This window comes from Pseudomonas sp. LBUM1649 (assembly GCF_059716155.1).
This window is the reverse complement of sequence record NZ_CP166807.1, coordinates 2,503,963-2,732,998: the sequence shown is the minus strand read 5'-3', so window position 1 is coordinate 2,732,998 and position 229,036 is coordinate 2,503,963. Positions and strand designations below refer to the sequence as shown.

The 229,036-nt window shown below is 60.2% G+C and carries 205 protein-coding genes and 12 pseudogenes (2 of these 217 running past the window's edge); 97 read left to right on the top strand and 120 right to left on the bottom strand.

Annotation, left to right across the window (positions count from 1 at the left end):
* Nucleotides 1–55 carry the 3' end of a dihydroxy-acid dehydratase gene (gene ilvD / locus ACA058_RS12795; RefSeq protein WP_497639403.1) on the top strand. 1,628 nt of this gene lie to the left of the window's left edge, so only the last 55 of its 1,683 coding nucleotides appear in the window; the start codon falls outside the window, past its left edge; it ends in the stop codon at nt 53–55.
* 167 nt (nt 56–222) lie between these two features.
* Here ilvD and ACA058_RS12790 read toward each other — a convergent pair whose 3' ends face one another.
* Entirely contained in the window at nt 223–948 is a 726-nt protein-coding gene (locus tag ACA058_RS12790; protein WP_497639922.1) for a methyl-accepting chemotaxis protein, read from the bottom strand.
* Between the two features lie 132 nt (nt 949–1,080).
* Nucleotides 1,081–1,836: pseudogene (locus ACA058_RS12785) on the bottom strand (MCP four helix bundle domain-containing protein); the annotation flags it as partial.
* A 121-nt stretch (nt 1,837–1,957) separates the two neighbouring features.
* Between ACA058_RS12785 and ACA058_RS12780 the strand changes: the two are divergent.
* A pseudogene (locus ACA058_RS12780) lies at nt 1,958–2,089 on the top strand (integrase core domain-containing protein); the annotation flags it as partial.
* Nucleotides 2,090–2,127: 38 nt separating this feature from the next.
* Here the strand turns inward: ACA058_RS12780 and ACA058_RS12775 are convergent.
* Genes ACA058_RS12775 through nirB form a run of 3 tightly spaced genes read right to left on the bottom strand, consistent with a single transcriptional unit; the run spans nt 2,128 to nt 5,535 of the window.
* Entirely contained in the window at nt 2,128–2,568 is a 441-nt protein-coding gene (locus ACA058_RS12775; protein WP_497639402.1) for a CBS domain-containing protein, read from the bottom strand.
* 31 nt (nt 2,569–2,599) lie between these two features.
* The gene (gene nirD, locus ACA058_RS12770; RefSeq protein WP_497639401.1) at nt 2,600–2,974 is read right to left on the bottom strand and encodes a nitrite reductase small subunit NirD; all 375 of its coding nucleotides are present in this window, start codon (nt 2,972–2,974) and stop codon (nt 2,600–2,602) included.
* Entirely contained in the window at nt 2,974–5,535 is a 2,562-nt protein-coding gene (gene nirB / locus ACA058_RS12765; RefSeq protein WP_497639400.1) for a nitrite reductase large subunit NirB, read from the bottom strand. The genes nirD and nirB overlap by 1 nt, the downstream gene beginning before the upstream one ends.
* Nucleotides 5,536–6,320: 785 nt before the next feature.
* On the opposite strand from nirB, the gene ACA058_RS12760 reads away from it, so the two are divergent.
* Nucleotides 6,321–6,677, top strand: coding sequence for a DUF6124 family protein (locus tag ACA058_RS12760; RefSeq protein WP_497639399.1), 357 nt, complete (start codon nt 6,321–6,323; stop codon nt 6,675–6,677).
* 618 nt (nt 6,678–7,295) lie between these two features.
* Here ACA058_RS12760 and ACA058_RS12755 read toward each other — a convergent pair.
* Nucleotides 7,296–7,439: pseudogene (locus tag ACA058_RS12755) on the bottom strand (IS110 family transposase); the annotation flags it as partial.
* 76 nt (nt 7,440–7,515) lie between these two features.
* A complete protein-coding gene (locus tag ACA058_RS12750; protein WP_497639398.1) occupies nt 7,516–7,716 on the bottom strand; it encodes a YbdD/YjiX family protein in 201 nt (66 codons plus the stop codon).
* Between the two features lie 241 nt (nt 7,717–7,957).
* Between ACA058_RS12750 and ACA058_RS12745 the strand changes: the two genes are divergently transcribed.
* From ACA058_RS12745 to katG, 4 genes are all read left to right on the top strand, one after another.
* Nucleotides 7,958–8,563: an SCO family protein gene (locus tag ACA058_RS12745; protein WP_497639397.1), complete on the top strand. Its 606-nt coding sequence runs from the start codon at nt 7,958–7,960 to the stop codon at nt 8,561–8,563.
* Nucleotides 8,563–9,051, top strand: a complete 489-nt coding sequence (locus tag ACA058_RS12740) for a copper chaperone PCu(A)C (RefSeq protein WP_497639396.1) — start codon at nt 8,563–8,565, stop codon at nt 9,049–9,051. The genes ACA058_RS12745 and ACA058_RS12740 overlap by 1 nt, the downstream gene beginning before the upstream one ends.
* A 53-nt stretch (nt 9,052–9,104) precedes the next feature.
* A complete protein-coding gene (msrA, locus tag ACA058_RS12735; protein WP_497639395.1) occupies nt 9,105–9,611 on the top strand; it encodes a peptide-methionine (S)-S-oxide reductase MsrA in 507 nt (168 codons plus the stop codon).
* Between the two features lie 381 nt (nt 9,612–9,992).
* On the top strand, nt 9,993–12,245 hold the full coding sequence (katG, locus tag ACA058_RS12730) for a catalase/peroxidase HPI (RefSeq protein WP_497639394.1): 2,253 nt from the start codon (nt 9,993–9,995) through the stop codon (nt 12,243–12,245).
* A gap of 58 nt (nt 12,246–12,303) precedes the next feature.
* Here katG and ACA058_RS12725 read toward each other — a convergent pair whose 3' ends face one another.
* Entirely contained in the window at nt 12,304–14,304 is a 2,001-nt protein-coding gene (locus tag ACA058_RS12725) for a peptidase U32 family protein (RefSeq protein WP_497639393.1), read from the bottom strand.
* A 143-nt stretch (nt 14,305–14,447) separates the two neighbouring features.
* On the opposite strand from ACA058_RS12725, the gene ACA058_RS12720 reads away from it, so the two are divergent.
* A complete protein-coding gene (locus tag ACA058_RS12720) occupies nt 14,448–14,633 on the top strand; it encodes a hypothetical protein (protein ID WP_497639392.1) in 186 nt (61 codons plus the stop codon).
* Here ACA058_RS12720 and ACA058_RS12715 read toward each other — a convergent pair.
* The 5 genes from ACA058_RS12715 to ACA058_RS12695 all read right to left on the bottom strand — a co-directional run bounded on the left by ACA058_RS12715 (nt 14,608) and on the right by ACA058_RS12695 (nt 21,470).
* A complete protein-coding gene (locus ACA058_RS12715) occupies nt 14,608–14,988 on the bottom strand; it encodes a RidA family protein (RefSeq protein ID WP_497639391.1) in 381 nt (126 codons plus the stop codon). The two genes, ACA058_RS12720 and ACA058_RS12715, sit on opposite strands and share 26 nt — an antisense overlap.
* A gap of 97 nt (nt 14,989–15,085) precedes the next feature.
* On the bottom strand, nt 15,086–17,896 hold the full coding sequence (locus ACA058_RS12710) for an amino acid adenylation domain-containing protein (protein WP_497639390.1): 2,811 nt from the start codon (nt 17,894–17,896) through the stop codon (nt 15,086–15,088).
* A gap of 92 nt (nt 17,897–17,988) precedes the next feature.
* The gene (locus tag ACA058_RS12705; protein ID WP_497639389.1) at nt 17,989–18,861 is read right to left on the bottom strand and encodes a mechanosensitive ion channel family protein; all 873 of its coding nucleotides are present in this window, start codon (nt 18,859–18,861) and stop codon (nt 17,989–17,991) included.
* Nucleotides 18,862–19,027: 166 nt separating this feature from the next.
* Nucleotides 19,028–20,116, bottom strand: a complete 1,089-nt coding sequence (locus ACA058_RS12700; RefSeq protein ID WP_497639388.1) for a polyamine ABC transporter substrate-binding protein — start codon at nt 20,114–20,116, stop codon at nt 19,028–19,030.
* Between the two features lie 52 nt (nt 20,117–20,168).
* Nucleotides 20,169–21,470 (bottom strand): NAD(P)/FAD-dependent oxidoreductase, encoded by a 1,302-nt coding sequence (locus ACA058_RS12695; RefSeq protein WP_497639387.1) that lies wholly within the window; start codon nt 21,468–21,470, stop codon nt 20,169–20,171.
* A gap of 158 nt (nt 21,471–21,628) precedes the next feature.
* Between ACA058_RS12695 and ACA058_RS12690 the strand changes: the two genes are divergently transcribed.
* Nucleotides 21,629–22,513, top strand: coding sequence for a LysR substrate-binding domain-containing protein (locus tag ACA058_RS12690; protein ID WP_497639386.1), 885 nt, complete (start codon nt 21,629–21,631; stop codon nt 22,511–22,513).
* 29 nt (nt 22,514–22,542) lie between these two features.
* On the opposite strand, the gene ACA058_RS12685 is transcribed toward ACA058_RS12690, so the two are convergent.
* The 6 genes and pseudogenes from ACA058_RS12685 to ACA058_RS12660 all read right to left on the bottom strand — a co-directional run bounded on the left by ACA058_RS12685 (nt 22,543) and on the right by ACA058_RS12660 (nt 27,648).
* Nucleotides 22,543–23,583, bottom strand: coding sequence for a GT-B fold glycosyltransferase domain-containing protein (locus tag ACA058_RS12685; RefSeq protein WP_497639385.1), 1,041 nt, complete (start codon nt 23,581–23,583; stop codon nt 22,543–22,545).
* A gap of 28 nt (nt 23,584–23,611) precedes the next feature.
* A pseudogene (locus ACA058_RS12680) lies at nt 23,612–23,790 on the bottom strand (IS5/IS1182 family transposase); the annotation flags it as partial.
* A gap of 317 nt (nt 23,791–24,107) precedes the next feature.
* Nucleotides 24,108–24,488, bottom strand: a complete 381-nt coding sequence (locus ACA058_RS12675; protein WP_497639384.1) for a hypothetical protein — start codon at nt 24,486–24,488, stop codon at nt 24,108–24,110.
* Between the two features lie 180 nt (nt 24,489–24,668).
* The gene (locus ACA058_RS12670; RefSeq protein ID WP_497639383.1) at nt 24,669–26,177 is read right to left on the bottom strand and encodes a tripartite tricarboxylate transporter permease; all 1,509 of its coding nucleotides are present in this window, start codon (nt 26,175–26,177) and stop codon (nt 24,669–24,671) included.
* Between the two features lie 18 nt (nt 26,178–26,195).
* The gene (locus ACA058_RS12665) at nt 26,196–26,681 is read right to left on the bottom strand and encodes a tripartite tricarboxylate transporter TctB family protein (protein ID WP_497639382.1); all 486 of its coding nucleotides are present in this window, start codon (nt 26,679–26,681) and stop codon (nt 26,196–26,198) included.
* 1 nt (nt 26,682) lies between these two features.
* Complete coding sequence (locus tag ACA058_RS12660; RefSeq protein ID WP_497639381.1) at nt 26,683–27,648, bottom strand: tripartite tricarboxylate transporter substrate binding protein; 966 nt, start codon at nt 27,646–27,648, stop codon at nt 26,683–26,685.
* A 203-nt stretch (nt 27,649–27,851) separates the two neighbouring features.
* On the opposite strand from ACA058_RS12660, the gene ACA058_RS12655 reads away from it, so the two are divergent.
* The 3 genes from ACA058_RS12655 to ACA058_RS12645 all read left to right on the top strand — a co-directional run bounded on the left by ACA058_RS12655 (nt 27,852) and on the right by ACA058_RS12645 (nt 31,211).
* The gene (locus tag ACA058_RS12655) at nt 27,852–28,202 is read left to right on the top strand and encodes a DUF6152 family protein (RefSeq protein ID WP_497639380.1); all 351 of its coding nucleotides are present in this window, start codon (nt 27,852–27,854) and stop codon (nt 28,200–28,202) included.
* Nucleotides 28,202–28,690 (top strand): DUF6644 family protein, encoded by a 489-nt coding sequence (locus ACA058_RS12650; RefSeq protein ID WP_497639379.1) that lies wholly within the window; start codon nt 28,202–28,204, stop codon nt 28,688–28,690. The genes ACA058_RS12655 and ACA058_RS12650 overlap by 1 nt, the downstream gene beginning before the upstream one ends.
* A gap of 136 nt (nt 28,691–28,826) precedes the next feature.
* On the top strand, nt 28,827–31,211 hold the full coding sequence (locus ACA058_RS12645; protein WP_497639378.1) for a DUF3772 domain-containing protein: 2,385 nt from the start codon (nt 28,827–28,829) through the stop codon (nt 31,209–31,211).
* A 237-nt stretch (nt 31,212–31,448) separates the two neighbouring features.
* Here the strand turns inward: ACA058_RS12645 and ACA058_RS12640 are convergent, their stop codons facing one another.
* Together ACA058_RS12640 and ACA058_RS12635 are read right to left on the bottom strand one after the other, a co-directional pair.
* Nucleotides 31,449–32,939, bottom strand: a complete 1,491-nt coding sequence (locus ACA058_RS12640) for an aldehyde dehydrogenase family protein (protein WP_497639377.1) — start codon at nt 32,937–32,939, stop codon at nt 31,449–31,451.
* A gap of 52 nt (nt 32,940–32,991) precedes the next feature.
* On the bottom strand, nt 32,992–33,381 hold the full coding sequence (locus ACA058_RS12635; protein WP_497639376.1) for a c-type cytochrome: 390 nt from the start codon (nt 33,379–33,381) through the stop codon (nt 32,992–32,994).
* Between the two features lie 258 nt (nt 33,382–33,639).
* On the opposite strand from ACA058_RS12635, the gene ACA058_RS12630 reads away from it, so the two are divergent.
* The 3 genes and pseudogenes from ACA058_RS12630 (at nt 33,640) to ACA058_RS12620 (ending at nt 36,682) form a co-directional block, all read left to right on the top strand.
* On the top strand, nt 33,640–34,356 hold the full coding sequence (locus ACA058_RS12630) for a glycosyltransferase family 25 protein (protein WP_497639375.1): 717 nt from the start codon (nt 33,640–33,642) through the stop codon (nt 34,354–34,356).
* Between the two features lie 254 nt (nt 34,357–34,610).
* A pseudogene (locus ACA058_RS12625) lies at nt 34,611–34,973 on the top strand (cytochrome C); the annotation flags it as partial.
* A 284-nt stretch (nt 34,974–35,257) separates the two neighbouring features.
* Nucleotides 35,258–36,682, top strand: a complete 1,425-nt coding sequence (locus tag ACA058_RS12620) for an undecaprenyl-phosphate glucose phosphotransferase (RefSeq protein WP_497639374.1) — start codon at nt 35,258–35,260, stop codon at nt 36,680–36,682.
* 88 nt (nt 36,683–36,770) lie between these two features.
* On the opposite strand, the gene ACA058_RS12615 is transcribed toward ACA058_RS12620, so the two are convergent.
* The 12 genes from ACA058_RS12615 to ACA058_RS12560 all read right to left on the bottom strand — a co-directional run bounded on the left by ACA058_RS12615 (nt 36,771) and on the right by ACA058_RS12560 (nt 49,778).
* Complete coding sequence (locus tag ACA058_RS12615; protein ID WP_497639373.1) at nt 36,771–37,883, bottom strand: glycosyltransferase 61 family protein; 1,113 nt, start codon at nt 37,881–37,883, stop codon at nt 36,771–36,773.
* Nucleotides 37,884–37,955: 72 nt separating this feature from the next.
* Nucleotides 37,956–39,098, bottom strand: a complete 1,143-nt coding sequence (locus ACA058_RS12610; RefSeq protein ID WP_497639372.1) for a hypothetical protein — start codon at nt 39,096–39,098, stop codon at nt 37,956–37,958.
* A 239-nt stretch (nt 39,099–39,337) separates the two neighbouring features.
* Nucleotides 39,338–40,081 carry a WecB/TagA/CpsF family glycosyltransferase gene (locus ACA058_RS12605; protein ID WP_497639371.1) on the bottom strand — a complete coding sequence of 248 codons (744 nt, stop codon included), beginning with the start codon at nt 40,079–40,081 and terminating at the stop codon, nt 39,338–39,340.
* Entirely contained in the window at nt 40,081–41,268 is a 1,188-nt protein-coding gene (locus tag ACA058_RS12600; protein ID WP_497639370.1) for a glycosyltransferase family 2 protein, read from the bottom strand. The genes ACA058_RS12605 and ACA058_RS12600 overlap by 1 nt, the downstream gene beginning before the upstream one ends.
* The gene (locus ACA058_RS12595; protein WP_497639369.1) at nt 41,265–42,467 is read right to left on the bottom strand and encodes a glycosyltransferase; all 1,203 of its coding nucleotides are present in this window, start codon (nt 42,465–42,467) and stop codon (nt 41,265–41,267) included. Before ACA058_RS12595 ends, ACA058_RS12600 begins: the two co-directional genes overlap by 4 nt.
* 71 nt (nt 42,468–42,538) lie before the next feature.
* Nucleotides 42,539–43,462: a DUF535 family protein gene (locus ACA058_RS12590; RefSeq protein ID WP_497639368.1), complete on the bottom strand. Its 924-nt coding sequence runs from the start codon at nt 43,460–43,462 to the stop codon at nt 42,539–42,541.
* A 7-nt stretch (nt 43,463–43,469) separates the two neighbouring features.
* On the bottom strand, nt 43,470–44,447 hold the full coding sequence (locus ACA058_RS12585; RefSeq protein ID WP_497639921.1) for a glycosyltransferase family 2 protein: 978 nt from the start codon (nt 44,445–44,447) through the stop codon (nt 43,470–43,472).
* A 5-nt stretch (nt 44,448–44,452) separates the two neighbouring features.
* Nucleotides 44,453–44,977 (bottom strand): serine O-acetyltransferase, encoded by a 525-nt coding sequence (locus tag ACA058_RS12580; protein WP_497639367.1) that lies wholly within the window; start codon nt 44,975–44,977, stop codon nt 44,453–44,455.
* Nucleotides 44,978–44,985: 8 nt separating this feature from the next.
* Entirely contained in the window at nt 44,986–45,942 is a 957-nt protein-coding gene (locus tag ACA058_RS12575) for a glycosyltransferase family 2 protein (RefSeq protein WP_497639366.1), read from the bottom strand.
* The gene (locus tag ACA058_RS12570; protein ID WP_497639365.1) at nt 45,935–46,552 is read right to left on the bottom strand and encodes an acyltransferase; all 618 of its coding nucleotides are present in this window, start codon (nt 46,550–46,552) and stop codon (nt 45,935–45,937) included. The genes ACA058_RS12575 and ACA058_RS12570 overlap by 8 nt, the downstream gene beginning before the upstream one ends.
* Nucleotides 46,553–46,662: 110 nt before the next feature.
* On the bottom strand, nt 46,663–48,129 hold the full coding sequence (locus ACA058_RS12565) for a GMC oxidoreductase (protein WP_497639920.1): 1,467 nt from the start codon (nt 48,127–48,129) through the stop codon (nt 46,663–46,665).
* Nucleotides 48,130–48,395: 266 nt separating this feature from the next.
* Entirely contained in the window at nt 48,396–49,778 is a 1,383-nt protein-coding gene (locus ACA058_RS12560; RefSeq protein ID WP_497639364.1) for an oligosaccharide flippase family protein, read from the bottom strand.
* 102 nt (nt 49,779–49,880) lie between these two features.
* Here ACA058_RS12560 and ACA058_RS12555 point away from each other — a divergent pair, with 102 nt between their 5' ends.
* The 3 genes from ACA058_RS12555 to galE all read left to right on the top strand — a co-directional run bounded on the left by ACA058_RS12555 (nt 49,881) and on the right by galE (nt 55,100).
* Nucleotides 49,881–51,407, top strand: a complete 1,527-nt coding sequence (locus ACA058_RS12555) for an O-antigen ligase family protein (RefSeq protein WP_497639363.1) — start codon at nt 49,881–49,883, stop codon at nt 51,405–51,407.
* A gap of 5 nt (nt 51,408–51,412) precedes the next feature.
* On the top strand, nt 51,413–54,019 hold the full coding sequence (locus tag ACA058_RS12550; RefSeq protein WP_497639362.1) for a glycoside hydrolase 5 family protein: 2,607 nt from the start codon (nt 51,413–51,415) through the stop codon (nt 54,017–54,019).
* Between the two features lie 103 nt (nt 54,020–54,122).
* Nucleotides 54,123–55,100 carry a UDP-glucose 4-epimerase GalE gene (gene galE / locus ACA058_RS12545; RefSeq protein ID WP_497639361.1) on the top strand — a complete coding sequence of 326 codons (978 nt, stop codon included), beginning with the start codon at nt 54,123–54,125 and terminating at the stop codon, nt 55,098–55,100.
* A 422-nt stretch (nt 55,101–55,522) separates the two neighbouring features.
* On the opposite strand, the gene ACA058_RS12540 is transcribed toward galE, so the two are convergent.
* The 6 genes from ACA058_RS12540 to ACA058_RS12515 all read right to left on the bottom strand — a co-directional run bounded on the left by ACA058_RS12540 (nt 55,523) and on the right by ACA058_RS12515 (nt 62,130).
* On the bottom strand, nt 55,523–56,791 hold the full coding sequence (locus ACA058_RS12540; protein ID WP_497635127.1) for an IS110 family RNA-guided transposase: 1,269 nt from the start codon (nt 56,789–56,791) through the stop codon (nt 55,523–55,525).
* Nucleotides 56,792–57,458: 667 nt separating this feature from the next.
* Nucleotides 57,459–58,247, bottom strand: a complete 789-nt coding sequence (locus ACA058_RS12535) for a CpsD/CapB family tyrosine-protein kinase (RefSeq protein WP_497639360.1) — start codon at nt 58,245–58,247, stop codon at nt 57,459–57,461.
* 11 nt (nt 58,248–58,258) lie between these two features.
* Nucleotides 58,259–59,821, bottom strand: a complete 1,563-nt coding sequence (locus ACA058_RS12530; RefSeq protein ID WP_497639359.1) for a GumC family protein — start codon at nt 59,819–59,821, stop codon at nt 58,259–58,261.
* Between the two features lie 20 nt (nt 59,822–59,841).
* Nucleotides 59,842–60,927, bottom strand: coding sequence for a hypothetical protein (locus ACA058_RS12525; protein ID WP_497639358.1), 1,086 nt, complete (start codon nt 60,925–60,927; stop codon nt 59,842–59,844).
* A gap of 56 nt (nt 60,928–60,983) precedes the next feature.
* Nucleotides 60,984–61,541 (bottom strand): polysaccharide biosynthesis/export family protein, encoded by a 558-nt coding sequence (locus ACA058_RS12520; RefSeq protein ID WP_497639357.1) that lies wholly within the window; start codon nt 61,539–61,541, stop codon nt 60,984–60,986.
* 109 nt (nt 61,542–61,650) lie between these two features.
* Nucleotides 61,651–62,130: a hypothetical protein gene (locus ACA058_RS12515; protein WP_497639356.1), complete on the bottom strand. Its 480-nt coding sequence runs from the start codon at nt 62,128–62,130 to the stop codon at nt 61,651–61,653.
* A 528-nt stretch (nt 62,131–62,658) separates the two neighbouring features.
* Between ACA058_RS12515 and ACA058_RS12510 the strand changes: the two genes are divergently transcribed.
* Nucleotides 62,659–62,799 (top strand): hypothetical protein, encoded by a 141-nt coding sequence (locus ACA058_RS12510; RefSeq protein ID WP_497639355.1) that lies wholly within the window; start codon nt 62,659–62,661, stop codon nt 62,797–62,799.
* A gap of 92 nt (nt 62,800–62,891) precedes the next feature.
* Here ACA058_RS12510 and ACA058_RS12505 read toward each other — a convergent pair whose 3' ends face one another.
* From ACA058_RS12505 to ACA058_RS12495, 3 genes are all read right to left on the bottom strand, one after another.
* Complete coding sequence (locus tag ACA058_RS12505) at nt 62,892–63,539, bottom strand: hypothetical protein (RefSeq protein WP_497639354.1); 648 nt, start codon at nt 63,537–63,539, stop codon at nt 62,892–62,894.
* A 600-nt stretch (nt 63,540–64,139) separates the two neighbouring features.
* Complete coding sequence (locus ACA058_RS12500; protein WP_492641116.1) at nt 64,140–64,556, bottom strand: Ohr family peroxiredoxin; 417 nt, start codon at nt 64,554–64,556, stop codon at nt 64,140–64,142.
* Nucleotides 64,557–64,804: 248 nt separating this feature from the next.
* Entirely contained in the window at nt 64,805–65,131 is a 327-nt protein-coding gene (locus ACA058_RS12495) for a hypothetical protein (RefSeq protein ID WP_497639919.1), read from the bottom strand.
* Between the two features lie 182 nt (nt 65,132–65,313).
* Here ACA058_RS12495 and potE point away from each other — a divergent pair, with 182 nt between their 5' ends.
* The 10 genes from potE to ACA058_RS12445 all read left to right on the top strand — a co-directional run bounded on the left by potE (nt 65,314) and on the right by ACA058_RS12445 (nt 78,056).
* Entirely contained in the window at nt 65,314–66,723 is a 1,410-nt protein-coding gene (gene potE / locus ACA058_RS12490; RefSeq protein WP_497639353.1) for a putrescine-ornithine antiporter, read from the top strand.
* A complete protein-coding gene (locus ACA058_RS12485) occupies nt 66,720–69,005 on the top strand; it encodes an Orn/Lys/Arg family decarboxylase (protein ID WP_497639352.1) in 2,286 nt (761 codons plus the stop codon). Before potE ends, ACA058_RS12485 begins: the two co-directional genes overlap by 4 nt.
* Nucleotides 69,006–69,189: 184 nt before the next feature.
* Nucleotides 69,190–69,591, top strand: coding sequence for a hypothetical protein (locus ACA058_RS12480; protein ID WP_497639351.1), 402 nt, complete (start codon nt 69,190–69,192; stop codon nt 69,589–69,591).
* Nucleotides 69,592–69,815: 224 nt separating this feature from the next.
* Nucleotides 69,816–70,094 carry a DUF3303 domain-containing protein gene (locus ACA058_RS12475; RefSeq protein WP_497639350.1) on the top strand — a complete coding sequence of 93 codons (279 nt, stop codon included), beginning with the start codon at nt 69,816–69,818 and terminating at the stop codon, nt 70,092–70,094.
* 128 nt (nt 70,095–70,222) lie between these two features.
* Nucleotides 70,223–70,756, top strand: coding sequence for an RNA polymerase sigma factor (locus ACA058_RS12470; protein ID WP_497639349.1), 534 nt, complete (start codon nt 70,223–70,225; stop codon nt 70,754–70,756).
* Nucleotides 70,753–71,589, top strand: a complete 837-nt coding sequence (locus ACA058_RS12465; RefSeq protein WP_497639348.1) for a FecR family protein — start codon at nt 70,753–70,755, stop codon at nt 71,587–71,589. The genes ACA058_RS12470 and ACA058_RS12465 overlap by 4 nt, the downstream gene beginning before the upstream one ends.
* A 261-nt stretch (nt 71,590–71,850) precedes the next feature.
* Entirely contained in the window at nt 71,851–74,190 is a 2,340-nt protein-coding gene (locus ACA058_RS12460; RefSeq protein ID WP_497639347.1) for a TonB-dependent siderophore receptor, read from the top strand.
* A 185-nt stretch (nt 74,191–74,375) separates the two neighbouring features.
* Complete coding sequence (locus ACA058_RS12455) at nt 74,376–75,989, top strand: arylsulfatase (protein WP_497639346.1); 1,614 nt, start codon at nt 74,376–74,378, stop codon at nt 75,987–75,989.
* Nucleotides 75,990–76,066: 77 nt separating this feature from the next.
* Nucleotides 76,067–77,335, top strand: coding sequence for an OmpP1/FadL family transporter (locus tag ACA058_RS12450; protein ID WP_497639345.1), 1,269 nt, complete (start codon nt 76,067–76,069; stop codon nt 77,333–77,335).
* A gap of 46 nt (nt 77,336–77,381) precedes the next feature.
* On the top strand, nt 77,382–78,056 hold the full coding sequence (locus ACA058_RS12445; protein WP_497639344.1) for a DUF3313 domain-containing protein: 675 nt from the start codon (nt 77,382–77,384) through the stop codon (nt 78,054–78,056).
* A 140-nt stretch (nt 78,057–78,196) separates the two neighbouring features.
* On the opposite strand, the gene ligD is transcribed toward ACA058_RS12445, so the two are convergent.
* Entirely contained in the window at nt 78,197–80,806 is a 2,610-nt protein-coding gene (gene ligD / locus ACA058_RS12440; RefSeq protein ID WP_497639343.1) for a DNA ligase D, read from the bottom strand.
* A 184-nt stretch (nt 80,807–80,990) separates the two neighbouring features.
* Between ligD and ACA058_RS12435 the strand changes: the two genes are divergently transcribed.
* Nucleotides 80,991–81,434, top strand: coding sequence for a cupin domain-containing protein (locus ACA058_RS12435; RefSeq protein WP_497639342.1), 444 nt, complete (start codon nt 80,991–80,993; stop codon nt 81,432–81,434).
* A 28-nt stretch (nt 81,435–81,462) separates the two neighbouring features.
* Here ACA058_RS12435 and ACA058_RS12430 read toward each other — a convergent pair whose 3' ends face one another.
* Nucleotides 81,463–82,221 (bottom strand): tellurite resistance TerB family protein, encoded by a 759-nt coding sequence (locus tag ACA058_RS12430; RefSeq protein ID WP_497639341.1) that lies wholly within the window; start codon nt 82,219–82,221, stop codon nt 81,463–81,465.
* Between the two features lie 249 nt (nt 82,222–82,470).
* On the opposite strand from ACA058_RS12430, the gene pcsA reads away from it, so the two are divergent.
* The 3 genes from pcsA (at nt 82,471) to ACA058_RS12415 (ending at nt 84,715) form a co-directional block, all read left to right on the top strand.
* Entirely contained in the window at nt 82,471–83,193 is a 723-nt protein-coding gene (gene pcsA / locus ACA058_RS12425) for a phosphatidylcholine synthase (protein ID WP_497639340.1), read from the top strand.
* Nucleotides 83,194–83,197: 4 nt separating this feature from the next.
* Nucleotides 83,198–83,584, top strand: a complete 387-nt coding sequence (locus ACA058_RS12420; protein ID WP_497639339.1) for a DUF488 domain-containing protein — start codon at nt 83,198–83,200, stop codon at nt 83,582–83,584.
* A gap of 204 nt (nt 83,585–83,788) precedes the next feature.
* Nucleotides 83,789–84,715 (top strand): universal stress protein, encoded by a 927-nt coding sequence (locus ACA058_RS12415; RefSeq protein WP_497639338.1) that lies wholly within the window; start codon nt 83,789–83,791, stop codon nt 84,713–84,715.
* A gap of 19 nt (nt 84,716–84,734) precedes the next feature.
* On the opposite strand, the gene ACA058_RS12410 is transcribed toward ACA058_RS12415, so the two are convergent.
* Together ACA058_RS12410 and ACA058_RS12405 are read right to left on the bottom strand one after the other, a co-directional pair.
* Complete coding sequence (locus tag ACA058_RS12410) at nt 84,735–85,547, bottom strand: class I SAM-dependent methyltransferase (RefSeq protein ID WP_497639337.1); 813 nt, start codon at nt 85,545–85,547, stop codon at nt 84,735–84,737.
* Nucleotides 85,548–85,586: 39 nt separating this feature from the next.
* Nucleotides 85,587–85,856 carry a DUF4242 domain-containing protein gene (locus ACA058_RS12405; RefSeq protein ID WP_497639336.1) on the bottom strand — a complete coding sequence of 90 codons (270 nt, stop codon included), beginning with the start codon at nt 85,854–85,856 and terminating at the stop codon, nt 85,587–85,589.
* A 179-nt stretch (nt 85,857–86,035) separates the two neighbouring features.
* Here ACA058_RS12405 and ACA058_RS12400 point away from each other — a divergent pair, with 179 nt between their 5' ends.
* On the top strand, nt 86,036–87,022 hold the full coding sequence (locus ACA058_RS12400; RefSeq protein WP_497639335.1) for an AraC family transcriptional regulator: 987 nt from the start codon (nt 86,036–86,038) through the stop codon (nt 87,020–87,022).
* 45 nt (nt 87,023–87,067) lie between these two features.
* Here ACA058_RS12400 and ACA058_RS12395 read toward each other — a convergent pair whose 3' ends face one another.
* From ACA058_RS12395 to ACA058_RS12385, 3 genes are all read right to left on the bottom strand, one after another.
* On the bottom strand, nt 87,068–88,282 hold the full coding sequence (locus tag ACA058_RS12395; RefSeq protein ID WP_497639334.1) for a cytochrome c biogenesis protein DipZ: 1,215 nt from the start codon (nt 88,280–88,282) through the stop codon (nt 87,068–87,070).
* A 207-nt stretch (nt 88,283–88,489) separates the two neighbouring features.
* Entirely contained in the window at nt 88,490–88,744 is a 255-nt protein-coding gene (locus ACA058_RS12390) for a hypothetical protein (protein ID WP_497639333.1), read from the bottom strand.
* Between the two features lie 48 nt (nt 88,745–88,792).
* On the bottom strand, nt 88,793–89,056 hold the full coding sequence (locus ACA058_RS12385; protein ID WP_497639332.1) for a DUF2790 domain-containing protein: 264 nt from the start codon (nt 89,054–89,056) through the stop codon (nt 88,793–88,795).
* A 295-nt stretch (nt 89,057–89,351) separates the two neighbouring features.
* Here ACA058_RS12385 and ACA058_RS12380 point away from each other — a divergent pair, with 295 nt between their 5' ends.
* Nucleotides 89,352–90,092, top strand: coding sequence for a response regulator (locus ACA058_RS12380; protein WP_008063067.1), 741 nt, complete (start codon nt 89,352–89,354; stop codon nt 90,090–90,092).
* Complete coding sequence (locus ACA058_RS12375; RefSeq protein WP_497639331.1) at nt 90,089–91,399, top strand: ATP-binding protein; 1,311 nt, start codon at nt 90,089–90,091, stop codon at nt 91,397–91,399. The genes ACA058_RS12380 and ACA058_RS12375 overlap by 4 nt, the downstream gene beginning before the upstream one ends.
* A gap of 150 nt (nt 91,400–91,549) precedes the next feature.
* Here ACA058_RS12375 and ACA058_RS12370 read toward each other — a convergent pair whose 3' ends face one another.
* Nucleotides 91,550–92,302, bottom strand: a complete 753-nt coding sequence (locus tag ACA058_RS12370) for an HvfC family RiPP maturation protein (RefSeq protein ID WP_497639330.1) — start codon at nt 92,300–92,302, stop codon at nt 91,550–91,552.
* Complete coding sequence (locus ACA058_RS12365; RefSeq protein ID WP_497639329.1) at nt 92,295–93,134, bottom strand: HvfB family MNIO-type RiPP peptide maturase; 840 nt, start codon at nt 93,132–93,134, stop codon at nt 92,295–92,297. Before ACA058_RS12365 ends, ACA058_RS12370 begins: the two co-directional genes overlap by 8 nt.
* Before the next feature lie 342 nt (nt 93,135–93,476).
* Here ACA058_RS12365 and ACA058_RS12360 point away from each other — a divergent pair, with 342 nt between their 5' ends.
* Together ACA058_RS12360 and ACA058_RS12355 are read left to right on the top strand one after the other, a co-directional pair.
* A complete protein-coding gene (locus ACA058_RS12360) occupies nt 93,477–94,523 on the top strand; it encodes a class I SAM-dependent methyltransferase (protein WP_497639328.1) in 1,047 nt (348 codons plus the stop codon).
* A 141-nt stretch (nt 94,524–94,664) separates the two neighbouring features.
* Entirely contained in the window at nt 94,665–95,507 is an 843-nt protein-coding gene (locus tag ACA058_RS12355) for an NAD-dependent protein deacetylase (RefSeq protein WP_497639327.1), read from the top strand.
* A 116-nt stretch (nt 95,508–95,623) separates the two neighbouring features.
* On the opposite strand, the gene ACA058_RS12350 is transcribed toward ACA058_RS12355, so the two are convergent.
* Nucleotides 95,624–96,526, bottom strand: a complete 903-nt coding sequence (locus ACA058_RS12350) for a LysR family transcriptional regulator (protein ID WP_497639326.1) — start codon at nt 96,524–96,526, stop codon at nt 95,624–95,626.
* Nucleotides 96,527–96,667: 141 nt separating this feature from the next.
* On the opposite strand from ACA058_RS12350, the gene ACA058_RS12345 reads away from it, so the two are divergent.
* The 3 genes from ACA058_RS12345 to ACA058_RS12335 are packed head-to-tail and all read left to right on the top strand — an operon-like array spanning nt 96,668 to nt 99,261.
* Nucleotides 96,668–97,366 (top strand): CoA transferase subunit A, encoded by a 699-nt coding sequence (locus ACA058_RS12345; protein WP_497639325.1) that lies wholly within the window; start codon nt 96,668–96,670, stop codon nt 97,364–97,366.
* 36 nt (nt 97,367–97,402) lie between these two features.
* Entirely contained in the window at nt 97,403–98,068 is a 666-nt protein-coding gene (locus ACA058_RS12340; protein ID WP_057399619.1) for a CoA transferase subunit B, read from the top strand.
* Nucleotides 98,069–98,079: 11 nt separating this feature from the next.
* A complete protein-coding gene (locus ACA058_RS12335) occupies nt 98,080–99,261 on the top strand; it encodes an acetyl-CoA C-acetyltransferase (RefSeq protein ID WP_497639324.1) in 1,182 nt (393 codons plus the stop codon).
* A gap of 89 nt (nt 99,262–99,350) precedes the next feature.
* Here the strand turns inward: ACA058_RS12335 and ACA058_RS12330 are convergent.
* Nucleotides 99,351–99,662 (bottom strand): annotated as a pseudogene (locus tag ACA058_RS12330) (divalent metal cation transporter); the annotation flags it as partial.
* A 299-nt stretch (nt 99,663–99,961) separates the two neighbouring features.
* Between ACA058_RS12330 and ACA058_RS12325 the strand changes: the two are divergent.
* From ACA058_RS12325 to ACA058_RS12305, 5 genes are all read left to right on the top strand, one after another.
* Complete coding sequence (locus ACA058_RS12325; protein WP_497639323.1) at nt 99,962–100,750, top strand: hypothetical protein; 789 nt, start codon at nt 99,962–99,964, stop codon at nt 100,748–100,750.
* A gap of 84 nt (nt 100,751–100,834) precedes the next feature.
* Nucleotides 100,835–101,509, top strand: coding sequence for a glutathione S-transferase family protein (locus ACA058_RS12320; RefSeq protein WP_497639322.1), 675 nt, complete (start codon nt 100,835–100,837; stop codon nt 101,507–101,509).
* Nucleotides 101,510–101,813: 304 nt separating this feature from the next.
* A complete protein-coding gene (relB, locus tag ACA058_RS12315; RefSeq protein ID WP_497639321.1) occupies nt 101,814–102,005 on the top strand; it encodes a type II toxin-antitoxin system RelB family antitoxin in 192 nt (63 codons plus the stop codon).
* Complete coding sequence (locus ACA058_RS12310; RefSeq protein WP_497639320.1) at nt 101,995–102,264, top strand: type II toxin-antitoxin system RelE/ParE family toxin; 270 nt, start codon at nt 101,995–101,997, stop codon at nt 102,262–102,264. The genes relB and ACA058_RS12310 overlap by 11 nt, the downstream gene beginning before the upstream one ends.
* A gap of 102 nt (nt 102,265–102,366) precedes the next feature.
* Nucleotides 102,367–102,939, top strand: coding sequence for a DcrB/PsbP domain-containing protein (locus ACA058_RS12305; protein ID WP_497639319.1), 573 nt, complete (start codon nt 102,367–102,369; stop codon nt 102,937–102,939).
* Nucleotides 102,940–102,942: 3 nt separating this feature from the next.
* Here the strand turns inward: ACA058_RS12305 and ACA058_RS12300 are convergent.
* A pseudogene (locus ACA058_RS12300) lies at nt 102,943–103,660 on the bottom strand (alpha/beta hydrolase).
* Nucleotides 103,661–103,884: 224 nt separating this feature from the next.
* On the opposite strand from ACA058_RS12300, the gene ACA058_RS12295 reads away from it, so the two are divergent.
* The 3 genes and pseudogenes from ACA058_RS12295 (at nt 103,885) to ACA058_RS12285 (ending at nt 107,116) form a co-directional block, all read left to right on the top strand.
* Nucleotides 103,885–105,348, top strand: coding sequence for a PAAR domain-containing protein (locus ACA058_RS12295; protein WP_497639318.1), 1,464 nt, complete (start codon nt 103,885–103,887; stop codon nt 105,346–105,348).
* Nucleotides 105,345–105,827, top strand: a pseudogene (locus ACA058_RS12290) (hypothetical protein); the annotation flags it as partial. The gene ACA058_RS12295 and the pseudogene ACA058_RS12290, both read left to right, overlap by 4 nt.
* 69 nt (nt 105,828–105,896) lie before the next feature.
* Nucleotides 105,897–107,116, top strand: a protein-coding gene (locus ACA058_RS12285) for an IS3 family transposase (protein WP_497639317.1) whose coding sequence is annotated in 2 segments (ribosomal slippage) — nt 105,897–106,242 and nt 106,242–107,116 — 1,221 coding nt in all. Because the reading frame shifts where the segments join, the coding sequence is not laid out codon by codon here.
* 189 nt (nt 107,117–107,305) lie between these two features.
* Here ACA058_RS12285 and ACA058_RS12280 read toward each other — a convergent pair.
* The 3 genes from ACA058_RS12280 to ACA058_RS12270 form a co-directional block, all read right to left on the bottom strand.
* Nucleotides 107,306–108,418: a succinylglutamate desuccinylase/aspartoacylase family protein gene (locus ACA058_RS12280; protein ID WP_497639316.1), complete on the bottom strand. Its 1,113-nt coding sequence runs from the start codon at nt 108,416–108,418 to the stop codon at nt 107,306–107,308.
* A gap of 110 nt (nt 108,419–108,528) precedes the next feature.
* Complete coding sequence (locus ACA058_RS12275) at nt 108,529–109,308, bottom strand: ABC transporter substrate-binding protein (protein WP_497639315.1); 780 nt, start codon at nt 109,306–109,308, stop codon at nt 108,529–108,531.
* Between the two features lie 280 nt (nt 109,309–109,588).
* Nucleotides 109,589–110,791, bottom strand: coding sequence for an NAD(P)/FAD-dependent oxidoreductase (locus tag ACA058_RS12270; RefSeq protein WP_497639314.1), 1,203 nt, complete (start codon nt 110,789–110,791; stop codon nt 109,589–109,591).
* A 299-nt stretch (nt 110,792–111,090) separates the two neighbouring features.
* On the opposite strand from ACA058_RS12270, the gene ACA058_RS12265 reads away from it, so the two are divergent.
* Nucleotides 111,091–111,660: an RrF2 family transcriptional regulator gene (locus ACA058_RS12265; RefSeq protein WP_497639313.1), complete on the top strand. Its 570-nt coding sequence runs from the start codon at nt 111,091–111,093 to the stop codon at nt 111,658–111,660.
* A gap of 3 nt (nt 111,661–111,663) precedes the next feature.
* On the opposite strand, the gene ACA058_RS12260 is transcribed toward ACA058_RS12265, so the two are convergent.
* Both ACA058_RS12260 and ACA058_RS12255 read right to left on the bottom strand, forming a co-directional pair.
* On the bottom strand, nt 111,664–112,002 hold the full coding sequence (locus ACA058_RS12260) for a hypothetical protein (RefSeq protein ID WP_497639312.1): 339 nt from the start codon (nt 112,000–112,002) through the stop codon (nt 111,664–111,666).
* 73 nt (nt 112,003–112,075) lie between these two features.
* On the bottom strand, nt 112,076–112,294 hold the full coding sequence (locus ACA058_RS12255; RefSeq protein WP_497639311.1) for a hypothetical protein: 219 nt from the start codon (nt 112,292–112,294) through the stop codon (nt 112,076–112,078).
* 169 nt (nt 112,295–112,463) lie between these two features.
* Here ACA058_RS12255 and ACA058_RS12250 point away from each other — a divergent pair, with 169 nt between their 5' ends.
* Both ACA058_RS12250 and osmE read left to right on the top strand, forming a co-directional pair.
* Nucleotides 112,464–112,703 carry a hypothetical protein gene (locus tag ACA058_RS12250; RefSeq protein WP_497639310.1) on the top strand — a complete coding sequence of 80 codons (240 nt, stop codon included), beginning with the start codon at nt 112,464–112,466 and terminating at the stop codon, nt 112,701–112,703.
* A gap of 13 nt (nt 112,704–112,716) precedes the next feature.
* On the top strand, nt 112,717–113,070 hold the full coding sequence (gene osmE / locus ACA058_RS12245; RefSeq protein ID WP_497639309.1) for an osmotically-inducible lipoprotein OsmE: 354 nt from the start codon (nt 112,717–112,719) through the stop codon (nt 113,068–113,070).
* Here the strand turns inward: osmE and ACA058_RS12240 are convergent.
* From ACA058_RS12240 to ACA058_RS12220, 5 genes are all read right to left on the bottom strand, one after another.
* Nucleotides 113,064–114,089 carry an ABC transporter substrate-binding protein gene (locus ACA058_RS12240; RefSeq protein ID WP_497639308.1) on the bottom strand — a complete coding sequence of 342 codons (1,026 nt, stop codon included), beginning with the start codon at nt 114,087–114,089 and terminating at the stop codon, nt 113,064–113,066. The two genes, osmE and ACA058_RS12240, sit on opposite strands and share 7 nt — an antisense overlap.
* Nucleotides 114,086–114,628, bottom strand: coding sequence for a sigma-70 family RNA polymerase sigma factor (locus tag ACA058_RS12235; protein WP_497639307.1), 543 nt, complete (start codon nt 114,626–114,628; stop codon nt 114,086–114,088). Before ACA058_RS12235 ends, ACA058_RS12240 begins: the two co-directional genes overlap by 4 nt.
* Before the next feature lie 117 nt (nt 114,629–114,745).
* Nucleotides 114,746–115,537 carry a phosphate/phosphite/phosphonate ABC transporter substrate-binding protein gene (locus ACA058_RS12230; RefSeq protein WP_497639306.1) on the bottom strand — a complete coding sequence of 264 codons (792 nt, stop codon included), beginning with the start codon at nt 115,535–115,537 and terminating at the stop codon, nt 114,746–114,748.
* A 50-nt stretch (nt 115,538–115,587) separates the two neighbouring features.
* Nucleotides 115,588–116,529 carry a fatty acid desaturase gene (locus tag ACA058_RS12225; RefSeq protein ID WP_497639305.1) on the bottom strand — a complete coding sequence of 314 codons (942 nt, stop codon included), beginning with the start codon at nt 116,527–116,529 and terminating at the stop codon, nt 115,588–115,590.
* Between the two features lie 641 nt (nt 116,530–117,170).
* Complete coding sequence (locus ACA058_RS12220) at nt 117,171–118,439, bottom strand: IS110 family RNA-guided transposase (RefSeq protein ID WP_497635127.1); 1,269 nt, start codon at nt 118,437–118,439, stop codon at nt 117,171–117,173.
* Between the two features lie 717 nt (nt 118,440–119,156).
* Between ACA058_RS12220 and ACA058_RS12215 the strand changes: the two genes are divergently transcribed.
* Complete coding sequence (locus ACA058_RS12215) at nt 119,157–120,152, top strand: IS110 family RNA-guided transposase (RefSeq protein ID WP_497639304.1); 996 nt, start codon at nt 119,157–119,159, stop codon at nt 120,150–120,152.
* A gap of 163 nt (nt 120,153–120,315) precedes the next feature.
* On the opposite strand, the gene ACA058_RS12210 is transcribed toward ACA058_RS12215, so the two are convergent.
* Complete coding sequence (locus tag ACA058_RS12210) at nt 120,316–120,513, bottom strand: hypothetical protein (RefSeq protein ID WP_020800178.1); 198 nt, start codon at nt 120,511–120,513, stop codon at nt 120,316–120,318.
* A 196-nt stretch (nt 120,514–120,709) separates the two neighbouring features.
* Between ACA058_RS12210 and ACA058_RS12205 the strand changes: the two genes are divergently transcribed.
* Nucleotides 120,710–121,072: an NUDIX hydrolase gene (locus ACA058_RS12205; RefSeq protein ID WP_497639303.1), complete on the top strand. Its 363-nt coding sequence runs from the start codon at nt 120,710–120,712 to the stop codon at nt 121,070–121,072.
* Between the two features lie 10 nt (nt 121,073–121,082).
* On the opposite strand, the gene ACA058_RS12200 is transcribed toward ACA058_RS12205, so the two are convergent.
* The 8 genes from ACA058_RS12200 to ACA058_RS12165 all read right to left on the bottom strand — a co-directional run bounded on the left by ACA058_RS12200 (nt 121,083) and on the right by ACA058_RS12165 (nt 128,627).
* Entirely contained in the window at nt 121,083–121,856 is a 774-nt protein-coding gene (locus ACA058_RS12200; RefSeq protein ID WP_497639302.1) for a 1,6-dihydroxycyclohexa-2,4-diene-1-carboxylate dehydrogenase, read from the bottom strand.
* Between the two features lie 12 nt (nt 121,857–121,868).
* Nucleotides 121,869–122,882, bottom strand: coding sequence for a benzoate 1,2-dioxygenase electron transfer component BenC (gene benC / locus ACA058_RS12195; RefSeq protein ID WP_497639301.1), 1,014 nt, complete (start codon nt 122,880–122,882; stop codon nt 121,869–121,871).
* A gap of 10 nt (nt 122,883–122,892) precedes the next feature.
* Nucleotides 122,893–123,381, bottom strand: coding sequence for a benzoate 1,2-dioxygenase small subunit (gene benB, locus ACA058_RS12190; protein WP_497639300.1), 489 nt, complete (start codon nt 123,379–123,381; stop codon nt 122,893–122,895).
* Nucleotides 123,378–124,742, bottom strand: coding sequence for a benzoate 1,2-dioxygenase large subunit (gene benA / locus ACA058_RS12185; protein ID WP_497639299.1), 1,365 nt, complete (start codon nt 124,740–124,742; stop codon nt 123,378–123,380). Before benA ends, benB begins: the two co-directional genes overlap by 4 nt.
* A 283-nt stretch (nt 124,743–125,025) precedes the next feature.
* On the bottom strand, nt 125,026–125,985 hold the full coding sequence (locus tag ACA058_RS12180; protein ID WP_497639298.1) for an AraC family transcriptional regulator: 960 nt from the start codon (nt 125,983–125,985) through the stop codon (nt 125,026–125,028).
* Nucleotides 125,986–126,202: 217 nt separating this feature from the next.
* On the bottom strand, nt 126,203–127,132 hold the full coding sequence (gene catA, locus ACA058_RS12175) for a catechol 1,2-dioxygenase (protein WP_497639297.1): 930 nt from the start codon (nt 127,130–127,132) through the stop codon (nt 126,203–126,205).
* Between the two features lie 54 nt (nt 127,133–127,186).
* The gene (catC, locus tag ACA058_RS12170; RefSeq protein ID WP_497639296.1) at nt 127,187–127,477 is read right to left on the bottom strand and encodes a muconolactone Delta-isomerase; all 291 of its coding nucleotides are present in this window, start codon (nt 127,475–127,477) and stop codon (nt 127,187–127,189) included.
* Between the two features lie 10 nt (nt 127,478–127,487).
* Nucleotides 127,488–128,627, bottom strand: coding sequence for a muconate cycloisomerase family protein (locus tag ACA058_RS12165; protein ID WP_497639295.1), 1,140 nt, complete (start codon nt 128,625–128,627; stop codon nt 127,488–127,490).
* A 126-nt stretch (nt 128,628–128,753) separates the two neighbouring features.
* Between ACA058_RS12165 and ACA058_RS12160 the strand changes: the two genes are divergently transcribed.
* Complete coding sequence (locus ACA058_RS12160; RefSeq protein WP_497639294.1) at nt 128,754–129,650, top strand: LysR family transcriptional regulator; 897 nt, start codon at nt 128,754–128,756, stop codon at nt 129,648–129,650.
* 59 nt (nt 129,651–129,709) lie between these two features.
* On the opposite strand, the gene ACA058_RS12155 is transcribed toward ACA058_RS12160, so the two are convergent.
* A complete protein-coding gene (locus ACA058_RS12155) occupies nt 129,710–130,609 on the bottom strand; it encodes a polysaccharide deacetylase family protein (RefSeq protein WP_497639293.1) in 900 nt (299 codons plus the stop codon).
* Nucleotides 130,610–130,727: 118 nt separating this feature from the next.
* Between ACA058_RS12155 and ACA058_RS12150 the strand changes: the two genes are divergently transcribed.
* A complete protein-coding gene (locus ACA058_RS12150) occupies nt 130,728–131,411 on the top strand; it encodes an SOS response-associated peptidase family protein (protein ID WP_497639292.1) in 684 nt (227 codons plus the stop codon).
* Between the two features lie 225 nt (nt 131,412–131,636).
* Here ACA058_RS12150 and ACA058_RS12145 read toward each other — a convergent pair whose 3' ends face one another.
* From ACA058_RS12145 to ACA058_RS12135, 3 genes are all read right to left on the bottom strand, one after another.
* Nucleotides 131,637–131,783, bottom strand: coding sequence for a hypothetical protein (locus ACA058_RS12145; RefSeq protein ID WP_497639291.1), 147 nt, complete (start codon nt 131,781–131,783; stop codon nt 131,637–131,639).
* Between the two features lie 68 nt (nt 131,784–131,851).
* Nucleotides 131,852–132,166, bottom strand: a complete 315-nt coding sequence (locus tag ACA058_RS12140; RefSeq protein ID WP_497639290.1) for an AzlD domain-containing protein — start codon at nt 132,164–132,166, stop codon at nt 131,852–131,854.
* Nucleotides 132,163–132,861 (bottom strand): AzlC family ABC transporter permease, encoded by a 699-nt coding sequence (locus ACA058_RS12135; protein ID WP_497639289.1) that lies wholly within the window; start codon nt 132,859–132,861, stop codon nt 132,163–132,165. The genes ACA058_RS12140 and ACA058_RS12135 overlap by 4 nt, the downstream gene beginning before the upstream one ends.
* 296 nt (nt 132,862–133,157) lie before the next feature.
* Between ACA058_RS12135 and ACA058_RS12130 the strand changes: the two genes are divergently transcribed.
* Nucleotides 133,158–133,532 carry a DUF2784 domain-containing protein gene (locus tag ACA058_RS12130; RefSeq protein WP_497639918.1) on the top strand — a complete coding sequence of 125 codons (375 nt, stop codon included), beginning with the start codon at nt 133,158–133,160 and terminating at the stop codon, nt 133,530–133,532.
* Between the two features lie 24 nt (nt 133,533–133,556).
* On the top strand, nt 133,557–134,474 hold the full coding sequence (locus tag ACA058_RS12125; protein WP_497639288.1) for a LysR family transcriptional regulator: 918 nt from the start codon (nt 133,557–133,559) through the stop codon (nt 134,472–134,474).
* A gap of 3 nt (nt 134,475–134,477) precedes the next feature.
* Here ACA058_RS12125 and ACA058_RS12120 read toward each other — a convergent pair whose 3' ends face one another.
* Nucleotides 134,478–136,031 (bottom strand): sensor domain-containing diguanylate cyclase, encoded by a 1,554-nt coding sequence (locus ACA058_RS12120; protein WP_497639287.1) that lies wholly within the window; start codon nt 136,029–136,031, stop codon nt 134,478–134,480.
* A 53-nt stretch (nt 136,032–136,084) separates the two neighbouring features.
* A complete protein-coding gene (locus ACA058_RS12115) occupies nt 136,085–136,612 on the bottom strand; it encodes a DUF3087 family protein (RefSeq protein ID WP_497639286.1) in 528 nt (175 codons plus the stop codon).
* Between the two features lie 236 nt (nt 136,613–136,848).
* On the opposite strand from ACA058_RS12115, the gene ppnN reads away from it, so the two are divergent.
* Nucleotides 136,849–138,222: a nucleotide 5'-monophosphate nucleosidase PpnN gene (ppnN, locus tag ACA058_RS12110; RefSeq protein ID WP_497639285.1), complete on the top strand. Its 1,374-nt coding sequence runs from the start codon at nt 136,849–136,851 to the stop codon at nt 138,220–138,222.
* Nucleotides 138,223–138,529: 307 nt separating this feature from the next.
* Nucleotides 138,530–138,748 (top strand): DUF4287 domain-containing protein, encoded by a 219-nt coding sequence (locus ACA058_RS12105; protein WP_497639284.1) that lies wholly within the window; start codon nt 138,530–138,532, stop codon nt 138,746–138,748.
* A 56-nt stretch (nt 138,749–138,804) separates the two neighbouring features.
* On the opposite strand, the gene ACA058_RS12100 is transcribed toward ACA058_RS12105, so the two are convergent.
* Entirely contained in the window at nt 138,805–139,020 is a 216-nt protein-coding gene (locus tag ACA058_RS12100; RefSeq protein WP_497639283.1) for a hypothetical protein, read from the bottom strand.
* A 171-nt stretch (nt 139,021–139,191) separates the two neighbouring features.
* On the opposite strand from ACA058_RS12100, the gene lldD reads away from it, so the two are divergent.
* From lldD to ACA058_RS12075, 5 genes are all read left to right on the top strand, one after another.
* Complete coding sequence (gene lldD, locus ACA058_RS12095) at nt 139,192–140,337, top strand: FMN-dependent L-lactate dehydrogenase LldD (RefSeq protein WP_497639282.1); 1,146 nt, start codon at nt 139,192–139,194, stop codon at nt 140,335–140,337.
* Between the two features lie 37 nt (nt 140,338–140,374).
* Nucleotides 140,375–141,142: a metallophosphoesterase gene (locus ACA058_RS12090; RefSeq protein WP_497639281.1), complete on the top strand. Its 768-nt coding sequence runs from the start codon at nt 140,375–140,377 to the stop codon at nt 141,140–141,142.
* 132 nt (nt 141,143–141,274) lie between these two features.
* Nucleotides 141,275–141,793: an HIT family protein gene (locus tag ACA058_RS12085; RefSeq protein ID WP_497639280.1), complete on the top strand. Its 519-nt coding sequence runs from the start codon at nt 141,275–141,277 to the stop codon at nt 141,791–141,793.
* 84 nt (nt 141,794–141,877) lie between these two features.
* A complete protein-coding gene (locus ACA058_RS12080) occupies nt 141,878–143,584 on the top strand; it encodes an amidase (protein ID WP_497639279.1) in 1,707 nt (568 codons plus the stop codon).
* Nucleotides 143,585–143,996: 412 nt separating this feature from the next.
* Nucleotides 143,997–148,109, top strand: a complete 4,113-nt coding sequence (locus tag ACA058_RS12075) for a bifunctional nitrate reductase/sulfite reductase flavoprotein subunit alpha (RefSeq protein ID WP_497639278.1) — start codon at nt 143,997–143,999, stop codon at nt 148,107–148,109.
* Nucleotides 148,110–148,354: 245 nt separating this feature from the next.
* Here ACA058_RS12075 and ACA058_RS12070 read toward each other — a convergent pair whose 3' ends face one another.
* The 7 genes from ACA058_RS12070 to ACA058_RS12040 form a co-directional block, all read right to left on the bottom strand.
* On the bottom strand, nt 148,355–149,998 hold the full coding sequence (locus ACA058_RS12070) for a fatty acid--CoA ligase (RefSeq protein ID WP_497639277.1): 1,644 nt from the start codon (nt 149,996–149,998) through the stop codon (nt 148,355–148,357).
* Nucleotides 149,999–150,022: 24 nt separating this feature from the next.
* The gene (locus ACA058_RS12065) at nt 150,023–151,801 is read right to left on the bottom strand and encodes an acyl-CoA dehydrogenase C-terminal domain-containing protein (protein ID WP_497639276.1); all 1,779 of its coding nucleotides are present in this window, start codon (nt 151,799–151,801) and stop codon (nt 150,023–150,025) included.
* Nucleotides 151,802–151,807: 6 nt separating this feature from the next.
* Nucleotides 151,808–154,327, bottom strand: a complete 2,520-nt coding sequence (locus tag ACA058_RS12060) for an efflux RND transporter permease subunit (protein WP_497639275.1) — start codon at nt 154,325–154,327, stop codon at nt 151,808–151,810.
* 16 nt (nt 154,328–154,343) lie between these two features.
* A complete protein-coding gene (locus tag ACA058_RS12055) occupies nt 154,344–155,432 on the bottom strand; it encodes a WD40/YVTN/BNR-like repeat-containing protein (protein ID WP_497639274.1) in 1,089 nt (362 codons plus the stop codon).
* 209 nt (nt 155,433–155,641) lie between these two features.
* Nucleotides 155,642–157,000 carry a DUF1329 domain-containing protein gene (locus tag ACA058_RS12050; protein ID WP_497639273.1) on the bottom strand — a complete coding sequence of 453 codons (1,359 nt, stop codon included), beginning with the start codon at nt 156,998–157,000 and terminating at the stop codon, nt 155,642–155,644.
* Nucleotides 157,001–157,041: 41 nt separating this feature from the next.
* A complete protein-coding gene (locus ACA058_RS12045) occupies nt 157,042–159,045 on the bottom strand; it encodes a DUF1302 domain-containing protein (RefSeq protein ID WP_497639272.1) in 2,004 nt (667 codons plus the stop codon).
* 127 nt (nt 159,046–159,172) lie between these two features.
* Nucleotides 159,173–159,739, bottom strand: coding sequence for an RBBP9/YdeN family alpha/beta hydrolase (locus tag ACA058_RS12040; protein WP_497639271.1), 567 nt, complete (start codon nt 159,737–159,739; stop codon nt 159,173–159,175).
* A 354-nt stretch (nt 159,740–160,093) separates the two neighbouring features.
* On the opposite strand from ACA058_RS12040, the pseudogene ACA058_RS12035 reads away from it, so the two are divergent.
* Nucleotides 160,094–161,137 (top strand): annotated as a pseudogene (locus ACA058_RS12035) (AraC family transcriptional regulator).
* 807 nt (nt 161,138–161,944) lie between these two features.
* Here the strand turns inward: ACA058_RS12035 and ACA058_RS12030 are convergent.
* The 7 genes from ACA058_RS12030 to ACA058_RS12000 all read right to left on the bottom strand — a co-directional run bounded on the left by ACA058_RS12030 (nt 161,945) and on the right by ACA058_RS12000 (nt 168,335).
* Nucleotides 161,945–162,955, bottom strand: coding sequence for a YeiH family protein (locus tag ACA058_RS12030; RefSeq protein WP_497639270.1), 1,011 nt, complete (start codon nt 162,953–162,955; stop codon nt 161,945–161,947).
* Entirely contained in the window at nt 162,952–163,278 is a 327-nt protein-coding gene (locus ACA058_RS12025; protein WP_497639269.1) for a Rieske (2Fe-2S) protein, read from the bottom strand. Before ACA058_RS12025 ends, ACA058_RS12030 begins: the two co-directional genes overlap by 4 nt.
* Nucleotides 163,275–163,937 (bottom strand): DsbA family oxidoreductase, encoded by a 663-nt coding sequence (locus tag ACA058_RS12020; RefSeq protein WP_497639268.1) that lies wholly within the window; start codon nt 163,935–163,937, stop codon nt 163,275–163,277. Before ACA058_RS12020 ends, ACA058_RS12025 begins: the two co-directional genes overlap by 4 nt.
* Nucleotides 163,934–165,250 (bottom strand): MFS transporter, encoded by a 1,317-nt coding sequence (locus tag ACA058_RS12015; protein ID WP_497639267.1) that lies wholly within the window; start codon nt 165,248–165,250, stop codon nt 163,934–163,936. Before ACA058_RS12015 ends, ACA058_RS12020 begins: the two co-directional genes overlap by 4 nt.
* Nucleotides 165,251–165,341: 91 nt before the next feature.
* Nucleotides 165,342–166,394, bottom strand: a complete 1,053-nt coding sequence (locus tag ACA058_RS12010) for a beta-keto acid cleavage family enzyme (protein ID WP_497639266.1) — start codon at nt 166,392–166,394, stop codon at nt 165,342–165,344.
* A gap of 98 nt (nt 166,395–166,492) precedes the next feature.
* The gene (locus tag ACA058_RS12005) at nt 166,493–167,341 is read right to left on the bottom strand and encodes a TauD/TfdA dioxygenase family protein (RefSeq protein ID WP_497639265.1); all 849 of its coding nucleotides are present in this window, start codon (nt 167,339–167,341) and stop codon (nt 166,493–166,495) included.
* Between the two features lie 13 nt (nt 167,342–167,354).
* Nucleotides 167,355–168,335, bottom strand: a complete 981-nt coding sequence (locus ACA058_RS12000; RefSeq protein WP_497639264.1) for a quinone oxidoreductase family protein — start codon at nt 168,333–168,335, stop codon at nt 167,355–167,357.
* 303 nt (nt 168,336–168,638) lie between these two features.
* Between ACA058_RS12000 and ACA058_RS11995 the strand changes: the two genes are divergently transcribed.
* The 10 genes and pseudogenes from ACA058_RS11995 to ACA058_RS11950 all read left to right on the top strand — a co-directional run bounded on the left by ACA058_RS11995 (nt 168,639) and on the right by ACA058_RS11950 (nt 177,146).
* On the top strand, nt 168,639–169,706 hold the full coding sequence (locus ACA058_RS11995) for an alpha/beta fold hydrolase (protein WP_497639263.1): 1,068 nt from the start codon (nt 168,639–168,641) through the stop codon (nt 169,704–169,706).
* Nucleotides 169,707–169,798: 92 nt separating this feature from the next.
* Nucleotides 169,799–169,951 (top strand): annotated as a pseudogene (locus tag ACA058_RS11990) (IS110 family transposase); the annotation flags it as partial.
* Between the two features lie 325 nt (nt 169,952–170,276).
* Nucleotides 170,277–170,867 (top strand): amino acid synthesis family protein, encoded by a 591-nt coding sequence (locus tag ACA058_RS11985; RefSeq protein ID WP_497639262.1) that lies wholly within the window; start codon nt 170,277–170,279, stop codon nt 170,865–170,867.
* A 42-nt stretch (nt 170,868–170,909) separates the two neighbouring features.
* Nucleotides 170,910–171,743 (top strand): alpha/beta fold hydrolase, encoded by an 834-nt coding sequence (locus ACA058_RS11980; protein ID WP_497639261.1) that lies wholly within the window; start codon nt 170,910–170,912, stop codon nt 171,741–171,743.
* Nucleotides 171,740–173,221, top strand: a complete 1,482-nt coding sequence (locus tag ACA058_RS11975; RefSeq protein WP_497639260.1) for an aldehyde dehydrogenase — start codon at nt 171,740–171,742, stop codon at nt 173,219–173,221. Before ACA058_RS11980 ends, ACA058_RS11975 begins: the two co-directional genes overlap by 4 nt.
* 12 nt (nt 173,222–173,233) lie before the next feature.
* Nucleotides 173,234–173,719 carry a flavin reductase family protein gene (locus tag ACA058_RS11970; protein WP_020800933.1) on the top strand — a complete coding sequence of 162 codons (486 nt, stop codon included), beginning with the start codon at nt 173,234–173,236 and terminating at the stop codon, nt 173,717–173,719.
* 148 nt (nt 173,720–173,867) lie between these two features.
* Nucleotides 173,868–175,319 carry an NAD-dependent succinate-semialdehyde dehydrogenase gene (locus ACA058_RS11965; protein ID WP_497639259.1) on the top strand — a complete coding sequence of 484 codons (1,452 nt, stop codon included), beginning with the start codon at nt 173,868–173,870 and terminating at the stop codon, nt 175,317–175,319.
* A 31-nt stretch (nt 175,320–175,350) separates the two neighbouring features.
* On the top strand, nt 175,351–175,740 hold the full coding sequence (locus tag ACA058_RS11960; protein ID WP_008059553.1) for a carboxymuconolactone decarboxylase family protein: 390 nt from the start codon (nt 175,351–175,353) through the stop codon (nt 175,738–175,740).
* A gap of 87 nt (nt 175,741–175,827) precedes the next feature.
* Nucleotides 175,828–176,580 carry a GntR family transcriptional regulator gene (locus ACA058_RS11955; protein WP_497639258.1) on the top strand — a complete coding sequence of 251 codons (753 nt, stop codon included), beginning with the start codon at nt 175,828–175,830 and terminating at the stop codon, nt 176,578–176,580.
* A gap of 2 nt (nt 176,581–176,582) precedes the next feature.
* Nucleotides 176,583–177,146, top strand: coding sequence for an NUDIX domain-containing protein (locus ACA058_RS11950; RefSeq protein WP_492641138.1), 564 nt, complete (start codon nt 176,583–176,585; stop codon nt 177,144–177,146).
* A gap of 148 nt (nt 177,147–177,294) precedes the next feature.
* On the opposite strand, the gene ACA058_RS11945 is transcribed toward ACA058_RS11950, so the two are convergent.
* Nucleotides 177,295–177,591, bottom strand: a complete 297-nt coding sequence (locus ACA058_RS11945; protein ID WP_497639257.1) for a DUF1330 domain-containing protein — start codon at nt 177,589–177,591, stop codon at nt 177,295–177,297.
* Nucleotides 177,592–177,662: 71 nt separating this feature from the next.
* Here ACA058_RS11945 and ribBA point away from each other — a divergent pair, with 71 nt between their 5' ends.
* From ribBA to ACA058_RS11915, 6 genes are all read left to right on the top strand, one after another.
* Nucleotides 177,663–178,772, top strand: coding sequence for a bifunctional 3,4-dihydroxy-2-butanone-4-phosphate synthase/GTP cyclohydrolase II (gene ribBA / locus ACA058_RS11940; protein ID WP_497639256.1), 1,110 nt, complete (start codon nt 177,663–177,665; stop codon nt 178,770–178,772).
* 358 nt (nt 178,773–179,130) lie between these two features.
* Complete coding sequence (locus ACA058_RS11935) at nt 179,131–180,156, top strand: ABC transporter substrate-binding protein (RefSeq protein ID WP_497639255.1); 1,026 nt, start codon at nt 179,131–179,133, stop codon at nt 180,154–180,156.
* Nucleotides 180,153–181,085: an ABC transporter permease gene (locus tag ACA058_RS11930; RefSeq protein WP_497639254.1), complete on the top strand. Its 933-nt coding sequence runs from the start codon at nt 180,153–180,155 to the stop codon at nt 181,083–181,085. Before ACA058_RS11935 ends, ACA058_RS11930 begins: the two co-directional genes overlap by 4 nt.
* A 6-nt stretch (nt 181,086–181,091) precedes the next feature.
* The gene (locus ACA058_RS11925; RefSeq protein ID WP_497639253.1) at nt 181,092–181,901 is read left to right on the top strand and encodes an ABC transporter permease; all 810 of its coding nucleotides are present in this window, start codon (nt 181,092–181,094) and stop codon (nt 181,899–181,901) included.
* Between the two features lie 15 nt (nt 181,902–181,916).
* A complete protein-coding gene (locus ACA058_RS11920; protein ID WP_497639252.1) occupies nt 181,917–183,071 on the top strand; it encodes an ABC transporter ATP-binding protein in 1,155 nt (384 codons plus the stop codon).
* A 1,011-nt stretch (nt 183,072–184,082) separates the two neighbouring features.
* Nucleotides 184,083–185,108 (top strand): IS110 family RNA-guided transposase, encoded by a 1,026-nt coding sequence (locus ACA058_RS11915; RefSeq protein ID WP_497634895.1) that lies wholly within the window; start codon nt 184,083–184,085, stop codon nt 185,106–185,108.
* Nucleotides 185,109–185,479: 371 nt separating this feature from the next.
* Here the strand turns inward: ACA058_RS11915 and ACA058_RS11910 are convergent, their stop codons facing one another.
* Nucleotides 185,480–186,886: a purine-cytosine permease family protein gene (locus tag ACA058_RS11910; RefSeq protein ID WP_497639251.1), complete on the bottom strand. Its 1,407-nt coding sequence runs from the start codon at nt 186,884–186,886 to the stop codon at nt 185,480–185,482.
* Nucleotides 186,887–187,209: 323 nt separating this feature from the next.
* Here ACA058_RS11910 and ACA058_RS11905 point away from each other — a divergent pair, with 323 nt between their 5' ends.
* The 4 genes from ACA058_RS11905 (at nt 187,210) to ACA058_RS11890 (ending at nt 190,455) form a co-directional block, all read left to right on the top strand.
* Complete coding sequence (locus ACA058_RS11905) at nt 187,210–187,695, top strand: flavin reductase family protein (protein ID WP_497639250.1); 486 nt, start codon at nt 187,210–187,212, stop codon at nt 187,693–187,695.
* A gap of 299 nt (nt 187,696–187,994) precedes the next feature.
* Entirely contained in the window at nt 187,995–188,990 is a 996-nt protein-coding gene (locus ACA058_RS11900) for an IS110 family RNA-guided transposase (RefSeq protein WP_497634894.1), read from the top strand.
* 163 nt (nt 188,991–189,153) lie between these two features.
* Complete coding sequence (locus ACA058_RS11895) at nt 189,154–190,197, top strand: LLM class flavin-dependent oxidoreductase (protein ID WP_497639249.1); 1,044 nt, start codon at nt 189,154–189,156, stop codon at nt 190,195–190,197.
* Between the two features lie 27 nt (nt 190,198–190,224).
* A complete protein-coding gene (locus ACA058_RS11890; RefSeq protein ID WP_497640040.1) occupies nt 190,225–190,455 on the top strand; it encodes a hypothetical protein in 231 nt (76 codons plus the stop codon).
* 123 nt (nt 190,456–190,578) lie between these two features.
* Here the strand turns inward: ACA058_RS11890 and ACA058_RS11885 are convergent, their stop codons facing one another.
* The 5 genes from ACA058_RS11885 to glnT form a co-directional block, all read right to left on the bottom strand.
* Complete coding sequence (locus ACA058_RS11885; protein WP_497639248.1) at nt 190,579–191,904, bottom strand: ammonium transporter; 1,326 nt, start codon at nt 191,902–191,904, stop codon at nt 190,579–190,581.
* Nucleotides 191,905–192,093: 189 nt separating this feature from the next.
* Nucleotides 192,094–193,431: an FMN-binding glutamate synthase family protein gene (locus ACA058_RS11880; RefSeq protein ID WP_497639247.1), complete on the bottom strand. Its 1,338-nt coding sequence runs from the start codon at nt 193,429–193,431 to the stop codon at nt 192,094–192,096.
* Between the two features lie 20 nt (nt 193,432–193,451).
* A complete protein-coding gene (locus ACA058_RS11875; protein ID WP_497639246.1) occupies nt 193,452–194,135 on the bottom strand; it encodes a protein glxC in 684 nt (227 codons plus the stop codon).
* Between the two features lie 11 nt (nt 194,136–194,146).
* Entirely contained in the window at nt 194,147–195,052 is a 906-nt protein-coding gene (locus tag ACA058_RS11870) for a class II glutamine amidotransferase (RefSeq protein WP_497639245.1), read from the bottom strand.
* A gap of 141 nt (nt 195,053–195,193) precedes the next feature.
* Nucleotides 195,194–196,528, bottom strand: coding sequence for a type III glutamate--ammonia ligase (gene glnT, locus ACA058_RS11865; RefSeq protein WP_497639244.1), 1,335 nt, complete (start codon nt 196,526–196,528; stop codon nt 195,194–195,196).
* A gap of 266 nt (nt 196,529–196,794) precedes the next feature.
* On the opposite strand from glnT, the gene ACA058_RS11860 reads away from it, so the two are divergent.
* Nucleotides 196,795–197,400, top strand: a complete 606-nt coding sequence (locus ACA058_RS11860) for a helix-turn-helix domain-containing protein (RefSeq protein WP_497639243.1) — start codon at nt 196,795–196,797, stop codon at nt 197,398–197,400.
* Nucleotides 197,401–197,567: 167 nt separating this feature from the next.
* Here the strand turns inward: ACA058_RS11860 and ACA058_RS11855 are convergent, their stop codons facing one another.
* Nucleotides 197,568–198,605: an RHS repeat-associated core domain-containing protein gene (locus ACA058_RS11855; RefSeq protein ID WP_497639242.1), complete on the bottom strand. Its 1,038-nt coding sequence runs from the start codon at nt 198,603–198,605 to the stop codon at nt 197,568–197,570.
* Nucleotides 198,606–198,732: 127 nt separating this feature from the next.
* Here ACA058_RS11855 and ACA058_RS11850 point away from each other — a divergent pair.
* Nucleotides 198,733–198,996: pseudogene (locus ACA058_RS11850) on the top strand (IS4 family transposase); the annotation flags it as partial.
* Nucleotides 198,997–199,015: 19 nt separating this feature from the next.
* On the opposite strand, the pseudogene ACA058_RS11845 reads toward ACA058_RS11850, so the two are convergent.
* Together ACA058_RS11845 and ACA058_RS11840 are read right to left on the bottom strand one after the other, a co-directional pair.
* Nucleotides 199,016–199,399, bottom strand: a pseudogene (locus ACA058_RS11845) (type III glutamate--ammonia ligase); the annotation flags it as partial.
* A 77-nt stretch (nt 199,400–199,476) separates the two neighbouring features.
* Nucleotides 199,477–199,896: a rhodanese-like domain-containing protein gene (locus tag ACA058_RS11840; RefSeq protein WP_497639241.1), complete on the bottom strand. Its 420-nt coding sequence runs from the start codon at nt 199,894–199,896 to the stop codon at nt 199,477–199,479.
* A 101-nt stretch (nt 199,897–199,997) separates the two neighbouring features.
* Between ACA058_RS11840 and ftrA the strand changes: the two genes are divergently transcribed.
* A complete protein-coding gene (gene ftrA, locus ACA058_RS11835; RefSeq protein WP_497639240.1) occupies nt 199,998–200,972 on the top strand; it encodes a transcriptional regulator FtrA in 975 nt (324 codons plus the stop codon).
* Between the two features lie 8 nt (nt 200,973–200,980).
* On the opposite strand, the gene cobF is transcribed toward ftrA, so the two are convergent.
* The gene (gene cobF, locus ACA058_RS11830) at nt 200,981–201,736 is read right to left on the bottom strand and encodes a precorrin-6A synthase (deacetylating) (RefSeq protein ID WP_497639239.1); all 756 of its coding nucleotides are present in this window, start codon (nt 201,734–201,736) and stop codon (nt 200,981–200,983) included.
* Nucleotides 201,736–202,308, bottom strand: coding sequence for a histidine phosphatase family protein (locus tag ACA058_RS11825; RefSeq protein WP_497639238.1), 573 nt, complete (start codon nt 202,306–202,308; stop codon nt 201,736–201,738). Before ACA058_RS11825 ends, cobF begins: the two co-directional genes overlap by 1 nt.
* A 344-nt stretch (nt 202,309–202,652) precedes the next feature.
* Between ACA058_RS11825 and ACA058_RS11820 the strand changes: the two genes are divergently transcribed.
* The 3 genes from ACA058_RS11820 (at nt 202,653) to ACA058_RS11810 (ending at nt 205,783) form a co-directional block, all read left to right on the top strand.
* Nucleotides 202,653–203,669, top strand: coding sequence for an arginine N-succinyltransferase (locus tag ACA058_RS11820; protein ID WP_497639237.1), 1,017 nt, complete (start codon nt 202,653–202,655; stop codon nt 203,667–203,669).
* A 61-nt stretch (nt 203,670–203,730) separates the two neighbouring features.
* Nucleotides 203,731–204,765: an arginine N-succinyltransferase gene (gene astA, locus ACA058_RS11815; RefSeq protein WP_497639236.1), complete on the top strand. Its 1,035-nt coding sequence runs from the start codon at nt 203,731–203,733 to the stop codon at nt 204,763–204,765.
* A gap of 148 nt (nt 204,766–204,913) precedes the next feature.
* Nucleotides 204,914–205,783, top strand: a complete 870-nt coding sequence (locus tag ACA058_RS11810) for an isocitrate lyase/PEP mutase family protein (RefSeq protein WP_497639235.1) — start codon at nt 204,914–204,916, stop codon at nt 205,781–205,783.
* Nucleotides 205,784–205,896: 113 nt separating this feature from the next.
* Here the strand turns inward: ACA058_RS11810 and ACA058_RS11805 are convergent, their stop codons facing one another.
* From ACA058_RS11805 to ACA058_RS11795, 3 genes are all read right to left on the bottom strand, one after another.
* Nucleotides 205,897–206,199, bottom strand: coding sequence for a hypothetical protein (locus tag ACA058_RS11805; protein WP_497639234.1), 303 nt, complete (start codon nt 206,197–206,199; stop codon nt 205,897–205,899).
* Between the two features lie 509 nt (nt 206,200–206,708).
* Complete coding sequence (gene ltrA / locus ACA058_RS11800; RefSeq protein ID WP_497638853.1) at nt 206,709–208,076, bottom strand: group II intron reverse transcriptase/maturase; 1,368 nt, start codon at nt 208,074–208,076, stop codon at nt 206,709–206,711.
* A 647-nt stretch (nt 208,077–208,723) separates the two neighbouring features.
* A complete protein-coding gene (locus ACA058_RS11795; RefSeq protein ID WP_497639233.1) occupies nt 208,724–209,797 on the bottom strand; it encodes a diguanylate cyclase in 1,074 nt (357 codons plus the stop codon).
* Nucleotides 209,798–209,966: 169 nt separating this feature from the next.
* On the opposite strand from ACA058_RS11795, the gene ACA058_RS11790 reads away from it, so the two are divergent.
* From ACA058_RS11790 to hglS, 3 genes are all read left to right on the top strand, one after another.
* Nucleotides 209,967–211,418 (top strand): flavin-containing monooxygenase, encoded by a 1,452-nt coding sequence (locus ACA058_RS11790; RefSeq protein ID WP_497639232.1) that lies wholly within the window; start codon nt 209,967–209,969, stop codon nt 211,416–211,418.
* Between the two features lie 21 nt (nt 211,419–211,439).
* Complete coding sequence (locus ACA058_RS11785) at nt 211,440–212,396, top strand: alpha/beta fold hydrolase (RefSeq protein ID WP_497639231.1); 957 nt, start codon at nt 211,440–211,442, stop codon at nt 212,394–212,396.
* A gap of 111 nt (nt 212,397–212,507) precedes the next feature.
* Entirely contained in the window at nt 212,508–213,887 is a 1,380-nt protein-coding gene (gene hglS / locus ACA058_RS11780; RefSeq protein ID WP_497639230.1) for a 2-oxoadipate dioxygenase/decarboxylase HglS, read from the top strand.
* 352 nt (nt 213,888–214,239) lie between these two features.
* On the opposite strand, the gene ACA058_RS11775 is transcribed toward hglS, so the two are convergent.
* The 7 genes from ACA058_RS11775 to ACA058_RS11745 form a co-directional block, all read right to left on the bottom strand.
* Entirely contained in the window at nt 214,240–214,917 is a 678-nt protein-coding gene (locus tag ACA058_RS11775; RefSeq protein WP_497639229.1) for a type 1 glutamine amidotransferase domain-containing protein, read from the bottom strand.
* A 389-nt stretch (nt 214,918–215,306) separates the two neighbouring features.
* Nucleotides 215,307–215,888: a hypothetical protein gene (locus ACA058_RS11770; protein ID WP_497639228.1), complete on the bottom strand. Its 582-nt coding sequence runs from the start codon at nt 215,886–215,888 to the stop codon at nt 215,307–215,309.
* 133 nt (nt 215,889–216,021) lie between these two features.
* On the bottom strand, nt 216,022–216,264 hold the full coding sequence (locus ACA058_RS11765; protein ID WP_497639227.1) for a hypothetical protein: 243 nt from the start codon (nt 216,262–216,264) through the stop codon (nt 216,022–216,024).
* Nucleotides 216,265–216,353: 89 nt separating this feature from the next.
* Nucleotides 216,354–217,427: a lipocalin-like domain-containing protein gene (locus tag ACA058_RS11760; protein WP_497639226.1), complete on the bottom strand. Its 1,074-nt coding sequence runs from the start codon at nt 217,425–217,427 to the stop codon at nt 216,354–216,356.
* Complete coding sequence (locus tag ACA058_RS11755) at nt 217,417–219,888, bottom strand: ABC transporter permease (RefSeq protein ID WP_497639225.1); 2,472 nt, start codon at nt 219,886–219,888, stop codon at nt 217,417–217,419. Before ACA058_RS11755 ends, ACA058_RS11760 begins: the two co-directional genes overlap by 11 nt.
* 1 nt (nt 219,889) lies before the next feature.
* Complete coding sequence (locus ACA058_RS11750; protein WP_497639224.1) at nt 219,890–220,558, bottom strand: ABC transporter ATP-binding protein; 669 nt, start codon at nt 220,556–220,558, stop codon at nt 219,890–219,892.
* Nucleotides 220,559–220,683: 125 nt separating this feature from the next.
* Complete coding sequence (locus ACA058_RS11745; protein WP_497639223.1) at nt 220,684–221,490, bottom strand: class I SAM-dependent methyltransferase; 807 nt, start codon at nt 221,488–221,490, stop codon at nt 220,684–220,686.
* 179 nt (nt 221,491–221,669) lie between these two features.
* Between ACA058_RS11745 and ACA058_RS11740 the strand changes: the two genes are divergently transcribed.
* Nucleotides 221,670–222,050, top strand: coding sequence for a hypothetical protein (locus tag ACA058_RS11740; protein WP_497639222.1), 381 nt, complete (start codon nt 221,670–221,672; stop codon nt 222,048–222,050).
* Nucleotides 222,051–222,253: 203 nt separating this feature from the next.
* On the opposite strand, the gene ACA058_RS11735 is transcribed toward ACA058_RS11740, so the two are convergent.
* The 4 genes from ACA058_RS11735 to ACA058_RS11720 all read right to left on the bottom strand — a co-directional run bounded on the left by ACA058_RS11735 (nt 222,254) and on the right by ACA058_RS11720 (nt 227,949).
* Complete coding sequence (locus tag ACA058_RS11735) at nt 222,254–223,684, bottom strand: sigma-54-dependent transcriptional regulator (protein ID WP_497639221.1); 1,431 nt, start codon at nt 223,682–223,684, stop codon at nt 222,254–222,256.
* Nucleotides 223,653–225,146 carry a sensor histidine kinase gene (locus ACA058_RS11730; RefSeq protein ID WP_497639220.1) on the bottom strand — a complete coding sequence of 498 codons (1,494 nt, stop codon included), beginning with the start codon at nt 225,144–225,146 and terminating at the stop codon, nt 223,653–223,655. The genes ACA058_RS11735 and ACA058_RS11730 overlap by 32 nt, the downstream gene beginning before the upstream one ends.
* Nucleotides 225,147–225,247: 101 nt before the next feature.
* Nucleotides 225,248–226,315 carry an SCO family protein gene (locus ACA058_RS11725; RefSeq protein ID WP_497639219.1) on the bottom strand — a complete coding sequence of 356 codons (1,068 nt, stop codon included), beginning with the start codon at nt 226,313–226,315 and terminating at the stop codon, nt 225,248–225,250.
* A 185-nt stretch (nt 226,316–226,500) separates the two neighbouring features.
* The gene (locus ACA058_RS11720) at nt 226,501–227,949 is read right to left on the bottom strand and encodes a sensor histidine kinase (RefSeq protein ID WP_497639218.1); all 1,449 of its coding nucleotides are present in this window, start codon (nt 227,947–227,949) and stop codon (nt 226,501–226,503) included.
* Between the two features lie 290 nt (nt 227,950–228,239).
* On the opposite strand from ACA058_RS11720, the gene ACA058_RS11715 reads away from it, so the two are divergent.
* Nucleotides 228,240–229,036: the 5' portion of a hypothetical protein gene (locus tag ACA058_RS11715; protein ID WP_497639217.1), read on the top strand. Its footprint extends 550 nt past the window's final position; only the first 797 of its 1,347 coding nucleotides appear in the window; its start codon is at nt 228,240–228,242; its stop codon lies beyond the right edge, outside the window.

Genomic DNA, 229,036 nt, shown 5'->3' with positions numbered 1-229,036 from the left:
TGCGAAGACTGTGTCCAGTGCTTCGGAGGGGGCGGTGACCGACAAGTACCTTTAAGACTCTGATTTCGTGTTGTCTGATCTACTGCTTTCGCGAGCAGGCTCGCTCCCACAATGGTCTTTTGCCGGACACAACATTTGTGTACACAGACCATTGACTGTGGGAGCGAGCCTGCTCGCGAAGGGGCCCTTATAGACAACGCAAGGCTTGCTGGCAGAGGTGCCTCACAACCGAAAGCGATCCACCGACTGCGACAACTGGCCTGCCAGAGTCGACAACTCATCCGTAGTAAAGGCCGTCTGCCCAATCACCTTGCTGTTGCCTTCAGACATCCCGGCAATCATCTCCACCTGATGCGCAATTTCATTGCTGGCCAGGCTCTGCTCGCCGATGGTGCGGCTGATGTCGTTGACCAGTTGCGTGGTGTTGAGCGTGGCCTCGAGGATTTCGCGGATGGCGCGCTCGACGTCGGCGGTCACGGCCATGCCTTTGTCGACCTGGGCGACGCCCTCCTCCATGCTGATCACCGCTTCGCGGGTGCTTTGCTGGATGCGCGACACCATGGCGGCGATTTCCTGGGTGGAGGCACTGGTGCGGCCCGCCAGGCTGCGCACTTCATCGGCCACCACGGCAAAACCACGCCCCTGCTCCCCGGCGCGGGCGGCCTCGATGGCGGCGTTGAGCGCCAGCAGGTTGGTCTGATCGGCGATGCCCTTGATCACCTGGATGATGCTGAAAATCCCTTCGGATTCCTTGTCCAGCGTGCGAATCACCTGCGCCGACTGCTGCGCCGAACGGGCGATGCCGTCCATGTCGCTGACCACCTGATGGATCACCCGCCCGCCATCCTTGGCCAGCGCCTCGGCCTGGTTGGCCATGTCCAGCGCCCGCTCGGCATGCCGGGTGATTTCCTCGATGCTCGCGGTCATTTCGCTGGCGGCGGCGGCCATGGTGCTGGCGGCAGTGCTTTGCTGCTGGCTGCTGCCGGCCACCTGGTGACAACCATTGCTCAGTCGTGTGCTCATGCCGCTGACGCCATGGGCGTTGCTGCGCACCACTTCGATCATGCCGCGCAAATCACGTTGCATGGTCGCCAGGCTGCGAACCAGGGAGCTGGCTTCGTCCTTGCAGTCGGGTTCGACAATCGTCTCGCTGAGGTTGCCGTGGGCGATGCGCTCGGCGATGCGGCTGGCCGTCTGCAGGGGTCTCATGATGCTCAGGATCACCCAGCGTCCCTGGACCAGCAGCAACAACAGGCTGGCGATGAGCACGGCGCCGAGGGCCAGGTTGGCGTTACTGATCGCTTGCCGGGTGCCATCACTGGTCTGCTGGGTGTTGCTTTCAATCAGCTCGCTGAGGGCGGCCATCTGGTCTTCCAATTGGCCGAACACAGTGTTGAAGGTGCCGAGTTCTTTTTGCGCGGCGTCCGGATTTTCCAGGGCCAGGCCGACAATGCGTTCGGCCGCACCGATGTAGGTGTCGAGACTGGGCTTGATCTTGTTCAGAGCGGTTTTGAGGGTGTCGTTGACCGGCAGCTTGAGGTTATCACCGAGCACTTCACGAAAATGCGCGGCGTGTTCTTCGATGGAACTGCGCACCTCGGCCTTGCTGCTGGTGCTTTTGCCCAGCCCCACCAGCATCGCGGACAACACGTCAGCGCGCAGCGCGTCGTGCATCATGTCGGCTTCCATATGATTGCGCAGCGCGGTCATGCCGACGTCGTTGTCCTGCACCGCATCTGCCATTCGGGCAGTGCCCAGGTAACCAACCAGGCTCATGATCAGCGCGGTGAGCAACCCCGTCCCTATCAGCAACAATAAACGCAGTTTTATGGACACTCTGTGGTTCCTCTCTTCGCGGGTTTGTCGATTGGCAAAAAACCATTGCTGAAGAGGTTATCGACTGGCCAACGGAGTTATTGAAAGCCTGTACCCGTTTTTTTTTACGACCTGTGGTAGGTATCGCCCCAAAGATTTTGCGCAGGCCATCCGGATGGTGGACGAGTCGGTGCAGATCTATAACAACGAGCGGCCTCATCTGTCGCTGAAATACAAAACGCCCGATGCGGTGCATCGGGCGTTTTTAGGCTGAAGTAGGTGTAAACCTGTTTCAGGACCAGACAGCTTTTCTCAGTGCCCGCGAATGTAATGTTCAAACTGCCGAATCAAGTCGGCCTGATCGACAATGGCTTGCTTGACCAGATCGCCAATCGACAGCAAACCGATCAGCTCGCCGTTTTCCACCACCGGCAGATGCCGCAAATGGCTGTCAGTCATGACCGCCATGCAATGCTCGATGCTCTGTTGGCTATCGGCCGTGACCACCGGGGAACTCATGATCGCCCTGACCGGCGTGCCGACTGACGAACGTCCCAGCAGAACCACCTTGCGCGCATAGTCGCGTTCGCTGATCACCCCGACGACCTGGCCCTTTTCGATCACCGGCAACGCACCCACGTTCTTTTCGGCCATTTTCTTCACGGCCTCCAGCACCATGGCGTCCGGTGCGATGCTGTGCACCTGCTGGTTTTCCACGATCTTGAGCTTGAGCAACTGTGCGGCTGTCTTCATATCCGTCTCCTGATGTGAATGGCGTACAACCTCAGGCCAACCCGAGTTCCACCACCCCTTCGTTCAGCCGCACCGGCCAGACCCGCAAACGCTGTTGCGGGTACTCCAGGCAACTGCCGTCCTCAAGGCGAAAATGCTGCTTGTAGATGGGTGAGGCAACGACCAGGTCGCCCTTGATGCTGCCGACCAGTCCGCGGCCGATGACATTGGCCCCGGATTGCGGGTCGTGGTTGTCAATGGCATAGAGGTTTTTGCCCTCCATGCCCGGAAGGTAGAACAGCGCCACCTGGGCACCGTCCAGCCACACCACCACACCGGAGTCACTCACCAGATCCTGCTGGCTGCACACCGATTGCCAGACTGCAGACGCAGCGGTTTCAACGCGTTGGGTATTGGACGGGTTCATCAGACACTCTCCTCGGTAACAGGGATCAGGTTGAGTTCGGCCGCCATGATCGGCCGGCGCTGGCCGCGTTCCTGGACAAAGTGAATGTCCGGATCCGGGCGTTTATCGTTGACGAAGGTACGGAAGCGCTTGAGTTTTTCCGGATCCTTGAGGGCGTTGGCCCACTCGCATTCGTAGCGATTGACCACCAGTTGCATCTGCGACTCGAGTTCAAAGCCCAGGCCCAGGCTGTCGTGGATGATCACGTCCTTGAGGTAGTCCAGGCCGCCTTCCAGGCTTTCGCGCCAGACCGAGGTGCGCTGCAATTTATCGGCCGTGCGGATGTAGAACATCAGGAAGCGGTCGATGTAGCGGATCAGGGTCGCGTCATCGAGGTCGGTTGCGAACAGCTCGGCATGGCGCGGGCGCATGCCGCCGTTGCCCGCGATGTAGAGGTTCCAGCCCTTCTCGGTAGCGATCACGCCGACGTCCTTGCTTTGCGCCTCGGCGCATTCACGGGTGCAACCGGACACCGCGAACTTGAGCTTGTGCGGCGAGCGCAGGCCCTTGTAGCGGTCTTCGAGGGTCAGGGCCATTTGCACGCTGTCCTGCACGCCATAGCGGCACCAGGTGCTGCCGACGCAGGACTTCACCGTGCGGGTCGACTTGCCGTAGGCGTGGCCGGTCTCAAAGCCCGCTTCAATCAGTTCGCTCCAGATGTCCGGCAACTGATGTAACTGGGCGCCGAACAGGTCGATGCGCTGGCCCCCGGTGATTTTGGTGTAGAGGTCGTATTTCTTCGCCACCACGCCGATAGCGATCAGCTTGTCGGCGGTGATTTCGCCACCGGGAATGCGCGGCACGACTGAATAGGTGCCGTTTTTCTGCATGTTGGCCATGAAGGTGTCGTTGGTGTCCTGCAACGGCACCAGCGACGGATCCATGATCGGCTGGTTCCAGCACGACGCCAGGATCGAGCCCACCGCCGGCTTGCACACGTCGCAACCGGTGTGGCCACGGCCATGCTTGGCCAGCAGTTCTTCGAAAGTGATCACCCCTTCTACTCGCACCAGTGCATACAGTTCCTGGCGGGTGTAGGCGAAGTGTTCGCACAGGCTCTTGTCGACGCTGACGCCACGGGCAATCAGCTCATGCTCGAAGACTTGCTTGAGCAGACCGGCACAACCGCCGCAGCCGGTGCAGGCCTTGGTCTGCGACTTCAGCAGGCCGAGGTCGGTGCAACCGCCGTCGATGGCCGAGCAGATGGCGCCCTTGGTCACGTTGTGGCACGAGCAGACCGTCGCCGTTTCCGGCAAGGCGCCAGGGCCGAGGGTCGGCGCGCCTTCGGACGACGGCAGGATCAACGCGGCTGGTTCCGACGGCAAGGCGATCGCGTTCTGCATGTATTGCAGCAGCGTGTCGTAATAGCTGTTGTCGCCTATCAGCACCGCGCCCAATACCTGTTTGCCGCTGGCATCCACCACCAGGCGCCGGTAGCTGGCCGTCGTTTCGTCGATGAACTGATAGCTGCGCGCACCCGGCGTATTGGCGTGGGCATCGCCGATGGAACCGACGTCGACACCCAGCAGTTTCAGCTTGGTCGACATGTCGGCGCCCTGGAAGGGTTCGGCGGCGTCGTCACACAGGCGTGCCGCGACACTGCGCGCCATCTGGTAGCCCGGCGCGACCAGGCCGAACAGGCTGCCATTCCACGATGCGCACTCACCGATGGCGTAGATGTGCGGATCACAGCTCAGGCAGGTGTCGTCGATCACCACACCACCGCGCGGACCGATGTCCAGTTCACACTGACGGGCCAGCGCATCCTGGGCACGGATACCGGCGGAGAACACAATCAGGTCGGTCTCAAGGAATTCGTCGTTGGCAAAGTTCATCCGGTAGCGGTACTGCTCGCCAGCGCTGATCGATTGCGTGGCGCGGGACAGGTGCACGCCGACGCCGAGGCGTTCGATCTGCGCCTTGAGCGCCAGCCCACCCAGATCATCCAGTTGCACCGGCATCAGGCGTGGGGCGAATTCCACCACGTGCGCTTCGAGCCCCAGGCTTTTCAGGGCGTTGGCGGCTTCCAGGCCGAGCAAGCCACCGCCGACCACCACACCGCGCCGGGCATTGGCCGCCGCGGCACGAATGGCATCGAGGTCTTCCAGGGTGCGATAGACCAGGCGCGAATCGCCTTCGGCGCCTTCGATCGGCGGCACAAACGGATAGGAGCCGGTGGCCAGGACCAGCTTGTCATAGGCAACACACCCTTGTGCGGTGATCACCTGGCGACGGGCACGGTCGATTTCCAGCACCGGCACACCCAGGTGCAACGTGACGCCGGGCGTCTCGTACAGCGCCGCGTTGCTGAGTGCCAGCGACTCGGCGTCGCGACCGGAGAAGTATTCGGACAGATGCACGCGGTCGTAGGCACGCATCGGCTCTTCGCTGAAGACGTGCAGCCGATAGCGGTCAAGAGCGCCGCGCTCGATCAACTGCTCGACACAATGATGCCCGACCATGCCGTTGCCGATCACGACCAGCGTTTGCTGTTTGTTCAAACTGGCTACATTGGAATTCATAAACGCACCTGCCCAAAGCCCATCACGGTGAAAAAAAGCAAAAAAAAACGCCTGAAACCTTGCGGTTCCAGGCGTCTTTGCCTGTTCTTTTGCGGTGTTGAAAACCAGACGGCCATGCCTGATCCACCGATGTTGCCCACGACCTGTGCGGCCAGTCGATCGTCGTTGACCGAGAGGGCTGCCCATCTTTTTCAGAGGGGCTTGATGGGGTTAATGCAGTGTTTGTGCCAGTTCGTTGAAGGAAACTTCTATTGCCTTGGAAACGCCTTGATGGCTGCGAGTCAGGCGTGTTCCTGGCGGGATGAACGGGTCGGACGGCCGTCGCAGCTTGCCGCTGGAAAACTCGGCAAACCGCTTCGCACTGGTGCACGTTGTCAGGCATGGCGCTTTAAAAGTGCATGCAGCGGTCGGTTCCGAAAGCACCATTAAACATCGTCGAAGGAAGCTTGTTTAAGCGCCCTACGACTTACTTCCTGAAAGCCACAAGACCTTGCGCCGTTGCCTACGGCTACGCCAGAATCCGCCGGCTTGTGCGCTTTGGGGCCGCTCGGTAACTTGATTCGCGTCACTGCCCATCAGTGATCGGGTTTAGTCGCCCGCGGTTTCACGAGCGCATCTGCAACCAGACAGTCAGGTCATTTCATGCCTGCACTTCATGGTAGCTGTGCGCAGGGCGCCTTCGGGCGCGCCGGTTTCGTGTCTCCCCGGTCGACTAACCTGCGTACAGCTGCCACCCCTTGTTTAGTCGCAAGTCGGTGATGGCTCCACATTTTGGAGACAGAAACATGTTCAAGGTCACACCGAATCCCCCGAACAACGATCCCGCCTCCCCGTACGAACCCGATTCAAAAAAACTCAATGAGGCTGCCGAGCGCGCCCTCGACTTTCACTTCCCGTCAGCCGCAGACATCAAAGCCACACCGCGTACACCCAGCACGCTGTTTACCGTCGACCCGCAAGCCACCAGCGAAACCCTGATGGTGTATCTGGTCGAAACCCTGGCTTCGGTGGATGTGATGGTCCATCAATTGGTGGATCATCTGGACGGTGGGTCGCGCAATGCCCTGTTGGGCATTTCCAACAGCGTAATGCTGGCGGAGATTACGGCGAACCGGGTGCTGGATCAGATTGATCCGCCTTGATGGGTGTTGCCTCGTAGGATCTCAACCTTGCGCAGCACCTTGTAGGAGCCCGGCTTGCCGACGAAAGCGCCCTGACAGCCGATGATTGTCTTTCAGGTGTACATATCCATTGCTGCGGTAACGGCCACCTATGGTTTCGCCCTTACGGCGAGTCACTTTCGAAAAGCGCGAAAGTAACCAAAGCGCTCTTGCCCCACCACTCGGTGCCTCGCTTAGACTCGGCATGCCCTCACTCCGGCATTGCTCCGTGGGTCGCCGCGATGGGCCATCCATGGCCCAGCGCGGCTAAACCGGCGTCCTGCCGGTTTACCCACTGCGCAATGCCTGCGTTCGGCCATCGTGGTTTAACGGGGCGCCTGGATCAAAAACAAAAACGAGGCGGCCTGACAGCCGACCTGGCTTTGGCAGATCCCCCCAATCCCCTGTGGGAGCGAGCCTGCTCGCGATGGACGTTAACGATAACGTTGGTTGTCTGGATGAACGCGTTGTCTGGACGTTCATCGCGAGCAGGCTCGCTCCTACAATTGGATCGCGGACAGACCTGCAATCAGGTCGGCTGTCAGGCCGCCTCGCTTTTGCTTTGGATTTTCTTGCCACCTCACGCCCTGAGCCTGTCCGTCAACCTGTGACTACCTCCAGCGGCGCCTCTACCAACGTTGATCCGCGCCGCGTTAAAGCCTGCAAGTAAGCCATTTCGTCATAGACAGTGCCGTTTTTCCAGCACCGATAGACGATTCTGATCCACTTGAAAGCGAGTGCTCTCAGGGCCGCCTTCGCGAGCAAGCCCGCTCCCACAGTAGATCGAGTACATCCGCGGGGCGCGGGAGAGTTTGCAGCTTCAGCAACACCGAGTATTACATTTGCCACGCCCAAAACGCGCTTCCTGACGCTCACGGAAAAACGCCTCATAACTCATCACCGGCTCGCCCGGATGGCTGATCGCCCTCTGCGCGACATAGTTGTCGTAATCGGGAACGCCCACCATCAAACGCGCACTCTGGCTAAGGAAACTGGCGGCTTGCTGCAATTTGCGGAACATGGCAGTGCTCTCAATGGGATTTGGACAGCCCGATTAAAACCCACTGATGTATCTGCAATGTGTCTGCCTCCAGGCCATTTGTATTTTCATGTATTCAAGCACCCGCGACCTTTTGGCGCATGACCGGCCGGCCACCGATTGAGCGCCAACGGGCAACAGTTTGTTAACATCCCTGCGCTTTTTCTCGTCTGATTGATCAGGCACTGTGTTTTTCCAGTGGCTACACAGGATGCTTTTTTCCATGAGTACGTTGTATTCCCGCCGCACGGTCCTGCAAGGCATGAGCCTTTTGAGCCTCGGCCTGCTCGCCGGCTGCGACGACAGCAGCAAGCTGTCGTTCAAGTACGGCAAGGACCTGAGCGACAAGATTATGGGGCGTTCCTTCAAGCTCAAGGACGCCGAGGGCGAAACCCGGATGCTCGGCAGCTACCAGGGCTTGATGCCGATGATCTTCTTCGGTTTCACCCAATGCCCGGCGGTCTGCCCGACCACGCTGGCCCGCGCCGCCCAGGCGAAAAAACTGATGGGCCGCGATGGCGAGCGCCTGCAAGTGATCTTCATCACCCTGGACCCAGAGCGCGATACCCCGCAAATGCTCGACAAATACGTCAAAGCCTTCGACCCGAGTTTCGAGGCGCTGTACGGCACCCTGGAAGAAACCGCCGCCACCGCCAAGGAGTTCGGCGTATTCTTCGAAAAAGTCCCAAGCGGCGATACCTACACCCTGTCCCACACCGCGACCAGCTTCGTGTTCGACTCCCGTGGCAATTTGCGCCTCGGTCTGTCCGCGTCCCTTACCGCTCAAGAGTGCGCAGAAGACCTGCTCACCGTCATGGAGGTCTGCTGATGACTTCGTTTTGCGCACCACGCATCAAACAGCTTGTACTGGGAATGGCCCTGATCGGCATGGCGTGGCAGGTGTCCGCGCAAACCCGGGTCAACGACGCCTGGGTCAGGGCGACGGTGGCCGGCCAGCCTTCGAGCGGCGCCTTCATGACCTTGCAGGCCGACACCGACAGCAAGCTGCTTAGCGTGCAGTCGCCGGTGGCGAAGATGGTGCAGATTCACCAATCGAGCATGAAAGACGATGTGATGAGCATGCAGCAGGTCGAGTCCGTGGCGTTGCCGGCCGGCAAGCCAGTGAGCTTCGATCCCCATGGCTACCACATCATGCTCATGGACCTGACGGGCCAGATCAAGGAAGGCGACAGCGTGCCCCTGACCCTGACCGTGGAAAACGCCAAGGGCGAGAAAGAAACGATCAAGGTAGACGCGCAGGCCCGGGCACTGGGTACGATGGATCACGGCAACATGGATCACAGCAAGATGCATTGAGGGTCTGACGGCCTCCCCCACGGAGGCCGCTCTTTGATGGGAGGTGCGTAGTGATGACGACGAACACCGAAACCGCCATCCTGGCTGGCGGCTGCTTCTGGGGCATGCAGGATCTGTTTCGACGCTACCCGGGCGTGATTTCCACTCGGGTCGGTTACTCGGGCGGCGATGTACCCAATGCAACCTATCGCAACCATGGCTCCCACGCCGAAGCGATCGAAATCGTCTTCGACCCGGAGCAGATCAGCTATCGCCAGATCCTCGAGTTTTTCTTCCAGATCCATGACCCGAGCACCCAAAACCGTCAGGGCAATGATCTGGGGACGAGCTATCGTTCGGCACTCTATTACCTGGATGACGAGCAGAAACGCGTAGCCGAAGACACCGTGGCCGACGTTGACGCCTCCGGCCTCTGGCCGGGCAAGGTGGTCACTGAAATAGAGCCCGCCGGGCCATTCTGGGACGCGGAGCCTGAGCATCAGGATTACCTCGAACACTATCCCAACGGCTACACCTGCCATTTCATACGACCGAACTGGACACTGCCCAGACGTAAATAATGGCAGGAGTCCGGCTTGCCGGCGCTTGGCGGGCAGGCGTTTATAATGAAGCCCCACAGGCGCCTTGAAAGATTTCGCCTATCGGCTACAAATACTCCAGCTATTAGCCGTCTGCCCAACGGCGGTCTAGCCTTATCAAACGCCGGTGCGGTCTGGCTGGCCGAGACCTGATAAGAAGATAAAGCGGGAGTCAGAAACCGACTAGGCATACCGTGGGTCATCCCGTTGGCAATTTGCTTGCCAGTGCCGGTGATGCCCATTTGGCCACGATAATCAGTTGATCGATTTGCTGGGCCAACAGCCTGAGTCATTGATTTCACTCACTGCCATCGTACCTGTCGGGACAATGGCTGAATGAACACGACCAAAGGTAGCTCACAGATGGGAACTGAAACGAAATGCCCGTTCAATCACGCCGCTGGTGGTGGCACCACGAACCGCGATTGGTGGCCGAACCAGCTGAATCTGAAGATCCTGCACCAGCACTCGTCCCTGTCCACCCCCGCGGACGAGGGCTTCAACTATGCCCAGGCGTTCAAGGCCCTGGATTTTGCCGCGCTCAAGCGTGATCTGACCGCCCTGATGACCGACTCGCAAGACTGGTGGCCCGCGGACTTCGGACACTACGGACCGCTGTTCATCCGCATGTCCTGGCACTCCGCCGGCACCTACCGTACCGGCGATGGCCGAGGCGGCGCCGGCTCTGGCCAGCAGCGCTTTGCGCCGCTCAACAGTTGGCCCGACAACGTCAGCCTGGACAAGGCCCGTCGCCTGCTGTGGCCGATCAAGCAAAAGTACGGCAACAGCATTTCATGGGCCGACCTGATCGTCCTGACCGGTAACGTCGCGCTGGAATCCATGGGCTTCAAGACCTTCGGTTTTTCCGGCGGCCGGCCTGACGTCTGGGAACCGGACGAGGATGTCTACTGGGGCTCGGAAAACAAATGGTTGGGTGGCGACGTCCGGTACGACAAAGCGCAAAAAGCCATGCAAGAACCCGGCGAAGGCCCGCTCGTTGCCGAACCTGGGGAAAATGAGGAGAGCCGTACCGAGCAAGGACGTAATCTGGAGAACCCTCTGGCGGCCGTGCAAATGGGCCTGATCTATGTGAACCCGGAAGGCCCGGAAGGCAACCCGGACCCGGTGGCCGCCGGCAAGGACATCCGTGAGACCTTCGGCCGGATGGCCATGAATGACGAGGAAACCGTGGCGCTGATTGCTGGTGGTCACGCCTTCGGCAAGACCCACGGCGCCGGCCCTGCCGACAATGTCGGTGCCGAACCCGAAGCCGCTGGCCTGGAAGAACAGGGGTTGGGCTGGAAGAACAGCTTCGGCAGCGGCAAGGGCCCGGACACCATCACCAGTGGCCTGGAAGTGACCTGGACCACCACGCCCACGAAGTGGAGCAACAACTTCCTGGAGAACGTGTTCGGCTTCGAATGGGAACTCACCAAGAGCCCGGCGGGCGCCCATCAGTGGACGCCCAAGAACGGTGCTGGCGCCGGGATCATTCCGGACGCGCACGATCCGTCCAAACGTCGCAATCCGACCATGCTGACCACAGACCTGGCGCTGCGCTTCGACCCGATCTATGAGCCGATTTCCCGGCGCTTCCTCGAGAACCCCGATCAACTGGCCGACGCGTTCGCCCGTGCCTGGTACAAGCTGCTCCACCGCGACATGGGCCCGCTCTCGCGCTACCTCGGCCCGGAAATGCCCGCTGAAGAACTGCTGTGGCAAGACCCGATTCCTGAAGTCGATCATCCGCTGGTCAACGACAGCGACGTCGCTGCCCTGAAAAGCAAGCTGCTGGCCTCGGGCCTGTCGGTCTCGCAACTGGTCTCGACGGCTTGGGCAGCGGCTTCCACCTTCCGTGGTTCGGACAAACGCGGCGGTGCCAACGGAGGGCGCTTGCGCCTGGCCCCACAGAAGTTCTGGCAGGCCAACCAGCCCGACCAACTGGCGAGCGTACTGGCGAAACTGGAGGGTATCCAGCAGGAATTCAACGCCGGCGGCAAGAAAATCTCCCTGGCCGACCTGATCGTCCTCGCCGGCTGTGCAGGCGTTGAACTGGCCGCGAAAAATGCCGGGCACACGATCACGGTGCCTTTCACGCCGGGGCGCATGGACGCTTCCCAGGAACAGACCGATGTCGAGTCTTTCGGTTTTCTGGAACCGATCGCCGATGGCTTCCGCAATTACCTCAAAGGCAGATACCGCGTATCGGCGGAGTCGCTGTTGATCGACAAAGCGCAGTTGCTGACCCTCTCCGCGCCGGAAATGACCGTGCTAATTGGCGGCCTGCGCGTGCTCAACACCAACGCTGGACAGACTTCCCACGGCGTCTTCACCACGCGGCCCGAAGCGCTGACCACCGATTTCTTCACCAACCTGCTGGACATGGGCGTGGAGTGGAAACCGGTGTCGGACGCCCAGGAAGAGTTTGAAGCGAGCGATCGCAAGACCGGCCAGAAAAAGTGGACGGGCACGCGAGTCGATCTGGTCTTCGGGTCCAACGCGCAATTGCGCGCGCTGGCGGAATTCTATGCCAGTAACGGCGAGGAGAAATTCGTGAAGGACTTTGTGGCGGCCTGGACCAAGGTGATGAACCTTGACCGCTTCGACCTGAGGTGAGCGGACCCGCGGGGTGAGTTGGCGAGCGCGCAGCCTTGACTGCGCGCTCGCCGATCACTCAGTGGGGCGCGCGATGGATGGTTTTTAGCAGGTCTTCGGGGCTGATGTGCCCGACGACCTGCTGCACCACGCTGCCCGGTTGCGGCAAATCGAAGATATGGCCCTTCATCTTGCCGATCACGTGCATCTCGCAAGGCTTGCAGTCGAATTTCAATGTCAGCACTTCGTCGCCGTGGATCAATTGCATCGGCGCGACCTTGGTGCGCACGCCCGTCACACCCTTGGCCTGCTTGGGGCACAGGTTGAAGGAGAACCGCAGGCAGTGCTTGGTGATCATCACCGGGACTTCGCCGGTCTCTTCATGGGCCTCGTAGGCTGCGTCGATCAGCTTGACCCCGTGACGGTGATAGAAGTCGCGGGCCTTCTGGTTGTAGACGTTGGCCAGGAACGACAGGTGCGACTCCGGGTACACCGGCGGCGGACTGGTCTCGGCCTTGCGGCCGCCCCGTGGGTGTGCCGCGACGCGCGCCACGGTCAGCGCTTCGATCACTTCGCGGCGCAAGGCCTTGAGCTGCGAGTTGGGAATGAAGAACGCCTGCGGGGCGTCCAGCTTGATGTTGGTGGCGTGGTACTCGGTGGTGCCCAGTTGGCCAAGCAGATCGTGCATCTGCTCCAGGGCCTGTTCCGGTTTGTTGGCCACACCGAACGGACCGTCCAGGGCGACGCTGGCGCTGATGCCCTCTTCACTGGTGGCAATCAGTTCCAGGCGATCTTCACGCAGGCGCGCCACCCAGGCAAGACCGATCCGGCGCTCGGCGGAGGTCTTTTGCAGCGCCTGGGCCCAGTTGTGATCCAGGTTGCGGCTCAGCGGGTGATTCGGGCGCAACTGGTGCAAGCCCTTGGGCATCTCGTTCGGCTCGACGCGGTAGCGATAGCGTTTCTCGCCGTCCTCTTCGAACTCGCCTTTTGGCTCTGCGATGTTGGTCCGCCAGCCCACCACTTCACGCTTGACCAGTACGTTGAGGCCGTCACCGTTGGACAGTGGCTCGTGGGTGACCACCAGCAGATCGCGCTTGCCGACTTTTTCCACCACGCCCACCGGCAGGCCGGTGAAGGTCGGCGAGTCGAAGGCGCCGATGTCGATCTTGCGTTCGCTGACGAAGTAGTCGGTACTGCCACGGTGGAACGTCTTGTCCGGATCAGGCAGGAAGAAATGCGCGGTGCGGCCACTGGACGCGCGGGCCAGGTCCGGACGGTCTTCGAGCACATCGTCCAGGCGTTGGCGGTAGTAGGCGGTGATGTTCTTCACGTAGCCCATGTCCTTGTAGCGCCCTTCGATCTTGAACGAGCGTACGCCAGCTTCCACCAGGGCGCGGATGTTGGCGCTCTGGTTGTTGTCCTTCATGGACAGCAGGTGCTTCTCGTAGGCGATCACCCCACCCTTTTCGTCTTTAAGGGTGTATGGCAGACGGCAGGCCTGGGAGCAGTCACCGCGGTTGGCGCTGCGGCCGGTCTGCGCGTGGGAAATATTGCACTGGCCGGAAAACGCCACGCACAACGCGCCGTGGATGAAGAACTCGATCGCCGCCTCGGTTTCGTCGGCGATGGCACCGATCTCCTGCAGGTTCAGCTCGCGGGCCAGTACCAGTTGCGAAAAACCGGCCTGGTCGAGGAACTTCGCCCGCTCCAGGGTGCGGATGTCGGTCTGGGTGCTGGCGTGCAGCTCGATCGGCGGGATGTCCAGTTCCATCACGCCCAGGTCCTGGACGATCAGCGCGTCGACACCGGCATCGTACAGTTGATGGATCAGCTGGCGGGCCGGCTCCAGCTCATTGTCGTGCAGGATCGTATTGATCGTGGTGAACACCCGGGCGTGGTAGCGATGGGCGAACTCCACCAGTGCGGCGATATCGCTCACTTCGTTGCAGGCGTTGTGGCGGGCGCCGAAACTCGGGCCACCGAGGTAAACGGCATCGGCGCCATGCAGGATCGCCTCGCGGGCGATAGCCACGTCACGGGCGGGGCTGAGCAATTCCAGGTGATGTTTGGGCAGGGACATAATATTTTTTTAGTCAGGCTGTCACGATCGAGGTGCGCATTGTAGCGGTGAAATGAGCGACGGGCACCCGTGTACTGCCAGGTGGCGGGTTGGGGAGCGACCTTCAACATCGCGTGTACCGCAAACCCACTGTAGGAGCGAGCATGCTCGCGATGGTCGTCAACGATGACGAGGGCTATCTGAATGCCCGTGTTGTTCTGGAGTTTTTCGCGAGCATGCTCGCTCCTACAGGGCCCGCCGCGCTGGGCCATCCTTGGCTCAGCGCGGCGACCCACGGAGCAATAAAGGCAAAAGATATTGCTATCAGGCCTTGGCAGCCATCGCAGTAACTTCCACGCGCATGCCCTCGACCGCCAGCGACGCCACGCCCACCGCGGCGCGCACTGGCCACGGTTTGGCGAAGAAACGCTTGTAGACCTCGTTGAAAGCGGCGCGGTCGGCCATGTCGGTGAGGTAGATGGTCAAGTGCAGCACTCGTTCCATGGAACTGCCGGCGCGCTCCAGCGCCACTTTCAGCGCCTGCAGGGTGCACTCGCTTTGCAGGGTGATATCGCCCAGTTCAAGGCTGCCATCGGCACGAGTCGGAATCTGGGTGGAGACCAGCATGACGGCGAAACCGGCCACGTCGGAGGAGATGGAGTCCGCATCGGGATCGGGAACGAAGGTCAGGTCTTGGTTTGCCATGGGGGTCTCTTGCTTGAGGTGGTAAGGCGGCGTCGTACGCATGTCAGCCGAGGCATCCATGCAGCTACGCCTGTTGCGCCGCCAGTTTACGGAACCGTCACGCCACCCGCTCGATTTTATCCGCGCGACGCTTCTTGCCGTCGCCGTTCCCGCGCAACAACACCCAGCGCACGACCTTGTTCCAGGCATAAGCCACCGCAACGCCGCCGACGACGGCAAAGATTACCGCAAGTACCGGAGAGTCGCCGATGCGCCGGGCCACCGACTGAAACTGGAAGTGCGTCAAGTAAATATACAGTGTCGAGGAGGCAATCAATGCCATGCCCCGCGCCATGAGTCCGGGTACGGGAATCGACCGGACCCAGATCACCAGGAGAGTGGCAGGCACGGCGATATCGATATGGTTCCAGATGTCGGCGGCGAACGGTCCATACCCCAACATCGCCACCATGTCCTGCCAGCCCACTACCAGGACGGCAACGGCACTGACGATCCACTTCTGGGTTGTTGAGCTGGCACTGTGGATGGCCATGCCGAGCACCATGATCGCCAGGTAATGCTGTGGCACCCGATTGAACAGCGCGGTCGCATCGAACACATAGGTACTGATCAGCACATCAGCCACCGCCAACACGCAGGACGCAATGACAAAACAGCGAAACGGGTCTGCACTGATGATGTTCCTGACGCGCTCGAACGACAGTGCGAACCCGATGATCACCAGCATCTGCACCAGTAATTCAACGTACCAATAGGTAAAGATACCGACCACATCCGCTGAAAACCAATTGGAAATCATCAACAATGATTGCCAATGCACAGTGTCGAACAGCACCTGAACCAACACCGTGTACAGGATCGTGGGCGCCGCGATACTGGCAACGGACTTGACCAGCGTACGCACGCTACCGTACTCATTGATGGCCTTTAATTGAAACCTTGCCAGGCTGATCCCGGAAATCAGGAACAAGGCCATTGTTTCGCCGAACACCGGCCACGGTGACAACACCTGAAAATGCCCCACCACAATCAACACGATGCAAACCACGCGTAAAAACACCGGCACTTCCATTGCCCGTATCGAAAACCTCGAAGCCTTGGTGTCGCTGGCCAGTTCACACAATTCAAGTACCGGTATCATTTCCCATTGATCGGGCAGATGACCGATAAGCTCTTCCAGCACCATTGAAGCCTGGACGAACGAGAGCGAATCCCCGCCCAGCTCCACGAACGTCAAGTCTGGATCAATGCGCGGCACTTCAAGAATTTCGGCCCATGCCTGCGTCAAGTTGAGCGCCAACGGCGACAGGTCCTGGCTGGCATTGACGGGCGTCGCCTGTTTATCGACAAGCGCCTGCAACGCCCGCTTGTCGATTTTGCCGTTCGGCGTCAACGGAATCGTCTCCACGAACACGAACAAGGCCGGCACCATATAGTCGGGCAGCTGCTGCCCCACATGCTCACGCAGTTCGACCGATGAAACTGGCTTGGCTGAAACGCAACAGGCCACCAGCTTCACGTTCGAACGGTCGTTGTCGGCCAGCACCACACACTGTTTGATCCGGGGATGCCTTGAGATCGAGCCTTCGATTTCAGCGAGCTCGATGCGATGGCCGCGAATCTTGACCTGGCTATCGCCGCGTCCGCGAAACATGACACTGCCATCGGCAAGATAAATGCCCAGGTCGCCGGTTCGATAGCAGATATCACCCTCGGCATGGGTGTAGGGATTGACCACGAACTTTTCCCGGGTCAGCGCTGCGTCACCGTAGTAACCCAGGGACAAGTACGGGCTGCGTATCAGGATTTCTCCGACCTCGCCTTCGCCGACCAACTGATTGGCCTCATTGACCAGCAACAGTTGCGCGCCCTCGATGCCTTTGCCCAGCGGAATCCTGGCATTGTCGAGCGCGGGATCGACTTGATGGTAAGCCATCGCCTGCGGCGTTTCCGTCGTGCCGTAGAAGTTGACGCTGATGGCGTTGGGGGCGATGACGCGTATTTGCTCGTAAAGGGTGCTGCTTAAGGCATCCCCACCCCAAAACAGATAACGCAGCTCATTGAACTGCAATCCACTGATCTTCGCACCGGTTTCAATGAGTTTGCCCAGGGGTGGCGTGAGGTGAATGATGGAGATCCCATACTGGTGTATCCACTTCGCCAATGCTGCTGGATCGATCACGGTCGACTGGGCCGGGATGATGACTTTCGCGCCAATGGAGAGCGGCGTGAACACGTCCCTGTAGACCGGGTCGTGGCCCAGCCCCGACAGCAGGGAAAAGCAACTGTCCCTGGTCAATGCATGACGTTGGCTATGCCATTCGATGAAATGCACCAAGGGTGCATGATGGGTGACAATCCCCTTCGGCTCGCCAGTACTGCCCGAGGTAAAGGTGATATAGGCCGGGTGTCCAGGGTTGACCTCGGGCAAGACCCTTGGCTCGACGGCGAACGCCTTCAGCGCGTCGCCGGGCATCTCCGGTATGTTGACCACGCGTACGACGGACGAACGCTGGGGATCGAGCTCGAAGGCGGCCTCGCCGCATACAAGGACAAAGGTCGGCTGGAGCGCCTGGATGATCTGTTCGATGCGCGCACGGGGATAGGCCATGTCGGCAACGGTGAACGTCAAGCCGGCGCGCGAGGCACCGAGCATGGCGTAGACCAGGCCGGCACAGCGACTGGAGACGATCACGACCCGGTCGGATTCGCTCGCGCCCTGTTCAAGCAGAAAGCAGGCAAGGCGCTGGCTAATCGCTTCCAGTTCGCCGTAGCTGCACGTGGCGTCTTGAGAAACCACAGCCACGGCATCGGGTGTGCGTCCAGCGTGCTGCAGGAAGTCCATGAATATCGGACGTTCGACACAATACTCCAGATCAAGCGTCGGGTTCGGGCGCGCATCCTGCATTTTATTGGTTGACTCCCCATGGCCTGTACGAGATAGACACGACGGCAGGCTCATGGCGGCCTGTCTCGACAGTCCGCCATCACCCGGTTCCCTCACTGTTTTGCCAACGCCTGCGGCAACGCGGCGCCTTGCTGGAAGATCACCGTCTGCGCTGGCATCGGGGCCGGGAAGCCGGCTTCGCCGAGGGCGTCCTTGATGATGCGGTTGGTATCGAAATACACCTGCCAGTAATGCTCATTGTGGCAATAAGGCCGCACCGCCAGCACCGGGCCGACCAGATTGAACTCGAGAATCTCCACATCCACTGCCGGCTCGGCAAGCACATTGGGGATGGCCGCGATGCGCTCCTTGAGCAAGGCCACCGCGGCTTTCCAGTCGGCCGCGCCAGACAGTTGCGCCTGGAGTTCGACGCGGCGGAATGAATTGTGGGTGAAGTTCTGGATGTTGTCGCTGAAGATCTTGTTGTTGCCGACCAGGGTCAGCACGTTGTCCGGGGTGTTGATCGCCGTCGCGAACAGACCGATCTCGGTGACGGTACCGATCACCCCGCCCGCACTGATGAAGTCGCCGACCTTGAATGGACGCAACACAATGATGAAGGCGCCGGCCGCCAGGTTGGCCAGCAGCCCGGACCAGGCCAGGCCGATTGCCAGGCCGACCGCGGCCAGCAGCGCCGCGAAGGTGGTGGTCTGCATGCCGAGGTAGCCGAGGATGCCGATCACCAGGATGATGTTCAGCGTCACGGTGATCGCCGAACCCACATAGCGCAGCACGGTCGGGTCGACCTTCTGCCTGCTCAAGGCCCTCTGCACCATGCCGACGGCAAAGCCGATCAGCCAGCGCCCGACGATCCAGAAGGCGACGGCGGTCAGCAGCTTGACCGCGAACGCGGCGCCATAGGCCTGCACCACGGCAAGCAGGGCATTGAACTTCTGAGTGGTCACGTTAACGACTGTCTCGTCCATGGCAGAGGCTCGCAAATGAGAGATTCACCCCAAGACGCTAGCACAGCTGCCGTGGCCCGCCAGTTCGCCGGCTAACATGCGCAGGATCCTGTGCCGTTATCCTCGCCATTGTCGGGGACTGACCCCGGTCTTGCGGCGAAACCTGACCCTGTGAGCGAGCTCGCTCCTACGTATTGGTTTTCAACTTGGTCCACAGGCGCGTGGTCAAGCGGGCGATGGAGGCTGGCAAGTCTTCTACCGTGAACAACTTGTCCATCACCGCTTTCGGCGGGTAGATCGCCAGATCCTGTTTCACCGCCGGCACCACATCGACATCCGCTGCGCTGTTGGGATTGGCGTAGTGGATGCTGTTGGTGATGTTGGCAATGACCTGCGGTTGCAGCAGGTAGTTCATGTAGGTGTAGCCGTTCTTCTGGTGCGGTGCGCTCTTGGGCATGACCACCATGTCGAACCACAACGTAGAGCCCTCATCCGGGATCGAATAGGCAATGTCGATGCCGTTTTTCGCTTCCCTGGCGCTGGCAGCCGCCTGCACGATGTCGCCGTTGAAGCCGATCACCGCGCAGACGTTGCCGTTGGCCAGGTCGCTGATGTACTTGGAGGCGTGGAAATACTGGACGTAAGGCCGGATCTTCAGCAGCGCCTGTTCGGCTTTCTTGTAATCGGCCGGCTCATGGCTGTGGGGTGGCAACCCCAGGTAATTGAGGGTGATCGGCAGCACTTGCGTCGGGTTGTCGATGATCGCCACCCCACATTCGCTGAGTTTTTTGATATTGGCCTCATCGAAAAACAGGCTCCAGGAACGGGTGACATCGGTGTTGCCGAAGATCGCCTTGATCTTCTCGACGTTATAGCCAATGCCCGCAGTGCCCCACATGTAGGGATAACCGTACTGGTTGCCGGGGTCGTTGACCTCGAGCTTTTTCATCAGCACCGGGTCAAGGTTACTCCAGCCCGGCAGCTGGCTCTTGTCGAGCTTCTGGATGGCCCCGGCCTTGATCAGGCGCGACAGAAAATGGTTCGACGGGCTGACCACGTCATACCCGGTATTGCCCGTCATCAACTTCGATTCCAGCACTTCGTTGCTGTCATGGATGTCGTAGGTGGCCTTGATTCCGGTTTCCCGGGTGAACGTGACCAGGGTGTCGTCGGCGATGTAGCCGTTCCAGTTGGAAATGTTCACGGTTTCATCGGCGTAGGCGGCGGCGCAAAACGTAGAGAGCAGTGCCACCAGGGAAACAGGATTGACGCGCATGTTCGATCACCTTCGTGTTGAAGTGCTTTTGTTGTGAGTGAAAGGCGGTGTTCTAGATTTCGCTTCTGGCCCGGGCCGTCTCTACGCGCATACGCAGCATGGCACCGATATCCAGCAAGGGTTTGGGCGGCAGCCAGCCGGGCTGGGCGCGGTCGATGACCGATTGCAAGACCTTTGATTCGATACCCGATGCCAGCTCCGCCAGCAGCCGTCCCCACAGCGTGCCGCGCGCGACGCCGGAACCGTTGCACCCGGCCACGGCGAACACACCCTCCTCGACCTTGGCAAAATACGGTTGCCCGGAACGCGAAGCGCTGAGGTGGCCCGTCCAGGTGTATTCAATGTCCTGCGCGCCCAACAACGGGAAACGACGCTGCAGACCCAGTACATGGTGCTGGCGCCGGGTCGCCAGTTCGCTGGGCGACAAGTCGTGGGAGCGGTATTCGGCGGTGTTGCGAATCATCACCCGGCGATCCGGGGTCAGGCGCACCGTGGCCCCCAGGGGGCGGGTCGACAGCACGCCCCAAGGCTCCACGGCCCCAACGGCCTGAAATTCTTCATCGCTCAGGGGCCGGGTGAGGCTGGCGCTGAGTTCCATGGCGAAGGTGCCACTGTCATTGATGCCAGAACGGGGAATGAAGGCATTGAGGCAAACCAGCACTTGCCTGGCCTCGATACAGCCATGGGTGCCGCTGGCACGGATGCGGCCATTGCCCAGGCGCTGCAGGCCGGTGATCTCGGTGTTTTCGAACAAGGTCACCTTCGGCGGCAGTGCATCGAGCAGCCCTTTGACGTACTTCGCCGGTTGCAGCAGCGCATTACCATTGCCGCACCAGATCGCCGCCTGGTAGTGCCGGGTTCCCAACTTCTGGCTCAACTGTTCACCTTGCAGAAACTGCGCAGAGGCGCCCACCGCGCGCAATGTCTGCAACTTGGCCTCGACATGGGTCAACTTGCGCGGATCGCTGACCGCAAAGAAATACCCCGATTCGCGGAAATCGCATTCGATGTCATGCCGGGCAATACGCTTGCGCACCTCGTCGCTGGCGGTACGGGAAATCGACGTGTCGACCTGGAAGTCGGCGAAACCCGGGCAGTCTTGCAACTCGGCATGGGAGGGATGTTCGTGGGTGACCACGAACCCCGAATTGCGCGCCGACGCCCCTTGTGCGGCCCGCTGGCGGTCGACCAGCACAATGCGTGCCTGGGGATGCAATTCAGCCAGTGAGTGAGCGGCACACAGCCCCGTGATGCCGGCGCCGATCACCAGCCAATCGGCCTGCTGCGTGCCCTTGAGCGGATCGCGAAACGGGCTGTCCCCGGCTTGCGCAATCCAGCCACATACGTTTTCCATGCGTCACCTCGTTGACTGTCGTGGTGCAGACCCCTCTCGTAAACCCGCATGCAGTATTTGCATGGGTGGTTGGAGATGACGGTCGCCATGACTAGAATCTAAAGGGACATTGCAACGACAACCAACGTTATTAAATCATCCGGGTATTCTGAAAACGCATGGATAACATTCGCCACGTTCCCTCGCTCCAGGGCCTGCAGGCCTTGGTCGAGGTCGCTGATTCGGGCAGCTTCACCCAGGCGGCGCAAACGCTGTGCCTGACCCAAAGCGCTGTGAGCCGCAAAATCCAGCAACTGGAGAGTCACTTCGGCGCCTCGATGTTCGTCAGGACCAGCCGCAGCCTGCAGCTGACAGCGGAAGGCGAACAGGTGCTCGCCAGTGCGCGGCACATCTTTGAACACCTCAAGGCCCTCGAGGACCGGATCGCCCCGCAAAAGCGTCCGTTCCGCATCCGCATGCACGTGTCACTGGCCGTGCGCTGGCTGCTGCCCAGGCTAAGTGATTTCTACCGGCATCATCCGCAGGTATCGCTGGCGATCGAGACCGTCGCCACCGAGGTGGTGGAACCGGCCAGCGACAGCGACGCCTACATCCTCTACCTGCCCGAACCGTCCGGCGCCGCGAATTGCCTGACCCTGTTCGAGGAAGCGCTGGTGCCGGTGTGTGCGCCTGGGCTGGCGCTGGCATCGCTGGAGGAACTGCCAGGCTTCGCCCTGTTGCATCGCTCGGCCGACAGGAATGACTGGAAGAATTGGCTGGGCGCCAATGGCGGCATGGCGCTGGAGGATTTTCGCCATATCCCCTTCAATCTTGACGAACTGGCCCTCGATGCCGCCGCGCGAGGTTTGGGCGTGGCCATGACCGACATGACCCTGGCCGGCGAGTCGATCGAACGCGGCGCCCTGGTCATCCCGTTCGGCCAACCCTTGAAGACCCGCGGAATTTACTCGCTGTGCCTGCAACCCTCGGCGGCTGCGCATCCGGCGTGCGCGCAGGTTGTGCAGTGGTTTTCCGGGCAGGTTGTAACACCTCACAACCCGTAGGCACGAATTTGACAGTCAGCGACGCTTCGCTATACACCAACTTCAGAAACATCAAGAGATCTCAAGAAATACCAAAGCCTGATTTTCCTCAAAACACGTAACGGGAACCATATAATATTTGTCTTGGGGACTTCGCTATTTACCCTGTGCTCCATCAGTTCTTTATGAACATGGGGTATTTCATTAATGAGTCGTTCCAGCATTGCTGGCTCCGACTCACCAGAAAGCGACCCGGAATAATGAATGATACTCGAACTCTTCATGGACGGTGTCGCTGATGGGCCGACGATATGCCCAGGAAAAACCATGTGATGCTCCACAAGGCTCAAGTGGCGCCAGCTGATATTATGCTTTACCAGTACGGGAGAAATAACAACCTGGTCGGCATACCACGCAGACCCTGAACTGCTTGCCAGTTTACTTTTCAGTAGTTTTTCGAATGCTGAAAAATAGCTTTCTGCAAAACAACTACTTCTACGCCAGACAAATGCACCCGAGTTAAAGAAAGCGCGCATTTTTACCACCGGACTTTCTAGTGATATCCATGGAAGCTCATCGAAATTGGCGTCTATTAACTTGCACAGCGACTGCCAATAAGGAGTATTTCTTGCAACCCCCTCATGAATAGCTGGTGGAAGATATTCTGCACGGGCGGCAAAATCAACGCCTGAATCCAACAGCAGCCCCGAAGGCTCCGACGCAATCAAAATATCACTGTCAAGCCAAGAAATTAGATCAGTTGTTGCATTACATTGCGCCCAATATACCGCCGCCGGTTTATTTGAATAGTTAAACCAAGGCGCCACATTATATGCACTGTTATCGACGTAGGTTACATCTAACTCGCGCATTGCGCGCAACGTTGCTCGCGAAAGGGGTGCACCCACACGTGCCTTTACTGCAAACACTGTACAATTTGCCAACCGACCGCCAAACTTCCTAAGCGTTTTGATCATAAGGAGAGTTTGACTTTCAAGCCGCCCACTTTCAATACAACAAACAAACGAAATCGATGGCATTGAAACCTGCGCATCAAACACCTGCCGATCTAAATTTAAAGAATTAGACATTTGATATAAATCCTTTTGACAGGGCGAACAGCATGGTTTCCAGCGGATACGGTTTGTTGCCACCGCCAGCCTTTGGGTAATACGGTTCAATCAACATCGGCAAGCCGCTACAGGACAGACCTGATCCATCTCGACAAGGAATCGTTCGCGGCGCGTTTGCTGGGGCTTGCCGGCCAATTCGAAATCGGAAAAGCTAATCTGGCTCATGGGCGGCTCGGGTCAGGTATTGAATTCACCATAGATTGCTTACGGCGTTTTTCAAGATAGTTGTCGCGGCGACGGTGTTTTTTGAGCCGCCTCTTCCATCACGGGTTGTTCCCGATCCGGATTGAGCATGACCGCTCAGATGGGCACCCAGTTGCGTGCCTTGCCTGGCCGTCGCCACGGAAAGCGGCGGCACCGGCCAGCCACAGCGACGCCTACACCGCAAGCGCTCCATAAACCCCACCTGCACATGAAGCGCCGATTCAAGGATGCTAAGCTCCCATTTCTCGCTCGGATCGACCGATCCGCCGAACGGTCTGTTAGTCGTTACGTGTCTGTTCAAGCCGCTTATCAAGCTCGCTTGGCGGCAAGTTCGGCGTCGAGTGAAGCGTCAGCCAGACGGCCCGCAGAATGTTGATCGCGGCCATGTTCAGGTGTTGTTCGGCGGCGCGCAGGGCCAGTTCGGCTGCCAGGCGCTTGTCGGCAGCACTGAGGTGCGCCGTTTTGTGGGTCATGTCCGCATCGATGTTGGCCAACAGCCCCTGGAGTTCCTGCACCGCCTGATCCGATGCCTGACGCATGTCCGCCAGCAGGCGGCTGGCTTCGGCAGGCGTCATGGCCAAGGCGCGGACGCTGCGAAAAGTCAGGCGGGCGGGCAAGGTGGCCAAACTGAAACCCGTCGAAATTAACTTACCAATCATGCGAACAACTCCTGTAAACGAGTGTTTCAGCAGCGTATCAGAGTAAATCGCAAAAAAAGTCCCGTGCATATCGGATCGTGTGGCGAAAGCTAATCAATAGCGCTAAGCAACCAACACTTCCAACCAAAACAATAACGAATTCACTCCTCAACGCATCAACTGACTTAAGAAACATACCACTCAATCGTCTTCATGCAACTTGATACCCCTGGCATGCAGCAGATGCGGCACCACCAGCACCAACAACGTCAGGGCCATGAAAACCGCCGAGATGGGCTGCGTCAAAAACACCGTCCAGTCGCCCTCACTGATGGACAGGGCATTGCGTAACTGTTTCTCGGCCATCGGGCCGAGCAGCATGCCGACGATCACCGGCGCCACCGGGAAGTCGAAACGCCGCATCAGCACGCCCCCCCAACCGATGGCCAGCATCAGCAGCAGGTCGAAGGAAGAATGGCGCATGCCGTAGACGCCGATGGTGGCGAACACCAGGATCCCGGCGTTGAGGTAAGGCCGGGGGATCTGCAGCAGCTTGACCCACAGGCCCACCAACGGCAGGTTCAACACCAGCAGGATGAAGTTGCCGATGTACAGCGAGGCCACCAGGGTCCAGACCAGGTCAGCGGAGGTTTCGAAGAGCATCGGCCCCGGTTGCAGGTTGTAGTTCTGGAACGCCGCCAACAGGATCGCCGCCGTGGCGGACGTCGGTATGCCCAGGGTCAGCAACGGCACCAAAGAGCCGGTGGCGCTCGCGTTGTTGGCCGCTTCCGGGCCGGCCACCCCTTCGATGGCGCCCTCGCCTTTGTTGGCCGAAAACTCTTTCGGGTACTTGCTCAGTTTGCGTTCGGTGGAATAGGACAGAAAGGTCGGGATCTCGGCGCCGCCAGCCGGAATCGAGCCAAACGGGAAGCCGATCAGCGTGCCCCGAAACCAGGCAGGCACTGAGCGTTTCCAGTCGGCGCGGCTCATCCACAACGACGTCAGGCGATGTCGGCCCTCCGCTTGCTCAGTTTGATAAAGCAGGCTGTACAGGGCTTCGCCGACCGCGAACAATCCGACCGCCACCAGCACCACCTCGATGCCATCCACCATTTCGGGCACGCCCAGGGTGTAGCGGGCAATGCCCGACGTCGAGTCGAGGCCGATCAGACCGATGGTCAATCCGACCCCCAGAGAAGCAAAGCCACGCAGCATGGAGGCGCCTAGTACCGCCGACACCGTGGTAAAGGACAGCACCAGGATCGCGAAATACTCCGCCGGCCCGAAATTCAGCGCCAGCCTGGCCACGACCGGTGCGAACAGGGTCAGCAGGATGGTCGCAATGGTGCCGGCGACGAAGGAGCCGATCGCCGCCGTGGCCAGCGCCGGCCCTGCCCGGCCATTGCGCGCCATGAGGTTGCCTTCCAGCGCCGTGACCATGGAGGACGACTCTCCAGGCGTATTGAGCAGGATCGAGGTGGTGGAGCCGCCGAACTGCGCGCCGTAGTAAATCCCGGCGAACATGATCAGTGCGCCCGTGGGATCGACCTTGGCGGTGATCGGCAGCAGCAAGGCCACCGTCAGCGCCGGCCCGATGCCCGGCAATACGCCAATGGCGGTGCCCAGCAGGCAGCCGATGAAGCCCCACAGCAGATTGATTGGCGTCAGCGCCGCGGAAAAACCCATCGCCAGGCTTGCAAGAATATCCATGCTGTCGATCTCCTTGGATCAGATCCAGGCGTTGACCAGCGGCGGCAGGGAAACCCCCAGCCCGGCGTTGAACAACCAATAGATCGGCAGGGTCAGGCCCATGCCGATGGCCAGGTCGCGCAGCGGATGACGACTGCCAAAGCCCCGCGCCGAACAGGCAAACAGCAACCCGGCCGCCAGCACGAAACCGATGAGGTTGATGAGCACGGCCACACCGATCAACCCTGCGGTGACCCAGGCCGCGCCAGCCTTGCCACCCGCCACGGTGGGGGTTGGTTCGTTATCCAGTTCGCGAAAACCGCCGTTGATCGCCTGATAGCTCAACAACACGCCCACCCCCCCCAGAAACCCCGCGACCGCCCAGGGGTAGACATAGGCCGGCAGAATGACGAAGCCCATCTCCGGCGGAAAGCGCCAGGCGCCCACGGCCAACACGAGGCTGAGGACAATCAGGCCAAGGCCGATGGCCAATTGGGCCGGCACCACTGCGCGCGATCCGGCCATTTCAAAGCAACCCGACTTTGACCAGCATCGCGCGCAACCGTACGTGTTCTTCGTCGACGAATTTGCCAAAATCGTCACCGGTCAGCACGCTCTCCGACCAGGCATTGACTCGAATGTTGTCTTGCCAGACTTTGCTTTTGCTGGCGGCCAGCACTGCGTCGGTCACTTCCTTGCGCTGCTCGGGCGTGAGGCCGGCCGCGCCATAGACACCGCGCCAGTTGCCGATGACCACGTCATAACCACTTTCCTTGAGGGTGGGCGCATCGATTCCGGGCACGCGCTCGGGTGCGCCGATGGCCAGCACACGGAACTGGTCGTTCTTGATGTACTGACCCAACTCGGCGTAACCGCCGGTGATCACCTTGATTTTTCCGCCCAGGGCCTGGGCCACGATTTCACCCCCACCGCCGGTGGCGATGTAATTCACCTTATTGACCGGAACATCCAGCTTGCCGGCCAGTTCGGCAATGCCGATGTGATCGATCGAACCCTTGGAACCACCGCCCCAGGTAACGCTGGTCGGCTTGGCCTTGAAGTCCTGGACCAAGTCATCAAGGGTCTTGTACGGCGAATCCTTGCGCACCGCGATCACGTTGTATTCGGTAAACAGCCGGGCAATCGGCGTCACGTCTTTCAAGCTGATTTGCGGTTTGTTCTGTTCGATGCCGGCGACCATGATCGCACCGACCACCAGTAACGCATTCGGGTCGCCTTTGGTACTGTTGGCAAACTGCGCCAGCCCTAGCGTACCACCCGCGCCCCCCTTGTTCTCAAAGGTGACGGCTTTGGCAGCGTTGGCCTCAATCAGGGCTTTGCCGAGCACCCGCGCCGTCTGGTCATAGCCGCCGCCCACGGAACCGGGGGCCATGAACTTGACGGTATCCAGCGCCAGCGCGGACGTCGTGAGTGCAGCAGCAACAAGGCCCACAGCCAGGCAATGACTGACGCGACGAAACAAAGCGGACATGGTGTCTCTCCCTTTAGCATTGTTTTTATGGGTGCCATCTGCGGGTAAGCGTAGAACATGGTTCCGTCGAAGGCCTGCCGAGCCTTGCGAGTCCTGCGTCACAGACTGAAACATTCTTTTGGTCGGGGTGTACCAGCCCCCGAAATGCGCCAACTATCCTGAAAACCATCGACCCAATACCTCTGCAACAGGAGAACCCTGTCATGAACATCATGCTCAAGGGCTTTGGCGTGTCATTGCTGTTGGTGGCCACTGCGGCATTCGCCCATCACGGCTGGAGCGAGTACGACTCCAGCAAACCCTTGCAACTGAGCGGCACCATAGAAGACTCCGGTTACTCCCACCCCCACGGCTTCGTCAACCTCAAGACTGCTGACAAGACCTGGAATGTGGTGCTCGCACCGCCCTCGCGCATGGAAAACCGTGGGCTGTCGAAGGACATGCTGGCGGTCGGCACTCAAGCAAGCGTGGTCGGTTATCAGAACCGCAACAAACCCGATGAGTTGCGTGCAGAACGCATCACGATCGGCGACAAAACCACTGAATTGCGCTGATGGAGACCAACCAGGGCTGGATGGACTGGCTGAATGATTCGTCGCTTGGGTCAGCCATGCGGGGTGATTTGTGGCTCTATCCGTTGGTGGAGGTGGTGCACATCCTCGGCTTCGCGATACTGGTCGGTTCGGTGGTGATGTTCGATCTGCGGGTACTCGGCGTATCGCGCAATATCCAGGTGACGGCCCTCGCCCGCCATCTCCTGCCATGGTCCGTTGCGGCTTTGCTATTGATCGTTCCGGCCGGGCTGATGATGTTTTCCGCCCACCCTCACGACTTCGCCTCCAATGACATTTTCATCCTCAAACTGTGCCTGATCGCCACGGCGGGCCTCAACGCCGTGCTGTTCCATGTCGGCGTGTACCGTTCCGTCACGGCGTGGGATACCGATAACCCGGCGCCGGGCGTGGCCAAGCTGCAGGCACTGTTTTCCATCGCGCTTTGGGTCAGCGTGATCCTCTGCGGCCGATTGCTGGCCTACACTTGAACGATCCGTTGCATTACAGACTTGTCATTGAGTTGTCAGCGTAGCACCTGTGCACATCTGACCAAAAAAGCCTCGATAACGTGAGTCATGACCTAACCTCATAGGCTGAGTGATACACAACCAGTCGAGCACGCCCATGCGTAATGCATTGAAGCTAGTGATCCTCGTCGCTTTCGCGCTGTTGGGGCCGAGCGTCGGATGGCTGTCGGCGGCGCCCATGCCCGATACCCCCGCCATCGCCCAGGCACCCCCGTCCGCCAGCGTTTCCGACAGCGATCTGGAGGCGCTGCTGAGCCAACTCAGCACTTTCAAACAGCAGGTATCACAGGCCAGCAACTACAGCCAGCTCGAAGGCCCGCAGGACCTGGTTCAGGCGCTCATCCGCGAGGTCGATCGCCTGTCGGCACTGCTGTTGCCCGAACAGGCTCAACTGCAGGCTCAATTGGGTGTGCTGGGCCCCGCACCACCAGATGCCGTGCCCGAGAAGTCCGATATCGCCCTGCAAAGAACCACCCTGACGGAACAAAAAGTCCGGGTCGACTCCAAACTGAAAAGCCTGGCATCGCTCAAAGCCAGCGCCACCGAACTGCTGACCCAGATTGCCGCCATCCGCCGCAGCCTGCTGGAAACCGAAGTAACCCAGCAGACCAAGAGCGTACTCAACCCCTGGTTCTGGGCCCCCCTGCTCAATCCACCAGCGCAAGACCGGCAAAAATTCCGTGCCTTCCTGCGACAGATTGGCGACACCCTTGATGCCACCTGGCAACCGGGCGAGCGCCTGCTGACCAGCCTGTTGCTCGCAATGGCCCTGGCGCTTTGGGTCGTGGGGAGGCGACTGGCCGAACGCGGGCTGACCTGGTTGTGCATCCATCGAATGCCTGAAGGTCGCCTGCGGCGTAGCAGCCTGGCCCTGGCCTCGGTACTGGCCACGGTGTTGGCGGCCTGGTTTGCCTTGCAGTTGCTGTTTTTTGCCGTCACCCGTGAACTGCCGCTGACGCCTCAACTGGCGGGGTTTTCCCAAGACTTCGAAAAGATCGTCTATACCTGCGTGCTGATCATCGGCCTGAGTCGCGCGCTGCTGTCTACGCAGCACCCTTCCTGGCGACTGCCAGCCTTTGCCGACCCGCTCGCCCTGGCGATCGAGCCCTACGCCACACGCTTGGCCTTCGCACTACTGGTGCTGGTGTCGCTGGCACAGATGACCAATGCCACCGGCATGAGCCCGGAGTTGGTGATCTCTGTCCGCGGCATGGCCGCACTGATCGTCTCGGTATTGATCGCTACGCTGCTGCTGCGCGTCAGCAAAACCCGCCGGGAGATGGTCATGGCGGGCATCGCCCCCGAAGCTGGCCGGACGTTGGCCGGGGTGATTTATTCGTTCGCCAGCCTTGCGATTGTGCTTTCACTCCTGGCCTTGCTCACCGGCTACGTGTCGCTGTCGCGCTTCATCACTTACGAACTGGTCTGGTTTTCCATCATATTTGCTGGCTTCTATTTGCTGACCCAGTTGCTCAAAGACGGCTGCGAACACCTGTTTTCCCCCCGCCACTCCTCCGGCAAGACCCTGAAACAGTTACTCGGCATCGGCGATACGCGGCTGGAACAGATTTCGATCATTCTGTCCGGTGCCGGCCGCGCCACCTTGTTGCTGATCGCGCTGATTACCCTGGTGGTGGGTGGGGTCGGATCAACGCTCGGACAACTGGCCACCAACATCCTCGCCATCCTCGGCGGCGACGGCCTGCGCAAACTCAACATCGTCCCGGGCAATCTGTTACGCGCCGTACTCGCCGTGATCATCGGCGTCTACCTGATTCGTTCGCTGCGGCGCTGGCTGGACAATGAGTTCCTGCCGAAAACCGAAATGGACCCCGGCATGTGTGCCTCGCTCAGCACGCTGTTCTCCAACATCGGCTATGCCTTGGTGGTCCTGCTGATGCTGTCATCGCTGGGGGTCAAATGGACCAACCTGGCCTGGATCGTCAGCGCCCTGTCGGTGGGCATCGGCTTCGGCCTGCAGGAGATCGTCAAGAACTTCGTCTCCGGCATCATCCTCTTGACTGAACGCCCGGTGAAAGTCGGCGACCTGATCAGCATCAGCGGGGTCGAAGGCGACATCCGCCGGATCAACGTGCGGGCCACCGAAATACAGCTGGCCGACCGTTCGATCGTGATCGTGCCCAACTCACAATTGATCTCGCAGAACCTGCGCAACGTCACCCTCGGCGGCAGCGCCCAGGGGGTGGCGACACTTGAACTGATGTTCCCGCTGGACATCGACCCCGAGCAGGTGCGCAATTTGCTGTACGACACCTTCAGCGAACACGAGACCATTCTGGAAAAGCCGGCGCCGGTGGTGCGCTTCAGCCAGCTCAAGCCGGAAGGCATTACCCTGACCGTCACCGGTTACGTCAACAGCCCGCGCATGGTCACCGCGATCAAGAGCGAGCTGCTGTTCGAGATTCTCAAGCGGCTGGGCGCCGCCGGGATAGAACTGGCGAAACCGCCACCTGCAGCGTGAACACGCCGTCAATTGTGGGAGATTCCCCGGTTTGGGGGGAGGAAGCCTCTGGACGTGAAGGCAACCTGGTTTCGCGGATGTACTCGTTCCCCTGTAGGAGCAATGCTTGCTCGCGATGGAGGTCCGAACAACGCGATCATTCAGACAGGACGCGTTATCGTTCACAACCATCGCGAGCAAGCATTGCTCCTACAGGGGAATGAATTTCCCACTGTTAGGCATTTCCCTACAGGTTTATCAGTGGGCGATGCACACCGACTTGAGCTCAGTGTAGGCCTCGATCACCGCACGACCGAACTCGCGCCCCATGCCAGATTGCTTGACGCCACCGAACGGCATCGCCGGGTCGAGCAACACGTGGGCGTTGACCCACACCGTACCGGCTTCGATTCGCGGCACCAGGTTCATGGCTTTGCCCAGGTCGTTGGTCCACAGGCTGGCGGCCAGCCCGTAACGGTTGTCGTTGGCCAGCGCGATGACGGCGTCTTCATCGTCGAACGGCATCACGCCCAGCACCGGACCGAACACCTCTTCGCGCGCCACGGCCATGCTGTGGTCGATGTCGGCGAGGATGGTCGGCTGGACAAAGAAACCCTCGCCTTCGAGCAACTCGCCGCCAGCCACCACCCGCGCACCTTCCTGGCGGGCCAGTTCGATGTGCTTGAGCACGCTTTGCTGTTGCTTGCGCGACACCAGAGGGTTGATCGCCGCCTCGCAGTTCATGCCCGCGCCAATCGGCATCGCCGAGATCGCCGCCGCCAGGGCTTCGACAAATTTGTCGTGGATCGAGCGATGCACATAGAAGCGCGAGGCCGCCGCGCACACCTGGCCGTTGTTCAGCAGGCCGCCGAGGATCGCCCCCTGCACGGCTGTTTCGATGTCGGCATCGGCGAGCACGATCATCGGGTTCTTGCCGCCCAGCTCCAGGGAGAAGCGTGTCATGTTTTCCATGCACGCCACACCGACGCTCTTGCCCACGGCGGTGGAGCCGGTAAACGACACTTTGCTCACCAGCGGGTGCGCGGTCAGCACGCCGCCGACCGAGGCCCCGCCGCCGGTCACCACGTTGAACACGCCCGCCGGAATGCCCGCTACGAGGGCCAGTTCGGCCAGGCGCATGGCGGTCAATGGGGTTTCCATCGCCGGCTTGATGATCACCGTGCAACCGGTGGCCAGCGCCGGCATCAGTTTCCAGGCGGCGATCAGCAGCGGGAAGTTCCACGGCACGATGCCGACCACGACGCCCACCGGCTCACGCTTGGTGAACGCAGTGAATTTGGCACCTGGTGGCAGCGGGATCGACACATCGAAGGTCTGCCCTTCGATCTTGGTTGCCCACCCGGACATGTAGCGCATGAACTCCACCGTGGCGTTCAGATCCAGCGCGCGGGCCATGTTGATCGACTTGCCCTGGCTCAGGGTTTCCAGCTGCGCCAGCTCTTCGGCATGCTCTTCCACCAGGCGGGTGAAGTTCAGCAGGATGCGCTCACGGTCCGCTGGACGCAGGCCCGACCACACGCCCGACTTGAAGGCCCGGTGCGACGACTGCACGGCGCGCTCGACGACTTCCAGCGGCGCGTCCAGGGTTTCGCACAGGGTTTGCCCAGTGGCCGGGTTGACCACGGCAATCCTTTCGCCTTCGGCAAACACCCACTGGCCATCGATAAAACAGCCGTGCTGGCGATCGAGGAATGCAGCAACCTGCGGCAGGATTTCAACGTTGCTCATAAATCACCTTTCATTCAGATGGAGGAGCCGGCTTGCCGGCGAAAGCGTCTGATCAGTGTTGTTCTTTGAGGAAGCACACGACCGCCTGGCGATCATCTGCCGAGGCCATGCCCATGTAGGGCATGCACGTGCCAGGCACATAGGCTTGGGGTTGCGTGATGAGTTGCGCGATGTTCTCGGCTTGCCAGTCGATGTTCTTGTTGCGCATGGCTTGCGAGTAGTTGAAGCCTTCCAGCGAGCCGGACTTGCGCCCGATCACGCCAGCCAGGTTCGGCCCCATCATGCCTGTCGTGCCTTTGCTCACCGCATGGCAGACCCCGCATTCATTGGCGAACACTTCGGCGCCACGACGCTGCTGCGGTGCGCAATCATCAGCGACCGCGGCGTGCGCCAGAGTGAAGGACAACAATCCAACGAGGGACAAACGCAGGGTGGCGAACATAAGAAACGACCTTGAAAATCCACGCGTTCGCAAGCAAGGCGAACGCCAACACTGAAAGTGCCGAGGCAACGGGGCTTCGGCAGGTTGAGAGGGATTGTCGGTGGTCAGTGAAACGCAGGATTTGCCCTGCGTGCCAGTTGTGTTGGCGCTTCTGCCAAACTGCTACATCGGCGCGGTCAGCGATACCCAAGCTTCATCCAAAGTTCTGCCTATACTGCAATCCAGCCGCCCTGATCACCTGCGCTGAGGAACAGCTGGATGAATGTGACCGACTATTTTGATCGAGCAAGAATCATCAATATTGCGTCAAGAAAGGATCGCCGTGTAGAAACGGTAGAAGAATTCGCGCGCAACGGTTTTCCCTTTGACCATGAAAAAGTCAGCTTTTTCCAGGCGGTGACGCCCAGTGAGGACAATGGCTTCCCGAGCCTCGGGGCCAGAGGCTGCTTCATGAGCCACCTGGGGATTCTGGAAGAGGCGATACGCCTAAATGTGAAGAACATATTGATCATGGAGGATGACATTCAGTTTTCCAGACGCATTTCCCAATATGGACAGGAGGCGATCGAGTCCCTGCAAGGCATGGAGTGGGACATCGCCTACTTTGGCCATCCGTTTGAAGGCGACTCAAGCTCGCCCTCCTGGAAAGCGGTCGACCAACCCATACATTTGTCCCATTTCTATGCGGTAAACGGCAAATGCATTGCCAGGTTGCGGGATTTTTTGCTGCAGATCCTGGAGCGGCCGCCGGGGCATCCTGACGGCGGACCGATGCACTATGACGCTGCCCTCAATACGCTTATTCAATCGAACAAAGACGTTCAGGCCTACTATTTCACTTGGAATCTGGGCTATCAAAGACCCTCGCGCACAGATCTGCATGCCTTGTCCCTCTTCGACAGGACGCCTGTCCTGCGCGATGTCATGGGCATGCTCAGGAAGTTGAAGGCCATGAACCTGAGAAGAACGCGATAGTGTTCTGCTACCCCTCTCCTTAGTCAGAAAAAGTCCTCATTCCCTTCTCGATCAGTGCACCAACGTGTGCACTGTCACCCCGCCATGCGATCTGGCAAGCACAACCAACTCTTTGGCACCGAGGCAACAAGGCGCAAAAAATACCGGCATTAGTATCTGGAAGGACCGCAAACCTGCGCTCAAGAACAAGAACGGATGCCACACCATGCTCAAGTCCCCCTTGCTTCGCCTCTCGACTCTGGCGCTGATGATCAGTGCAATGCGCCGGTTGCCACCTGGGCAATGGCATGGGTTCTGCGGCCAATGACACGCCGAGAATGACGGGGTTTGTCGGTAACTTCCTGAAAGTGCCGGGCGGCCGTGAATTCCTGGTGCGCGTGCCGGGCATGTCGCAATCGGCACTGAGCAACGCGCAACTGGCTGACCTGCTCAACTGGCTGATGCGCGAGGACGGCATGGCCGGCGAAAGCAGACCCGCCGATTACCAGCCCTACAGCGCAGACGAAGTGGCGGCACTGCGCGCCAAAACCATGCTCAACCTGCCTGGCACCCGCGCCGAACTGATCGACAAAATGCGCGCCCAAGGCATCGCCATCGAAGACGGGATGAGTAACTGACAACGCTGCTACCGATGGTCGTCCAGACACCCCAAAAACAGGCCGGCCGGCGCCTGCTTCAATGCTGCAGACTAAACTTCGTCCATTACGTGAATGAATCCACAGTGCTGCTAAAGTGATAGCACGGGATACGCATTCTCCCCTGCTGTGTGAATTTCGGTGGAGGGTGGATTTCTCGACTATAAGTAGCTTGCCGTTGAGGCTAAAGCTCTGAAACGAGGATGGTTTTGACCTGGATCGCGTTCTGGTTGGGCGCGAGGGGGCAGCAAAAATGGGATCTGATCATGATTTTTGAGCCGAGCAGCAGCCGTTCCGTACTCCAGCGAAGAAGCAGTACCAGTATCTTTATCCAGGCAGGCCTCGATAGCCTCGCTGTAACCGGTGTCGCGTGGTACCTGATTGTTTATCACATCGGCTTCATCACGCAGGCTTATGTGATCATGGTCCTGCTGTTGCTGGGGGCGCTGGCCGTCGTTTATGACCACTACGCCATTTATCGAAGCAATGTCGTGTTTGCCGTCAAGGCCTTCAAACTGTTCAAGGCATGGACCGCCGCTTTTTGTTTTCTCGTCGCCATGGCCTTTCTTACGAAACAAAGCGAACAGTACTCACGTTTGTTGGTCGGTGAGTTGTTCGTCATCGGTTATTGTGCCCAGCTGCTTTTGCACCTCGCGACACGTGAGCTGCAAAAGAAACTCCTGGCTCACCCCACCCAACGGGACAACGCACTGATTATTGGCTCGGGAGAGCTGGCGGACTTCCTCCACCAGAAAATCAGCAACAATCCCTGGCTGGGTGAACGGGTCGTCGGCTCGGTATTGATCGGGGCGGCCGATGACCAGGGCAAGGATGGCTCGGAAAACCCCAACCGCCTGGCGATACTGGGCCATATTTCCGATCTTGACGACCTGGTCGTGCAGCATTCCATCCGCACTGTCTACTTCGTCACGCCACTGGATGGGTCGCAGGTGATCAAGGATGTGTATTTGAAGTTGTTCGACAAGCACATCTCGGTCAACTGGGTGCCGGACATCTTTTCCCTGCGCTTGATCAATCACAGCGTTCGCGAGATCGCCGGCATTCCCGTGCTGACCTTGTCCGAAACGCCACTGATGGGCATGCGCCTGCTGCTAAAGAATCTTGAAGACCGCGTGCTGGCGTTTCTCCTTTTGCTTTTTGCGGCGCCGGTGCTGGCCATCGTCGCCATTGCAATCAAGCTCGACAGCCCGGGGCCGGTGTTCTTTCGCCAGCAACGGATGGGGTGGAGTGGTGGACCTTTTCGCATCTGGAAGTTCAGGAGCATGGTCGTCCATCAGCCGGAAGAAGGTGTCGTCAAGCAAGCACAAAAGAACGATCCGCGCATGACCCGGGTAGGCGCCTTCATTCGACGAACCAGCCTGGATGAACTGCCGCAGCTGTTCAACGTGTTGATGGGCGAAATGTCCCTGGTCGGGCCTCGTCCCCATGCCATCCAGCACGATGCGCAGTATTCGCCCGACATCGCCGACTACTTTGCGCGCCACAACATCAAGCCAGGCATCACTGGCCTGGCGCAAGTGCGCGGCTATCGCGGTGAAACGAAAGATATCGAACAGATGATTCGTCGGGTTGATTCGGACATCGAATACATCAACAACTGGTCGCTGTGGCTCGACTTCGTCATTCTTGCCCGAACGGTGACGGCCTTCTCCGGCAAGCATGCCTACTAGTCATGTCTTGAGCGATATCTAACGCCGAGTAGCGCTGACGATCAGCGCTACCGGGTTACGAACGGGGTGGGAACAGCCTGAAGACGCGTTATACCGGGAACAGATCGAGCGTGCGCTCAACCTCATCGGGGTCGATCCTGAAACCTTCGCCGTCCGGGGTGCCCACCACAAAACCGAAGTTTTGCTGATCGCGATCCGTCAGGTACTTGAAGAAGCAGACGAAACGATCAGGGGGTTGCAGGACCAGCAGCGAACCGCCGGGCTGAAGGACATTGACGCCGTGTATGAGTTGACTGCCTTCGATGCCGATCACTGTCCTGGCCCCGGCACAGGCCGCGACGATGGTCGCCACGTCGGATTTCGACGGGTCGATAATGCGAAAGCCCCGGCGCTCGCGCAGACGTTCAGCCAGTTCCAGTTCATTGCGCAATAACCGCAACTCACCCTTGTTGCCTCGCAGCACGAATACCCCAGGGTGAGAACTGACATTGACATGCGACAGCAGCTTTTCAGTCATTCCGCGAAAGCGCGTGTGCTTGTGTCGGTTCTGACTGATGTCGTCAAAGATCACCAGCTCACGAAAAAACGCGTTGCGCATACGAAGCGGATTCATGCCCAGCCAGTCTTCATACCCGGGAGCGTGAAGTATCCCGTGCCTGGTTGCGGATACCGCTGTTTCAGCGAGCGCCGTGGTTACCGGAACGCCCTCCTCGCAGGCCATTGGATAGGTGATGCAATCATCCACCATCCACGAGCCAAACCACGTGTTGCCACCCACGGTGCAATACATCGCCCCGCGATCGATTTCGCTTTCTATGCGAATCTTCGGCAACCATCCGGCCCTGGGCGATAACCAGGATTTGGCATCCCCTTTGTAAAGCGCGCCGTCGATCAACCAGGCGTCCTCGAGCAGAAAGGCACGTGTCGGGCCGTGCTGGACGGGAACGTTGCCCTCCATGGTGCGACGGGGATGCTCGAAGGGATAAAACTGCCACCCCGTTACGCGCTCAAGCTGGTTGGGCAGGTAAAAAGCAGGCGGAGCAATCGATACATCCGCAGGAGCAACTTCCCAGGTTTTCACCGCGACACTTTGCAAGTTCAGCGGTGCTTTTCTGGCAAGTTTCTCCTTGAAAATATGTTTATACGCAGCAAAACTCCATTTCGCCCCAGCGCCGCTCACCAACATATTCGATTGCGACATAAGGATTTCCACTCTAATACGTTTATATACAAATAGCGCTTGTCATCCACTTGCTCAAAATCAAAACTCCATTCAACTGCAAATCATGCTTTCCATGACAGGGGGCGATTTCAGATGACTATAGCGACCGCTTAAGATCTGGAGCAGTTGTTCTTGTGGCGCCTTGGCACAGTGAAGATAAACCTTGGAGAGCCCACCAAAACCCATTTCACGATAGCGCTCGGCGATTTCCTCATCACTTTGCCCGTCCGGCAAACCCAGATGCAGGGTCAGTTTTTTACCCTCGACAGCAAACAGAGGTGTTTCCCAGAGAAATTGCGCGACGCCCACCTTGGGCAGTCGGACAAATAGATAGCCGTGGTTGTTCAGCGTATCGACATCGCCGCCACGCCTTCTTTTCCACTCCAGCAAGCCATCGTCCGGACGCGCCAGGCAGGTGCCGATATCGTAATAGTCGAAGCCGTTTTCCAACGCCCATTCCAACGCCATGAAGGTGGTGATCGAGTTGATTTCCCGCAGCTTTTTCGCATCCGAATAGACCGTTTCCGGGTAGCCGAAACGGATCGTGCTCCAGTAGCGCTTGCCCGCGCGGGTAATCACGCAGCCAAGGTGACAGGCGACCACCTCGTCTTCCAGCAGCACCAGGTCCAGTCGCCCGGCGGTTTTCGCCACCCTTCGTACCTCCTGCTGTTCGATTTGCGAAGCAGAAGTGCCATGCCTTGCACTGGCATAAGGTTGCAGCATGCCCTGGTCGGCGCTTTCGATTTCGTCATCGTTCAACGCCTGTTTAAGGCGATAGCGCAAGCGGTTCTTGCGAAGATTGCGACGCAACTCGGAGTTATATCTTGCGGTAATATCCTCGATCGATCTGCCAAGGGGTACAACAGCGCTAAGATACTGAGGCACGCACAGGGCACCCGGCGTCGGTATTTCACTGACAAACACCGTCCGCCCTGACTTGTCCGGTTTAATTTGCTGATTGGCTACCTGAGGTTCAGCGCCCATGAGAACTTTCACAAATTCGCGCTGTGCCTTACGCCCCACATAAAGAATGTCGTAAGCACTCTCTTCACGCAGCTTGAACCTGACAAATTCCCAGCGCCAGAAACAGGCTCGACCGGCTATATCGCGCAGCCAGGCGTGGGCTTTCCTCAGTTCAAAGCGTACCGACGGCGTAATCAACTGACGCAACAGTGCCTTCACATATTCTTTCATTTGGTATTAACACTAATTAATTAAGGAAAGATTATTCGAAAGTTCGAAGCAAGGAATAACAGACTAAAAACCAGGCTTCGATACGGGGGCGGTTGACGTCAAACTTTCGTCGCCTTACGCACTAAAAACGACATAAACCTCCACCGCGCCAGCAAATCGTCGCTTACATGAGCAGTAAAGATGCTACGCCGGAGTTTTGCAAGATATTACAGCGCCAAGCGTGTTGATAACGCCTCGACTCACCCGCCGGTTGGCGCTGTGCAGGCAAGCGTTCTCAATATGAACATTGGGTTACCGACCACATAACGACTGAACAGCCGCTTGGGCTCACTGACCAGCCTGAATACCCATTCGCAACCAAGACCACGCATCCATCGCGGAGCGCGACTCACCTTGCCGCCGAGGAAGTCCAGAATCGCCCCGCCACACACGATCAAGCAAGGCACACCACTGGCCGCCAGCCTGGCAGCAACGACTTCCTGCCTGGGCATGCCCATTCCCAACACCACCAGTTCCGGCTGATATTGCCGGGCAAGGTCCAGGTAGGTCTCCACCTCGGCGAAACCATGGTGGGCGGAAACGACATTGACCCCCAATGCCGCCTCGCAATGCTTTGCCGCATTGCCCAGGAAAGGCTCTTGCGTGCCCCACAAAGCCACGCGCCGTCCCTTGTACGCCGACAGTAATTTGGGGATCAAGTCCGTGCCGTTCATGTTCAGCCCCGGCACCCTGCCCATTCGGCGAAACAGGATGGACATGCCGGAGCCATCGCGCAGCAACACGTCGGCGGCCGACAGTGCCTTGTAGTAGTCGTTGTCCTTCGCGACCAGGTTCATGGCATGGGCATTGACGAACCCAAGCACCGTCGCCCGTTGCGGCCTGGACAAAGCCTCGATCAAGCGCTGCTCTTGATCGACATCAGCGATGACCCTGAGTGTCTGGATGATCGTTTGCCAATTGTGCTGCCAGGCCAATGCGCGCATCAGGAGTCGTCTCGCTTGGAACGCACCCATTCAACCTGGCGTTTAACCAGGAAGCCCAGGTACAGGGGGATTTTCTTCAGTGCGTAGAACGGTGCATACAGTAAGGCGGAAAAGGAAATGATGGCGCGACCAAATTGACTCCACGCCAGCAAGATGCTCACCATCAACATTGCCACCCCGACAGACGCGATCAAAGCCGGCAGCCATGCGCCGAACAGGAAGAACACCAACCAGGACAGAGTAAACGCCGCGCCCAACAACAACGTCAGCAAGGCCAGCGGTGGCACGAGTAGATCCAGGGTCATGGCCAGCAGGTTGACGTTGCCCCGGGCAATCGATTCCCCAAGCAATTTTGGCGCGTCCCCCAGGATCACGCCCAGATGACCATGCTCCCAGCGCGTACGCTGGGTAGTGAGGCCTTCGTCACTGCGCGGGAAAAAGCTGGTCACCAAAGCGCCGGGGCAAAACAACGGCGGCTTGCCGCTACGACAGAAATCCAGGCCCATTTTCAGGTCTTCGACGATGTGGCCACTGGCAAGAGTGATCAAGGGCAGGTCACGCCAGACGAATGCCATGCCCGTGCCCATCAGTTGACAGGGCAACCCCAGCCGGGCCCAGCCTTGCGGCCGCACCCGATTCTTCACGCACCAGGCAAACTCGGCGATCTGCACCTTCAGCCCGGAACCCGCCGGCGCTCGCATCAAATCAAGCGCCTGGGTCGGCCGCCCCGAGTCGATGCACTGTATGGCCAAGCGCTCGATGAAGCCCTCGCTCACCTGGCAATCGGCATCGACAATGATCAGCACGTCCGGCGCATCGCTGGCCAGCTGACGCGCGCCAAAATCCAGCGCATAGCCCTTGCCACGCTGCTGATCATTGCTGCGCTCCACCACCTCGGCGCCTGCCGCACGAGCCACGGCGGCGGTGTCGTCAGAACAGTTGTCGGCGACCACCAACAGGCGGTCACCCTCCAGCAGTTGCGGGCGCAGGGAATTCAATGTGGCGACTATGATCGAGGACTCATTGTGTGCCGGCACCAGCACCGCTACCCGAGGTCGCGGGCGTTGCGCGAGCGCTTGCGCGCGCACCGGCAAGCCAGCCAGCAGCACCTGCACGAACAGCACCAACACCGGCAGGAGGATAATCGCCAGCGGTACGCCGAGTAGCCAATTGAGGAATGTGATCATGCTTGCGCCTTGAACAGATGAGCCAACTTGGTCGCTTCGGTATCGATATCGTGGCGCTCCAGCACCCGCTGATAAGCCGCCTCGCCCATGCGCTGCAACACCTCGACAGGCTGCGCCAGGCAGTCCGCCAGCGCCGCCGCCAATTCTTCGACCGAGCCTGCGGGAAACAGCCAGCCGTTTTCGCCCTGGCGCACCAGTTCGGGAATGCCCGCCACATAAGTCGTCAGCACCGGCCGGCGCAACGCCATGGCTTCCATGATGACCACCGGCAAGCCTTCGGCGAAGCTGGGCAGCACCAGCGCCCGCGCGGCGAGAATTTCCGTGCGAACCTGTTCGCTGCTGATCCAGCCGGTGATTCGCACACGCGATTGCAGGCCATGCCGGGCAATCAGCTCTTCGATCTGCGGGCGCATTTCGCCATCGCCGGCCAGGACTATCTCGAACGCCACGCCTTGTTCGGCCAACCGGCGCGCGGCCTCAAGCAACAGCAATTGGCCCTTCTGCTCGCACAAGCGCCCCACGCAGACCAACCGCGGCGCGGACGGCACCGCCACCGCCGGCACATCGTGAAAGGTCCGCTCCAGGCCACAATGCACGACCTTGACCCGAGCCCAATGCGCAGGGTCGACCCAGCGATACAGCTGGCTGCGCCCATAGGCGCTGATGGCCGCGACAAACGCCGAGCGCCGGACTTTCTCGCCCAGATGAATGAACTGCGGTTTGTCGAACTCTTCCGGGCCATGCACGGTAAAACTGTACGCCGGCCCGCCGAGCGCGTTGGCCAGCATCACCACTTCGGTCGAGTTGGTGCCGAAATGGGCATGCACGTGCCGGGCGTCGAACGCCTGTACCCAGGAGAGCACGCGGCATGCCTCGAGCAAATAGATCAGATGGTACGGCCAGGACCGGTCGGCGCGCCGGCCCATGCGCAACGCCAGCCACAGCGTCGAAAAAAACCGCCGCGGCCGGGCACGCAGCACCTGCAGCGCAGGTCGCAACAGCGATTTGACGCCGCCCTCCAGCACATACCGGGTCTTGCTGCGTTCGGACTCGTCCTCGGCGTCCACCAACTCGGCATCCCAGCCTCGCAGCGCGATGCGTTGTACCTCAAAGCCCTGGCGCTCCAGCGCCAGAATCTCGCGACGAATGAAGCTATGGCTGACCTTCGGGTATTGATTGATGAAATAAGCGATACGCATGGGCACCCGGCTTGAATGTCGTCGAAGTTGCTACCGCAGGTATCCCCACAGTAGTCCAGTAACCGGTCACGTCAATTCACTGCGTAGCTGCCTATCAAGACCTTGTCGATCTTTGCAAAGGTATCGTCCAGCAGCTCATAGCGCCTGCGATACATGGCACGTTTTTTTGAAGCAACGGTTTCCAGCGGCTTTCTGGACGATGCCATGGGAATTTCAAAAAAGTCTTCGCGCGCAGACGGTGTCGCCCCGTGCTCAAGCCAGATCGAATCATAATTGGCGGCCAGCTCCAGGGCTTTGTGCGCACCAAAATACGGGTGACGATGATGACGATAGACATCCCCTACCGCGTAGATTTTTCCGACACCGATATTGCTGGCGATGTACTTGATCACTTCAATCAGAAAGCTTCTGGGCCGCAGGCCTTCAAAGTCCTTCGTGACATCCCTGTAGATGCCCAGCGATCTGTCGCTCTCGATGCCTTTATGGATGCCCTGCACGGCACCGATAAAGATACAAAGCTCACCGTCCGTACAGCACAAGGTGAAGGCTATCGAGGCAATGCGCAAATCGCCCTGGAACAGGTTCAGCACCAGCTCGCCTTCACGCATGAACCAGAACGGGCGGTCCAGCACCAAGGTACAACCTTCAGACCACGCCGTCAGATCGCTCAGGACCAGACTGTCGTCGCGCCCGAAAAGCAGTAGCTGCGGGCAGCTTTTCGTGACCACCTCGTAATGCGAGGCCATGACGCCCAATTTGTCCTGGGAGCTCCAGCTTTTGCTGATGTAGGGCCAGTGGATGACGCCCAGGCAATCGCCACCGAGTTTCTCGATACCGGTATCGCCCAACGCGTTGGACATACGCCCGAAAAACAGATTCAGCTCAGTCCAGTTCTTGCCCACCAATAGCAGGAACTTGAGTTTGTTCTTCAATGCCCTCAGGGAATAGCCAGCGTGCAGGGAGAAGACGCTTTTGACGATCATCCAATAGTCCATCGAAGTCTCACTTGTATTCGATCAATGCGGATTTGCCGGCACCGAACCTGTTCAAAAGAAACTTGACCTGCCCGAACATCTCGGGAAATTTGCCCAGCACGAGGAAGAACGCCAGTAGCCAGTTTTGCCGCGCAGGGCCAGCGCCCCGCCGGGCCAGGCGCACGACCTGCAGGGGATAGACCAGCAGCACCAGCAGCCCGGGCCAGCCCAGCATCAGCGTGGCAATGACCGTTGCCAGCGGCACGCCCAAGCCCCAGAACCAGGCACGGCGCGACTCGCGGCGCCAATGGCGCTCCGGTGCACCCCCGTGTAAAAACGCGCCCTCGGCAAAGGCATAACCGCCGCGCAGGGTACGCCGCCACCATTGGCCGAAGCGGGTCATGCTCGCATCGTGCAAGGTCATTTCCGCAGGCAAGCGCCAGACCTTCCAGCCCTTGGCTCGCAGGCGCACACAGAGCTCCGGCTCTTCCCCGGCAATCAGGTCCGGCCGGTACCCGCCCGCCGTAACGAACGCGTCCGCGCGCATCAGTGCATCGCCACCACAGGCGCTGGTTGCACCGGTCGGCGTATCCCATTCGAGATCGCACATCAGGTTATAAATGGAACGCTGCGGAAAACGTTCGCGGCGCCGCCCGCAAACCACCGCAACCTCAGGCTGCGCCTCTAGAAAGGCCTGTGCATGGGGCAGCCAGCTGGAGACCACCTCGCAATCGCCGTCGACGAACTGCACATGACGCAACGACGGCAACAGGCGTTGCAGCCGGGAAAAACCTTCATTGCGCGCACGTGCAGCCGTGAAGGCAATGCTCATGTCCAGTTCGACCACCTCGACGCCAAGCCTTTGCGCCATCTGTACCGAACCATCGGTGGAGCCTGAGTCGACATAGACAATCTGCTGCGCCGCACCGACCAGCGAAGCCAGGCAACGCTCGAGTCGCTGGCCTTCATTGCGACCGATGACAACGACGCCTACCCCCGTCGTCAGCGTGCTCATGAGTATTGTCCGGCATCGGCGAACTTGCGCTGCTTGATGGTTGCCGGCACGCCGACTGCCACCGAGTTGTCCGGTACATCGATCAACACCACGGCATTGGCACCGATCACCACATTGTTGCCAATGCGGATATTGCCCAGCACCTTGGCGCCGGTGCCGATATCGACGTTGTTGCCCATCACCGGAGCGATCGGCTCCTTCACGTTCTTCAGTCCCACGACCACGCCATTGCGGATCCGGCAGTCATCGCCGAACTGCGCATAACCACTGATCACGATGCCGCCGAAGTGATCGATGACGAAGTTGCGCCCGACCACCACCTCGCACGGCAGCTCGATGCCCGTCACGATCTGCACCAGCTTGAACAGCACTTTGTAGATAAAGGAGAGTAATTTGCGCAACAGCGCCGGGCGCACGCCGTAGCGCCAGCGCCCGAAGCGATACACCAGCATCACCCAGAAACCCTGGGCGGCCCAGTCACCCTCGTATGCTCGCAAGTCCGCACGTATGTTTTCGAACATGGACTGACCTACCGTGTGGGTTGGCTACCGAGTTTGGTTTTACGCAGCAGTGCCCAGGTCACACGGGTGTGTTGCCAGCACGCCTTGATGGCGGCCCGACCGCGACCTTTCAACAAAGCCTTGAGCCCCAGGATCAGGTCGCACAGGCCAACCAGCAGCATGTGTACGGCCAACCCCGGCAAACCGTGATGCTTGCGGAAATACAACAGCTCGCTTTCGATTTGCAGCGTCTGTAACTGTCGACCGTCCATATTCAGTTTGTCGACCGACTTGGCACTCTCGCCACCGATATGCACCACCGACGTATGGGGGTAGTAGACCACCTTAAACCCCGCCTGCTTGACGCGCCGGCAGTGATCGACTTCCTCGTAGTAGAGGAAATAGCGCGGATCGAACAAGCCAACCTTGTCGATCACTTCACGGCGGATCAGGTAATAGCAGCCTGGCACCCAGTCACACTCTCGCACCGAGGCATGATCCCAGGTCAGGTCGTCGACCAATTTCACCCAAGGGAAAAAGCGCTCAAGCCCCGCAGTCACGAGGAAGACATTCAGCGGCGTCGGAAAATAGCGGCAGGAGGGTTGCAGTTCTCCGTCCCGACCGACCAGGCGTACACCGAGGATCCCGCAATCGGGATGAGCCTCCATGTACTCCAGGGTCGTGGCCAAGGTGTCGTCGGACACAAAAGCGTCGGTGTTGAGCAGCAACGCGTACTTGCCCTGCAGGTGTTCAACCAATTGATTATTGGCCCGACCAAAGCCGACATTGTCTTTATTGGCCAGCAACACTGCCTCTGGGCAAATATTGCCCAGACAATCCAGAGAATTGTCCGCCGAGGCATTGTCCACCACCAGGTAGCGCGCGCGATCGGCACTCTTGGACTGGCGCAGCGCATTGAACATGGGCTGCAACAGGCCCGCCGTGTTGTAGTTGACCACGAGCACATCGAGGGGTGCGCTACTCATTGGCTTTCTCGCCGAAGAAGTACTGCGCTCTCATGGCCCTGAGCTTCGGCTCGAAACCCGGATCAAAGTGAGTGCCGCGCTGGCGGATGAGATCTATCCACGGATAGGCTTCGCAACGCTGTTCGACTTTCTTCTGCAGATCTTCAAGGGTGCAGAGCACCTTCGCCGGGTTACCCCCCACCACGACACCGGGCGGAACATCCCTGGTGACCACGGCACCCGCCGCGACGACTGCATTCGGACCGATGGTGACGCGCGGCATGATGATAGCGCCATAACCGATGTAACAGTTGTCACGTATATCGACCGCACCGACGGAATCGAGTGTTTTACCCGCGGTGACCTCGAACAGGCCAATAATTCCGTCGTGCCCGAACACTGAGCAATCGGACAAGGCTACGTTGTTGCCCAGGCGCAACAGCGAAGGGTCGGGGATGTTGCAGCCGGGATTGATCCACACGCACGTGCCGACCGAGTGGATGCCTTCCCAGCGCACCAGGTACTCAGCCCATTCGAAGCCAGTGGGGCGGCAAAACCTCTTGTATAAACCCTTCCCCCGACCTGTTTTCCAGACGTAGTAACGTATTGCACGCTTTGCTAGCCCAATCATCCTGTTAGCCTCACAAATGTCAGCGTTTCACATCGGTACCAAGACCAGATGCACCATGGTTGTTGTTTTGTGGCACCCCGATTTGGTTGCTCTCCCTAAGACTGTTTCACTCAAGAATACCTGCCTGTCGCAGGGCCCATTTGATGGTTGAGGTAGTCCGCCAACCGCAGCGTCAGCTGCAACAGCGGCATGGTTGGATTGCTCGCGCCGGTCGTTGAAAAAACACTGCTACCAGCGACGTACAGATTATTGGTGCCGAACACTTTGCAGTTCTCATCGACAACACCGAATTCAGGGGAAGTGGCCATCCGGGTCGTGCCCATATGATGGGCATGCGGCACGACCTTCAGCGGCAAGGAAACGTCATACACAGCTTCCTCCAACTTGACATAGCCAAGCCCCTCTTCGGCAAAACACTTTGCCACCTCCAGGCCTATGCTTTTTATGGTCTCCCTGTCTTCAGGGGCGAGCTCCCAGTGCATGTTGGCCTTTCTCATCCCCAGGTCGTCGTGTTCTTCAGTCAACGAGATGCGACTCTTGCGGTTGGGAAATTGCTCGATCATCGTGGTGAGTTCCCCGTCACCGGGACAGTTGAACTTGGCAATGAACTCGATCTTGTGCGCCATGCCTGCCTCGCAAGCCAGGTTCTCGAAAAAGCCCTTGATTGCCGCCATGCGCCCATAGGTTTCCACGGCCGACAACAGCGAAGCGGTGACATTGCCTTTACCTGCATGATGCTCGACCACAAAGGCATCGGTGGTGAAGAACTGCCTGGCCCCCCTGCTCTCGCCGTCGTTGAGGATGAAGGTACCGAGGGCGATGTTCAGGTGTTCCATGAAGCATCGACCGACCAGGCCATCCTCGGTGACAACGCCGGCAGCGGCCAATGACTGGCTGTTGAGCAACTGCCTGGCATTCTCGATCGCGCCGGTGGCCAGGATGAATTGCTTGGCCGAAATTCGCTCTTGCTTGCGCTCGTAATCGGACACTACAACGGCAGTGACGCGGCTGGTGTTGCTATCGAAATCCAGATCGACACAATTGCAATTGATGAAGACGTCCAGGCCCTCTGTCTCTTCGAGTTCCTTGGCATACTTTTGCGCAAATCGAGTCGGCGGACTAAGCAGGAAACGGTCGGCTTCGAATTCGTTGCTGTGAAAGGCCGCGTTGACGGTCTTGAATCCCGAGTCCTTCGGCAGGTCCAGAATTGCCATGGCCGCTGGCAGAGTGCGCTCCATCTCGGAAAACGCGATGGGCCAGCCGGGTAAATTCATCGGGGGAGACAGGGCAAAGTCGGAAGGCTCGAAGGGGCGGCAACGACCAGCCCAGTGGTTGGAAGTGCCCCCCAGATAACGTAGGCGAGTTTCTTCAGGGAAGGCCTCGAGCGCCGTGGAAGAGCACTTGTAGAGGCTTTGCGAATACGGGGCATATTCGCGCCCCCCGCCCTCGAGAAGCACTACGCGCCAGCCATTGCCGGCCAAACGCAAGGCCAGCGTAATGCCAGCGGGGCCTGCGCCGACGATGCAGAAATCATAGTGATCGCGCAGGTCTTTCTGCGTTTGGTAGTCTTTGATCATATTTGCAGTTACCGGAAGTGCGCGGTAGGTAACACCCACCCGTTGATAACGACAAACTCGGATTTTCCTGCAGGAGGCCGGGTCCCAACCCCGGAAAATTTCACCGCCAGCCCCCCCAGGCTTAACAGGGCAAATGCCCGAATGAGCCCTCTGCGACTGATGACAGAGGTATTCAACTCGCGTTCACTCATCACTCACGGCTCCACGGGATCGAAATTGCTTCTGAAATTTCAAAGGCACCAGGTCAAAAAACCTGGCCAACCGGTTCAACCGAAAAGCCACCTGGAAACCACCAGCACCAGCTCACCACACAAGGCCCCCACCACCAGCATAGGCAACACGATCAGTTCACGCTTGATATCGAGGATACCCACGCGACGATTGACATACACAACCAACACCAAGGTCGGCAACGTATGCAGGGCGACGCCCCAAAGCGCGTAATCGACCCCGCCGATAGCCAATAACAGTGGCACCAGCACCCATAACGAAATAACACGAATGATGTTGTCGATGGCCTGGTACTTGGTGAGCCCCAAGGCGATCCAGACTTGATTGGCCACGATGTAGCGCATCGTGAAAAAAGACACCGAAAGCACGGCCATCATGTGGCCAGCTTCAGCATACCGATCATCGTATAACCAGCTGATGATGAGTGGACTGGTGACCCACAACAGCCCGCAAAGAAACAGCAGCGCAACGTCGACCATCATTTTGAAGCGGTAATACAACCTGCGCAGACGCTCGAAGTCGTTGGTTCTCGAGGCCTCACCGAAGGCCGGCAGGGCCACGGCCCCGACCACTTTCAATACACCGGTCTGAAGAGCGCCCAGGATCAGCCCGGCAATGGAATACACACCCATTTCGGTGACTGTCATGCTGCCGCCGAAAATGATCCTGTCACCCTGCATGGACAGTACGCCCACGGCCGAAGACAACAATATCCAACGACCGAAGACCACCAGTTCGTCGAGCGCGGCACGTTCCCACCGCAGACGGTTGGACGGTCCCTCAAACCAGAAATGCCCAAGCAGCGTGCTGGCCAGGGCCGCGGCCAGGCCGGCAGCCACCAGCGACCAGATGGAGCGGGTGAAGTAACCGATGGCCAACATCACCAGCAGGCCGACCACCTGGGAAATAAATTCGGCGATCACCACTTTCTTTTGCTGGAAAGCGCGAACTGCCAGGTCGACTTTCGTCGACTGGAACCCATAGATGATCGCGGTAAGACCGGTCCAGGCCAATACCATCGGCAACTCCGGTGCGGCGTAGGTGGAGCTGTGCGACCAAAAATCGATGCTTTGCGCAAACCAGGCAGCGACGGCGAGAAACAGTGTCAAGGCAAACAGCACAAAGCCGCGCACGATCTGCACGGTCCAGAGGGTATTGAGAAATACCGGATCGTCGCCGCGCGGGCTCTGCAGGATGTTCTGGCGCAACCCCACATCGGAGAGCAGGTGCAGAATGAATAAAACGGTGGCGGCGATGCTTATGATGCCGAACATTTCCGGCATCAGCAGGCGGGTCATCACCAGGTTGCCGCCCAGGCGCATCACCTGAGAGGTGACCAGCGCCCCCAGGTTCCATGCCCCAGCAGATATTGCTCGCCCGCGAAGGCTAAACGATGGCGAGATGTGTAATGAAGGCATAACATCAATCCCGTATTGGACGACACGAAAGGTACTATAGTCGCTATTAGGCAAACCACTAGCCATTAGCCATCGCTCACTCATCAATAATATCGGTAGCCCATGCCTGAGCACTTTCGCGCGTTAGTCGTCATCCTGGTCCTTGCCGGTATCGTCTTCGCTTTTGCACGGCGACCGGCGGCAGATCTGATCCCTCTCAGTGATTTCACCCGTCGGCGCAATCTATGGTTCGCATTGACGGTGCTGGCCTTTGTCTCCCACAGCTTCTGGGTGTATGCGGGCGTTACCGCAATCATCCTGACGGTCACGCGACAGCGTGAGCGCAACCCCATGGCGTTGTTTTTCTTCCTGTTGTTTCTCATTCCTCCAGCCTCGGCGCAGGTCCCCGGCTTCGGCCTGATCAACTATTTTTTTGACCTGAACCATGTACGTATATTGTCACTGTGTGTGCTGCTCCCGGCTTTTCTCGTGTTGCGCAAGAAGCCGGGTACACTGCCCTTCGGGCGCATCTGGCCGGACAAGCTGCTGCTCGCCTTTCTCCTCCTGACCGCCGCTCTTTCCCTGCGCCAAACCACGCCCACAGACACGTTGCGTCAATCGCTCAATCTGTTCGTCGATGTTTTTTTGCCTTACTACGTTGCCAGCCGGGCGCTGAAGAATGTCAGCGATTTCAAGGACGCACTGTTGGGCTTTTTACTCGCTGCCATGCTGCTGTCGCTGATCGGTCTCTTCGAATTTTCCCGCCGATGGCTGCTGTACAACGCACTGACCGACGCCATGGGCGTGCAATGGGAAATCTCCACCTATCTCAGCCGTGGCGGCTCGCTGCGCGCCAGCGTCACCACTGGCCAGGCCATTGTTCTGGGCTATGTCATCGCCGTGGCCATCGGCTTTTACCTGTTCCTGCAGGAGGGCGTGCGCAGCAAACTGCAGCGGCGACTCGGCGCCCTGCTGCTCGCCGGAGGCCTGTTTGCGCCCCTGTCGCGCGGCCCGTGGATCGGTGTCGCCGTCATGATCGTCATGTTCATCGGCACCGGCCGTTATGCGGTCAGGCGCCTGATGCTGCTCGGGGTCGCCGCCGTGCTCGCCCTGCCCCTGCTGGCCATCTTGCCCGGCGGACAGAAAATCCTTGATCTGCTGCCTTTCATCGGCTCGGTAGAAACCGAGAACATCACCTACCGCCAGCGCTTGATCGATAACTCGCTGATCGTCATCCAGCGCAATCCATGGCTGGGTTCCTTCGATTACCGCAGCACCCCTGAAATGCAGTCAATGATCCAGGGCCAGGGCATCATCGACATCGTCAACACCTATATCGCCATCGCCCTGCAAATGGGCGTTATCGGGCTGTCGCTGTTCGTGGGTTTTTTCGCCACGATTGTGCTCGGCATTCGCAAGGCGATGCGTTCGTTCCCCAACCCGGACGATGAGTCACGCCGACTCGGACGTGCGTTGCTGGCGACACTGGCCGGGATATTGGTGACCATCATCACCGTCAGCAGTATCACGGTAATCCCCGTGGTGTATTGGTCGGTAGCCGGACTCGGCGTGTCCTATGCTCAGATGGCGCGCAGGCTCAAGCGCGCAGAGACCGCAAACAGCAAGAGTACTCTCCAACGGACCTGGTAACGCTCATGACGTGTTTTTTTTACCGCATGCCTCTGCTGTCAGTCTTTCTCTTGTTTCTTGTCATTTGGCCGCTCAGTACCCGGGCGTCGGAGTGGGTCGCCAGCGTGGATGAGCGTAGCGGCCTGCCCCAGCTCACGCGGGGTGGCAGTCCCGCCATGGCCTCTCAATTCGTGTTTTGGGGGGGCAACTGGGACTGGGCGGATTTTACCCCCTCGCTCAAGGTGATCTCGCCCTATGCCTACGCCATGGAAGGCAAGAGCCATAAGCTGGATTTCGACGCGACCGGGCAGATTCGCAAGGAAGACGAGCAGACGTTGAGCATGAACCTTGTCCTGGATGCTCACAGCGTAAAGCCGAACGTGATGGGCGGGGGCATCGTCTTCAACTTCGACCCGGCCCTTGCCGAAGAAATGGGCGAGCCGGTGCTGCTGCCCGGCAACCGTGGCTGGTCCTGGGGCAATGCCCAAGGGCGGCGCATCGAGATGCGCTTCGAGCCCGCGCTGGCGAGGGTGTATTTCGAACCCGGTGATCGATCCCAGGTGCGGGCGTTCCTGTACCAGGACAGAATCAAACCCGGTCGCGAAAACTTCAAAGCCACGTTTAGCGTGTCCGGTGATGTGGTGCTGGGTCCGACCGCCGCCGAGCGCTTCGGGATCGCGGACCCGAAGAGCTGGCCGAGCGACAGGCTGGACTGGAAAACCGCACCGGTTGACCTGTCCTTTCTCAATGCCCAGGAAAAGCCTGCGGGCAAGCGCGGCTTCGTCAAGGCTGTCGGCGAGCAACTGCTGTTTGCCGACAACACCCCGGCACGCTTCTGGGGCACCAACCTGTCGGCCTATACGCTGTTTCGCACGGAGAATGATGCGATCAAGCTGCAGGCCAAGCGCCTCTCGGCACTGGGTTTCAATCTGGTGCGACTGCATCACCATGACTCGCTGTGGGTCCTCCCCAACATCTTCGGTGACGGCACGAAAGTGCATGATACCCAGCACCTGAGCGAAGAATCGCTGAAGAAGCTCGATTGGTGGATCAAGTGCCTGAAGGACGAGGGCATCTATGTCTGGCTCGACATGCACGTCGGACGAGCCCTCTGGGCGAACGACAACATCTTTGGCTTCGACGAATTGCCGAAGAACCAGTATGGCATCGCCGACCTCAAAGGCTACGCCTACGTAAACGTCACGATCCAGCAGGCCATGAAACGCTTTGCCAAGGATTATATGAGCCATGTCAACAGCTATACCGGCCTCGCCTACAAAGACGATCCGGCGATTGCCGCCGTGCTGATCACCAACGAAAACGACATCACCCAACACTATGGCAACGCCCTGCTGCCCGACAAGGATGTGCCCAGGCACAACGAGCTGTACATGAAGGCAGCCAAGGCCTTTGCCAAACAGCACGACCTGTCTGAAAACCAGACCTGGCGGTCCTGGGAGCCTGGCCCCGCCAAGCTGTTCCTCAACGATCTGGAACGGCGCTTCAACGTAGACATGATCGAATCCCTGCGCGAGACAGGCGTGAAAGTGCCGATTGCCACCAACAGCAGTTGGGGCGGCAACGGCCTGAGCGCCCTGCCGGCCCTGACGGCAGGAGACGTGATCGACGTGCATAGCTACAGTGGCCCGGGACAGCTTGAAAAAAACCCGCTGACCAGCGCCAATCTGGTGGACTGGATCGCCGCTGGCCAGGTCGTCGGCAAACCCCTGACCGTCACGGAATGGAACAACGAACCCTTCCCGATAGCCGACCGCCATTCGCTGCCACTCTATATGGCCGGGACGGCCAGTCATCAGGGTTGGGATGCGCTGATGCAATATGCCTATAGTCAGGAGCCAATCACCGAGCAAGGGATGTCGGCGGGCAACTGGCACGCCTATAACGACCCGGCCATGCTGGCTACCCTGCCCGCCGCCGCCTTGCTTTATCGTCGCGCCGATGTTCACGAAGCGAAGACCACCTACGTCTTCGCACCGACGCCAGAGACCCTGTTCAACCAACGCATTACACCGGTCAACTCGGCCCTGCTGCGCACCGCCATGGAAAAAGGCAAACTGCAAATCGCCATGCCACAGACGCCGCAACTGCCCTGGTTGAAACCGGGCATCATCGCCAGCAACGCACAGGTGTTTCATGACCCGGCACAGTCGCTACTGGACGCCACGGCCAGCGAGTCCACCACGGACACCGGTGAACTCAAGCGCAACTGGAAACAAGGCATCTACACCATCGATACGCCTCGCACCCAGGCGGCAACCGGCTGGATCGGCGGCGAGTCGATCAAGCTGGGCAATATCCAGGTGCAAATCAAGACCACCTACGCCAGCGTGGTGGTGCAAAGCCTGGACGACGCGCCCGTTGGCAAGTCCGCGGACCTGCTGATTTCCCTGGGCACCCGGGCCATCCCCAGGGACGACAACAAGACGCCTTTCTACGTGGAGCCCCTCGAGGGCACGCTGACCATCCAGGCCCCCCAGGGCTTGACCCTGTTCACCCAGGGCGGGCCCCTTGGGCAACTTGGAAAACTGCCTGCCACTTACCTGGATGGCCGCTACACGATCAAGTTCGACAGCCTGCAGGCGTCCAATTGGTTGTTCCTGAAAAAACCATAGCAAGTGAGTGACAGTCTCAAGTGACCTCGCAGGTCACTTGTCTCTTTTGAAGGATGGGTCAGGCGCCTCGCGCTGACACCACAACGATGTCAAGGAGAGCTGCATGAAATTTCTGGTGATTGGCGGCGCAGGCTATATCGGCTCACACATGGTCAAGCAGCTGCTTGGCGCGGGGCACGAACTGGTGGTGGCGGACAACTTTTCCACGGGCTACCGCAGCGCGGTGCTGGGCGGCACACTGGTCGAGCTCGACATCGCCGACGCACAGGCGCTGGACGCCTTGTTCGGCACCCACCACTTCGATGCCGTGTTCCACTTCGCCTCCTTCATCCAGGTGGGCGAGTCCGTCACCGAACCGGCCAAGTATTACCAGAACAACCTGGCGGCCACCCTGACGCTGCTCAAGGCCATGGTTCGCGCCGGGGTCAAACACTTCATCTTTTCCTCGACCGCCGCCGTCTATGGCGACCCGGCGTATGTGCCCATCGACGAAGCGCACCCCAAGGCCGCGATCAACCCCTATGGTCGCAGCAAGTGGATGGTGGAGCAGGTGCTGGAAGATTTCGACCGCGCCTACGGGCTCAAGTCGGTTTGCCTGCGCTACTTCAACGCCGCCGGCGCGGACCCTGATGGGCAGTTGGGTGAACGTCATGAACCGGAGACCCACCTGCTGCCGCTGATCCTGCAGGCCGCCTCAGGCCGGCGCAAAAACATCACCGTCTATGGCTTTGACTACGACACGCCGGACGGCACCTGTATTCGCGACTACGTCCACGTTGTCGACCTGGTGGCCGCTCACGCGCTGGCCGTGGACTATTTATTGGCGGGGGGTACCAGCACGGCTTTCAACCTCGGCAATGGCCAAGGCTTCTCGGTCCAGCAAGTGATCGACACGGCGCGCCGCGTGACCGGCCGGGACATCTCTATCAGTGACGCCTCACGCCGCGCTGGCGACCCGCCACGGCTGGTGGCGGATGCTCGAAGGGCTAAAAGCTTGCTGGGCTGGCAACCGCAATACGGCACACTGGAACAGATCGTGGCGCACGCCTGGGAGTGGGAGAAGAAGCATCCCTGGCACTGAATGCGGGCAACGCCCCACATAGGAGCGAGCTTGCTCGCGATGGTCGTTAACGATACCGCGTGTTTATTGACTAAACGCAGCGCTCTTGAGTCTATCGTCTTAACGCACGAAAAGCGGACCTGCGCCCCACCCCGCTTTTCACCACTCATCAGGCCGAGCGTTAGCTCGCCTTCAGCTTTTGATCTTGATCTACCCGCCCCTTCGGGAGGCCTCGTTCCGGCGTTCAGCCGGGGGTGGGCGCGTAGCGCCGTGCGGCGAACAGCAACAGCACAAGCCAAGCAACAACTAGATCAAAAGATCGCAGCCTTCGGCAGCTCCTACAGGGGATCGGGTACACCCGCAAAATCAGGTCGGCTCGTAGGCCGCCTCGCTTTTGCTTTGGCTTTTGATTTTCTTGCCCCCTCACGCCCTGAGCCTGTCCGTCAACCTGTGACTACCTCCATCGGCGCCTCTACCAACGTTGATCCGCGCCGCGTTAAAGCCTGCAAGTAAGCCATTTCGTCATAGACGGTGCCGTTTTTCCAGCAGCGATAGACGATTCTGATCCACTTGAAAGCAAGTGCTCTCAGGGTCGCCTGGTATGAGCAGCCTTTAGCCCGCTGCTGCCGATAATAAGCCTCGGCCCACGTTGATTGAGTGATGCTGTGAGCGGCCCATTCGACAAAGGTCTGACGCAAGAAGGTTGAGCATTGGTAGCGCCAATACACGACTTTCTTCTTTCCGCTACGCTCGGTAACGGGTGCGATTCCGGCATATCGCTGCATCGCATTGGCGTCGCTAAATCGATCACGCTGTTCACCAAAAGCCACCATCAGGCGCGGCGCAAGATGTTGGCCGGCGCCAGGGAGTGCCTTAAAGATCGGGTAATCGGCCAAGGTGCTGGCCGTTTCTTCGATCTCGCGATCAAAATCCTTGATGGTGGAAAGGAGCCCTTTGAGTTGCGACGCCAAGGCTGTTGCGTACAACTGCGAAGGACGTATTACCCCCGGGTCCTGTGTCAAAGGCATCGCTTGGGTGATGATTTCCCAGCGCGTTTGATTGAGTTGAGCGTGACGAGCGTTGTGCTCATTAAAGAACTTGAGAAAAGTACTCTGGCGAGAACGCTTGATGTGCTCAAGCGTGGGCCAGCGCATCAGAAAGTCACAGAACACCACGGTGTCATGACTGCTAAACAGCTCCAGGGCCAATGGATAATACTGTTTGAGCGTACAGATCAAGCGGTTGCTGACCTTCACTCGCTCATCAACCAGTGCACGTCGATGTTCTGTCAGGCTGGCCAAAATACGCATGGCCGGGCTTTGCGGCATCAGCTGCGCAAACCGTTGGGGATAGGTGAGCAACAACTCAAGCGCCCATTGAGCATCGGTCGGATCATCCTTGGCACCGCTGCGGACAAAGGTTTTACGGTGTTTGGCCAAGGTGCTCGGATTGATTGGAAACAGGCAAAAGAACTCGTACTTTTGCAGGGCCGCCACCAACGGGCCCTTGTTGAGCTCAAGAGCAATCGCGATCGGAGCGCCGTAGCGCTCAAACAACGATTTCGCCCAACGATCAATCGATTGGGGTGTGTGGTCGATGACAGAGAAGTGCCGCCGGGTTTCCCCCGCGACCTGCAAACACACGTCATGCTTGGTATCTGCCCAATCTATTCCGACATAAGCAGTGAATTTCTGAGACAGGAGCGTTTGCATCAACAACCTCCACAGGCGCTAAAGTACATGCAGGAACATGCATGCTTACGTCCAGCGAAAGCGATATAGAGAGCCGTGTCGGGCTTTCCCTGAGTATTCGTTAGAGGGCGCAAGCGCACCTGTGGGCTCGAAGGTGAGGAGGTAATCATCGCGTGCTTGAGAGGCATATTCGTAGCCCACAGGTGCATGCTCCTTCCCTTGATTAAAACTGACTTCCAGACACCGAAGTATGGAAGAGGAAAGGAACGGACAACCTATATCGAGAGGCCGAGTGGAGGTTCTGCGCAGTGGGTAAACCGGCATGGATGCCGGTTTAGCCGCGCTGGGCCAAGGATGGCCCATCGCGGCGGGCCCTGTAGGAGCGAGCCTGCTCGCGATGGTCGTCAACGATGACGCTGGGTACCAGACACCCCACGGTGTTCTCAGGTTCATCGCGAGCAGGCTCGCTCCTACAGGGCTTTTCCAAGTGACCCGCTGTAAGAGCGGAACCATAGGTGGCCGTTACCGCAGGAATGGATATGTACTCGGACAACAAAGAACAGGTCGACTATCAGGCCGCCATCGCTAGCAAGCCAGCTCCTACAGGAGACCGGGTACAGCCGCGAACGACCGGTCGGCTATTAGGCCGCCATCGCTGCGATGCGGCGACCCTACAAGCCAGCTCCGCCTAGTAAGGGCGCTTGGCCGGCCCGGACTTGTTCAGCACCGTCCCGATCAGATTGGCCCTGCCCAGATGATGCAGGCTTTCCTCGATCTCTTTCTTGGTGTTCATGCCGTTGGCAACCACCAGCAGGACGCAGTCGAACTTGGGCAGGATGGTAATTACATCGTCCGAACTCAGCACCGGCGGCAAATCGAAGATCACGATGCGAGAGTTGTAGCGGTCGCGCAGATCAACGATCAACTCGCCCACCGCCGGGGAGGACAGCACCTCGGTGGAGAGCGGAATCGGTTCGCGCGTCGGCAGGACCACAAAGCGCGGCAAGGTCGGATTGACCAGGACCTCTTGCAGTTCTGCTTCGTTGGTCAGCAATTCATTGAGCGATTTTTCCATCGGTAGCCCCAGGTAGCTACCCACCTTGGGACAACGCAAATCGAAATCCACCAGTAGCGCGGTCTTGGTCGTGTGATGCGCGATACTCATTGCCAGGTTGATCGCCAACACCGACTTGCCCGCCTCCGGCGTCGGCGAGGTAATGGCGAGCGTGCGCCAGCCATTTTCCTCCATGGCCTTGAGGACCTGGGTACGCAGCAGATCGAACGCCCAGCCCATGTTCGAATTCTTGTTGTAGGCGACAATGCGATGGCGCTCCAGGTGCTCTGCGCGCAACGGTACGACCTTGGTTTGCACGTAGCTGAGCGCATTGACCGGTGCATGCTGTCCGGATGTAGAGATCACCAGGCCTGACGAAAGCGATTGTTCGCCTTTACCCAGAGGTGGCTTAATAATTTCCATCGCAATATTCCTTATTCAAACCGCGCCAGAGCTTTGAACATCAGCAGATCCAGTGGCATGTAGAAGAAGTGCAGGAGCACCAGAGAGACCACGATCATCACTACGCCACAGAGCACCAGTATCGTTCGCCACTGTTTGCGGCGAGCCAGTTCCGCCTGGGTATGAATGTAGGGAATGGCAACCAGTACGCGTCTACCCAGCACACTGGTCAGTGCGTCGACACCGCGTACCCGTTGGCTCAGCATCTCGAGTAGCATCACCAGTGCACCCGCCCCTACCGGCGCGAGGACAAAGCCCAGGGCCATCACTTTCTTGCGGTTCGGCCGCACTGGTTTTTCCGGCATCAGTGGCGCTTCGAGCAGCACAAAACGCTCGGCTTTGTTTTCCTGCTCCAGGCTTTCGGTAATCTTCGCACTCATCTCCTTGGTGCGAATTTCCTCGTACTTCTTGCGTGCGTTTTCATGGTCGCGCATCAGCGTGACCAAGCCGCGCTCCACTTGCGGCGCTTCGAGAATCTGGCTCTCCAGGGCTGAGATCTTGCTGAGCAATTCCTGCTTCTGCCCGGCCAGCGATCTCATGCGCATTTCCGAGGCGGCAATGCGCGTGTGGACCCTGGCAACGTCCAGGCTGACTGGCGTGACGGAACCGCCGCGGCCTCCGGTTGCCTGCATTGCGGCAATCTTGCGTTTGACGGCCCGCACATCCGGGTGGGCTTCCTTATAGATCGTCAGCAGGCGGGCGTACTCGGCCTTGAGGCTGGCCAGATCCTGCGGTGGTTCAGCGACCGTACCCGCCGTACCCGGTTTGGTCGGTACACCGGCATTGGCCGCAGACAGTTCGAGGTCCAGGAAGCGCAACTCTTCGTTGGCCGCCTTGTAGTCCCGGTCGATATCCTTGAGTTCAAGTTCAGAGCGCGACAACATGTTCATGCGCAGCTCCTGATGCTCGGGCAGCGCGTCGCCATGGGCCTGCTTGAAGTCCGCCAGCTTGTTCTCCAGCACTTCCAGTTCGGTGCGCAGCTTGTTCGCCTCCTGGGTCAGGAACTCGGTGGTTTCACTGGCGCGCTCGGTGCGCTGCTTGATGTTCTCGTTGAGAAACAGCGTCACCAGTTCGTTGGCCACTTCGTTCGCGACTTCCGGTTCCTTGTGCTCGAAGGCAAGGCGGAAGGCAATCGTCACTTCGCCCCGCCCCTTGACCACCGCACTGACCAGGGCGACTGAAATCGAATTGCGCATTTCTTCGATCTTTTCGGTCAGGGTCAGGTTCCGGCTGCCCGTTTCGAAAAGATTGTACTTGTTGATGATCGCCTCCAGGTGCTCGCGGGTCATCACGCGCTGGCGGATGACCTCGATGCGCTCGTCGGCAAAGGTATTGTTGTTCCCCGCCACCAGGTCCGGCGAAATCTGCTGAGATTCCACCAGGATAGTTCCGGACGACTGATAGATCGGTGGCATGGACGTCGCCACCAATACACTCACCCCGATTATCACGGCCACCGTCACAATCAACAGCCAGGCCCGGTGCTTGATTACTGCAATGTAGTCGTTGACCGACATTTCGTATTCAGAGGACATAAATACCACGCTGCTGAAGGTCAGAAGTCGGGGTGACTATAGATCAAGGTCATCCCTATGATGTTGGCATCGGCATTTGGCAAGCCATCTCGCTCGCGCTCTTTGTAGGTGAAGGATAGGCGTGCAAGCCAAAAAGGCGAGAGTTCCCGACTCGCCCAGGCGCCGTATCGGCGAAAGGTACTGGCCGCGTCCCCTTTGGTTTCTTGCCAGGAGCCATCAAGACCGACACGACTGGTCTCGTCGAGCAGATAACTCCAGGTACCCCGTAGCTCATCGGATTCGACCAGACCGTTCTCCCCGTTGGCGATCGTGCTGCGACTGGCGTCGACGCTGGACTCGACACGCTCACCGGTGTAACGCAGGTTCACGCCACCTTGGCCGGTGGGGCCACTGTCGCTGTCGGAAACCTTGTTGACGCCGCCGTACACCGACCCCGTAAACTTCTCGGAGATCTGGAAGTTCACACCGGCCACTTGGGTGTAACTGTTGGAGGAGCCAAGGATGGTCTCGTCCTTGGACTCGTAGCGCGTCGCTTCAGAACGGGTGAACAGTTCGACCCGCTCACTCCATTGATAAAGCAAGCTGAAACGCGTCGTCAGCTCATCATAGTTGGTCAGCGTGGCGGTGTCGTATTCGACATGGGTGTAGTCGGTTTCGTTGACCAGGGTGCTGCGCTCGGTCAGCGCGGTTCGCCAGTTACCGCCGATGTTCGAGAGCTTTTGCGTGCCATCGGGCGCGGTCACACCGGTCTCCTGGACTTCAGTGGAGAGCGTCGAGCTCTCGATGTATCTCGCCGTGAGCCCGTAACCACCCTTTTCAGTCTCGCGTTGCCAGCCAAACGACAGCCTCGGATCTTCTCGATCGGACACGATGTCGGGATCGGACGAGCGCTCGACATTGACTCCGAGGCCAAACTGCCACTGATCCCGATCAAAATTACCCAACAGCGTGTAATCGGGGGCAATGATCGTTCGAGTCACCGCTTTCTCGTTAGTCGTCGAGAGCAATGGGTTGCTGTCGTGCTCGACGGTCATGGGCAGTGCGACTGCCGACTGCCAGGTGCCGGCGTAAGCCATGCCGGAACATGGCAAAGTCAATATTGCCATCACCACTCCGGTTGTTTGCAATGAACGCAAGTTAATCCTTAATGCATCGCGCAATGTCAGGGAACGACCAGCGTATCGCCGGCCTGAAGTTGAAAGTTAGTGGACATGTCTTGCCCGGAAATCAGATCACTGTAGTTGACGGCCAGTACTTTCTGGGTTTTCCCTTCGCGCCGCAAGACCTTGATATCGTCCTTGTCTGCGAACTTGTCGAACCCGCCGGCCTCACTCAATGCCTGCAGTACCTCGGTCTCACCGGTCATCTGCACCTTGCCAGGCTTGAGTACTTTGCCCTGGACAAAGACGACATTGCCTTTGGCATCAGTGACAACAACGCTGACCACCGGATCGGGATAATATTTTGTGAGTTTTTCAGTGATGGCCTTTTCGGCCTGAGCCGTATCAAACCCTTTGACCTTGACCTGCCCTGCCAGCTTCAAAGTAATGTTGCCATCGGGTAGCACAGGTACGAGTTCTCGATTCTCCCTTGGCTCGCCCCAAACGGACACTTCGATAATATCTCCCGAATTCAGGAGATAGGCCTTTTCTTCGGCGGCGCGGGCCATGCTGGGCACGATAGCCAGCGCACATAGTGCAGGTAACAGTAAACGCAGCATTTGAATTCCTCCGCCTGGATAGCACATCTAACGAGATCAACCCTTACAATCAGCGACCTCTTTAAACCTGTAACACCCGCAAGAAAAAACTGTCTCGGAAACCTGACACTTAGATCTTGCGCCGGTTGGCGACAACGATGAAACCCAATAGTGCGGAAGAGAATAACCATACAACCGCAGATACCGGTACTGCATTGGGTTGACTGACGTGGAACGCCGATTCGCCAGTCAGTCCCTTGTCCTGCACTGGATCAATCACGAACTGCTGTTTGGCAACTTCCGTCATTAATCCGTCGCACGTTGAAGTATTGACGGAAGCCTTTGCTCCCGACTCGGATCCATTATCAGAGCTGGTAAATTGGGCACTTTTGGCATCTAGCGAAGAGCCACCATGGTCCTCGCCAAGACTCGCCGTCGCAGCAGTGGTGCCCTCGGTCGAAGCTACGGCTGCTTGAGCCCATGCACCCTCGCAAGCGCTACTTATGCGACTAATTTCATAGGGCAAATTGGCGGCTTGGGCAGTGGAAACGGCTACTCCATTCAGAGTCGCAAATAACACAATCAACTTAATGAAAACTGTCGTCCGCATATAACCGCCTCCCTGCGCTGAGGGTTTGCAATTGGTCGGTTGAAGAAATCTAATCAGGCTAAATGGAGCCTATAAGCAGATAGCCAGTACGTCAATAGCACGTCACAATAATAAATATAAATATAAAATGCCGCCGGATAACGTCAAAAAAACGCCACGACCAGCTTAAGTGACACGCCAGTGACGGCAAGTGACTATGCGTGCAGTCCCCTCTGAAAAAAACATTGTCAGAGCACGCATTGCACCACCAAAAGAATGCAATGAAGATGCCGACCAGCGATGCGTTGATCGCCTCGCATGGGACGGCCGTCCGCCGCCCCCCAAGGGGCCAGCGGACGGGTCCGGGCGAGCGACATCCACGGCGGGAAAACAGCGTCAGGCGCGAAGTTGGTGCGCCAGTGAGGTTTTTCTGGCGCCCTCGCGATAATACAGGCGCGCCTGCTGCCACATACAACTGGCGGTGCGCATCCTCCAGGTAAAGCCGCGATTTCGCCCGCTGGGGTTGGGAAGGCCGTGGCTGAAGGCTTCATGAAGATCGAGCACAGCGAGATGCTGCTGTTAGATTCCGATCCGGTGGTTCGGATCGATGCGCTTGAGCAGTGGCAGGCGTCGACCGTGACGAAATGGATTGATCCCTGCTCCGTTCCTCGTTATAGCGCAGTGATATAAACGCTTTCAGGTCCTGGCGAAGTTGCTCCCAATCTGTCGCCAGGACCTTTTTACTTCAACGCCAACGAACCAGGCGCTCGCGCATCACTGAGTCAGTGCGCGCCAGCCGTCGCCCATTGCGGCGCGATAGTCGTGTTGTGGCGCTTGGCTCGCTGAGTCAACGCCAGCATCGTCAAGAAGCCGAGCACAATCAGAACCGGGTAAGCCATCAACAGTTCCGAGAGGGAGTATTTCCAGGCCAAAGGACGGCCGACGCCGAGCATGGCGGCATACATCCACGATACTCCCGATAGCGAGCCACAAAACAGGGCCAGCATCCGGGCGCTGAATCGGAGTTCCAGCAAGGAGCCTGCCTTTTGCAGGGCAGGCAATACCAGTCGGTGCAGCAGGATGCCGTTATAGGTCAGCAGCACGACAATGATCACCTTGGCGTGAAGCTTCGGATTCATGAAGTACTCCATGCCTTTGCCGAGGTAGTCGATGCCGATGATGGCAGTACCGGTCACCCATAGACAGATCAATGCCACCACGACAGATTTCTGAAGACTTTCCATGTGTGCATTGTCATGTTCAGTGAGCACTTTGCGTTTCAACATATCCCTGACCATTGCAATATCACTGGTCAACACTAAACCCATCGCCACGCAACAGGCGAGCAAATGAACGTAAACAACCCCCAGCCGCAAAAACTCCATGAATTCTTTATGTTCGATCAGGCTCATAATTGTATTTATCGCCACGGTATCTCTCCACCTTATTCAACAGTACAGATCGGCCGACCAGCAGAATGTTTTTCTGCACGACCTTGCTCATACAAGAAAACCGACCAATAGGTTAATTACTAAATCCTATTGAGCCAGTTGAGGAATTGATGACAGCGTAGATACTACCTCTCAATTTTTCGGGTAAAAAAAATCCCCATCTGCATTCACTGCATTTGAGGTTCTATTTCCGCTTCTTTTTTTCGATTGCGAGAGCATGCCATGGATGACGTGCTGCAGGATCTGAGGCCCACAGCCCGAAAATGTTCATTTTTTAACCACAGCACCGACAAGCGGTAGCGTCCTTGGGGGCCTTCGGGATGGGTTATCAGGTATCAACTTGCGCGTTGAGGCCCATTCCAACTGACCTGATAGGTTTAAAATGAACATCGATATTGACAATTGGATCCACTAGTTACCATGCGAGCAAAAAGCCAACGATAGCGACAGGGTCTCATTTATTACCTGCCCGACTAAACAGTCAGACTATTTGGCGGATCCGATTATTGACCACTGAATACTTTCCGAGTCTTGGCGACATTGCCCCAAGCTGTCGCCAAGACTGTTTTTTATTTCAACTCAGACCAACTTTACCGTGACGTTGATGTTGTTGCGGGTAGCTTTCGAGTACGGGCAGTACTTGTGCCCGGTGTCCACGAGTTTCTGCGCGGTTTCGCGATCCAGTCCCGGCAGGCTCACATTCAGCCGCGCCTGCAGCAGGTAGCCGCCTTCATTGGTGCCCAGGTCGACTTCGGTATCGACAGCCACGTCCTTGGGCAGCGCCACTTTCAATTCCTTGGCAGCCACGCCCATCGCGCCGATGAAGCAGGCAGACCACCCGGCGGCGAACAACTGCTCGGGATTGGTGCCACCGCCGCCTGCGCCCGGGGACGACAGTTTGATATCCAGGATGCCGTCGGAGCTGCGGGAGGCGCCATCCCGGCCGCCGGTGGTGTGGGTTTTTGCGGTGTACAGGACTTTGTCGAGCTGGGTCATGATGATCTCCTGATTGAATTGAGGTTTATGCAATGTCAGGTGAATCAGCCTTCGGGCTTGATGTCAGGCATTCAATATAGACGGCGTTGCTCAACCGGGTGCCTGATCCGACAAAGGCCATCCTGTACCCCGCAGACCTTGTAGGAGCGAGCATGCTCGCGATGGTCGTCAACGATAACGCGGGGAGCGTGACACCCCGCGGTACTCTCAGGTTTTTCGTCGGAACGCCGCCCGGAGCATGCTCGCTCCTACCGCGCCAACTTGTACTTCACACAATCGTCATAAAAACTCTGCCGAACCGCCGCAGGCTTGATCCGTGTCGGGCTGTCGTAAGTTTGTTCGGTAATCCCCATTGCCATCATCCGCATCCACGACTTGGCAAACTTGTACGCCTGGATTTTTTGCCGCGCCGCATACAGCGAAACCCCGGACAACTTGAGTTCCTGGGCTCTTGCCGCGGTACCCGCGCCCCAACTGCACATATAAGTATCACCGGGCTTCAGTTCCCTGGCCGAGGCAGGAACTGTAAGACCCGCGACGCTGAAAGAGATCAGCACGACCCAGACATTGCGCATCTGCATTCCACCTAACCGCCTGAAAATAAAGCGATTCTGGCGATAAGCGGGCAATCTGGGGGCCAGCATAATGCCTTCTATGCAATACATTGATCTGCCTCAGTAAACGAAAGTCATTTTCTTGCGACATTTCAAAACTTTGCTATAGCTAAGCTCTCTCCGCCAACTTATGAGGCAACGGAATGTCAGTCGCAAAAAAAATGAGTGTGGGGCAACTGACGATGTTGACCGCGGTCAACATGTTGGGCTCAGGCATTGTGCTACTACCGTCGAAACTAGCGGAAGTTGGGGCAATTTCGATTCTTTCCTGGCTGATCACAGCCACAGGTTCACTGGCATTGGCCTATGCCTTTGCGCGATGCGGGATGCTCAGCCGAAAGACCGGCGGCATGGGGGGATACGCAGAGTACACCTTCGGCAAGGCCGGTAACTACATCACCAACTACACCTATGGCCTCTCGTTGCTGATTGCCAACGTGGCGATCAGCATTACCGCGGTCGGCTATATCCAGGAGCTGTTCCATATTCAGCTGGACTCACTGCAAGTGGGCCTGGCGACCATTGCGCTGTTGTGGATCACCACGTTCGCCAACTTTGGCGGTGCACGGATTACCGGCCGGATTGGTGCAGTCACCGTATGGGGCGTGATTGCGCCGGTGGTGCTGGTGTCCACCATTGGCTGGTTCTGGTTCGACAGCAGCGTGTATGCCGCCGGCTGGAACCCGCACAACATGGGCTGGTTCGACGCCGCCGGTGCCTCGGTGGCGATCACCTTGTGGGCCTTCCTCGGCCTGGAATCGGCGTGCGCCAACACCGATGCGGTGGAAAACCCCGAGAAGAACGTACCGATTGCGGTGCTCGGCGGCACCCTCGGCGCGGCGGTGATCTACATCGTTTCCACCAACGTCATCGCCGGCATCGTCGATAACCCGGAACTGGCCGCCTCTACCGCACCGTTCGGCCTGGTCTTCGCCAAGATGTTCACCCCGCTGGTCGGCGACATTGTGATGGCCGCGATGGTGCTGGCATGTATCGGCTCGCTGCTGGGTTGGCAGTTCACCATTGCCCAGGTCTACAAAAGCTCGGCGGACACCGGTTACTTCCTGTCGATCTTCGCCAAGTCAAACAAGGCCGGAACGCCGATTGTCGGCATGCTGGTGCTACTGGCGGCGCAGACGGCACTGGCTTTCCTCACCATCAGCCCGGACCTGAGCAAACAGTTCGACACCCTGGTCAACCTCGCGGTGGTCACCAACCTGGTGCCGTACATCCTCTCCATGGCCGCGCTGATGACCATGCAGAAGGTGTCCAACGTACCGGCAGGCAAGGCGCTGGCCACCAACATCATTGCCTGGGTGGCGGCGGCCTACAGCTACCTGGCGCTCTACAGTTCCGGCGAGCAGGCGCTGATGCTCGGCGGCGTGGCGACCATCTTCGGCTACACGCTGTTCGGCTTCGTCAACAACCGCCTGATTCGCCTCGAAGCGTTCAACAACAGCGTGCCGACACAGACCGTCAGCGCGCAGCACATCACTGGCCAACCGGTGCCGGTGAACAGCTTGAACAAAGCCACTCTGGAGGTTAACGCATGACGGAATATAGACATTCACTCGGGATGCTCGCGCTACTGGTCAGCAGCCCGGCGGACAAGCGCACGGTGTTTGGTCGCGCCCTGGATCAATTGGTCAGTGACGTAGAGGGACGTGGCGTCAGCGTACTGGCTTCGGAAAGCCTCAGCGATGCCGCGTCGATCCTGCGTTCGGACCCGGCCGTTCAATGCGTGCTGATCAGCTGGGAAATGGACACTAGCGAAGGTCACGAAGACTGCATCAAATTGCTGGTCAAACTGCGCGAACGCAACACGCGAGTGCCGGTGTTCCTGATCAGCGACCGGACCGCCGCGTCAAGCATTCCGTTACTGGTCATGCAACACGCCGACGACTTTATCTGGTTACCGGAGGACACCAGCCGCTTCCTCAGCGGACGTATCCTGGCTGCCATCGAACGCTATCGTCAGGCCGCCCTGCCGCCGATGTTCGGGGCGCTGGTGAAGTTTGCCAGGTCCTATGAGTATTCCTGGCACACCCCCGGCCATGCCGGTGGCACGGCGTTTCTAAAAAGCACGGCGGGCCGGGCGTTCTACGAGTTTTTCGGGGAAAACCTGCTGCGTTCCGACCTGTCGATCTCAGTCGGTGAACTGGGCTCGCTGCTCGATCACAGCGGCCCCATTGGCCAAGGCGAGCGCTACGCTGCCAAGGTGTTCGGCGCCCATCGCACCTACTACGTCACTAACGGCTCGTCGATGTCCAACCGCGTGATCCTGATGGCCAGCGTCACGCGCAACCAGATCGCCCTGTGCGACCGCAATTGCCACAAGTCCGCCGAGCATGCGATGACCCTGTCGGGGGCGCTTCCGACCTACCTGGTGCCGACGCGCAACCGCTACGGCATCATCGGACCGATCCTGCCGCAAACCCTGAGCAGCGAGGGCGTGAAAGCGGCCATCGCCAACAACCCGCTGGTCAAGGACGGCATCGACCCGACGCCGGTCCACGCGATCATTACCAACTCCACCTACGACGGCCTGACCTACAACGTCACCCGTGTCGAAGAACTGCTGGGCCAGAGTGTCGACCGCCTGCATTTCGACGAAGCCTGGTACGGTTATGCGCGCTTCAACCCGCTGTACCGCGACCGCCACGCCATGCACGGCAGCCCGGATGATCACGATGATTCGAAGCCGACCGTATTCGCCACCCAGTCGACCCACAAGTTGCTGGCGGCCCTGTCCCAGGCCTCGATGATTCACGTGCGCAACGGCCGCAACCCGATCGAACACGGACGATTCAACGAGTCGTACATGATGCACGCCTCGACCTCGCCCAACTACGCGATCATGGCCTCCTGCGACGTCAGTTCGGCAATGATGGAAGCGCCCAGCGGGCAGATCCTCACCAGCGAATCCATCGAGGAAGCCGTGGCCTTCCGCCAGGTCATCTCGCGCATGCACAACGAGATGCTGAGCAAAAACGACTGGTTCTTCACCTGCTGGCAGCCGCCGACCGTGCAAGTGGGCAATGCCACGGTGCCGTTCCACGAAGTCGATCCGCTGCTGCTGAAAACCGAGCCCAATTGCTGGGTCCTCCACCCCAACGAGGTGTGGCACGGCTTTGGCGACATCGAGGAAGGCTACTGCATGCTGGACCCGATCAAGGTCTCGGTGCTCAGCCCCGGCATGGGCGACGACGGCAACCTGCTCGCCTCGGGCATCCCGGCCTGTGTGCTGACGGCGTACCTCGGACGCCAGGGCATCGTCGTCGAGAAAACCACCGACTTCACCATCCTGTTCCTGTTCTCCATCGGCATCACCAAGGGCAAATGGGGCACGCTGGTCAACGCGCTGCTGGACTTCAAGCGCGACTATGACGACAACGTCGAGCTGGAGCTGTGCCTGCCCGACCTGCTGGCCGGTAACCAGACGCGTTACGCCGGCATGGGTCTGAAGGACCTGGCTGACGAAATCTTCGCCGCCATGAAGCAACACAAGACCACCTCGGCCATGGCCCAGGCGTTCGGCACGCTCCCGCAAGCCGTCTTCAGCCCGGTGGAGGCTTACGAGAAACTGGTGCGCAACGACATCGAACTGGTCACCCTGGAACAAGCCGCCGGGCGCATTGCCGCCACCGGCATCGTGCCGTATCCGCCGGGCATTCCCTTGCTGATGCCGGGTGAGAACGCCGGGGCTGCCGACGGTCCGCTGCTGGCCTATCTCAAGGCGCTGGAAGCCTTCGACAGATCCTTCCCGGGTTTCACCCATGACACCCACGGGATCGAAGCCGAGGCCGGGGTTTATCGGATGCTGGTGTTGAAGTAACAGGGCTACGCCCCCCCTGTAGGAGCGAGCATGCTCGCGATGGACGTCAACGATGACGCGGGCTTTCTGTAAGCCCGCGTTGTCTGGACGTTTTTCGCGAGCATGCTCGCTCCTACAAGGATCAATCACCTTCAATCCATTGCCTATGGGCAAATTCGATCACAGCGCTCTATGATTGAACCCCATGACCACCTCCGCTCCGATCCGCCAACCCTGCCCGCCCGGCGCCTGCGACTGCGGGCGTGACCCGCTGCTGGAAACACCCGGTGCGGACCTGCGCATCCTGTTCCTGACCCGCGCGGAAGAAAAACGCCTGGTCGAACGCCTGGAAAGCCTGCAAAGCCTCCAGGACCTCGAGCACCTGCAACGGCGGATGTTCGAGCAATTGGGCATTCGCGTGGACATCGCCCCCGGTTTCAATGAAGTGCGGACCATGCGCGGTATCGGTATTCACATCGGCGAACTGCCAGGACTGTGCCGCAAGACCCGGGCAGCGATCCCGGCGGCGATTCGCCGGGCCATGGAGAAGCGTCCGCAAATCGCCTTTGAGCTGCTCAACGCCAACGACCTGTTGCGCGACGCCTGATCAGCCCCATCGCTGTTTCACCGCTGAGACAGGCGCCTGTCACCCCCCCTGTAAAAGAGGATCGGCGGTCGTACGTAAAGTGCGCGACGCTGCTATGCCTTCTGCAGGGAGCAATCGTTTCAGGCCAGACAGGATGACGCTGGCAAGGCAAACGTGACCGTGGTCCCGGCGCCAACCCGGTGCGCGAAGACAGACAGGTGCCAATCCCTGGAAGGAGGTAGCAGATGTTGTTCATCGTCAGCTGGAAAATCAGTTCGGTCAATCGCAACAGTGCGATCGAACGCTTTCTCAAAACCGGTGGCGCGCCACCGGAAGGCGTCAAGATGCTCGGCCGCTGGCACGCCGTCGGTGGCGCGGCCGGTTTTGGCGTGGCCGAGGCCAATGATCCGGTATCGATCCAGAAGTGGGTACTGCAATGGAGCGACCTCATGTCCATGGAGGTCCAGGCGGCACTGACTGACGAACAGGTGGCGCCACTACTGGCAGCCGCTACCGGCAAGTAATGGCATCGAGGCGGCGAGGCATGTTCGCCGCCTCGTCTCGAGGAAATGAGGCAGAGCGCGTTGAGCACTATGAATGAAAAGACTTCTCATTTATATTTGCTGCCGCTCTGCCTTGCTTCGGGTCCGCCATGCCTTTCGATTCCGCCCAACCCTCGCTGATCAGTACCCTGGTGCGTCATTACGACGAACTGGTCGACCGTGTTCGTCGACGTTTCGGTGATCGCGGATTTGCCCGCGAGGTGGTGCACGACGTCTGCGTGCAACTGCTGGAGAAACGCGAAAAGGATGGCGTCCATACGCCCCTGGCGTTGCTGCACAAGATTTCCCACGATCAGGCAGTGAGTCGTTATCGCAGCGAGCGCCGGCGCCAGGCCTGGGTGGACGCCCTGCCGCAGCTGCCCGAAGCGACGTGCCAGGCGCCATTGCCCGCGCAGCAGTATGAAGCGGCCCGGGAGTTCGAACGCCTGGCGCACGCCATCACCCAACTGCCGTCGCGCTGCCAGATGGTGTTCGTCATGCATAAGATCCATGAATTGCCCCAGGCCGAAGTGGCTGCGCGGATGGGCATTTCCTTGAAGACCGTGGAAAAACACCTGCGCCTGGGGCTGGCCGCCTGCCGTGCACACCTTGATCGCGTTGATGACCCGGAGCATGCCCAATGAGCCAGTCGCCTGCCCCAAATCCGTCATCGCGCGAAGAAGAAGCCCTGGCGCGCCACCGCGAAGAGCTGCGCAACCGGTTTCCGATGCCCACCCCTACCCCGCGCAAACCGCGCAAGGCACTCGGCGCGGCGGCGCTGCTGGTGCTGCTCGGCGCGGGCCTGGCGTGGTTCGACCCGGCCTATCAAAGCGAGCAGTACCACACCCTGGTCGGCGAGCGCCGGCTGGTCAAACTCGCCGATGGCAGCCGCATGACCCTCGACAGTGACAGCCGGGCCACGGTCGCCTGGCATCTGCGCTCGCGACGGGTGCAATTGCAATCCGGGCAGGCGCTGTTCGACGTTTCCAAAACGCTGGTACGCCCCTTCCAGGTCGATGCCGGTGTCGCGCAAGTCAACGTGCTGGGCACGCTGTTCAGCGTCAGCCATCTCAATGACACCGTGCGGGTGAACCTGGTACGCGGCGCCGTCCGGGTCAACGACATCACCGAAGCCAGGCATACCGTGGAGCTTGCGCCGGGCCAGCAGGTCGAGGTGCGACAAAGAGTCCTGCGCACGCCGATGGCCATCGACGCCGACGCCACCATCGCCTGGAAGGACGGTCGACTGATCTTCGAGCGCACGCCACTGGCCGAGGCGCTGGCGCAGATCCAGCGCTATCGCAAGGCGGCGATTGTCCTCGATGACCCGAGCCTGGCCAGCCTGCCGATCAGCGGCGTGTTCGATAACCGCAACGTCGAGGATCTGCTGAACCTGTTGCCGAGCATCCTGCCGCTGAGCCTCAATGCCGAGGCAGATGGCACCCTTCACGTGCGGCGCAAGGCGACAAAAAAATAATTGCCAAGAGCCGAAGAAGAAAGCTGTGGCGAGGGGATTTAGCGAAACGTCGCACCGCCCCGTTGGACTGCGAAGCGGTCCCGTGCGTCCGTTCAGGCAGAATGAGGTGTTCAGATTTACGACTGCTTCGCAGCCGAACGGGGATAAATCCCCTCGCCACAAATACGCCTGTACGCCGAAAAAAATTTCGAGGGAGGTAGGGTTTTCCCGCGCTCGTGGCGGCTAGTCAGTACAGCCCCCACTTTCCAAGGAACACCGTCCATGAAACACCGCCGGCATTTGCCATTGTCCGCCCTTGCCGCCAGCCTGCTGCTCGTCCTCGCGGCACAGGCCCACGCGCAGGAAAAGGTCGAGCTCGACCTGCCGGGCACCAGCCTGGACAAGGCGCTCAATGCCCTGGCGCGACAATCGTCGGTGCAGATCATTTTCGCCAGCGACATCACGGCAGGCAAAACCACCCAGGCACTCAAGGGCAGCTACACAGCGCAACAGGCCCTGGCGCAACTGCTCGACCACAGTGGCCTGCAATCACAGGTGCGCGACGAGCACACCTTCATCATTGTTCCGGCGCCAAACCCGGCACCCGCCGCCGCCACGCCGGCCCAGGTCGAGTACATCGCCCCCATGGTGATCCGTGGCGACGTGCTGGGTGGCGCGACCGACCCGGAAATCCTCACTTACCCCGGCAGCCGATCGATGGTCAAGGAAGCCGACTTGCACAAAGCCAGCGTGCGCGGCGTCGACGAAGCCTTGCAGCGCGTGCCGAGTGTGAAAATCTTCGACGAAACCGGCACTGGCGCCCTGCCGCAGATTTCTGTGCGTGGCCTGTATGAAAGCCGCAGCGGCCGGGTCCAAGCCTTGTCTGACGGCATCCCTTTGGCGCTGGCGCCCTATGGCCAGACCGGATTGTCGCTGTTCCCGGTGACCCTGGCGACGGTCGACCGCATCGATGTGGTGCGCGGTGGCGCAGCCGTTCAATACGGCCCGAACAACGTCGGTGGCGTTATCAATTTCATCAGCAAACCGATTCCCAAACAGTGGGAAACCACCTTGCAGGAACGCACCACCTTCAATGCCGGTGGTCATCAACTGTGGGATACCTACCTGGGCACCGGCGGTTACCTGACCGACAATTTCGGCCTGCAACTGGACCTCAACACGATCAACGGCGACACCGCCCGCGAGCACTCCGACAGCGATATCCAGAATTATCGCCTACGCGGCCAATGGAACATCGACGCTGACCGCGACCTGAGCTTCGGCGTGCAGCGTTACCAGGCCGACATGGACCTGGCCGGTGCCCTCAGCGTCAAGGACTACAAGGACGACCCGCGCCAGTCGACCCGCCCGCTCGACCGCTTCGAAGGCGACACCGACCGGTTCTGGGGCACCTACACCCAACAGCTCGGCGCGATGGGACCTTTCGACTCGGTAGAGTTCAGCTGGACTAACTTCGCCCACAACAGCTACCGCAACTTCGTGGTCGGCCTGCCTTTCACCCCGGACGGCGCGGCAGTGACCAAACAGGACGGCCCGCGCGACTTCAAGGTCTGGGGCAGCGAACCGCGCCTGAGCATGAGCATCGATGGCGACCGGCTCAGCCAGACCTGGCTGCTGGGTGCGCGCTACGTGCGCGAAGACATCGACTACAAGGTCAACCGCGAAAGCCTGGCCACGGGCCGGACCACGCCGTTCCGCGACTGGACCTTCGACGACGAGGCCAAGGCGTTCTACCTCAGCAACGCCATCGGCCTGCTGGATAACCGCCTGACCATCACGCCGGGCGTGCGTTACGAAAACGCGACGATGAACTACGACGACGGCATCACCGGCTTCGAACACGAAAACAAATCCGAGGAATGGCTGCCAGGTTTGACCCTGGGCTATCAGGCCAGCGATGACTGGTTCGTCTACGCCAACGCACAGAAATCCCTGCGCCCACCGCAGGTCACGCAGATCGTCAAGGAAGGCGACGTCGGCGCCGAACTGGCGTGGAACTATGAAACCGGGGTGCGCTACACGCCATGGCAAGGACTGCGCGTGGACTTCGGTGTATACCGCATCGATTTCAGCGATCAGATCGTCTACAACGCCACTATCGATCGCTTCGTCAACCTCGGCAGCACGCGCCACCAGGGGATCGAGACCGAAGTATTCTGGACCCCGTCGGCCCTGCCTGATCTCGACCTGCACGCCAGCTACGCCTACCTCGATGCCAAACAGCGCAACGGCAACTTCAAGGACAACGAAGTGCCGTACGCCTCGCGCAACCAGTTCAACATCGACGGTCGTTATCACTTCGCCGAACACTGGACCTACAGCCTCGACGGCCTGTTCGTCAGCAGCGCCTACACCGACGCTGCCAACTCCGGCGACGAAGATGCCACGGCATCCGTGGGCAAGCTCCCGGCGTATTGGGTATGGAACACTGCCATCGAACGGGAATTCAAGTTGCAGGACCACAGCGTCCTGACCGCCTCGGCCGGGGTCAGCAACCTGTTCAACCGCGAGTATTACTTCCGTGGCATCGACACCAGCCCATGGGGTCGCCAACCGGCACCGGAGCGTTCGCTGACGTTGGGCTTGAACTACCGTTTCTGATCCGCCACGTAGCGTGGCCGGCTCCTTTATCCGGAGCCGGCCCCCGGTGTAAAGGACTTGAAACACCGATTACCAATAACTGGAAATTTCGCCATTCGAACCTACGCTCTTCGCGGGGGTTGCAAAACTCAATGGCGCTCGGGGGTTCGTCTCAGGGTACTAACGCAAGTACGCAGGAGTTCGACATGAACCGAACAACGCTGACTTCGATGTTCGCCGTCCCCATACTGATGTCCGCAATCTTGCTCCCCGGCATGACCCATGCCGCCGACAAGGCCCCCAACATCGTGGTGATCATGGGCGACGATATCGGTTGGTCCAATATTGGCGTCTACAACCAGGGCATGATGGCCGGTAGAACGCCCAACCTCGATCAACTTGCCGCTGAAGGCATGCGCTTTACCGACTACTACGCCGAGGCCAGCTGTACCGCAGGACGCGCCAATTTCATTACCGGTGAATTGCCGATCCGCACCGGTATGACGACCGTGGGCCAGGCCGGTTCTCCCGTCGGCATTCCCGCCGAAGCCGTGACCATCGCCACCGCCCTCAAGGCCATGGGTTATTCCACCGGCCAGTTCGGCAAGAATCACTTGGGCGACTTGAATGAATTCCTGCCCACCGTTCACGGTTTCGACGAATTCTTCGGCTACCTCTACCACCTTGATGCCATGGAAGATCCGGCGCACCCCAACTATCCGCAGGAGCTGCTCGCGACCGTCGGCCCGCGCAACATGGTCCACAGCTGGGCTACCAGCACCGACGACACCACTGTCATGCCGCGCTGGGGCAAGGTCGGCAAGCAGAAAATCGAAGACGCCGGAACGCTCTATCCGGACCGGATGAAAACCGTCGACGACGAGATTCGCGACAAGGCGTTCAGCTTTATCGACAAGGCCAAGCAGGACAACAAACCCTTTTTCGTCTGGCTCAACCCGACCCGCATGCACATCGTCACTCACCTCTCGGACAAATACGAAGCCATGCGCAACGCGCAGAACGGCTGGTCGGAACAGGAAGCCGGCATGGCGCAACTCGACGATATCGTCGGTGACGTCATGGCCAAGCTGAAAAAAGACGGCATGGACGGCAACACCATCGTGATCTTCACCACGGACAACGGTGCGGAAAACTTCACCTGGCCGGATGGCGGCACGACCCCGTTTGCCATGGGCAAGGGCACCGTCATGGAAGGCGGCTTCCGGGTTCCGGCAATCATTCGCTGGCCAGGCAAGGTGCCGGCCAATCAGATTGCCAACGGCATCATGTCCGGCATGGACTGGTTCCCGACCCTGGTCGCGGCGGCAGGCAATCCGAACATCACGGCAGAATTGCTCAAGGGCAAACAACTGGGCGATACCACCTACAAGGTGCACCTCGACGGCTATGACCAGACACCGATGATCACCGGCAAAGGTCCGTCCAACCGCCATGAGATTTTCTACTTTGGTGAGAGTGCACTCGGCGCGGTGCGCATTGATGACTACAAGTACCGTTTCATAGATCAACCGGGTGGCTGGATGGGTGCCAAAGTGGCAGTCGATGTACCGATCCTGACCAACCTTCGCCTTGATCCGTTCGAGCGCATGGGCTGGCCGGAAAATCAGGCGGCTCAAGGCTCGCAGCAGTACTTCGACTGGTTCAAGTTCCAATTCTGGCGATTCGTCTTCGTCCAGCAGCAGGTAGCTAAACTGGCTGAAACCGCGATTGAGTTCCCGCCAATGCAAAAAGGCGCGAGCTTCAACCTGGATTCGGTCAAAGCCAAGATCGCTGCGGCCCGGGCGGAAATGGCCAAGTAAGCAGTCGAGTATTCGGGTGGCCAACACTGGCCACCCGCGTCCGTGACGGACGTTTATTGACGCAGTAGGGAATTCATATGCAGCTAAAAATTTCCGCCCTGCCCGCCTTCACCCTGCTTGCGCTGTGCTGCCAGCAAGCCCAGGCCGGCGGCATCATGCTCTATGAAATTGGCACCGATAATGCCGGCCTCGCCAACGCCGGTGCCGCCGCGCGGGCCCAGGGCCCCTCCACCATCGCCAGCAACCCTGCGGGCATGAGCTATCTGCCGGGCACGCAAATCACCGGTGGCGTGCAGGTGCTCTACGGCAATCTCGAGTTCAATCGCGACGACGACACCAATGTCCCGGGCAGTGGCAGCGGCAACGCCCTCGACCCGATTCCCGGCGGCAGTTTCTTCATCACCCATGAACTGGACGACCACTGGAGCGTCGGCTTCGGCCAGTACGCTGACTTTGGCCTGGCGGTCAATTACGACAACGATTGGTCTGGACGCTACTTCTCACAGAACGCCAGCCTCGGCGGTTTGTCTTTTGTGCCGAGTGTGGCTTACCGCTTCAACGAGCAATGGTCGGTGGGCGTCGGCGTCAAAGCCATGTACGGCATGCTGCAAGCCCAGACCGCTATCGACCGCGAGCCATTCGGCTTCACCGACCGCGGCGACGGCCAGTTCAAGTACAAAGACGAGGATTGGGGTGTTGGCGCGAACGTCGGGGTGATCTACGCCCCACAGGCCGGTACGCGCATTGGCCTGACCTACACCAGCAAGGTCGATCTGGATTTCGAAGACGGGCTGGATATCAAGGGTAACGGTCCGGCACTGGATCGGTTGAATGGCCTGAACACCCAGCTCGACATGACGGTGCCGCAGACCGTGACCCTGAGCCTGTTCCAGCAGCTCGACCGGCAATGGGCCTTGCTGGCCTCGGTCAACTGGCAAGACTGGTCTGAGTTCGGCGAGGTCGGGGTGCAGGTCGACACCACGGCGATCGATGCTCGATCGACAACCATCGACGCCAACTACAAAGACACCTGGCAACTGGCGCTCGGCGCGCAATACCAGGCCACCGCGCAATTATTGTGGAACGTCGGAGTGGCTTACGACAGCAGTCCCGTCTCGGACCGCGACCGCACCCTGACCGTGCCGATGGCCGAATCCTGGCGCATTGCGACAGGAGCCACCTATGCTGTGAACAAGGACACCGATGTCAACGTCAGTTGGGCCATGGTGTGGCTTGGCGATATGCCGGTGGACCAGACCAAATCCACGTCAGGCAATCGAACTTCCGGTCAGTTCGACAGTGCCTGGATTCAAGCCGTGACCGGAAACATGACCTGGCGTTTCTGATTGTCTGCCAACAAAAAACGACTTTATCCAAGGAGCACACAGCACTATGAACCTGACCCGAAAATTGCTCGTCGGCACTGCCCTGGCCGGGCTCCTGCTCGGCGGTTGTACGTCGAAAGTCACCGAGAAGGAGCAGTACTCAGGCTACCTTTCCAACTACAACAACCTGCAGCAAGTCGAAACGCCCAGCGGTGGCACGGCGATGCGTTGGGTGAGCCCGTCGTGGAACGCGGACGCCTATGACACGGTCGCGTTCAACCGGCTGGAAATGTATCCGGCGCCCAAGCCCAATGAACGGGTCAACCAGCAGACCCTCATGGACATTCAGAACTACATGAGCAGCAAGGCCAAAGCCACGCTCGGCCAGAAATACCGGGTAGTGTCCAGTCCGAATGCAGCGCCGGCCGGTTCGAAAGTCCTGGTCATGCGTGCCGCCATCACGGGCGTGAGCGCCTCCAATGAAGGCATGAAATGGTATGAAGTCGTGCCCATTGCTGCCGTCGTCGGGGCAACCCAGGCAGCCACCGGGCACAGGGATCAGGACACCGAACTGTTTATCGAAGCCGAGTTCATAGACGCGAAAAGCAACCAGACCGTGGCCAAGGTCGTGCGCAAGGTGTTCGGCACGCAGCTTTCAAACGAAAGCCAGAAAATCACCGCGCAGGATTTCAAGGCGGCGATCGACAAACTGGGCACTGACTTCCAGGCGTTCCTCAAGTAACCGGACTGCTTTTCTGCTTTCTGTAGGAGCGAGCATGCTCGCGATGGTCGTGAACGATAACGCTGGCAGCCTGATACCCAGCGGCGTTCTCGGGTTCTTCGCGAGCATGCTCGCTCCTACAGAAGCAGAAGCACGCTACATTATTTTTTCATCCCGACCCGCCGTCGCATCTCGGCAGTAATCGTCTGCCGGGTTTTCTTCATGTCCGCCCAAGGTCCGTCGCCCACTTCGGTCAGGCGTTCGTGAACATTGTGAATATCCCACTGGTTGCCGCCCTTGAGCTCGGCAATCTCTTCACGGTAGATCGGCACCGACACCGGTAACCCTTCGCGGGTGCGCACGGCATAGGCGCAGATGGTGGTTGCGCCCAAGCCATTGCGCAGGTAATCGATGAAGATCCGCCCCACCCGGTTCTTCGGCCCCGAGACTGCGGAAAAACGCTCCGGCAGCATCTTGGCCATGTGGCTGACAATGGCGTGGCTGAAGTCCTTGACCTCATCCCAGCCGAGCTTGCGGGTCAGCGGCACCACCAGGTGAATGCCCTTGCCGCCGCTGGTCTTGAGGAACGCCTTGAGCCCCAGTTCGTCGAGCACCGTCAGGGTCAGCTGGGTGGCCTCGACCATGCGTTTCCACGGCAGCGCCGGGTCCGGGTCGAGGTCGAGGATGAAACGGTCGGGTTTGTCGAGGTTGTCCGAGGTGGCGTTCCAGGTGTGTAGTTCGACGGTGCTCATCTGCACCGCGCCGATCAGGGCCTCGGCGTTGTTGATGACCATCATCGGCTGGCCAGTGAGTTTCTGGTCGAGGGCAGTGATGCCGGGGATCGCCAGGCGCTCGGCGTTTTTCTGGAAAAACAGTTCGCCGGCGATGCCATCCGGTGCACGTACCAGCGCCACCGGACGGTCCTTGAGCTGCGGCAAAATCCACTCGGCGACGCTGGCGTAGTACTGCGCCAGTTGCACTTTGGTCGCGCCGCTGCTGGCGTCGATGACCCGGTCCGGATGAGTGATGCGCACCTTGCCCTGGTCCAGGCCGATCTGAGAGGGCGCAGGTTCGGCTTTCCTCTTCGCGGCGGAAGGTTTGGCGGCGGCGATTGTTTTCGCGGGGGCAGTTTTCACGGCGGTCGGACGCTCCTCGGTAACGTCTTTGGCAGGTTTGTCGTCACGCAGGCCATGGAACACCGCGTGGCGCACCGAGCCGTCCTTGGTCATTTCGGCGAAGGCCACTTCCGCCAGCAAGCTGGGCTTGAGCCAATGCACAGCCTTGAACTCGGCACCGCTGGGCGGGTTGACCACCGCGGGTTTCTTCGTCTGCAAGGGTTTGAGTTGTGCATGAATGCTGTTGAGGGTCGCCTCGGTAAACCCGGTGCCGACCTTGCCCGCGTAGCGCAACTCACCGCTGTCCCGGTCATGCAGCCCCAAGAGCAACGCACCGAAGGCATTGCGTGAGCCTTTGGGATCGGTGAAGCCGACGATGACGAATTCCTGTCGATGCTTGCACTTGAGTTTGACCCAATCGCCGCTACGTCGGGATACATAGGGCGACCCCAGGCGTTTACCGATCAGGCCTTCCATTTGCATTTGGCAGGCGCTATTGAGCAAGGCTTCCGGGTCTTCGCCGAAGGCGTCGGAGAAGCGCAGCAGAGGGTCTTTGCTGGTTTTGAGCACGGTCGAGAGCGCAGCCCTGCGTTCCTCGACGGGCACCTCGCGCAGGTCCACACCATTGAGATAGGGTAAATCAAACAGGTAGTAGAGAATGTTGCCGCTGCGGCCGGCCTCAAAGGCGTTTTGCAAGGCCTGGAAGTCCGGCACGCCCTGCTCGTCGGCCACCACCATTTCGCCGTCGAGCCAGGCCGATTCCAGGCCCAGGCCGGCCAGCGCCTTGGCCTGGCCAGGTAATTTGTGAGTCCAGTCGTGGCCGTTGCGGGTGAAGAGTTTGACCTCGTCGTGGTCGATGCGCGCCATGATCCGGTAGCCATCGAACTTGACCTCATAACTCCACTCACCGCCCGGGGCCTTTTCCACCAGCGTCGCCAGTTCCGGCTTGATCTGGTCCGGCAGGTTGGCCTTGCGGGCGCCGGTGAGTGGCGCGGACTTTTCTTTGCGCGTTTCTTTGCGCGGCTCTTTACGAGTTGGGGCCGCCGGCTGTTTGATGGCCTTGGGTATGGCCGTCTTGGGTGCTTTGGCTACGATGGTCCGTTCGCTGAGCACGCTGTCGGGCTCGGCGGCGACCACGTCGTAATCACTTTCTGGCCGAGCGGCACCGTCCTGATGCTTGATCAGGAACCACTGCTCCTGCTTGCCCGGCATGTGCGTGCGCACCAGGTTCCACAGGCCGCCGAGCTTCTCGCCCTGCAGTTCGAACTTGAGCCGGCCCTTGGCGTAGGCCTTGGCCGGGTCGTCCTGGGGAATCCACACGCCACGGTCCCAGACGATGACATCGCCGGCACCGTAGTGGCCTTCGGGGATGCTGCCTTCAAAGGTGGCGTAATCCAGCGGATGGTCTTCGACATGCACCGCCAGGCGCTTGACCTTGGGATCCAGCGATGGCCCCTTGGGCACCGCCCAGCTCTTGAGCGCACCATCGAGTTCCAGGCGGAAGTCGAAATGCAGGCGCGAGGCATCGTGCTTCTGGATGCAGAACTGCAAGGCATGAGCCTTGGCGTTTTTTCTGCCCGTGGGCTTGACGGCGACCGGTTCCGACGTCGCCGAAAAGTCGCGCATGCGGTTGTAGTCATCGAGGTTCTTGTTCATGGCTCACCCGCGGGTCGCTGCAGGGCGCTGAATCAGCACTTCCCTCTCACAGCAGAGCGAGTCAGCGCGAGAAAAATTCCATCGCCGTCGAAATTGCCCGGACAGACGGCCCCGTGCCATGGCTGTCGGCAAGCGTTCAAGAGCATACAATCGGCGGGTGCTGCCTCATCTGCGGAGAGCAATCATGCGCACGGTTCACGTCCTCCAGGCCCCACCGGCATCGGTCAACGTCGTTGGCGAAACGATCACTGTCCTTGCCGGCGGCGATCTGAGCAAACCCTTTGAAATGCATATCCAGGAAGGCGTGCAAGGCGGCGGCCCACCCCCGCACTTTCACCCTTGGGACGAAGCGTTCTACGTGGTGGATGGTCAGGTCGAAGTGACCGTCGAAGGCACATCCACCACCGTCTCGGCTGGGGGCTATGTGCATATTCCTGCGGGGTCGATTCATGCCTACAAGAACGTCAGTCCCACCGCAAAGATGATCGGCGTGGTCTCCGATCCGCGGGGCGGGCAGTTTTTTACGGCGATGGACCATTTCAAGGTACCCGAGGATCTGCCGCGGATATTCGAGGTGGCCGAGCGCTTTGGCGTGACGTTCCTGGTGCCCGAACCACAGACTTCCTGATAGTCCCCGCCCCCCTGTACGTGTTTCGTCAGGCTGTGCCGTGGGCCTGCTGTTCCAGATGCACCTGCAAATCCGGCTCGATGCCCAGCGCCGCTGCCAGTCCATCCAGATAACTGCGCTCGGCATCCTGTTGATCATCCACCAGCATCACGCTGGCCAGGTACATCTCGGCGGCCATGCCGGAGTCGGTTGCCGACTGTGCCACCTCGGCAGGGTCAAGCGGTTTGGCGACTTCCTCATCAAGCCACTGCTGCAATTGCGGATCATCAGTGTGCCGGGCGATTTCGGCATTGATCATCTGCTTCTCAGTGTCGTCGAACCGGCCATCGGCCTTGGCCGCCGCTATCAATGCCCGCAGGATTGCATGGCTGTGTTCCTCGACTTCCGGTCCCGCCAACATGTCCACCGTACGCATCGCCTGTTGCGGCGCCTGTTGTTGCTGCGCGGTCTGGCTGCGTTGCCAGGCCTGATAGGCCTGGAATGCCATCATCCCCAGCGAAGCCAGCGCGGCATAATTGGTACCACCCCCGGAACGCGACTGCGGTGCGCCGCCCATCGGCGAACCTCCGCCCAGCAAGCCTCCGAGCAAGCCGCCCAAGCCGCCCAGGCCGCCCATGCCGCCCGCGCCCGCGCCGGCACTGCTGGCCCCGCCACCGCCCAACAGGCCGCCAAGCAATCCGCCCAGGTCACCCAGGCCACCTTGCGCCGACGCCCCCCCGCCGCCCCGTTGCGCCATCGAGCCCTGGCCGGCCCGCAGTAATTGTTCGAGCAGATCGCTGGTGTTCATGACGACGTCCTCATCGAAGGGAGTGATCCAGTCAGACAACGATAGCCCTCGCGCACAAATGTGCTACCACCGTCTGGCTGACACACAATCGATTAATCCGGGGTATTTTTTTACGGCGCAGCTAAGATTCATAGGGGGTGAACCTTATTCCCGGATACCCGGTCGATACCTGCAACCCCACCCGGTTTGCCGCCGCCCGCTAGATGAGGGCGTTGACTGGCTTGCTTCACTTTTTGGAGAACGCCCCCCGTGATATCGACCCTACACATCGCCAGGCTCAAAGCATGGGGTGCCCATGGTTTTACCGCCACCGGCGTGGTCACTGCCTTCCTCGCGACCCTCGCCCTGCTCGATAACCAGCCAACCAGTTGCCTGCTGTGGCTGGGCGTGGCCCTGATCGTCGATGGTCTGGACGGCGCGCTGGCGCGCAAGGTCAATGTGCAGTCGGTACTGCCGAGTTTCGACGGTTCGATTCTCGACCTGGTGATCGACTACCTGACCTATGTGTTCATCCCGGCACTGTTCATCTATCGCTACATCCCGTTGCCGGACTACACGCTGCTGCTGACCGTGTCCCTGATCCTGGTGTCGTCGCTGTTCTGTTTCTGCAACGTCAACATGAAAAGCAAGGACAACTACTTCCAGGGCTTCCCCGCCGCGTGGAACGTGGTTGCGCTGTGCCTGTACATCATCGCGCCGTCACCCTGGATCACCTTCCTTACCGTAATCGGCCTGGCGCTGTTGACCCTCACCCGCATGAAATTCCTGCATCCGTTCCGCGTGCGCCGCTTCATGCCGATCAATATCGCGGTGACGGCAATCTGGCTGCTGTGCAGCCTGTCGCTGGTGATCAACCATCCCGTGATCAATCCCATGGTCATGGGGCTTTGGCTGCTGATGTCGGCGTACTTCCTGGGGATCTGCTTCTGGCGTACCGCGCTTGAGTGGTTCGACGAATCGCGGCTCAAATGACGCCATGCCTATCCATATCGTGCGGCTCGGCTCCCCCCGAAAACCCGACGAAGGCCTGCGCCTGGGCACTGTGCGCCGTCCACCCCGTGGCGTACCAAAAGCCGAGTTTGCCACCCGGGATTTTTACGATGTATGGCAGCCGCTGCTTTCGCCCAGCCCGGAGCTGGTTCACCAGGCCCAGGCCGCTGAAGACGACAAGGCCTGGAATGCGTTCAGGCGCAAGTTCAAGGCCGAAATGAACCACCCTGCCCCCAGCCAGTTGCTCGATCTGCTGGCGGAGCTTTCGCATCACACCTCACTGGCCGTGGGGTGTTATTGTGAAAATGAAGCGCATTGTCATCGCTCGGTGTTGCGCGAGTTGCTTGAGGCGCGAGGTGCGAAGGTTGTTTAGACAACCCGCACGCCACTCTCGCGGCTGTACACGATCCACTGTAGGAGCGAGCCTGCTCGCGATGGAGGTCAACGATGACGCGGGGAGCCTGACACCCCGCGGTGCTCTCAGGTTTTTCGTCGGAACGCCGCCCGGAGCAAGCTCGCTCCTACAGATTGAAGCCGAACCAAACAACCGCCGTCTCTACCCCACGGGAGGTTTGTCATGTCTGGTCAATCTCGCTTCATGCTGGTGACTTCGTCGCTGATGGAACACAGTCCCGCCTTCGACCGGGCGGCCGCGCTGGCCAAGGCGGAGGGCGCGGCGTTGCACATCGTGGCCTTCGACTATCTGGAAGGCCTGGCCACGGCTGGCATGGTCAATGAAAAGGCGCTGGAACAGATGCGCCTGGGTTACGTCGATCGCCACCGTCAGTGGCTGGAAGACCAGGCCCGGCCTCTGCGCAAAATCGGCGTAACCGTCACAACGGAAGTGGCGTGGGTGGAAAACCCGCTGGAGGAAATCCTGATTCACCTCAAGGAACAGCCGATGGACGTGCTGATCAAGGCGCTGGAACACCAGTCGTTGCTGTCGCGGCTGATTTTCACCCCGCTGGACGTGCATCTGCTGCGTGAGTGTCCGGTGCCGTTACACTTCGTCAGCCACGCGGTCAACGCGCTGCCACGCAAAGTCGTCGCCGCCGTCGACCCCTTCCATCGTGATGATCACTACAAGAGTTTCAACGACCGAATCCTGCACGAAGCTTCGAAACTGGCGAGTGCCTGCAATGCCGAACTCGATGTGGTGTATGCCTATGACCTTTCGTCCATCAGCATGGACGAATTCGGTTTCGACAACGGCTCGGTGTCCTTTTCCTCGACCAAGTACAAGACCCTGTATGACGCGCAGCTGGAGGCCCTCAACGAACTGGCCGAACGCAATGGCATCGCACAACCGCAACGGCACATGATCATGGGCAACCCGGCCAAGGTCCTTACCCGCTACGCCGATGCCTTCGACGTCGATGTGATTGTCATGGGCCGTCTCGGCCATCGCGGCATGGGACGCTTGATCGGCAGCACGGTGGAGCACCTGCTGTACAAGATGCCGTGCAGTGTGTGGGTGGTGTACACCGAGCGGCTGGATGAATGACCGCCCGATGTATTGGGTCTCAACGCCTTGTGATCACCACCTCCAGGTATTCACTGGGCACCACCATCGACTTGTCGCCCGCCCGGTTCAGGCGGTTGAGCAGTTCGGTCAGGTCGTCTTCCAGGGCCTTGGCGCCATCGGGTGGCAGTGCCGCGAAGGCCTTGTGGATCGGACCGTACCAGCTGCGGAAGGTGTCGATGAAATGCTCGGCCGAGCGATAGCGGAAGTTGAAGGTCCGGCGAGTCACCTGCACCACGAAGTCGCGCTCGTCGAAGTGTTTGTGCAGCCAGGCTTCAGTGCCCCACTGCGACGGCGGTTGCGCGCCTGGCGGTGGCGGCATGTGCCGGCCCAGGGTCTTGAATATCTGGCCGACGAAACCTTCCGGCGTCCAGTTGGCCAGGCCGATCCGGCCACCCGGGCGACACACTCGCGCCAGCTCCGAGGCGGCCTTGGCCTGGTCGGGTGCAAACATCACACCGAAGGTTGAAAGCACAGCGTCGAAACTGGCATCGGCGAAAGGCAGCGCTTCGGCGTCAGCCAACTGAAAGGTCACGTTCAGACGTTCCGCACGGGCGCGGTCTTCACCGCGTTCGAGCAGTGCGGCCACGTAGTCGGTGGACATTACCTTGCAACCGCGACGCGCGGCGGCCAGGGTCGCATTACCGTTGCCGGCGGCAACGTCCAGCACCTGCTCATCGCACAACAGGTCGCAGGCCTCAGCCAGTTGCTCGCCGACGATCTGCAAGGTGGTGCCGATCACGGCGTAGTCGCCACTGGCCCAAGCAGCCATTTGACGGGTTTTCAGGGCAGTAAGATCAATGGGTGTACTCATGGATACGATCTCTGGGTTGGAACAGGATCGCGCGCACGCTTACTCAGCCGTGGTGGGATCGATGATGTTCATGACCTGGGAAATGCGATTGGCCGGGAAACCGCCCTGCCTGGCATGCTCCCTGATGAGCGCCTCGTTCGGCGCGATGTACACGCAGTACAATTTGTCGCCTGTGACATAACTCTGCAGCCATTGCACCTCTGGCAACTCGCGCAACACCCTGCAGGACTTTTGCGAGACGGCTTTCAAATCCCTTTCTGACAGTGCTCCGGCGCCTGGAATCTCGCGTTCAATGACGAACTTGGGCATAGCAACCTCACTTTATTGTTCTTGATGACAGGACCGGCAGTGGCCCTGTGTGCGAACTATCGCTCTGACGTCCATCGGCGTCCTGTCCGATCGTCGGCCAACACTGCCCGATCGTCCGGAGAATTCACCTTATGCCGTGACGCGTTCACAATCAGAAACCCCCGCACGGGAAAACGCCCATGGACGCCCTGTCACAGACCCTGCGCGTCGTCCGCCTGGTCGGCGCGATTTTCATCAACGCCAGGTTCACCGCGCCCTGGTGCTATCAGTCGCCAAGCGCCGACACGGCGGCACCGTTCCTGGAACCCGGCGCCGAACGGGTGGTGATCTTTCACTTGATCACCGAGGGCGAGTGCTACGTCGAACTGGGCGATGATCCGCCGCTGCTGCTCAATCCCGGCGACGTGGTGATATTCCCCCAGGGCCACGCCCATCGCATGAGTTCTAAACCTGGGTTGACGCCCGCCAGCGGTGCGCGCCTCGACGAAGTATTGGCGCGGCGCCCGCGGCAGTTGAGTTATGGCGGTGGCGGCGCGGTGACGCGTCTGGTGTGCGGCTACCTGGCCTGCGACACGCGTTTGGCCGGTATGTTGCTGGCAGGACTGCCGCCCGTGGTCAGGGTCAATGTGCGCGGTTCGAACGCCGGCATCTGGCTGGAATCTTCGGTGCGCTATGCCTTGGCCGAAGCACGATCGCCAAGGCCTGGCGGCGAAGGCGTGCTGGCGAAACTGGCCGAGGTGCTGTTCATCGAAGTGCTACGCCTGTACATGCACGAACACGGCAAGGGTCGAACCGGTTGGCTGGCCGGCGTGAGCGACCGGATCGTCGGTGCGGCCCTCAACGCCTTGCACAAGAAACCCTGCCACGCCTGGACGCTGGATGAACTGGCGCGCACCGCCGGCACCTCAAGATCGGTCCTGGCAGAACGCTTTGCGCAACTGGTGGGGGTTACGCCGATGCAGTACCTGACGCAATGGCGCATGTTGCTGGCGGCCAATCTGTTACGCAGCAGTAACAGTTCGTTGATGCGCATCGCCGAGGAGGTAGGTTATCAGACCGACACAGCGTTCAGTCGGGCCTTTCGCCGTGAGTATGGAGCGCCGCCCGCGGCGTGGCGGCGCAGTCAGGAAAAACGACCAATGGCCCACGGTGAAGTGAGCCATTGATAACTCAAAAGATCGTCCGAACGCGGCCCGAGCCTTCGGCAGCTCCTACACCGCTGGAACAGTGGCCTTGGCCTCTTCCAACAACTGCTGAATCATCTTCTCCTGAGTTTCATAACTACCTTCACCAAAGTGCGTGTACCGCACCTGACCCTTGGCATCGATCAGGTAGTGGGCAGGCCAGTACTGATTGTCGAAGTTGCGCCAAATCGCATAGTTGTTGTCGATCGCTACCGGATAGGTGATGCCGTATTCCTTCACCTTGTCCCTGACGTTGTCGATGATGCGTTCGAACCCGTACTCAGGGGTGTGCACGCCGATCACCACCAGGCCATCCTTCTCGTACTTCTTCGCCCAGTCCTTGACGTACGGCAGGGTGCGCTTGCAGTTGATGCAGTCGAAGGTCCAGAAGTCCACCAGCACCACTTTGCCTTTGAGCGATTGGTTGGTCAGCGCTGGCGAGTTGATCCACTCCACCGCACCGGCCAGCGACGGCATGGCGCCTTGGGCGTTGTCCATGGATTCAGCCTTGACCTTACTGACGAAGTAATCGACGACTTTCGGCACGGTTTCCAGCAAGCCTTTCTCGACGCTGCTGACGCCCTCCGACGAGGTGTTGGCCAGCAGCACATCGTTTGCTCCCGTGGAAATCACCGCCGCACCGGCCAACACCGCCACACCGGCACCACGACGCAACCAGCCAGTGACCGGGATCGACGGCTTCAAGCGATTGACCAGGCCACGACCGGCAAAGATCAAGGTGCCCAGGGACAATGCGCTACCCAAGCCGTAGGCCACCAGCAGCAGACTGGTCCCGGCGTTCGCGCCCTGCAGCATGGCGCTGGTGAGAATCACCCCGAGGATCGGCCCGGCGCAGGGTGCCCAGAGCAGGCCGGTAGCGACACCGATCATGATCGAGCTGAACGGGCCGGACATTTTGCGGCTGTTGGGGTCGATGCGATTACCCAGCGCAACGAACGGACGCGCCAACCAGTCGCCGACTCGTGCGGAAATCAGCGACAGGGCGAACAGCACCATCACGATCAATGCCACATGACGCCCGGTATTGCTGGCTTGGATTACCCATTCACTGCTGACCACGGCCAGGCTGGAGATCAGGGCAAACGTCAGGACCATACCGCCGAGGGTCAGCATGATCGACGAGCGTGTACGGTCGGCACCGGCGAACAGGAAGGGTACGACCGGGAGGATGCAGGGGCTGAGGACGGTCAATATGCCGCCCAGGAAAGCGATGAGTAACATTGAGATCACCTTGAAATAGAGGGTGGCGATTCACACCGTCCCGTGATGGAGCCGGCTTTGTGGCGAGGGGATTTATCCCCGTTGGACTGCGCAGCAGTCCCTTTTTTGGGGCCGCTTCGCAGCCCAACGGGGCGGTGCGACGTTTCGCTAAATCCCCTCGCCACAAAAGCCCGCTCCCTCCTACATTGGATCGGTGGTGTTCTGGATTCACGCGTTTTGCTCTTCCAGCCACTTGCCTTGAGGCGTGTGGCTGGAACCGTTCTCTGCCACCACTTGCCCCTGCGGCGTGCGGTTGTAGCCGTCCTCGGCGAGGAAGGCGTCACTGCCCTTCTCGGCCACCGGCGTCAGCTGGAAGCAAGTGCTGCTGCCGCAAGCGTTTTGTTCTACAGCGGCGTTGGCATGGGCCGCGGCGCCGGCGACGGAGAAAGCAATGGCGGTCAAAAAGCGGGTGACGTTGTTCATGATGTTCTTCCTGGCTTGATTGGAATGCGCTAAGAGCGATTGCTGGACTCAGTTGTCCGAATTGCAGTTGTCAGCAAATTTGCGGTAGTCCAGGACCTGGGTCTTGCTCTGAGAATCCAGGTAGGTCAGCTGGGCATTCACCACGCCGCAGGAAGGCGAGGCATCCTGTTTCAGCGACACCACTTTCTTGATGTCCAGGTGCGTGCCAAAGCTGTAGCTCACCTGGGTAATATCAGCTTCGGCGCGGGCCGACAGGGTGCAGATGTTCAAGGCGGCAAACAGGCAAGCGGCGTAGATGGCTTTAGTGTTCATGGCGGTTTCCTCAAGGTTCATCGTTTGTTGGGTAGAGGCGCTTGGGTTTGCCTCGATGGAACCTATTAGAAGCCTGCGAGGTATCCCGTATGTGTCGGGAACCGGCGCGTGTAAATCGGTAAGTATCAGGACCGGGCCGGGATACAAAGGGATACAAAACCCCGGGAAATGGCTGTTTTTGCGTCGGTGTGTATCCGCCGACAGGCCAGATACACTGCAATACAAAGGGCGGCGGGCGAGCGGGCCAAGGCTCGATAGACTGTGCGACATCCCCCACTGACAGAGGCAAGTCACCATGGAGCACGTCGATCACATTCTCATCGTTGACGATGACCGCGAGATACGAGAGCTGGTGGGCAACTACCTGAAGAAAAACGGCCTGCGCACCACGGTCGTAGCCGATGGCCGGCAGATGCGCAGCTTCCTCGAATCCACGCCGGTGGACCTGATCGTGCTGGACATCATGATGCCGGGCGACGATGGCCTGATGCTCTGCCGCGAGCTGCGCGCAGGCAAACACAAGGCCACCCCGGTCCTGATGCTCACCGCGCGCAACGATGAAACCGACCGCATCATCGGCCTGGAAATGGGCGCCGACGACTACCTGGTCAAGCCCTTCGCCGCCCGTGAACTGCTGGCACGGATCAACGCCGTACTGCGCCGCACACGCATGCTGCCACCGAACCTGGTGGTGACCGAATCCAGCCGCTTGCTGGCCTTCGGTCGTTGGCGCCTGGACACCTCCGCGCGGCACCTGCTCGATGGCGACGGCACCATGGTCGCCCTCAGCGGCGCCGAGTATCGCTTGCTGCGGGTGTTCCTCGATCATCCGCAGCGGGTGCTCAATCGCGACCAATTGCTCAACCTGACCCAGGGTCGCGACGCCGACCTGTTCGATCGCTCCATCGACCTGTTGGTCAGCCGCCTGCGCCAGCGCCTGCTGGACGATGCCCGCGAACCGGCCTACATCAAGACCGTGCGCAGCGAGGGCTATGTGTTTTCCCTCCCCGTGGAAATCGTCGGTGCGCCAGCATGAACCTGTCGATGCGCTGGCCCCGCACCCTGGCTTCGCGACTGTCGCTGATATTCCTGATCGGCCTGATCCTCGCCCAGGCGCTGTCCTTCGGTGCGCAGTATTACGAGCGTTACGAAAGCGCGAAAAACACCATGCTCGGCAACCTGGAAACCGACGTCTCGACCTCTATCGCCATCCTCGATCGCCTGCCGGCCGAAGAGCGTGCGAGTTGGCTGCAACAACTGGATCGGCGCAATTACCGCTATTTGCTCAATGAAGGTTCACCCGGCACTTCCATGGACACGGACATGCCCGAAGCACCGATTGCCATGGCCTCGATCAAGAATTCCATCGGCAAGGACTACCCGATGACCTTCACCGATATCCCCGGGCCGAGGAAACACTTTCAGGTCCACCTGAAACTGGCGGACGGCAGCCCGTTGACCATCGACGTGCGGCCTTCGATGGTGCCGCTGTCGCCCTGGCTGCCCATGGTGCTGCTCGGGCAATTGGCGCTGATGATTGCCTGCACCTGGCTGGCCGTGCGGATCGCCATCCGCCCCCTCACCCGCCTCGCCGAAGCCGTGGACACCCTCGATCCCAACACCCATCCGGTCCTGCTGGACGAAAAAGGCCCGACCGAAGTGGCCCACGCCGCCAAGGCCTTCAATGCCATGCAGGCACGCATCGCCGCCTATCTCAAAGAACGCATGCAACTGCTGGCGGCGATCTCCCACGACCTGCAAACGCCGATCACCCGGATGAAACTGCGCGCCGAATTCATGGACGACTCGGTGGAAAAAGACAAACTGTGCAACGACTTGGGCGAGATGGAACACTTGGTGCGCGAAGGCGTGGCGTATGCCCGCAGCGTCCATGGCGCCACCGAAGAAAGTCGGCGCACCGACCTGGACTCGTTCCTCGACAGCCTGGTATTCGATTATCAGGACATGGGCAAGCAAGTGCAGCTGAGCGGCAAAAGCACCACCGTCATCGACACCCGCCCCCACGCCTTGCGGCGAGTGCTGGTGAACCTGACGGACAACGCGCTCAAATTCGCCGGAACGGCGGAACTGCTGGTCGAAAAGAAAACCGACGGCAGCGTGTCGGTGAAGGTCATGGACCGCGGGCCGGGGATTGCCGAAGCGGAACTGGCCCAGGTCATGCAACCGTTCTACCGCGTGGAAAACTCGCGCAACCGCAGCACCGGCGGTACCGGGTTGGGGTTGGCAATCGCGCAACAGCTGGCGTTGGCGATCGGGGGATCGTTGACGTTGAGCAATCGGGAGGGTGGTGGATTGTGCGCGGAGCTCAAGTTGCGCGGGTAAATTGATCGTTCCCACGCGCAGCAAAGGAATGCATCCCGTGACGCTCCGCGTCACCATTGCGCAGGACGCATGCCTCGCGTTGCCAGCGGAACGCGGAGCGTCCCCGGCGGCGTTCCCACGCAGAGCGTGGGAACGATCAGCATCCCAGGCTTAGACGCCTACGACCCCTTCCCCCTGCATCTGCCGCAACAACCCCAGCCCGCTATCCAGAAATTCTACAGATCCCGTCATTCCCGCCTCCTCTGCCAATCCCTGCAGCTGCGCAAGTCCGGTTTGCCCCGGAAACGCCTCGATGCGCTGCAACAACCGAAACGCCAACGGACTCAATTCAGAAAACTTCACACTGAAATCCAGGTCCCGACGCACCAACAACAGCGTCGGCTGATCCGGCATGACTTCCGGCGAATAATCCGGCCCCACCCGCTGCACTGGCCAGGCATACGCCAAGGGCCAGGCCAATGGCGAAACCTGCAACGGACGATCCAGCAACCCATCGGCATCGCCACAGGGCAACGGCTCGGCTTCGGATTGTTGCAGGGCCATTTCCACCCATTCGTAGTGCGCCAGTTCTACCATGTACGGCGGCCAAGGCCCATCGACCAACGCTTGCGGTTCAGAGGCTAGAAACTCGACAAACTCCTCGGCGATTTCGCCGAATTTCGGGGTGTGGGCGCGGTAGTCGCGCAGGTAGATCCGCACCAAAGCCCGCCAGTGCTCGTCGCCGAGAATCTTCACCAGTACCGGAAAGGTGCCGCTGATCAACGACGACAGGTTGGCGAACACCAGGTCTCGATAAACCTGGGCCCGCAGCGGGTCCATCTCCGGCGGTGGTGCGTAGTGCTCGGGGTCGCGCAAGTAGAGACCCATACTGTTTTGCTGTTCATGCAGCGTGCGCTTAGCCACGGTCCACCTCCTCGGTTTGCAACCGGCGAATGGTCTGCAACTCGGCGTCCAGTTCGGAAAACGCCGGAAAGTTGAAATCGCGCTCCAGCAAGGTCGGTTGCGCGCCGAATCGGGCATAGGCCTGGGCCAGCAGCGACCACACCGCCGATTTGACCGAGGCGCCATGGGTGTCGATTTTCAAGGTATCGGACTCATCGAAATGCCCGGCAATGTGCATGGCAACCACACGGTTCGCATCGATTCCGGCGAGGAAAGTACGCGGGTCAAAACCGTGGTTGATCGAGTTGACGTACACGTTGTTGACGTCCAGCAACAGGTCGCAATCGGCTTCGCGCAGCACGGCGTTGGTGAACGTCACCTCGTCCATGTCCTGCTGTGGTGCGGCGTAGAAGGAGACGTTTTCCACCGCCAGGCGGCGACCGAGAATGTCCTGGGCCTGACGGATGCGCGCGGCGACGTGATGCACCGCTTCTTCGGTAAACGGCAACGGCAACAGGTCATACAGGTGACCGTCATCGCTGCAGTAGCTCAGGTGCTCGCTGTACAGCGGCACGTTGTGGTGATCGAGGAAAACCCGCACCTCTTGCAGGAATTCGACATCCAGCGGCGACGGCCCGCCCAAGGACAGGGACAGGCCGTGACAGGACAACGGATAGCGCTCGGCCAGGGTTCGAAACGCTGCGCCATGGGCGCCGCCGATGCCGATCCAGTTCTCCGGTGCGACTTCGAGAAAATCGAAACGGCCGGCCGGGGCGGCCAGCAGGTCCTTGATTAAACCGCGACGCAGGCCGAGCCCGGCGTTGGCCTTGGCTGATGGAATAGGGGTTTGCATGATGTCGATCCCAAGGATTGTCAGAACGTCATCACAGTTCATCGCAGGTTTGTATCTGCTCTGTGTTCGGGGGTGGCGTTGAATTGAGGGGGACTGTATCGAGAGGCTGTCTGGATACATTGGGATACATGCGTTGCCCGCGACCCCGCGCAACCTTGTGGGAGCGAGCTTACTCACAGAGGGGCTTTCGTCGCTCCAGACAGCGGCGCATTCCTGCCGAACTAAACTTAATGCACGCAGGACGAGCTCATCGTCTTGTTCATTCCCACGACCACCGCCCAGGGGCGAACGCCTCGATAAACACTGCCACTGGACCCTGGTCCTGCAAAAGGAGCACACGTGATGGACGAGGCCAGACTCAACGATTTCATGGGCAAATTGGTGGGTGACATGGGCGGCGCGGCGATGCTTGCCAACGTCATCCTCGGTGAAGAGCTCGGCCTGTACCGGGCCATGGCCGACAGCCAACCGACCAGCCCCGAAGCGCTCGCCGACAAGACCGGTTGCAACCCCCGCCTGGTGCGCGAATGGCTGAGCGCCCACGCCGCCTCTGGCTACATGGAACACACCGACGGCCAGTTCCGCCTGCCCGAAGAACAAGCCTTGGCCTTGGCCATCGAAGACTCTCCGGTCTATATCGCGGGGGGTGTCGGAGTGGTCGCGTCGTTTTTCCATGACAAGGACAAACTGGTCAAGGCCATGCGCGGCGACGGCGCCCTGGCCTGGGGCGATCACCATCCGTGCATGTTCAGCGGCACCGAGCGCTTCTTCCGGCCCGGCTACAAGGCGCACCTGATCGCCGAATGGTTGCCGGCCCTCGACGGCGTGGTGGCGAAACTGGAGGCCGGCGCCAAGGTGGCGGATATCGGCTGCGGGCATGGCGCTTCGACGGTAATCATGGCCCAGGCGTTTCCGGACTCGCGATTCGTCGGCTTCGACTACCACGCGCCGTCCGTCACCGTTGCCACCCAGCGCGCCGAAGAAGGTGGCGTTTCCGGCCGCGCACGGTTCTTCCAGGGCACGGCCAAGAGCTACCCCGGCAACGACTATGACCTGGTCTGCTACTTCGACTGCCTGCACGACATGGGCGACCCGGTGGGCGCGGCCAGACACACCTACGAGTCGTTGAAGCCGGATGGCACGGTGTTGCTGGTGGAGCCGTTCGCCAACGATTTGCTGGATGACAACATCACCCCGGTCGGCCGGCTGTTCTACGCCGCCTCGACCTTCATCTGCACGCCCAACTCGTTGTCCCAGGAAGTCGGCCTCGGCCTTGGCGCACAGGCGGGTGAAGCACGGTTGCGCAAGGTGTTCAGCGAGGCCGGGTTCTCGAGTTTCCGTCGGGCGACGGAAACGCCGTTCAACCTGATTCTGGAAGCACGTAAATAACACGCCCCCCTGTAGGAGCGAGCATGCTCGCGATGGAAGATAAAACACCGCGGGGCGTCAGGCCGCCAGTGTTATCGTTGACGTCCATCGCGAGCATGCTCGCTCCTACAGTGTGTATTCAGGTGACCCGGAGTGTTGGACATGCTCGATAGCCAGATCCACGAACAACTGGACCACCTCCAGCACTTCATGGCCGACGAGCCGTTCGCGGTCCTGACCGGCGCTGGCATCAGCACACCGTCGGGCATTCCCGATTATCGCGACAATCAGGGCGTACGCCGTGGCCGGCAACCGATGATGTACCAGGAGTTTCTCTGCGCCCCCGAATCCCGGCGGCGTTACTGGGCGCGGGCGATGCTCGGCTGGCCACGGGTGCGTCAGGCGCAACCGAACGTGGCCCACGACACACTCGCCCGCTTGCAGAGCACACGACGGATCATCGGCTTGATCACGCAGAACGTCGATACCTTGCATGATCAGGCCGGCAGCCATGACGTGATCGAACTCCATGGCAGCCTGCACCGGGTGCTGTGCCTGGACTGCGGAAGACGCTGCGAGCGGGATTCGATCCAGCACCTGATGGAAACCCAGAACCCCTACCTCGCCGGCGTGGACGCGGTTCAGGCGCCGGACGGCGACACCTTGCTCGACCCGGCCTTCGAGGCACGCTTTAAGGTACCGCTCTGCCCGCATTGCAGCGGCGAACGGTTGAAACCGGATGTGGTTTTTTTTGGTGAGAACGTTGCGCAGGAAACCGCGGCGAAAGCGATGGCCACGGTGGAAAAGGCCGCCGGGTTGCTGGTGGTTGGCTCGTCGCTGATGGCGTACTCGGCGTTTCGCCTGTGCCGGGCGGTGATGGATCAGGGCAAGCCGTTGCTGGCGATCAATTTGGGCAAGACCCGGGCGGATGAGATGCTGGATTTGAAGATCGAGGGGTCATGCGAAAAGCTTTTGCCGTTATTGGCTGAGCGTCTTAACAACTGACGAAACCCAATCCCTGTAGGAGCATGGCTTGCCCGCGATAGGGCCTGCACAGTCCACATCGACGTCGACTGACACGACGCCATCGCGAGCAAGCTTTGCTCCTACAGGTATGGTAATCAGTGCATGGAGAGTTGTTGGCCGAAGTTCTCTACTTTAAGCACATCAAACAATGCCTGCGCCGCCGCCGACAGCTCCCCTCCCGGCAAGGTCAGCACCCCGATCGCCCGCTCCACCACCGGGTCGCGCAAGGTAATGCAATGCGCCCCCAGTTCACGCATCTGCCCCGCGCACAAGGCCGGCACCGCGCTCACGCCCAACCCACTGGCAACCATCCGCCCGACCGTCGCCAGTTGATGGCTTTCAAACTCCACCGGCAGCTTCATGCCCCGGGCCTGTAAATGCTCCTCCAGCATCACCCGCACGGTCGACGGGCGCTGCAAGGTAATGAATGGTTCCTTGAGCAAGGTCTGCCAGTCGATTTCATCCAGCTCGACCAGCACCGAATCATGGGGCACCACCGCCACGAAGCGATCCACGTACAACGGCGTGAATTGCAGCGACGAACTCATGGTCGGCTCGAATGCCACGCCCAGTTCCACCTGGCGGTCACGGACCATTTCCAGCACCTGCTCGTTGATCACGTCGTTGACCGTGACGTTGACTTTCGGATAGCGGACGCGGAATGTCTTGAGGATCGGCGGCAGCAGGTTGCCGGCAAACGACGGCATGGCCGCCAGGGTCACGCGACCGCGCTGCAGGGTGAACCGCTGACGCAGCTCATCCTCGGCATTGTCCCAATCGGCGATCAGGCGACGCGCCAGCGGCACCAGGGATTCGCCCTCGGCGGTCAGCGCCACATTGCGCGTGTTGCGAGTAAATAGCCGCCCGCCCAGGCCCTCCTCCAGTGCCTTGATGGTGAGGCTCAGGGCTGATTGCGACAGGTGCAGGCGCTCGCAGGCCACGGCAAAGCTCAGGCTTTGGGCCACGGCCAGAAAGGCGCGGATCTGCTTGACTGTCATAGTCGTTGTCTCCAAGGCATTGCATTGTTGAGTTTTATCTATTAATCATCCTTAAAAATCAACTTAACAAATGAATCGTGTAGCGAGACACTCAATCCCATTCGGCTAGCCAGCCGCCCACAAAGAATAAAAGAGGTGCATATGGCAGGTTTCGACAAGCGCGTGAGTTCCTACGAGGAAGCCCTGGCCGGTCTTGAAGACGGCATGACCGTGATCGCCGGCGGCTTCGGCCTGTGCGGCATCCCGGAGAACCTGATCAACGAGATCAAGCGCAAAGGCACTCGCGACCTCACCGTAGTATCCAACAACTGCGGCGTCGACGGTTTCGGCCTCGGCGTACTGCTGACCGACCGCCAGATCAGCAAAGTGGTGGCCTCCTACGTCGGCGAAAACAAGCTGTTCGAAGAGCAACTGCTCAAAGGCGAAATCGAAGTCACCCTGACCCCGCAAGGCACCCTCGCTGAAAAAATGCGCGCAGGCGGCGCTGGCATCCCGGCGTTCTTCACCGCCACCGGCGTGGGCACGCCTGTTGCCGACGGCAAGGAAGTCCGCGAATTCCATGGCCGCAAGTACCTGATGGAAGAATCCATCACCGGTGACTTCGCCATCGTCAAAGGCTGGAAAGCCGACCATTTCGGTAACGTGGTCTATCGCCACACCGCCCAGAACTTCAACCCGCTGGCCGCCACCGCCGGCAAGATCACCGTGGTCGAAGTCGAAGAAATCGTCGAACCCGGCGAGCTGGACCCGGCGCAGATCCACACCCCTGGCATCTACGTCGACCGGATCATCTGCGGCACGTTCGAGAAGCGCATCGAACAGCGCACCGTGCGTAAGTGATCCCCTGCCCCCGGACCGAATGAAGGAATAACGACAATGGCACTTTCCCGCGAACAAATGGCTCAACGCGTCGCCCGCGAAATGCAGGACGGCTTCTACGTGAACCTGGGCATCGGCATTCCGACCCTGGTCGCCAACTACATCCCAGAAGGCATGGAAGTCATGCTGCAGTCGGAAAACGGCTTGCTCGGCATGGGCCCCTTTCCTACTGAAGAAACCATCGATGCCGACATGATCAACGCCGGCAAACAGACGGTGACCGCACGTATCGGCGCGTCGATCTTTTCCTCGGCCGAATCCTTCGCGATGATCCGCGGTGGCCATGTCGACCTGACCGTGCTGGGCGCCTTTGAAGTAGACGTGCAAGGCAACATCGCCTCGTGGATGATTCCCGGCAAACTGGTCAAGGGCATGGGTGGTGCGATGGACCTGGTGGCCGGCGCAGACAACATCATCGTCATCATGACCCACGCGTCCAAGGACGGTGAGTCCAAGCTGTTGTCCCAATGCAGCCTGCCGCTGACCGGCGCCGGTTGCATCAAGCGCGTGCTGACCGACCTGGCCTACCTGGAAATCGAAAACGGTGCGTTCATTCTCAAAGAACGTGCACCGGGTGTCAGCGTCGAAGAGATCGTTGCCAAGACTGCCGGTAAACTGATCGTGCCGGACCACGTGCCGGAAATGCAGTTCGCTGCCCAGTGAGGAATCATTCCATGCAAGAAGTCGTCATTGTTGCCGCCACGCGTACCGCGATCGGCAGTTTCCAGGGATCCCTGGCCAATGTGTCCGCGGTTGACCTGGGCGCTGCGGTAATCCGTCAGCTGCTGGCGCAAACCGGCCTGGACCCGGCGCAAGTCGATGAAGTGATCATGGGCCAGGTGCTGACTGCCGGCGCCGGGCAAAACCCTGCGCGCCAGGCTTCGATCAAGGCCGGCCTGCCGTTCGCCGTGCCGGCCATGACCCTGAACAAGGTCTGCGGTTCGGGCCTCAAGGCCCTGCACTTGGGCGCCCAGGCGATCCGTTGCGGCGACGCCGAGGTGATCATCGCCGGTGGCCAGGAAAACATGAGCCTGTCCAACTACGTCATGCCAGGTGCCCGTACCGGCCTGCGCATGGGGAATGCGCAAATCGTCGACACCATGATCAGCGACGGTCTGTGGGATGCGTTCAACGATTACCACATGGGCATCACTGCCGAAAACCTGGCCGACAAATACAGCCTGAGCCGCGAGCAGCAGGATGCATTCGCCGCCGCCTCGCAGCAGAAGGCCATCGCCGCGATTGAAGGCGGGCGTTTTGTCGATGAAATCACGCCGATCCTGATCCCACAGCGCAAGGGCGATCCGCTGTCCTTCGCCACCGACGAGCAGCCACGGGCCGGCACTACCGCCGAGTCGCTGGGCAAGCTCAAACCTGCCTTCAAGAAGGACGGTTCGGTGACCGCTGGTAACGCTTCGTCGCTCAACGACGGCGCCGCCGCCGTGATCCTGATGAGCGCCGAGAAAGCCAAGGCCCTGGGCCTGCCGGTACTGGCGAAAATCGCTGCTTACGCCAACGCAGGCGTGGACCCGGCGATCATGGGCATCGGCCCGGTATCGGCCACTCGCCGCTGCCTGGACAAGGCCGGCTGGTCTATCGACCAGCTTGAGCTGGTTGAAGCCAACGAAGCCTTCGCCGCACAATCGCTGGCCGTGGCCAAGGACCTGGAATGGGACTTGAACAAGGTCAACGTCAACGGCGGCGCCATCGCCCTCGGCCACCCGATCGGTGCCTCGGGTTGCCGCGTATTGGTGACCCTGCTGCATGAAATGATCAAGCGTGACGCCAAAAAAGGCCTTGCCACCCTGTGCATCGGTGGTGGTCAGGGTGTCGCACTGGCGCTCGAACGGGCTTAAGCCGACAGCGTTTAACAGACGGCGCGGGGACCCACGAAGAACCGCCGCCTGACAAAACACCCGGTGCGACTCACGTCGCTCCGGGTTCTTCATTGGCTGAAAAGCTGCAGAATCAACCAGCTATTGGCCCCACTGATCACGACGAACAACCCCCACGCCAAAACCCGCGTCGGCAAGCGATTCACAAACGGCACCATGAGTTTTTCATCAATGGTCATGCGAATCAGCGGATAGAACGCAAACAGCAATTGCAGGCTCAGCACCACCTGGCTCAGCACCAGCAGCTTACCCACCGCGTCGTCCCCCATCAGCCAGACGCCAACGAATGCCGGGATCGATGCCAGCCCACAGGTGATCAAGCGCCGTTGCCAGCACGGCAACCGCAGGTTGAGGAAATCCTGCCCTACTGCCCCCCACATCCACAGATCGGCATCACCGCTATCGCCATGTAGACGCATAACCCCTGTAGGAGCGAGCTTGCTCGCGAAAAATCTGAAAACGCTACGGGGTGTCAGAATTTCCGCGTAATCGTTGACGACCTTCGTCGGAACGCCGCCCGGAGCAAACTCGCTCCTACAAGGTGTATGTCCCGCACCCCGCATCGGACCTTCAACTTTGTATACAAAACACGCTCAACAATAGAGCAAATCACCCCGCAAAATGCTAACGTTGCCGCCAAACACAGGTCGGAGAAGTGCGCGTGTTAATGCTCAAACTGCTGGTCATTCCAGGCTTTCTGCTGCTGATCTCCCTGGCCGGCAAACGCTGGGGGCCAAGCGTGGCGGGCTGGTTGTCGGGGTTGCCGGTGGTGGTCGGGCCTATTCTGTTCTTCCTCGCCATCGAACAAGGCCAGGCGTTCGCCGCCCAGTCAGCCATGGCAGCGCTGTCGGCGATGTTTGCAATGATTGCCTTCTGCGTGACCTATGCGCAGGTCGCGCAACGCACAAAATGGCCACTGGCACTGACGATCTCGCTACTGGTATGGGCCTTGGTCGCCGTAGTCCTGTCGTTGCTCCCACCGTCGCTGCCACTCTCGGTGATTGCCGCCGCCACTGCACTGCTGGCCGCGCCGCACTTGTTCCCGGCAGTCCAGCCGATCATTTCAGGACCGGCGCCAAAGTCCGACAAATTGCTGCTGCGCATGATTGCCGGCGCCTTGCTGACCCTGGCCGTCACCTGGCTCGCCAGCACCGTCGGCGATCGCTGGAGCGGCCTGCTCGCCGTGTTCCCGGTGCTTGGCAGTGTGATGGCGGTGTTTTCCCAGCAAACCCGAGGCCCGGCGTTTACCGCCGCGTTGCTGCGGGCGACGGCCACCGGGATGTATTCATTTTCTGCCTTCTGCCTGGTTGTGACGCTGACCTTGCCCAGCATGGGCCTGATGGGCTTCGGTATTGGCGTCGCGGTCTCGGTGGCCATGCTTGGCGTCACCAGACGGTTGCTGGCCAAACCCGCGCCCTTGGCAACACGTTCAACAATTTCGAACGAATAGCGCAACATCCTGGTACGTCAATCGAACAGGTTTCCCCCACTATCAGCCTCAGTTCCCAACCACTCCCGAACTGAGGCCTACACCATGAAATTCTTTTTCCATCCTTCACCGAACCCGATGAAAGTCGCCCTGTTGCTCGAAGAATTGCAAACACCCTATGAGTTGATCGGCGTCGACACCTTCAAGGGCGAGCAACACTTGCCAGCCTTCCTCGCGATCAACCCGAACGCCAAGGTTCCGGCCCTGGTCGATGGCGACGCGACGGTTTTCGACTCCCAGGCCATCCTGCTGCACCTGGCGCAAAAACATCAGCGTTTCCTGCCGAACAGCGCTGCCGGCAATGCCGAACTGCTGTCGTGGCTAATGTTCATCGCCACCGGCCTGTCGCCGTTCTCCGGCCAGGCCGTGCATTTCCTGCATCACGCACCGCAAGACCTGCCCTACGCGAAAAACCGCTATCTCAAGGAAGTCGAACGCCACTATCGCGTGCTCGACCAGCGTCTGGCCGACCATCAGTACCTGGCTGGCGACAGCTACAGCATCGCCGACATGGCACTCTGGGGCTGGGCCAACTTCGCGCCTTACATCCTCGGTGAAAACGGCTTGGAGGCCTACCCGAACGTCAAGCGCCTGTTCGATGAAATCAGCGCTCGCCCGGCGGCCCAGCGTGCTCTCGGCCTGAAAGAGAAGCTTGTGCTCAAGGTTGAATTCGACGAAGAAACCCGCCGTAACCTGTTCCCGCAGAACCAGGCCCAGTAAGCAGTTCCCGACAATCGAAGGTGAGGAAATGGAGGTGTGACTGAGCCCGTCCTTTGTGGTGACCTGCCGGTCACCACAGGGTATCGGCTACTCGTTTTTTGAGATCCCACATGCGGCGACGAAAATCAAAAAATCGAGCATATGTCCTACATGTTTTTCGGGTTGGCCGTCGGACACCAGGTGTTTAGGATTTGTCGATGGAGTGAACGCCCCGGCGCTCTTCCAGGGGATGTACTTCATCCAGACAACGACGACAACGAGCTACATAACTATTAAACTGCAGGCATTGATCGCGGAGATCAGCATGAACACCCGACTTTCCTCCATAGTTTCAGAGTTTGAAACCGAAGAGCAGGCTACCAGCTACGACCGCTGGTTCCGTGCCAAGGTACAGGCATCCCTGGATGATCCGCGCCCAAGCATCCCGCATGATCAAGTGATGGCTGAAATGCGCGCCCTCCTGGAGTCAAAGCGCAACAAGCGCGATGCGGGTTGAGTGGCGTCCCGAGGCACGGTCCGAACTCTTACAAATCCTGAATTACATTGTTGACCGTAACCTCGTAGCGGCTCTTGAGCTCAATCAGGCCATTGAAACGGCTACATCAGCCCTCCCCGAACATCCCTATCTCTATCGATGTGGCCGACTTCCCGATACACGAGAAATTGTTGTGCATCCCAATTACCTGGTGGTCTATCGAGTGACGGATCAAATCCAGATCCTGAGTGTGTTACATGCCAGGCAGGAATACCCCTGATACCGAAGCATCGACGACCGTCCGTTACCCCATGCTGGAACATCTCACAGCCCCCATGGGATGATCGCCACCCACCGCGCGACCATCCCTGGAGTTTTTCGAATGTCACTGTTGAGTAAAAAAGCCGTTGTCCTGCTGCTGGCAGCGGTTGCCAGTCTGGGGGCTTTGAATGCGCAGGCGGCCAAGGCCCCCGCCAAAGAGACGGTGCAGGGTCAGAAAGTCTCGATGCTCGACGGCAAGTTCACCTTCACCCTGCCCAAGGGTTTCATTGCCAACCCGTTGCCAGCCAGCCCCACCGGGGCAAGCGGCACCATGTACACCAACGAAACCACCAAGACCGTGGTGATCGCCGCACAAAACAGCCTGCCCGAGGGTGTCAAGGTCAAGGACAACGACGGTGAATTTCTCGACGGCACGGCGGCCGACTTCGACGTGGCGCAACACAAGGCCCTGCCGGATTACAACAAACTCAGCGAAAAAAGCCTGACCCTGAAAAAAACAGGACTGGGTGTGCGCCAGATCGACAGTACCGCCACCCAGGGCGGCGGCATGACCCTCAACACGACGTTGATGGCGGCATCGGGCAGCCACATGACCGTGATTCAGGTCATTTCCCGCCCCGGTGACATGGCCGCTCACGAAACCCTGATCAAGCAGATCGTCAGCGGCAAATAAGCCTCAGGGGTGGAGGCGCTGCAGCCAGGCGCTCAAGTCCTGCAGTTCTTCGGCACTGATGCTGTGGCCGACACCCTGGTAGGCGTGGAACTCGGGCTCCAGTGACACGCTTTGCAACAGGCTGTTGGCCTCGGTGCCATCGCTCAAGGGAAGACGCTGGTCCGCCGTGCCATGGCCGATGAAAATCGCCAGTGACTGGCGTTTTTCATCCGGCTTGAGCTCCGACCGGAGCACCGGCAGAATCCGTCCGCTCAACGCGGCAATCCCGCCCACCGCCTCGGGATGCCGCAGGGCGACTTCGTAGGACATGATCGCGCCCTGGCTGAAACCCACCAGAAATACCTTCTCCGGTTGTGTGTGATATTTCTTCGCCGCCTGTGCGACGAAATCCAGCAGCAACTGGCCGCTGGACTTCAGATCATCGGTTTCGCCGTTGTAGGCACCTTCGCCTTTCTTGCGAAACCATTGGTAACTCCCCTCTTGCATCACCATCGGTGCCCGCACCGACAAATAGTTGTACTCACTGGGTAACTCATCCTTGATGCCGAACAGATCCTGCTCGTTACTGCCGTAGCCGTGGAGAAAAATCACCAGCGGCTGCTCGCGGGAATCGGGGTTGGCCTGCTCCAGGTACTTGAGCGGCAGATCGGTTTGCAGGGGGGGGTTGAGCGTGGACAGTGGCGGATGCCAGCAGCGTGAACAGAGCGAGAAACTTCAGCATAAACCTTCCTTCACCGTGCGCAGGGTTCGGGACAGAGCCTAGCACCTTCGTTGTAACGACTCCCACCACTGGGTCCGATTGCGGAATCGGCCTACACCAGACAAGGAAACGTCTGATTTACGCCTGACACCCTCGTATAGAACCCTGTGCGCGGCATTTTGCCATGCCTCCATTCCCATGGGAGTGGGAGCAATTTGCTCGTTAACAGACAAGGAGTTCAAGCGATGGCTAAGGGATATTTCATTCGCAAGGGTGACAAGACCAGTTGCGGTGGCGAGGTGCTGGAGGCCGATACCCGCGTGATGATGTTTGGCTTCGCTCACGCTCGCGCAGGGGATCGGGTTTCCTGTGGCAAGAACGATGAAACCTACCAAATCGTCGGTGGCATCTCGTACATGGACAGTCACGGCAGGCTGGTGGCTGGCTCGCTGGATAGCCGCAGCAGCTGTCCCTGCAAGGCCAGTCTCCTCCACTCGTTCACCAACGCCACCTACGGGTCCAGACAGGGTGCTGCGCCGCAAGCCGTGAGGAGCGTCCCTCAACAGGAAGCCGCGCCGGTTGCCCCCAGCAACCCGGTCGCACCGCGACAGCCCGCTTCCACTTCAGCGCGGGCACCCACACCGACGTTCAGCGAACGGCCAGGAACGGTCTGCGAGAACCTCTGGCGCGGGTACCAGCAAAGGGTCGAAAACGTCGTGGCACCGGGCGGCCAGCTGATCGCCGATCCGAAGGCACGCAACAAGGCAATCAATGCCGCCTACGCCCAACTGTGGCGCCACGACCCACGTTTCCAGTGGGCCGGGCTGGCGGCGTTCGCCTCCAAGCAAGTTGGCTGTGGCTTGCTGCACGCGGCATCGACGATCGAGAAGATTCAAGCGGAAGAGGAGGCCATGCAGCAACTGAAGGACAGCAGCAGGCAAGGGCTGGTGGGGTTGCTCAGCCCCAGTGAGTGGGAAAAGCGCGCGACCATTCGGGCGTTTGAGCAGCGCCAACGCGAGTACGAAGTGGCCAACCGTGACAACCCGGTGTGGGGCTTCACCCAATGGGGTGCCGACCTTCCCTTGTCGTACTCGCAACGGATGTACCGGTTTGTGTACGAGATGCTGGCAATGGGCAATACCACGCTATTCCTGGATGTGTATCCGTTGCATGTGTTCTACAAGGAGCGGGGGTTGGAGGCGCTGAAGGATTGTCTGGCCGCACGGAAAAACATCTATGGGAGTGGTGAGTATCCGGTGCTGTGGCCAGTGGGGCAGAAAACACTGAAATTCGGGACTGACCATGAGGAAATCTTGCAAGCATTTGAGGCGATTGAGGCGGGCAAGATCGCCGAAAGTGTCGCGCTTCTAGCCGAGCACGAACAGGTCAACATCCTGCAACCAGCGATGTACAGCGACTGGCGGCTCAACGCGCTGTTGCGCAGTAACCATTTTTCCTACGTCATCGGTATCCCGGCCGGCGCCGCCGAAGCCGTCGAGCTGACCCTGGCCAGTCAGTGCCGCCGCGTCGACGACGGACGCACCATTGGTTTCAGCACCAACCGCAATGCCAACCTGGCCGATATCAATCAGCGTATGCCCTTCGTGCTCAGGGCCGCGAAGCAGTTTGATGATCTGCTGCACAGCGACCAGCGCGAGCTGCTTGAGCAATCAATTCGGGAGATCGCCTTGGGCGGTGGCCTGCGATGAGCCTGCTGCAACGTGCGGATTGGCGACGCAGTGTATTCGCTCTGGCGGTCGTGGCCCTGCTGTCGTTGGCAACGATTGAAGCACTAACGGATGAGCCGGAAATTGCGCTGGTGATTGGCGAGCCGTACGAGGCTATGCGTCAACGCTCCAGCGCAAGGATCGATCCAGCCATACCGGGGCAATCCTGGTTCAATACCCCCAAGTCTGATGCACGTCTGCGTTTCGTAGACCCCCACTACGGCTTTGTGACTCCATTGGCCCGCTTCTTTACGGTGAGCTTTACCGACGAGAAGGTGAGAGGTGTCCGCATGTCCCCACAAGTCGAACCCCTGCTGCTCGACGACACCCTCAAGGTCGTGCTGGATCTGCAGGAGCAATGGCGCAACGCGGGCTGGGTACCCATCCGGGTCAAGGACTTCCCATCGTTCGCCGACACCCCGCAATGGCGTGCCCAATTGCGCGATGAGAACAAAGGCGGTGAACGAGCCCCATGAAAGACAGGACACCGTTTCCCCCTTACGATAAGGGATAGGCAAACGGTTATGTTTATGACTAACAGCAATGATAAGAGTGGGGAGCTTTTGGGCCAGGAGCGGCGGCGCCGCTGGAGCCCAGAGCAAAAACTGGCCATGGTTCGCGAGAGTCTTGAGCCAGGGCAAAGCGTTTCGGTGGTGGCTCGGCGCAACGGCATCAATGCCAACCAGCTGTTCCAGTGGCGCAAGCTTTACCAGGACGGCAGCCTGTCGGCGGTCAGTGCTGGCGAAGCCGTGGTGCCTGCCTCCGAGCTGAGCGATGCGCTCAAGCAGATCCGTGAACTGCAACGGATGCTGGGCAAGAAAACGATGGAAGCAGAAATCCTCAAAGAGGCCGTGGAGATCGCCCGGTCGCGAAAATGGATTGCGCACTCACCCTTGTTGCCGGGGGACGACCAGTGAAGCTGGTCAGCGAATGTCTCGGTGTGGCGCGCTCGCAATTAACGGTTCGAATCAAACAATCGGTATCGCCCAAGGCACGGCGAAGCAGACCTGTGGACGACGCTGAGTTGGTGGTTGAAATCCAACAGCAGGTCAGGGAGTTGCCCAGCTATGGCTACCGTCGTGTCTGGGGATTACTGCGTCGGGAACGTGAAACCCAGTCGCTGCCGGCGATCAACGTGAAGCGGGTTTACCGGGTCATGCGTGATTACAACTTGCTGCTGGAGCGTCGACTCAAACAGCCCGGCGTGCCGCGGCGGCACGAAGGCCGTATTGCGGTGCAAACCAGCGATACACGTTGGTGCTCGGACGGCTTTGAGTTCCGCTGCGAGGACGGCGCCAAACTGAGCGTGACCTTTGCCTTGGACTGCTGTGACCGCGAGGCCATCGGCTGGGTCGCGAGCCCGACCGGGTACAGCGGCGATGATATCCGCGACTTAATGCTGGAAAGCGTGGAGAAGCGCTTCGGTGATCAACTGCCCGCCACGCCGGTGCAATGGCTAAGCGACAACGGCTCGGCCTACACCGCCGAACAGACGCGCCTGTTTGCACGGCAGATCGGCTTGCAACCGGTGACCACGCCAGTGCGCAGCCCGCAGAGCAACGGTATGGCCAAGAGCTTCGTGAAGACGATCAAGCGTGACTACGTGGCGCACATGCCCAAGCCGGATCGAGAAACGGCGCTGCGTAACCTGGCCATTGCCTTCGAACACTACAACGAGCAGCATCCGCACAGCGCCTTGAACTATCGCTCACCGAGGGAGTTCAGGCGATTGGCGGCAGCATCAATTTAACAGGGAGTTGGTGTCCGGTTTTGTAGGGGCAAGTCCAGGCGGGACAGCCTACTGGCGAGCAAGTGACAAGTACCAACTGATGCTGGTGGTCAATCGCTTTACGTACGACAAGCGCCCCACAGAAGAACGCTACCTCATTACCTTGGGCATCCACCGATCACGGGGCGTGCAATGAACCTCCACTGCCCCTCAATCGTTAATCAACTTCCCAACCCGAATAGGCTCCCGCCCGGCCACTTTCGCCTGCCAGGTGCCCGGTTGCGTATAACGACCACGATCGATCGCAAACAACACACCACTTGTGCCCGCGCACACGGTGGTGACCTTGTCGTTCAACGGGTCGACCACTTCAAACAGTGCATCGCCCTTCTCTACCCATTCCCCGGCATCGCGCAGGAAACTCACCACCCCGTGATGCGGCGCGAACAGGTATTGGGTGCCTTCGAACGGCATGCCCTCGCAGCACTCGCTCGGTGCCGCCGGCCAGGTACCCTTGATGAAACCCTGTTCGGCGAGAAAGCCCAGGATCGCCTCGCAATTGGCCCGGGCCTGATCGACTCGGGTGTCGCCCATGCTGCCAAGCTCAAGCGTGGTCGCCAGGTTGGCCGGTGGAATGGCCGCTTCGGGGAAAGCCCTGGCCAGGCGCAACCAGGGCGAAGAGCAGGACTCATCGAAGGAACTGCCGCCAGAATCTTCGCACAGTAACGCCACCCCGGCTTTCAGGCGCGCCGCCAGCGATTGCCACTGCGGCCAGTGTTGCGGCAATGCGTAGAGGTGAATCGCCGCGTCGAAGTCGCAATGCAGATCGAGGGTGATGTCGGCGTCGCAGGCGTGACGCAGCAACAAGCGGTGCATTGCTTCGAGTTGCGACGCCGGGGCCGGCAGGTCGTCGAACACCTGGCCCATGGCCTGGCGAATCAGGGCGATGTTGGCCGCGGCATCACTGCCCAGACGATCGCCCACCCGCTGCGCCACCGGTTCGCTAAGTTCGACGAACGAACGGTTGAAGTTCTTGCCGCTGCCCAGTTCGAAGCGGCCCATGTGACTGCCCTGCAGGTGCTGATCGAGACCGATGGGGTTGGCCACCGGCACCAGTTCGATCAGGCCTTGCAGTTGTCCCTGGCTTTCCAGTTCAGCCAGGCGCTGCTTGAGCTCCCATGCCGTGCGCATGCCTGGCAGTTCATCGGCGTGCAGGCTGGCCTGGATGTAGACCTTGCGCGTGCCCGCGCCATAACGGAATACGCTGAGGGTGCGCTCTGTACCCAGGTGGTTCCAGGGCAGTGGATGGTCGACGCGTTGCATGGCAGAACTCCGATACTCCAACGGTTGGGAAATGTATTGGGCAGGATAAATTATGAGCGAAAAAAAAATGGCAGCCGCGTCAACGGCTGCCATTTTTTTGAACGGCTCGATTACTCGCCGTAAACGTCAAACTTGAAGTACTTGTCCTGCACTTGCTTGTACTTGCCGTTGGCGCGGATCTCGGTAATGGCTTTGTTGAACTGCTCGGCCAGGGCGGTATCGCCCTTGCGCACGGCAATCCCGGCACCACCGCCGAAGTATTTCGGATCGTTGTACTCAGGCCCCACGAAAGCGAAACCTTTACCGGCATCGGTCTTGAGGAAACCGTCGTCCAGGTTGACCGAGTCGGCCAGCAGCGCGTCTACGCGGCCGGATACCATGTCCAGGTTGGCTTCCTGCTGGGAACCGTAGCGCACCAGGATAATCCCTGCCGGTTGCAGAACTTCGGTGGCAAAACGGTCATGGGTACTGGCGCGCAGTACACCGACTTTCTTGCCCTTGAGTTCGGTCAACGGGTCTTTGACGTCGGAACCTTCCTTCATCACGAAACGTGCCGGGGTGTGGTAGTACTTGATGGAGAAATCGACGTTTTTCTTGCGATCGTCGGTGATGGTCATGGACGACAGGATGGCGTCGATTTTCTTGACCTTCAGTGCCGGAATCAGGCCATCGAACTCTTGCTCTACCCAGGTGCACTTGACGTTCATCTGCTCGCACAGTGCGTCGCCGATGTCCACGTCGAAGCCGGTGAGTTTGCCGTCAGGGGTTTTCATCGAGAATGGCGGGTAACCGGCTTCGATACCGATGCGGATCGGCTTGGTATCCGCGGCCACGGCGGTCAGGGACAACATCGACAGTGCCAGGGCACCGAACATCACTAGCTTGTTCATTTATAACTCCTGTGTGCGGAGACTTTTATTGGCAGCTTGGATAGACAACTTTCGGTCGTGGCTTGTGGCGGGGGACCGAAGTGGCCGGCAGTCTAGAGTGGCTTTGGCAGGGTAAATTATTTCGAGGCGACAAATATTTACAGAGAGGCGCCAGAAAGCCGCGAGCGGATGAGGTGTGCGCCAGAGCGGTGCAAAGTCTGTCAGACAATGACCTCATCCTTGGCTCCTACGGGGGGAAATGCGCACGGCTCCTGATCAGGCCGGTAGGCCGCCGCCCCAATCAGGCAATCGGAATCAACGGATCCGCAGCCGCCCACGCGCTTTCACGATCGGCCGCCGGCGGGTAGATCCAAACCGTGTTGATCTGGGTCTTCAGCGACTTGCCTTCCTGCCCGGTCAGCTTGACCTGGCGATCCCAACCTTCGGTGTAGACCGCCCCCCAGGCCCCCAGGTCCAGGCAAGTCACGTATTTCGGCTGGCTGTATGGCGTCGGGTCCACACCGAGGATCTGCGCGGCAACGTTATTGCCGGCATGACGGCCCAGCACAATGGCGTGCTGGCAGGTCATCAGCGCATGGTTGCCAATGTCATCGCTGGCCGCGTAGGCAACGTCGCCGGTGGCGAAGATGTCTGGCTGTCCAATGACTTGCAGGTGAGCGTCGACGTGCAGGCGGCCCAGGTGGTCGCGTTCGGCAGGGATCTGCTGGGTCAGCGAGCTGGCACGCACACCGGTGGTCCACATCACGGTTTTGGCGTCGATGCGCTGGCCGTCGGACAAGGTCGCTCCGTTTTCATCGACGGCGACAACCGAGGCTTTGAGGTGCCATTTCACGCCGGTTTCCTCACTGGCTTCGGCAATTTTCTCGGCGATTTGCGGGCCCATGGAGCCGCCTACCTTGTCGCCACGATCCACGATAATCACCTTGATGTCCGCACCCTCGCCGAGGATCGCGCGCAAACGGCTCGGCATTTCAGTTGCCGTTTCGATGCCGGTGAAGCCACCGCCGGCCACCACCACCGTATTGCGTGCCTGACTCTGCGGTTGGTTGACCAGGGACTTGAGGTGGGCTTCCAGGCGCATGGCCTGTTCGATCTGATCGACGTCGAACGCATGTTCGGCCACACCAGGGGTGTCAGGCAGTGCGAGACGGCTGCCGGTGGCCAGAACGAGTTTGTCGTAGATGCAGACTTGTTTTTCGCCCCAGGCATCAACGTAGCCCACACGCTTTTGCTCGACGTCGATGGTCTCGGCGGCCCCCTTGATGAACCTGACACCAATCGCATCGAACAGCTCGCCGATCGGAGCCGCCAGCTGGTGGGCATTCGGCTCGTAGAAGCGTGGACGCACGCGCAGTTCGGCTTGGGGCGCCAGCACCGTCACGTCAACGTCATTGTGACCGTGGATATCGAACAGGCGGGTGGCACTCAAAGCGGTCCACATGCCACCGAAACCTGCGCCAATTACCAAAATGCGTTGTTTCATTTTTAACTCCAGGGGGAAAAACCAGGCATTGAATTGGGTTAAGGGGTCAGGAGGTCGGCACCCGCTTTCTCTTGAAAGCGTCTTCCGCTTCCGACCTGTCAACTACGACTTTATTGATCGTAGTTAGTTTGAGCAAGGTGTTTTTCTCAATGGTTTGAATCGATGGCATCGATAGACTGGCTAAACCGCAATGAATATGCGGTCTAGAAGGCCTTTCCAGTGCCTGGAGAAAAATCGAGATCGTTGCCTGGCTAAGGATCAGCTGCTAATATTTACGACAACATTAGTCGGAGATCTATATGTCTCTTTACAGCGCAGGCGTCGAGTACGGCATTCACTGCCTGCTTTTCCTGGTGGGCAATGGCTTTGATCCCCGCGAAGCGAGCGTGCGTGACCTTGCAGAGCTGCAAGGCGTGCCGTTGGACTATCTGGCAAAAATCTTCACCAAACTGGCCAAGGCAAAACTGGTGGTTGCCACCGAAGGCGTGCGTGGCGGTTTCAAGCTGGCGCGTCCGGCCGATGAGATCAGCCTGCTGGACATCGTCAATGCCATCGACGGGCGCAAGGCCATTTTCGAATGTCGGGAAATCCGCGGTCGCTGTGCGTTGTTCGAAGGCGCGGTTCCCGAGTGGGCGCTGGACGGCCCTTGCTCGGTGCACGGCGCCATGTTGACAGCGCAGAAGCGCATGGAAGAAGCCCTCGCCCAGCAGACCATTCTGGACATCGCCAGAAAGGTCGGACGAAAAGCTCCTGCGCAATTCAATGCGCAGGTCGACAGCTGGATGAGTGATCGCCGGGAAAAGAAAGGCACCGCGGGTGCCCAGGCCAATGTCGATCAACTTATCCAGGTCACCGAGATCGGCGGTTAAACGCTACAGGCAGTCCCGCACTGCCTGGCGCATTGCCCCTGACTTTGCCCAGGGCGGCCCCTGGTAAAGCGAGACCCGACTGCCTTCCTTGTACTTGACGATATCCAGCACTTCATCGGCCGTTATGATGCTCGGCGCGGTAATCCGGTAGCCGTTGGAAATCGATGTCTGGGTTGTCTTGGCTATCTCCTGTTGCCACGCTGGCAATACACATGCCGCTACATCCTTGGGTATTTTATCGCTCGGTTTGTTGTAATTCGGCTCTCCCGGCACCAGGGACGCCGGCAACGAACACCCCGCCAACAACGCCATTACCACTCCCCCCATCAACATTCGACTCATGAAGCATCCTTAGACCTGAAAAAATAAAATGTAGCCTGTTGCCGCGCTGACAGCCATTTTGTTGCATCGAGCCTCAAGGGCTGACGTTGTGATCGCCGGGTTCCGGGTAGGAGCGCTCGTTCAGATAGCTCGTCCATCGTTCGTAGGCTTCGTGTTGCCATTGACTTACCCGCTCCCATTCCGGGCCGCTGAGCTGATGCTCGGAAATAAGTTTCATCATTTCGCTGGTGGCCGCATCCAGATCGGCGATCAGTTCCTGGGCACGCGCTCTGAAGTCATCGGTTGTCGTCATTTTGAACGTTCCCTGCCCTGGTGAAATATCGGCACTTCACTACGACAGCGAATTTTCAGAAACGCGCAAATTTCCCGACCAATGGAAGCCCTTTGGCATCAGACGAACACAACGCCGCGCCACGCGAATGGGTCTAAAATTTCGTAGCACGAAGTTTCGGGAGATCATCATGTGGCTTAACGAACATGAACAAACGCTTCGACGTGACCTGCAAGGGCTTGCATCGGACCTGCGATGGTCGGCGGTAGAGCTATTGCGCATAGCCGAACAATTACGCCTGTCGGGGAACGATGTCGATGCAGAAGCCGTCAGGCGGCTGTGCGATTTGTTCCAGGGCGATGAACAACGGCTGTCGGGTTATGCCGAGGAAGTGAAGGCCAAGATCATCAGTCGGAACAAGGGTGATTAGCGGGAGTCATGCCGTGAACAAGTCCCTCTACACGCTTGCCACCCTGATCACGGTGCTGACGGGCTGCAGCACCGATTCACAGCTCTATCGGGATCAGCCGCTGGTGGCCAAGGTCGAGACCGGGATGAGCAAGGAGCAAGTCGAGCACATCGGCGGCCCACCCCTGTCGATCTCCGACCGCACGGTCGAGCCCGGCACCTGTTTCGACTACAAACTGACCCAGCCTGGTCATCAGCAACAGTACAACGTCAGTTTCGATAACCGGGGCAAGGTCGATCACACAAGCTTCATGACCTGTGCCGAATGGAGCCACGCGCAACAAAAGGCCAGGGAACCGTCCCGCAGCAGCGGTGGCGGAGGCTATTGAGCCGCTAACAATCGCGCGGTGACACGATCAGCCACCTCCCCCGGGACCCAGCCCTTCCAGATCTGCGGCTGGTCACGCAGGAAGGCTTCTGCCACCTGACGCGGTTGCAGGCGCTTTTCGCTCATCTGGCCGAGGGTATGGTTCAGCAGATCGATCGGCAGGTCGACCTTTTCGAAGAACGCCACCAGGTCCGGGTACTGCGCCTTGAAAGGCGCGGACACACCGATCGCCAGGCTCGCCGGCATTGACCGAGTGCCCTTTGGATGCGGGTTGTTGGCGTCGGCCAGGGTCTTCCAGGCTTCGGCGTCGAACGCCGGCTCGTCGAGTTTCACCAGTTTGAAACGCCCCAACAGCGGCGTCGGCGACCAGTAGTAGAACAGCACCGGTTTGCCACGGCGGATCGACGAAGCCACCTCGGCATCCAGCGCAGCACCCGATCCCGTGCGGAAGTTGACGAAGCTGTCGGTCAGGTCATAGGCCTTGAGTTTCTGACTGTTGACGATCTCCGAGGTCCAGCCGGTCGGGCTGTTGAGGAAGCGTCCTCGGCTTGGGTCTTCCGGGTCGCGGAACACATCCTTGTAGCGGGCCAGGTCAGCGACGGATTTCAGTTCCGGGGCCAGGGGTTTGATGCCTCGTTCAGGGTCGCCCTTGATCACGTATTCCGGCACCCACCAGCCTTCGGTGGCGCCTTTGACCGTGTCGCCCAGACCGAACACTTTGCCTTGCGCAGCGGCCTTGACCCATGCCGGACTGCGCCCGGCCCACTCTTCGCCGATCACTTGAATATCGTTTTTGGCCAATGCCGCTTCGAGGCTGACGGTGCTGCCCGGTAAGGTATCTGTCGGGTAGCCGTAACCTTTCTCGACAATCACTCGAAGGATTTCGGTGATGAGGCTGCCGCTTTCCCAGGTGATATCACCAAAGTGGATCGGGGCGTTTTTTTCCGTCGCGGGAACCTGAGTCGCCACAAGGCTCAGGGCCAGCAGCGAACTGCCGAGCAGGGTTTTGAACGATCTCATGCGGACCTCCGGGTCAGGGAATTCAAGGGTTGGTTGGCGCTGTGCCGGGCACACAGGGCTTGGGAGCGAGTCATGTAATCGCTCACCGAGCGTTGGGAAATGCCCAATTGGGCGGCAATTTGCGGGTAGGTCAGGCCGTCGATTCGCGACAACAGGAAGGTTGCACGAACCTTGCCCGGCAAGCGTTCAAGCGTGCGCTCGAGGCCATTCAACGCCTGGGTCAGTTGCACCTGTTCTTCGGGCGAGATCGCTTGATGCTGATCAACGTGTTGCAACTGTTCGAGGTGCTGGCGTTCCAGGTCGCGACGGCGCCAGAGCTGATAGATCAACCGATGGGCAATGGTGGTGAGCAAGGCGCGAGGCTCGCGGATCGGGGTCAGCCCCGGCGATTCGAGCAATTGTAAAAAGGTCTCGGCAGCGATGTCTTCGACGCTGGAACTGGCCCCCAGATGCCGACGCAACCGTGCGCACAGCCAGGGGTAATGCGCGCGGAACAATCCGCCCACGTCGTTGCGATGGGAAAGGTCGGTGCCGGACATAGAGGCTCCAAGGGTTAGGGGTCGCTGAATGTCCGGTGATCCGGTGACGCGATCCTAGCAAGGAGCCTTATTCATTAATAATACTTAAAAAGAATTTTTATATTCCATAGAGGAATTTCAACGCAATCGTCCGAACCTCAACTCCTCGGCTTCTCGCTGGTAGTCGAGAACGATTTGATAGTCGCTTTCGGTAGCCGGCAGGACCTCTTGCAGACCGAGGATTTCGGCGACATCAGGCAACGCCTGCAACGTCTGGTTCATCACCTGCCGAATTTGCCCGGCCTGTTCTTCGGTGACGGTAGCGGCGGTGATGTAAGGCAAGGTCGGACTGAATGCACTGCGACCGATGATCCGCAGGTTGGCCACTTCGTATTCGGCGTGTTGCGCCAGATAGGCAAAGGTCACGCTGTCGATGGCCGCCAGGTCCGCTTTATCTTCACGCAACCAGCGCAGGCTTTCGCGGTGGCTGCCGCTGATGCCGACACCGGCAAAGAACTGCCCGTCTCGATGCAGCGGCGCCAGTCGATGACGCAGCAGGTTCATGCCGCTGTTGGAATCTTCACCATTGATCACACCGCGGCTGCCTTCGAAGGCCGGCAAGCTGCGCCGTGGATCATCGGCGCGACCCAGCAGCAGGCTGCAATGATTGCCACCGCTACTGTCCGGCAGCTCGTAACGAGGGCGACCGATGATCCGCACCCGACCACGCAATGCCGTCATCAGCGGATAGCCGCAGGTCTGCGTCAGCAGCAAGTGCGGGGACAGCCAGAGATCCATCAGCGAAAGGCCCTCGGCGTTGCGGCGCGTGGCACCCAGACGCTCGAGGATTCGGGTCAGCCAGCGCTCGTTGGCCTGGCGGACCGGTTCGGGGGCGACGTACATAAGTAATTCAGCGAGGTGTCGTGTCATCGAAAACCTTCCCATGCAACGTAATTCCAATTGTGGGACCTCATTCGCCATCAGTGGAATGGGTGTCTGGGGCTGTCGATGGCCTTCACCCCGTGCCGGCGCCATAGCTGGCCATAACCCTGCACCAGAAACCCGCCGCTGCGCGCCAGCCATTGCTCGCGACGCGTGCGGTAAGCGCGGGGCAAGTCGTACCAGGGCAGCCCCGGCAAGTCGTGATGCACCAGGTGCAGGTTGAGGTTCAGGAACAGCCAGCGCCAAGGCCAGGCGGCTTCATTGATGACCGTCCTTTGCTCGGGCTCGGCATGCGGACGGTGTTCATAGTAGGAGCGAATCATGGCAATCGATAGCGCCGGCACGCTGATCAGCAACAGGTAATGCCAGATCGGCAGCACACTGTAGCGGGCGACAAACAGCAACATCAGCAGAGTCAACGTGCCGTGGCTCAGCCACATCGACCAGGCCTGGCGCTCACCCGATTTCAGACGCTGCAGCTGTTCCCGGGCCAGCGCCAACAAGGCCAGCGGAGCGCCAAGGATGAAACGACCCAGCACGGTTTTGTTCAGCCAGTGCAGGCCTTGTTCGAACAGTGAACTGCCCTGCCATTGCTCGGCGCTCAGGTACCGGCTTTCCGGATCGCGACCAGGAACGGTCAGGTCTTCATCGCGGTGATGCAACAAATGGCTGTCGCGATACAGGGTGTAGGGATACCAGACGGCGAACGGCGCGTAGCCGAGGATCTTGTTCAGCGATGCCCAGCGGGTGGGATGACCGTGAAGCAATTCGTGCTGCACCGACAACCAGAGCACCACCAACGGGATCAACAACAATGTGCTCCACCACAGGCCCAACTCACCACTGCCCAGCACGATGCTGAACCAGCCAGCGTACACGCCGACCAGAAGCAACCAGGTCGGCCACTCGGTGCGAGCAGTCAGGCGTTGGCGCAAGGTTTCGATTTCTACACGGTGGGCGGTATCGAAGTAATAGGGCATGGCGTTGCTCAGATGGGGACCAGTCCTCTTCTGTGCAATGGCGCAGGGTTTTCTTGCAGATTATTTTAACGATTGTTGTCAATTGAGGTATTTAAGAACTGGATTGGGGGGGATATCCATTGCTGCGGTAACGGCCACTTATGGTTTCGCCCTTACGGCGAGTCCCTTTTTCAAACAACGCCAAAAAGGAACCAAAAGGCTTTGCCCCACCACTCGGTGCCTCGCCTGGGCTCGGCATGCCCTCTCTCCGGCATTGCTCCGTGGGTCGCCGCGATGGGCCGTCCCTGGCCCAGCGCGGCTAAACCGGCGTCCTGCCGGTTTAGCCACTGCGCAATACCTGCGTTCGGCCATCGTGGTTTAACGGGGCGCCCAAATCTAAAGCCAAAGCGAGGCGGCCTGACAGCCGACCTGATTTCAAGTGAACACGTTCCCCTGTAGGAGCGATGCTTGCTCGCGATGGACGTCAACGATAACGTTGGCTGTCTGGATGAACGCGTTGTCCGGACGTTCATCGCGAGCAGGCTCGCTCCCACAATTGGATCGCGGACAGACCTGCAATCAGGTCGGCTATAAGGCCGCCTTGCTTTGGCTTTTGATCTGGCTTTTGATTTTCTTGCCCCCTCACGCCCTGAGCCTGTCCGTCAACCTGTGACTACCTCCATCGGCGCCTCTACCAACGTTGATCCGCGCCGCGTTAAAGCCTGCAAGTAAGCCATTTCGTCATAGACGGTGCCGTTTTTCCAGCAGCGATAGACGATTCTGATCCACTTGAAAGCAAGTGCTCTCAGGGTCGCCTGGTATGAGCAGCCTTTAGCCCGCTGCTGCCGATAATAAGCCTCGGCCCACGTTGATTGAGTGATGCTGTGAGCGGCCCATTCGACAAAGGTCTGACGCAAGAAGGTTGAGCATTGGTAGCGCCAATACACGACTTTCTTCTTTCCGCTACGCTCGGTAACGGGTGCGATTCCGGCATATCGCTGCATCGCATTGGCGTCGCTAAATCGATCACGCTGTTCACCAAAAGCCACCATCAGGCGCGGCGCAAGATGTTGGCCGGCGCCAGGGAGTGCCTTAAAGATCGGGTAATCGGCCAAGGTGCTGGCCGTTTCTTCGATCTCGCGATCAAAATCCTTGATGGTGGAAAGGAGCCCTTTGAGTTGCGACGCCAAGGCTGTTGCGTACAACTGCGAAGGACGTATTACCCCCGGGTCCTGTGTCAAAGGCATCGCTTGGGTGATGATTTCCCAGCGCGTTTGATTGAGTTGAGCGTGACGAGCGTTGTGCTCATTAAAGAACTTGAGAAAAGTACTCTGGCGAGAACGCTTGATGTGCTCAAGCGTGGGCCAGCGCATCAGAAAGTCACAGAACACCACGGTGTCATGACTGCTAAACAGCTCCAGGGCCAATGGATAATACTGTTTGAGCGTACAGATCAAGCGGTTGCTGACCTTCACTCGCTCATCAACCAGTGCACGTCGATGTTCTGTCAGGCTGGCCAAAATACGCATGGCCGGGCTTTGCGGCATCAGCTGCGCAAACCGTTGGGGATAGGTGAGCAACAACTCAAGCGCCCATTGAGCATCGGTCGGATCATCCTTGGCACCGCTGCGGACAAAGGTTTTACGGTGTTTGGCCAAGGTGCTCGGATTGATTGGAAACAGGCAAAAGAACTCGTACTTTTGCAGGGCCGCCACCAACGGGCCCTTGTTGAGCTCAAGAGCAATCGCGATCGGAGCGCCGTAGCGCTCAAACAACGATTTCGCCCAACGATCAATCGATTGGGGTGTGTGGTCGATGACAGAGAAGTGCCGCCGGGTTTCCCCCGCGACCTGCAAACACACGTCATGCTTGGTATCTGCCCAATCTATTCCGACATAAGCAGTGAATTTCTGAGACAGGAGCGTTTGCATCAACAACCTCCACAGGCGCTAAAGTACATGCAGGAACATGCATGCTTACGTCCAGCGAAAGCGATATAGAGAGCCGTGTCGGGCTTTCCCTGAGTATTCGTTAGAGGGCGCAAGCGCACCTGTGGGCTCGAAGGTGAGGAGGTAATCATCGCGTGCTTGAGAGGCATATTCGTAGCCCACAGGTGCATGCTCCTTCCCTTGATTAAAACTGACTTCCAGACACCGAAGTATGGAAGAGGAAAGGAACGGACAACCTATATCGAGAGGCCGAGTGGAGGTTCTGCGCAGTGGGCAACCCGGCATGGATGCCGGGTTAGCCGCGCTGGGCCAAGGATGGCCCAGCGCGGCGGGCCCTGTAGGAGCGAGCATGCTCGCGAAAAACCTGAGAGCACCGCGGGGTGTCAGGCTCCCCGCGTCATCGTTGACCTCCATCGCGAGCATGCTCGCTCCTTGTATGTTGACCTTGATTCCATGAGAGAGGTTACGCTCAAGGATTCATTCAACAGCAAGTACGTTTCTGGGGGAGGCCGATCGCTCCTGAAGGCAGGATTTGCTCCTGACCTTGTCTGTAGAGAGGCCCCCCCGCCTCATTGCCCACCACGAAGAGTATCGAGAAGCCGACAAGTCGGACTTCGCATTACAAGGTTGCAGTGGCATGAAGTTCGAGGTCGGGGGAACCAGGTGCAATCTTACCTAAAGCCAAGGAAGTGAAAAGCAATGAATGCGCATGTCGGCATAGATATCAGTGCTCGCAGTTCAGCCATGGGATGGCGGCAGAACGGCAAAGCAGCAGGCAATGGAGACATTCTGCACACGCCCAAAGGTCGCAAGGCCGCTGTGGAAAAGCTGCTACGTCTCAAGCCGCTGAGCGTTGTCATGGAGGCTACCGGTATTTACTACCTGGATCTTGCGATGGAATTGCACGCCGCCGGCTTGCCGGTCTCGGTGATCAACCCCAAAAGCTTCCACAACTTTGCCAAGCTGATGTTGCAAAACAGCAAGACTGACCAGATCGATGCCCAACTGCTGGCCGAATACGGCGAGCGTATGGGGCCTAGGCTGTGGGTCCCGCCCACTGCGGAACAGATGATGCTGCGTGCGATTGGTCGCCACATCAACCGACTGATTGGCCATCGGACGCAAGCCAAGAACGAGCTGCATGCGCTACAAGCGACAGAAACGAGCATCGCACTGCTGATCGAGGATGAGAAAGACGCGATAAGCGCGTTGGACGCTCGAATCGATCGATTAAAACAGGCTGCGCGCGACGCCATCGCCAAATGCCCTGATCTGAGCCTGCAATTTCGCTGCATGATGGCGGCGCCCGGCGTTGGAGAGGCCTCGGCCATCGCCGCACTGGCTGAGCTGACGACCCTTCCAGTGACGCTTAAATCGGCACAGGTAAGCCGCTATGCAGGCCTGGATGTCAGACTGACCCAGTCAGGCACCAGCGTGAACCGGCCAGGACGAATGTCCAAGTGCGGTAATGCTTACTTGCGTGCAGCGATGTTCATGCCGGCGATGACGGCAATCCGTTGTGATGAGAATGTGAAGGCCTTCTACGAGGCACTGGTAGCGCGCGGCAAGAAGAAAATGCAGGCCATCGGCGCGGTCATGCGCAAATACCTAACCGGGTTATGGGCATGCATGCGCTCTGGAGAAGAATTTAATACGGCCAAGCTTTTTAGCAAAAAACATCTCGCGAAAGCTTGACCGTGAACAGAGTATCTACAGGCTCTTCCAAGTGACTCGCTGTAAAAGCGAAACCATAGGTGGCCGTTACCGCAGCAATGGATATACACCCAATCCAGTTCTTATATACAACCCCACACTTAAGTGAACAGCATAACCAGCGAACCGGGGCTTTGAACGTGCCTCATGTGGCTTGCTGATTGCGAGGCTTACCTGGACGAGCCTTGTAGCCGGGCAGCGCAGCCGCAAAGGCCAACGCCTCTTCCCGACTGGCAAATGAGCCAAGCCGGTCACCTTGGGTGCAAACCCGCCACGGGCCGTTGTTCACACTGAGTACGTCATAGCCGTTCATGTGCATCTTGTTCAACATCGGAACGCTCATAGCCACCTCCGTCTTGGCAGTGATCACAGGGTTGACCTGCCTACCTTACACCCCCTGCCGTGAAGATGCCGACCAGCCGTCGAGTCAGGATACTGACAGCGGGATTGCACTTTTAGACACCTTTGCTGCTCAAAATGTCCAGGCAACATGCAAAGGGTTACGGCCCGATTTGTGATGACCAGGATTGAAAGAACCCATGAAAGTACGCGCAACCGTGATTTGCGAGCAGGACCGGCACATTCTCCTGGTGCGCAAATCCAGGAGTCGCTGGACGTTGCCCGGCGGCAAGGTTGAACGCGGCGAGACCGCGCAGGATGCCGCCCTGCGCGAACTGCAGGAGGAAACCGGGCTGGGCGCCGACGATATGCTGTACCTGATGGAACTGGAAACGGGGGGTACGCGACACCATGTCTACGAAGCATCGTTGCTGAGTTCGGATCAGGCGCGGCCGCAAAACGAGATTTTCGATTGCATCTGGTACCCGCTGGACGCGGTGCACAACTTGAACCCCAGCGACGCCACGCTGCAGATCCTCAGAGCGTTTCAGCGTCGCCTGTAGTTCACGCGCCTCAGCCCTGGTCGCCACCGCCCACCGGCATGACCATGCCGGTGATATAGGACGCCTCGTCGCTGGCCAGGAACAGAATGGCGCCCGCCTGCTCATCCAGCGTGCCATAGCGCTTCATCAAACTGCTGTCGAGGGTCTGATCGACGATCTGCTGATACCAGGCCTTCTCTTGCTCACTCTGCTCGGCACTGTTGCGCGGAATAACCCGTGGCGGCGCTTCGGTGCCGCCAGGTGCAGTGGCGTTGACCCGAACACCGCGACCGGCGGTTTCGAACGCCAGGCAAGCGGTCAGCGCATTCACCCCGCCCTTTGCTGCGCCGTACGGCACACGGTTGACGCTACGGGTGGCGATCGACGAAACGTTGACGATCGCGCCACTGCCCTGCTGCAACATGTACGGCAATGCCGCATGGCAGCACCACAAGGTCGGAAACAGCGAACGGCGTACCTCGGCCTCGATCTGCGACGGATCGTAATGCTCGAACGGCTTGGTCCAGATGGTCCCGCCGACGTTATTGACCAGCACATCGAGACGACCAAAACGCTCCACGGCGCTTTGCATGACCCGGTTGCATTCGTCGTATTGCTCAAGGTCGGCGGTCAGGGCCAGGACCTCGCTGTGCTGGGCCAATTGCTGTTGAAGCTCGAAGACCAATTCTGAGCGATCGACCAGGATCAGCTTCGCCCCTTCCGCCGCCATGCGTTCGGCCACGCGCCGACCGATGCCTTGGGCAGCCCCGGTGATCAGCGCGACTTTGTCGTGGAATCTGTTCATGGAGAGAAAACCTCACGCCGCGCTGGCAGCAAATTTTTCGTAGTAGAAATTCGCAGGCTTGATGCCTTGCTCGCCGATGTATTTGCTGACTGCCTCCACCATCGGCGGCGGGCCGCACAGGTACACGTCGACGTCGCCGTCGTTCAGATGCTTGGGTTGAATGTGCTGGGTCACGTAGCCCTTGAGCGGGTGCTGGCTGTCGGGACTCGCCACGCAAGCGCTGTAGCTGAAGTTGGGAATGCGTGCGGCGAAGGCTTCCAGGCGATCGAGTTCCACCAGGTCGAAATCGTGGGTCACACCGTAGATCAGGTGCAGCGGGTGTTCACTGCCCTGCTCGGCGATCTTCTCCAGCATCGCGGTGAACGGCGCCAGCCCGGTCCCGCCCGCCAGCAGCAGCAACGGCCGACGGATATCGCGCAGATAGAAACTGCCCAGGGGACCTGCCAGGCTCATGCTGTCGCCAGCCTTGGCCATGCCGGTGAGGAAGCTGCTCATCAGGCCGCCAGGCACGTTGCGAATCAGGAAACTGACTTCACCGTCGCGCTGCAGCGAGCTGAACGAATAGGCGCGGGTCTGCTCGCTGCCGGGAATGCCCAGGTTCACATACTGGCCTGGCAGGAACGCCAGCTTGCTCAAGGACTCACTCTTGATCGACAGGGCAATGGTGCTGTCGGACAACTGGCGCACGGCGCTGATGGTGGCGTCGTAGCTGGCCTGGCGGGTGCGGCAGACATCCGAGGACACCGGCACCCGCACCACGCAATCGCTCTTGGCGCGCATCTGGCAGGTCAGGACATAGCCTTGCCCGGCTTCTTCAGGGCTGAGGGCGTCTTCGATGTATTCCTCGCCCAGATCGTAGCTGCCCGCTTCGGCAAAACACTTGCAGGTGCCGCAGGCGCCGTCACGGCAGTCCAGCGGAATATTGATGCCCTGGCGGTACGCGGCATCGGCCACGGTCTCGCCGACATTGGCGTCGATGAACCGGGTGACGCCGTCTTCAAAATTGAACGCAATGGAATGGGTCATGACGGCAGCCTCACAAGTGGTAAACATCGATGACCTGGCGAACGTAGTCGTTCTTCAGGATCACTTTCTTGGCCAAGATCTGCGTGTTTTCACCGCGCACATCGAGGGTGTAGAAACTGCTGCCGAAATAGCTGTCGACGGTCTTGTAGCGAAAGCTCAGGGTGTGCCAGTTGAAGCGCACCTTGCACAACCCGTCGGCTTGTTCGAGCAGCTCGATGTTGCTGATGTTGTGGGACGTGCGGGTGTCCGGCACGCTGGCACTGGAACGCTCGGTCTTGATGCGGAAGATGCGGTCTTCCAGGCCGGTGCGGTTGCCGTACCAGATCAGCGAGATTTCCCGCTGCGGGTCTTCCGTCAGTTCGTCGTTGTCGTCCCAGGACGGCATCCAGAACGTCGCGTCGGGGGCGTACAGTTCCAGCCACTCATCCCACTGGCGGTCGTCGAGGTAGCGCGCTTCGCGGTAGAGGAAATCGCGCACGGAATCATAAGAAATGGTCATTGCACGTCCTCCACGGCGATCAGTTTCGACTGCTCGACAGCCAGGGCCTTGAGCATGGTCTGCTGCCAGTACTTGTGTTGCAGCACGAACAGGCCTTCGTCTTCGGTGCGCACGCCGCTGAGCAGCGGATGCAGGTCAATTTCCCTGGCTGCCTCATCGGCGCCTTCGATCCAGTGTTCGGCGCCACGGGACATGTCGTTCCAGGTGGTGACGCTGCCCTGGTAACTGGTCTGGCAGGAGCGGAACTCTTCCAGATCGTCCGGCGTGGCCATGCCACTGACGTTGAAGAAGTCTTCGTACTGACGAATTCGGCTCGAACGCGCGTGATCGCTTTCGCCTTTGGGGGCGATGCAATAGATGGTGATCTCCGTGCGGTTGACCGAGATCGGCCGGGCGATACGGATCTGCGAGCTGAACTGATCCATCAGGTACACGTTGGGGTACAGGCACAGGTTGCGCGAGTTCTCGATCATCCAGTCGGCGCGAGCCTTGCCGAAGTCCTGGGCGAGTTCATCGCGACGTTCGTACAGTGGACGGTCCTCGGGGTTGGCCCACCGGGTCCAGAGCAGCATGTGACCCTTGTCGAAGGAATAGAAACCACCGCCCTGCTTGGCCCAGCTGCCGGCGCTCATGGTCGGGTTTTCGTCACCGGCTTCGCGCTGTTTGCGCTGGTTCTGGGTGGCGGCGTAGTTCCAGTGCACGGAGCTGACGTGGTAACCGTCGGCACCGTTTTCGGCGGTAAGTTTCCAGTTGCCTTCGTAGATGTAGCTGGAAGAACCGCGCAGCACCTCCAGGCCATCGGTGGACTGATCGACGATCATGTCGATGATCTTCGCCGACTCGCCCAGGTGCTCGACCAGCGGCACCACATCCGCCTTGAGGCTGCCGAAGAGGAAACCGCGATAGGACTCGAAGCGCGCGACTTTGGTCAGGTCATGGGAGCCTTCGCAGTTGAAGCTCGACGGGTAGCCGGCGTTGGCCGGGTCTTTGACCTTGAGCAACTTGCCGGAGTTGCTGAACGTCCAGCCATGGAACGGGCAGGTGTACGAGCTTTTGTTGCCGGACTTGTGCCGGCACAGGGTCGCGCCGCGATGACTGCAGGCATTGATGAACGCGTTCAGCACACCCTCCTTGTTGCGCGCGATGAAGATCGACTGGCGCCCCATGGTGGTGGTGTAGAAATCGTTGACGTTGGGGATCTGGCTTTCGTGCGCCAGGTACAGCCAGTTGCCTTCGAAGATGTGTTCCATCTCCAGATCGAACAACCGGGGGTCGGTGAACATCTCACGCTTGCAGCGGTAGATGCCCTGCTCTGGATCGTCTTCAAGCAGGGAATGCAAATATTCAGGTCGCAGGGTCATGGCCGCCGCCTCCATTGTTATTGTTCAGGCAGGACCAATGCTAAGACGCAGGTATGTGACGGACTATCCGCGGGGTGCAGACCTTTATCCGTTTTGTGCAGAGGGTGATGCGAAGCTAAACCTGTGGCTAGCCACTTCCTGTGGCGAGGGGATTTATCCCCGCTCGGCTGCGCAGCAGTCGTAAAACCTGCCTATGCGGTGTGCCAGGCAAAATGCTGGGGGTCGCTTCGCAACCCAACGGGGATAAATCCCCTCGCCACAGGACAATGTCGCCCGGCAGGTTTCAGTGCCGGCGCTTGAGGGTATCGGACGGCAACTCACCGAACTGCTTGCGGTAGCTGTCGGAGAATCGCCCCAGGTGCAGGAAGCCGTAGTCCATCGCCACCTCCGTAACGTTGCGCACGTTGCAGGTCGGGTCGCTCAGGCAAGCATTGATACGTTCCAGACGTTTCTGGCGCAGGTAGTTTTTCGGCGTCAGGCCGGCATTGCGTTCGAACAGGCCATACAACGAACGCAAACTCATGTGCGCCTGGCGCGCCAGTTCCTCGCTGTCGATGTCCCGCTTGAGATTGCTCGCGATATAGTCGGCAATGGCCTCGAAGGTGGCGGTCTGGGATCCGAGTTCGAGGCGGCTGACGTTGGTCTTCATCAGGCTGAGCATCTTGCTGACGATGATCTGCGCGTAATGTTCCTGCACCCGGGGAATCTGCTCGGTGGCCTCGGCCTCCTGGCAAATCATCGCCAGCAGGTTGACGAAGCCTTCCAGCTCATTGAGCTGATAGCGGTTCTCGAGAAACCGCACGCCTTGCCCCGGATAGCGCCAGCGCTGCTCATCGCAGACGGACTCGAACAAGCGGGTCGGGACTTTGAGGATGAATTTTTCGCAATCGGCGGAATACGTCAGGTCCACCGGATCGTCGGGGTTGATCAGCAGCAATTCGCCAGGGGCGAAGTAGTGTTCCTGGCCGTGACCGCGCCACAGGCAGTTGCCGCGCAGCAGCACTTGCAGGTGGTAAATGTTCTCCAGCGCGCCGGAGGTCACCCGCACACTGGCGCCGTAGCTGATGCGGCACAGGTCGAGACTGGCGAATTTCCGATGATCGAGGCTGGCCAGCGGCCGGCCGGCGCGGGGCATGAGGATGCAATGGTTGCCGACATGCTGATTGACGTAGCCCGACACCGCGTAGGGGTCGGCATGGTCGAATACTCTGCTGCGCTGACTCAACAGTTGAGTTTGCATCATCGGGTCACTCTCATTGTTGTTATAGGGTGCATCAGGTCATTCTAAGGCAGTACTTGCAGCGCTGTGTCAGTGGACTGACCTGTGGGCCTTTCTCAATGAAACCTGTAGGAGCGAGCATGCTCGCGATGGGCTTGAGGACGCCGCGGGGGTTCAGGTACCCAACGTCATCGTTAGCGACCATCGCGAGCATGCTCGCTCCTACAGTGAATCAGGACAATCAGTCCTCCAGTGCGCGAACCCGCTCGTGGCGCTGTTGCTCTTCGGGCTGGGCGGTCGACTGCAGGGTGAAATCGAACTCGATTTCGGCAAAACGACCGCTGACACCGTAGGCCTCCGCACGCTGCTGATCATCGCTGAACGTGATTTTGGCGATCAGCTCGTCACGGGTGGCGTAGGCAAAATCGTCGTGCAGGTACTTTTCGCCATCCAGGTTGATCTGGGTGGTCAGGTGACGATGGTCCGGTGCGGAGATGAAGAAGTGCACGTGCGCCGGACGCTGGCCGTGACGGCCCAGTTGATCGAGCAGTTGCTGGGTCGGGCCGTCCGGTGGGCAGCCGTAGCCCGACGGCACGATGCTGCGGAAACGGTAGCGGCCTTCGGCGTCTGTGACGATGCGGCGACGCAGGTTGAATTCCGATTGCGTGGTATCGAAGTACGAGTAGGTGCCGCCAGTGTTGGCGTGCCACACGTCCACCACGGCGCCCGCCAGGGGTTCGCCAGCGGTGTTGAACACCCGGCCTTGCATGAACAGGGTCACACCTGGATCGACACCGTCATCCAGACGCGCTTCGCCTTGCGACAGCGGTGCACCGGCCACGTACAGCGGGCCTTCGATGGTGCGCGGGGTGCCACCGGATTTACCGGCCTGCTCGTCTTCGGCGTCCATCAGCAGGTCGAGGTAATGCTCCAGGCCCAGGCCGGCCACCACCAGTCCAGCCTCCTGGCGCGCACCCAGCACGTTCAGGTAGTTGACCGCTTTCCAGAACTCTTCCGGGGTCACGGCGAGGTCTTCGATGATGTTCACCGAATCACGCAGGATGCGGTAGATCAGCGCTTTGGTGCGCGCATCACCGGCATCGTTATGCAGGCCGCTGGCTTCTTCGAGAAATTTCTGTACTTCGGCAGTGTGGGAAATCTTGACGTTCATTTTATGTGTTCCTCATCTTGTAATTATTGGCATGGCGAACTGAACAGGCTGGGTTCAGCGGTCATCCTCGCGAATAGACGAAGGATGCCGGCACATCGCGGTGACTTCGATCGCCATGTACGGATACAGCGGCAATTGCATGAGCGAATCGTGCAGTTCCTGAACGCTGTCGACATCGAACACGCTGTAGTTGGCATAGTGACCGGCGATGCGCCACAGGTGACGCCACTTGCCCTGCTCTTGCAGGCGCTGGGCCAGGGCCTTCTCGTCGGCCTTGAGTTTGGCGGCCGCTTCGGGATTCATGTCGACCGGCAGGTTCACGGTCATTTTTACGTGGAACAGCATAATGCTCTCCTCAGGCTTGATGAATGGTCTTGTCGCGACGGAAAAACGCCAGGCGCTCCTCGTCCAGGCTCAGGCCCAGACCCGGCGTTTTGGGCACATGCAGTTCGAAATCGCGATAGACCAAAGGCTCACTGAGAATGTCTTCGGTCAGCAGCAGCGGACCGAACAGCTCGGTGTCCCACGCCAGTTTGTTCAGGGTGACAAAGGCATGGGCCGAAGCCATGGTGCCGATTCCACCTTCGAGCATGGTACCGCCGTACAGGGCGATACCGGCCGCTTCGGCGATGGAGGCGGTGCGCAACACGGCGCGCGGGCCGCCATTCTTGGCGATCTTCAGGGCAAATACCGATGCCGCGCCTTCGCGAGCCAGGTTGAATGCATCTTCCACGCATTCGATGGATTCGTCGGCCATGATCGGCGCCGGGCTCATGGCATTCAGGCGTGCCATGCCGGCGCGGTTGTTGCGCGAGATCGGCTGTTCGATCAGGTCGATGCCATTGGTTCCCAGGATCCGGCAGGCGCGCAACGCCACCGCTTCATCCCAGGCCTGATTGACGTCGACCCGCACGCTGGCGCGATCGCCAAGGGCTTTCTTGATCGCAATCACGTGGGCCAGGTCGCGATTGACCTCGCCAGCACCGATTTTCAGTTTGAAGATGCGGTGGCGGCGCAGGTCGAGCATTTTTTCCGCTTCGGCGATGTCCTTTTCGGTATCGCCGCTGGCCAGGGTCCAGGCCACGGGCAGCGAGTCACGCACGCGGCCGCCGAGCAATTCGCTGACCGGCAGACCGAGGCGCTTGCCCTGGGCGTCGAGCAAAGCGGTTTCGATACCTGACTTGGCGAAGGTATTGCCACGGATACTGCGTTCCAGGCGCAACATCACGGCATTGACATTGCCGCTGTCCTGGCCGATCAACAGCGGCGCGAAGTGCTTGTCGATGTTGGTCTTGATGCTGTCAGGGCTTTCGTTGCCATAAGCCAGGCCACCGATGGTGGTGGCTTCGCCGATGCCTTCAATGCCATCGGCGCAGCGCACGCGAATGACCACCAGTGTCTGGTTCTGCATGGTGTGCATCGCCAGCTTGTGCGGGCGGATGGTCGGCAGATCGACGATGATCGTCTCGATCGATTCAATGGCTGTAGCAAGCATTTCGATACCCGTCAGGTTCTTGAAGTTCTGGCCTGATTCTCATACGGCTTTTTCCGGGCGGCCAATATAGAATTGGTCTGGCTTGATACCTTCAAGGTATGCAACCGCTCGACATCCGGAGGCTCCATGGAACTGCGTCACCTGCGTTACTTTCAGGTGTTGGCTCAAACCCTCAATTTCACCCGCGCCGCCGAACGGCTGCACATCGCCCAGCCGCCCTTGAGCCGGCAGATCCAGCAACTGGAAGATGAACTGGGGGTGATGCTGCTCGAGCGTGGCCGACCGCTGAAGCTGACCGACGCCGGGCGTTTTTTCCATGAGCACTCCACCGCCCTGCTCGACCAGCTGCACAAGGTCTGCGACAACACGCGGCGCATCGGCCTGGGGGAAAAGACCTGGCTGGGTATTGGCTTTGCGCCATCGACGCTCTACGGCGTGCTGCCGGAACTGATTCGCCGCTTGCGTAGCGGCGAACCGCTGGAACTGGAACTCGGGCTGTCGGAGATGACCACGCTGCAGCAGGTACAGGCGCTCAAGGCCGGGCGCATCGACGTCGGCTTCGGCCGCATCCGCATCGACGACCCGGCCATCGTCCAGACCGTGCTCACCGAAGACCGCCTGGTGGCCGCCCTGCCCGCCGGTCACCCGCTGCTGGCTGGGCCCGTCAGCCTGCGCGACCTGGCCAAGGAGCCCTTCGTGCTGTACCCCGGCAACCCGCGCCCCAGCTATGCCGACCACGTGATCGCACTGTTCGAATCCTATGGGGTGAGCATTCATGTGGCGCAATGGACCAACGAGTTGCAGACGGCGATCGGGCTGGTGGGCGCCGGGATAGGGATCACGCTGGTGCCGGCCTCGGTGCAGTTGCTGCACCGCGACGACATCGGTTTCACCCCGCTGCTGGAAGACAACGCCACCTCACCGATCATTCTCAGTCGGCGGGTGGGCGACGTGTCACCGGGGTTGAACCATTGCCTGCGAATGATCGATGAACTATTGCCACAGGCCATCATGCCCTTGTAGGCGCGTGAGTCTTCAACCAGCAAACGCCCGGCGACCGGCGCTCATCTCGGTGTGCAATTTCAATGGCTATTGTCTTTCCAGATCCAGTTCCAGATCCCCGGCAATTGCGCCGGCTGTGAACTGTCGCGCAGCGTACGCGCCATGGCGGCCCGTTGCAGCGCGGTGGTGTCGTCGTAAAACGCCATTGGGGCGGTCCTCACCCCCGTCGCCCGGGCACTGTCGAGAAGGATTTGCAGGTATTCGCGGGTATGCCGTGCGGTGTAGCGATTGAGGTCGTGGAAAGTCACCACCACCGGAATCACCCCGTCCACCACCGGCAGCTCGCCTCGGGCAATGCGTTCGCGCACTTCGGACATCGAACGCAGCATATGGGCGCGGCGCAAGGGGCTGGCGTTGAAGCCCCAGATCTTGCCGTCGTTGGCGCTCAGGTCGGTCAGCAGCACATGCAGGCCATGCTGCTGATAAGCGGCGAAGGTGCGTTTGTCGTAGCTCCAGAATGGCGGGCGCACCAGGGTCGGCGGCGCACCGGTAATCGCGGCGATGTCGGCACAACCCTCGGTGAGCGCCTGTTCCAGTTCTTGCGCGTCCAGAGAGCGATGATTGGTGTGCGAAGGCGTCGCCGTGTGGAAGGCCAGAATGTGCCCGGCATCGCGCTCGCGGTGCATGACCGCACGCCCGATTTCACTGGCGCCGGCCCGTGAGGCGCGGGTCTGCACGAAAAACACCGCCTTGATGCCAGGTTGCAGAGGATTGATCGCCAGGCTGTCGAGCACGGTCTCGGTCGGGTTCCAGAAACTCGAGGCGCTGGGGCCATCGTCGAACGTCAGCAGAAAGCGGATCGGTGGTTGCGCGCGCAACCCTTGTTCTGTTTGCGGCGTCATTTCAATGGGTGCGGCGATACAGCCCAGCAGACCGACTGCCATGGCGAACCCCGATAGAACCTTGAGCAACTGTTTCATATTTTGCCTTGGGCCAGACCCCACAGCGGCGGGCCGAGGTTGGATAAGGTACACAGTGTTTGGTTCCGGCGCTCGCCCAAACATCTATGCTGAACACTCCAGCCGGAGGGTTCGATCAATGTGCGGACGATTGTCGCAATACCGGGGCATTCACGATTTCGTGGCGGTGCTGAGCATTCCCGACGCCTTGATCAACCACGTCGGCGATCAGCCACTGGCCCGCTACAACGCCGCGCCGACCACCCAGCTCGCGCTGTTGCACCTGGAGAGCGATGGTCTGCACGCCGACCCGCAGCGCTGGGGCTGGCGACCGCACTGGGCTAAGGATCGTGCGGCGCCGATCAATGCGCGCGTCGAGAAAGTCGCCCACGGCCCGTTCTTTCGAGCGATCTGGCCCCATCACGCCATCTGCCCGGTCGACAACTGGTTCGAATGGGTCGATGCCGGGGACGGCACGCGGCAACCCTGGCTGATTCGCCGACGTGACCAAGGGCCGGTCTTCTGCGCGGCGATCGGGCAATTCCCGGTGGGCAGTGCGGCCCCCAGGGACGATGACGGCTTTGTCATCATCACCGCCGATAGCGCGGGCGGCATGCTGGACGTTCATGATCGCCGACCGGTGGTGTTCAGCGCAGAACTGGCGCGCGAATGGCTGGACCCGGCGACACCCAGGGAACGTGCCGAGCAGATGGTGATTCTACAGGGGGAAGGTAGTGATGCTTTTGACTGGTACAGGGTTGACAAGGCAGTTGGGAATGTCAGGAATCAGGGGGCCGTGTTGATTGAGGCTTTCAAGGCATGACACATATAGGTCATGATCAACGAGTTGAACGCCTGGATCGACAGGAATCTGGGTTATCGGGCCGCCCACCCCGACTTCCCGCATTTACTGTGTAGGAGCGAGCATGCTCGCGATGGTCGTTAACGATGACGAGGGCTGCATGGATGAACGCGGCGCCCTCACGTCCATCGTCGGAACGCCGCCCGGAGCATGCTCGCTCCTACAGTTACAGGGTTCGCAGGTCGCTCAGAACTTACGGTCAGGCTCCGACAACTCCTTGCCATCATCGGGATGTTTCCAGTCCGGCGTCGAACGCTTCTGCTGCTCGATTTCTTCCTCCGTCGGTTCATCCATGTCTTCTTCGGGATCCGGTTTCTTTTGCTCTATTGCCATGTGTTCACCTCTCTTCCTGAAGGGATCGGTCATCATTTTTAAGCGTAGGACAGTTTCCCCTTCCCGGCTCACGGCCACCCACGCAGCAAAAAGAAAAAGCCCATGCTCAACAGCATGCTGAGCAAGGTGTTGCGGGTGTACAGCACCAGGCCGATGGCCACCAGCGAACTGATCAGGTAGGGGTTGTCCCATTGCAGATTCAGTTGCTTGTCCGGCATGAACACGATCGGCCCGCAGATCGCGGTCAACATGCCCGGCACGGCGAAACCCAGGAACTGCCGGGCATTGCTGCTCAGGCGTACCGGCAGACGCGGTTCCAGGAAGACATAGCGGTTGAGAAATACCAGAACGCCCATGCCGATAATCACTGCCCAGACCATCATGTGCGCACTCCCTGGAATTTGTTGCAGATAAAACCGGCGGTCGTGCCTGCCAGTCCCGCCAGCACCAGGGCCGAGCCCCATTGCCAATAGCTGAACAGCACCGAGCAGAACAGCGAAACCGCGACACAGACCACGGTCGGCACGTTGCGCACCACCGGGGTGATCAGGGCGATGAAGGTGGCCGCGATGGAGAAGTCCAGCCCCAGGTGTTCCAGGCCCGGAATGCTGCTGCCCAGCACGATGCCCGCCAGGGTGAAGAGGTTCCAGGCAATGTAGAACGTCAGGCCGACACCCAGGGCGTACCAGCGATTGAACTGTTGCTTGTCGTGCTGGCTGGTCAGGGCGAACAGTTCATCGGTGAGCAAAAAGCCCAACCCCGCTCGCCAGCGACCCGGCAACGGCGAGATTACCGAACGCAGGCTCATCCCGTAGAGCAAATGCTGGGAGGTCAGCAACACGGTGGTCAGCAGGATCGAAAAGATCCCGGCCCCGCCCTTGAGCATGCCGATGGCCACTAACTGGGCGGCGCCGGCAAACACGATGCTCGACAAGCCCTGGCCTTGCAGGGGCGTGAGGTTGGCTTCGATGGCCATAGAACCGGCCAGCAGGCCCCAGGGCGCCGTCGCCAGGGATAACGGCATGATCGCCACGGCGCCACGCAAGAATGCGCTGCGCGGCATAAGTGATTTGGACATAACGCTCTGCAACCAGGGAAAGACCTGAGACTGTGCCAGCAGTCACGGCCAATGGCTTGAACAATCTTGCGCACTTGGGCCATTCATCGGATGGCTGCTGCGTCGCCCAACATGACGGCGCTGCATTTTCCTGATGTTCGTGATTGACAAACAGCGCGCCCCGATGCAACGCAGCAGCGATGCCATGGTGAGGCGTTTAAAGGAGGTGCTCGGTGCGCTGGGCAGCGACAATCGATAGCGCCAGGCACCCGCCCGAGTACCATGGAGCGATACGACTGACGCGCCTGGGGGTCGACATGCTCTACCGAATCGCCGCCGATGGGCTGGTGCTGTTTCACCTGGCGTTCATTGTGTTCGTTGTGTTCGGCGGGCTGCTGGTCCTCAAATGGCAGCGCCTGATCCTGTGGCACCTGCCCGCCGCCGTCTGGGGCGTGGCGGTGGAGGTGTTCCACCTGCCTTGCCCACTGACGCACTGGGAAAACCTGATGCGCCAGGCGGCGGGGCAAACCGGTTACGGCGGTGGTTTTATCGAACATTACGTGTGGCCGATCATTTACCCGGCCGGGCTGACACCGGCCATTCAGATTGGACTGGGCAGCGCGGTACTGGTGGTGAACGTGCTGGTCTATCTTCGATTGATCCGGCACAAGAAACGGCGGCGGCTATTGTAACCGTCAAACACGAGGGTTCGGCCCATGCTGTCGACTGAAGACCTGACACTGCTGCAAGCGATCCGCGAGACCGGCAGCCTGTCGCGGGCCGCGGCCTACCTCGGCAAGGCGCCGTCTACGGTGTCCTACGCCGCGCGGCAACTGGAAGAACGCTTCGATGCCTTGCTGTTCGATCGCCGGCGCTATCGCCTGCAACTCACCCCGGCCGGTGAATTGCTGGTCAACGAAGCGGCGCGACTGATGCAGGATGTCTCGCGCCTGACCCAACGGGTGCAACAAGTGGCCAACGGCTGGGAGAGTCGACTGTGGATCGTCACCGATGAACTGCTGGAGTTCGAAACCCTGCTCCCGGTGATCCACGAGTTCGATGCGCTGGGCTCCGGCGTACCGCTGCGTATCACCCAGGAGGTGCTCCGGGGCGTCTGGGAGGCTCTGCGTGAAGGCCGCGCGGACCTGATCATCGGCGCCACCAACGAGCCTCCGGCCATCGCGTCCCTGCGCTGGATGCAACTGGGGGAAATGGAGTGGGTATTCGCCGTCTCGCCCAGGCACGCGTTGGCCAAGGCCAGCGAACCGATTACCCGCGTCATGGTGGCGCAGCACCGGGCGATCGTCGTGGCGGACTCGTCCCGGGCCAGCGAAGGCAGTACTTACGGTGTCTCGGGTGGCCAATCGGTGCTGGCAGTGCCGACCATGCGCGCGAAAATTCTCGCCCAGTGCGACGGCCTCGGCGTGGGCTGGCTGCCCAGGCATCGGGTCGGCTCGTTGTTGAACAATGGCTCGCTGGTTGAAAAGCAGATGGCCGACCCGCGCGAGCCGAACATTCTGTATGCCGGCTGGCGCGGCGATCACGACGGACGGGCATTGGGCTGGTGGCTGGAAAAGCTCAAGCAGTCGTACCTTTGCACCCGACTGGTACAAGGCAGCGACCGGTTTGCCTGAGCCTCAGTTGGCAATCACGCTCATGTTGCGCCCGCTGGCCTTGGCCACGTACAGCGCCTTGTCGGCTGCCCCGATCAGCTCGCTGGTCTGGGCTTGTGACGCCGGATCGTAACCGCAAACACCCACGCTGACCGTCACCTTGCCATCAGGACTTTCACTGTGCAGCAAGCCGGCTGCCTGGACCGCATGACGAATTTTCTCCGCCAGCAGAAATGCCCCGACGTAGTCAGTCCCCGGCAGTACCACGGCAAACTCCTCGCCACCAAAGCGGGCAGCCAGATCGCCAGGGCGCCTGATGTGCTCGGTAATGAGCGCAGCGATCTTGCGCAGGCACTCATCACCGGCCAGGTGGCCGTAGCGATCGTTGAACGGCTTGAAGTGATCGACATCGATCATCAGCAGCGCCAGACCCGTCACATTGTGCCGGGCGCGGCCCATTTCCGCCTGGATGAACAGATCGAACTGGCGTCGGTTGGCCAGGCCCGTGAGCGCGTCTTCCAACGCCAGCAACTCAAGGTTGCGATTGAGTTCGAGTAGCCTCTCCTGAGTGCCGAGCAACTCGCCCTGGATGCGATCCTGCTTCTTCATCAACCTGATCAGGCGATAGCCGAGCAGCCCCAGTACCCCGAGCAGCAGCGCGACGATGCCCGCACTGAGCAAGGACTCCTGGCGCCAGCCAGCCAGCACCTCGTCCTTGTTGAGCGCGGCAAAGACGATCAGCGGATAACCCTCGACCCGGCGAAAGCCCACGACCCGCTCCACGCCATCCATGATGGACCTGACGGTAGCCGTCCCCGAACTGCCCTGTGGCAGGAGCCGGGTGAACAACGGACTCTTGGCCAGGCTGGTGCCGATGTCCGCCTCGTGAAACGGCCGGCGCACGATGATCCTGGCATCGTCGGCGATCAGGTTGATCACACCGTTGTTGCCCATGTCGATGCCATCGTAAAGCTGCAGGAAATGGCTGAGATAGATCGTGGCCAGCGCCACGCCGGCGAAACTGCCGTCCGGATGATTGATGCGGCGCGACACCGTCATGATCCATTCGCCGCTGGAGCGGCTCCTGATCGAAGAGCCGATGTGCGGTCCGCGGTCGGTATGATCGCGATGATAGATGAAATACTCGCGGTCGGAATTGTTCGCTACCCCCACCTCGGCGCCGTTGGAGTTGGCGATCCATTTACCGGTTTGGTCATAGACGAACAGCCCATGGACCTGGCTTAACTCACTGCGCTGGGCGCTGAGCAAGCGTTGCAGGCGATTGAGCCGACCCTGGTCGATACCGTCGTTCTCCAGACGATCGACCAGGGTGAACAGCAGCGTGTCGGCTTGCTTGATCGCCGCCTGTGCTTGCGAGGCCAGGGTCTGCGCAAGGTTGGACATCGCCACTTCCTTGTCATGCAGATGGTACTGGCGTGAGCTCCAGGTTTCCCAGATCACGATCACCGCCATCGACAGGCATACGGCAATCATCAGCGTCACGGCCGAGCGAGTCTTGAGCCTTGCGAGGCCCGGCCGGTTTTTTTCGATACGCTCGTTAATAGACGGATGCCCCATGACGTTCGCTCCTTGAATCGAATGAAAAGGCCTTTGCTTGCTGCTCCATAGGTCTATCGCGCAGCCCGCTTCAGCGCGTCCAGCCAGGCCGGGGCCAGTCGCGTCTGCCGGGTATCAATGCCCAACGCTTCCATCCGTGCCTGGTGCTGCTGCATCTCCCGGTGCAACTGCGCATCATCGCTGGAGTTACCGTCCAGTTGATGCATCTGACTCAATCCCAGGTGATAGAAGCGCAAAAGCTTCATGGCGTTCGGATCCCCCGCCGCCACAGCAGCCTTGAGGTGGTGCATGACGTTGGTGATGCTCATCAGGCTGCGCTTGAGCTGCCAGCTGTAGACCGCCGGCGCCATCCACTCCTGGCGCCAGAACAGCTTGCGCATCAACGCGGCCATGACCAATACCGCGGCAAACACCCCGCCGATGTTGAAGCGTAGATTGTCCCCTCCGGGCTCGCCGAACACCGTCACCGCCGCGGTGGACAGGGCCATCGCCAGCGCGAGGAAGATCAGCGCGATCATCACCGTGCTGCGCCGCGTCCGTTGCCGATAGTCGTCGGCGTTCATCGGCTGGATTTCGAACATGACGTCGGGATTCCTTGGCTTCAATGGTAAAAAGGGTCGCAGTGCAAAAAGACCGCGGGCCATTATCGCCTCTGCGACGGATTTAGCTATGCTGGGGCTCCTTTTCATCTATACATCATCAAAAGGAGGACATGGCGAGACCGCGCAGTTCGTGCCATCTTCTTTCATGGATACTCTCTATTCGGATGCCATTCGTTGTTTCTGCGCGCGGATGACATCGTTTTAAGGATCATTGAATGACCCAACGACAAGTAATCAATGCTTCGGTCAGCCCCAAAGGCAGCCTGGAAACACTCTCTCAACGGGAAGTCCAGCAACTGAGCGAAGCCGGATCCGGCAGCACCTACGACATCTTCCGCCAATGCGCCCTGGCCATCCTCAACACCGGCGCCCACGTCGATAACGCCAAGACCATCCTCGAAGCCTACAAGGACTTCGAAATCCGCATTCACCAGCAAGACCGCGGCGTACGCCTGGAACTGCTGAACGCCCCGGCCGACGCGTTCGTCGACGGCGAAATGATTGCCAGCACCCGTGAAATGCTGTTCAGCGCCCTGCGCGACATCGTCTACACCGAAAACGAACTCGACAGCCAACGCATCGACCTGAGCACCTCCCAGGGTATCAGCGACTATGTTTTCCACCTGCTGCGCAACGCCCGCACGCTGCGCCCCGGCGTCGAACCGAAGATCGTAGTGTGCTGGGGCGGTCACTCGATCAATACCGAAGAATACAAATACACCAAGAAAGTCGGCCACGAACTGGGCCTGCGCAGCCTGGACGTGTGCACCGGTTGCGGCCCCGGCGTGATGAAAGGCCCGATGAAAGGCGCCACCATCGCCCATGCCAAACAGCGTATCCACGGCGGGCGTTACCTTGGCTTGACCGAACCCGGGATCATCGCCGCCGAAGCGCCGAACCCGATCGTCAACGAACTGGTGATCCTGCCGGACATCGAGAAGCGCCTGGAAGCCTTCGTCCGCGTCGGCCACGGCATCATCATCTTCCCCGGCGGTGCCGGTACCGCCGAAGAGTTCCTGTACCTGCTCGGCATCCTGATGCATCCGGACAACCAAGGCCTGCCCTTCCCGGTCATCCTCACCGGGCCGAAACATGCCGCCCCCTACCTCGAACAGCTTGACGCATTCGTCGGCGCCACCCTGGGCGAGGCCGCCAAGAAGCACTACGAGATCATCATCGACGATCCGGCTGAAGTCGCCCGACAGATGACCCAGGGCCTCAAGGCGGTCAAACAGTTCCGTCGCGAACGCAACGACGCGTTCCATTTCAATTGGCTACTGAAGATCGACGAAGGCTTCCAACGCCCGTTCGACCCAACCCACGAAAACATGGCCAACCTCAAGCTGAGCCGCGACCTCCCGGCCCACGAACTGGCCGCCAACCTGCGCCGTGCGTTCTCCGGCATCGTCGCCGGCAACGTCAAGGACAAGGGCATCCGCCTGATCGAAAAACACGGCCCGTACCAGATCCGTGGCGATGCGGCCGTCATGCAGCCGCTGGATCAACTGCTCAAGGCCTTCGTCGCCCAGCACCGGATGAAACTGCCGGGTGGTGCGGCTTATGTACCGTGTTATCAAGTGGTTGCGTAATCAAGTTAACGTTAATAGTTAAACGCGAGCCGAAGCCAATGCTTCGGCTCGCTGTTTCCAGGGACAGGTGAATCAACACAGAGTTTGATCGAGATGCAGGGGAAGGCGTGAGGGATTGGAGGCGGCACATACCCTGTAGGAGCCAGCGGTGCGGCGATCCGACTTGCCAGCGAGGGCGCCAGAAGTGGACGGCAGCTTCAGTGCAGGCTAAAAAGTAACGTTACCGGTGCTGCGTTTGGGGCATTACCCGACTCTCCAGAGCACTCAAGACATCCCCTGAAAACCCGGCAAAAAAGGAGTTTGCAACGTGACTGAAAATACACAAACAAAAGGACCCGCCTCGTACTTCCCTTCAATCGAAAAAAAGTACGGGCACCCGGTCACCCACTGGCTTGATCTGCTCAAGACCGTCAGCAGCAGGAAGCACATGGAAATGGTCGCCTGGCTCAAGTCCGAGCACGGCTTGGGTCATGGCCACGCCAACGCTCTGGTTGCCTACTACCTGGCCAGCGCGAAAAACCAGTGACAGGGCCTGGATCGGCTGCTCCCTGGCGCCCTTATCAGCACGTCGACGGGCGTCAGTCACGCGAGCTTGATGCTGCCACCCTGGATCTCGTCACGGGCGATCCGCAAGTCAATGGCGTCCTGGTTGAGCCGATGAATCAGGTTGAGCAAGCGTTGGCGCAGCACTTCGTCCTTAAGCTGTTCAGCGGCGCGCATCACATCCAGCGCCGCGCCCTCATTGTTGGCGGCGACGGAGTCGAGCAGTTTGCGCATGCTTCTTGATGGCCGATTCATGGGTCGTTCCCTGAGTTTTGGTTGAGGCGGATCATAGGCGCGCAATGTTTCGTCCATGTTGCAACCACAAAACGTTTGAACGGCTTTTCAACAGGGTTGCGTTTGCATGGGCTAATCTGCCTTCACGCTCGACAGACGTCACCGTCCCTCATAGCTCAAGGCATCGGCAATATGATCATTTCATCCGCATCCGACTATCGCGAGGCAGCGCGTCGCAAGCTTCCGCGTTTTTTGTTCGACTACATCGATGGCGGAGCCTATGCCGAGCATACGCTGAGGGCCAACAGCGCCGATCTGGCGGACGTCAGCCTGCGACAGCGCATCCTCAAGAACGTCGAAGCGTTGAGTCTTGAAACCACACTATTCGATCAAAAACTGTCGATGCCCATCGTATTGGCGCCGGTAGGACTGACAGGCATGTTCGCCCGCCGGGGTGAGGTGCAGGCGGTGAAAGCCGCCGAAAACAAAGGCATTCCACTGTGTCTGTCCACCGTGTCGGTGTGCTCGATCGAAGAAGTCCGCGCCAAAACTCGACAACCCATCTGGTTTCAGCTGTACGTGCTCAAAGACCGGGGCTTCATGAGAAACGCCCTGGAACGAGCCAAGGCTGCCGGTGTGCAGAACCTGGTGTTCACTGTCGATATGCCCACGCCCGGCGCCCGCTATCGCGATGCCCATTCGGGCATGTCCGGTCCCTATGCATCGTCGCGGCGAATGTTGCAGGCCATCACCAGACCCGACTGGGCCTTCAACGTCGGCCTCCTGGGCCGCCCACATGATCTGGGCAATGTATCGAAGTATCTCGGCAAGGCCGTTACGCTCGAAGATTACATCGGCTGGCTGGCCAACAACTTCGACCCGTCGATCAGCTGGAGCGACCTGGAGTGGATTCGCGATTTCTGGAAGGGCCCGATGATCATCAAAGGTATTCTCGATCCCGAGGACGCCAGGGATGCGGTCAGTTTTGGCGCTGACGGTATTGTCGTCTCCAACCACGGCGGCCGGCAGCTGGACGGTGTGCTCTCCACGGCCCATGCCTTGCCGCCCATCATGCAAGCGGTCGGCAATGACCTAAAGGTGCTGGTCGACTCGGGGATCCGCTCGGGGCTGGACGTGGTGCGCATGTTGGCACTGGGAGCAAAAGGGGTACTCCTGGGACGCTCCATGGCCTATGCACTGGCGGCCGATGGTCAACGCGGGGTGGAAAACATGCTGGATATTTTCGCCAAAGAAATGCGCGTGGCCATGACCCTTACGGGGGTCACCTCGATCGACCAGATCGACGAATCCATTCTGGTGCGTCATCCCCTCAAGTAAGTAGCCACCAACATTCATGACTGCCAGGAACCGTTCCATGCGCATCGCCTTGCTTTCCGATGTCCACTTGTCCGTCAATGCCCTGCCTTTCCCGGCTGTGGAGGCCGATATCCTGGTCCTGGCCGGCGACATTTCCCGACCGGCCGCCGCCATCGAGTGGGCCAGGGCATGCCCGACACCGGTGCTGTACGTGGCCGGCAATCACGAGTTTTATGGCGGTGACCTGATCTCTACCTATGAGCAGTTGCGCAGGTTGACGCAAGGCACATCGATTCACGTACTGGAACGCACGGCGCACGTTCACGACGGCGTGAGGTTCCTGGGCTGTACCCTGTGGTCCGATTATCGCCTCTTTGATCGAGCAGAAGATCGGGCGCAGGGTATCGACCTGGCCACCAGGCTGATCCGCGACTTCAGCCGCATCAAGGTTTCGCCTGATTTTCCAGACCTGTTCACGCCGGCCATTTCCCAGCTGATTTTCATGCAGACGGTCGCCTGGCTGGACGACTGTTTTGCCGCCGACTGCAGCATCCCCACGGTGGTTATTTCCCATTTCGCACCGACACGACTGAGCATCAGCCCGACGTTCGCCGATTCGCCGATCAACTCGAGTTTCGTTTCAGACCTCCAAGAGCGGATCAAGGAGTGGCAGCCCGCGCTTTGGCTGCATGGCCATACCCATGGCAGCTTCGATTACCGTATCGGCAAGACCCGGGTCATTTGCAACGCCCGGGGCTATGCCAAGGATGGGGTCAATGAAAATGCTCAATTCAACGCCGCCCATGTGATTGACCTGAACCTTTGAAAGCCTTTGCCATGATCGGTGGCAGGGCTTGCCAGCGCAAAAAGCGTATCGCACCGTGCAATGCTGGTTTTAGAATCTGTCGTGGCCAACCCACTCGCCCCTTTCGGCAGCTCCGCCAACGGACATTGACCCATGGACATCGCACCCCGTTTCATCATTCATGAAACCGCCCACTGGATCCTCAACCACCATATGTCTTCGGCGCTCCCCGGCTACCTGGTCCTGGGAACCCGGCACAATGCCAATTCACTGTCCGACCTCCCCGAGCAGGCCCTGGCCGAGATGGGCGTGCTGCTCGCCAGGATCCAGAAAACCCTGCAGTCGGAGTTGAAGCCCAAGTGGCTGTACATCAGCCGATTCGGCCATGATCCGCGCTTCCCCATCCATTTCCATTACATACCGGTGTATCCGTGGGTCGAGGACCTTTTCTGGCAGGATGAGCGCTACAGGCTGCTGGAAAACTTCGGCGCAAGCGACACCGCGCACACGCTGACCGATGGCGCGGAACTGACCCTGTTCATCTGGCGTGAATTCGGCGAGAGCCCGCAACCACCGGCCATTGAAGGACCATCGATCGACCAGGTCATCGACCGTTTGCGCACAGCCTTCAGTCCGGTGAACCAGCGCCTGCTTGTTCAAGTCGAAAGCTGACTTCGGCGATCGCGGTGCTAACATGACGGGCGTACCAGGATGCATCACTCAACGCATCCCCCATCAATAGCCGGCAGTCACCGCATGATCGAAGTCACCGAAGTTTCCATTGCCCAACTGCGCGCTGCGCTCGAATCCGGCCAGACCACCGCCGTTGCGCTGGTCCAGGCCTATCTGGCCAGGATCGATGCCTACGACACGCCCCAGACGCCTACCGCGCTCAACGCGGTGGTGGTGCGCAACCCCGATGCGTTGAAAGAGGCACAAGCCAGCGATGCCCGTCGAGCCAAGGGCCAGGCACTGGGCCCGCTCGATGGCATCCCCTATACGGCCAAGGACAGTTATCTGGTCAAGGGGCTCACCGCCGCCTCCGGCAGTCCGGCCTTCAAGGACCTGGTTGCCTATCGCGATGCATTCACCATCGAACGGCTGCGCGCCGCCGGCGCCATCTGCCTGGGCAAGACCAATATGCCGCCAATGGCCAACGGCGGCATGCAGCGTGGCGTATACGGCCGCGCAGAAAGCCCGTACAACGCCGACTACCTCACCGCCCCCTTCGCCTCGGGCTCTTCGAACGGCGCCGGGACGGCCACCGCCGCCAGTTTTGCCGCCTTCGGCCTGGCTGAAGAAACCTGGTCGAGCGGTCGCGGCCCGGCCTCCAACAATGGCTTGTGTGCCTACACGCCTTCGCGCGGGGTGATCTCGGTGCGCGGCAACTGGCCGTTGACGCCGACCATGGACGTCGTCGTGCCGTTTGCCCGAACCATGGCGGACCTGCTCGAGGTGCTCGACGTGGTGGTCGCCGATGACCCCGACACCCGCGGCGACCTGTGGCGCATGCAACCCTGGGTGCCGATTCCAGCTGTCGCTTCGGTGCGCCCTGCTTCTTACCAGGACCTGGCGGTCAACGCCGCGGCATTGGCCGGCAAGCGCTTGGGCGTACCGCGCATGTACATCAACGCCGATCCCGAAGCCGGCACCAGCGAGGCCCCTGGCATCGGCGGCCCGACGGGGCAGCGCATCCACACCCGGCCTTCGGTGATCGGGCTCTGGGACCAGGCACGCCAGGCGTTGCAAGCCGCCGGCGCCGAGGTCATCGAGGTGGATTTCCCGCTTGTCTCCAACTGCGAGGGCGATCGCCCCGGAGCGCCGACCGTGTTCAATCGCGGGATCGTGTCCAAGGAGTTCCTGCATCACGAGTTGTGGGACCTGACGGCCTGGGCGTTCGATGATTTCCTGCAGGCCAACGGCGATCCGCAATTGAACCGCCTGGTCGATGTCGACGGGCCACTGATTTTCCCCCACGACCCGGGCACCCTGCCCAACCGCGAGGGCGACCTTGCCGCCGGCATGGACGAGTACGTGCGCATGGCCGAGCGCGGCATCACCCCGTGGGACCAGATCCCGACGGTGCCTGACGGCCTGCGCGGCCTTGAACAGACCCGCCGGATCGATCTTGAGCAGTGGATGGATCGACTGGGCCTCGATGCGGTGATCTTCCCGACGGTCGCCGACGTCGGCCCGGCCAATGCCGACGTCGATCCGGCAGCGGCGGACATCGCCTGGAGCAACGGTGTCTGGGTGGCCAACGGCAACCTCGCGATACGCCATCTGGGTGTGCCGACGGTCACCGTGCCGATGGGTGTCATGCCGGACATCGGCATGCCCGTGGGACTGACCTTTGCCGGTCGCGCCTATGACGACTCGACCCTGCTGCGCCTGGCGTCGGCGTTCGAGGCCACAGGTTCGAAGCGCTTGATCCCACCGCGTACCCCAGCACTGGGCAAGTGATAGTGCGGGCGGGACTGGCGCGCTACAGGCGCCAGTCCCGGCACCGCCACCGACTGGTGCACCCGGGTGCACATGGCGCTTTATAAAAGTGCAGGCACCGTTCACTTGCACCGTCGGTCGACGATCTTCCACCTGCATTCCCCTCGCCGGAGAGCTGCACAAGACCGCGGCTTTCACCCGGCAAAGCCGTGCCCGCGCAGCCCCGCCCGCCTAAGCATTGGCTTTGATCACGACCTGAAGGGCATTTCTGGCGCGTGACTTGCTAGGAACACCTCAACCCTGCAGTCAACGCTGATTGCATGCATACGACAAAGGCGCCGTGTGTCCCCCCGTTTTTTCTGACGGTGGGTCGCATGGCGCTTTTTTTGTTTCCGGTATCGGCAACGGCCGGCAAGAGATTCGAGGGGCGAGGATGGCAAGCAAAACCGTACGCAGCGTATGTCCCTATTGTGGTGTGGGCTGCGGCATCGTCATGCAGGTCGAAAACAACCGGGTCGTCAAGGTCAGCGGCGACAAGGCCCACCCGACCAACGCCGGCAGACTCTGCACCAAAGGCACGACCTGCGGCCACGCCATCGCCGAATCGGGCAGGATGGAACATGCCTACCTGCGCCAGGAACGCCGCCGCGATCCGGTGCGCATCGCCATGGACAAGGCCATCAGCGAGACGGCCAACCGGCTGCGCGACACCCTCGATCGCCACGGCCCCGATGCGTTGTCGTTCTACGTGTCCGGGCAAATGTCGCTGGAAGCCCAATACCTGATCAACAAACTGGCCAAGGGTTTTGTCGGGACCCACAACATAGAGTCCAATTCCCGCCTGTGCATGGCCAGCGCCGGCAGCGGCTACAAGCTCTCCCTCGGTTCTGACGGCCCCCCGGGTTCGTATCAGGACTTCGACCATTCGGAACTGTTTTTCGTCATCGGCGCCAACATGGCCGACTGTCACCCGATCCTGTTCCTGCGCATGATGGACCGGGTCAAGGCCGGGGCGAAGCTGATCGTGGTCGACCCACGGCGCAGCGCCACCGCGGACAAAGCCGACCTGTTCCTGCCGATCCTGCCTGGGACCGACCTGGCATTGCTCAATGGCTTGCTGCACCTGCTGGTGAAAAACGGCCACACCGACCGTGCCTTCATCGCGGCCTTCACCGAAGGCTGGGACGCCATGCCCGAATTCCTCGAGGACTATCCGCCAGCCACTGTCGCGCACATCACCGGCCTGGCCGAGGCGGACATTCGCCAGGCAGCGCAATGGATCGGCGAGGCCGCGCAGTGGATGAGCTGCTGGACCATGGGGCTGAACCAAAGCACCCACGGCACCTGGAACACCAACGCCCTGTGCAACCTGCACCTGGCCACCGGGGCGATCTGCCGGCCGGGCAGCGGGCCGTTTTCCCTGACCGGGCAACCGAACGCCATGGGCGGGCGCGAGATGGGATACATGGGGCCAGGCCTGCCCGGCCAGCGTTCGGTGCTGGTGGAGGCGGACCGCACGTTCATCGAGGACTTGTGGAGCATCCCGCGCGACAGCCTGCCGCGCAACGTCGGTGGCGGCACCGTGGCCATGTTCGAAGACATGAGCGCAGGAAGGATCAAGGCCTGCTGGATCATCTGCACCAACCCGGTGGCGTCGGGCCCCAACCGCCAGAAAGTGATTCACGGCCTGCAGGCGGCCGAACTGGTCATCACCCAGGACGCCTACCTCGACACCGAGACCAACCGTTACGCCGACATCCTGCTGCCCGGCGCGCTCTGGGCCGAGGCCGAGGGCGTGATGATCAACTCCGAGCGCAACCTGACGTTGATGCAAAAAGCCGTGGAGCCCCCGGGCGAGACGCTGCCCGACTGGCAGATCATCGCGCGGGTGGCCTGCGAGATGGGATTCGCCGCGGCGTTTACCTACAGCGCTGCCGAGGAGGTATTCGAAGAGATCAAGCGCGCCTGGAACCCCAAGACCGGCTATGACATTCGCGGCGCCAGCTACCCGCGTCTGCGCGACAAACCCTTGCAATGGCCCTGCGCCTCCGATGCCGCGCCGGATCGCAATCCGATTCGCTACCTCAACAATGGCCTGAGCCAGACGCTCAGGATCGAAGCCGATGGCAGCCAGCCGGCGATCGTCTTTGCCACCGAGCGTGGCAAAGGCATCTTCCTCGCCCGGCCGCACATGGCACCGGCCGAAATGCCGGATGAAGCCTTTCCCTTCGTGCTCAACACCGGGCGCTTGCAGCACCAGTGGCACACCCTGACCAAGACCGGCAAGGTGGCAACCCTGAACAAGCTCAATCCGGGCCCCTTCGTCGAGATCCATCCCGAGGATGCAAGCCACTTGGGCATCAAGGACAAGGACCCGGTCGAGGTGCGTTCAGTGCGAGGTCGGGCCGTGCTGCCGGCGGTGGTGAGCGACCGCGTGCGCCAGGGCAACTGTTTTGCGCCTTTTCACTGGAACGATGTGTTTGGCGAGAACCTGGCGATCAATGCCGTGACCAACGATGCCGTCGACCCGATATCGCAGCAGCCTGAATTCAAATTCTGTGCGGTCGCCCTGCAACGTGTCGAACTGATCGACCATCAGTTCCTGCAAACGCCGGCGCCTGCCACCGTCGACTCATCCCCCTTACCAGAGGAACTCGCCATGTCGAGCATCGAGACCTTCGCTGATCTCGCGGGCATCCGTGGCCTGCCCTCCCCGCAATTGAACGACAGTGAACGCACCTACCTCGCCGGTTTTCTCAGTGGCCTGCAATCCCCGGCCGGTCGCCAGGCCGCTGGCGTACCGGTGCTGCCACCCAGCGCGCCCCTGACCACCGAAACTCGCCTATGGCTGGACGGGCTCCTGGGCGGTTTGTTCAGCCGGGTCGAAGCGGGCGTAGCTCAACTCGGCAATCAGGCTGGAACCTTGGCGCCCGTCACCGCAGACAACGCACCCGCCGTGACCTTGCTCTGGGCGTCGCAAACCGGCAATGCCGAAACCCTGGCCGAGCGTCTTGCCGCGCGCCTGCGCGACGGCGGTTTCGCCGTGGAGCTGAGCGCGATGGCCGACTTTCCAGCCAGCAAGTTGGCCAGCACGCAGAATCTGGCCCTGATCAGCAGCACCTTCGGCGATGGAGATCCGCCGGACAATGGCGAAGGTTTCTGGCACACCCTCAGCACCACCCAGACACGTCTGGAATCGCTACGCTTTGCCGTGCTGGCCCTGGGTGACCCGGCCTACGACAAGTTCTGCCAGCACGGCAGGCAACTCGATCAGCGCCTTCACGAACTGGGCGCCACCCGCCTGCTGGAACGGGTCGATTGCGACACCGAATTCGAAGAGCGCGCCGATACCTGGCTGGCGCAATTGCAGAAGACCCTCAAGCCCGAGCCTGCGGTCGCCGCCCCGGCGCACGGCAGCAGTGCCGCCAACCCCGTCGAGACACCCGGCAAGGCCAAGCCTCATGCTTCGCGGCTGCTGGCCAATCTTCACCTGAACCGCCAGAGCCCGCACAAGGAAACCCGCATGTTTTCCCTGGACCTGGCGGATTCGGGACTGGGCTATGAAGCGGGCGACGCGCTGGGCGTCTATCCGCGCAACTGTCCCGAACTGGTCGACGAGTTGCTCGACCTGACCCGGTTGAATGCCGAGGCGCCGGTGAGCGTCGATAAATGCGGCGAGGTGTCGTTGCGTCAGGCACTGACCGAACACTTTGAAATCGCCCGGCCCAACAGCGACACCCTGGCTTTCATCGCCGAGCGCAGCGCCAACCCCGGCTTGAAACAGCTGCTGGCCAATGAGCACAAGGCTCAGTTGAAAGATTGGTTGTGGGGACGGCAACTGGCGGACGTGCTGCAGGAGTATCCGCTGGACTGCTCGGCGAGCGAGCTCCTGGGCACCTTCAAACGCCTGCAACCGCGCCTGTATTCAATCGCTTCGAGCGCCAAGGCGCATCCACGGGAAGTCCATCTCACCGTGGCCGCGGTGCGCTACGGCAAACGCAAGGGCGTGTCCTCGACCTTCCTCGCCGACCGCGCGCAGGACGCCGAGGTACCGGTTTTCGTCCAGCCGTCAAAACATTTTCGTGTGCCAACCGATGGTGATGTGCCGATGATCATGATCGGCCCCGGCACCGGGGTAGCGCCCTTCCGCGCCTTCCTGCAGGAGCGCCGGGCGCGGGGCGACCAAGGCAAGAACTGGCTGTTCTTCGGTGAACAGCACGCCGCCAGCGATTTCTATTACCGCGATGAACTGCAAGGCATGCAGCACGATGGCCTGCTGACGCAACTGAGCCTGGCGTTTTCCCGTGACCAGGCCGAAAAAATCTACGTGCAGGACCGCATTCGCGAACAAGGCGCCGAACTCTGGCGCTGGCTGCAGGACGGCGCCCGGTTGTACATCTGTGGCGATGCCAGCTGCATGGCCAAGGACGTCGACCAGGCCTTGCGCCAGGTCGCCCAGCGCCACGGTGGACTGGACCCGCAAGGCGCCGCTGACTACTGGCGCCAGATGAGTGAGCACAAGCGTTACTTGCGGGATGTGTACTGAGTGACCGTCACGCTGATTGTAGGAGCGAGCTTGCTCCGGGCGGTGTTCCGACGAAAAACCAGAGTGCACCGCGGGGTGTCAGGCTCCCCGCGTCATCGTTGACCTCCATCGCGAGCAGGCTCGCTCCTACAGTAGATCGAGTGAATCCGCGAGAGATTGGTTGGCTTCCAGGACGCCTTCGCCGGCAAGTCGGATCGCCGCACCGCTGGCTCCTACAGTGCGGGCCTCAAGACAATCGCAAAAACCTAGGCAAGCTCCTGTTCCCGAATCAGCTTCTTGTTGATCTTGCCGACGCTGGTCTTGGGAATCTCGGCGACGAACTTGAACTGCTTGGGGATCGCCCATTTATTGATGCGGCCGAGCTCGACAAACCCTTGCAGGTGCGCCTCCAGGATCTTGCGGTCCAGATATTGCCCCGGCTCGCACACCACCAGGGCCATGGGCCGTTCGCCCCATTGTTCATCGGCAATGCCCACCACCGCGACCGACAGCACCGCCTCGTGTTCGCTGATCAGGCTTTCCAGTTCCAGGGAGCTGATCCACTCCCCACCCGTCTTTATCACGTCCTTGATGCGATCCTTGATTTCCACACCGCCCAACGGGTCGATCGAAGCCATGTCGCCGGTGTGCAGCCAGCCGTCTTGCCAAAGCTCGGCGCCTTTTTGCGGCTCCTTCAAATAGCCTTGGGTCAGCCAGGGCGCGCGCACCACGATCTCGCCCAGGGATTCGCCGTCATGGGCAACGTCGTTGCCACTGGCATCGATGATTTTCAGGTCGACCATCGGCACCGGGGTGCCGGTCTTGATGCGCGTCGGCAGTTGGGCCTGGGTGGATTGCTTGAGGTCTTCATCGCGCAGGTAAGTCAGGCACAGCAGCGGGCAGGTTTCCGACATGCCGTAGCCGGCATGCACCACCATGCCTTTGGCACTGGCTTCGCTGGCAAGGCCCAAGGGCAGCGCGCTGCCGCCCAGGAGCATTTTCCAGCCGTCGAATCGGGCGGACTTGCCTTGCTCACAGGTGAGGATCATTTGCAGGATAGTCGGCACACAGTGGGAAAAGGTCACCTTCTCCTCCTGATAAAGCCGGACCAGGCTGTTGGGTTCGTAGCGGCCGGGGTACACCTGCTTGATGCCCATCAGGGTAGCGACGTAGGGCACACCCCAGGCATGTACATGGAACATCGGCGTGATCGGCATGTACACGTCGTCGGAACGCAGCAGTGGTGTCCCCTGATAAACGCCCAATGTCCCCACGGCATTCAAGGTGTGCAGGACCAATTGACGATGGGTGAAATACACGCCTTTGGGGTCGCCGGTGGTGCCGGTGGTGTAGAACAGCGTCGCCACCGAGTTCTCGTCGAAATCGGGAAAGTCGTACTGGTCCGCGGACCGGGACAGCAGCTGCTCGTACTCCCCCAGCACTGGCAATGAAGTGCTGGTCGCCTGGTCATCGGTGAGCTGCACAAAGCCTTTGACCGTGGTCAGCCGTCCCTGGATCTGCTCGACCAGTGGCAGGAAATCGTCATGCACCAGCACTAGGTCGTCCTCGGCGTGGTTCATGGTGAACAACACCTGCTCCGGCGACAGGCGAATGTTCACCGTGTGCAGCACCGCGCCGATCATCGGCACGGCAAAGAAGCATTCCAGGTAGCGATGGCTGTCCCAGTCGAGCAGGGCCACGGTGTCCCCGGCCTTGACCCCGGCCGCGGTCAGCGCATTGGCCAGGCGGCGGATGCGCTGGTTGAGGGTCTGGTAGCTGTAGCGCAGTTTGTCGGCGTAGACGATTTCCCGGCCCGGTTCGTAGCGCACCCCGGACAGCAGCAATTGCTTGATCAGCAAGGGATAGGCATAGGCGCCGTCGGCGGGTGGAATTATTTTTGTCGCCATCATGATTAAGGTTCCTTGTCCTTTCGATCAGAACTGGTCGGCTTGCAGCTCGTAGAGGCATTCGCTGCCGGCTTTGGCCGATGCGCTCAACGAGTGGATACGCGGCAGCAACCGGGCGAAGTAGAAACGCGCGGTGGCCAGTTTGCTGGTGTAGAAATCGTCCTCGGCATCGCCGCTCATGACGGCCTTGGCCATGCGCGCCCACATGTAGGCGTACGCGGTGTAGCCGAACACCTGCAGGTACTCGACCGAGGCCGCGCCAATTTCATTCGGGTTGCCCTGGGCCCGGTCCAACAACCACGCCGTCAGCTCGTCGAGGGTGTCCACCGCGGCGTTCAGCGGTTGGGTGAACTCGCCAAGTTCAGTGCTGGCGTTGGCGGTGAAGTTGCGGATCTCGGAAGCGAACAGACGGTAGAGCGCCCCGCCGCTGCCGACGATCTTGCGCCCGGCCAGGTCCAGGGACTGGATACCGTTGGTGCCTTCGTAGATCTGCGTGATGCGCACATCGCGCACCAGTTGCTCCTGGCCCCACTCGCGGATGTAGCCATGGCCGCCGAAAATCATCTGCCCGTGCAGGGTGGTTTCCAGGCCCATGTCGGTGAGGAACGCCTTGGCCACCGGGGTCAGCAACGCCACCAGTTCCTGGGCGCGGGTGCGCTCCGTCGGGTCTTCGCTGTATTTGGCGATGTCCAGTTGCAGGGCGACGTAGCTGGAGAACGCACGGCCGCCTTCGTTCAGGGCTTTCATGGTCAACAGCATGCGCCGCACGTCCGGATGGACGATGATCGGGTCAGCGGCCTTTTCCTGGTGCTGCGCGCCGGTTGGCGCACGGCTTTGCAGACGGTCACGGGCGTACGCCAGTGCGTTCTGGTAGGAACGTTCGCCCTGCGCCAGGCCCTGGATACCCACACCCAAACGTTCGTAGTTCATCATGGTGAACATCGCCGCCAGGCCCTTGTTCGGAGCATCGACGATCCAGCCGGTGGCGCCGTCGAAGTTCATCACACAGGTGGCGGAGGCCTTGATACCCATCTTGTGTTCAATGGAACCGCAGGACAGCGAATTACGCTCGCCCAGCGAACCGTCGGCATTGACCAGTACCTTGGGCACCAGGAACAGCGAAATGCCTTTCGGGCCGGCCGGTGCATCCGGCAGTCGCGCCAGTACCAGATGGATGATGTTCTCGGTCAGGTCGTGCTCGCCGCCGGTGATGAAAATCTTGCTGCCACTGACCTTGTAGCTACCGTCGGCCTGGGGCTCGGCGCGGGTGCGGATCAGGCCCAGGTCGGTGCCGGCATGGGCCTCTGTCAGGCACATCGAACCGGTCCATGTGCCGGCGTACATGTTCGGCAGGTAAGCGGCCTTCAGCTCTTCACTGGCGTGGGCCTTGATCGACAGGCACGCGCCGGCGGTCAGCATCGGGTACAGGCCGAACGACAGGCTGGCCGAGTTGACCATCTCTTCGACCTGCGCCGAAATCGCCTTGGGCATGCCCATGCCGCCGTACTGCGGATCACCGCCGACACCGACCCAACCGCCTTCGGCGAAGGCTTGATAGGCCTCGGCAAAACCGTCTGGCGCGGTGACCGAACCATTGCTCCAGGTACAGCCCTGCTCGTCGGTGGCGCGGTTCAAGGGTGCGATGACTTCGCCGCTGATCTTGCCGGCCTCTTCGAGGATCGCGGCGGCGGTTTCTTCATCGATCACGTCGCACAGGCCGGGCAATTTGGCCCAAAGCCGGGACACTTGAAAGACCTCGTTGAGTACGAAGCGCATGTCGCGCAGGGGAGCTTTGTAATCAGACATCTTGGCTTACTCGGAAGTGGTCACGGCATGGGTCATGCCGGGACGTTCAGTGGATTCAATGATTTCGGCTGCCGCAACAGAACCGGGCTGCGGTGCCCGTTCACGCAGCAGGAAGTACGACAGGGCTGGAATCAGGATCAGCGCACCGAGCATGTTCCACAGGAACATGAAGGTCAGCAGGATGCCCATGTCGGCCTGGAACTTGATCGGCGACCAGACCCAGCACACCACGCCGGCGGCGAGGGTGATACCGACCAGCCCGACCACCCGGCCGGTGAACGACACGGCGTTGCGGTAGGCCTGGGACAGCGGCAGGCCCTGGCGCTGGAAGTGCAATTGCACGCTGAGCAGGTACAAGGCGTAGTCGACGCCGATCCCGACTCCCAGGGCGATCACCGGCAAGGTCGCGACCTTTACGCCAATGCCCATGGCCACCATCAGCGCTTCGCAGAGGATCGAGGTCAGTACCAGCGGCAGCAACGCCACCAGGGTCGCCCGCCAACTGCGGAAGGTGATCAGGCAGAACAGCGTCACCGCCGCATAAACGTACAGCAGCATGGTGCGGTTGGCCTCGCGCACCACGATGTTGGTTGCTGCTTCGATTCCGGCGGTGCCGGCCGCCAGCAGGAGCTGGCGATCCTCGCTGCTGTTTTCCTTGGCGAACCGGTCGGCAATCGCCACCACGGCGTCCAGCGTTTCAGCCTTGTGATCCTTGAGGAAGGCAATCACCGGCATCAGCGAGCAGTCGGTGTTGAACAACTCCGGCGAGTTGACGGAGGCTTGCTGCGCGGCGTAGTTCAAAACGTCCTGGTTGCGCTGGATGCTGTTGAGCTTGGGGTTACCCTCATAGGTGCCGGCGGTGATCTGGCGTACCGCGTTGACCAGCGAAGCGGTCGCCTGCACCCCTGGATACTGTTGCAGTTCCCAGGCCAGTCGGTCGGCGAGGATCAGGGTCTTGTAGTTCAGGCAGCCTTCCGGCGCGGTCTTGATCATCACCGCGAACAGGTCGCTGGACAGCGCGTAGTGGCTGGTGATGTAGGCGTTGTCGCGGTTGTAGCGCGAGTCGGCGCGCAACTCCGGCGCCCCACTTTCAAGGTCACCGATCTTCAACTGCAGGCTGACCATGAAGCCGCCGATGCCCATCAGCACCGCGACCAGCGCGGCGCCCGTGGCCCACTTGCGTGTGGTGAAGCGATCGAGCAAGTCCCAGAGTTTGCCGAAGCCTTTGTGGTGTTCGGCGCGGGTGTCGATTTTCAGCGCGCGCTCGGCCGCCTTGCGCCCGACACCGATGTAGGACAGCGCCACCGGCATCAGCAACAGCGAGGTGAAGATCAGCACCGCAACGCCAATGCTGGCGGTGATCGCCAGGTCCTGGATCACCGGGATATCGATCAGCATCAGCACGGCAAAACCCACGGCATCGGCCAACAGCGCGGTGACGCCAGCGATGAACAGTCTGCGGAAGGTATAGCGCGCCGCGATCAGTTTGTGGGTGCCACGGGCGATGTCCTGCATGATTCCGTTCATCTTCTGCGCCGCGTGGGACACGCCGATGGCGAAGATCAGGAACGGCACCAGCACCGAGTACGGATCGATGGCGTAACCCAGCCAGGCGACAATGCCCAGTTGCCAAACGACTGCGATCAGCGAACAGCCGACCACCAACAGCGTGCTGCGCACACAACGGGTATAGGCGTAGATGATGATCAGCGAGGTGATGACGGCCAGGCCAAAGAACATCATCACCTGGATCAGGCCATCGATCAGGTCGCCCATCAGCTTGGCAAAACCGATCACCCGAACCTTGTATTGGCCCTTACCCTCTTCCCCGGATTTACGCGCAGCGCTGTCACCGGCGAATTCGATCTTGTCGCGCAACTGCTCTTCGAGCATCTGCGAAAAGGCGTGGTAGTTGATGCGTTGGCCGCCAGCGGCGGACTTGTCCAGCAGCGGTACGATCAGCATGCTCGACTTGTAGTCGCTGGCCACCAGGCTGCCGACGATACCGGCGCGGGAAATGTTCTGGCGCAGCTGTTCGATTTGCTCGGGTTTGCCCTCATAGGTATCAGGCATCACCGGGCCACCCTGGAAGCCTTGCTCGGTGACTTCAGTCCAGCGCACCGCCGGGCTCCACAAGGACTTCATCCACGCACGGTCGACACCTTCGGTGAGGAACAGCTGGTCGTTGACCTGCTTGAGCACGTCCAGGTATTCAGGGTCGAAAATATCGCCCTTGGTGTTCTCGACCACCACCCGCACCGAGTTGCCTAAACCGCGCAGCGACTGGCGGTTCTCCAGAAAATTCTGGATGTACGGCTGGCTCTGCGGAATCATTTTTTCGAAGCTGGGCCGCAGCTCCAGGCGCGTCGCGGCCATGTAGCCCAGGACCACGGTGGCCAGGGCCATCAGTAGCATGAACAGCGGCCGATAGTTGAACACCAGCCGTTCCAGCAGGTTGCCGGAGCGGCGGTCGAAGTCGCGCAGCTCGCGGATCACCGGCATGGCGTCTTGTTTGATATTGCCCATGTCTGGGTTCTCGCTCTTAGAATTCGAGGGCTGGATCGGCGGCCAGCGTCTGGGCGCCACGGCTGCCCGCTACCACCAACGCGCCATCGGCGGACTGAGTGGCACCGGCGACCGGGGTGCGTGCCGGTTGCCGGACCAGATGCAATTGCGCGCCAGTGCCCTGGCTGACCAGCACCTGCCCGCCCTGGGTGAACAGGCGATAGTTGCCACGGGCATCGATGAGGCCGGCGGTGATGCTGACGTGCAGGCCGGTGTCCAGCGCGGTCCAGTTCTGGCCGCCGTCGGTACTGCGCAGCACGTTGCCGCGCAAGCCGTAGACGAGCACCTCGCCTGGCTTGCCGACCACACCGAAAAAGCTGCCCTGATAAGGCGTCGGCACGGCGGCGAAGCGTTGGGCGAGGTCATCCCATTTGAGCAACAGGCCTTGCTCGCCGGCGATGTACAGACTGTCGCCGGTGGAGGCGATGGCGTTGAGGTGCAAGCCTTGCGGGTTGTCAGTGCGATCCTGGAATGGCGTCCAGCTCTGGCCGCCATCCTCGGTGCGCAGGATCAGGTTGAACACACCGACCACATAGCCGACTTTGTCATTGGCGAACCAGACGCCGAGCAGCGGTTTGTCGGCACCCTGCTCGACCAGACGCTGACCTTCAGCGACCAGCAGCGGCCATTGTTCGTTGCCCGGTTCGGCGCTGGCCAGCGCCGTGTAATGCTTGATCAGCAACGCGCCGATCTGGCGGCCGTCGAGTTGCTTATGCCAGGTCGCGCCCGCATCGTTGCTGTGCAGCACCACGCCGTCATTGCCTACCGCCCAGCCTTGGGCGGCGCCAGGAAAACTCACGGCGGTGAGGTCGGCACTGACCGGCACGGCGGCCTGTTGCCAGTGCTTGCCGGAATCATCAGAAATCAGGATATGGCCTCGCTGGCCAACGGCGATCACGCGCTCACCGGCGCGGGCCATGCCGGTCAACGGGCTGTTGATGGCCAAGGCACTGACCTTGGCCGGCAAGTCCAGCACATCGACGTAATCGGCCGCGTGGGTGACGCCCTGCGACAGGCTGAGCGCCAGGGCAAACGCCACGTGCTTGAAATTCTTGTATGAACACATACCGCGTCCTCTTCGAAAAACCGCGCCGGGACACACATCGGTGTGCCTGACGTTCAAACCTTGCGCCATGCAGGTCATGTGGGAGCGAGCCTGCTCGCGATGGACGTCAACGATGACGCGTGCTGTCTGGATGCCCGCGTCGCCCTCTGGTCCATCGCGAGCAGGCTCGCTCCCACAGTGGATCGTGCGAGCGTCTGCTTGCGGTTGGCTTAGCGAATGCCGCTGCCGGCCAGGGATTCCGAGGACCACTGGGCCTTGGAGAGCGGTTCTATGTACTTGATGCCGCCGTAAGGGCCCACTACACCGTTGATGTTGTAGGAGCCGCCCACCAGGTCGTAGATCATGAACGGCGTGGAGTCCGGAACCTGCTTGTCATAGCTCTGGCTGAGGAAGGCGAAGGAACCGCGATAGAGCTGACCACGGGCGTCATATTGATCCGAGGCCAGAGCGCTCCAGCTGTCTTCGTCGAGATAGAAGCGGCGCTTGGCGTAGATGTGCCGGGCACCCGCCTTGAGGTTGCCTTCCACGACCCAGACGCGGTGTTTTTCCCAGCGCACGAAGTCCGGTGCCAGGTGATTGGCGGTAGTCAGCGACTTCGGATCCTGGGCGTAGGTCAGCTTGTAGGTGTTGTAGGGCACGATCATTTCCTGCTTGCCCACCAGTTTCCAGTCGTAGCGATCCAGGGCACCGTTGAACACGAACACGTCGTCGTAGGTGCCTGCGCCGGCCGTGCCTGGGTTAGGCGTGTCGTACGCCAGGTTCGGCGCCAGTTTGACCCGACGCTGACCCGGCAAGTATTGCCAGGCGCGGCGCGGTTGCTGCAGCGGGTTGGCGGCGTCCTTGAGCATCACCGCTTCGCCGGCGCGACGCGCCGGGCCGGTGTACGACAGCTTCATCTGGTAGTACACGTCGGCACTGCTGATCGGCTGCGCCAGGTTTTCGTAGATCGGGTAGGAAATGAACGCCTGCCCGGTGGTGGCGAGGCTTGGCACGCCGGCGGAATCAACGTTCCAGGAGTCGTACTTGGAGTTGATGCTCACACCTTGATAACGCAACAGGAAGTTCCACATCGCTTCGTTGCCCGACTGCGGAATCGGGAACGGCACGCCCGGCAGCACGTTGTCGATGGCCAACCCGCCTTCGAGGGACTTGGCACCACTGGCGTTCTTCACGCCGTTATCGAGGATGGCTTGGGGCAGCGAAACGGTGCGGTGGGTCGGGAACACGTCGACACGGAAAGTCGGGAAGCGCTTGGCCAGTTCCACCGTGGTGGCGCTGAGCAAGCCCTTGTACTGATCGACGTTCTTGCCGTCGATCACCAGCAAGGGTTTTTCACTGGCAAACGGATCCGGGCGCATGCTGTCACCGGATTTGAAACTGGCCGGCGGCGTGGTCAGGCCACCGTTGTAGGCCGGAATGGAACCATCAGCGTTCCCGGCCTTTTCGGCGCCCACCAGGGTCAGGCTGCTGCCCAATTTGGCAGCGTCCTGGGTTGAAACAGCGGCCTGTACCTGGGCGGCAAGGACCATGGCCAGCGAAGCGGCCAACACGGTTTTCACGAATTTCATCTTGTTATTCTCCTGCTTGCGTTGAGCAAATCAGTGGTGGATCAAAAGGTTGTTTTCATCGTCAGGTACACGGCGCCACGGTCCTCAGTCGTGGCACCACCTCCGGAAAAGGACGAGTAGCCACCGGCGTAACAGGCGTAGTTTTCGTTGCCGCTGAAGGCGTTCGGCGTAGCGCCGTCACCGCCAGTCGGGCCGGTGCTCACACCACTGACGTTGCACTTGTCGGCCTTGCCGAAAGAGTCCACGTACTTGAGGTCGACGAAGTATTTGTTGTACACAACGGCCCCGAGGCCGACTGCGTAGTTACCGGTGTCCTTGGCACCGCCGCCGGAGACCGGTGACACGCCATCGAGACCGAGGTTGATGGACATCGGCGCGTTGAGATCGACACCGGGAAACACCTGGTACCAGGTCGGTGTGAAGTTGACCGCGATGCCCCAGTTGTCACGGGTCGGCTGATCGATGCCGCGGTAGGTGTCCTTGCCTTTGTAGAGCGCCTCGTTCTTGCTATCGAGCTTGAGCAAGTTGCTGTAGTACAACTCGGCGAGCAGGGTCGCCGAATCGAACACGGGGGTTTTCGGCATGGTCATCAGACCGTTGACCGTCCAGTGCAGGGTGTCGCCGGTGGCGGCCATGCTGTCGCCCTTTTCCGGGGTGTCATAGATCACGCCGGTGCCGGGCGTGCGCGCCGGCAACAGGCCAAGACCCTGGCCCAGGCCCAGCGGACTGTTGGTACTGACAATCGCCGGAATACTGGCCAGCGGCATGTTGTGCCGCACGTTCAGGTCCGAACCCACGCTCACCCCGCCCACGTCCTTGGACAGGCTCAGGCCGACAATTTTGACGTTGTCGGCATAGGCCATTTGATAGGTGGCGGTGCTCAGGGAGTTGAGCGTATTGATCACCGCGGGCACCTGTCCGGCCGGACGGGTGCCGTTGGGGTTGGCCGAGCTCAGGCCTCGGGCATCCAGCCAGGCTTGCGGGAGGATTTCCGAGGTTTCGCGGTAGTAGACGCCGAGGGTCCCATCCAGCCAGGCTGGCGACCACTTGGCCATGATGCCCCAGTCGCCGCGCTTGTCCGGGGTCAGGTCATGCCCGCGACGCACGTTGGTCAAGCCGTTGCACGGCGCCAGGCCACAGCCGAGCGGGCTGCCCGGGACTACGCCGTTGGTGTTGCCGAGCAGGAACGACTGCGCACCGAAGCCGACCAGGTCGGAACCACCGTAGTAGGTGCCCGCTTCCGGCAGGCGCGCGGCATCCCAATCGAGGAAGTACTGGGCGCCCACGGTCAATTCCGGGTTGACGGTGAACGTCATCGACAGCTGGTTGCGCGGGACGAACAGTTCCTTGGCTTCAGTGCCTGGCGACGCGGCGAGTTTGGCCAGGTCGAGGCCGGACTGGCCGTAGCTGATCGAATGCACCGGGTTGAGAATGGTCTCGCCCCAGAACACGTTGTGCTGGCCAGCCTTGAAGCTCAGCAGCGACTCCTCGCCCACTTCGGTGCTGTAGAACACGAAGGCATCGAGGATTTCCCCGGACGGGCCGCTGTAGTAACGCTGGGCATAATTGCTCAGGTGCGGGCTGCCGTTGCCGACGTTGTCATTGGTGACCCCGGCCAGGCGCGGGTCATTGGCGATCAGGCCCGAAGTCGAACCGTTGCCGTTGACGAACGGGTTGGAATTGGAACCGGTGTTCGCGTAAGCCTTGTCGTACCAGCTGGCGGCGCTGACGCGAAAGCCCATGTGGTTCTGATAGACCACGTCCATCTCGGTCAGCAGGTCGACGCGGTTGGTGATGTTAGTGCCGGACTTGCGGAAGTTGTAGTCGCCGTCGTTGTTGTTGGGCGTGGCCAACATGCGTTTGTCCGCGCTTTCGGTGCGCACGCCGTAGTTGTACTTGACGGTGTTATCCAGGCGAACGTTCCAGTCCGGGTTACCTGTCTCGATCTCTGCCGCATGGGCCATCGGCACCGTTGCCGCGAGAATGGCCGAGGCCAGCAAGGTGTAGCGTGAAGCGGTGAACCCGTGACTCTTGTTGTTGTGCATTGCGTTGTCTCCGCCTTTTTGTATTTGTTTTAAGCGCAGCAGTCCCGCGTAACCCCTTGTTCCAGGGGTTTACGTTTTTCAGGAGTGAGGTCGAATGCCGGATGGCGCGGGCCAACCGGCGCCTGAACTAGCGATCCAGCTCGAGGATGAGGGCTTCGGCTTGCGGCCAGTGCCCGTACCCGGCAGCAGGATTGAGGTGACCGACGTCGCCCAGATTGAGCAGTTCACTGCCCCAGCCTTCGGCCATGTGCGTAACGGCGTCGAGGCTGGCGAGGTGGTCGTTGGTGCTGGCGGCCACCAGGCTGCGAAACGGTAGCGGGCCTTTGGGTAGCGGGTCCCAACCCTGGGTGCGAAGGGTTTCTGGCGATGGGTAGCTTGACGGCCAAGGGGCATCGAGGTCAGGTGGAGCGGCCAGCAGCGCGCCCTTGATCGGCCGGCTGTGCTGCGCAGCCCAGTGCGCGACCATCAGTACGCCGGCGCTATGGGCGACCAGAATCACCGGCCCGTCGATCTGCTCCAGCGCGTGCTGGATCGCTTGCACGCGCTTGTTGCAGTCGAGCTTGTCGGCTTCCAGTGGCGGTACGCTGCGCACTTTGCTCAACCTGGCTTCAAGCAACGTTTGCCAATGTTCGGCAACGTGCTCGCGCAGGCCCGGTACGATCAGAACGGTTGCGGCAGTTTGCAGTTTGTTCACTTCAACACCTACGCTTTCTCGATGACTCGACTGGCTCTGTCGCCAGGGGCTTTTTGTAGGACTGACATTAAAGAGCGCCCACCCGAGGTGCTTTTCATTGGACGTCAGGCACTTTTCTTTTCATGACAAATGTTCCGGTGGTGGCGCGATGCGACCACCGGTCGAAAATCCATGCAGGTTCTGTGCGGGTCACTGTAATCAATGGGTGAGCCTCGACGAGGCTTGTGCAAGAGTGGTAAATCGGACAGCAATGGGCGAGTGACCTCGATCACTTCACAGCTGTTCAATTGCTGATGTGCTGGATATAGTCGCCACGCTTTTTTGAATCGCAATCGGCCCAGGAAAGACCTTCGCATGACCAAGCTTGTTCGCGCCGCCGTCTTGACCAACTATCTGGAGGTCACCCAATACCTGGGGTTCAACCCACGCGATGTGCTGGCCGGCGTCGGCTTGACCAAGGCCCTGATGCAGGCTCCTGAACACCGCATCCCGATCGATTCCGCCGTGCGCCTGCTGGAGGATTCAGCCGCCGCCAGCGGTTGCCAGACCTTCGGCCTGAGCATGGCCGAGTCACGCCAGCTCTCGGACTTCGGCGTGGTCAGCCTGCTGCTCAGCCATCAGCGCACGCTGCGTGATGCCTTGCAGGTGGTGGTGCATTACCGGCACTTGATGAATGATTCGCTGGCGATCTTCATCGAAGAAGCCGGCAAGATGGTGATCATTCGCGAAGAGGTGGTCACCGAATCGCCGATGCCCAGCCGACAGGCCACAGAGCTTGCCATCGGCGTGATGTTCCGCCTGTGCGCCGCCCTCCTCGGCTCACACTGGCATCCCTACAGCGTCAATTTCACCCACCAGGCCCCCGACAACCTGCAGCTGCACCGTCGCCTGTTCGGCTGCACCCTGGAGTTCGGCAGCGAATTCAACGGCATCGTCTGCGCAGGCGCCAGCCTGGACATGACCAACCCCAATGCCGACCCGGCCATGGCCCGCTACGCCCAGAGCTACCTCGACTCGCTGCAAAGCCACGAAGGCACGTCGATGCTGTTCGAAGTGCGCAAGGCCATCTACCTGCTGCTGCCCATGGGCCGCGCCACCATCGAGCAAGTCGCGCAAAGCCAGGGCATGAATGTACGCACCCTGCAACGTCGCCTCTAGGATGATGGCTGTGCGTTCAACGATGTGATCAACGATGTGCGCCGCGACCTGGTGCTGCGTTACCTGGACAACCCGAATTACTCGCTCAGTCGCATAGCCGACATGCTTGGCTACTCGATGGCGAGCTCGTTTACGCGGTGGTTCATCAGCCAGTTCGGCATGCCACCGGCGGTGTGGCGAGCGCAAAAGCAGGGGTCGGCAAAAGTCCCGACGGACGCAGCCCCACCCAAGTCCTCCTGATATAGCGCCCTGCACCTGTAGGAGCAAGCTTGCTCGCGATGGAGGTCAACGATGACGCGGGAAGCCTGACGCGCCGCGGCGCCCTCAGGTTCTTCGCGAGCAGGCTCGCTCCCACAATTTGATCTTCACCGCACGCAAAACCTGCAGTCACCATAGATCGTCTGTAGGAGCAAGCTTGCTCGCGATGGAGGTCAACGATGACGCGGGAAGCCTGACGCCCCGCGGCGCCCTCTGGTTCTTCGCGAGCAGGCACGCTCCCACAATTTGATCTTCACCGCACGCAAAACCTGCAGTCACCATAGATCGTCTGTAGGAGCAAGCTTGCTCGCGATGGAGGTCAACGATGACGCGGCAAACCTGACGCCCCGCGGTGCCCTCTGGTTCTTCGCGAGCAGGCTCGCTCCCACAATTTGATCTTCAGCGCACGCAGAACCTGCAGTCACCATAGATCGTCTGTAGGAGCAAGCTTGCTCGCGATGGAGGTCAACGATGACGCGGGAAGCCTGACGCCCCGCGGCGCCCTCTGGTTCTTCGCGAGCAGGCTCGCTCCCACAATTTGATCTTCACCGCACGCAAAACCTGCAGTCACCATAGATCGTCTGTAGGAGCAAGCTTGCTCGCGATGGAGGTCAACGATGACGCGGGAAGCCTGACGCCCCGCGGCGCCCTCAGGTTTTTCGCGAGCGAGCTCGCTCCTACAGTACAGTCGCCTTGAAAAACCGGTGTTGTCGACACCGGTCGAGAACACCACCGCAGCTAGGAGCCAACCGCGGTGCAGCCCTGCCAGAAAGCGTTTTGCGTCGGGTGTCAAAGGCCCCAGTGCAGCAACAACAACACCAGCACGACGAGGAACACCGTCTCCCCCACCATCAGCAGGATGGGCTTGATGCCCACCGCCGCCAGCTCCTTGAGCTGGGTCTTCATACCCAGGGCACTGATGGACACCACCAGGCACCAGCGCGACAGTTCATTGACTGAACCCTGCACCACCGGGGCTATCCACCCGGTGCTGTTGATGCACGCCAGAATCAGAAAACCGACGGCGAACCACGGCAGCAACGGTGGTCGTTTGCCGGTGGGATCGGCGCCCTGCATACGCGTGATCATCGCGGCGGTGACGATCACCGGCAGCAGCATGGCGACCCGCATCAACTTGACCACAGTAGCCGTGTCACCGGTCTCGGTGGACATGCTGTAGCCGGCACCGACCACCTGGGCCACGTCGTGGATGGTCGCCCCGAGAAACACCCCGGCCACCTGCGGCGACAATTGCAGCCAGTTGGCGATCATCGGGTAGACAATCATCGCCATCGTCGACAGCGCCGAGACCCCGATCACCGTGAACAAGGTCGCGCGTTCTTTCTGCGGGTGGTTAGGCAGCGCAGCCGCCAACGCCAACGCGGCCGATGCACCACAGATCGCCGTGGCCCCACCGGTGAGCATGCCGAACAACCGTTGAAAGCCCAGCGCCTTGGCCGCGATCACCGACACACCGATGGTCACCACCACCAGGATCACCACCAGGGCCACCGGCTTCCAGCCCAGCGCCGCCATCTGTTCGAGGGTGATGCGCATGCCCAGCAGCGCCACGCCGATTCGCAACACGGTGCGCGCAGTGAACTCGATGCCGGCCTTGCAGACGCCGTCACCGGCGAGGAAATTCAGGGCCATGCCCAGCAGCAGGGCAAACAGCATGACCGGGGCACCGTAGTGCTCGGACAAAAACGACGCGGCGGCCGCGACGATCAGACTGACGATAAACCCCGGGGCCAATTCGCGCGTGCGACTATGGATGCGGGTAAGAGCGATGGCGCTCATGGCGAGGACTCCTCGGGAACAATGACGATGAACGCCTGGCCGTCGATGATCTCGACCGGGTAGTTGTTGACTTTGACCAGCCTGGAATTGAGCAGGTAGCCGCTGTGCAAATCGAAGCGCAAACCATGGGCGCAACATTGAATCACCCGCCCATCAAGACGCCCGCCACACAGCGAGGCGCCCTGGTGCGGGCAACTGTCGTCGATGGCGAACAGCTGCCCGTCGACGTTGAACAACGCCAGGCTTTTGTCTTCGAACTCGAACAGCGCCCGGCCGCCGGCCTGCGGGTGTTTGCCGGCAGGTACGGGAATGCGTCGGGTCATGCCGGATGCCGCTCGCGCTCACGTTCCTTGAGTGCTTCGTGCATGGCCCCGAGCAGCGCCTGGGCAGGTTGTGCACCGATCACCGTCATGCGGCGATCGAACTGGAAACTCGGCACGCCACTGGTCGCACCGGGGGATCCTGCAAATGGCGTGGCGTCACCCTTCAGGCAATCGAGCACTGCGTCGGTATCGACTCCGCAGGCGCGAGCAATGTCGAGCAAGGTCTCGCGGCACCCGAGGTTTTCGCGTTTGCGGAAATAAGCGGCGAACAGCCGTTCGAGCAACATTTCACGCTGGGCAGCATTGCCCAGTGCGCTGACCCGCTCAAACAGACGATGGGCGTCTGCGGTGTTGGGCATCGTCTCGATCTGGCTGAGGTCGATGTTCAGTCCAACCGCCGCGGCAGCCTGCTGAACCTGGGCCTGGCGCATGGTCATGGCGTCGGCATTGCCCAGGCGCTTGCGGTAGAAATCGGCGAAGGGCTCACCTTCTACCGGCAACTGAGGCAGCAACTGCACGCCATGCCACAGCGTGCTGATCTGCACATCCGGATGGCGGTTGCGAAACTGTACCTGCGCATGCTCCAGTTGGCGTTTGCCGATCAGGCACCAGGGGCAGATAAAATCGAAAAACACATCAATCTGTAAACGACGACTCACAACTTCACCTCTAACCCGGCTTGACTGACGGGGTCAGGCACGCGCTGACCCTGAAGGCGGGCAATATCTTTGTGGTAATGACACTTGGCGTAAAAGAACACGGCCGCTGCCGCGAGGCTGACCAGTGGCACCAGTTGGAAAGCGGCATGCAGGCCGATCAGGTCCGACACCCTTCCTGTGATGAACGGCCCCGGCGCCAGTCCCAGCATGTTGTTGGCCAATGTCAGCGTGGCGAAGGCCGTGCCGTGGACCGAGTAATGGGTCAGGTTGGCAACCATCGCGCCAGCGGGGCCGGTGGTGCCGGTGGCAATCAGCATGCCCAGGCAGATCAGTGCCAGTTGCAAAGGCCCTGCCGTTAGCGCGAACGCCGCCGACAGCAGCAAGCAACTGCCCAGGCAAAAAGCGATGGCCAGGCTGACCTTGCGCTCCGGCGAGTTGCGACACAGCCGATCGCTGAGCATGCCGCACACAATCATCCCCGCACCGCTGCACAGCACGATGATCGCGGCCATGCCGCCGGCCTTGTCCGTGGGCATGTCGTAGTAGCGATTGAGGTAGCTGGGAATCCACACCATCACCGTGCCACCGACGAACAGCTGCAAGCCGCTGGCAACGTAAGTCGCCACCACCGAACGGCTGGACCACAGCGTACGCAGCGGACGCTTGGCCCCCGCGACAGCCTTCGCGACCCGTTGCGGAGCGATGCGCGCTTCCTTGACGATGATCGGGTAAAGGATTGCCAGCAGCAGGCCAAACAGCGCCATGCCGGCGAACGACCAGCGCCAGCCGAGCTTGGCGGCGATGGCACCGCCCAACGCCATGCCCAACACCGAGCCGAACATCCCGCCCGCCATGAAGGCGCTGGCCAGGGTAGCCCGCATGTGTTTCGGAAACACCGAAATCACCACCGCGATGCCGACGCTGCCATAGGCCGCTTCGCCGACGCCGACCATGAATCGCGCGATGAACATTTGCTGGTAATCCTGCGCCAACGCGCAACCCAGCGTGGCCACGCTCCACAGCATCGCCATCAGCGCCAGGCTCTTGACCCGGCCGAAGCGGTCGGCCATCAGCGACAGCGGAAATGTCAGCAGGCCGACCATCAGAGCGACAATGCCACTGAGCAGGCCAAGCTGGCCGTCGCTCAGGGCCCATTCGCTCTTGAGCAGCGGGAACACCGCGTTCAGCACCTGGCGTGACATGTAATCGGAAATCAACAGGCCGAACGTCAGTGCGAAGACAATCCAGGCATATTTACGCGCAACGTTGACGCAACCTGCGTCGTCATCGTCGGCGATTGTGTGAAAGGCCATGCAGCCTCCTCAAAGCTTTTATTTATTGTTGTTATCAAGCGTGTTGCAGTGCAGCGGACGAGAGGTCACGGCCCCTCGTCCGGAGCGCCGGTCAGCCGCGTTGCGGCACACCTTTCTGCCCAGCCTTGCGGTTGGGGGCCATACCGTTGGCCAGCAGGGTTTGCTCGATGCTGTCGTACTTCACACCGATGCGATAAATCTCACGGGCTTCTTTGCCGGTGGCGATTTCGCGACCCAGTTCGTGGGCAATGCGTACGGTTTGCTTGATCTGTGCCACCGAGCCGAAACGCTCGCCCTTGTGATCAATGATAGTGTCTTCATTGCCCACGCGCGGGTGCATGCCCATGGCCATCGCCATGGTGTTGAACGGCATGACGTTCTTGAGCAGCGACTCGGAGGTCACGGTGCAGCCGTCCGGCGCGCGATGGATGAAGTTGAAGAAGTTGAACGGATTCGGGCCGTCGAAACCGCCGCCGATGCCGATCCAGGTCAGGTTCAACGGGCCCTTGTAGATGCCCCTGCGAACCAGACGCTCGAGGGTCTCCATCGCGTGCATGCCGGTCAGCTGGAAGTGCGGCTGGATGTCGTTGTCCATCAGGCGCTTGAGGTGCTCGGCGACCCAGGCTGGACCTGCCGGTACGGTCATTTCGCTATAGGCAGCCTGGACCATGGGATTGGCCAGGGAAGTGCCTTCCAGGTACTCCGGATACAGCAGCTCCATGATGTTCATCTGGGTGGTGTTGATGGCCACCGTGACCTGATCCGGTTTTGGCGTCAGCTCGGCCAGCATGTGACGGGTATCGTCGGATAGCCACTTGGCGGCTTCACCATCGCTTTCCGGGGCGAAGGAAATCGAGCCACCGACCTGGATGATCATGTCCGGCACGGCTTCGCGCACACCGGCGATCAGCTCGTTGAACTTCGACAGGCGCTTGGAGCCCTTGCCGTCCAGTTCACGCACATGCAGGTGCAGGACCGTGGCGCCGGCTTCATAGCAATCGACCGCTTTCTGGACTTGCTCATCCATGGTCAAAGGGATGTCTTCAGGGAAGTCTTCCGGCATCCATTCCGGGCCGTACGGGGCCACGGTGATGACCACTTTTTCCATGTTTTCGGGATGTAGGGAATCGTCGAAGAATTGCATGGTTGCTCCAGTTCTTATGCCAGTTCTTATGATTGTCCCGCCCACCCGGGCTGGTGCCGGGCAGACGTGTTTACGAGTGCGTATGCAGAAAGGGTCGATCAGTAGGTCTTGTCGCCGATGATCCCGGCGCGCTCCATCTTGCGATGGCACGGCGGGTAGTCCATGACGGCGTAATGCTGGGTACTGCGGTTGTCCCAGATGGCGATGCTGTTGGGCTTCCAGCGCCAGCGCACCTGATATTCAGGGATGTACGCCTGGCTGATCAGGTAGCGCAGCAACTCGCCAGCGCCAGGGTTGGCGTCCTGGCCGAAGCGCACCCGCTCAGGGGTGTGGTAGTTGCTCAAGTGGGTGGTGAAGGCATTGACGAACAACACTTTCTCACCGGTTTCCGGGTGGGTGCGCACCACCGGGTGCTCGGCGTCCGGGTACATGGCCTTGAGGCCCAGGCGCTTCTCGATCGGCATGGCCGCGCCGAAGCTCGCTTCGATGCTGTGACGGGCGCGCAGGTCGGCAATCTTCAGCTTCACGTCGTCCGGCAGACGCGCATAGGCCTCGACCATGTTGGCCCACATGGTGTCGCCGCCCACCGGGGGACATTCCACGCAGCGCAGCACGCAACCCATCGGCGGTGCCTCGCGCCAGGTCGCATCGGTGTGCCAGGCGTTTTCGTAGCGGTCCATCGGCTGGTCCGGGTTCTTGTAGATGCGCACCAGCCCCGGATGCTCCGGATCGCTGCCGGCCACCGGATGGTCCTCCAGCTCGCCGAAGCGCCGGGCGAAGGCCACGTGCTCGGCGCGAGTGATGTCCTGGTCGCGCAGGAACACCACCCGATGCTTGAGCAACTGGGCACGAATCTCGGCAAACAGACCGTCGTCATGCACCGCGTCGGCGAGGTTCACGCCGATCAGTTCGGCGCCGATGCTGCAGGTCAATTGTTCGACTTTCATGGATGGCCGCTCCTTAAACGACGAAAATCGACGAACCGGTAGTCTTGCGCGACTCAAGGTCGCGATGAGCCTGCACCGCATCCTGCAACGCGTAGTGCTGGTTGATCTCGATCTTGATCCGGCCGCTGCCGACGTGGTCGAACAACTCACCGGCCAGGGCGGCTTTTTCCGCAGGGTCGCTGATGTAGTTGGCCAGGGCCGGACGGGTCAGGTACAGCGAACCTTTCATCGCCAGCATCACCGGGTCGAACGCCGGGATCGGCCCGGATGCGGTACCCACGCAGACCATCAGGCCACGGGGTTTCAACGAATCCAGCGAACCCATGAAAGTGTTCTTGCCGACGCTGTCGAACACCACGTTGACGCCGACGCCGTCGGTCAATTCGCGAACCCGTGCGGCGACGTCTTCATGGCTGTAATTGATAGTATGGTCGCAACCGTGAGCCCGGGCGATTTCAGCCTTTTGCTCGGTCGAAACCGTGCCGATCACGTTCAGGCCGAGCAATTTGGCCCACTGCGAGACGATCAGGCCGACACCACCGGCGGCGGCGTGCAACAGGATGCTGTCGCCTTCCTTGAAGTCGTAGATGCGACGCATCAGGTACGACGACGTCAGACCGCGCATGGTCATTGCCGCCGCGGTTTCGAAGCTGATGGTTTCCGGCAGCTTGATCAGCGGCGCGGCCGCGATCAGCCGTTCGGTGCTGTAGGCGCCAAGGGTGTTGAGGAAACCGGTATAGGTGACGCGGTCCCCCACCTGGACGTTGGTCACGCCTTCGCCGATGGCCTGGACCACACCGGACGCCTCGACCCCCATGCCGTTGGGCATCGGGATCGGGTAGGTGCCGTTGCGAAAGTAGGTGTCGGCATAGTTCAGGCCGACCGCCACATGACGCAGGCGAACCTGGCCCGGACCTGGATCGCCGACTTCGACATCCTCATAGCGAAGGACTTCGGGACCACCGGTTTCGTAGAAGCGTACGGCCTTGGCCATTTTTCTTATTCTCCAGTCTGCAATATTGGCTGTTGCGTCGATTTGCGCTGATTGGACTGTAGGATGCTGCCTGTCGAGCCGCTTCTCATCAGACGACAATGGCTTTTCATTTCATGACAGTGCTCGTCGCGGCGTTCACGGTGCCGTGTATCACTGTGTATCTGAACAACCGCTCGATACAGGGGCTTGCACCGGCCCGGCGCTTCGACACAGGCCAGATACGTCACCGCGTTCAAATGCCAGCCAGGTTTGAAGGGGATCGGCCGGATCCCCTGGCCAGCGGCTCGCAAAGGAGACATCACCATGAAGATGGCACAGCAGAACGACAGAACCGGTAAACCCCGCCGCGGTCTGGTCGGCTCTTCGATCCTCGCGCTGAGTCTGCTTGGCGTTCTGGGTGCAGCTCACGGGCAGACGTCCGCTACTGCGCAGCCTGCCGCGACCCCGGCTGGCGTCACGCAAGCGGCAACTTCGGCGTTCGGTCCGCTCAAGCATGTCAACGCCGGCCTGCTGAACGTGGCGTACGCCGAAATGGGCCCGGCCGAGGGTCCGGTGGTGATTCTGCTGCACGGTTGGCCGTACGACATCCACAGCTATGACGAGGTCGCGCCCTTGTTGGCGGCCAAGGGTTATCGCGTGTTGATGCCCTATGCGCGAGGCTACGGCGACACGCATTTCCTCTCCGAGAAAACCCTGCGCAACGGCCAACCGGCCGCGCTGGCCAGCGACGTCATCGATTTCATGGACGCCCTGAACATCAAGCAAGCCGTGCTCGGTGGCTATGATTGGGGCGCGCGTTCCGCCGGCATCGTGTCGGCGCTGTGGCCAGAACGGGTCAAGGCACTGGTCTCGGTCAGTGGCTACCTGATCGGCAACCAGGCCGCCGGCAAGAACCCGCTGCCGCCCAAGGCTGAGTTGCAGTGGTGGTATCAGTTCTACTTCGCCACCGACCGAGGTCGCGCCGGGTATGAGAAAAACACCCATGACTTCGCCAAGCTGATTTGGCAATTGGCCTCGCCAAAATGGGCCTTCGATGACGCCACCTTCGACCGCAGCGCCAAGGCGCTGGACAACCCCGACCATGTCGACATCACTGTGTTCAACTACCGCTGGCGCCTGGGCCTGGTGCAGGGCGAGAGCCGATACGAAGCGCTGGAGCAGAAACTGGCCACCGCGCCGTCCATCAGCGTGCCGACCATCACCCTGGAGGGCGATGCCAACGGCGCGCCGCACCCGGCCCCCGAGGATTACGCCAAGCGCTTTACCGGCAAATACGAATTCCGCCTGATCAGCGGCGGCATCGGCCACAATTTGCCACAGGAAGATCCGCAGGCGTTCGCCAAGGCCGTGATCGATGCGGATCATCTTTGAACCCCAGCGATAGGGGGCTGTGACCCATTTCTCGCAGCTGTACTCGATCTACTGTAGGAGCTGACTTGTCGGGTCGCCGCATAGCAGCGATGGCGGCCCTGAGAGCACTCGCTTTCAAGTGGATCAGAATCGTCTATCGGTGCTGGAAAAACGGCACTGTCTATGACGAAATGGCTTACTTGCAGGCTTTAACGCGGCGCGGATCAACGTTGGTAGAGGCGCCGCTGGAGGTAGTCACAGGTTGACGGACAGGCTCAGGGCGTGAGGTGGCAAGAAAATCAAAAGCCAAAGCAACAGCAAAAGCGAGGCGGCCTGACAGCCGACCTGATTTCAAGTGAACACCTTTCCCTGTAGGAGCGAGCCGGCTCCGGGCGTCGTTCCGACGAAAAATGTCCAGTCAACACGTTCATCCAGATAGGGCGCGTTATCGTTGACGTCCATCGCGAGCAGGCTCGCTCCCACAGTTTTCATCGCCTTCCGACCAGAAACTCCTCTCAGGCTATTGCGCATCAGGTATTATGGTATACCATCATACGCACAGACACCTTTCACCCTGATACGGAGCAGCTCATGAGTTTCGAAATCCGCAAGATCGTCAGCTATATCGAAGAAACCTTCATTGAAGGCGGCAAGGCCACCGACAAGCCCGTGACCATGGTCGGGCTGGCCGTGGTGATGAAGAACCCTTGGCTGGGCAATGGCTTCGTTGAAGACCTCAAGCCGCAAATCCGCGCCAACTGCTCCGACCTCGGCGCACTGATGGTCGAGCGCCTGGTGGGCATCATCGGCGGTGCCGAGAAGATCGAAGCGTACGGCAAGGCCGCAGTAGTCGGCGCCGACGGTGAAATCGAACACGCGTCCGCGGTGATCCACACCCTGCGCTTCGGCAACCACTACCGCGAAGCGGTGAAAGCCAAGAGCTACCTGAGCTTCACCAACAAGCGCGGCGGCCCGGGCACTTCGATCCAGATCCCGATGATGCACAAGGACGATGAAGGCCTGCGTTCGCATTACATCACCCTGGAAATGCAGATCGAAGACGCGCCGCGTGCCGACGAAATAGTCGTGGTCCTGGGTTGCGCCGATGGCGGCCGCCTGCACCCACGCATCGGCAATCGCTACATCGACCTGGAAGAACTGGCAGCCGAAAAAGCCCAGTAAACCGGTCGGTTACTACAACAAAAAGGTATGCAGGAGCGCTCCATGATTCGGCTCACCGCTGAACGCACCCCGGCTGGCACCAGTTACCTGGCGACCGGCCAAGGCCAGCCCGTGGTCTTGATCCACGGGGTGGGCCTGAACAAAGAAATGTGGGGCGGCCAGATCGTTGGCCTGGCCACGAAATACCGCGTCATTGCCTACGACATGCTCGGTCATGGCGCCAGCCCGCGCCCGGAAAGCGGCACTCCCTTGCTCGGCTATGCCGATCAACTGCTGGAGCTGCTCGATCATCTGCAATTGCCCAAGGCCGCAGTGATCGGTTTTTCCATGGGTGGGCTGGTGGCGCGGGCTTTTGCCCTGCATTACCCGCAGCGCCTGCAGAGCCTTGTGGTGCTCAACAGTGTGTTCAATCGCACCGCCGAGCAACGCGCCGGTGTCATCGCCCGCACAGCCCAGGCAGCCGAACACGGGCCAGACGCCAACGCCGAAGCCGCACTGTCGCGCTGGTTCAGCCGCGAGTACCAGGCGGCCAATCCGGCGCAGATCGCCGCTTTGCGCCAGACGCTCGCGCAGAATGATCCGCAGGGTTACCTGACCACTTATGAACTGTTCGCCACCCAGGACATGTACCGCGCCGAGGATCTGGCCAGCATCCAGGTGCCGACGCTGGTCGCTACCGGCGAACTCGACCCGGGGTCGACCCCGGAAATGGCCGAGCAACTGGCCCAGCGCATTCCCGGCGCAACCGTTGCCGTACTCGCCGAGCAGCGGCATATGATGCCCGTAGAATCGCCGCGCCTGGTCAACCAGCTGTTGCTGGAGTTTCTCGACACTGCGCACTCCCGACAAAATCAGATTAAGGGGATCGTTGCATGACTCTCGCACGCTTCCAGATGTGCATCGGCGGTGAATGGGTCGATGCCCTGTCCGGCAAGACTTTTGAAAGCCTCAATCCGGCCCTGGCCGAACCTTGGGCCGAACTGCCCGATGCCGACGAAGCCGACGTCGAGCGCGCCGTACAGGCTGCGCAGAGCGCCTTCGACAGCCCGGCCTGGCGCGGCCTGACCGCCACTGCTCGCGGCAAACTGCTGCGGCGCCTGGGCGACCTGATCGCCGAAAACAAGGAACAACTGGCGCAGCTGGAAAGCCGCGACAACGGCAAGCTGATCCGCGAGACCCGCGGCCAGGTCGGCTATCTGCCGGAGTTCTTCCATTACACCGCAGGCCTGGCGGACAAGCTCGAAGGCGGTACCCTGCCCCTCGACAAACCGGATCTGTTTGCCTACACCGTGCACGAAGCCATGGGTGTGGTCGCCGCGATCATTCCGTGGAACAGTCCGCTGTACCTGACCGCGATAAAACTGGCGCCGGCCCTGGCGGCAGGCAATACCATCGTGATCAAGCCGTCCGAACACGCCTCGGCGACCATTCTCGAGCTGGCGCGCCTGGCGTTGGAAGCCGGGATTCCTCCGGGGGTGGTCAACGTCGTCACCGGTTACGGCCCGAGCACCGGCGCCGCCCTGACCCGCCATCCGCTGGTGCGCAAGATCGCCTTCACCGGCGGCGCGGCCACGGCGCGGCATGTGGTGCGCAGCAGTGCCGAAAACTTCGCCAAGCTGTCGCTGGAACTGGGCGGCAAATCGCCGAACATCATTTTTGCCGACGCCGACCTCGACAGCGCGATCAACGGTGCCATCGCCGGGATCTATGCGGCGTCCGGGCAAAGCTGCGTGTCGGGTTCGCGCCTGCTGGTGCAGGACGAAATCTACGACGAATTCGTCGCTCGTCTGGTGGAACGCGCCCAGCGCATCCGCATCGGCAACCCACAGGAAGACAGCAGCGAAATGGGCCCGATGGCCACCGCGCAGCAGCTGGCGGTGGTTGAAGGTCTGGTCGCCGACGCAATCGCCGAAGGTGCGCGTTTGCGCCTGGGTGGCAAGCGTCCAGAGAATCTGGGCGAAGGCTGGTTCTACGAACCGACCCTGTTCGAATGCGACCGCAACTCGATGAAGATCATGCAAGAAGAAGTGTTCGGTCCGGTGGCCTCGGTCATCCGTTTCAAGGACGAAGCCGAAGCCCTGGCGATCGCCAACGACTCGCAGTTTGGCCTCGCCGCCGGGATCTGGACCCGCGACCTGGGCCGCGCCCATCGCCTGGCCCGGGACGTGCGTTCGGGGATCATCTGGGTCAACACCTACCGTGCCGTGTCGGCCATGGCGCCGATCGGCGGCTTCAAGAACAGTGGCTATGGACGCGAAAGCGGCATCGATTCCGTGCTGGCCTACACCGAGCTGAAAACGGTGTGGATCAATCTTTCCCAGGCACCGATGCCTGATCCGTTCGTGATGCGCTAGGAGTCCTGAGAAATGATCGAACCCGGCATTTACAAAGACGTCATGAGCTCGTTTCCTTCCGGGGTCACGGTGGTCACCACCCTGGACCCGGATGGCGGCATCGTCGGCATCACCGCCAGCGCCTTCAGTGCGCTGTCGATTGATCCGGCACTGGTGCTGTTCTGCCCCAACTACGCCTCTGACACTTACCCGATCCTGCGCGACAGCAAGCAGTTCGCGATTCACCTGCTGTCCGCCGACCAGACCGCCGAAGCCTATGCGTTTGCCGGCAAAGGCAAGGACAAGGCCAACGGCATCGAGTGGCACTTGAGCGAACTGGGCAACCCGTTGCTGCGAAAAGCCACGGCGATCATCGAGTGCGAACTGTGGCGTGAATACGATGGCGGCGACCACGCCATCATCGTTGGCGCGGTGAAGAACCTGATTCTGCCCGAGCAACCGGTGACGCCGATGATCTACCACAAAGGCAAGCTGGGCCCCCTGCCCGCCCTGGCCTGATGGCTCTACACAAACTCCTGTAGGAGCGAGCATGCTCGCGATGGTGGTCAACGATTACGCGGGTTGTCTGAATGCCCGCGTTATCGTTAACGTCCATCGCGAGCATGCTCGCTCCTACAGGTAATCACCTTTTTCTCCAGGAGCCGGCATGAGCCCATCAGCCTCGAAACTGTTCCGCCAGCAGGCCTACATCAACGGCCAATGGCTGGATGCGCCCAACGGTGCGCAACAGGACATCTTCAACCCGGCCACCGGCGAACTGATCGGCCAGGTGCCGAACCTGGGTGCCGTCGAAGCCAGGCAAGTCATCGAAGCCGCCAACAACGCCTGGCCGGCCTGGCGTGCCCTGACCGCCAAGGAACGCAGCAACACACTCAAGCGCTGGCACGCGCTGATGCTGGAAAACGCCGATGCCCTCGCCGAAATCCTGACCCTCGAACAAGGCAAACCGTTGGCCGAAGCCAAGGGCGAAATCCTCTACGCCGCCAGCTTCATCGAGTGGTTCGCGGAAGAAGCCAAACGCATCTACGGCGACACCATTCCCAGCCACAAGGGCGATGCGCGCATTGTCGTCAGCAAAGAGCCGATCGGTGTCGTCGCGGCGATCACACCCTGGAACTTCCCGGCGGCGATGATCACCCGCAAGGCCGGCCCGGCACTGGCCGCCGGGTGCCCGTGCATCGTCAAGCCGGCACCGGAGACGCCATTCTCGGCATTGGCCATGGCTGCGCTGGCCGAACAGGCTGGCATTCCTGCCGGTATTTTCAACGTGATCACCGGCGATGCCATCGCCATTGGCGCCGAACTGACGGCAAGCCCATGGGTGCGCAAACTGTCGTTCACCGGCTCCACGGCCATTGGCAAGTTGCTGATGGCGCAGTGCGCGCCGACGCTGAAGAAAGTTTCGCTGGAACTGGGCGGCAACGCGCCGTTCATTGTCTTCGACGATGCCGACCTTGAGCGTGCGGTGGAAGGCGCGCTGATTGCCAAGTTTCGCAATGCCGGGCAGACCTGTGTCTGCGTCAATCGCTTCCTGGTGCAGGACGGCATTCACGACGCCTTTGTCGCGCGCCTGGCCGAACGGGTGTCGCAACTCAAGGTCGGCAGCGGTTTTACTGACGGCGTCACCCAGGGTCCGCTGATCAACGAGCGCGCTGTGGCCAAGGTTGAAGACCATGTGCAGGACGCACTGGCGCAAGGTGCCCAGTTGCTTTGTGGCGGTGAACGTCACGCGCTGGGTCACGGTTTCTTCCAGCCAACCGTATTGGCCGGCATCACCACGCAAATGAAAGTCGCCCAGGAAGAAACCTTCGGCCCTCTCGCTGCTGTGTTTCGTTTCGACAGTGAAGCCGAGGCCGTGCAGATGGCCAACGACACCGAATTCGGCCTGGCTGCCTACTGCTACACCCGCGACCTGGGCCGCGCCTGGCGCATGAGCGAGGCGCTGGAATACGGCATGGTCGGGATCAACGAAGGGTTGATTTCCACCGAAGTCGCACCTTTTGGCGGGATCAAATCCTCAGGCCTGGGCCGTGAAGGCTCCAAGTACGGCATCGAGGACTACCTCGAACTTAAATATACGCTGATGGGCGGGCTCTGAATCAATACCTGCATCCCGGGAGACAATCGAAATGAGCAACGAGAAGTACGAAAAAGGCTTGAAGATCCGCACCCAGGTGCTGGGCGAAGCCTATGTGAACCGCTCCATCGAGAACGCCGACGACTTCACCCGCCCCCTGCAGGAGATGGTCACCGAGTACTGCTGGGGCCACGTCTGGGGCCGTGAGGGTTTGTCGCTTAAAGAGCGCAGCATGATAAACTTGGCGATGATTTCGGCCCTCAATCGGCCTCACGAACTCAAGCTGCACGTGCGTGGTGCCTTGCGTAACGGGCTGAGTCGTGAACAAATACGCGAAATTCTGCTTCAGGTCGGTATTTATTGCGGTGTCCCCGCGGCCGTAGACAGCTTCCGGCTCGCCCGTGAAGCGTTCGCCGAAGCCGATGCCGAGGCCTCCAGTTAACCCTTGGCTGTCTGATTGAATGAGCACTAAGATTATTGCGATCGAAGTGCTCTTTTTGCATGGACAGCCACATTCAGAGCGGACCCCATGAAACGCCTGCCACTCGACGACAGCTTCAAGGTCAATCGCAACCCCGTTACCCTGCGCGAAATCGTGCTGGATAAACTGCGAAGCGCCATCATGAACTTCCAGCTTCTGCCGGGAGATCGACTGGTCGAACGCGATCTGTGCGATCGCCTGGGCGTGAGCCGCACCTCGGTGCGCGAAGCCTTGCGTCACCTGGAGTCCGAAGGCCTGGTGGAATTCGCCGACGCCAAGGGCCCCCGGGTAGCGATCATTACGCTGGCCGATGCCGTCGATATCTATGAGCTGCGTTGCGTGCTTGAGGGCTTGATCGTTCAACTGTTCACCCTGCGTGCCAAGGCCAAGGACATCAAGGCCCTGGAAAAGGCCCTGGAAGAAAACCGTCAGGCGCTCAAGGAAGGTGAACTGCAACAGGTCATCGACTCCGTGCAGGGTTTCTACGACGTACTGCTCGAAGGCTCCGGCAATCACGTCGCCGCTACCCAGTTGCGTCAGTTGCAGGCGCGCATCAGCTACCTGCGCGCGACGTCGGTGTCCCAGGAAAACCGTCGTGGCGCAAGCAACCAGGAAATGGAACGCATGGTCGAAGCGATCAAGAGCGGTGATCCCCTGGCCGCTCACCAGGCTTGCGTCGACCACGTCCGCGCCGCCGCCACCGTCGCCCTCGATTATCTCAAGCGCAAGCAGGAAGAGACCGGGGCGATCCCCGCGATCACTCAGCCCATCGCGCTCAAAGAACCCCGCATAGGTCGTTGATCATGTTCAGCCCGAGCTATTGTCCAAAGTGCGGCAGCAATGACCTCAAGTCACAGCTGCCACCGGGCGATACGCACGAGCGCCTGATGTGCCGCGGCTGCGGCTACATCCACTACGTCAATCCGAAAATCATCGCCGGCTGCATCATCGAGCAGGACGGCAAGTACCTGCTGTGCCAACGCGCCATCCCGCCGCGCCCCGGCACCTGGACCTTGCCGGCAGGCTTCATGGAAGGTGGCGAAACCACCGAGCAGGCGGCGTTGCGCGAAGTCTGGGAAGAGAGCGGCGTGCGCGCGGAAATCCTCTCGCCCTACTCGATCTTCAGCGTGCCGAAGATCAGCGAGGTGTACATCATCTTCCGCGCCATCGCCCTGGAGATCACCGGGCAGTACGGGCCGGAAACCCTCGACTACAAATTCTTCGCGCCTGAGGACATTCCCTGGGACAGCATCTACTACCCGGCGATCCGGCAGATTCTCGAACGCTACATCGAGGAACGGCAGGCCGGGGTCTACGGTATTTATATCGGCAACGACGACAGCGGCAAGATTCACTTCATCCGCTAAATAATTTCCGGGTTGCAGCACTGCCCCCCCCTGTGGGAGCGAGCCTGCTCGCGATGGACGTCAACGATGACGCGGGCTGTCTGAATGCCCGTGTTGTCTGGGCGTTTTTCGCGAGCAGGCTCGCTCCCACATGGTCAAGTGGTGTTTTTTAGAGTGGCGCCACGCCCTCGACAATGATCACCTCGGCCTTCGCCACACCCTCGCGGTACCCTTTCGCCTCCTGATACAGATCTGATCGATAGCAGGCCAACGCCTGTTCGTAAGAGTCGAACTCGATCACCACGCTGCGTTGCGGCGTCGGCCGACCTTCCATCGCTTCGCTGCGCCCACCACGAGCCAATATCCGACCACCATATTCGGCAAACGCCTTCGGTGCCCGTTGGGTGTATTGGCTGTATTGATCGGGGTCGGTGATATCCACGTGAGCAATCCAGTACGCCTTCATAGTGACCTCTCTGCCTGTTTTGTATTATGGTATACCACAGCATATATCCATCAAACACCGAGAACCCCTACATGGCCTTCAATAGCATCGAAGAAATCATCGAAGACTACCGCCAAGGCAAGATGGTGCTCCTGGTTGACGACGAGGACCGGGAAAACGAAGGCGACCTGTTGTTGGCCGCCGACCGCTGCAGCGCCGAGGCCATCAGCTTCATGGCCCGGGAAGCGCGCGGCCTGATCTGCCTGACCTTGACCGACGAGCATTGCCAGCGCCTCGGCCTGGAGCAAATGGTGCCGAGCAATGGCAGCGTGTTCAGCACCGCGTTTACGGTGTCGATCGAAGCGGCTGTTGGCGTGACCACCGGCATCTCCGCCGCCGACCGCTCGCGCACCGTGGCCGCCGCCGTCGCCCACGGCGCGAGTGCCGCCGATATCGTGCAGCCCGGTCACATCTTCCCGTTGCGCGCCCGCGAGGGCGGCGTATTGACCCGCGCCGGTCACACCGAAGCCGGCTGCGACCTGGCTCGCCTGGCCGGCTTCACCCCCGCCTCGGTGATCGTCGAAGTGATGAACGATGACGGCACCATGGCTCGCCGCCCGGATCTGGAAGTGTTCGCGCGCAAACACGGGATCAAGATCGGCACCATCGCCGACCTGATCCACTATCGTTTGAGTACCGAGCACACGGTGGTGCGCATCGGCGAGCGCGAGCTGCCGACGGTGCATGGCACCTTTCGTCTGATCACCTTTGAGGATCGCATCGAAGGCGGTGTCCACATGGCAATGGTCATGGGTGATCTGCGCCGCGATGAAGCGACGCTGGTGCGCGTGCATGTCATCGACCCGTTGCGTGATCTGGTCGGTGCCGAGTACAGCGGCCCTTCCAACTGGACGTTATGGGCTGCGTTGCAGCGAGTGGCTGAAGAAGGTCGCGGCGTGGTGGTGGTGCTGGCCAATCACGAATCGTCGCAAGCGTTGCTGGAGCGGGTGCCGCAATTGACCCAGGCGCCGCGGCAATTCAGCCGTTCGCAGTCACGGATCTATTCGGAAGTCGGCACCGGTGCGCAGATCCTGCAAAACCTTGGCGTCGGCAAGCTGCGGCATCTTGGACCGCCGTTGAAATACGCAGGTTTGACCGGGTATGACCTGGAAGTGGTGGAGAGCATTCCGTTCACCCAGTGATCCGAGGGTTTGAAGGCACCTCCGATCCGTAGGAGCAAGGCTTGCCCGCGATGGCGATCCCGAGGTCGCTATCGCGGGCAAGCCTTGCTCCTACAAAAAGCGGTTCGCGGGTATGCGCCCGGTTTCTTAAAAATCTCGATTTTGGCTGATAGCCGGTAAGGCAAAGTGCTTGCACAAAGTTTGGAATACCATAATATGATATTCCATAGACCGAACGATTTGGCCAAGCGCACCCGACAGGGAAAGCATCCACAACAGCCCTTGGCACGGTCGCCTTTCAAGGCCAGATGGACCTACTGCTCCCGATAGGCGGGCATTACCAAGCCCGCTCAAAAACACAACAAATGAGGGCGTGAAAATGGTGTTGAACAAACGTGCATCCGCAGTACTGTTCGCCGGCTTGTTGGCCACGGTCAGTCATGTGGCTCTGGCGGCTGAAAGCGTCAACTTCGTCAGCTGGGGCGGTAGCACCCAGGATGCACAGAAGCAGGCCTGGGCCGATCCGTTCAGCAAGGCCAGCGGCATCACCGTGGTCCAGGATGGCCCCACCGACTACGGCAAACTCAAGGCCATGGTCGAAAGCGGCAACGTGCAGTGGGACGTGGTCGACGTCGAAGCCGACTTTGCCTTGCGCGCCGCCGCCGAAGGCCTGCTCGAACCCCTCGATTTCAAAGTCATCGATCGCGACAAGATCGACCCGCGGTTCGTCTCCGATCACGGCGTCGGCTCGTTCTTCTTCTCCTTCGTCCTCGGCTACAACGAAAGCAAGCTGGGTGCCAACAAACCCCAGGACTGGTCCGCGCTGTTCGACACCAAGACCTACCCCGGCAAACGCGCCCTGTATAAATGGCCAAGTCCTGGCGTGCTGGAACTGGCGCTGCTGGCCGATGGCGTCGCCGCCGACAAGCTCTACCCGCTGGATCTGGACCGCGCCTTCAAGAAACTCGACACCATCAAGAAAGACATCGTCTGGTGGGGCGGCGGCGCTCAGTCGCAACAGCTGCTGGCCTCCGGTGAAGCGAGCATGGGCCAGTTCTGGAACGGCCGGATCCATGCCCTGCAAGAAGACGGTGCTCCGGTTGGTGTGAGCTGGAAACAGAACCTGGTCATGGCCGACATCCTGGTCATTCCAAAGGGTTCGAAGAACAAGGACGCGGCGATGAAGTTCCTGGCCAATGCCAGCAGTGCCAAAGGCCAGGCCGACTTCTCCAACCTGACCGCCTACGCCCCGGTCAACGTCGACAGCGTGGCGCGCCTGGATTCGGCGCTGGCGCCTAACCTGCCGACTGCCTACGCCAAGGATCAAATCACTCTTGATTTCGCGTACTGGGCCAAGAACGGTCCTGCTATCGCGACACGGTGGAACGAATGGCTGGTCAAATGAAAATGACGGCAACCGCGTCCCGTCCATCCACGCCCGTCGGGAGCGCCTCCGGCGCTGCCGGCAAGGCGGCTGCGATGACGCAAACCCCTACCTTGGCGCAACGCTGGCGCGGATCGAGCAACCTGATCCCCGCCCTGCTGTTCCTCGGCCTGTTCTTCCTGGCGCCATTGATCGGCCTGCTGCTGCGCGGTGTGCTGGAGCCGACTCCGGGGCTGGGCAACTACGAGCAGCTGTTCGCCAACTCGGCGTATGCCCGGGTCTTGCTCAACACCTTCTCGGTGGCCGGCCTGGTGACGCTGTTCAGCCTGCTGCTGGGTTTCCCGCTGGCCTGGGCGATCACTCTGGTGCCGCGTGGTTGGGGTCGCTGGATTCTCAACATCGTACTGTTGTCGATGTGGACCAGCCTGCTCGCTCGCACCTACTCCTGGCTGGTGCTGCTGCAAGCCTCCGGGGTGATCAACAAGGCGCTGATGGCGATGGGCATCATCGATCAGCCGCTGGAGATGGTGCATAACCTCACCGGCGTGGTGATCGGCATGAGCTACATCATGATCCCGTTCATCGTGCTGCCGCTGCAGGCGACCATGCAGGCCATCGACCCGATGATCCTGCAGGCCGGTTCGATCTGCGGGGCCACTCCGTGGACCAACTTCTTCCGGGTGTTCCTGCCGCTGTGCCGGCCGGGGCTGTTCTCCGGAGGACTGATGGTGTTCGTGATGTCCCTCGGTTACTACGTCACCCCGGCGCTGTTGGGCGGTGCGCAGAACATGATGCTGCCCGAGTTCATCATTCAGCAGGTGCAGTCGTTCCTCAACTGGGGCCTGGCAAGCGCCGGTGCCGCGTTGCTGATCGTCATCACGCTGGTGCTGTTCTACTTCTACCTGAAGCTTCAGCCGGAATCCCCGGTTGGCGCCAGCAACGCGAGGTAAGCCGTCATGCTCCTGACCCCCAATGCCATGAGCCGCCGGATGCGCTTCGGCCTGTATGCCACCACCGGCCTGATCGGTTTGTTCCTGTTGTTGCCGATCGTGTTCATCGTCTTGCTGTCGTTCGGCTCGTCCCAGTGGCTGGTGTTCCCGCCACCGGGCTGGACGCTGAAATGGTACGGCCAGTTCTTCTCCAATGCCGACTGGATGAACGCGGCCATGGCCAGCCTCAAGGTTGCGGTACTGACCACGTTCTTTGCCGTGGCCCTGGGCCTGCCGACGGCGTTCGCCCTGGTGCGAGGGCGTTTCCCTGGCCGGGAAATGCTCTACGGTCTGTTCACCCTGCCGATGATCGTGCCGTTGGTGATCATCGCCGTGGCGGTGTACGCGCTGTTCCTGAAACTGGGCTACACCGGGACCATGTTCGCGTTCGTGGTCAGCCACGTCATCGTTGCCTTGCCGTTCACCATCATCTCGATCATCAACTCGCTGAAACTGTTCGACCAGTCGATCGAAGATGCCGCGGTAATCTGCGGCGCCTCGCGTCTGCAAGCGGTGTTCAAGGTGACCTTCCCTGCGATCCGTCCGGGCATGGTGGCCGGCGCCCTCTTCGCCTTCCTTGTGTCGTGGGATGAAGTGGTGCTGAGCGTGATGATGGCCAGCCCGACCCTGCAAACCCTTCCCGTGAAAATGTGGACCACCCTGCGCCAAGACCTGACGCCCGTGATCGCCGTCGCTTCGACGCTGCTGATCGGCCTCTCGGTATTGGTCATGGTGATCGCCGCCGCACTGCGCCGGCGCAATGAAGTCAGCGCCTAAGCGCAGGAGTACGACATGAGTGCAGTGATCAAAGATTCCGCGCAGCAAAATGACAAGCCCCTGGTGAGCCTGCGCAACCTGAACAAATACTACGGCGACTTTGCCGCCGTGGACGACATCTCGCTGGACATCAAGGACGGTGAATTCCTGACCTTCCTCGGCTCCAGCGGCTCGGGCAAAAGCACCACGCTGTCGATGCTCGCCGGTTTCGAAACACCCAGCAGCGGCGAAATCCTGGTCAACGGCCAGTCGCTGGTGAACGTGCCGCCGCACAAACGCGACATCGGCATGGTGTTCCAGCGCTACTCGCTGTTCCCGCACCTGTCAGTGCGCGATAACATCGCCTTCCCGCTGGCGATCCGCAAACTGGCCACGGCCGAGCGTGAACGCCGGGTCGATGCGATGCTCAAGCTGGTGCAGCTTGAACAATTCGCCCATCGCCGCCCTTCGCAACTCTCCGGCGGCCAGCAGCAACGTGTCGCCATCGCCCGGGCGCTGGTCTACGAGCCACGCATCCTGTTGATGGATGAACCGCTGGGCGCACTGGATAAAAAACTGCGTGAAGATCTGCAGGACGAACTGCGCCAACTGCATCGGCGCCTGGGCATCACCATCGTCTACGTGACCCACGACCAGGAAGAAGCCATGCGCCTGTCCCAGCGCATTGCGATCTTCAGCCACGGCAAGATCGTCGGCCTGGGCAGCGGCTATGACCTGTACCAGAATCCGCCGAATGCCTTCGTCGCCTCGTTCCTCGGCAACTCGAACTTCCTCAAACTCAAGGCCCAGGGCAACGCGGTGGCTTTGTTTGAAGGGCAGTCGCTGTCGATCCGCCTGACGGCCGGCCTGCAAACCAATCAGGATGTACTGTTGATGGTGCGTCCGGAAAAGGCGTTGTCCTTGAGTATCGAGCAAGCTGCTCAGGAACCGTTGGCCGCGGGCTGGAATGAAGTGACGGCCAAGGTTGTGGAAGTGTTGTTCCTGGGTGAAAGCCAGACTTGCAGCGTGGTGACTTCGGGCGGGACATCAATGACCGTCAAGGCGCTTTCTGCGGCTGGCATGCCTATGAAGGCGGGGGATCCGGTGCGGGTGCGCTGGGCTACGGCGGATGCCTGCGTTTATACCGAATGGGCTGAGAGCGATTTGAACAAGGCTGCTGGGGCGCATTGATTTTTTGAGATCCGTGCCAGTGGACCGCTAGTTTTGTATCACCCTCGGGTCGCCGCAACGTCGGGTTGCGGGGGCCTTTTTTTTGCTTTTTGATTGGGGGCATATCCGTTTCTTCGGTAACGGCCACCCATGACGGCGTGTGAAATCCCGTAGGAGCCAGCGGTGCGGCGATCCGACTTGCCGGCGAAGGCGTCCTGACAGCCGATTCTTTTTTCGGCGTACATATCCATTCCTGCGGTAACGGCCACTTATGGTTTCGCTTTTACAGCGAGTCACTTGGAAGAGCCTGTAGGAGCGAGCATGCTCGCGATGGAGGTCAACGATGACGCGGGGAGCCTGACACCCCGCGGTGCTCTCAGGTTTTTCGCGAGCATGCTCGCTCCTACAGAGTCCGCCGCGATGGGCCATCCTTGGCCCAGCGCGGCTAAACCGGCATCCATGGCGGTTTACCCACTGCGCAGAACCGGAACGAAGCCTCTCGATATGGCAAGAAAATCAAAAGCCAAAGCAAGGCGAGGCGGCCTGACAGCCGACCTGATTACTGGCCGATCCGCGATCCTATTGTGGGAGCGAGCCTGCTCGCGAAAAACGCCCAGACAACGCGATCATCCAGACAGGGCGCGTTATCGTTGACGTCCATCGCGAGCAGGCTCGCTCCCACAGGGGATCACGGGAATCTACAAAAGTCAGGTCGGCTGTCAGGCCGCCTTGCTTTGCTTTTGATCGAGGCGCCCCGTTAAACCACGATGGCCGAACGCAGGCATTGCGCAGTGGGTAAACCGGCAGGACGCCGGTTTAGCCGCGCTGGGCCAGGGATGGCCCATCGCGGCGACCCACGGAGCAATGCCTTCGTTACGGCATGCCGAGCCACAGCGAGGCACCGAGTGGTGGGGCAAGAGCGTTTGGTTACTTTGCGCTTTTCAAAGTGACCCGCTAATGAAATGGCTACCCCCGCCGCCCCCTGCGATCGCCCACTAAGCTTTCGCAGGGGGCTCACCGGAGACTGTTGCCATGAACGAAATATCTATCGCCGCCATCGATTTGGGAAAACACACTTTTCACCTGCATGCGCAGGATGATCGTGGTCATGAAGTTTGCCGCAAAAAATTCACCCGGTCGGCACTCATGCAGTACCTGATGAATCTCCAACCCTGCACCGTCGTGATGGAAGCCTGTGGTGGCGCCCATTTCATGGCACAGGAGGTGGCCAAGCTTGGGCATATACCCAAGCTCATTGCCCCTCATCTCGTGCGCCCTTACGTGAAAAGCAACAAAAACGACTTCGCTGATGCCGAAGCGATTTGCGAGGCCGCTACTCGCCCAACGATGCGCTTTGTGCCGGTCAAAAACCAAGCCCAGCAAGCGCTGGCCATGCTCAACTCGACACGTGATGCGTTCATCAAGGACCGCACTGCGGCCGTCAATCGTATTCACGCCGCTCTTCTGGAGGTCGGCGTCAGCCTGGCCCCGAGCCTCAAATCGATTCGATCTCTTTCGGCGCTGCTTGAAGCGAGCTCAATGGCTCAGCCCTTCAAAAACACTCTGACGAGGCTGTATCAACACTTCAAGCATTTGGACGAGGAGATCAAATCGCTGGACAAGGATGTGGAGTGCCAGGCCGCTGAAGATGATCTGGCGACTCGTTTGATGACCATGCCGTGTGTCGGTCCGATCACCTCCACCGTCCTGGCTGCCGAATTGGGCGATGGCAAACAGTTCAAATGCGGCCGAGACTATTCAGCCTCGATCGGGCTGGTGCCCAAGCAGCATTCCACGGGCGGCAAAACCGTACTGCTGGGCATCAGCAAGCGCGGCGATCGCAACCAGCGACGCCTGCTTGTCCAGTGTGCCCGCGTTTACGTGAGGTATCTGGACCGCCAGAAAGGCTGGCTGGCGGACTGGGTCCGGCAGCTATTGGCCCACCATCACTCCAACCATGTGGTTTGCGCGCTGGCCAACAAGCTGGCGAGGATCGCCTGGGCGATTGCGGCACACCACACTGAATTCGATGCAGGGCCAAGCGCGATGAACGCCTGACCCTGCTGTCACCCGAGCATCACCCACCTGGTTTTGCGATGCTGGATAACTGATGACGTGAACGGCCAACCGGCCTGACGACAACCCTGGGCTTTTACACGGCTGAAAGGCCGTCTCGCTAATAAGGATCGTCGGGCATCGATTCTCATCGAGGCGCGGGGCTACACCCCCACTCAGACGCCGGATAGATGAAAGCAAGCCAACCACTCATCAAAAACAGTATTGCAGAAAAGGGGGTAACCATAGATGTAAAAGCGGAACCATAAGTGGCCGTTACCGCAGGAATGGATATGTACACTTGAAAGACAATAACCAGAACAAAAATGCCCGGCAAAAGCCGGGCATTCCAGACAAACACCAGCGATCAAAAGTCAGTCGGTATAACTCAACCCCGCAGCCCTGCTCTGCTGACTCCGTCCACGCGTAGCCAGGCAATAGTAAAGCGGACAAGTCACCACCAACCCCACCAACCACGACAAATCCGCACCCTCGACCAGATTGGCATAAGGCCCCACATACAACGACGTATTGGCAAACGGCAGCTGCACGATGATCCCGATGAAATACGCCACGATCGCATGCAAATTGAAGCGCCCATAAATCCCGCCATCCGCACGGAAGATCGAGGCAATGTCATAACACCCACGCTTGATCACATAGAAGTCGATCAGGTTGATCGAGGCCCATGGCACCAGCACCAACAGCAATGCCAGGATCAGCCCGATGAACTGCGAGATGAAGTCCGCCGAAGCGCCCAGCGCCACCACACAGCAGCCCGCCAGCACTAAACTCGACAGCACCACGCGCACCTTGATGCTCGGCGTCCATTGACTGGCGAAGGTCTGGATCGAGGTGATGATCGACAGCACCGCGCCATACAGATTCAAGGCGTTGTGGCTGATGATGTTGAGCAGGAACAGCACCATCAGGATCGGCCCCAGCCATCCGGTGGATTGCTTCACCGCGGACATCGCTTCAGTGCCTTCCGGGGTCGCCAGTACAGCCACCGCGCCGAAGGTGAAGGACAAAATTGTGCCCAGGGTTGCCCCCAGGTAGGTGGCCCAGAACGGTTTGGCAATACCGATTTCGGCCGGCAGGTAGCGCGAATAGTCCGACACGTAAGGCGAAAAGCTTATCTGCCAGATGATCCCCAGGGACACGGTGGCCAACCAGCCGGACAGGTTGAAACCACCGCGGGTGAAAAAGTCCGCCGGCAGGTCATGGGCGAAGATGTAGAGGAACCCGGCGAGCAAGGCGCTGCCCATGACCCAGGTGCCGATGCGGTTGAGGGAATGAATGAAGCGGTAACCGATGACGCCAATCGCCGTGGCGCTCAGGGCACCGATCAGGATGCTCGCCGGCACCGGCACCGAGGGTGCGATTCCGACAATCGACTTGCCCGCCAGCACGATGTTGGAGATGAAGAAGCCGACGTAGATCAGTGCGGCAAAGAACACGATCAGCAACGCGCCATAGCGGCCGAACTGGCCGCGGCTCTGGACCATTTGTGGAATGCCCATGCGGGGTCCCTGGGCCGACGCCAGGGCAATCACCAGCCCGCCGACCATGTGCCCGAGGGCAATTGCCAGCAGCCCCCAGAACAGGTCGAGATGGAACACCTGGACCACCATGGCACCGGTCACGATGGGCAGCGGCGCAATGTTGGTACTGAACCATAGGGTGAAAAGATCGCGGGCCTTCCCGTGGCGCTCTGCGAGTGGAACGTAATCGACCGTGTGATTCTCGATCAACGGGTCTTGCCGGGACGTCTGGGACATATGCATGAACTCGAGTTTGTCTGTTCTTATCATTGTATGAAGCCAAACCGGGGGGACTCTCTGGCCGCCCCTCAGATGCGCACCATATTATGGTATTCCAACATTTCCACAAGACTGATTCGGTCTTTGAGAGCCCATCTGATCCGGCATCCTGCCGCAAATCTGCACCGAATGCCTGGCTGAAAGCCCCGCAAACACTGACTTCAAGACCAAAGGCATACGTTTATCGGACGACCAAAAAAGCTCTTGCAAACGATGTATTACGGTATACCATCAGACCTACAAACTCATAAAAACCACGTTCCACTCCCGAGGACAGTCCAATGATCGATGCCGCCATCTACAAACAAGTCATGGGCTCGTTCCCGTCCGGCGTCTGCGTGATCACCACGCTCGATGACGACGGGCAGATCGTCGGCCTGACCGCCAGCGCCTTCAGCTCGCTGTCGATGGACCCGGCCCTGGTGCTGTTCTGCCCTAACTACAGCTCAGATTCCTACCCGGTCCTGATCAGGAACAAGCGCTTTGCCATTCATGTGCTGTCCGGCGGCCAGCAGAGCGAAGCCTATGCCTTCGCGCGCAAGGGCAAGGACAAGGCGCAAGGCATCGAGTGGACGTTGAGCGAGTTGGGCAACCCGATCCTGGCCAACGCCACGGCGGTCATCGAATGCGAACTGTGGCGCGAGTATGAAGGGGGCGACCACGCGATCATGGTCGGCGCGGTGAAGAACCTGATCGTGCCCCAGCAGAATGCCGGGCCACTGGTGTATTGCCACGGCAAGATGGGCGCCCTGCCCGTTCTGGCCTGACACAGCAAAAGATCGCAGCCTGCGGCAGCTCCTTGTATGTTGACCTTGATTCCATGAGAGAGGTTACGCTCAAGGATTCATTCAACAGCAAGTACGTTTCTGGGGGAGGCCGATCGCTCCTGAAGGCAGGATTTGCTCCTGACCTTGTCTGTAGAGAGGCCCCCCCGCCTCATTGCCCACCACGAAGAGTATCGAGAAGCCGACAAGTCGGACTTCGCATTACAAGGTTGCAGTGGCATGAAGTTCGAGGTCGGGGGAACCAGGTGCAATCTTACCTAAAGCCAAGGAAGTGAAAAGCAATGAATGCGCATGTCGGCATAGATATCAGTGCTCGCAGTTCAGCCATGGGATGGCGGCAGAACGGCAAAGCAGCAGGCAATGGAGACATTCTGCACACGCCCAAAGGTCGCAAGGCCGCTGTGGAAAAGCTGCTACGTCTCAAGCCGCTGAGCGTTGTCATGGAGGCTACCGGTATTTACTACCTGGATCTTGCGATGGAATTGCACGCCGCCGGCTTGCCGGTCTCGGTGATCAACCCCAAAAGCTTCCACAACTTTGCCAAGCTGATGTTGCAAAACAGCAAGACTGACCAGATCGATGCCCAACTGCTGGCCGAATACGGCGAGCGTATGGGGCCTAGGCTGTGGGTCCCGCCCACTGCGGAACAGATGATGCTGCGTGCGATTGGTCGCCACATCAACCGACTGATTGGCCATCGGACGCGAGCCAAGAACGAGCTGCATGCGCTACAAGCGACAGAAACGAGCATCGCACTGCTGATCGAGGATGAGAAAGACGCGATAAGCGCGTTGGACGCTCGAATCGATCGATTAAAACAGGCTGCGCGCGACGCCATCGCCAAATGCCCTGATCTGAGCCTGCAATTTCGCTGCATGATGGCGGCGCCCGGCGTTGGAGAGGCCTCGGCCATCGCCGCACTGGCTGAGCTGACGACCCTTCCAGTGACGCTTAAATCGGCACAGGTAAGCCGCTATGCAGGCCTGGATGTCAGACTGACCCAGTCAGGCACCAGCGTGAACCGGCCAGGACGAATGTCCAAGTGCGGTAATGCTTACTTGCGTGCAGCGATGTTCATGCCGGCGATGACGGCAATCCGTTGTGATGAGAATGTGAAGGCCTTCTACGAGGCACTGGTAGCGCGCGGCAAGAAGAAAATGCAGGCCATCGGCGCGGTCATGCGCAAATACCTAACCGGGTTATGGGCATGCATGCGCTCTGGAGAAGAATTTAATACGGCCAAGCTTTTTAGCAAAAAACATCTCGCGAAAGCTTGACCGTGAACAGAGTATCTACAGGTGTTCGCATTCCTGTGTAGGAGCTGCCGCAGACTGCGATCTTTTGATCTGATAAATCTTGCATCAATGTCGTATTATGGTATACCAATAATCAACAGACCCGCAGTCGACGGGTCGACCACAAGAGATTCGAGGTAGCGTCATGAAATTTTCCCTGTTCGTACACATGGAACGTTGGGACGAAAGCGTCAGCCACCGCCAGTTGTTCGAAGACTTGACCGAACTGACGCTGATGGCCGAAGCCGGTGGTTTCAGCACCGTATGGATCGGTGAACACCACGCCATGGAATACACCATTTCGCCAAGCCCGATGCCGCTGCTGGCCTACCTGGCCGGCAAGACCACCACCATTCATCTCGGCGCCGGCACCATCATCGCGCCGTTCTGGCACCCCATCCGGGTCGCCGGCGAATGCGCCCTGCTCGATGTCATCAGCAACGGTCGCATGGAAGTGGGTCTGGCCCGTGGCGCTTACCAGGTTGAATTCGACCGCATGGCCGGCGGCATGCCAGCCTCCTCTGGCGGTCAGGCATTGCGCGAAATGGTTCCGGTGGTGCGTGCCCTGTGGCAAGGCGACTACGCCCATGACGGCGACATCTGGAAATTCCCGACGTCCACCAGCGTGCCCAAGCCGATCCAGAAACCGAACCCGCCGATGTGGATCGCCGCCCGTGACCCGGACTCGCACAACTTCGCCGTAGCTAACGGGTGCAACGTGATGGTCACGCCGCTGATGAAGGGCGACGAGGAAGTCCTCGACCTGAAGAACAAATTCCAGACCGCCCTGGACAACAACCCGGACGTGCCGCGCCCGCAATTGATGGTGCTGCGTCATACCCATGTGCACTCGTCGGACAATCCCGAAGGCTGGAAAGTCGGGGCCAAGGCGATCGCCAGGTTCTACCGCACTTTCGATGCCTGGTTCGGCAACAAGGAAACCCCGGTCAACGGCTTCCTGGCACCGAGTCCGGAAGAGAAATTCGCCGGCCGTCCAGAGTTCGAACTGGAGAGCCTGCACAAGACCGCCATGATCGGCACCCCGGAAGAAATCATCCCGCGCATCAAGTACTATCAGGAACTGGGTGTCGATGAGTTCAGCTTCTGGTGCGACAACAGCCTGCCGCACGCCGAGAAGAAAAAGTCCCTGGAGCTGTTTATCAAGCACGTGGTGCCGGCGTTTCGCTGAACCCACCTCCTACAAGGGTCGATTCCCATGTTCAATGGTCGTCTCCAATCACTCGCCCTTCCCTCCGGCGCCGAGCAGGTTTACCTGCGCGGCGAATGGACCGCTTCGCATATCCATTTCAAGCGCCTGCGCGCCAGCGTTTCCGCCAAGCAGAACGGCTTCTGGCACCCGGTTACTGAGCCCGCCCGAATAGAAAGTCACGCACTTCATACCGCTTCATTGCGCGGTATGCGCTGTGCATTGTGCTTCGGCTCATGACGGCCTTGAGTTACTACTGGCTGATGAAACTCGGCAAGCGAGCGCCGACGCTGAATCAAGCGTCCCGATAACCGAGAAACAACAACGCCGGCCCAGGGCCGGCGTTGCACTGTTTCAGGCATCTTAATGGTTGTAGGCACGCTCGTTGTGCTCGCCCATGTCCAGGCCCATCTCCTCCACCGACTCATCGGCACGCAGGCCGACCACGACATTCACCACTTTGAGAATGATCCAGCTGATGACGAAGCAGTACACCGTCGTCAGCACCACACCTTTGACTTGCGCCAACACCTGACCGCCCATGGTCACCCCTTCCACCAGCCCGCCCAGGGACGGTACGCAAAACACCCCGGTCAATACCGCGCCGATCATCCCGCCGATGCCGTGAAGCCCGAACACATCAAGGCTGTCGTCATAACCGAAGCGGCGTTTGAGCACGGTGACGCTCAAGTAGCAGAACACCCCGCACAACAAACCGATGGCCAGCGCACCACCGACGCCCACATAGGCGCACGCTGGCGTAATCCCCACCAGACCGGCCAGGGCACCGCTGGCCAGGCCCAGCGCACTCGGTTTGCCGACCTTGAACCACTCGGTGAACATCCAGCCAAGAATCCCGGCGCACGCGCCCAGTTGGGTGTTGAGCATGACGATGCCGGACGTGCCGCTGAGGCCGCCACCGGAACCGATGTTGAAACCGAACCAACCGACCCAGAGCATCGCTGCACCGGCCATGGTCAGGCTCAGGTTGTGCGCCGGCATCGGCGTATTTACATAGCCTTTGCGCTTGCCGAGGATCAGGCAGGCGGCCAGCGCGGCGACGCCGGCATTGATGTGCACGGCGGTGCCACCGGCAAAATCGAGGACACCCCAGTTATGCATCAAGGCCCCCGCACCACCCCAGACCATGTGCGCCACCGGGGCGTACACCAGGGTGAACCACAGCGCCATGAACAGCAGCGCGGCGGAGAATTTCATGCGTTCGGCGAAGGCACCTGCGATCAGCGCCGGGGTGATGATGGCGAAGGTCATCTGGAAGGTCACGAACACCCCTTCCGGAATCTCGCCGACCAGGCTTTGCGGGGTCATTCCGGCCAGAAAGGCCCGGCTCATGCCGCCGACAAAACTGTTGAAGGTCACCTCGCCCTCGACCATGCCCGTGGTGTCGACCACCATGCTGTAGCCATAGATCACCCACAAGACGCCCACTAGCCCTGCGATGCCGAAACACTGGGTGAACAACGACAACATGTTTTTCGCTCGCACCAGGCCGCCATAAAACAATGCAAGGCCCGGCAGGCACATGAATAACACCAGCACCGCCGCCATCACCATCCAGGCGGTACTGCCGGTGTTCAATGTTGGTGCATCGGCTGCCTGCGCCAAGGGCACAAGCGCACCGGTCGCCAGTAAGCCAAAAAGGGATTTGCCGAGAAGACGATTGACCATGTTCAAAGCTCCTGCAATGGAAATCGGAAGTGTCGGCAGCGAGCAAGTGGTAAAACAACGGACCGTTCTGGTCTCTTATGATCGTTCCCACGCTCCTGCGTGGGAATGCAGCCAGTGACGCTCTGCGTCACGGGACGCGGAGCGTCCCAGGAGGCGTTCCCACGCGGAGCGTGGGAACGATCCAAGGTGTCAGTAGCCGGAACCTGGAATCCAGCTGGTCCCCGCCAGCGGTACCCGCGCCATGGCCGCCGATTCCACCGTCAACGCCACCAGATCCTCCGGATCCAGGTTGTGCAGATGCGACTTACCGCAAGCCCGCGCCATGGTCTGTGCCTCCAGCACCAACACCCGCAGGTAGTTGGCCAGACGGCGACCGCCTTCCACCGGGTCCAGGCGCCTGGACAGCTCCGGGTCCTGGGTGGTGATCCCGGCCGGGTCACGGCCGTTCTGCCAATCGTCATAAAAGCCTGCGGCCGAACCAATCTTGTGCAGTTCTTCATCCAGACGCGGGTGGTTGTCGCCCAGCGCAATCAGGGCCGCCGTGCCAATGGCCACCGCGTCCGCGCCCAGCGCCATGGCCTTGGCCACGTCGGCACCGTTGCGAATCCCCCCCGAAACTATCAGTTGAACCTTGCGATGCATGCCCATCTCTTGCAAAGCCTGTACCGCTTGCGGGATCGCCGGCAAAATCGGAATCCCCACGTGTTCGATAAACACTTCCTGGGTCGCCGCCGTGCCACCTTGCATGCCATCGAGCACGATCACGTCGGCCCCGGCCTTCACCGCCAGCTTGACGTCGTAGTAAGGCCGGCTCGCGCCGATCTTCACGTAGATCGGCTTCTCCCAATCGGTGATTTCGCGGATCTCGGCGATCTTGATCGCCAAGTCATCCGGGCCGGTCCAGTCCGGGTGACGGCAGGCACTGCGCTGGTCGACACCGATCGGCAAAGTACGCATACCGGCCACCCGCTCGGTGACTTTCATGCCCAGCAACATGCCGCCGCCACCGGGTTTGGCGCCCTGCCCCAGGACGATTTCGATGGCGTCCGCCTTGCGCAGGTCATCCGGGTTCATGCCGTAGCGCGATGGCAGGTACTGATAGACCAGATGCTGCGATTGCCCGCGCTCTTCCGGGGTCATGCCGCCGTCACCGGTGGTGGTGCTGGTACCGGCGATGGTCGCGCCACGACCCAAGGCTTCCTTGGCATTGGCCGACAGCGCACCGAAACTCATGCCGGCGATGGTTACCGGAATCTTCAGGTGAATCGGCTTCTTGGCGAAGCGATTGCCGAGGATCACATCGGTGCCGCACTTTTCCCGATAGCCTTCGAGCGGGTAGCGCGACACGCTGGCGCCCAGCAGCAGCAAATCATCGAAGTGCGGGACCTTGCGCTTGGTGCCACCGCCGCGAATGTCATAGATGCCGGTCTCGGCGGCGCGCTGGATTTCCTGGATGGTCAGGCGGTCGAAGGTCGCGGACTCGCGCAGTACTGGAGGGGCTGTTTTTGGGGTAGTAGAGTCGCACATATCTGTTCTCCTCGCGTGGATCAGTACGCGGACGCGTTATCGACTTTGAAGTTGTACAACTGACGAGCCGAGCCATAGCGCTTGAAGTCAGCTGCCTTGTGTTCGAAACCGGCACGGTTGAGCAGCACTTGCAGTTCTTCCAGGTGCTCGGCACGCATCTCTTTCTCGATGCAGTCCGACCCCAGCGACGCGACGCTGCCCTTCACGTAAATGTGCGTTTCGTACAGCGAATCGCCCAGCGCATCACCGGCATCGCCGCACACCACCAGGCGCCCGGCCTGGCCCATGAAGCAGCTCATGTGGCCAATGCTGCCGCCGACCACGATGTCGATGCCTTTCATGGAAATGCCGCATCGGGCCCCGGCATCGCCTTCGATCACCAGCAACCCGCCATGGGCGGTGGCGCCGGCGGCCTGGGACGCACTGCCCTTGATTCGTACGTAACCGGACATCATGTTTTCCGCGACACCCACACCCGCGTTGCCGTGCACGGTGATGCTCGCTTTCTGATTCATGCCCGCGCAGTAGTAACCGGCATGCCCCTGGATATCGATGGACACGGCCTGGTTCACCCCGACGGCGAGGTTGTGCTTGCCGTTGGCGTGGGTCACCACCCATTCACGGTCTTCTACTGCGTTGACCTGGTCGTGCAGCGCCTGATTGAGGTCGCGCACGCTGGCAATGGAAAGATCGATGGTTTTCATGTGTGCGCTCCTTAAGCTGACTCGCGTTCCCAGATGTACAAGGTGGCCGGTGCCGGCTCCCAGATCCTGGCGTTTTCGATGCCCGGCAGGCTCGACAGCGCCTGATACTCCGAGGCCATGGCAACGTAGTCGTCGGTCTCGGCGAGGATCGCCGGCTTGCAGGCAATCGGGTCGCGGATCACTGCAAAGCCATTGCGAGTACCGATGGCGAAGGTGAAGAAACCGTCGAGTTCCTCCAGCGCATGGTCCAGCGCGTCCTTGAGCGAGTCGCCCTGTTGCAGGCGCCAGGTCAGGTAACCGGCCGCCACTTCGGTGTCGTTGTCGGTTTCGAACTGCATGCCTTCGCGCTTTAGTTCCTGGCGCAGGCGGAAGTGGTTGGACAGCGAGCCGTTGTGCACCAGGCACAGGTCGGCACCGGTGGAAAACGGGTGGCTGCCTTCCATGGTCACCGCGCTTTCGGTGGCCATGCGGGTGTGGCCGATGATGTGACTGCCCTGCATGCCGGCCAGGCCGAAGCGTTGGGAGATCTCCTGGGGCAGGCCCATGCCCTTGAGGATTTCGATGCTCTGCCCGGCGCTCATGATGCGTACGCTCGGCGCCAGTTCGGCGAGGGCCAGACGTACCGGCGCCTCCTCAGCGTGGATCTTCAATACGGCGGCGCTGGCGTTCTGGAACCAGTCCAGAGAACAGCCGAGACGACCTTCCAGTTCACCCATCACGGCCGGCCAATCGAAGCTTTCGGTGGTCGCCTGCAGGGTCAGCTTGACCCAGCCATCGGCCACTTCGTCGCCATAAATGGCGAAACCGGCACTGTCCGGACCGCGGTCGGTCATGGCCTCCAACATTGGCTCGAAAAGTTGGCCCAGCCGGGATTCCAGCTGCGGGTTTTTCAGGTAAAGACCTACAATTCCGCACATAAGAGCAGTCCTCACTTCGTTCGGGAGCTGCAAGCTTCAAGCTGCAAGCAATCCGCATAGATAGAAATATTCGTGACACACCGCCAATCCGCTTTTACTTGCGGCTTGACGCTTGCAGCTTGTAGCTGCCGCCCAGCAGTCTCAGAAAAACTCTGTATAGCGCGCGACTTCCCAGTCACTCACATGGCGGCTGTACTCCACCCACTCCATGCGCTTGAGCTTGATGAACTCGCCCACGATCTGCGGGCCCAGCACTTCGGCGAACAAAGGGTCGGCCTCCAGCGCATCGCAGGCTTCCTTGAGCGATTGCGGCAAGGTCTTGATGCCGCGCGCGGCGATCTGCTCCAGGCTCAGGCTGTAGAGGTTTTCGTTGCACACGTGGTCGATTTCCAGCTGACGGTCGATGCCATCCAGGCCGGCGGCGATGATCGCTGCGCTGACCAGATAGGGATTGCAACCGGCGTCCGGAAGGCGGAACTCCAGGCGGCCATAAGGCACCCGGACCATCGCCGAGCGGTTGTTGGCCCCGAAGGCAATAAACGCCGGTGCCCAGGTCGCGCCGGACAACGAATTGCCCACCACCAGACGCTTGTAGGAGTTGACCGTGGGTGCCGCGAAGGCACACAGCGCCGGGCCATGGGCAAGCAGGCCGGCGGCGAAGTGATAGGCCATTTTCGACAGGCCCATGCCGCTCGGGTCGCCGGCATCAAAGAACAGGTTCTTGTTCTCGGCACTGCTGATCGACAGGTGAAAGTGCATGCCGTTGCCGGCGCGTTTCGGGTCGGGCTTGGGCATGAACGAACAGATCATGCCCAGGTCGTTGGCGATTTCGCCGGCGGCCATGCGAAAGAAGGTGAAGCGATCCGCCGAGGTCATGGCGTCGCTGTAGGTGTAGTTGATCTCGAACTGGCCGTTGGCGTCTTCGTGATCGATTTGATAGACCTCGAAATCCACTGCCTGCAAGGCTTCGGTCAAACGTTCAAGGAACACCCGGGAGCGCGACAGGCCCTTGTAGTCGTAGCAAGGCTTGTCCAGGTTGTCGCTGAGGTCGACCAGCTGTAACTTGCCCTGCTCGTCGCGACGCATCAGGTTGAACTCCGGCTCCAGACCGGTATTGAGGGTCCAGCCCTTGTCCTCCAGGCGCCGGATCTGCTGCTGCAATACATAACGGCTGTCATAGGGATGCGGTTTGCCATCGACATGACCGACGCACACCACCCGGCCATAACCCGGCTGCCAGGGCACGGGCGTCAGCGTGGCCAGGTCACCGCGGGCCATGAAGTCCGGACCGTGCGGCTCCATGCCCATGCCACTGATCGCGAACCCGGCAAAACCGGCGCCCTCTTCGGCCACCGTCTTGAGCCCACAGATCGGCACCGATTTGGTCTTGGCCGCACCATGGATGTCGACAAACTGCGCAAGCACGTACTTGATCCCGTGCTTGTCGATGATGCGCTGGGTTTCTGCTGGCAACATTGCTCGTCACTCCTCGCGAAAGGCAAATCTCTAGTGGGTTGGCCCTGACTTTCTCTTTATTCCTGAAACGAAAGTTTGTTTCCCAATAGGAATGCAAGGCCCTTGCCAGCTTCGCGAGTGGCCCGTGAAAAGCGCTTTTGTACTGTTTATATGGGAAAAATCTTTTCCCCATGGGAATATTGCCCGGTGGATGCGCGCCAGACGCCGCGATTTGCACTTTCTCAGTGCAAAACTAATATTACTGAAAGGAAAGTGTGCAGGATCCGATGACTATGCCGACCGAAACCGCCCCGCGCCTCAAGCTTGAGCAATACCTGGGTTTGCAGATCAAACGCCAGCGCCAGGCCCAGGACCTGAAACTGTCCGATGTGGCCAAGATTGCCGATATCAGCCAGGGCATGTTGAGCAAGATCGAAAACGCCCAGGTCTCCACCAGCCTCGACACCCTCAGCCGCCTGTGTGACGTGCTGGGCCTGCCGCTGTCGAAATTGTTCAGTGAGTACGACCAGCAGGACGGCAGCGCGCTATTGGTCAAGGCCGACCAGGGCATGGAGGTGGTTCGCCGGGGAACAGAGAAAGGCCATACCTATCATTTGCTCAATCACACCCGCGGGCCAAAGAAGAGTTTCGAGGCCTACATGGTGAGCATGGATGACGCCAGCGAAGAGTTTCCGACCTTTTCCCACCCCGGTACCGAGTTTTTGCATTTGCTTGAAGGTGAGCTGATTTATCGGCATGGCAATCAGTTGTATCGCATGGAGGCTGGGGACAGCCTGACCTTCGAAGGGGAAATACCCCATGGGCCTGAAGAGTTGGTGCAGGTGCCGATCCGGTTGTTGTCGATCATGAATTACGGTAGCGACAAGGAATGATTTGGAAGGGCCCAAGGAATGGCTGGTGGGAAAGGCCGCGCGTATTCATGTGTCGACGGGGAGCGGGTGCTGGAGGCCCATAAAGGGCAACCCCCTTGAAAGGGATGGCCCTTACGGCGAGTCATTTGGGAGAATCTCAAGCCATGTGATCAATGACTCTAATTTGCCTACGGTTGTTGGCGAATATTTCTAGTCGCCTCATCATATGATGGTGGAAGCGATTCCGATTCTGATAGTGAAGGGGTCATCGGTCTTGATGATGCTGGCGCTGTCGGTCTTGATGATGGAGTTGATCCGGAAAAACTTGAACGGCGAGGCGTTTGTAATCCGCCGAATTCACGCATTGCCGGTTCTAATTCAGATCCATCAAGCCTACTGTTAAATCTTCGTTGCATCTCAATACCGATATCATTATCAAGATTACGATTAGGTCTCGTCCCCCGCCCCTGTATTTGTTCACCCGGCGCCTCAAATTGCGGTCTTCGCGACTTTCGCCAGCCCCGTTTGGCGATCTTGTAAGCTCCAAATCCCAACGCGCCTCCAACAAGTACGGGTAGGACTGCCAATGCCATTTGTGGTCCACTATCAGCCTCAATAGCCAAGGCCATAGTTCCTACTCCTATCATGATAAAGCCTACGGATGCCCCTCCCAAGAGAGCAACCCGACGTACCCTATGTCCTGTTGGATCATCTCGATTCACCGGATTGCCCTGGCAGTACGCATAGGCATTCACCCCACCTTCGCCAAACGGGCTCAAGCTGTCTGGACTGTTGAATCGCATCAACATCGGGTTGAACTGCCGGTACCCGTTACCCAAATGATAATGCCCGGTCACCGGGTCCGGTCGTTCGCCGTTGTAGCCGAGCAGGCTAGGCCTACCGTTTCCCGGTGAGCGATGGCCGTAGGGTGTGTAGGCGAAGGGATAAGGTTGGTTTGCGTCGAGCGCATTCAATATCGAACGTTGTTGATCGGTCGCCAGCAGGAGGGCGTCGACTTTTAAATCCTCGCGCCGCAGTTGCGCCAATAGCTGGTCGTCATGCTGGAAGATGCTGAGCTTCGTGGAGGCCTGGATTTCGGTCGCCAGGCGGGTTTTGCAGTAAAAGCGCTGGATCCCGGCCTGCTTGTCTGGCACCCATTCGATCGAGCGATCCAGTGGATCGTAGCGGTAGCGACATAATACGGTTTCGCGAGGTGACGTAGGCATGGGTTGAGCTCCGAGCAAGGTCCATAAAGCCGGACCTTGAGCATCGGCGGTTTTTCAGTTTTTGCCTACTAGCAGAACTGCTAGGTCCTACAGGCCCCGCCGATGTTCCTTGTTTCATTGGGCTCGCTTGTTGGCTCGCGCCAGTGCGGGACAGCTGTGGGCGGCCGATCGGCTCTACTGCACGCTGCCCGTCATGCAGGCCTGCGAGGAATCGGGGGCTTCGTTCATTACTCGTCAGCAGAGACACCATCCACGTCTGATCCAGGAAAGCGACTGGCAAGACTCGGTACCTGTCGAAGGCGCAACGGTGCGTGAACAAATCATTGAGCTCAAAGTCGGTTATCGCTGGCGTCGAGTTGAACTGAACCTGCAAACACCCACCGAATCGGGCTTTGCGCCTCTGGTAGCGCTTAGAAAAATTCGGTGTAGCGCTGCACTTCCCAGTCACTCACATGGCGGCTGTACTCCACCCACTCCATGCGCTTGAGCTTGATGAATTCGCCAACGATCTGCCGGCCCAGCACTTCGGCGAACAAAGGGTCGGCCTCCAGCGCATCGCAGGCTTCCTTGAGCGATTGCGGCAAGGTCTTGATGCCGCGCGCGGCGATCTGCTCCAGGCTCAGGCTGTAGAGGTTTTCGTTGCACACGTGGTCGATTTCCAGCTGGCGGTCGATGCCATCCAGGCCGGCGGCGATGATCGCTGCGCTGACCAGATAGGGATTGCAGCCGGCATCCGGCAGGCGGAACTCCCGGCGGCCGTAAGGCACCCTGACCATCGCCGAACGGTTGTTGGCGGTGGGTGCCCCCGTAGGACTTGCCGCCTTCGCGGGCAAGTCGGATCGCCGCACCGCTCGCTCCTGCACAGGGGACCTCAGCACGCGCAGCCGATAACAGCACTCGCTGCACTCAACTCGAACCCTTCATCCAGCCACCCGGTCACGCCGCCGATCATTTCCTTGACCGGGTAACCCAACGCCGCCAGTTTCACCGCCGCCTTGTTCGCGCCGTTGCAGTGGGGGCCGGCGCAATAGACCACGAACAGGCTGGTTTTCGGGTAGGCGAGCAGGCCTTCGGCGGTGAGCAGTCGCCCGGGAATGTTGATCGCACCAGGTACATGCCCCCGGTCGAACGCCAACGGACCACGCACATCCACCAGAATAAAATCGACTTCGCCGGCCTGTTGGCTGGCGTAGACGTCGGAACAGTCGGTCTCGAATGTCAGGCGGTCGCTGAAATGCATCAAGGCAATGGCCGAAGGGGCGGCGGGTATTTCGCGGACGAGGCTGGTCATGGGCAGAGCTCCGGGATGTCGGTGGGTTTGAACAGACTTTATCTGCCCGTCGCCAGCGGCTAAAGTGGCGCACAAGACACTCACCGGGAATTTTCCGCCAAATGCATTCTTCTCCAGGGCTGGTCGCGATCCTGGCCTACGACGGCCTGTGTACCTTCGAATTCGGCATCGCCGTGGAGATCTTCGGCCTGGCGCGGCCAGAGTTCGACTTCCCTTGGTACAGCCATCAAATCGCAGCCGTCGATCAAGGCCCGATGCGCGCCATGGGCGGCATTCAGGTATTGGCCGATGGCGGCCTGCAATTGCTGGAACAGGCCCGGACCGTGATCATTCCCGGCTGGCGCGATCGCCATGCCACCGTACCTGAGGCGCTGCTGACGGCCCTGCGCCAGGCCCATGCGCGGGGCGCGCGGTTGCTATCGATTTGCTCGGGGGTGTTCGTGCTGGCTGCCACCGGTTTGCTCGACGGTCGCGGCGCCACCACTCACTGGCGCTACACCGCGGAACTGGCCGAACGCTTCCCGAACATCCTGGTGGACCCCGACGTGCTCTACGTCGATTCGGGTCAATTGATCACCTCGGCCGGCAGCGCAGCCGGCATCGACGCCTGCCTGCATCTGGTGGCGCGGGACTTCGGCACTCAGGTCGCCAACTCGGTGGCACGGCGCCTGGTGATGTCACCGCAACGCACCGGGGGCCAGGCGCAGTTCATTCCGACACCGGTCAGTCCTACGCCGCGCAGCGATCTTTCGCGCGTCATGCAGTGGGCACGGGAGCGTTTGCACGAACCGCTGGAGGTTCGCGACCTGGCCAGCGAAGCCGCCATGAGCGAGCGCACCTTCCTGCGCCGATTCACCGAAGCCAGCGGCCAGTCGCCCAAGACCTGGTTGCAACATGAACGCCTGGGCCGTGCCCGGGAATTGCTGGAAAGCACCGACCAGCACACCGAGCAGATCGCCCAGCACTGTGGTTATCGTTCGGTGGAAAGCTTCCGCGTGGCGTTTCGCAACGTGGTCGGCGTGCCGCCATCGGTGTACAGGGAACGGTTTGGGCAAACGGAAAAGCGCATTTCCTGAGGCATGCTTCAGGGCTTGCGCAATAGATAGGTGTCCATGATCCAGCCATTGGCCAGCCGGGCCGCCTTGCGCACTCGCTCGATCTGCTGCGCCACCTCCTCGAGCTTGCCGCTGATGAGGATTTCATCCGGCGTCCCGAGGTAAGCTCCCCAGTAAATCTCTGTCTGCTGATCCGCTACATGATGGTAGGCATCCTGGGCATCGAGCATCACCACCAGACTGTCGGCATCGCTCACCTGCCCCGCTGCCAATCGCCGGCCGGTGGTGATTTCAACCGAGCGGCCAATTTGATTGAGCGCCACCTTGTGCTGCGCGGCCAGCGCCTGGACGCTGGTAATGCCGGGGATTACCTCGAACTCGAAAGCACAGGTGCCCAAAACCAGGATCGCCTGCAGGATGCGAATGGTGCTGTCGTACAACGCCGGGTCGCCCCACACCAAAAAACCGCCGCACTGGTCATCGGCCAGTTCCTCATTGATCAGCCGCTCGAAGGTTTGCTGCTTGGCCAGGTTCAACTCATCGACGCTGGTCCTGTAGTCCACGTCGCCACGCTCGCGCTCCGGGCTCTGGGCTTCGACAAAGCGGTAGTGCGGATCGGTGATATGGCGTTCACAGAGCTCGCGGCGCAGGTCGATCAGCTTGTCCTTGCTCTGGCCCTTGTCCATGATAAAAAAAACATCGACCCGATTCAGCGCCTTCACGGCCTGCAGGGTGATGTAATCGGGATTCCCGGCGCCGATGCCGATGACCAATAGTTTTTTCATCACAGCATCCCCTCGTTATCGCTGCACGACAGCCGCAGCCGCCAGCAACCATGGAACTGCAGGTCTATTGTTGACAGCGGCTCGACATCGATCAGGTTGAATGCCGAACCCTGCAGCACGTGCATCAACGCGGCACGCATGATGAATGGATGGGTCACGGCAATCACATGGCCGGGCACCGCTTCCAGGGTTTTCAACCAGGCGGCGACGCGTTCGCCGACTTGCGCCACCGACTCGCCGCCGTGGGGTGCCGAGCGCAGGTCGGCGAGCCAGGCCTGAAGTAATTCGGCCTGGTTTTTTTGCAGGTCGTTGATGCGCACACCGCGCCAACGGCCGAAGTCGCAATCGCGCAGGGCCGCGACAATGTCCACGGGCTTACCGAACAGCTCGGCGGTCTGTCGCGTGCGCAACTCCGGGGCGCATAACAGGCGCGATGCCTCCTTGAATCGAGCGCCTCGAGAACCACGCGCCGATTGCCAATCCATCTCCAGGGGTTCGTCCACAGGAAAGCGCGCCAGTTTCTGTGCAAGGGTTCGAGCGTGGCAGATCAAGGTCAAACGGGTCGCCTGCACGAAAAAAAATCACTCTATGGGATAGAAAGGAAAATCGGCGCCTGGCCGTCAGTCATTGACCAATTGTGCCGTAAGAAAGATCGTCAGGGGGCCTTAAATCACCGATTCGAACGCTCTTTAACGGCAACGCCCTACACGGTCCATCAACATCCCCTTCGTCTGCCGCTGACAGTCATTTCTCGCCCGTTCGACCGTGGAAAAGTCCCGCAAAAATTAACTAGACATGTAGTGCGCCTTATATAAATACTGTTTTCAACGGATTAACGACACACCTCATCCAGCAGGAGCCGGGATGCCCTCATGCGAAGGCCGGTTACCGAGCCCTTTGATACAGGAGTGCACCCATGCTGGTCTTGCGCACCGTGCAACTAACCGACCTGCCCCAGTTGCAGCGATTGGCCCGCGAAAGCCTGGTGGGCGTCAGGTCCTTGCCCGATGACAGCGCACGCTTGCGCGGCAGGATTTTCGACTCCTGCACGTCACTGCAACAAAACATCGAGAGTCCCGGCCCGCAGAATTACTTTTTCGTGCTGGAAGACCAGACGAACCGGCGCCTGGTGGGCTGCTCGGAAATCGTCGCCACGGCCGGTTTCAGCGAACCGTTCTACAGCCTGCGCAACCGCCATTTCACCAGCGCCTCGCGCGAGTTGAACATCGAGCACGGCGTGCCTGCTCTGTCGCTGTGCCAAGACCTCAACGGCCACACCTTGCTGCGCGGCTTTCATATCGATACGGCGCTGGTGCGTACGGCGCACTCCGAATTATTGTCACGGGCGCGCCTGCTGTTCATTGCCGCGCATGCAAAACGCTTTGCCGACGCCGTGATCACCGAAATCGTCGGCTTCAGCACCGATGACGGCCACTCACCCTTCTGGGATGCCGTGGGCAAGCACTTCTTCGACCTGCCCTACGTCGAGGTCGAGCGTCTTTGCGGCCTGGAAAGCCGAACCTTCCTCGCCCATCTGATGCCGCAATACCCGATCTACGTGCCGATGCTGCCCCAGGCCGCGCAAGACTGCATCGGGCGCATCCACCCCGATGGCCAGGAAGCCTTCGATATCCTTGCAAGCGAAGGGTTCGAAACCAATAGCTATGTCGACCTGTTCGATGGCGGCCCGACGCTGTATGCACGCACCGTCGACATTCGCTCGATCGCGCAGAGCCAGACTGCCCTGGTCAAAGCCGGTTCGTTCATTGACGCCCGTGGCCGCTATCTGGTCAGCAACGACTCGCTTGGGCACTATCGCGCCATCGTCGCCGATCTCGACTACCGCGCCGGGCAACCCGTGGTTCTGGACACCGGAATGTGCCAGGCACTGCAGGTGACTGAAGGCAGCACGATCCGGCTGATCGCCCTGTGAGCATTAAACGCCAGGGTCCCCGTCGACAACGCCCGAATGGGCGTGCAAAAGGCAGCGCAACATGATTGTCCGTCCGGTTCAGGTGACCGACCTGCCCGCCTTGCTCGCGCTGGGCCGCCTGGCAGGCCGCGGCTTGACGACCCTGCCGGTCAACGAAGAGCGCCTGACCCACCGCTTGCGTTGGGCCCAAAGGACCTTCGCCGAACAGGTCGAACGCGCCGACGCCGATTACCTGTTCGTGCTCGAAGACGACGACCAGCAAGTGGTCGGCGTCAGCGCCATGACCGGGGCGGTTGGCCTGCGCGAGCCGTGGTACAACTATCGTGTCGGGCTGACAGTCAATTCTTCACCGGACCTGGGTATATCGCGACAGATCCCGACCTTGTTCCTCAACAACGAGATGACCGGACAATCGGAACTCTGCTCGCTGTTCTTGCGCCCCGATCAACGCTGGGGCAGTAACGGCCGACTGCTCTCGCTGGGACGCCTTTTGCTGGCGGCGGAGTTCCCGCACCTGTTCGGCGAGAAACTGATCGCCGAGCTGCGCGGCAGTGCCGACGAAAAGGGTTGCTCACCTTTCTGGGACAGTGTGGGCCGACACTTTTTCAAGATGGATTTCAGTCATGCCGATCATTTGTCGGGGCTTGGCAACAAGTCGTTCATCGCCGAGTTGATGCCACGTCAACCGCTCTATACCTGCCTGCTCACCGAACGGGCCCAGGCTGTGATCGGCAAGCCGCATCCCAATTCAGAGCCGGCATTGAAAATCCTCACTGCCGAGGGATTCTCCCATCAGGGCTACATCGACATCTTCGACGCGGGCCCGGTCATTGAATCACCGGTTTCGAGCATTCGAACCGTGCGCGACAGTCAACACCTGCAACTGGCCATCGGCAACCCGGACGACCAGGCACCGATCTGGCTGATCCACAATCGCCGCCTGGAAAATTGCCGCATCACCGCCGGCCCGGCGCGACTGACGGGCAACAGCCTGATGGTCGACCGCCTCACCGCCAAACGCCTGCAGCTGCAACCCGGCGACTCGGTGCGTGCGGTGCCGCTGCCCAATCGACAGCAGCAGGCCGTGGCGGCGTAACTGACCCTGCCTGTTTTCGAGATTGACGTCTTTGGCGGGAAAACCCGTAAATTCGTCATCATTCCAGACCTGCCCGCGTGATAGCCTTTCACATCTTCGGCGTTGACACTTTTGCTCAAGCCCTTCCATTTCCATTGGTGGAACTCATATGTCCAGGCTTTCTCATCAAGATTTGCGCCGCAATTTTCGCCAACTGTTCGCCTCCAACACCTGCTATCACACCGCGTCGGTCTTCGACCCGATGTCGGCACGCATCGCCGCTGACCTGGGGTTCGAGGTGGGGATCCTCGGTGGGTCGGTCGCGTCGTTGCAGGTACTGGGCGCCCCTGACTTTGCCTTGATCACCCTCAGCGAGTTTGCCGAGCAGGCCACCCGTATCGGCCGCGTCGCCCAATTGCCGGTGATCGCTGACGCCGACCACGGCTACGGCAATGCGCTCAATGTCATGCGCACCATCGTCGAGCTTGAACGTGCCGGTGTTGCCGCCCTGACCATCGAAGACACCTTGCTGCCGGCACAATTCGGCCGTAAATCCACCGACCTGATCACGGTCGCCGAAGGTGTCGGCAAGATTCGCGCGGCACTGGAAGCCCGGTGCGACTCGGAAATGGCAATCATCGCCCGCACCCATGCAGGCATTCTGCCGGTCCAGGAAATCATCAGCCGCACCAAGCAATACCAGGCCGCGGGCGCGGACGGAATCTGCATGGTGGGGGTAAAGGATTTCGACCACCTGGAACAGATCGCCGAGCACCTGAGCGTGCCGCTGATGCTGGTGACCTACGGTAATCCGTTGTTGCGTGATGACCAACGCCTTGCCGAACTGGGCGTGCGCGTCGTCATCGACGGCCACGGTGCCTACTTCGCCGCGATCAAGGCGACTTACGACAGCCTGCGCGAACAGCGTCAGATATTTACCCAGGCGTCGGACCTGAACGCGACTGAACTGACGCATACCTACACGCAGCCGGAGGAATACATCCGTTGGGCGCAAGAGTTTATGCACGTTAAAGAGTAACGGCCGACGCCGAAAAGATCGCAGCCTGCGGCAGCTCCTACATTGGAATGGCATCTATCCTGTAGGAGCTGCCGCAGGCTGCGATCTTTGAGCTTGATGCTGTTTTTTTCCCGTCAGACCGTAGCCTTGAACCCCTCCTCCCGCTGCAACGCCCGAGCCTGGATCACATCCAGCACGGCGCAACCTTCGCGCATGAGCAGATGCACGGCACGGGTCACCCGCGTCAGATCGCAATCGGAAATGTCTTTGAGATTGAGGCTGGATAAAGTATCCGCCAGGTCGCGCACTACAGTGAAACGGTGCATGGCGCAGGCCGCCATGTCGCTGAGTTCTTTGTGGGTGTTTATGAAGAGCACCGGGTTGACGGCGTCGTAGGTGTCGATGGGGAGGTAACGGGGCATGACTTGGTCGAACATGTAGGTAGCTCCTGATTGATGAGTTTTCCCTGGTATTCGACCGGCCAAGATCGTCGCAGAACTTGCAGCGAGCCGGAACTATAGAAGGCGATGCTGAAACGTGGCAATAAGGAGCGATGTAGGAAACGTCTTGGATAGTTGTGCGCCACGTGCTGTTGCTGTTGCTGTTGCCCTGGCTCTGGATGTTGCTTTGGCTTTTGCTTTTGATCCACCCGCCCCTTCGGGAGGCTGAGCGGAGGCGTTCATCCGGGGGGTGGGCGCGTAGCGCCGTGCGGCGAAGCCGCACACATCGAGAGGAGGTCGAAGCGAAGCCGACCGGAGGCGATGCCCCCGGATGAATGCCGGAGCGAAGGAACGCCGAGCCTTAGCGAGGGGCCGGACGCTGGGGCGAGACCTTTTGGTTCCTTTTGGGGCGTTTGCCAAATCGGCATAGGAGGCGGCCATCTGGCCGCGCCCCTGCCACACCACCCGGCATGCGGGTCCGCACCGGGCGGTTCGAGAAGTTGAGGTCAGCAGAGTCGAGGTAGACCCAATCGGTCGAACCACGCCACCGTAAGCACTCCATGGATCAGACCGACACTGTTGTGCCAGAACCTGTGGCTGTTGCTGGCTATCGCCGCGGCCAAGTCAGGCCCTGCTCCAAGTTTGCGCAGTTCACGGTACGTTCTCCTTCCGGTTTTCCATTGTTTGAGCTGGATGGCCCTGAGTCGTCGGCGGATCCATTCATCGAACCGGTGCCAGAGGCGTGGGGTTTGCGATAAACCGAAATACGCTTTCCAACCCAGTAGGTACAGTCTCAGACCTTCCACCACTTGCGACAGGCTTCGGCCTCCATTACGAGACGTCAGCTGTCGGATGCGGCTTTTGAGCGTCTGTAGCGCCTTGCTTGCCACCCAGCGTTTGATCTCGCCTTGAGCTGACAGCCAAAAGCCGTAGCCCAGAAACTTGCGGCCAAACGCACTGGCAACCGCGCTCTTGCTCTCGTTCACTTGCAGCCTAAGTCGATCATAAAGGCGACGGAGCACTGCCATTACCCGCTGACCGGCCTTGAGGCTGTGGACGTAAACGTTCGCATCGTCCGCGTACCTGACGAAGCAGTGGCCTCGTCGCTCCAACTCCTTGTCCACCTCGTCCAGCAATACATTGGCCAGCAAGGGTGAAAGTGGGCCGCCTTGCGGCGTCCCTCGTTCACTGGCTAGCACTACGCCATCGATCAACGTCCCGCTGTTCAGATAGGCCCGGACCAGACGCAGAACGCCTCGGTCGGTTACCTTTCTGCTCAGTCGAGCGATCAACAGGTCATGATCAACGCGGTCGAAGAACTGCTCCAGATCGACGTCCACCACAATGTCCCGCCCCGAATGAATATATTGCTGCGCCGCCAGTACCGCTTGGTGAGCGCTGCGACCGGGACGAAACCCATAGCTATGATCACTGAATCCCGGGTCCAGCAGAGGCTGCAAAACCTGCAACAGCGCCTGTTGGATCAGTCTGTCCGTCACCGTCGGAATGCCCAGCTTGCGCTCGCCACCCTCCGGTTTGGGGATCAGAACCCTACGCACCGGGCTTGGCCGATACGTTCCCGCCAGCAACTGCGCCCGTATCACGGGCCAGGCCGTTTTCAGATGCTCGACCGTCTCATCGATCCCAAGACCGTCGACGCCCGCAGCACCTTTGTTGAACCGGACTCGCTTAAGCGCCAGTTGCAGGTTTTCTCTGGTCAGGGCTTCTTGCAGAAGCCCTGACCCCATGCGGTTCAGGTCATGACGCGGACAACCAGCTTCATCGCTGGACGCTTCGCGTCGGGTTTCACCCGTCGCAGCTCCGTCCCGCCCCGGTTTCCCGGGCATCTGATGCAAGGCCTGTTGTATCGCCATGGTGAACCTCACTCCTTCTCGTTCAGCCCTTCGCTGCAACGCAGCTACTACGGCCTCTGCTGACTTCTCGCTCCGGCTTGCGCCGTCGCCCTTTCAGGCATGAGGCGAGATCTCCCCAGGTAAGAACGCCATCCTTCACCGCACAACCGCCGCATTTACGTCCCCGGCACTTTGGCCACAAGAGCTTCGCAGAACCTTGGCTGCTCGCCCTGACCGGTGACGCCTCAGATGCGGTTCGTGTACCTCGGCTCGCGGTTTACGCTCCACGCTTCCTTCCCACACTCGGTCACCCTCATGCAGTTGCGCTTCGCTTCATTCGCTGTGGCCAGCTTAAGAGAGGACTTTCACCTCTAGGATGGCGCCCATGCTGGGCGCACAAGGGACTCGCCGTAAGGGCGAAACCATAAGTGGCCGTTACCGCAGGAATGGATATGTACTCAGTCAACAAAACATAGGTCGGCTGTCAGGCCGCCTTCGCGAGCAGGCTCGCTCCCACAATAGATCGGGTATAACCGCGAGCGACTGGTCGGCTATGAGGCCGCCATCGCTGGCCAGTTCCTACAGTAGATTGGGTACATCCGTGAGCGACTGGTCGGCTATAAGGCCGCCATCGCTGGCAAGCCACCACAGGGATTCAGCGGTGAAGGTCAGACCGAGTCGAGCAGCTCGTGATGCGGTCGGTCATCACTGCAACAGATAACGCGATTGCGCCCCGTGGTCTTGGCCTCGTACAGCGCCTGGTCAGCATCGTTGAGCCACAGGGTCGCATCGCTATGGCGTGCATTGAAGGCCGCCAGGCCGATGCTCAGGCTGACTTTCAGTGCCGGGTTTTGCTCGTAACCCAAGGTCGCGAAGCGGTCACGCAAGGCGTCCATGGCCGCAGCGGCGCTGCTCAGGGGCAGGTCGGGAAGGATCACGCAGAACTCGTCGCCGCCACACCGCCCGGCCACATCGGTGGCCCGCAAGTTCTGCTTGAGCATCTTGCTCAGTTGGCGCAGCACGATGTCACCGGCAACGTGGCCGTAGGTGTCATTGATGCTTTTGAAGTGGTCAATGTCGATCAGGGCGATAGCCCCGCCCTGATGCTGGCGTTGGCAGCGCTGGAATTCGATCTCCAGCTGATCCTTCCAGGCGCCGTGATTGAGCAGGCCGGTCAGGCTGTCGGTGCGGCTCAGGGCGAGCAGCTCACGCTTTTGCTGGCCGAGGGTATGCGCCTGGCGGAAGCAGATCAAGCCCAACGCCAGCGGATAAAAACACATCAGGGGCAAGCAGGCGTAGAGCTGAAGCTGGGTTGTTTCAGGGATCAACAGCGGCGTGAAGATCAACCAGCCGACGCCAATCCCGAGCACCTGCGCGACAGTGCCCGCCAGCAGAAAACGCAGTCCGCCGATGGCCACGTTGTTCATCGCCATCATGGAAATAGTCGTTGCACTGGGCAGCGGATTGAACTGCATTGCGGCGACCCAGAAGCCGCCCATAAAGGCGTCGACCAACAGGTTGCGGTGTTCGGCGTGATAGGGCGTCTTGCCCCGACGCGCCCATTGATAGGCCAGGTGCGGCCAGAGCAAGCCGTTGAACAGCATCAAGCTCCAGACCCATGGCGCCGGGTCCAACGGGTACATCGCCACACTTACGCATATCAAACCCAACACCAGGCCGAGGATTCGCGATGTGTAGAGCCTCCTGGCCAGTGAAAGTCCTTTTCCTCCCATCTTTCCCATTGGGACCTCTGCACCACAGAACGAAACCTGTTCACACCGCGATTGCAGGGTGTGCTCGAAGTCTAACAGGGTAACGTCAAATAGCCATCACCGGCTGGCGGGACGAGCGCCCGCAGAAACGGCTATACATGAAGGTAAGGATTGATTCACAACGTTGAAAAGGAGGCCCATGCAGACCTTTCAAGTGCTGATCATTGGCAGCGGTTTTGGCGGCCAGTGCGCGGCGGTCAATTTGCTCAAGGCCGGCATCACCGACTTTCGCTTGCTGGAACGACGGGATTTCTTCGGCGGCACCTGGTGCCAGAATACCTACCCGGGCGCCGCGGTCGACGTGCCCTCGCCGCTCTATTCGCTGTCTTTCGCCCCCTACCGCTGGACGCAGATGTTCGCCAAACAGGCTGAACTGCACCGCTACACCCGTTACGTGGTGGAGCACTTCGGCTTGCGAGGCAAGGTAGAACTGCAGGCCAATGTCGAGCTCGTCGAATGGGACGAAGAACTTAAACGCTGGGCGGTACACACCACCAAGGGCGAGTTTCATGCGCAGTTCCTGATCAATGCCACCGGCCCCCTGAGCCAACCGGTGGTCCCGCACTTCGAAGGTCAGGAACGCTTTGGGGGCAAAACCTTTCACACCAACAATTGGGATCATTCCTACGATTACCGGCAAAAGCGAGTGGCCATCGTCGGCAGTGGCGCCAGTGCGGCCCAAGTGATTCCGGCGATAGCCCCGGACGTCGAGCACCTGCATGTATTCCAGCGCACGCCGCATTGGGTGCTGCCACGGGCTGACCGCACCTTCGGCCGTTTCCAGCGCTGGTTGCTCGGGCTCAAACCGGCCTACAAGCTGCTGCGCTGGATGATCTACTGGCAGTTTGAAACCCGGGTGATTGCCTTCAAATACTCCAGGCCCGCAGTGCGCATGGTCCAGCAGCAAGCCCTGCGTTTGCTCAAACGCCAGGTACCGGATGCCGAACTGCGGCGAAAATTGACCCCCGACTACACGCTCGGCTGCAAACGGGTGATTCTGTCGAGCACGCTTTACCCCGCCCTGGGCCGCCCCAACGTGACATTGCACAGCCGCGAACAGGGCGTCAAAGCCATCGATGAAACCGGTATCGTCATGCAGGACGGCCAGCACATCGACCTGGACCTGATCGTTTGGTCCACCGGTTACGACGCCACCGACGGGGTGATTTCCTACCCCGTCACCGGCAAAAACGCCACCCGCCTCTCAGACGTCTGGGCGCAGTACCCGAGGGCCTACCTCGGCACCAGCCTGCCGGCCTTCCCCAACCTGTTTATCGTCACCGGACCGAACACCGGGATCGGCCACACATCGGCGCTGTTCATCATCGAATCGCAGATGAACTACATCCTCGACTGCATTCGCACGTTAAAAGCACGCGGTTTGCGCAGCATCGAAGTACGCTCCGAGGCAGAACGTACCTACACTGAAATGATCCATAGAGAAATGGAACGCACGGTGTGGAAGTCAGGAGGCTGCCACAGTTGGTATCAAAGCAAGAGCGGTCATGTGATTGCCATGTTTCCCGGGTTCAGTTTCAGCTTTCACCGCTTGACCCGAACCCTGAAACCGGCCGATCACATAGTGTCCTGATCAGATAGAAGGAAGACGCTGATGCTTTTACTGGTTGTCGCTATCGCGGTTTTCGCCGCCTGGAGCTGGTTGAGCTACCCGGCCATCGGGTACTGGCTGTATGATTTGAGCGTGGCCGTCGAGGCCAGGTTGTACAAACTGCACAAGATCGTCGTGCCCATCCCCGAAATGACCGTCTCGACCTGGCAAGGCGGGCCGTATGAGGCGTCCAGCAATGTATTGATGCTCCACGGCTTCAGTGCCGACAAAAACCTGTGGCTGCGTTTTGCCCGGCACTTTGTCGGCAACTACCGGGTGATCATTCCCGACATCGCCGGGCATGGCGAAACCGGCTTCAAGGCGGGTGGCGGCTACGACATTGCGCTGCAGGCCAAGCGGATGATCCAGTTGCTCGATGTCTGCGGGGTCGACAAGGTGCATGTCATCGGCAACTCGATGGGCGGCTACATCGCGGCCTGGCTGGCGGCCAACTATCCGGAGCGCATTGCCTCGCTCGCCCTGTTCGACCCTGCCGGGGTGGCCGAGCCAGAACCCAGTGACCTGGAACGGCATTTGGCCAAGGGCCACAACCCGTTCCTGATCCACTCACGGGAAGAATTCAAATATTTCTATGGCATGACCATGGCCGAACCACCGTGGGTGCCGCGCGTGGTGCTGGACGCGTTCGCCCATCGCTATCAACAGGCGCGCGACGAACTGGAAGAAATCTTCCGCGACTTTCGCGCGAGCCCGCCAATGGAGCCAAAACTGCCGTCGATCAAGGCGCCAGCGCTGTTGCTGTGGGGGCGCAAGGATCGCTTGATCGATGTCAGCAGCGTGGCCATCTGGAGCAAGGGCCTGGCGGATTTGCGGGTGGAAATATGGGAAGGCATCGGGCACATGCCGATGGTCGAAGCGCCTGCCGGTTCGGCGCACCTGTATCGGGAGTTTTTGGCATCGCTGCGCTCGGAAAGCCCCCAGGATCAACGACTGCACTGAACTGGCAGTCCTTTGCAGAATGAAGTTCGTCAGAAACTTCGTTTGCCGGCGTCGATGAAGGCTGCGATCTTTTCTCCCATCCTTCACGTCAACGCGCCAGGAATCCTATTCATGAGCCACCCGAGCTTCGTCAGCCCCGACCTGATCCGCCAACGCTTCTCCAAAGCGATGTCCGACATGTACCGCGAAGAAGTGCCGCTGTACGGCGCGCTGATGGAACTGGTGGAACAGACCAACCGCCACGTGCTGGACAACGACCCGCAAGTGGCCCAGCGGTTGAACAGCACCGGAGAAATCGAGCGCCTCGACTTTGAGCGCCATGGTGCAATCCGAGTCGGCACCGCCGCTGAACTGGCCACCCTCGCCCGCCTGTTCGCGGTCATGGGTATGCAGCCGGTGGGTTATTACGACCTGACCCCGGCCGGGGTGCCGGTGCATTCCACGGCGTTTCGCGCGGTGCATGAAGCGTCTTTGCAGGTCAGCCCGTTCCGTGTGTTCACCTCGCTGCTGCGCCTTGAACTGATCGAAGACCTCGAGCTGCGGGCCTTTGCCCAGTCGGTGCTGGACGAGCGTTCGATCTTCACCCCCGCTGCTCTGGCGCTCATCGATCGCGCAGAAAGCCAGGGCGGCCTGACCGAAGAGGAAGCCAGGACATTCGTCGAGCAGGCACTGGAAACCTTCCGCTGGCACCACAGCGCTACGGTCACCGCCGAGCAATATCAGAAACTCAGCGCCCAGCATCGCCTGATTGCCGATGTGGTGGCGTTCAAGGGACCGCACATCAATCACCTGACGCCGCGCACCCTGGACATCGACATCGTGCAGGCGCAAATGCCGGCGCACGGTATCACCCCCAAAGCGGTGATCGAAGGTCCGCCCCGCCGGCAGTGCCCTATCCTGCTGCGCCAGACCAGTTTCAAGGCACTCGACGAACCGGTCGCTTTCACCGATCAATCCGACACGCGCGGCAGCCACAGCGCCCGGTTCGGTGAAATCGAACAACGCGGCGCCGCACTGACGTCTAAAGGCCGTGCGCTGTACGACCGCTTGCTCAATGCCGCGCGGGACGAACTCAAGGACTTCCCCAACGAAGCCAACGCCACACGCTACAACGAATTGATGGCGCAACACTTCAGCGAGTTTCCTGACACCTATGAGGGCATGCGCCAACAGGAACTGGCGTTCTTTCGTTACTTTGTGACGGAAAAAGGCCTGGCTGCGGCTGAAGTGAAAACCCTGACGCTCGAAGAGCTGGTCGGCGCCGGGTATCTGCAAGTTGAACCGCTGGTCTACGAGGACTTCCTGCCGGTCAGCGCGGCGGGGATTTTCCAGTCAAACCTGGGGGATGCCGCGCAAACCCACTACGGCGTGCACTCCAACCAGCAGGCGTTCGAAAAAGCCCTGGGGCGTTCGACGATCGATGAACTGCAGTTATATGCACAAACGCAACAGCGCTCGATCGAGCAGTGTCTTGCCGCATTGGGTCACTAAACAGCCCCTGTAGGAACGTAATGCTGTTCACTTAAGACAATTTTAAGGCGAGCACGAAATCTGTGGCGAGGGGATTTATCGAAACGTCGCACCGCCCCGTTGGGCCGCGAAGCGGCCCTCAGCGTCCGTTCAAACAGACCGAGTTGTTCGAATTTACGACTGCTTCGCAGCCGTACGGGGATAAATCCCCTCGCCACAATTGTGGGTCCCATCGCTTAAGTGAAGGGCATTACCTTGTAGGAGCGAGGCTTGCCCGCGATCTCGGCGCTGCGGTGTATCTGAAATCTCATGTCATCGTTCTTCGCTGGCAAGTCGGATCGCCGCACCGCTGGCTCCTACAACGGTGTGGTGTTCATTTCAACTTCGCCAGCAAAGCCTCCGCCGTGGCCTGTGAAGACGCCGGATTCTGTCCCGTCAGCAGCAAGCCGTCGGTCAGCACATAGCTCGCCCAATCAGGACCCTTCGAAAAAATCCCGCCCTTGGCCTTGAGTTCGTCCTCCACCAGGAATGGCACGATCTTGGTCAGTTGTACCGCTTCTTCTTCGCTGTTGGTGAACCCCGTCACCCGCTTGCCCTTGACCAGTGGCTGGCCATCAGTGCCTTTGGCATGGCGCAATACACCGGGCGCATGGCAGACGGCCGCGACCGGTTTGCCGGCGTTGTAGAATGCTTCGATGAGAGCGATCGAATCACGGTCTTCGGCCAGGTCCCAGAGCGGACCATGGCCGCCTGGGTAGAAGATTGCGTCGTAGTCCCCGGCCTTCACCGTGCCCAGCACGACGGTTGAGGCCAAAGCGGATTGAGCCGCAGGGTCCTGGCGAAAGCGTTTGGTGGCGTCGGTTTGCGCATCCGGTTCGTCGCTTTTGGGGTCGAGGGGTGGCTGGCCGCCCTTGGGCGAGGCCAGGGTCAGTTGAGCGCCAGCGTCCTTGAAGGCGTAATAGGGTGCAGCGAATTCTTCCAGCCAAAAGCCGGTTTTCTTGCCGGTGTTACCCAATTGATCGTGGGACGTTAGAACCATCAGGATTTTCATGTCGTCGTCACTCCATCTCGGGACGGCAGGCAAAACACATAACAGTCAGTTACAAGTTTAAGCCCGGGGGATATTGCACATCAGACAACAACTGCGCCCTTCATTTGTTTTTAAAGTGCAGTCGTACTTCGAGAAAAAGTGTTCGCCCAGTGCTATGGCCTCGGCAATCCATGCACTGGTAAAGAACCCTGACACTGGGCGAACGGGGTGTATTTTAATAGATGTTTATGGATATGTCCGCGTCTTAAACATGAAATTTGCCGATACATGTTTTATAAGATGTCGACTAAAACGCAATTCAAACCAACAACTTATACCCACTAGTTCGACCAGAATAATTGATTGTTCCTATACAAAAGTTGTACAAGAACAATCAATTGGTAGCTCACTCAACTTCCGGATTTGCTGGTCACCTGCAGTATGTCGGTGTATGTCACGTAGACGCTTTGCCCGACTTTAAGGTCCTTCAGCTTGGCTTGAACTTTCGGATCTTCGACAGTGATGGTTTTGGTCTGCCCCGCCGGGTTCTTGAAGGACACCTGGTTTTTCTTCTGGTCGATGTCGGTGATTTGCAGCTGGACTTGTACCTGGCGATAAGCTTCGCCGCCAGGGGCGTTACCGGGTGCGTTGCGGGCTTCACCGGCACGCTCCGAGCTGCCCGGCAAACCCTTGTCGACATCGGTGTCGAGGTAGGCCGCGACGGAGCGGGTGACCTTGATGTCGACCTGATCACCGGCTTTAAGCTGGCCGAGGTTTTTCGCCTTCTCGGTCAGTTGCACATGGACCTGACGACCTTCCGGCCCCTCAAGCACCACTTGATGTTTGGCGGCATCGACCGAAACAACTTTGGTGCTGATTTCGTCAGCTTCCACGACGGCGGACAACGGAATGTCTTTTGCAACGGCGCTAAAACTGGCGGCAGACAGCAAGGTGGCGAGGGTGACGGCTTTGGTCAATGCATTGAGTTTCATAGGCAGAACATTCCCTGTGATTGAAGATGACAAACGGCGCGCAAGCGAAGGTTCAACGCCGTGTGAGGGATGAGCATAGACGCTGATCAGGGAGTGTTCGCGGTTTATTGCGCGGTCGATTCGCCGCTGACGGTCATGCTTCAGGATCATCGAGTTCCCGGGCTACGTTGATCGCCGGCGAGTCTTTGTGAGATTGCTCCGCCCGGGCTTTGAGCTCCTGCCATTGTTCGAGATCAATGGCGCCCTGCCCCAACAGATCATCTGCCAGCCGCTGTAAATCCATGTAATAGGAGTCGGGGGACTGCTGCCAGTAGGCCTCGTCTTCAAACAGGCGCTGCCACGTGTCAAGGTCGGGCGGTGTGAGGTCTTCGCGCATGGCGGGCTCCTGCAGGGGCGTTCGTACGGTAGAGAGGTGGACGCCGGGCGGAGTTCCGGTTGATTGCATGAAGACGAAAATCAAAGATTCTAATAACCGGTCATTTCAAGATAGCCTTGGCCACCATGGCTGCCGCTCAATTGAACCGGCCCCTCCCAGTAAGGAATGCGCAGATCCATCCAGCTATCGGGATTCAACGCGCTGATGACGATATCGAGGTGTTTGCCGGGGATCTGGATCGACCAGCGCACCGGCATCGAACGCCCGGCCACCTTGGCGGTATCCTGCGGGGTGAGGTGGATATCGGCGGCGTTGAGCATTTGCGTCTGCCCTTGGGCGTCGATCCAGGTTCCGGTCAGGTAAGGTTCGCCGTCCTTTTGCCGCATGCGATAGAGCATCACCTGCTCGCCGCTGTCCAGGTGCAGGGAAAACCAGTCCCAACCGCTCTGGTTGGCGGTCAGGGGCTGGCTGCTCCATTCCCGGTCGAGCCACGCGGGGCCGCTGACCTGGAAACCCTTGCCGTCGATCTCCAGCGTGCCGCTGGCCTGGAAAAACGGCTGGCTGTAGTAATACGACGCCTGGCCCTGTTCGGATTTCTGACTGAAACCCTTGTCCCCTTGCAGCACCAGGGGACGATTGGAGGTCAGCCGCAGTTGATAGCTGAACGCCTTGTCGCGGGCGCGCAGTTGCAGATCGGCCAGAGGATCAGAGCCCGTTGCCTGACTGCTGAAACGCCAGTCGTCGATCCACGCATTGAACGGTGTCAGGCTCACGCCGGCTTGTCCCACGCCGCCACGGGCATAACGCTCGGCGGCATGATGCACCGAGGCCGAGGTTACCGCCGCGTGGCCCAGCCATATTGTCTGGTTGCCCCAGCCAGCCGCCTCGGGCGTCGCTTTCAAGGCACTGCGAAACAGCGTCCACTGCGCGCCGAACTCGCGGCCCTGCTCATCCTTGAGGTTGGCGGTGACGTACCACCATTCGATGCGAAAGCCATCATGAGGGCCGTGATCCGCCGGGAAGCTGAACACGCGCCCTGGCACCACCGGCGTAAAAGCGGTCGCTTGATTACCGAGGCCCGCGAAGCCCTTTTCATCCGGCGCCGACTGATCACAACCGGCGAGGAACGCTATGACCAGCCATACCCCTAACTTAATCCTCATGGGCAAACGTCCTCAGCAGGTCCGCCGGTTGTGTGCGATACAGCGAATACAGCGGCCACGCCGACGCCAGCAAAGTCGCCAGTAATGCCAGCCCCATCAACTGCAGCAATTGCAGGGGAAACACCCGCAGCGGCAGTCGCCAGCCAAAAGCCTGGACGTTGATCACGGTGTCCAGGCACCAGGCCAACGCAATGCCCAGCGGCAATGCCAGCACCAGCGTCAGCAGCGCCAGCAGCCAGGTTTGCCCGAGGTTGAGCAGCATCAGTTGCCGGCGCGTCACGCCCAGCGCCCACAGCGGTGCCAGTTGCCCGAGGCGGCTCTGGCTTTGGGTCAGCAGGCTGATGAACAACGCCACACCCGCCACACAGAGGGTCAGGCTGTTAAGCGCGGCAGTGGCGGCGAAGGTGCGCTCGAACACTTGCGTCGACCAACCCTTGAGCCGGGCCTGATCGACGATGCGACTGTCCTCCAGCGCAAAACGGGCTTGCAGCGCGGTCACGAACGGTGCGATCAATGCCGGCTCGATGCGCAGGTTGAAGCGATTCGGCGTCAGTTGCGGCCAGCCGCGCAGCAAGTGATTGACGTTGACCAGCAGGTGGCCCTTGGGATTGCCGTAGTCGGCGTAGATCCCGACGATGCGTGGCGACCAGGGACCGTTGGGCGTGGCAATCGTCAAGTGCTCGCCGAGCTTGACCTTCAAGCGCCGCGCCAGTTGCTCGCTGAGCATCATTGCGTCGTCTGCAGCCAGGCTGTCCCAGGGGTTGTCGTCCAGGGCTTCCAGCAACGGCCAGTGCTGACGATAGGTCGGATGATCGATCACACCAAAGACATCCGCCGGCCAGCCTTGCAATTGAATCGAGACCTGCCAGTTGGGCAACACCGCCGAAAGCTGCGGTTGTTGCTTGAGCCAGTCGTACATCTCCCGAGCCTGGGCCGGGTTTTGTGGATTGAGGTAGAGCTCGGCGGTCAGCCGCTGTTCCAGCCAGTTGCTGAAGGTCTGGCGGAAACCGGCGGTCATGCTGCCGGCACCGATGTTGGCCGCCAGGGCCAGTAACAGTGCCATCAGCGCCAGGCTCAAGGCCGGCAGTTGCTGGCGGCAATCGGCGACGAACCACTGACCGAGCACCGAAGAAGTGCGGCTTGTCAGACCGTTGAGCACGGCATTGAGTATCACCGGCAACGCCAACGCGGCGCCCAGCAACAGCGCAGCCATCAGCAGGAATCCGCTGGCCAGGCTGTCACCGCGCAGCAATGCCAGCAACGCAATGCCCAAGGCAATCGCTGCCACCCAGCCCTGGCGGCGCAACCAGCGCGCATGGGCCTGATGCCAGGCCTGCGGATCGGCCAGGGCCAGCAACGGCAAACGCGCTGCACGCCACAAACTGTTGGCACCCGCGAGCGCGGCGCCGAGCATGCTCAAGCCGACGCCGCTGAGCCACCACAGCGGGCTCAGGCTCAACTGCCCCGCCACTTCGGCACCGTACAACCCGCGCAGGCTGGCGGCGACATCCGGCAGCAACACGCTGGCCAGCAGGTAACCGCTGACGACTCCGGCCACGCCGCCGATCAAGGCCATACCGCCCAGTTCGACGGCGAGACAAGCAATCAGCATCCGCGCGCTGACCCCGCAGGCGCGCAGGGTTCGCAGCAAACCCCGACGCTGTTCCAGCGCCAGCCCGATCGCGGCATGCACGATAAACAGGCCGACCACGAACGACAGAAACCCCAAGGCGTCCAGGTTCAGGTGAAAGCTCTCGGTCAGGCGCGCCAGATTGTTTTCTTCGCCGCTGGACTTGAGCTGAAGTTGTCCCTTGAACGGATCGGGCAATGTCGCGGTGAAATCCCTGGGCAGCAGCAGACGTGATAACTGATCGGGCAAACCGAGAATCTGCTGGGCAAAACCGATGTCCACCAGCAACACACCCGGCGCCATGTCAGCCTGGGCGCGCAAGGGTGGCAATGCCTGACCGTTCAACGCCAGTGGCCGCTCGCCCTTCGCCAACCCCAAGGCCTGCAGGGTCTGCGGCGCAATCCAGGTGCTGCCCGGCGGGGTGAAGAACTCGACCACCTGCTCAATGGCCAATGCCTGCCCCGCCACCTCGGACCCGGCCGGCAGCGACACCGGCTCGATGCCCATCAGCTGCAGACGCTGATCCTCATGACCCTTGAGCGTCAGCCGTCCCTGCAACACCGGCGACACCGGCCAACCGGCGCGACGCAGGTCGACAAACAACTGCTGGGAGAACGTCCCGCCGCCGGGCGCACTCAGGCTGGCCTGAGGTTCGCCGCCGATCAGCTGACTGGCCCTGGCATAGCTGTCCCGCGCCTGACTGTTCAGCGCTTGCACCCCGGTGAGCAGGCTGGTGGCCAGCCACAGCCCGGTCAGCACGCTGAAAAACTGCACCGGGTGCTGTCGCCAATGACTGAGCAGCGCGCGCAAGGTTTCGCGAAAAATGCGCATCTCAGCGTTCGTCCACAGCCGCCAGTCGACCGCCGTGCAGCACCACCTTTTCGGCCATTCGTGCCGCAACACTGGGGCTGTGAGTGACCATCAGCAGGGTCGTCGGACTGTCGTCGAGCAGCTCCAGCAGCAACTTCAGCACTTCGTCGCTGGTGGCTTCATCGAGGCTCCCGGTGGGTTCGTCGGCCAGCAGCAGTTTCGGTTGTGATGCCAGCGCTCGTCCCAGCGCGACCCGTTGCTGCTGGCCGCCGGAGAGCTGTTCGGGATAACGCCGCAGCAGCTCCCCCAAGCCCAAGCGCTGCACCAGATGCGCCTGCCAGCGCGGATCATAGCGGCCGGCCAGGCGCGCCTGAAACGCCAGATTATCCTCCACCCGCAAGCTGCCGATCAGGTTGAACTGCTGGAACACCAGGCCAATCTCGCTGCGGCGCCAGCTCGCCAGTTGCCCTTCGTTCATCTGCTCCAGCCGATGTTCACCGCTGCGGATGCTGCCGCGATCGACCTTGTCCAGCCCGGCGATCAGGTGCAGCAAGGTGCTCTTGCCACTGCCCGACTCGCCCATCAACGCCAGGCTGCTGCCGGGTTTGAGGGTCAGGTCGACACCTTGCAGAACCGGCAATGGGCCTTGCGGGGTGGCGTAGCTTTTGAAGACACCCTGGACTTCAAGCATGGGAGAACCCGTTCGATGAGCGTGGGCCAAGGATAGCGGCCCGCAGTGGGTTTGGTGCAGCAGGCACTCCGCGGCGTCTAGTTCGCCCGCAAGCCTGCAACAAATGCCCTACACCAACGCGTGGATCAACGCTTCACCGCCACCCAGGTAAAACACATCGGCAACTGCGCCTCCTGCGCCTGGTAGCGATCATAGAGTTCCTCGCGGTTGGAATGCGGGTACTCCCTGAAATGGCTGATCTGCAGCCCCGCTTCGATGGCGCCGCTGAAGATCGCACCCAGGGTGTGGACGAACCAGTAGGACGGGGCGGCCTGTTGCTCGACTTTGCCTTCGTAGACGATCGGCTGGTTCTGGACAAAAGGTTCGCGGCGAAAGTACGAGCTGGCCATGCTGTAGGGATCGGCTGCCTCGGGGTCGAACATTTCCAGGAACGGGTGGGTTTCGTATATCACCAGCGCGCCACCGGGCTTGAGGGTTTGCGCCGCATGGCGAAAGAACTCGCCGATGTCCGGCATCCAGTTCAACACGCCGATGGTGACCAGGGCCACGTCGAAGCGCCCTTGCAGTGACGGTGGCAGGTGGTGAATGTCGGCCTCGATGAACTCAGGCAAATGGGGCGAGCGTGACGCCAGCTCCCGCGCCTGTTCGAGAAACGCCGCGGATTGGTCCACCCCCACCACATGACGGGCCCCCAGGGCGAACAGCGACAGGCTTTCGCGGCCGTTGTTACAGCCCAGTTGCAGCACGTCCTTGCCGTCGATGCCGACCTGGTTCAGTACCCCGGTCAGGGTTTCATCCAGGCAGGAAAAATCCGCGCGTTCCACAGCGCGCCAGAGCGCCTGCCATTCAGAGCTGTCCTTGTGGTGACGGGCGGAATCATTCCAGGCATCGCGGTTGCTGGCGATGGCTTGGTGTTTTGTCGGCATTTCCATTGCACGCTCCAGAATCGAGTATTGGTTTGACCGGCCCGAGTCTAGTCCATGGCTGGTAACCACCCCATCGGAGCATTGTTGCGATTCTGTAATCCGCGCCTCGCCAACGCTCACCCACGGGAACGCTATAGTTAATGACCTTGGGGAAATGCGCGAAAACCGATGCCGCAGGTGCTGCCATGAACACGACCGTACCCACGCTATTGCTTGCCCTCTGCCTGGCTGCCAGCAGCGCACAGGCGGACGACAGTGCGATGCAAACCGAAGAATCAAGCAGTGAATTCAACTACTACGGAGCGGATCAGCCCTTTGCCCATCCGGTTCCTCCGACCCTGAGCACGGTGCCACCGGGATCGTACATCCCAACATCGCCCCAGACATTCACCCCGGTTTCGAGCCAGCACGTGTTCTACGATTCCCGATTGCCAACGGTGGCCGATACCACCGTTCGCGTGTTCATTCGCACCTACGACGCCGAACACGGCGTCTATGTGAACCAGGAGGTCCTCGACCCGACGTGCATGCTCGCCTGCCTCAGCAATCAGAACCCGGCCTTGTAACAAGGCCGCTTGTGGCGAGGGGATTTATCCCCGTTGGGCCGCGAAGCGGCCCTCAGCGTCCATTCAAACTGACTGAGTTGTTCTGAATTACGACTGCTTCGCAGCCGAACGGGGATAAATCCCCTCGCCACAAATTTCTTGCTTGCCTGAAAATTGTCTTAAGTGAACAGCATTACGCTCGTACCTGCCCTGCAACAGCCCCTCTACCACTGCCGTTTGTCCGGGCGCGCCAGGCCGAGTTTCTCGATCCGGTAACGCAGCATGTCGCGGCTCAGGCCCAAAAGCCGTGCGGACTTAGTGACGTTCCAGTCGGTCTTGTCGAGCATCTTGCGCACCATGTCACGCTCCACTTCCGGTAAGTTCATCGACTCGCTGCCGTTATAGGACGCACGCGGTTCGCTCGGTGGCGGCTCATGGGTAAACATCGCCGGCTCGTCCACCAGGCTCAGGCAGACGTTCAACTGGTGGGCGGCAATGGTGTCGTGCTGCGCCAGCAACACCGTCTGCTCGAGCATGTTGCGCAGTTCGCGCACATTGCCCGGCCAGGTGTAGTTGAGCAGCAGCTCTTCGGCCTGCTCGCTGAAACGCAGGTGCGGCTTGCCGTAGCGTTTGCCATGGGTTGCCAGGAAGTGCCGGGCCAGCAGCAGGATGTCCTCGCCCCGGGCATACAGGCGCGGCACCTTGATCGAAATGATGCGCAGGCGGAAGAACAGGTCGCGGCGGAACTTGCCCTGCTGGACCATTTGCTCAAGATTGCAATTGGTGGCGCTGATCACCCGCAGGTCGACCTTGCGCTCCTTCACCGAACCGACTCGGCGGATGGTCCGGTCCTCCAGCAGTTTCAGTAGCTTGGCCTGCAGCAGCAGGTCCATTTCGCCGATTTCATCGAGAAACAGCGTGCCGCCATCGGCCGCTTCCACCAGCCCCAGGCGACGGTCCTTGGCATCGGTGAAGGCGCCCTTCTCGTGCCCGAACAGCTCCGATTCCACCAGGTTGGAAGGAATCGAGGCGCAGTTGAACTCGATGAACGGCCCTTTGCTGCGCGGACCGTCGAAATGCAGCGCCCGTGCCACCAGCTCCTTGCCGGTGCCGGTCTCGCCTTCCACCAGCACCGGCGGCAAGTCGGTGTTGGCCATGCGCCGCTCAGCGTCGAGCAACTGCGCGATGGTGCCCTTGAGGTAGACCATCGGTGCCGATTCGCCGATCAATGCCTGCACCCCGGATTTCTGCGCTTCGCGCTCCTGATAGAACGACAGTGTGCGCTCCAACCGGTCGGTGGCCAGGGCCTTGTCCAGCAGCAGCTTGAGCTCCGGCAAGGCCACCGGTTTGGTCACGTAGTGAAACGCGCCCTCTTTCATCGCCACCACGGCGTCTTCGACGTTGCCGTAGCCGGTCATCATGATCACTTTCAGATCCGGCGCGCTGATGCGCAGCTTCTGGATCAGGTCGTGACCACTCATGCCCGGCAACGAGTTGTCGGTCAGCACGACATCCGGAACGAAGGTACTCAACTGCGACAGTGCGTCTTCCGCCGAGTGGCAGACGGTCACTTCGAAGTCCTTGCGCTCCAGGTAGGTCTGGATATTTTCGGCGAGCAGCTCATCATCCTCGACCAGCAATATGCTGTGCTCCATATTCCCCTCCCGTTGCCACTTTGAAATTGAGACAGACGCGGGTTCCTTCCTGCTCTTGGCTGGTCAGTTCGACCGAGCCTTCGAATCGCTCCATTATTCTTTTGACCAGGGCCAGGCCCACGCCCAACCCCCCCTGTTTGGTGGTGAAGAATGGCTTGAAGACCATTTGCTGTTGCTGCTTGGTCATGCCCTTGCCGGTGTCGTTGAGGATCATGCACACCTGACCGGGTGCCGGTGTTTCAATGTCGATATTCAGTACGCCGCCCTTGGGCATGGCTTCCAGGGCATTGGCGAACAGACTATTGAGAATCTGCGTGAGCAACACCTGCTGGCTCACAACCGGTGGAAGCGTCCTGGGCGTGAAGCGCACCTCGACGTTCGAGCGCTGGATCTGCGGGGCGAAGGCGCTCAAGGTGTCGTCGATGGCCAGCACCAGGTCGACGATTTCGTGCTCGTCGTTGACCGGGCGCAAGGACACCAGCAACTCACGGACCCAGCGCGACATGCGATCGACCTGACTGATAATGTCGCCGATGTTCTTCTGCGCGGTCTGGCTGGCGACTTCCTGGGCCAGTTCGGCACTGGAACGAATGTTCGCCAGCGGATTGCGCAGGCTGTGAGCGACTGCCGAGGACATTTCCCCCAGGGCGACGAAGGTTTCGTTGGCGACCAGTTGTTTCTGCTGGCTTTGCAAGAGCAGGGCCGCACGCCGCACGATCCAGAACAATCCCAGGTAGATGACCGCACCGCCGAGCAGGGTGGCCAGCCAGATCGCCTTGAACCCGCGCTGGATGCGCTCTATCAGGTCCGTCGGTTCCTTGTAGATCTCGACCATGGCAATTACTTTGCTTTTGTCGGCGTTGAACATCGGAATGTAGTTCTCGATGAACAGGTATTGAGGTTCATGCAGCAGCCGTTGCTCGGGGCGCTCCTCGTCGATCTCGTGGTAGCTGGTGGACACCGCTTCCTTCATTTCGAAGGACTCGTCCAGTTCCTCGTCGTTGTCGATGCGCACACCGATCAACTCGGGGTTGGTCGACCAGACCACGGTGCGGTCCAGGGCGTACACCGTGGCCAGCAGAATGTCCGGCAGGTGTTCGACATGATCAAGAAACTCGATACGGGACGAGGCACGGGTGCCCGGGTCGACGTCGGGATAGGCCGTGTCGGCGCGTGGGTCAAGCATTTCGCCCATGGTTCGCTTCGGCGAAATCCCGGCATGGCGAATTTCGGCCTCGCCAATGGCTTGCACGAATTGCGCGGTCAGCATGGAATCGCGCTCGATGCTCTCCTCGACCACGAAACGCGTGGAAATGTAGCCCAGCCCCAATGCCACGCTGGCAATGATGAAAAAGCTCGCCAGGGAAAACCAGCGCACCAGATTGAACGGTGCCCGCCAATCCTTGGCCTCTGCTGCCGGCGTAACCGGCGCAGGTACCTGTGGTGATTCCAGTATCTGCATGGGACGTCCTGGTTGCTTGAAACAAGCCTTTTTCAGCCGCATTCCCGATCAGTGTAGGTGGCATTGACCGTCACAGGCGGCCCAACAAAACTATTTCGCCACTATTGCACCCGCGCCTGGTCGGGTGCCGCGATGGCGTTGTGGTGTTGCGGTTCTTCAGCGCCGAGGGTCAGGGGTGCGGGCAACGGCTGCTGGCGGTCGGTTTCTTCCTGCAGGAACTCGATGATCGACTGCGCCGAGCGCTCATCCAGGCGCAGGTTGGGCATCGGGATCTTGTCGAAGCGCTCGAACAACGCCATGGCAATCGGGTCTTTCTCGGCCAGCATGCGGTCGGGCTCGCGGATCCAGCGGCTCAGCCAGGCCGGATCGCGCTGGCGGGTCACGCCGACCAGGTCCGGACCGATACTGCGCATGCCGATGCCCTGCCCGTCCATCGGACCGAGGCTGTGGCACGACGCGCAACGGGTGCGGAACAATTCTTCGCCGTTGCTCGGCGGGCGGATTTCTGGAGCATTGGCGTAGCTTTCTCCGATGCTCGGTTGTTTCCAGTTATGCAAGGTATTGGCCAATTGATCGGCCAGGATCCACGGGTTCTCGAAGGGTGAGGCTTTCATCCAGCGACCGGTTTGCTGGTTGCCGACGATCAGGCTCAGGTTGTGGTCCTTGCTGCGGCCGTTGTCGACGCCTTCGATGAACAGCCCGAGCTTTTGCCGTAACTCGGTGACGTCGGCGAACTCCCCGGTGAGGAACTTCCAGCCCGGCCCGACCTGGAAGCGTTGCGCATAGGACTTGAGCACCTCTGGGGTGTCGCTCAAGGGATCGATGCTGATGGAATAGAAGAAGATGTCCTTGCCGACCCGGTCGCCGAGCAGTTTCTGCACCTGACGCAGGCGCGCGGTTTCCAGCGGGCAGGAGTCGCTGCACGAAGTGAAGATGAAATTGATCACCACCACCTTGCCCTTGATCAGGTCATCGAAAAAATGCACCTGCCGACCGTCCTGGTCGGTCAGCAGGGTGTTGGGGAAATAGTCGCCACCCCAGGGGGTATCGGCGACAGGAGCGGGTGTCGACGTTGACGGATTGGCGACCAGCAGTTGGCTGGCCAGCAAACCAGCCACCAATATCAGCACCAAGTGCATGCCCAAGGCTTGCGAACGTGCGGTATCCATCACCAGCCGCCTCGAATGTGGGAAGGGGGTGATGGGGGTTTTGCAAGGAGTCGGCCAAATTTGTAACTATTTATACAAAGGTATTAACTCTCAACAAAACAATGGCTTATCAACATCAATTTGCCATGACCGGCAAAAGCGACTGGGGAATGGCACCCGCTACTGGGGAAAGTTCACACCCATTTTCAGGGAACTCGCTTGAACGACAGGCTGACCCGTGTCCCCTCGCCCTCGCGGCTTTCAAGGGCCACCGCCCCGCCAAAGCGTTCAATGATGCGCTTGACCAGCACCAGCCCAACACCGAGCCCGCCCTGCTTGGTGGTGAAAAACGGCCGGAAAGCCATGAGGCGCTGTTCCTCGGTCATGCCTTTGCCGGTATCGCTCACCACCACGCGAACACGCTGAGCATCGATGGGCGCCATCGTAATGGCCAAGGTACCGCCTTCGTCCATGGCCTCCAGCGCATTGGCCAGCAAACTGTTGAGGATTTGCGTCAGCTGCACCTGCTGGCTCAGCACCATCGGTGTCCCTATGGGTTCGAACAGCACATTGACCCGACCCTTGACGATCTGCTGCTCGAAAGCGATGAGGCTGTCGTGCAGCGCCGCCACCAGGTTGACCGGTTCGCCGTCGTCCTTGAGCGGGCGCAAGGATTGCAGCAGCTCCCGTACCCACTTCGACATGCGATCGACCTGGCCGATGATGTCGTTGATGTTCTTGTGCGCCGGGCCACTGTCGAACTCCAGTGCCAGTTCGGCGCTTGAGCGAATGGTCGCCAGGGGATTGCGCAGGCTATGGGCAACGGCTGACGACATCTCGCCCAGGGCCACGAAGGTTTCGTTGGTGATCAGTTGCTTCTGTTGCGTCGCCAGCAGGGTCGCCGCCCGCCGCACGATCCAGTACAGCCCCAGGTAAATCAGGCCGCCGCCCAGGGTCGTGGCCATCCATATCAGCACCAGGCCGCGTTCCATCCGGCTGATCAGGTCCTTGGGCTCCTTGTAGATCTCGACCATCGCCGTGACGTTCTTGCCTTCGGCATCGAACAGCGGAATGTAGTTTTCGATGAAAATGTATTCCGGCGGCGTGATGAACTTCTGTTCCATGCGGGCGTGGTCGACCTCGTGATAACTGGCCGACACGGGCGTCTTCGAGGCGAAGGCCTGGTCCAGATCTTCGTCGGCGTGAATCGTGGTCCCCATCAGGTCCGGGTTGGTCGACCAGATGATCATGCGGTCGGGGGCATAGATGTTGGCCAGGATCACATCCGGCAAATGTTCGACGTGGTCGAGGAACTCGCCCCGGGCGTTGGCACGGGCCAGCGGGTCGACGTCGGGAAAGTCCCGGTCCTTGCGCGGGTCGAGCAACTCGCCCATGGTCCGCACATTGGGAATCGACACATGGCGGACCTCGGCCGAGGCAATCGCCTGGATGAATTGCGACGTCAACAGCGCATCGCGCTCCACGCTTTCGGTAATCACGAATTTGGTCGATACCGAGCCCAACGCCACCGCCACCGTGCCGATCACCGCCATGCTGATGAGCGAAAACCAGCGCAGCAGATTGAACGGCTGTTTGCGCGAGCTCAAGCGAATATCGACCTGGTCGGTCGCCAGTGTCTTTGCAAGCGTGGTCATGGACATTGTTCCCGCGAAACCCCTATAGGTTTATAGCGCACTACTAGCAGTTTGCCCGACCTTGGGGCCTTTCCCTCCCCCACTCCTCCCATCACCCCGCTGCCCCCATCTACCCCCAATGCTGGGGAAAGAGGCCCGCCTCGTCATTTGTCGTCCGACCTTAGAGCGCGTCGCAAACGCCTGTGTACCGGAGCTCGCAGGGACATTTTCGACGGTTGGCATGGGAGTTGCCGAAGACCTCCCAACTGACCCATATCCAAGGGGCAGGTACTCTGATAGAGGGAATACTCATGCACCCTTTACTGTCCAAAACCGCGATCGCCCTGGTCGTGAGTGCAATGGCCCAAGGCGCTGCCCAGGCCGCGCTGTTTGCTGTAGATCCCGGCCCCTACCTGCCAGCCACGGGTGGCTTCGCTTCCTGGTATCAGGACAGCCATGGCCGAACACTCGACCTGTGTCTGTCAAAAGCTGTCAGTTCCAGGGTTGCCAGCGCACCCGGCGCACCCGCCTACATGTGCGTTTTGAATCCGGCTCCTGGGGTTTTCGACGACACGCAGCCCATCGTATTCCCGGGCAACTTTCCCGACGAAACGTTCTGGTTCGCCGGCGACGGCTCAATCGTCGATGCAGCCCGGGGCATCGACCTGACCTATGTCAGTGCCGTGGAGGCCGCCTTCGCCGCTGAAGAACCGATCGAAGGCGATCAGGTAAGTTTCGCCCGTATCCGTATTCGGGTCGACGTGCCCACTGCCGGCGTCTACACCATCACCCACCCCTACGGCGTCGACATATTTGACGTTCCCGCCGGTGGACGCCGCGCGATCAACATGACCCGCGACATCGGCATCGGCACGCCGAAAACCTACGACGGCGCGCTCAAGGGCGACATCGGACCGTTCCTGCGCAGCGTCAACGGCCCCTACACCGAGACCAACCCGGTCACTGGTCAAGCCGAGCAGTTCGTTGGCGATCCGAACCTGTCGGAAGCCTTCACCGGCAGCCCGTTCAACACCAACTACATCCGCATTGAAGGGCCTAACGGACTGGACTTGCGCACGACGGTAATGGCCATTTCCGGCAAGTTGTC

Bases quoted from the DNA above. Each gene is read 5' to 3' on its own strand.
- ACA058_RS12790 (WP_497639922.1), bottom strand. From the start codon at position 948: ATGGCCGCCGCCGCCAGCGAAATGACCGCGAGCATCGAGGAAATCACC.
- ACA058_RS12775 (WP_497639402.1), bottom strand. From the start codon at position 2,568: ATGAAGACAGCCGCACAGTTGCTCAAGCTCAAGATCGTGGAAAACCAG.
- nirD (WP_497639401.1), bottom strand. From the start codon at position 2,974: ATGAACCCGTCCAATACCCAACGCGTTGAAACCGCTGCGTCTGCAGTC.
- nirB (WP_497639400.1), bottom strand. From the start codon at position 5,535: ATGAATTCCAATGTAGCCAGTTTGAACAAACAGCAAACGCTGGTCGTG.
- ACA058_RS12760 (WP_497639399.1), top strand. From the start codon at position 6,321: ATGTTCAAGGTCACACCGAATCCCCCGAACAACGATCCCGCCTCCCCG.
- ACA058_RS12750 (WP_497639398.1), bottom strand. From the start codon at position 7,716: ATGTTCCGCAAATTGCAGCAAGCCGCCAGTTTCCTTAGCCAGAGTGCG.
- ACA058_RS12745 (WP_497639397.1), top strand. From the start codon at position 7,958: ATGAGTACGTTGTATTCCCGCCGCACGGTCCTGCAAGGCATGAGCCTT.
- ACA058_RS12740 (WP_497639396.1), top strand. From the start codon at position 8,563: ATGACTTCGTTTTGCGCACCACGCATCAAACAGCTTGTACTGGGAATG.
- msrA (WP_497639395.1), top strand. From the start codon at position 9,105: ATGACGACGAACACCGAAACCGCCATCCTGGCTGGCGGCTGCTTCTGG.
- katG (WP_497639394.1), top strand. From the start codon at position 9,993: ATGGGAACTGAAACGAAATGCCCGTTCAATCACGCCGCTGGTGGTGGC.
- ACA058_RS12725 (WP_497639393.1), bottom strand. From the start codon at position 14,304: ATGTCCCTGCCCAAACATCACCTGGAATTGCTCAGCCCCGCCCGTGAC.
- ACA058_RS12720 (WP_497639392.1), top strand. From the start codon at position 14,448: ATGCTCGCGATGGTCGTCAACGATGACGAGGGCTATCTGAATGCCCGT.
- ACA058_RS12715 (WP_497639391.1), bottom strand. From the start codon at position 14,988: ATGGCAAACCAAGACCTGACCTTCGTTCCCGATCCCGATGCGGACTCC.
- ACA058_RS12710 (WP_497639390.1), bottom strand. From the start codon at position 17,896: ATGCAGGATGCGCGCCCGAACCCGACGCTTGATCTGGAGTATTGTGTC.
- ACA058_RS12705 (WP_497639389.1), bottom strand. From the start codon at position 18,861: ATGGACGAGACAGTCGTTAACGTGACCACTCAGAAGTTCAATGCCCTG.
- ACA058_RS12700 (WP_497639388.1), bottom strand. From the start codon at position 20,116: ATGCGCGTCAATCCTGTTTCCCTGGTGGCACTGCTCTCTACGTTTTGC.
- ACA058_RS12695 (WP_497639387.1), bottom strand. From the start codon at position 21,470: ATGGAAAACGTATGTGGCTGGATTGCGCAAGCCGGGGACAGCCCGTTT.
- ACA058_RS12690 (WP_497639386.1), top strand. From the start codon at position 21,629: ATGGATAACATTCGCCACGTTCCCTCGCTCCAGGGCCTGCAGGCCTTG.
- ACA058_RS12685 (WP_497639385.1), bottom strand. From the start codon at position 23,583: ATGTCTAATTCTTTAAATTTAGATCGGCAGGTGTTTGATGCGCAGGTT.
- ACA058_RS12675 (WP_497639384.1), bottom strand. From the start codon at position 24,488: ATGATTGGTAAGTTAATTTCGACGGGTTTCAGTTTGGCCACCTTGCCC.
- ACA058_RS12670 (WP_497639383.1), bottom strand. From the start codon at position 26,177: ATGGATATTCTTGCAAGCCTGGCGATGGGTTTTTCCGCGGCGCTGACG.
- ACA058_RS12665 (WP_497639382.1), bottom strand. From the start codon at position 26,681: ATGGCCGGATCGCGCGCAGTGGTGCCGGCCCAATTGGCCATCGGCCTT.
- ACA058_RS12660 (WP_497639381.1), bottom strand. From the start codon at position 27,648: ATGTCCGCTTTGTTTCGTCGCGTCAGTCATTGCCTGGCTGTGGGCCTT.
- ACA058_RS12655 (WP_497639380.1), top strand. From the start codon at position 27,852: ATGAACATCATGCTCAAGGGCTTTGGCGTGTCATTGCTGTTGGTGGCC.
- ACA058_RS12650 (WP_497639379.1), top strand. From the start codon at position 28,202: ATGGAGACCAACCAGGGCTGGATGGACTGGCTGAATGATTCGTCGCTT.
- ACA058_RS12645 (WP_497639378.1), top strand. From the start codon at position 28,827: ATGCGTAATGCATTGAAGCTAGTGATCCTCGTCGCTTTCGCGCTGTTG.
- ACA058_RS12640 (WP_497639377.1), bottom strand. From the start codon at position 32,939: ATGAGCAACGTTGAAATCCTGCCGCAGGTTGCTGCATTCCTCGATCGC.
- ACA058_RS12635 (WP_497639376.1), bottom strand. From the start codon at position 33,381: ATGTTCGCCACCCTGCGTTTGTCCCTCGTTGGATTGTTGTCCTTCACT.
- ACA058_RS12630 (WP_497639375.1), top strand. From the start codon at position 33,640: ATGAATGTGACCGACTATTTTGATCGAGCAAGAATCATCAATATTGCG.
- ACA058_RS12620 (WP_497639374.1), top strand. From the start codon at position 35,258: ATGATTTTTGAGCCGAGCAGCAGCCGTTCCGTACTCCAGCGAAGAAGC.
- ACA058_RS12615 (WP_497639373.1), bottom strand. From the start codon at position 37,883: ATGTCGCAATCGAATATGTTGGTGAGCGGCGCTGGGGCGAAATGGAGT.
- ACA058_RS12610 (WP_497639372.1), bottom strand. From the start codon at position 39,098: ATGAAAGAATATGTGAAGGCACTGTTGCGTCAGTTGATTACGCCGTCG.
- ACA058_RS12605 (WP_497639371.1), bottom strand. From the start codon at position 40,081: ATGCGCGCATTGGCCTGGCAGCACAATTGGCAAACGATCATCCAGACA.
- ACA058_RS12600 (WP_497639370.1), bottom strand. From the start codon at position 41,268: ATGATCACATTCCTCAATTGGCTACTCGGCGTACCGCTGGCGATTATC.
- ACA058_RS12595 (WP_497639369.1), bottom strand. From the start codon at position 42,467: ATGCGTATCGCTTATTTCATCAATCAATACCCGAAGGTCAGCCATAGC.
- ACA058_RS12590 (WP_497639368.1), bottom strand. From the start codon at position 43,462: ATGGACTATTGGATGATCGTCAAAAGCGTCTTCTCCCTGCACGCTGGC.
- ACA058_RS12580 (WP_497639367.1), bottom strand. From the start codon at position 44,977: ATGTTCGAAAACATACGTGCGGACTTGCGAGCATACGAGGGTGACTGG.
- ACA058_RS12575 (WP_497639366.1), bottom strand. From the start codon at position 45,942: ATGAGTAGCGCACCCCTCGATGTGCTCGTGGTCAACTACAACACGGCG.
- ACA058_RS12570 (WP_497639365.1), bottom strand. From the start codon at position 46,552: ATGATTGGGCTAGCAAAGCGTGCAATACGTTACTACGTCTGGAAAACA.
- ACA058_RS12565 (WP_497639920.1), bottom strand. From the start codon at position 48,129: ATGATCAAAGACTACCAAACGCAGAAAGACCTGCGCGATCACTATGAT.
- ACA058_RS12560 (WP_497639364.1), bottom strand. From the start codon at position 49,778: ATGCCTTCATTACACATCTCGCCATCGTTTAGCCTTCGCGGGCGAGCA.
- ACA058_RS12555 (WP_497639363.1), top strand. From the start codon at position 49,881: ATGCCTGAGCACTTTCGCGCGTTAGTCGTCATCCTGGTCCTTGCCGGT.
- ACA058_RS12550 (WP_497639362.1), top strand. From the start codon at position 51,413: ATGACGTGTTTTTTTTACCGCATGCCTCTGCTGTCAGTCTTTCTCTTG.
- galE (WP_497639361.1), top strand. From the start codon at position 54,123: ATGAAATTTCTGGTGATTGGCGGCGCAGGCTATATCGGCTCACACATG.
- ACA058_RS12540 (WP_497635127.1), bottom strand. From the start codon at position 56,791: ATGCAAACGCTCCTGTCTCAGAAATTCACTGCTTATGTCGGAATAGAT.
- ACA058_RS12535 (WP_497639360.1), bottom strand. From the start codon at position 58,247: ATGGAAATTATTAAGCCACCTCTGGGTAAAGGCGAACAATCGCTTTCG.
- ACA058_RS12530 (WP_497639359.1), bottom strand. From the start codon at position 59,821: ATGTCCTCTGAATACGAAATGTCGGTCAACGACTACATTGCAGTAATC.
- ACA058_RS12525 (WP_497639358.1), bottom strand. From the start codon at position 60,927: ATGGCAATATTGACTTTGCCATGTTCCGGCATGGCTTACGCCGGCACC.
- ACA058_RS12520 (WP_497639357.1), bottom strand. From the start codon at position 61,541: ATGCTGCGTTTACTGTTACCTGCACTATGTGCGCTGGCTATCGTGCCC.
- ACA058_RS12515 (WP_497639356.1), bottom strand. From the start codon at position 62,130: ATGCGGACGACAGTTTTCATTAAGTTGATTGTGTTATTTGCGACTCTG.
- ACA058_RS12510 (WP_497639355.1), top strand. From the start codon at position 62,659: ATGAAGATCGAGCACAGCGAGATGCTGCTGTTAGATTCCGATCCGGTG.
- ACA058_RS12500 (WP_492641116.1), bottom strand. From the start codon at position 64,556: ATGACCCAGCTCGACAAAGTCCTGTACACCGCAAAAACCCACACCACC.
- ACA058_RS12495 (WP_497639919.1), bottom strand. From the start codon at position 65,131: ATGCGCAATGTCTGGGTCGTGCTGATCTCTTTCAGCGTCGCGGGTCTT.
- potE (WP_497639353.1), top strand. From the start codon at position 65,314: ATGTCAGTCGCAAAAAAAATGAGTGTGGGGCAACTGACGATGTTGACC.
- ACA058_RS12485 (WP_497639352.1), top strand. From the start codon at position 66,720: ATGACGGAATATAGACATTCACTCGGGATGCTCGCGCTACTGGTCAGC.
- ACA058_RS12480 (WP_497639351.1), top strand. From the start codon at position 69,190: ATGACCACCTCCGCTCCGATCCGCCAACCCTGCCCGCCCGGCGCCTGC.
- ACA058_RS12475 (WP_497639350.1), top strand. From the start codon at position 69,816: ATGTTGTTCATCGTCAGCTGGAAAATCAGTTCGGTCAATCGCAACAGT.
- ACA058_RS12470 (WP_497639349.1), top strand. From the start codon at position 70,223: ATGCCTTTCGATTCCGCCCAACCCTCGCTGATCAGTACCCTGGTGCGT.
- ACA058_RS12465 (WP_497639348.1), top strand. From the start codon at position 70,753: ATGAGCCAGTCGCCTGCCCCAAATCCGTCATCGCGCGAAGAAGAAGCC.
- ACA058_RS12460 (WP_497639347.1), top strand. From the start codon at position 71,851: ATGAAACACCGCCGGCATTTGCCATTGTCCGCCCTTGCCGCCAGCCTG.
- ACA058_RS12455 (WP_497639346.1), top strand. From the start codon at position 74,376: ATGAACCGAACAACGCTGACTTCGATGTTCGCCGTCCCCATACTGATG.
- ACA058_RS12450 (WP_497639345.1), top strand. From the start codon at position 76,067: ATGCAGCTAAAAATTTCCGCCCTGCCCGCCTTCACCCTGCTTGCGCTG.
- ACA058_RS12445 (WP_497639344.1), top strand. From the start codon at position 77,382: ATGAACCTGACCCGAAAATTGCTCGTCGGCACTGCCCTGGCCGGGCTC.
- ligD (WP_497639343.1), bottom strand. From the start codon at position 80,806: ATGAACAAGAACCTCGATGACTACAACCGCATGCGCGACTTTTCGGCG.
- ACA058_RS12435 (WP_497639342.1), top strand. From the start codon at position 80,991: ATGCGCACGGTTCACGTCCTCCAGGCCCCACCGGCATCGGTCAACGTC.
- ACA058_RS12430 (WP_497639341.1), bottom strand. From the start codon at position 82,221: ATGAACACCAGCGATCTGCTCGAACAATTACTGCGGGCCGGCCAGGGC.
- ACA058_RS12420 (WP_497639339.1), top strand. From the start codon at position 83,198: ATGCCTATCCATATCGTGCGGCTCGGCTCCCCCCGAAAACCCGACGAA.
- ACA058_RS12415 (WP_497639338.1), top strand. From the start codon at position 83,789: ATGTCTGGTCAATCTCGCTTCATGCTGGTGACTTCGTCGCTGATGGAA.
- ACA058_RS12410 (WP_497639337.1), bottom strand. From the start codon at position 85,547: ATGAGTACACCCATTGATCTTACTGCCCTGAAAACCCGTCAAATGGCT.
- ACA058_RS12405 (WP_497639336.1), bottom strand. From the start codon at position 85,856: ATGCCCAAGTTCGTCATTGAACGCGAGATTCCAGGCGCCGGAGCACTG.
- ACA058_RS12400 (WP_497639335.1), top strand. From the start codon at position 86,036: ATGGACGCCCTGTCACAGACCCTGCGCGTCGTCCGCCTGGTCGGCGCG.
- ACA058_RS12395 (WP_497639334.1), bottom strand. From the start codon at position 88,282: ATGTTACTCATCGCTTTCCTGGGCGGCATATTGACCGTCCTCAGCCCC.
- ACA058_RS12390 (WP_497639333.1), bottom strand. From the start codon at position 88,744: ATGAACAACGTCACCCGCTTTTTGACCGCCATTGCTTTCTCCGTCGCC.
- ACA058_RS12385 (WP_497639332.1), bottom strand. From the start codon at position 89,056: ATGAACACTAAAGCCATCTACGCCGCTTGCCTGTTTGCCGCCTTGAAC.
- ACA058_RS12380 (WP_008063067.1), top strand. From the start codon at position 89,352: ATGGAGCACGTCGATCACATTCTCATCGTTGACGATGACCGCGAGATA.
- ACA058_RS12375 (WP_497639331.1), top strand. From the start codon at position 90,089: ATGAACCTGTCGATGCGCTGGCCCCGCACCCTGGCTTCGCGACTGTCG.
- ACA058_RS12365 (WP_497639329.1), bottom strand. From the start codon at position 93,134: ATGCAAACCCCTATTCCATCAGCCAAGGCCAACGCCGGGCTCGGCCTG.
- ACA058_RS12360 (WP_497639328.1), top strand. From the start codon at position 93,477: ATGGACGAGGCCAGACTCAACGATTTCATGGGCAAATTGGTGGGTGAC.
- ACA058_RS12355 (WP_497639327.1), top strand. From the start codon at position 94,665: ATGCTCGATAGCCAGATCCACGAACAACTGGACCACCTCCAGCACTTC.
- ACA058_RS12350 (WP_497639326.1), bottom strand. From the start codon at position 96,526: ATGACAGTCAAGCAGATCCGCGCCTTTCTGGCCGTGGCCCAAAGCCTG.
- ACA058_RS12345 (WP_497639325.1), top strand. From the start codon at position 96,668: ATGGCAGGTTTCGACAAGCGCGTGAGTTCCTACGAGGAAGCCCTGGCC.
- ACA058_RS12340 (WP_057399619.1), top strand. From the start codon at position 97,403: ATGGCACTTTCCCGCGAACAAATGGCTCAACGCGTCGCCCGCGAAATG.
- ACA058_RS12335 (WP_497639324.1), top strand. From the start codon at position 98,080: ATGCAAGAAGTCGTCATTGTTGCCGCCACGCGTACCGCGATCGGCAGT.
- ACA058_RS12320 (WP_497639322.1), top strand. From the start codon at position 100,835: ATGAAATTCTTTTTCCATCCTTCACCGAACCCGATGAAAGTCGCCCTG.
- relB (WP_497639321.1), top strand. From the start codon at position 101,814: ATGAACACCCGACTTTCCTCCATAGTTTCAGAGTTTGAAACCGAAGAG.
- ACA058_RS12310 (WP_497639320.1), top strand. From the start codon at position 101,995: ATGCGGGTTGAGTGGCGTCCCGAGGCACGGTCCGAACTCTTACAAATC.
- ACA058_RS12305 (WP_497639319.1), top strand. From the start codon at position 102,367: ATGTCACTGTTGAGTAAAAAAGCCGTTGTCCTGCTGCTGGCAGCGGTT.
- ACA058_RS12295 (WP_497639318.1), top strand. From the start codon at position 103,885: ATGGCTAAGGGATATTTCATTCGCAAGGGTGACAAGACCAGTTGCGGT.
- ACA058_RS12280 (WP_497639316.1), bottom strand. From the start codon at position 108,418: ATGCAACGCGTCGACCATCCACTGCCCTGGAACCACCTGGGTACAGAG.
- ACA058_RS12275 (WP_497639315.1), bottom strand. From the start codon at position 109,308: ATGAACAAGCTAGTGATGTTCGGTGCCCTGGCACTGTCGATGTTGTCC.
- ACA058_RS12270 (WP_497639314.1), bottom strand. From the start codon at position 110,791: ATGAAACAACGCATTTTGGTAATTGGCGCAGGTTTCGGTGGCATGTGG.
- ACA058_RS12265 (WP_497639313.1), top strand. From the start codon at position 111,091: ATGTCTCTTTACAGCGCAGGCGTCGAGTACGGCATTCACTGCCTGCTT.
- ACA058_RS12260 (WP_497639312.1), bottom strand. From the start codon at position 112,002: ATGAGTCGAATGTTGATGGGGGGAGTGGTAATGGCGTTGTTGGCGGGG.
- ACA058_RS12255 (WP_497639311.1), bottom strand. From the start codon at position 112,294: ATGACGACAACCGATGACTTCAGAGCGCGTGCCCAGGAACTGATCGCC.
- ACA058_RS12250 (WP_497639310.1), top strand. From the start codon at position 112,464: ATGTGGCTTAACGAACATGAACAAACGCTTCGACGTGACCTGCAAGGG.
- ACA058_RS12240 (WP_497639308.1), bottom strand. From the start codon at position 114,089: ATGAGATCGTTCAAAACCCTGCTCGGCAGTTCGCTGCTGGCCCTGAGC.
- ACA058_RS12235 (WP_497639307.1), bottom strand. From the start codon at position 114,628: ATGTCCGGCACCGACCTTTCCCATCGCAACGACGTGGGCGGATTGTTC.
- ACA058_RS12230 (WP_497639306.1), bottom strand. From the start codon at position 115,537: ATGACACGACACCTCGCTGAATTACTTATGTACGTCGCCCCCGAACCG.
- ACA058_RS12225 (WP_497639305.1), bottom strand. From the start codon at position 116,529: ATGCCCTATTACTTCGATACCGCCCACCGTGTAGAAATCGAAACCTTG.
- ACA058_RS12220 (WP_497635127.1), bottom strand. From the start codon at position 118,439: ATGCAAACGCTCCTGTCTCAGAAATTCACTGCTTATGTCGGAATAGAT.
- ACA058_RS12215 (WP_497639304.1), top strand. From the start codon at position 119,157: ATGAATGCGCATGTCGGCATAGATATCAGTGCTCGCAGTTCAGCCATG.
- ACA058_RS12210 (WP_020800178.1), bottom strand. From the start codon at position 120,513: ATGAGCGTTCCGATGTTGAACAAGATGCACATGAACGGCTATGACGTA.
- ACA058_RS12205 (WP_497639303.1), top strand. From the start codon at position 120,710: ATGAAAGTACGCGCAACCGTGATTTGCGAGCAGGACCGGCACATTCTC.
- ACA058_RS12200 (WP_497639302.1), bottom strand. From the start codon at position 121,856: ATGAACAGATTCCACGACAAAGTCGCGCTGATCACCGGGGCTGCCCAA.
- benC (WP_497639301.1), bottom strand. From the start codon at position 122,882: ATGACCCATTCCATTGCGTTCAATTTTGAAGACGGCGTCACCCGGTTC.
- benB (WP_497639300.1), bottom strand. From the start codon at position 123,381: ATGACCATTTCTTATGATTCCGTGCGCGATTTCCTCTACCGCGAAGCG.
- benA (WP_497639299.1), bottom strand. From the start codon at position 124,742: ATGACCCTGCGACCTGAATATTTGCATTCCCTGCTTGAAGACGATCCA.
- ACA058_RS12180 (WP_497639298.1), bottom strand. From the start codon at position 125,985: ATGATGCAAACTCAACTGTTGAGTCAGCGCAGCAGAGTATTCGACCAT.
- catA (WP_497639297.1), bottom strand. From the start codon at position 127,132: ATGAACGTCAAGATTTCCCACACTGCCGAAGTACAGAAATTTCTCGAA.
- catC (WP_497639296.1), bottom strand. From the start codon at position 127,477: ATGCTGTTCCACGTAAAAATGACCGTGAACCTGCCGGTCGACATGAAT.
- ACA058_RS12165 (WP_497639295.1), bottom strand. From the start codon at position 128,627: ATGCTTGCTACAGCCATTGAATCGATCGAGACGATCATCGTCGATCTG.
- ACA058_RS12160 (WP_497639294.1), top strand. From the start codon at position 128,754: ATGGAACTGCGTCACCTGCGTTACTTTCAGGTGTTGGCTCAAACCCTC.
- ACA058_RS12155 (WP_497639293.1), bottom strand. From the start codon at position 130,609: ATGAAACAGTTGCTCAAGGTTCTATCGGGGTTCGCCATGGCAGTCGGT.
- ACA058_RS12150 (WP_497639292.1), top strand. From the start codon at position 130,728: ATGTGCGGACGATTGTCGCAATACCGGGGCATTCACGATTTCGTGGCG.
- ACA058_RS12145 (WP_497639291.1), bottom strand. From the start codon at position 131,783: ATGGCAATAGAGCAAAAGAAACCGGATCCCGAAGAAGACATGGATGAA.
- ACA058_RS12140 (WP_497639290.1), bottom strand. From the start codon at position 132,166: ATGATGGTCTGGGCAGTGATTATCGGCATGGGCGTTCTGGTATTTCTC.
- ACA058_RS12135 (WP_497639289.1), bottom strand. From the start codon at position 132,861: ATGTCCAAATCACTTATGCCGCGCAGCGCATTCTTGCGTGGCGCCGTG.
- ACA058_RS12130 (WP_497639918.1), top strand. From the start codon at position 133,158: ATGCTCTACCGAATCGCCGCCGATGGGCTGGTGCTGTTTCACCTGGCG.
- ACA058_RS12125 (WP_497639288.1), top strand. From the start codon at position 133,557: ATGCTGTCGACTGAAGACCTGACACTGCTGCAAGCGATCCGCGAGACC.
- ACA058_RS12120 (WP_497639287.1), bottom strand. From the start codon at position 136,031: ATGGGGCATCCGTCTATTAACGAGCGTATCGAAAAAAACCGGCCGGGC.
- ACA058_RS12115 (WP_497639286.1), bottom strand. From the start codon at position 136,612: ATGTTCGAAATCCAGCCGATGAACGCCGACGACTATCGGCAACGGACG.
- ppnN (WP_497639285.1), top strand. From the start codon at position 136,849: ATGACCCAACGACAAGTAATCAATGCTTCGGTCAGCCCCAAAGGCAGC.
- ACA058_RS12100 (WP_497639283.1), bottom strand. From the start codon at position 139,020: ATGAATCGGCCATCAAGAAGCATGCGCAAACTGCTCGACTCCGTCGCC.
- lldD (WP_497639282.1), top strand. From the start codon at position 139,192: ATGATCATTTCATCCGCATCCGACTATCGCGAGGCAGCGCGTCGCAAG.
- ACA058_RS12090 (WP_497639281.1), top strand. From the start codon at position 140,375: ATGCGCATCGCCTTGCTTTCCGATGTCCACTTGTCCGTCAATGCCCTG.
- ACA058_RS12085 (WP_497639280.1), top strand. From the start codon at position 141,275: ATGGACATCGCACCCCGTTTCATCATTCATGAAACCGCCCACTGGATC.
- ACA058_RS12080 (WP_497639279.1), top strand. From the start codon at position 141,878: ATGATCGAAGTCACCGAAGTTTCCATTGCCCAACTGCGCGCTGCGCTC.
- ACA058_RS12075 (WP_497639278.1), top strand. From the start codon at position 143,997: ATGGCAAGCAAAACCGTACGCAGCGTATGTCCCTATTGTGGTGTGGGC.
- ACA058_RS12070 (WP_497639277.1), bottom strand. From the start codon at position 149,998: ATGATGGCGACAAAAATAATTCCACCCGCCGACGGCGCCTATGCCTAT.
- ACA058_RS12065 (WP_497639276.1), bottom strand. From the start codon at position 151,801: ATGTCTGATTACAAAGCTCCCCTGCGCGACATGCGCTTCGTACTCAAC.
- ACA058_RS12060 (WP_497639275.1), bottom strand. From the start codon at position 154,327: ATGGGCAATATCAAACAAGACGCCATGCCGGTGATCCGCGAGCTGCGC.
- ACA058_RS12055 (WP_497639274.1), bottom strand. From the start codon at position 155,432: ATGTGTTCATACAAGAATTTCAAGCACGTGGCGTTTGCCCTGGCGCTC.
- ACA058_RS12050 (WP_497639273.1), bottom strand. From the start codon at position 157,000: ATGAAATTCGTGAAAACCGTGTTGGCCGCTTCGCTGGCCATGGTCCTT.
- ACA058_RS12045 (WP_497639272.1), bottom strand. From the start codon at position 159,045: ATGCACAACAACAAGAGTCACGGGTTCACCGCTTCACGCTACACCTTG.
- ACA058_RS12030 (WP_497639270.1), bottom strand. From the start codon at position 162,955: ATGAGCGCCATCGCTCTTACCCGCATCCATAGTCGCACGCGCGAATTG.
- ACA058_RS12025 (WP_497639269.1), bottom strand. From the start codon at position 163,278: ATGACCCGACGCATTCCCGTACCTGCCGGCAAACACCCGCAGGCCGGC.
- ACA058_RS12015 (WP_497639267.1), bottom strand. From the start codon at position 165,250: ATGGCCTTTCACACAATCGCCGACGATGACGACGCAGGTTGCGTCAAC.
- ACA058_RS12010 (WP_497639266.1), bottom strand. From the start codon at position 166,394: ATGCAATTCTTCGACGATTCCCTACATCCCGAAAACATGGAAAAAGTG.
- ACA058_RS12005 (WP_497639265.1), bottom strand. From the start codon at position 167,341: ATGAAAGTCGAACAATTGACCTGCAGCATCGGCGCCGAACTGATCGGC.
- ACA058_RS12000 (WP_497639264.1), bottom strand. From the start codon at position 168,335: ATGGCCAAGGCCGTACGCTTCTACGAAACCGGTGGTCCCGAAGTCCTT.
- ACA058_RS11995 (WP_497639263.1), top strand. From the start codon at position 168,639: ATGAAGATGGCACAGCAGAACGACAGAACCGGTAAACCCCGCCGCGGT.
- ACA058_RS11985 (WP_497639262.1), top strand. From the start codon at position 170,277: ATGAGTTTCGAAATCCGCAAGATCGTCAGCTATATCGAAGAAACCTTC.
- ACA058_RS11980 (WP_497639261.1), top strand. From the start codon at position 170,910: ATGATTCGGCTCACCGCTGAACGCACCCCGGCTGGCACCAGTTACCTG.
- ACA058_RS11975 (WP_497639260.1), top strand. From the start codon at position 171,740: ATGACTCTCGCACGCTTCCAGATGTGCATCGGCGGTGAATGGGTCGAT.
- ACA058_RS11970 (WP_020800933.1), top strand. From the start codon at position 173,234: ATGATCGAACCCGGCATTTACAAAGACGTCATGAGCTCGTTTCCTTCC.
- ACA058_RS11965 (WP_497639259.1), top strand. From the start codon at position 173,868: ATGAGCCCATCAGCCTCGAAACTGTTCCGCCAGCAGGCCTACATCAAC.
- ACA058_RS11960 (WP_008059553.1), top strand. From the start codon at position 175,351: ATGAGCAACGAGAAGTACGAAAAAGGCTTGAAGATCCGCACCCAGGTG.
- ACA058_RS11955 (WP_497639258.1), top strand. From the start codon at position 175,828: ATGAAACGCCTGCCACTCGACGACAGCTTCAAGGTCAATCGCAACCCC.
- ACA058_RS11950 (WP_492641138.1), top strand. From the start codon at position 176,583: ATGTTCAGCCCGAGCTATTGTCCAAAGTGCGGCAGCAATGACCTCAAG.
- ACA058_RS11945 (WP_497639257.1), bottom strand. From the start codon at position 177,591: ATGAAGGCGTACTGGATTGCTCACGTGGATATCACCGACCCCGATCAA.
- ribBA (WP_497639256.1), top strand. From the start codon at position 177,663: ATGGCCTTCAATAGCATCGAAGAAATCATCGAAGACTACCGCCAAGGC.
- ACA058_RS11935 (WP_497639255.1), top strand. From the start codon at position 179,131: ATGGTGTTGAACAAACGTGCATCCGCAGTACTGTTCGCCGGCTTGTTG.
- ACA058_RS11930 (WP_497639254.1), top strand. From the start codon at position 180,153: ATGAAAATGACGGCAACCGCGTCCCGTCCATCCACGCCCGTCGGGAGC.
- ACA058_RS11925 (WP_497639253.1), top strand. From the start codon at position 181,092: ATGCTCCTGACCCCCAATGCCATGAGCCGCCGGATGCGCTTCGGCCTG.
- ACA058_RS11920 (WP_497639252.1), top strand. From the start codon at position 181,917: ATGAGTGCAGTGATCAAAGATTCCGCGCAGCAAAATGACAAGCCCCTG.
- ACA058_RS11915 (WP_497634895.1), top strand. From the start codon at position 184,083: ATGAACGAAATATCTATCGCCGCCATCGATTTGGGAAAACACACTTTT.
- ACA058_RS11910 (WP_497639251.1), bottom strand. From the start codon at position 186,886: ATGTCCCAGACGTCCCGGCAAGACCCGTTGATCGAGAATCACACGGTC.
- ACA058_RS11905 (WP_497639250.1), top strand. From the start codon at position 187,210: ATGATCGATGCCGCCATCTACAAACAAGTCATGGGCTCGTTCCCGTCC.
- ACA058_RS11900 (WP_497634894.1), top strand. From the start codon at position 187,995: ATGAATGCGCATGTCGGCATAGATATCAGTGCTCGCAGTTCAGCCATG.
- ACA058_RS11895 (WP_497639249.1), top strand. From the start codon at position 189,154: ATGAAATTTTCCCTGTTCGTACACATGGAACGTTGGGACGAAAGCGTC.
- ACA058_RS11890 (WP_497640040.1), top strand. From the start codon at position 190,225: ATGTTCAATGGTCGTCTCCAATCACTCGCCCTTCCCTCCGGCGCCGAG.
- ACA058_RS11885 (WP_497639248.1), bottom strand. From the start codon at position 191,904: ATGGTCAATCGTCTTCTCGGCAAATCCCTTTTTGGCTTACTGGCGACC.
- ACA058_RS11880 (WP_497639247.1), bottom strand. From the start codon at position 193,431: ATGTGCGACTCTACTACCCCAAAAACAGCCCCTCCAGTACTGCGCGAG.
- ACA058_RS11875 (WP_497639246.1), bottom strand. From the start codon at position 194,135: ATGAAAACCATCGATCTTTCCATTGCCAGCGTGCGCGACCTCAATCAG.
- ACA058_RS11870 (WP_497639245.1), bottom strand. From the start codon at position 195,052: ATGTGCGGAATTGTAGGTCTTTACCTGAAAAACCCGCAGCTGGAATCC.
- glnT (WP_497639244.1), bottom strand. From the start codon at position 196,528: ATGTTGCCAGCAGAAACCCAGCGCATCATCGACAAGCACGGGATCAAG.
- ACA058_RS11860 (WP_497639243.1), top strand. From the start codon at position 196,795: ATGACTATGCCGACCGAAACCGCCCCGCGCCTCAAGCTTGAGCAATAC.
- ACA058_RS11855 (WP_497639242.1), bottom strand. From the start codon at position 198,605: ATGCCTACGTCACCTCGCGAAACCGTATTATGTCGCTACCGCTACGAT.
- ACA058_RS11840 (WP_497639241.1), bottom strand. From the start codon at position 199,896: ATGACCAGCCTCGTCCGCGAAATACCCGCCGCCCCTTCGGCCATTGCC.
- ftrA (WP_497639240.1), top strand. From the start codon at position 199,998: ATGCATTCTTCTCCAGGGCTGGTCGCGATCCTGGCCTACGACGGCCTG.
- cobF (WP_497639239.1), bottom strand. From the start codon at position 201,736: ATGAAAAAACTATTGGTCATCGGCATCGGCGCCGGGAATCCCGATTAC.
- ACA058_RS11820 (WP_497639237.1), top strand. From the start codon at position 202,653: ATGCTGGTCTTGCGCACCGTGCAACTAACCGACCTGCCCCAGTTGCAG.
- astA (WP_497639236.1), top strand. From the start codon at position 203,731: ATGATTGTCCGTCCGGTTCAGGTGACCGACCTGCCCGCCTTGCTCGCG.
- ACA058_RS11810 (WP_497639235.1), top strand. From the start codon at position 204,914: ATGTCCAGGCTTTCTCATCAAGATTTGCGCCGCAATTTTCGCCAACTG.
- ACA058_RS11805 (WP_497639234.1), bottom strand. From the start codon at position 206,199: ATGTTCGACCAAGTCATGCCCCGTTACCTCCCCATCGACACCTACGAC.
- ltrA (WP_497638853.1), bottom strand. From the start codon at position 208,076: ATGGCGATACAACAGGCCTTGCATCAGATGCCCGGGAAACCGGGGCGG.
- ACA058_RS11795 (WP_497639233.1), bottom strand. From the start codon at position 209,797: ATGGGAAAGATGGGAGGAAAAGGACTTTCACTGGCCAGGAGGCTCTAC.
- ACA058_RS11790 (WP_497639232.1), top strand. From the start codon at position 209,967: ATGCAGACCTTTCAAGTGCTGATCATTGGCAGCGGTTTTGGCGGCCAG.
- ACA058_RS11785 (WP_497639231.1), top strand. From the start codon at position 211,440: ATGCTTTTACTGGTTGTCGCTATCGCGGTTTTCGCCGCCTGGAGCTGG.
- hglS (WP_497639230.1), top strand. From the start codon at position 212,508: ATGAGCCACCCGAGCTTCGTCAGCCCCGACCTGATCCGCCAACGCTTC.
- ACA058_RS11775 (WP_497639229.1), bottom strand. From the start codon at position 214,917: ATGAAAATCCTGATGGTTCTAACGTCCCACGATCAATTGGGTAACACC.
- ACA058_RS11770 (WP_497639228.1), bottom strand. From the start codon at position 215,888: ATGAAACTCAATGCATTGACCAAAGCCGTCACCCTCGCCACCTTGCTG.
- ACA058_RS11765 (WP_497639227.1), bottom strand. From the start codon at position 216,264: ATGCGCGAAGACCTCACACCGCCCGACCTTGACACGTGGCAGCGCCTG.
- ACA058_RS11760 (WP_497639226.1), bottom strand. From the start codon at position 217,427: ATGAGGATTAAGTTAGGGGTATGGCTGGTCATAGCGTTCCTCGCCGGT.
- ACA058_RS11755 (WP_497639225.1), bottom strand. From the start codon at position 219,888: ATGCGCATTTTTCGCGAAACCTTGCGCGCGCTGCTCAGTCATTGGCGA.
- ACA058_RS11750 (WP_497639224.1), bottom strand. From the start codon at position 220,558: ATGCTTGAAGTCCAGGGTGTCTTCAAAAGCTACGCCACCCCGCAAGGC.
- ACA058_RS11745 (WP_497639223.1), bottom strand. From the start codon at position 221,490: ATGGAAATGCCGACAAAACACCAAGCCATCGCCAGCAACCGCGATGCC.
- ACA058_RS11740 (WP_497639222.1), top strand. From the start codon at position 221,670: ATGAACACGACCGTACCCACGCTATTGCTTGCCCTCTGCCTGGCTGCC.
- ACA058_RS11735 (WP_497639221.1), bottom strand. From the start codon at position 223,684: ATGGAGCACAGCATATTGCTGGTCGAGGATGATGAGCTGCTCGCCGAA.
- ACA058_RS11730 (WP_497639220.1), bottom strand. From the start codon at position 225,146: ATGCAGATACTGGAATCACCACAGGTACCTGCGCCGGTTACGCCGGCA.
- ACA058_RS11725 (WP_497639219.1), bottom strand. From the start codon at position 226,315: ATGGATACCGCACGTTCGCAAGCCTTGGGCATGCACTTGGTGCTGATA.
- ACA058_RS11720 (WP_497639218.1), bottom strand. From the start codon at position 227,949: ATGACCACGCTTGCAAAGACACTGGCGACCGACCAGGTCGATATTCGC.